Here is a 230,686-nt window from a genome sequence, read left to right as displayed (position 1 = left end):
AGCTTCTATGGTCCCACCTGCGACAGCGCCGACCGGATGAACGGCCCCTTCCACCTGCCGGCCGACGTCAAGGCCGGCGACTGGATCGAGCTGGGTCAGCTCGGCGCCTACGGCTCCTGCCTGCGCACCGCCTTCAACGGTTTCGACCAGGCGCGCGTCGTCGAAGTGTCCGACGCGCCGCTGCTTGCCACGCCCGGCTATCAACTGCGCTCCTGCGCAGCCTGATCGCGCCGCCGGTTTCTGTGGATAAAGCGTAAAGACACCCGTAACATTCACCGGTCAGGCGCGTTCCGCTCCCACTTCTCCGAAGTGGGCGGAAGCGCCTGACCATGTCGTTGGCCTAAACTACCTCGGGGAGACAAAAAATCATGGCCCTGGACACGAAGCTCTGCACGTTCACAGGCCGCATGGTCATCGTTGGATTCGGTTCGATTGGCCAGGGTGTCTTGCCTCTGCTTCTGCGTCACATCGACGGACTTACCGCCGACCGAATCACCATCGTCACCGCCGAGGAGCGCGGGCGCGAGGAGGCGGAGCATTACGGCGTCGCCTTCCACAACAACCCCCTCGACAACGACAACTTCTTCCAGATCCTGAAGCCGCTGATCGACAAGGGCGATTTCCTGGTCAACCTGTCGGTCGACGTCTCGTCGGTCGCGCTGATCGAGTTCTGCCAGCGGGTCGGCGCATTCTACACCGACACCTGCACCGAACCGTGGGCGGGCGGCTACACCGATTCCAGCCTGTCACCGTCGCTGCGCTCCAACTACGCGCTGCGCGAAACGGCTCTGGCGCTGCGCAGCCGCTTCGAAGGCGGCCCGACCGCACTGATCACCCACGGGGCGAATCCGGGTCTGGTGTCGCATTTCGTCAAGCAGGCTCTGCTGAACATCGCCGCCGACACCGGTGTCGAGACCGAGGTCCCCACCGACCGCGACGGCTGGGGCCGGCTGGCGCAGAAACTGGGCATCAAGACCATCCATGTCGCCGAACGCGACACCCAGGTGTCGAACCAGCCCAAGCAGATCGGCGAATTCGTCAACACCTGGTCGATCGACGGCTTCGTCGGCGAGGGCTGCCAACCGGCCGAGCTCGGCTGGGGCACGCATGAGAAGGGCCTGCCGCCCGATGGACGGCGCCACGAGTTCGGCTGCGATTCCGCCATCTACCTGATGCGGCCGGGTGCAGCCACCCGTGTGCGCACCTGGACCCCGCTGGAGGGACCGTTCCACGGCTTCCTCATCACCCACAGCGAGGCGATCTCGATCTCCGACTATTTCACGGTGCGCGAGGGCGGCAAGGTCGTCTACCGGCCGACCTGCCATTATGCCTACCATCCCTGCGACGACGCGGTGATGTCGCTGCACGAGCTGGTCGGAAAGAACTACAACATGCAGGCCGAACAGCGGCTGATGATGCACGAAATCACCGGCGGCATGGACGAGCTGGGCGTGCTGCTGATGGGCCACTCCAAGGGCGCCTACTGGTACGGTTCGCGGCTCGACATCGACACGGCGCGGTCGCTGGCTCCCTACAACAACGCCACCTCGATGCAGGTGACCTCCACCGTTCTGGGCGGCATCGTCTGGACGCTGGAGAACCCGACTCGGGGCGTGGTGGAACCGGACGAGGTCGACTTCAGCCGAGTGCTCGCCATCGCCTCCCCCTATCTGGGCGAGGTGGTCGGCGCCTATGGCGACTGGACGCCGCTGCAGGACCGCAACACTCTGTTCCCTGAGGACATCGACGAGGACGATCCGTGGCAGTTCAAGAACTTCCGGGTCGTTTGAGACAGGTTGGGTGAAGTCCCGCGGCTCCTGCCGCCGCTCCGGCGGCGGGGGCTGCGGCGTTGCTGCCACAGGGCGGACGGCGACACGGAGACATTGCCCGCGGTAGGGTCTTGAAACCGTTGACTTGGGCTTTCGCTTCCCCCAATCGTTCCGACATGCTCAAGCACGTCTCCCGGCGCGCCCGCGCCAAAGCTCCGACCGCCGCCAATCCCATCCTGCGCTCCGGCATCGTCGGGCTGATGGTGGCGTGTGGGGTCGCCGCCGTGGATCTGGCCTTCACCGACATGGCGCAGGCCCAGTCGCCGGCCAATCCGGTCCCCGGAACCAAGCCGGCCGGCGGAACCGCGAACGGGACGGGGCAGAAGCAGGACCCGGTGCTGCTCACCGCCGACCAGGTCACATTCGACGAGGTGAACAGCCTCGTGACCGCCAGCGGCAACGTCGAGCTGGCGCAAGGCAAGCGCAGCGTCCGCGCCGACAAGATCACCTACAACCAGAAGACCAAGGTCGTCACCGCCACCGGCAAGATCAGGTTGGTGGAGCCGTCGGGCGACATCGTCTTCGCCGATTATGCCGAGCTGACCGACGACCTGAAGGACGTGTTCATCGAGAACATCCGCGTCCTGATGACCGACAACGGCCGGATGGCCGGCACCGAGGGCGAGCGGCGCGAGGGCCGGCTGACACGCGTCAACCGCGGCGTCTACAGCCCCTGCGACCTCTGCAAGGAGGACCCCACCCGTCCGCCGCTGTGGCAGATCCGCGCCGTGCGCATCGTGCACGACAATGAGGAGCACGAGGTCCGCTACCGCGATGCGACGATGGAGATCTTCGGGATCCCGGTCGCCTATACGCCCTACCTGTCGCACCCCGATCCGTCGGTCGACCGCAAGAGCGGCTTCCTGACGCCGTCCTTCGGCAACAACTCGAATCTGGGCACCATCCTCAAGACCCACTATTACTGGGACATCGGGCCGGACCAGGACGCCACCTTCGACCTGCATTACTACTCCCAGCAGGGGCCCCTGCTGGGCGGCCAATACCGCAAGCGTTTCGAGAACGGCCGGCTGGAGCTGGAGGGCGCCATCACCCGCGGCGACGGCGGCAACAGCAGCACGGCGCCGAAGGAGACGCGCAACCGCGGCTACATCGCCGCGCGCGGCCTGTTCGACATCGACGAAACCTGGCGCGCCGGATTCGACATCAAGCGCGCAAGCGATCCGACCTTCCTGCGCCGCTATTACGATTTCCGCGACGACTATCTGACCAGCAAGGCCTATGTGGAGGGCTTCCGCGGCCGGAACTATGCGGCGATCACCGGCTACAGCTTCCAGGACATGCGTTACGGGAACTCCATTCCCGAACCGGTCGCCCTGCCCTATGCGCAGTACAATGCGCTGGGCGAGCCGGGAAGCCTGTTCGGTGGCCGCTGGTCGCTGGACACCAGCCTGCTGGGCGTCTCGCGTTTCAAGAATGCCGGGCCCGACACCCAGCGCGTCGTCGTTCAGCCGGGGTGGGAGCGCAACATCGTCTCCAACGCCGGCTTCGTCACCACCCTGTCGGGCAGCGTGCTGGTCGCCGGCTATACGGCGCAGCAGTTCAACTCCGCCAATCCGACCGCGCGCGGGGACGACAATATCGGCCGCTTCCGCTTCTTCCCGCAGGGGCAGGCGACCGTCCGCTATCCCTTCGTCCGCTATGGCGAAAACTCGTCCCAGCTGATCGAGCCGATCGGCCAGATGACCTTCGCGCCCAAGCTGCCGAACGGCCGGGTGTTCCCGAACGAGGACAGCCTGGACATCGAATTCGACGACGTGAACCTGCTGCAGCCGAACCGCTTTACCGGCATCGACCGGCTGGACGACGGCATGCGCATCACCTACGGCCTGCGCACGGCGATCTACGGCAACACCCAGGGCTCCGCCAGCCTGTTCCTGGGCCAGAGCCGCCGCCTGACGGAAAGCAGCGCCGGCTTCACCGGCGGGTCCGGCCTGGAGGACAGTGTGTCCGACTATGTCGGCCGCCTGGACCTGCAGCCTGCCGACTGGCTGGATGTGAATTACGGCTTCCGCATCGACCATGAGACGCTCCGGCCCCGCCGCCATTCGCTGAACGCCTCGGCCGGCGTGCCCCTGCTGCGGCTGTCCACCTCCTACACCTATGTCGACCAGACCACGTCGCGCACTGCGGTCACCCGTGACCGGGTGGAGCAGGCGTCGTTCGGCGTGTCGTCGCAGTTCAGCGATTATTGGAGCATCGGCATCAGCCACAGCCAGGCGATGGAACCGCAGCCCGGTCCGCGCTCCAGCCTGGCGGTTCTGTCCTATGCCGACGAATGCCTTGTCTTCCAGACGATCGCCCGCCGCGACTACACGGTCAGCACCACAGGCGAGCAGGACGGCAACACCATCTTCTTCCGTCTGGTCTTCAAGAATGTCGGCGAGTTCAAGAGCCCCGGCATCAACGCCGGCTTCCTGGGGGGCGGTTCGGCCAATCAGTAGAATCCGCGCGCCCATACACAAGCCGGGAGCGTCCAGGCATCACGGCAGAATGGACGGCCAGGGGGTTGCATCCCTTGGCCGTTGCCGTTAGCCATATCGCCCGACGAGACAGCCCGCCGCGACCGACATCATGACCCTGGGACGTTACGACTACGAACGACGGTATCGCAAGCGCATGCGGGCCGGCCTGATCAAGTTCCTGCTGCTGGCCGCGCTGATTCTCGGCATCGGGCTCTTCTCCTACCAGATGGGCATCGAGCAGCTGAAAGGCCGCGACGTCACCCTGCGGGAGGAGATCGCCACCCTGTCGCGCCAGAAGGCGGAGCTGGAGCTTCTGGCCACACAGATGCAGCATGCCGCCCGCACTGCGGAGGCGCGAGCCGCCGAGCTGGATGGCCGCCTGCAGCGGGAGGTGCCGACCGGCGACCTCGCCAAGCTGACGCAGCTGGTGTCCGAACGGCTGAAGAGCGGACTGGACGCCAACCGCCTCTCCTTCGTCATCTCCCAGGCCCAGGTTCAGCGCAACTGCCAACCGGCCGACACCAAACGCTTCACGCTGAGCACCCCGCTGCTGAAGGGCGGCTCCCGCGGCGTGACCTTCGGCAACGGCACCGTGACCGTCACCGGCGAAGGCCAATCCGCCCACAACGCGCAAGGCAATGCCGAGAGCTGGTTCGATCCGGGCCAGCCGGTGACGATCCGCATCACCGGCATCGGCGGCAAGACCGCAACGGTCGCCGGCGTTCTGCCGCTGCACCAGTCGCTGGTGGTCGACAACAGCGAATACCGCTTCACCTTCGCCGCCTCCCAGCGCTCCTTCGTGGAGGTGACGGCGGACCGCTGCGCCTATCCCTGAGACGGAACCTCCAACCCACGCGGCGGCCCGCCCGCCGCGTGGATATCCCACATGGCGAGGTAGGCAGCCTCGATGGACCGGGCAAAACGGTCGGTATCGAACAGCGGGGCGGTCGCGCGCGCCTCTTCCAACCGCCGTTTCAACGCGGTCAGTTCGGCAGGGGTTTCGGCCAGCCGCCGCGCCGTCGCTTCATAGGCCTCCCAATCCGGAACCGCCAACTCCGGCAGACCGACGGCCCGCAGCAGGCTGGCGGCGACCCGCCCGGCGAAGGAGCGGCCCGGCACCGTCAGCACCGGCAATCCGGCCCACAGCGCATCGGCGGCGGTGGTGTGGGCGCCGACCGGGCTCGAATCGAGGAACAGATCGGCCAGCCGGTGGCGGGCCAGATGGGCGGGGCCGGGCAGCCGCGGGGCGAAGACCAGCCGCTCCGCCGCGATTCCCCGCTCCGCCGCGGCACGGCGCAGGTTGACCGCCGCCTCCCCCGGCCCTTCCAGCAGCCACAGGATCGATCCCGGCACCCGGTGCAGAATGCGGCACCAGCGGCCGAACAGCTCCGGCCCGATCTTGTAGGGCGCGTTGAAGGCACAAAACACCACGCCGTCGGCGGGAAGGCCGCAGTCGGCACGGCTGGGCACCGGTCCGATGGCGCGCTGGCGGTCGTTTGGCTGATAGCTGTCAGGCAGATGGACGATGCGCTCGCTGTAGAAGGGCTGATGGTCGGCCGGCGCCACCACCTTATCGGCAATCACATAATCGAAGGCCGCACTGCCCGTCGTTCCCGGATAGCCCAGCCATTGCGCCTGCACCGGTGCCGGCCGGCGGACGGCGATGCCGGGCCGGGCACCCTGGGTATGACCCTTCAGGTCGACCAGGATGTCGATCCCCGCCGCATGGATCGCCTGCGCCGCCGCCTCGTCGGTCAGGGCGGACAGCTCGAGGAAGCGGTCGAATCCCGCGGCAAGCCGCTGGCGCAGCGGTCCGCCATCGTCGGGACCGTGGGAGCAGCCGACGATCTCGAACCTCCCGCGGTCGTGCCGCTCGATCAGTTCGGCGATCAGCACCGCCGTCGCGTGCTCATGGAAGTCGGCGGAGAGATAGCCGATGCGCAGCCTTGCGCCGCGGCTGGTGCGTTTCGGAAAGGCTGGACCAATGCCTCGGGTCTTCCACGCGGCATAACGTTCGGCACAGACCCGCTCCAGCTCCGGCCCCGCCCCTGCGCCGAGGAAGATCCAGGGATGGACCTGCTGGCTCCGCCCCTCCCGCACCAGCGCCGCCAGACGTGCCGACAGCGCCTCCAACCCGTCCCAGCGGCAGAGATGACGGCGCTGCTGGATCAGCTGTGCCAGCACCCCGCCGGGATCGGGCAAACCGATGCACAAGGCACGCTCGAATCCCGCCACGCTGGCTGAATTGTCCTTCGCTCCGCCACGCCGCCCCCGCTCCTTCAGGGACAAGGCGAGGTTCGCCTGCCCCTCCGCCAGATCGGGCCGCAGGCACAGGCAGGCGCGGAAGCCGGCGACGGCATGGTCCAGGTCGCCACGGTCGCGGTGCAGCGCCGCCAGGGCAAGCCGCGCCGGCACCAGCATCGGGTCGAGTTCCAGGGCCCGGCGCAGCACCGCCTCCGCCTCGCCCAGCCGGCCGAGCTCACGCAGCAGGACACCCTGGTTGCAGGGTGCCGGGGCGAAGCGGGGCATCAGTCGCGCCGCCTCGCCATACGCCGACGCCGCCTCCGCCGGGCGGCCCAGCGCCTGCAGGGTCACGCCCCAGTTGAAATGGTTGCCGCCGAAATCCGGCAGCCACGCCAGCGCCTTGCGGTGATGGGCCTCCGCCTCCGCCAACCGGCCCTGCCGCCGCAGCGCCTCGCCGTAATTGGACCGTGCGACCGCCTCCTCGGGCGTGCCGGCCAGCGCCTGTGCGTCGAGCGCCGCGAACAATGCTGCCAGCAGCACGCCGTCGCCGGGCTTGCCGGCCAGACGGCGGCGCAGGTCGGCGACGGCGGATGCGTCGGTCACTTCCGCTGCCACTGGCCGGCTGCGGTCATCACGAACTGGCCGGCTGGGGTGCGTTCGATCAGCTGCTGGCCGGCGACCGCCTGGACCTTGTCGAGCGCGGTGCCGTTGCCCTTGGCGATCTCCCGGTAGCGGGCGAGACGCTGGGCATTCACCTGCTCGGCCAGTGCCTGGGCCGAGGCGGGAGCGCCGGGAACGGCGCCGACCAACCCATCCGGACGTTCGCCGATCTGCCCGGCGGCCTTGGCGGCGGCGAGCGCATCCTGCGCGAAGGCGAGCGACGGAACCGCCGAGGCCAGCAGCCCCGCGGCCATGGCGGACAGGGCCAGACGGTTGAAACGGCGGCGGGTGATGGGAAGGCTGGTCATCACTTCTTCCCCTTGGCAGGAGAGGGCACGGACTCCGCGGGCAGGCCGAACAGGGCGGGGTCGTTGCGGATGGCGTCGTCGACATCGCGTTCCAGCTTGACCCGCACCTCCTGCTCGATGCGGACGTTCAGGTTGATCTCGATGGGCTTGTCGGGCGCTTCGATCTTGACCGTGGGGGCGCAGGCCGCCGCCGCGACGGGCAACAGCAGAGCAGCCGTCAGGCGCGCGGCCATAAGATGGGTGGGTGCAAGTTTGGTTACCATGGTGGCGATCAGGGGTCCTTCTGGTCGGAGCCGCTCATGCGGTCCCGCAGCGTGTCCGGGATCCGGTAGACATCGAGGTTCTGGCGCAGAATCCGGTCGAGCGCCCCGGACAGCTTAAGGTTAAGCGCAACCGGATAGCCATCGTAGAATGACGGGTTGGCGCCGCGCAGGAACAGGCCGGCGCTGAGCTCGCCGCCTGCCTGCCCGTCGATGGTGATCCGCAGGCTGTCGTATCGGAAGTCGGTGAGCGCCCCCATCAGCATGGCGGTGGGACTTCCCTCCTCCCCCTTCAGCGCCGCGGGCGGGTTGGCGGGATCGTAGCGCAGGGTGCCGGGCGCGGCGGACTCCAGAACGCCGCCGTTCAGCGTCACCGTATCGTCGCCGAAGACCACCGGCAGGGTGCCGGCCAGCCTGCCGCTCGCCTCCAGCCCGTCGACGGCGATCAGCTCCAGCAGCTTGGCCGCGTCGATTCCATGTGCATGCAGGGTGACGGTTCCCTTGGGCGCGGCGGGCGCCAGCTTGAACGGATCGGCGCGCAGCGTGCCGCCGGCCCAGCGCCATTCCGCCCGGCCCACATCCAGCCGCCCATCGCGCCCATAGCCGAACTGCAGCGTGCCATCCGTCAGCGGAACCCCGACATCGAGCAGGCCGATGGACAGCCTCTGTCCAGCCGGAATCACCGGCGGAGACAGGCTCGCCAGGGCCATCGTTCCGGTCACACCGGCGACGGTCACCGGCCCGGCGACGCCGGCCAGCCCCTTCACCGCCGCCTGCCCGGCTGTGGTCATGCCCTTGGCATCCCAGGCGATTGTCGCCTTGCCCGACAGTGTGCCGGACGCCTTCTGAAGAAAGCTCGCCGCCAGCGGCGAAAGGGCGGCCAGTCCCGGCCCGTCCGGAGCCAGTGCGACCGGCTTCGCCACCGCCTCCACCCGGCCGGCGCCGGCCGTCTGGTCGTAACTGCCGGTCAGCGTGACGGATAGCAGGCCCTGCGCATCCTTCGCGGTGCCGTCGATGGACCAGGGCTGTTCCCCCTCCTGGACGGCACGAAGGGTCACGGTGAGCGGCACGACCGGCGCCGGCTTGGCGGTGTTGGTCAGCTTGGCGATGGTGGCGTCCGCCTGCCGCCGGTTTCCGTCCTGCCCCAACCGCAGCACCAGCCGGTCGGCACGCAGGCTGCTGGCCGGTGCGTCGAGCCGTGGCGCCTTCACCTCCGCAGCGACGGTCATCGCCGACGGCGACCAGCGCAGCAGCGGTCCATCCGGCATGGCACAAACCGTTGCCCCCTGCGGCAGCTCCAGCGCCTGACCGCTGATGGACAACTTGTCGGCGACGACCGGCAGGCAGCCGTCGGGACTGACGGTCAGCGTGCCGCCGTCCATCCCCACCCGCAGAGCACCGGACAGAGTGACCCGACCGGTCATCGGGAGGTCCAACGTCGGGGCGGCGGTCTCGAGCGGTCCGCTGCCGGCGGTGAAGTCCAGCCGCAGCCCGTCCCAGCCGTCGGCAATCCGCAATCCGGTGACGGCAAGCCCGGCCCCACTGAAGCCGGCGTCGTGCAGCAGGTCCGTCGCCGCGCCGCCGATCAGGGCGGGACCGGCCAGAATGGCACCGCCAAGGGCGGTGACGCCCAGCGTCACCGCGACCGCCGCCGTTCCCGCTATCGCCCGTCCCAGCCTCACCCGCCGTCCCCTCTCCGCTCCTGCGATCCGAATGGCTTGCCATGTCCTTGGCACGATGAACACCCGGACAAGCGTCCGTCATCCGTGACTTTTGGCGGATCGCCGCCCCCCGCCAGCGCGGCTTTGCATTCCGCCGCTTTTCCCCTATGGTCCGGGGCGCGGATTTCGGCTCATCGGAGTGTTTCGCATGAAGCGGTGGACCCGCGCGTTGCTGGCGGCCCTGTTCGCCACAATCTTCACTGTCTCGTTCTTTACAGTTTCGCAAGGGGAGGCGAAGGCCTTGGATCCGGAAAACACCATTTACCTCGACCTCAAGGACGGTCGCGTGGTGATCGAACTGCGGCCCGACCTGGCGCCGAACCACGTCGCCCGCATCAAGGAACTGACCCGCCAGGGCTTCTACGACGGCGTCGTCTTCCACCGCGTCATCGATGGCTTCATGGCCCAGACCGGCGACCCGACCGGCACCGGCATGGGCGGCTCCGGCAAGAAGCTGAAGGCCGAGTTCTCCAGCGCGCCGCACATCCGCGGCACCCTGTCGATGGCCCGCGCTCAGGATCCGGACAGCGCCGACAGCCAGTTCTTCATCTGCTTCGCGCCGTCCAACTTCCTGGATCGCCAGTACACCGTCTGGGGCCGGGTGGTCGAGGGGATGGAGTTCGTGGACATGATCAAGAAGGGCAGCCAGTCCCGCAACGGTCAGGTCACCGACCCGGACAAGATCATCAAGATGCAGGTCGCTGCCGACGCCAAGTAACGGCATCGCAGCAGCACGGGAAAAAGAAGGGGGACCGGTGCGCCGGTCCCCCTTTCCATGCCCGGCTGACGCCCCGATCAGCCGCCGGCCAACGCGGTGGTCATCGCGCGCAACAGGTCCTTCATCGACTGCGGCCGGTCCTGCCAGCGCATCGCCAACCCGGACATCAGCACCTTCTCGAACCCCGACGGCAGCGCCACCCCAAGTTCCGACGGCCTCGGCACCTTGTCGTTCATGAAGCGGGCCGTGGCATCCGGCGGGGTGCGGCCGCTCAGCGCCAGATAGATCGTGGCGCACAAGGCATAGACGTCCGACCAGGGGCCCTGGCGCCCTTCGTTCGAATATTGTTCCGGCGGGGCATATCCCGGCTTCAGGATCACGGTAAGCCCGTTGCCGGGCTTCGCCGTCTGCCTCGCCGCTCCGAAATCCAGCAGCTTCCGTTCCCCGCCATTGGTCAGGAAGATGTTGTCCGGGCTGACGTCGCGGTGGATCAGACCCTGCTCGTGGATGGCCTGCAGCGCCTTGGCGATGGGCGTCACCACCGACAGCGTCCGCTTGACGTCGATCCGGCCGCCGCAATCGGCCAGATACCTCTTCATGGTCCGGCCTTCCAGCAGTTCCATCACCAGATAGGCCGTACCGTTCTCCTCGAAGAAGTCCTGGACGCCGACGATCTCTCGCACGTCGCGCAGGCGGGCCAAGGTGCGCGCCTCCTCCAGGAATTTGGTGAGTCCTGCGGTGAACATCTCCGCATGCTCGTCGGAGAAGGGGGAGACGGCGGCGGCGTTGGGAATCCGCGCGATCAGGTTGGCCGGGTAATATTCCTTGATCGCCACCTTCACCCGCAGCCGGTCGTCCCACCCCAGATAGGTGGCACCGAACCCGCCCTGCCCCAGCACCCGCCCGGCGCGGTAGCGGCCATGCAGAAGCGTGCCGGGCATCAGATGCACCCCCGGCCGGTTGTCCGATTTCATGGGAAAGCCGCAGGCGGTGCAGGGACCGCCCGTTGCGTGGGCCATGTAGCAGCTCGGACACAGCCCATCCGAGGCAGATGGGGCGGCGGCAGGCGGCGGCACACCGACCAGAATCGTATCCGCGGATGCCCGTGCTGCCGGAGGCGCGGCGGCAGGCGCGGCGACCGGCCTGGCGGCAGCGGGGGTGCAAATGGTGTCCGCACTGCGCGGTCCGGCCTGATGCGCCACGGGGCCGGGAACCGGCATCGCCACCGGTGGCGGGGAAGGCGCGGTGGCCATCTGACGCAGACGGTCGAGCAGGTGGAGCAGCCGGCGCACCTCCGCCTGGGCGACGTCGCTGTCCGGCTGGGCGATCTCCGCCTGGAACTGCGGCTGGCGGACGATCTCCAGAATGTGCTGGCGCATCAGAGGCAGGGCACCGTCCTCGCGGATCAGTCCGGAGCAGGCGACTTCCGCCAGCCGGATGGTGCGGCGGCGCAAAACCGGCTCCACCTGCTTCAACCGGGCGGCAAGCTGGCCGGTCTTCACATATTCGTCGACGGCGCGTTCGGCACGGGCGGCGATCCGCTCGCAGGCATCGGCCGAAAGCGGAGCGGACCGGATGGCAGCCAGCGCGCGGCCGAAGTCACGTTCCAGCAGCGCCGTGTCCGGCGTCTGCACCAGCATATTCTCGATCAGCAGCTCATTGCCGACCGCGGCGTCCAGCGACGCGAGGACTTCGTCCGCATGGCGCTCCCCGGCGGGTGCGGCCGCGATGCGGGTGAGATAGTGGATACGGCAAAGCAGGTCCGGTTGACCTTCGCTGAGCCCGACGATGGAGCGGCGATAGGCGCTGGCCCCGCCCTGCTCCAGACGGCGCGAATAGCGCACCGTCAGTGCATCGGCCATCGCCGCCCCGCCGATCAGCCCGTCGCGGGTCAGCAGATGACCTATCAGCGTCTTCAGCAGCTCCGCCTCCTGGTCGAAGGCACCGCGGCCCAGCGGCTGGGGCGCCTTCAACTGCCGGCGGATGCGGTCCAGCACGGCGGCTTTCGCCATCGGCAGCTTGCCCTGCCGGAACAGCGCGTTCAGCACGCCGATGCGATTCGGCCCCATGGCCTCCATGCCGATACGGCCGAACAGCATGTCGCACAGGGTGGACAGCAGGGTTCCGGGCAGCAGGTTGGCGCCGAACAGATCCGCTCCTGCGGCGACGGAGGCCAGGATATCGCCGATCACCCCATCGACCGCCGCGGCCAGCCGTTCGTCCCGGTCCCACTGGTGCAGTTCCAGCAGCCGGTCCAGCTTGCCGCCCCAGTTCTTGATCTCCACCAGTTCCAGGGCGACCGCCACCCGCAGGTCGTAGTCGGCGTCGCCGGTCGGCGTCGCGGTTCCCTGCGACAGCAGCCAGTCCACCGGCCGGCGGCCGCGCGGCATCGCGGCGAAGGCGACCTGGGCGGCACGCGCCCTGGCCCAGCTTTCATCCACCGCGCCGCGGATGGCCTGCCGGCGCCTCATCTGCTCCTGCCCGGGTGCACGGGCCTGCACGGCGGCGACCTTCGTGATGGCGGCTTCCACCACCATTCCCTGGTCCAGGCAGGATTTCAGCGGTTTGGCGAGATGGATCAGTTCGGTGGGAGTCAGGCACAGCGGGTCCAGATACGGCCGCAGCACGACGCCGATCACCATCCGCGCCGGCAGCGCATGGTAATCCGCCAGGACGCCGCACTGTTCCGCCTCGTCGAGCGAGCCCATTGCGGCCTGATTTGACGGCATCGCGCGGCTGAGCGGTGAACTGGACACTCGCGACCTTTCCTGCAGATGCCCGGCCGATTCCCCCGAGGCCCGAGGACGCAAGGAGAACCGCAACAACGGGGCGTCGGCCGCATTGACATCCGCAGCTGAACATACCCCGGCTTGCGCCCCATCGTCGCCGATGGAGGGTAAAGGAGGGGTGTACGATACCCACATTTTTCATCAAACACACACAAACTGTGTCAGCGTTGCGCCAACGGCGGCGGCCGTTCCCTTCGGTCTTCGCATGTGCGATAAGAATCGCAAGGCTGACGATGGGAGAAGCGCATGATCCGGCCCGGCACCATCATCGCGTTGCGGCACGGCGCCATGACGCTCACCGCGACTCCGCACATCGGCGGTTCGCTGGCGGGCTGGAGCCTGTCGACCGCGGCCGGTCCGGTCGATCTGTTCCGTCCCGCCTCTGATAGGGCACTGGCCGGCGACTTCGCTCCGGACATGGCCTGCTTCCCGCTGGTTCCCTTTTCCAACCGCATCGGCGGCGGGCGCTTCGTCTTCCAGGGCCGGGAGGTCGTCCTCGCCACCGACCCCGGATCGCCGCATCGCATCCACGGCCATGGCTGGTCGACCCCCTGGACCGTCGAGGCTGCGGCAGAGGACGCGCTCCGCATGGGCTTCAGCCACCGCGCCGACGCCTGGCCCTGGAGCTACCGCGCGACCCAGACCCTGGCGCTCGACGGCGAGGGGCTGACCGTCACCCTCGACCTGGTCAACGAGTCCGGCAGCGACATGCCGGCCGGACTGGGGCTGCACCCCTATTTCGCCAAGTCGCCCGGCAGCATCGTCACCGCCGATGTTCGCGGCGTCTGGGACAATGACGACACCATCCTGCCGTCGCGGCGCCGTCCCCTGCCCGCCGCCTGGGATTTCCGCCACGGCATCGTCATGGACCATGCCGCGCTGGACAACGGCTTCACCGGATGGTCGGGCACGGCGACGCTGGACCGACCGCAAGAGCGGCTGCGCCTGACCATGATCGCCGACGGGCCGGTCGGCCACCTGATCGTCTATGCACCTCCCGGCGAATCCTATCTGTGCCTGGAACCGGTCACCCACATGACCGACGCGCTGAACCGTCCGCAGGAGGCGGATGCCGGCGTCATCGCCCTGCCTGCGGGAGAACGGCTGTCGATGACCGTGCGCTTCCTGGTATCACGAACATAGGCATCACGCTCCCAGCCGTCATCAATCCGGGGAACCGCTCTTTGCACCGAGTTCGCGGGCCAAGCCGATGAAGGCCCTGAAGGCGGCTGACGGGTTGCGCCGTCCGGAATAATAGAGGCAGAGCCCGGAACGCGGCGGCGTCCAGTCATCGAGCACGCGAACGAGACGGCCCGCTTCGATGTCGGCCCGCACGTCCGATTCCATGAAGAAGCCGATGCCGACACCTTCGAGGACGGCAATGCGCGCCAGACTGGCCTCGTCAAGGGTCATCGGTCCATCGACGTCGATCTGTGCCGATTGCCCGTCCTTCTCGAACTGCCACCGGAAAAGGGCGCCGTTCGGCAGGCGGACTCGCAGGCACGGGTGGTTGAGCAGGTCAGGCGGCACGCGCGGCCGATCATGCGTCGCGAAATAGGCCGGCGACCCGACGACGGCATATCGCTGCTGGCGCCCCAGGGAAACGGCGATCATGTCGCTGGGAACGAGATCGGCCACCCGCACACCAAGATCGAAGCCCTCGGCGACGATATCAACCAGCCGCCCTTCGGTGACGAGGTCGACATGCACCTGCGGATGGCGGCGGATGAACTCCAGCACCAGCGGCGACAGGATCTCCCGCCCCGCCGCGGCGAAGGCATTGATGCGCAACGTGCCTGACGGGATCGTCTGCTGCGACCGCACGGCTTCCAGGGCGCCGTGAACATCCTGCAGTGCCGGTCCGACCTGCTCGATGAACACCCGACCGGCATCGGTCAACGAGACGCTCCGCGTCGTGCGGTGGAACAGACGGACGCCGAGAGCCGATTCGAGCTTTCCGACCGCGTTGCTGAGCGCGGTCGTCGACATCCCCAGATCGAGCGCCGCCGCGCGAAACGAGCCCCGTCGCGCGATGGCGATGACCGCATCCAGATCATTCAGATCGGCCCGCCGCATTGTCCCGCCTATCGAAATTCATCATCACGCTTTATCCCGATTATCGGAACATGGGTCCAGGCCTACCTTTGCGGGACAGAGCAATCCCGATCAGAAAGAACAGTCCATGAGCCCCTTCATCAGCCTCGACGGCAAGCGAGCGCTCGTCACGTCGGGCACGCGCGGCGCGGGTGCGGCAACCATTGCGCTGTTTCGCGCGCTCGGTGCCCGTGTGCTGACCGCTGCCCGATCCCGTCCCGACAGCCTGGACGAGGGGATGTTCGTCTGCGCCGACCTGACGACGGCGGAGGGGTGCGCGACGCTCGCCGCCGCAGTGCGCGAGCGCCTGGGCGGGGTCGACGTCATCGTTCACATGCTGGGCGGCTCGTCCGCTCCGGCAGGCGGCTTTGCGGCGCTCAGCGACACGGAATGGCGAAGCGAACTGGATCTCAATCTGATGCCAGCCATCCGGCTCGACCGCGACCTCGTACCGGCGATGGTGGAGCAAGGCCATGGCGTGGTCATCCATGTGACCTCGATCCAGCGCGCGCTGCCGTTGCCGGAGTCGACGACAGCCTATGCCGCCGCGAAGGCCGCGCTTTCGACCTACAGCAAAAGCCTCTCGAAAGAGGTCTCGCCCAAGGGCGTGCGCGTGGTGCGCGTTTCACCCGGTTGGATCGAAACCGAGGCATCGGTGCGGCTGGCGGAGCGGCTCGCAGAGGACGCCGGCACCGACTATGAGGGCGGCAAGCGGATCATCATGGAGTCGCTCGGCGGCATTCCCATCGGCAGGCCCTCCAAGCCGGAGGACGTTGCCAACCTGATCGCCTTCCTGGCCTCCGATCGTGCCGGGACGATAACCGGCACCGAGTATGTCATCGACGGCGGCACCGTACCCACCGCGTAAGGCGCGAGCGGTGGGAGAAGCGCTTCGAATGCCGCCGCTCGCTTCCCCTACCGGCAGCGGACAAATTCCGCCGCGAAGGTGGCGGGCGCCGCCATGCGCAGGATCAGCCGGTCGAAGCGCGCCGAGTCGGCGGGCAGCAGCCGCAGGGTTGCCAGCGGCGCGGGGACAGCGTCCGTCGCCCCTTCGGCTGGCTGGAGGGGCTGTACCGGCACCTGCTGCACCGGGTCGCCTTCGGTTGGCAACCGGCCGGTCAGCGGGAACTCGGGCACCCGCGCGTCAACGGCGGACAGGGTCCGGTCCGCACCGATCTCCAGATAGGACGTGCGGCAATCGTCGATGGCGGTGCGGTCGTTCGGATCGGCCTTGGCCCAGCGCCCGGTCAGAACCGACAGCGTCGCCCGGCGGCTGATCGGCGGGACCGGCGTCTGCGGCGCCACGAACCGCGGTGCAGCCGCTCCGGTGACGGCCAGAGGCAGATCGGCGACCGGCCGGGACCGTGCCTGACGTTCCGACTCGAGCGCCGCGGTGCGCTGACGGGTGACGCGCAGCAGGCAGTCGGTGCGGGACTTGGTCGCCTTGGCATCGGCGAGGTCAGCGGCCGTCACCGGGCAGGCATCGTCGCGCCGTGCCCGCCAGACGGTCTGGCCCGCCTCGATCGCCGTCAGGCCGGCGGCGTCGGTGGTGGCACCCAGCGCCGCCAGCGCCGCGTCCATCGCCTCGCCGGCGGCCACCAATCCGGCGTCGCGGCAGAGCAGTTGCGCCGACGGCGTCCCCGCCGCATCGCAGTTCGCCGCCGCAGTGTCCGCGACCGGCGTCTCAGCCAGGGCCGGAGCCGCCGGAACCGCAAGCGCCAGTACCGCGAGCATCGAGCCTGCGGTCACAAGACCGCTCATCAGGGACAGGGCACTCATGGCAGGAAACCTTGGGAAATGGTGAAGCAGAACGTCACGAGGCAGGAAAGGCTTCCAGCACGGCCTTGACCTGACGCTGGAAATCCTGGTCGGTGCGATAGCGCGTCACGACCGACTTGTCACGCTCGACGAAAAACAACATGTCGTCTCGGCTTGGCAGGGCGCGCGGGTTCGGCTTCTCCAACAGCTCGCCGTTCCAATCGATCCGCGCCATGAAATAGACAGCGCGGGCGAACAGCATGAACAGCTTGTTGTCAGGCGCCAGCTTCTCCCGTCTCAGTAGAGCAAAATAATAATAATTACGACCGTGGAAATAGTTTGTGTGGATAGCCTGGAGCGCTGCGAAGCGTTCGTCCGGGCTATTGACCTTCTTGATCTGCTTTTCCAGCCGGAATCCTGCGAAAAAATACTCCCGCGCCTCATGTTCGAAGGAAAAGGGGCTGCCCTTTATAAGGGACATCTGCTCCCCATAGCGTTTCAGCGCGCGGGTTATCAGCAATTCGATGAACCGTCGTTCCGCCGCCAGCCCATCGGGGATGTTGGGCAGCATCTCGAACACATGACGCAGGTGATAGGGATGACGGACGACGACCACCGGAACCGACAGCTTCTTCTGCTTCACCGGCACCCGCTTTTCAGCCACCAGCGTCACGGATGGAGAAAGCGACGCCATGGTCGCCTGGATCGTGTCGTACAGCTTCCAGCGCAACCGGGTTTCCGCCGATTGGCTGCCAAGGTTCATCCGGGCAAAAAAACGCTTCACCCGGCTGCCGAACGTCTCCTTCGGAAGCTTGTGCGTCGGCAGGTTGGGGACGACCAGCGGGTTGCCCAGTATGTCCGCCGGCGGCGGCAGCGGCTTGAAATTGAAGTACTTCCCGGTAACGACGCCCCGTCCGGCGCCGCCATTGCCCGCGTCGCCCATTCCACCCGCCCCACGGTTGCCGCTGAAAATCGAAGAAGCCGCCACCGACACCATCCAAACGCGAAACCCCGCCGACGCCTAATACCTCATCCGCTTAGGATATAAGGGGTAACGCGAACGGAAGAAAGCCGCAGCGCGCGTCATCGGCAACTTCGTGACTTTTTCGCAACTGCGGTAGGATCGGATCGGGACCGCCCTGTCGGGGCCGATTTATCGGTGTTACCGTTGCGCTGGCGACCCTGGAGCAAACCAGGGCGCGACCATCATCGAACAGGCATGAGGCGGGGTTTTCCATGGCGATCCACGTCGCGCTGAACCATAAGACGATCTATCGCTACGACCGGCCGGTGTCCCTCGGCCCGCAGATCATCCGCCTGCGCCCGGCGCCCCATTGCCGGACGCCGATCCTCAGCTATTCGCTGAAGGTCACGCCGAAGCAGCATTTCCTGAACTGGCAGCAGGACCCGCAATCCAACTTCCAGGCCCGCTTCGTCTTCCCGGAAAAGACGCGCGAGTTCATCGTCGAGGTCGATCTGGTCGCCGAAATCGCCGCGATCAACCCCTTCGACTTCTTCCTGGAAGAGAAGGCGAGCCATATCCCCTTCGCCTATGAAGACTGGCTGCAGCGCGAGTTGCGCCCCTATCTGGAGACGGAGGAGCCGGGGCCGGAGCTGGCCGCCTATCTGAAGGACATTCCGCGCGGGAAGACGCCGACCATCGATTTCCTGGTCGCGGTGAACCAGCGGCTCCAGCAGGACATCGGCTATGTCATCCGGATGGAGCCCGGCATCCAGAGCTGCGCGGAGACGCTGACCAAGCGCACCGGGTCCTGCCGCGATTCGGCCTGGCTGCTGGTGCAGATCCTGCGCAACCTCGGGCTCGCCGCCCGCTTCGTCTCCGGCTACCTGATCCAGCTGACCGCCGACCAGAAGGCGCTGGACGGCCCGTCCGGCCCGGAAAGCGACTTCACCGACCTCCATGCCTGGACCGAGGTGTTCCTGCCCGGCGCCGGCTGGGTCGGGCTCGACCCCACCTCCGGCCTGCTGGCGGGCGAGGGTCACATCCCGCTGGCCTGCACGCCCGACGCCTCCTCCGCAGCCCCGATCTCGGGCCTCGTCGACGAGGCGGAGGTCGAGTTCGGCCATGAGATGTCGGTCACCCGCATCTACGAGGCGCCGCGCGTCACCAAGCCCTATACGCCCGAGCAATGGGCGGCCATCGAGGCGCTCGGCCACCGGGTGGACGAGGATCTGAAGGTGGAGGACGTCCGCCTGACCATGGGCGGCGAGCCGACCTTCGTCTCCATCGACGACATGGACGGGGCCGAGTGGAACACGACGGCGCTGGGTCCGCAGAAGCGCAAGATGGCCGCCGACCTGATCCACCGGCTGATGGCCCGCTTCGCCCCCGGCGGCCTGCTGCATTTCGGCCAGGGCAAATGGTATCCAGGCGAATCGCTGCCGCGCTGGGCGATGACCCTCTATTGGCGCCGCGACGGCGAGGCGCTGTGGGCCAACAGCGACCTTTTGGCGCGCGAGGACACCGATTACGGCCACACCGCCCAGGATGCCGGCGTCTTCCTGATGGCGCTGGCGAAACGGCTGGGCCTCGACCCCAATCTTGTGCTGGGCGCCTATGAGGACCCCTGGCACTACCTGCGCAAGGAATCGCAGCTTCCCATCAACGTCGATCCGCTGAACAGCAGGCTGGACGACAAGGAGGAGCGCGAGCGGCTGACCCGCGTCTTCACCCGCGGACTGGCGGAACCGGTGGGATTCGTCCTGCCGATCAACCGCCGCATGACCCAGCAGGGGCCGGTCTGGCTGTCCAGCACATGGCCGCTGCGCCAGGAAAAGCTGCTGCTGATCCCCGGCGACAGTCCGGTCGGCTACCGGCTGCCGCTGGGCTCGCTGCCCTGGGTATCCAAGTCCGACTATCCCTATGGCTGGGAGACCGATCCGTTCGAGAATCGCGGCCCTCTGCCCCCGCATCCGGTTCAGCGCCGGCAGGAGATCCGCGGTGCCGTCCAGGACGCCGACCGCGGCGTCCACACCGACAAGCGGATCGCCCAGCGCCAGCGCATCATGGCGGAAATCCGCGACGAACTGCCGGAAGAAGGCAAGTCGGCCTGGTGGGTGGTGCGCACCGCCCTGAGCTGCGAGGCGCGCAACGGCCGCCTGCATTTGTTCATGCCGCCGATGAGCACGCTGGAGGATTATCTGGCGATGCTGGCGGAGATCGAGGCGACCGCGGTCGAGCTTGAGATGCCGGTGGTCATCGAAGGCTACCAGCCGCCGAAGGACCCGCGCCTGAACTCGATGGCCGTCACTCCCGACCCCGGCGTGATCGAGGTGAACATCCACCCCGCCCACAGCTGGGACGATCTGGTCCGCAACACCATCGCGCTCTACGAGGATGCGCGCCAGTCCCGCCTGGGGGCGGAGAAGTTCATGATCGACGGGCGCCATTGCGGCACCGGCGGCGGCAACCATGTGGTGATGGGCGGCGCCACCGCTGCCGACAGCCCCTTCCTGCGCCGGCCCGACCTGCTGCGCAGCCTGATCACCTACTGGCAGAACCACCCTGCCCTGTCCTACGTCTTCTCCGGCCTGTTCATCGGCCCGACCAGCCAGGCCCCGCGTGTGGACGAGGCCCGCGACGACCAGCTCTATGAGCTGGAGATCGCCTTCAACCAGATCGACCAGGCGGCGGCCGGCGGCAATTGCCCGCCCTGGCTGGTGGACCGGGTGCTGCGCAACCTGCTGGTCGACGTGCAGGGCAACACCCACCGGGCGGAGTTCTGCATCGACAAGCTCTATTCGCCCGACAGCTCCACCGGCCGCCTCGGCCTTGTCGAGTTCCGCGCCTTCGAGATGCCGCCGCATGCGGAGATGAGCCTGACCCAGCAGCTTCTGATGCGGGCGCTGGTCGCGCGCTTCTGGAAGCACCCTTACAAGGGCAAGCTGGTGCGCTGGGGCACCGACCTGCATGACCGCTTCATGCTGCCGCATTTCGTCCAGCAGGACATGGCCGACGTGCTGCAGGACCTGCGGGACCACGGTTATCCGCTGGAGGACAGCTGGTTCGCGCCGCATTTCAACTTCCGCTTCCCGGTCTACGGCCATGTCAGCCAGCGCGGCATCACCATGGAACTGCGCATGGCGCTGGAGCCCTGGCATGTCCTGGGCGAGGAGCCGGGAGGCGGCGGCACGGTGCGCTATGTCGACAGCTCGGTCGAGCGGGTGCAGGTCCGCGTCACCGGCCTGATCGACGCCCGCCACGTCATCACCTGCAACGGCCGGCGCGTTCCGCTGATCCCGACCGGGGTGGAGGGCGAGTTCGTCGGCGGCGTGCGGTACCGCGCGTGGCAGCCGCCCTCCTGCCTGCACCCGACGATCCCCGTCCACACCCCGCTGATCTTCGATATCCTCGACAGCTGGGCCGGCCGGTCGATCGGCGGCTGCACCTATCACGTCATGCATCCGGGCGGCCGCAACTACGAGACCTTCCCGGTCAACGCCAACGAGGCGGAAGGGCGCCGTCTGGCCCGTTTCTTCCCCTTCGGCCACACTCCCGGCCCGATGGACATCCCGGCGGAGGAACGCAACCCGCAATTCCCGATGACTCTGGACCTGCGGCGGGGATAGGGCGCCCGCCTCGCTCCCGCCTGAAACCCCATCCCCTCTCCCATCGGAGAGGGGATGCCTGCATGAGCAGCGTGACACCAACTTTTCAGCACAATAACCCGATATTATTTCTCGCAATGAGATTATCGGAATTACCCTTATCGGTCGAAAGGCTATGCGCCACGCCACCGAAAAAGGGAACAACAGGGATGAAGACTCCCGTTTACGCGACCCTGGCCGCCACAGCGCTGCTGCTCGCCTCCTGCGCCGAACCGCCAAAGCCGCCCCGCCCCGTGCCGGTCAAGCCGCCGACCGAGGTCAACGGCCTGTGGTATCTGGACCAGGGCTGGTCGCAGGAGGCCCGCCAGTGGTACTACACCACCACGCAGGGCTCGCAGATCATGCGCTATGACTGGTTCATGGCGCTGGAGGATCCGCAGACCAAGCAGCCCTTCGTCAAGAGCATCACCCGCTACGGCTATCCGGCCAACACGTCGGCCACCTGGAACCCCGATCTGCTGCCGGTCGGCTTCGTCAAGGACACCGATCCCGACAAGACCGAATGGTTCGGCATGACCTGCGCCGCCTGCCACACCGGCGACGTGACGGTGAACGGCAAGACCATGCGCATCGACGGCGCGGTCACCACCGGCGACCTCTACGGCTTCATCAGCGGGCTGAGCAACGCGGTCCACACCACCGTGATCAGCGACGCCGCCTTCCAGCCCTTCGCCACCCGCGTGCTGGGCGCCACCGCCACCGACCAGCAGAAGCTGGCGCTGTACAACGCGCTGAAGGATTTCGACCGCTCCTTCGCCGAATTCGTCGCCGCCAGCACCCCAGACACGCCCTGGGGGCCGATGCGGACCGACGCCTTCGGCATGATCTTCAACCGCGTGTCGGCGATCGACCTGAATCTGCCGAAGAACAACCGCGCGCCGAACGCGCCGGTCAGCTATCCCTATCTGTGGGACGCGCCGCACCAGCCGCGGGTGCAGTGGAACGGCCTGCTGCCGAATGCCACCGCCTTCGACGCGCTGGGCCGCAATGCCGGCGAGGTGCTGGGCGTGTTCGGCAAGGTGACGCTGAAGCCGCCGGCCGACGCCGCGCACTACTATTACAAATCCACGGTCCGCGGCCGCAATCTGGTCGACATGGAAAACCAGCTGCGCAAGCTGCGGTCGCCGGTGTGGCCGGACAGCCTCGCCGGCAACGTCGACATCGTCAAGGCCGCGGCCGGCGAGCCGATCTACAAGGAAAACTGCGAGAGCTGCCACGCGATCCTGCCGCGCGGCGAAACCTACACCACGGCCCCGATCCAGATGGTGCCGCTGTTCAACTGGGCGCAGCCGGACAATGCCGTCGCCGTGGTCACGGCCTTCACCACCATCTGCACCAAGGGCGTCGATGCCGCGGTGGCCGCCAAGATGATCACCGTCAACTACGACGCCGATCCGAAGATGGCGGTCGATGCGCTGTGCCGAAAGGTCGATACCGGCGCCATCGCCAACGTCGCCATGCCGCCTCAGCTGCTCGGCGGCAAACCGCTGGCGAACCCCGACCTTGCCGCCAACCTGCTGTCCAACGCGGTGATAGGCGCCATCCTCGGCGATCTGGTGCGCGAACCGGGCCTGCTGCTCGATCTGCTGAAGGGTGACAACGCCCCGGCGCCGTGGCTGACCGCCAGCGCCCCCGCCAGCTGGTCGCCGGAGTCCCAGGCCAAGGGTGGTACGCTCGACACCACGCCCTTCGTGAAGCCCGGCGCCAAGCAGACCGCCGACCACCAGAAGGTGATCGCCGCCCTGACCGGCCGCGGCCAGACCAAGCCGACCGTCGGCGCCGTCCCGGCCGGCGGCAGCGCGGCAATGGCGCAGACGAAGGCCGCCGCTCCCGCCAAAGCCGTCACGTCCGACGTGGAGGCGCTGGCCGCGACCATCAAGCAGCTGCTGGCCTACAAGGCCCGTCCGCTCGACGGCGTGTGGGCGACGGCGCCCTACATGCACAACGGCTCGGTCCCCAACCTGTATGAGATGCTGCTGCCGGCCTCGCAGCGGTCGGCGGCCTTCCGCATGGGCAGCACCTCCATCGACCCGGTCAAGGTCGGGGTGGATTCCTCGGCGGCGGGCGCCAGCTTCGTCTATGACACGACGAAGCCCGGCAACCGCAACACCGGCCACGAGTTCGGCGCCGGCCTGACCGACGCGCAGCGCTGGCAGCTGCTGGAATATCTGAAGACACTCTGATCGGGACTTTCATCCGCACAGTCCGGCAAGCCGGGGCGTCGCTTCACGCGGCGCTCCGGCTTTTCCTTGCCGGAGGCGACCTGCTCCCGATCGGCCCGCGCCCGAATGGATCGTCACCAACTCTTTCCTCTTTCGGATGGGTCCGCCGGCCGCCGGCCTTGCATCGCATCACGCGGACGTTCAGACTGTTGCTCCGTTCATAGGCAAAAAGCATCAGTCAGACATTGTCCCAGCCAGATCAGCCTTTCCGCGCACCGACGTCCGTGGTCCCGTCGGGGATGCCGCCGGTTCCCTTCACACAGGGATCGCTGTTCGGCGAGGCCGATGCCATCGGCTATGGCTCCGGCCATGTCTATGACGAGATGGTGACCGGCCAGGGTCGGCTGCGGCCGCACTGGCAGACCTTCATGAGCACGCTGGGCCCGCTCGACGCCGAACAGATGGCCGAACGGTGGGAGGAGGCGCGGCGGCTGCTGCACCAGAACGGCGTCACCTACAACATCTACGGCGATCCCAACGGGATGGAGCGGCCATGGCCGCTCGACATGATGCCGCTGCTGCTGCCGGCTCATGAATGGAAGGCCATCGAGTCGGGGCTGATCCAGCGCGCCTCGCTGCTGAACGCCATCCTGACCGATCTCTACGGGCCACAGACGCTGACGCGCTACGGCAGGCTGCCGCCCTCGGTGATCCATGCCGACCCTGGCTTCCGCCGGGCCGTCCATGGCATCCGCGTTCCCAACGACGTCCACCTGCATTTCTACGCGGCCGACCTCGCCCGCGCGCCGGACGGTCGTTGGTGGGTGCTGTCCGACCGCACCCAGGCCCCGAGCGGCAGCGGCTATGCGCTGGAAAACCGCGCGGTCATCGCCAAGGTGCTGCCCGACAGCTTCCGCCATTGCCAGGTGGAGCGGCTGACCGGCTTCTTCGACACCTTCAAGGAGACGCTGCTGTCCCTCGCCCCAAGGGGCAACGGTACGGGCGGCCTGCCCCGCGTGGTCCTTCTGACCCCCGGCCCCTACAACGAGACCTATTTCGAACATGTCTATCTCGCCCGCTACCTCGGCCTGACTCTGGTGGAGGGGGCCGACCTGACGGTGCGCGACCGGACGGTGTTCCTGAAGACCCTGTCGGGTCTGGAGCAGGTGGACGTGATCCTGCGCCGGCTCGACGCCGACTTCGCCGATCCGCTGGAACTGCGCGCCGACAGTTCGCTGGGCGTGGCCGGGCTGATCGAGGCAGTGCGCGCCGGCACTGTGGTGATGGCGAACGCGCTGGGCTCCGGCCTGATGGAATCGATGGCGATGAAGTCGTCGCTGCCGACGCTCTGCCGCCATCTGCTGGGGGAGGAGCTGCGCCTGCCCGGCGTCGCCAGCTGGTGGTGCGGCAACGATGCGGAGCGCGCCTACGTCATCGACCATCTCGACGGTCTGGTCGTCAAGCCGGCCTTCCCGTCCCTGTCCTTCGAACCGATCTTCGGCGCCCAGCTGTCGGCCGGCGAGCGGTCGGCCCTGATCGAGCGGATCAAGCGCCGTCCCTGGTATTTCGTGGCGCAGGAACAGATGGCGCTGTCCACTGCCCCGGTCTGGCAGGATGGCCGGTTGCAGCCGCGCCCGCTGGTGCTGCGCGTCTTCCTCTGCGCCACCCCCAGCGGCGGCTATGCCGTCATGCCCGGCGGGCTGACCCGCGTGTCCAGCGAATCCGGCCGGCTGGTGGTGTCGATGCAGAGCGGCGGCGGCAGCAAGGACACCTGGATCCTGGCGCCGCGGCGCGCCGACGTCTCCTCCACCCAGCCGCGGCCGGCCTTGGCGACGGAACCGACGGCCAGCGGCGCCCGTCCGTCCGCCAACGATCTGCCCAGCCGCGTCGCCGACGGCCTCTATTGGCTCGGCCGCTATGCGGAACGGGCGGAGGGGGCGCTGCGCCTGCTGCGTGCGACGCAGAGCCGGCTGATCGACAGCAACATGCCCGGCGCCACCCTGCAGGTCCGCCCGCTGCTCGATCTCCTCAGCTCCCTGGGAATGATCCCGGCCGATATGGCGCATGTGACGGAAAGTGGCGCCAACCGAGGCCTGCGCGAGGCGCTGCACGCGGCGGTGAACGACCCGGACCACCCCAACAGCCTGCGCGCCCAGGTTCTGCGCCTTCACCGCACCGCCTATTCGGTACGCGACCGCCTGTCGATGGACATGTGGCGGGTGGTGTCGGCCATCGACCGCCAGACCCAGCCGCCGAAGGGACGGATGGACCCGGCGTCGCTCCTGCTGCGGCTGGACGACGTGATGATCACGCTGGCCGCCTTCTCCGGATTGGAGCAGGAAAGCATGACCAGGGGCGCCGGCTGGCGCTTCCTCGACATCGGACGGCGCATCGAACGCTCCCTCCACATGATCGCGCTGATGCGCGGCGTCCATGTCGCCGACCTCGACCGCCTGGACGAACCGATGCAGGCAGCCACCCTGGCCGTCCTGCTGGAGCTGGGCGAAAGCGTCATGACCTACCGCGCCCGCCATCTGACCAGCGTCCAGCGCAGCTCCGTGCTCGACCTGCTGCTGGGAGAGGAGGCGAACCCCCGCGCGCTTGCCTTCCAATTGGCCGCGCTGGACCGGCATCTGCGGGCACTGCCCAACCAAGGCGTCGGCACAGGCACCGATCCCACCGGCGGGGCGCTGGCCATCGTCGCCGCCGCCCGCAACGGGCTGGAGCGGACCGACGCTCTGGCCTCCGGCGATGCGCTGCGGGCGCTGCTGGACACGCTGGCGATGTCGCTGCCGGACGTGTCGAATTTCCTGGCGCACGCCTATTTCAGCCATGCCTTCGCACGATCGGCCTGACCCGATGACCTCCTCCACCCCGCTTCCCGGCAGCAGCGGCACCTCCACCCGCTACCGCGTGCGCCATGCCACCTCGTACGACTATGGCGAGGATGTGCCGATCTCCCACCACCTGCTGCACCTGACCGCCCGCCCGCACCCGCGTCAACGCATCCGGCGCAGCCTGCTGACCATCGATCCGGTCCCGGCGGTGCGGTCGGACCGGGTGGACTATTTCGGCAACACTGTCACCTATGTCGCCGTGCAGGAACCGCACCGGACCTTCTCGGTCATTGCCGAAAGCGAGGTGGAGGTGTTCGAGCCGCCGGCACTGGCACCCGGCGATTCGGCTCCGTGGGAGCATGTGCGCGACAGCCTGCGCGGCCTGTCCGGACCGGATGACGGGGCGGAGATCACGCAATACTGCTTCGACAGTGCTCTTGTCGCATCCAGCCCGGAGTTGTTGGACTATGCACGGGGAAGCTACTCCCCCGGCCGTCCGGCCGTCGCCGCCGCCATCGACCTGATGAACCGCATCAACCGGGACTTCGCTTTCGACCCGACGGCCACGACGGTCGCCACGCCGTTGGCGGCGGTGATGCGCAACCGCCGCGGCGTCTGCCAGGATTTCGCCCACATCGCCGTCGGCTGCGCGCGTGCCATGGGGCTGCCTGCCCGCTATGTGTCGGGATATCTGCGCACCCTGCCCCCGCCGGGCCGGCCGCGGCTGGTGGGCGCGGATGTCAGCCATGCCTGGGCATCGGTCTGGTGCGGGGCTGCCGCCGGATGGCTGGACATCTGCCCCACCAATGCCTGCATCGCCAACCGCGACTTCATCACCATCGCCTGGGGCCGCGACTATGACGATGTCAGCCCGGCGCGCGGCGTCCTCGTCGGCGGGGCCGGCCATGGCCTGACGGTCAGCGTCGACGTCGAGCCGCTGGCGGACTGAGCCGCGCCGCCGTCCCGCTCACGCCTCCTGCGGCAGGCCGAGCATGCGGTGGAGAGTCTGGCAGATGATGCGCGGGTTCACCGGTTTGCTGAGGATCTCCAGCGGCTTCCAGCGCTCATGCTTCAGGTCGCTGTCCTCCGTCAGATAGCCGGTCATCACCACCACCGGCAACGCGGCATCGCGATTGCGGATTTCGCGGATCAGGGTCTGGCCGTCCATGCGCGGCATGCGCAGATCGGTCACCAGAGCATGAACCTGCTCACTGGCATAGTGCTCCAGCGCCTCCGCCCCATTGGCGGCGACGGTGACACGGAAGCCCTTGAGCGACAGGAAATCCTCCAGCGCCATCGCCGCGAGGACTTCGTCCTCCGCGATCAGGATGTGTAATGGATCATGCATGCGACAGCTCCCTGTCGGAGGAGGAAACCGGCTGGCTGGGCAGGGTTATGGTGAAGCGGACGCCACGGCGTGCGCCCTCCAGATCGATGTTGCGGGCATCGATGCGGCCACCCATGCCGTCGATGATACCGTAACCGATCGACAGGCCAAGTCCCGACCCCTTGCCGACCTCCTTGGTCGTGAAGAAGGGATCGAAGATCTGGGGCAGAACCGACGGGTCGATGCCGCCACCGTCGTCCGTCACCTGGATGGCGACGGTCTGTCCATCGGCCTCGTCGCAGACCGCCACCATGATGCGTCCCGCCTCCCGGCCGGTTGCACGAAGAGCGATGATCGCATCGCGCGCGTTCGAGAAAAGGTTGAGGATCACCTGCTCCAATTCAAGTGGACGCCCGGTCACCGGGAGTTGCGCCGACGTGGCACTCTCTATGATCTCGATGTCTTCCAAAGCATACTGGTGACGCACCAATTCCACCGCGCTCTGGACACAATGGGCGGGGGCGAAGGCCTGCATGCCGCCACCGTCGCGGCGGCCGAAGGTACGGACATGGTCGATCAGCCTGGCCATGCGGTCGGTCTGCTCGATCACCAGGGTCAGCGACCGTTCGGCCCGTTGGGTCTCCAGCAGATTGTCGTGCAGACGGGACAGCATGTTCTCCGTCCACAGGCGGATGACGTTCAGCGGCTGGCTCATCTCATGCGCCATGCCCGCGGCCAGCGTGCCCAGGGTCGCCAGCTTGGAGGTCTGGATCACCTCCGCCTGAAGACGCTTGCGCTCGGTCACGTCGCGGCCGCTGCCGAGGATCTGAACGACGCGGCCGGCGGCATCCTTCACCGGAACCAGCATGGTGTGGAAGACCCGCTGGCCGACCGGCAGGTCCAGGGTCTCTTCGTAATCGATGCTCTCGCCCCCGTCGCGGCAGGCGGTGTAGCGGGGGATGATCGAATCAGCCACCTCCGGCCCCAGCGCATCCCTGACGCGCCGGTCACGCAGTCCTTCCGGGTCCAGACCGGTGGCCCGCGCCAGCGCCGGGTTGATGGCCTCGAAGGCGAAATCGCCATCCGGCAACACCTGGACGATGAACAGCGACTCGGCGAGATTGTTGAAGAAGCTGGAATAGCGCATTTCCATCTGGCGACGGATGGCGATCTCCTGCTGAAGCGCGCGGTTGGTCGCCTCCAACTCCTTCGGGCTCGGCAGGGTGAGAAGGCGCGGCATCAGCCACCACAGCGCCGCAGCGGTCGCCAGCGACGCGAACGCGGTGATCACCTTGACCAGCCCCTCCAGCACATAGTCGGGGCTCCACAGCGTCCAGACGCCAAGGAAATGGGTGGTGCCGCAGGCGATGATGAAAAGGGCGAACAGAAGCGCCACCCAGCCGAACTCGACGTCGCGCCGGCGCATGACGAAATAGACCAGCGCCACCGGGATGGAGAAATAGGACAGGCCGATGAGCATGTCCGAAGCGACATGCAGCGCCAGAATGTCGGGCCGCCACAACAGGCAGACGCCATGCGGCACCAAGCCGCTGGTGTCCAGAAGTTCGTCCAATCCCCACGCCATGACCGCCTCATTTCCGACCCTGCCCGTCCGACGGAGGCCGTTTATTACGTGTCGAAACTGTTAAGTGCACTCGCACACGTTCCGACACCGGATCGGCGCCGTCAAGCCGTCCATCCAGCTGGGAAGTCCGGTCCGTGTCTCACTCGACAAAAGAGAACCCGCCCTCGGGGTCAACCGGGGGCGGGCGACAGGAAAGGCGTCTTGTCCGTCAATCAGGCCGCGGTGTGGACCTTGCGGTTCTGTTCGCGCGTCTTCAGGAAGCGCAGCGCCGGAAAATCCTCCTGCGCGCGGTTCAGATGCCAGGCATTGCGGGCCAGGAACACCAGGGCGCCGTCATGGTCTTCCGCCAGCGCCGAGCGGTTCAGCTCGATGAACTTCTCCAGCTGGACCTTGTCGTCGGTCTCGACCCAGCGGGCTGCGTCCAGTCCGGCCCCTTCGAAGCGGGCGGCGATGCCGTATTCCGCCTCGATGCGCGAGGCCAGCACCTCGAACTGCAGCTGACCGACGACGCCGACGACCCAATCGGCGCCGGTCAGCGGCTTGAACACCTGGGAGGCGCCCTCTTCGGCGAAATGCTCCAGCGCCTTGCGCAGGTGCTTCACCCGCATCGGGTCGTCCGGGCGGACTCTCTGCAACAGTTCCGGCGCAAAGCTCGGCACGCCGGTGAAGCGCAGATCCTCGCCCTCGGTCAGCGTGTCGCCAATGCGCAAGGAGCCATGGTTGGGGATGCCCATGATGTCGCCGGGCCAGGCCTCCTCCGCCACCTCGCGGTCGCGGGCGAGGAATAGAACGGCATTGTTCACCGCCATCAGCTTGCCGGAGCGGATGTGCTTCAGCTTGGCGCCACGCTTGTACCGGCCGGAACAGAGGCGCACGAAGGCGATGCGGTCGCGGTGGTTCGGGTCCATGTTGGCCTGGACCTTGAACACGAAGCCGGTGACCTTCTCCTCGTCCGGCTGGACGGTGCGCGGATCGGCCGGCTGCGGACGCGGCGGCGGGGCGTTCTCCGCCAGACCGGACAGCAGCTCGCGCACGCCGAAATTGTTGATGGCGGAGCCGAAATAGATCGGCGTCAGATGGCCGGCGCGATAGGCCTCCAGATCGAAGGCCGGCATCAGGCCGCGCGCCATTTCCACCTCTTCGCGCAGCTTGGCGACGGCATGGGCGGGCAGCAGCTCGTCCAGACGGGGATCGTCGAGGCCGTTGCACTCGATGCCCTCGTCGATCTCGTCGCCCTTGCTGCGGTCCATCAGGATCAGCCGGTCGCGGATCAGGTCGTAGCAACCGAGGAAATCGCGGCCCATGCCGATGGGCCAGCTGGCCGGCGTGACCTCCAGCGCCAGCGCGCTCTCGATCTCGGAGATCAGGTCGAAGGGATCGCGCGCCTCGCGGTCCATCTTGTTGCAGAAGGTCATGATCGGCACGTCGCGCAGACGGCAGACCTCGAACAGCTTCAGCGTCTGCGCCTCGATGCCCTTGGCGCCGTCGATCACCATCACCGCGCTGTCGACCGCGGTCAGCGTGCGATAGGTGTCCTCGGAGAAATCCTCGTGGCCCGGCGTGTCGAGAAGGTTGAAGGTCCGCCCTTCATAATCGAAGGTCATGACCGAGGCCGTCACCGAGATGCCGCGCTCGCGCTCCACCTTCATCCAGTCGGACTTGGCGCGCCGCTGCTCGCCGCGCGCCTTGACGGCGCCGGCCATCTGGATGGCGCCGCCGAACAGCAGCAGCTTTTCGGTGAGCGTGGTCTTACCGGCGTCGGGGTGCGCGATGATGGCGAAGGTCCGACGGCGGGAGACGGCGTCCTGAAGTTCGGACATGCGCGGGGTCCCGTGACAAGAGAAGGTGATCGTGAGAACGGCGAAAGGGCCGACAGGCGAAACACGCCCATCGGCCCCCGTCGATTAGATAGCAGCAGCGTCAGGCGGATTCCAGAGCGTTCCGCCCGTCCGGTCCCGGCAAAGGCCCGTCAGGGCCGCGGCGGATAATAGCCGTTGTAGCAGATGACATAGTGGAGGCTGGGTAGCGGCTCCTTGCCCTTCAGGTTCGGCAGGCCGAAGGTCGTCTTGCCGTCGCCGCCATATTGGGTTCCGATCAGGGTGAAGAGCGCTTGATACTTCGCAATGGGGACGAGGCTGCCATCGCAGGGCAGAAAGTTTTCGGGGACATAGCTGCAGGCAAGCAGAATGATGTCGCTGATCAGATATTCCAAGATCGCCTCTCGTTCCGGTTCGACGGCGACCGACTTGCCGGTTACCCCGGCCGGTCAGAAGCCCTGTCAAAACCATACGAGACGCGCAATAAATTGAGTGCAACCGGGAAATTAAAACCGGACGCATGCATTTGAAGAATTCTGCGGGACGGAGAGCCGCCCCGCAGAATGAAACCAGTCAGAGAGCCAGCTCGGCGATCTGCACCGCGTTGAGGGCGGCACCCTTCAGCAGCTGATCGCCGCAGACGAACAGGTCGAGGCCATGATCGCCGAAGACGATGTTGTTGCGGATGCGACCGACCTCGACATCATACTGGCCGGTGGCGTTCAGCGGCATCGGATAGGCGCCGTTGGCGGGATCGTCCACCACCTTCACGCCGGCGGCATCGGCCAGGACGGCGCGGGCAGCGTCCGGCGTAACCGGCTGGATGGTCTCCAGCGTGATGGCTTCGGAGTGGGCGCGGTAGGTCGGAATACGGACGGCGGTGCAGCTGACCGGCAGATCCGGAACCTCCATGATCTTCCGCGTCTCCCACGTCACCTTCATCTCCTCCTTCGTGTAGCCGTTCTCCTGGAAGGCGTCGATCTGGGGGATCAGGTTGAAGGGGATCGGGTGGCGGAACACGCTGTTGGTGACCGGCTTGCCATCCAGCTGGTTGCGCGTCTGCTCCTCCAGCTCGGCCATGCCCTCGGCGCCGGCGCCGCTGGTGGCCTGATAGGTGGAGACGATGGCGCGCTTGATGCCGAAGGCCTTGTGCAGCGGGCCGAGCGCCACGACGGCGATGGCCGTGGTGCAGTTCGGGTTGGCGATCAGGCGCGACCCGGCGGCGTACGCCTCGCGGAAGACGTGGGCGTTGATTTCCGGAACGATCAGCGGGATGTCGGCGTCGTAGCGGAAGGCGGAGCTGTTGTCGATCACCAGCGCACCGGCCGACGCCAGATCCTTGGCATGCGCCTTGGCGAAGTCACCCGACACCGCCAGCAGGACAACGTCATAGCCCTTCACCACCGCGGCGTCGAAGGCCTTCAGGGTCAGGGCGCCATAGGGGGTATCCTGCACCTTGCCGGCGGACCGCTCGGAAGCGAACAGGCCGAGTTCGGCGACCGGGAAGTTGCGGTCGTGCAGGACCTTGACCATCTCGCGGCCGACGGCGCCGGTGGCGCCGACCACGGCGACGCGGAGGGACTTGGAGGAAGCGGAGGCGTTGCTGCTGCTCATGGCGGGGTTCCGTCCTGTCTATCGCACTGTTGATCGGACCGGCCTATCGGTCGTTCGGACAGCGGACCCCGGATACGACGAGGCCCCGTCCGTTGTCCGGCGGGGCCTGCCTCGTGGAAGAAACGCTGGTCGATCCGATCAGCACGCACCACGACGCTTCCCGCCGAAGCGAGTCGCTTTTTTGGTCGTAGTGGTGGTGATGGCCTTGCGGTTCATGGCGCCTTCATATCCGAATGCGCAGACATTGTAAAGCGCCTGCGCATTCGCCTGATCGAAGATTACCGGAACCCTTCGCCGTCATGGTTCGGATGCACCGGGTGTACGTCCCAGATCTCCCCGGCATACTCGTTGACCGTACGGTCGGACGAGAACCAGCCCATGTTGGCGGTGTTCAGGATGGCCTTGCGGGTCCATTCCTCCGAATCGCGGTACAGCTGCATCGCCGCATCCTGGGCCCGGCAATAGTCGGCGAAGTCCGCCGTCACCAGGAAATGGTCGCCACCGTCGGTCAGCGCTTGGACGATGGGATGGTAGCGGTTGCGGTCGTCCGGCGAGAAGGCGCCGGTGGAGATCATGTCGAGCGCCCGCTTCAGGCTGGGGTTCGAGGCGATCACCTCGCGCGGGTTGAAGCCGCCGCTGGCGCGCAGGTCGTTCACCTCGTCGGCGGTCATGCCGAAGATGAAGATGTTGTCCGGCCCGACATGCTCGCGGATCTCGACGTTGGCGCCGTCCAGCGTGCCGATAGTCAGCGCACCGTTGAGCGCCAGCTTCATGTTGCCGGTGCCCGACGCCTCCATGCCGGCGGTGGAGATCTGCTCCGACAGGTCGGCGGCCGGGATGATGATCTCGGCGGCGGTGACGTTGTAGTTCGGCAGCAGCACGACCTTCAGGTTGTCGTGCACCGACGGGTCGTGGTTCACCACCTTGGCGACGTCGTTGATCAGTTTGATGATCAGCTTGGCCATATGGTAGGACGGCGCCGCCTTGCCGGCGAACACCTTGGTCACCGGGACCCAGCTGACCGTCGGATTGTCGCGCATCTCATTGTACAGCGCGATGGTGTGCAGGACGTTCAGCAGCTGGCGCTTGTATTCGTGCATGCGCTTGACCTGGACGTCGAAGATGCTGTCCACCAGCACCTCCTCGCCGGTCTGGCGGGTGATATAGGCGGCAAGGCGTTTCTTGTTCTTGCGTTTGGCCCGGCGGAACTCCTCACGGAACACCACGTCGTCGGCCTTCTCGCGCAGCGCCGCGATCTGCGACAGGTCGGAGATCCAGCCCTCGCCGATTCGCGTGGTGATCAGTTCGGACAGGGCCGGGTTGGCCTGCTTCAGCCAGCGGCGCGGAGTGATGCCGTTGGTCTTGTTGTTGATGCGGTCCGGGAACTCCTGGTGGAAGTCCGCGAACACCGTCTGCTTCATCAACTCGGTGTGCAGGGCCGACACACCGTTGACCTTGTGCGAGCCGAGAAAGGCCAGGTTGCCCATGCGCACGCGCCGTTCGCCGCGCTCGTCGATCAGCGACAACCGCGACAGCTTGGCATTGTCGCCATCGGCCCGCGCCTTGGTGCGGTTCAGGAACTTGGCGTTGATCTCGTAGATGATCTGCATGTGGCGCGGCAGCACCCGCTCGATCATCCGCACCGGCCAGGCTTCCAGCGCCTCAGGCAGCAGGGTGTGGTTGGTGTAGGCGAAGGTGGCGCGCGTGATCTCCCACGCATTGTCCCAGCGCAGGGCGTGCTGGTCGACCAGCAGGCGCATCAACTCGGCGATGCCGATGGCCGGATGGGTGTCGTTCAGCTGGATCGCCGCCTTGTTGGGCAGGTTGTCGAATGTCGTGTGGTGCTGCAGGTAACGGCGCAGGATGTCCTGCAGCGAGGCGGAGGTGAAGAAATACTCCTGCTTCAGCCGCAGCTCCTTGCCGGTCTCCGTCGCGTCGTTGGGATAGAGGACGCGGCTGAGATTCTCCGACAGGATCTTCTGCTCGACCGCCTTCATATAGGCGCCGTCGTTGAAGTGGCCGAAGTTGAAGTCGCGGGTGGCGCGGGCCGACCACAGGCGCAGCGTGTTGATCGTCTCGCCGCCGAAACCGACGACCGGCGTGTCATAGGCCATCGCCAGCACGCGGTCGGCATCGACCCAGCGATAGGCACGCTCGCCGACGCTGTCGCGGAACTCCTCGACACGGCCATAGAACTGGACCGGGTAGAGCACCTCCGGACGGGCGAATTCCCACGGATTGCCGAACTGCAGCCACTGTTCCGGATATTCGACCTGCCACCCATTCTCGAACCGCTGCTCGAACAGGCCGAACTCGTAGCGGATGCCATAGCCGTATCCGGGCAGCCCCTGCGACGCCATGCTGTCCAGGAAGCAGGCGGCGAGACGGCCGAGGCCGCCGTTGCCGAGCGCCGCGTCCGGCTCGGCGTCGACCACATCCTCCATCGACAGGCCAAGGCGGTCGAGCGCCTGACGGCATTCATCCACGATGCCCAGGTTCGACAGGCTGTTGGTCAGCAGACGCCCGATCAGGAATTCCAGGGAAAGATAATAAACGCGCTTGGCGTCTTCCTGATAATAGCTGCGCGTCGTGTCCATCCAACGGTCGACGACGCGGTCGCGCACGGCCAGGGCCACGGTGTGGAACCAGTCGCGGCGGGTGGCGGCGCGGGCATCCTTGCCGACCGAATAGACAAGCCATTCCAGGAACGACCGTTTCAGGCCGTCGACATCCAGGCTGCGGCGTTCGATGTCGCGAGATTTAAACCGAGCGTCCATGTCCTGACTTTCTGCTTGAAAGGCCAATGGGAGCGGGCGGCTGGAAGGACAGCGCTCCAACAGGGGGCCGACATGGTGAGAAGTTTCGGCGCTGTTGGTTAAACAAAGCTTTCCCCAGGCGGACCATACCGTCGTTTCACTGTGGCAAAAGGGAGTAGAGTGGCACCCCCCTCCCTTTCTTCCCATCAACGATGCGTCACGAAATCGATCCTGTCCACTGCGATGCAGCATTCATCGTCATCCGCCGCGCCAGGGCGGCCGACATACCCGCGCTGTTGGCGATCGAGGAGCAGAGCTTCGCGACCGACCGGATGACATGGCGCAACTTCCGCTATGCGATCCTGAAAGCAAAAGGTGTGGTCCTTGTGGCCGAGCGCCAAGAGGGAGACCGGCCGAAGAACTGGCCGGAGAACTGGCAGGGCGACAGCTCCGCCGGCTGCCCATCCGGTGCAGGGAACCGGCCGGTGGCCTATGGCGTGCTCGGCTTTCATGCCGGAACCCCTTTCGCCCGCCTCACTTCCTTCGCCGTGGAACCGGCCAGCCGCAGCCGGGGCATCGCCCGCCGCCTGCTGTCGGCGCTTGAGGATGCCGCAGCGGCCCATGGCTGCGCCGGGCTGCGGTTGGAAGTCAGGGCGGACAACATGGCGGCGATCGCCCTCTATAGCGCCGCCGGCTACCGCCGCTTCGCCGTCTACCCAGCCTATTACGAGGACGACATGACGGCGCTGCGCCTGGAAAAGCCGCTCACCGCGCGTTTCCCGGCCACATCCTGACTGTTGCGATCCGGCACCGTTCGGCGCGTTCGATGGTGGTAAGACCGGCAACCGGAACCGCGACCGGAATCGCCGCGATCTGCCCCCGATGTCACTCTTTCCGATTCCGGCGGTGGAACATACGCGGCGGACAGCGCGTTTAGCTCCCGACACGATCAACGACGGGCAACAACGGGACCGCCTCAATGACGCCACCGCCGACCGGATCGTTCCGCGACATCCCGCTGGGATTGCCCAAGAGATTGCCCAAGAGATTGCTGGCCGGGCTCCCATGACGGGCCGGCAGATGGCATCCCCCCAGGCCGCCGCACGCCGCAAGACCTGAAAAGCAGCATCGATCCTCAGCCTTTCGAACCGGCAGCGCCCCGCTCGCGCGCCGGAACACCAAACGCCGTCCCTGCTTTGCGCCCCGCCGCCGATAGAAGGGCGCCGCCGTTCGACCGGCCGGCCGGGACGAACAGACCGTGGAGGAAGGAATGACCATGGCGTACTCGTTCGAAAACGAACTGATCCGCTGCATGCCGAACCTGCAGCGCTATGCCTGCAAACTGACCCGCGACGCCAACGCCGCAGAGGACCTGCTGCAGGACTGCATGGCCCGAGCCCTTTCGCGCCAACATCGTTTCGAACCGGGCACAAATATGCAGGCTTGGTTGACCACCATGCTGAAGAACCTGCATTTCAACAACCTGCAGCGCGACCGCCATGTGACGAAGGTGGAGCTGTGGGACGGCGCCATGTCCGTCGATGCGGCTCAGATGTCGCGTCTGGTCTTCCGCGACGTCGACCGCGCCTTCTCCTCTCTCACTCCCAGCCAGCGCAAGGTGGTCAAGCTGGTCGCCATCGAAGGCCGGCCCTATCAGGAGGCGGCGGAAACGCTGAATGTCTCCATCGGCACCATTCGCTCCCGCCTGTGCCGCGCGCGGGAACGGCTGAACACTCTGATGACCGCCTGATTCCGGCGGGCATACGCCATCAAGGGACGGACCCGCTGCGCCCCAAGGACGCAGCGGGCGTTTTTGTTGCCTGGGGGAGATGGCCCGATGAGCGTCAGCCGTTCACCACCGTGCCGCCGTTCGGGTGCAGGACCTGGCCCGACATATAAGAAGAGTCGTCCGACGCCAGGAAGACGAAACACGGCGCCACCTCGTCGGGTTGGCCGGCCCGCTTCATCGGGACGTTGCCGCCGAAAGTCACCACCTTTTCCTCGTCGAAGGTTGAGGGGATCAGCGGCGTCCAGATCGGACCGGGCGCCACCGCGTTGACGCGGATGCCGCGGTCGGCCAGCGCCATCGACAGCGACCGGGTGAAGGCGACGATTGCGCCCTTGGTCGCCGAATAGTCCAGCAGTTCCGGATTTCCCTTATAGGCGGTGACCGAGGTGGTGTTGATGATGCAGGCGCCTTCGTGCATGTGCGGCAGGGCAGCCTTCACCATGAAGAACTGGCCGAAGATGTTGGTGCGGAAGGTGCGCTCCAGCTGTTCGGCGGTGATGTCCTCGATCGACGTCTGCGGATGCTGTTCGGCCGCATTGTTGACCAGAATGTCGATGCGGCCATGCTCGCCGATCATGCTCTCCACCGCCTTGCGGCAGGTTTCCTCCTGACCGACGTCACCGCCCAGGATGGTGCAGGGCTGCCCCTCCGCCTCCACCAGCCGGCGGGTCTCGCGGGCGTCCTCGTCCTCGTTCAGGTACAGAATTCCGACCTTGGCGCCTTCGCGGGCGTACAGCACGGCAATGGAGCGGCCGATTCCGCTGTCTCCGCCGGTGATCAGCGCCACCTTGTCCTGCAGCTTGCCGCTGCCGCGATAGCCGGGCCGGGTTTCGGATGGCTGTGGGTCCATCGGAGCCTGATGGCCGGGCCGGCTGTCCTGGTGCTGCGGCGGTTGCCTGCTCTCCTGCTGAGCCACGGGCATTCTCCTTCGACTGTCCCCACCTCGGGGCGCGGATGGGATGCGTTGCACGATCACAACAGCCGCGATTGCATCGCGTTCCGCCCGTCGCCGGCTGGAACAATCAGCGACACCGGCCTGTTACTTGGCCGGGCGACGCGAAAGAGGATGGCGATGCCGGATTGCTCGCCTCGAAAGGGAGCGGTGATCGCGCCGTTTGTCGGACTGGTATGGCCGAGGATCATGCCCATAAGATCGGGCAGGCGTCCTTTCGGCCGATCTTTCCGGAAACGGCAGAGCGACCGGACGTGTCACGGTTGATCGTGTCCCAGGGGAAAACCCCGGCGACCCATCCGGGAACGACAGAGATGAAGCGTGTGACGATGACCGATATCAACGCCTATCTGGACGGCGCCCTCGACGAACGGGAGCGCGCGGCATTCGAAAGCGTGGTCGAAAGCGATCCCGACGCGAAGGCGCTGCTTGCCCAGCATCGCCAGCATGTGGAGGAACTTCATCGCCTGTATGACCCGGTCCTGAAGGAAGAGGTGCCGCCGCGCATGCTGGAGCTGCTGCGCAAGCGGAAAGGCTGAGGCGTCGCGATTTTCCTCTCCGTCCCGCGCCGCCATGCGCTATGGGATGCGCTGACGCTCCCTTCGGGGGCCCGGTTCGGACGGATGAGGCATGACGCGCAGACGAGCGGAGCCGAGCATCCTGCTCGGCCCCATCCTGTATTTCCGTGGTGAACAGCGCGACCGCTGGTGGCTGTCGGCGCTGTTCGTACTGGATGGGGAGGTCGAGCCCGACGACCTGCGGGTGGACGGCGTCACCCTGCCGGTTCCCCCGCGCCACCTGACCGTCTGGCGCCGCCGCCATGTCTGGCGCTTCGACTTCGCCGTCCCCCGCGGCATGCGCGACACCGATGTCGCCTACGGCTTTCCCGACGGCGCCAGATGGACGGTGATCGTTCCGGGCCGTCATTCATCCCCACGTATGGCGATTCTATACGGAAGCGGAATCAATGTGCCGACAAGTGGCACCGAATCGTCGGATGATGGGGCGCCGCTGCCGTCCGCCGCGCTCTGGCCCGATCTTCTCGCCGGACATTCCACCGACCGCTATCACCTCTTGATCCAGGCCGGCGGACAGGTCGATGGCGACGCCGTGGTGGCGGCCGCCCCGCAGGCGGCCTCCCTTCTGGGCGACGCCTCCCGCCGGCTCGGTCCGCCCCTGCCCGGCGTGACGGAGGAACTGCTGACAGCCGGCTTCGATAGGATGCTGCGCGGGTGGAGCGGTGCCGCGGCGGCAACCGTGCTCGCCTCGATCCCGTCGGTGATGATGTGGGATGGCTCCGACCTTGGCCGGCTGCTGGCAGGCGCCTGGGGTGGCCGGGAGGACGGCGACTCAGCGTCGCGCAGCCTGCGCCCGCTGCTGGTGGCGACTCGCCGGCAGACCCTGCTGTTTCAAACCGGCTCCGTCGCGGATTCGCCGCCAGACTGCCTGTGGGGAGCAGCCTGCGGAACCCTGGCGCAGGGCTTCATCATGGGAGAGGCCGGGTTGCTGGCGCTCGACCTGTGGACCGACCGCAATGCCCGCCGCATCCTGTCGGAGCGGGACTGGAGCCTGCTGCCGGACTGGCTCGACCGCTTCGCCGGCTGTCGGCACCTGATCCTGGTCAGCGGTGCGCCGCTGTTGGCCCCCGGAAGCGTCGCGTTCGACCGGCTGGGCGCAGTGCTGCCGGCTCCGCTGCAACGCCGGCTGGTGCGGCGGGCGGGCGATCATTGGAACGCGCCGGCCCGCCATGCCGAGTGGCAACGGATGCTGCGCACCCTCGCCGAATTTTCCCGGCGGAGCGGATGCCGCATCACCGTGGCGTCGCGCGGCGTTTCGGGCGCTGGCGGCCGGGGGGTGCTGCGGGGCGGCGGGCTGGAGATGTGGCAGCTCTATGTCCCGCGATTCACCGCCTCTCCCTCGACCGCAGCCCGGCCGGGCTGGCGTGCCCGGCTGGCGGAGCCGCTGGCGACCCGGCCGGATCACCCTCTGCCCGCCCACAGGTTCGAGATGCCGCCCTTCGTCGACGGCGGCCGGCGCCTGCTGCACGGTCCGGGATGGATCGCCTGCAGCTTCGATGGCAAGGGCCAACTCCATGCCCGCTGGCGCCTGCCCGCCGATGCCGGCCGCTACGTCCAGGCCATCTGAACCGAGCCCATTTCAACCGATTTGGCCGGAAATGCGCGTCACCCTGTTTGGCTTGACGCCACACGCTCAAGGACGAACAGCAGTCCGGAAACCGGCAGGCCCTTTTCCCGTCGGGGCGTGCAGGGTTCCATCAGGCACACGGCGAAACCGGCCTCCTCGGCGCTGCGGCGGACATAAGCCTCGGCATGGGCATAGCGGCGGGTGGCACCGAGAGCGAACTCCAGCGCCGACTCGGCCGGCAGGCGCTCCACCGTGGCGGCGAAGTGGCCTCCCCGGGACAAGGCAAGGGCGGCAGCGGCGAAGACCGGGGCGAGGTCGCCGATATAGACCAGCACATCGGCGGCGACCAGCAGGTCCCAGCCGCCGGGGGAGCGCTCCATCACCTCCACCACGTCGCCGACGCCGAGGTCATCGTAAAGACCACGCTGCCGCGCCTTCTCCACCATGCGCGGCGACAGGTCGACGCCGGCCAGATGCGCCGCCAGCGGCTTGAAGGTGACGCCCGCCAGACCGGTGCCGCAGCCGAGATCGAGAATCCGCAGGCCAGCCGTCCCCGGCACCGCGCGATCCACCGCCGCCCGCAGCAGGTCCGGCGCCGCATAGCCGAGCCTGCCGACGAGATCCTGATCGAAGCGATCGGCATAGCGGTCGAACAGGGCGCGGACATAGGCGGCCGACAGGTCGGCGCCCGCACCCGCCTCCAGGGCCGCGATCAGCCGCTCGATGGGAGCAACCTCCTCCCCCTCGGCGGCATCGCGCGCATGGCGGAGCGCGGACATAGCCTTCGCCGGTTCGCGCAGTGCCAGCCAGCAGCGGCCCAGCGCATGGTGGACCGCCGCGTCATCCTGATGACGCCGCCCCAGCGGCTGCAGCAGCTCCACCGCCGCCAGCGCATCGCCCGTCATGGTCAGCGCCTCGGCCAGCGCCAGCGCGGCGTCGCGGTCGTTCGGGCGCAGGGCCAACGCTTCCCGGAACTCCTCCAGCGCCTCCTCATGCCGGCCCGACGCGGACAGGCAATGGGCAAGCCCGAGTCGCACCGCAGCCGAATCGCTCCGCTCGCTGGCCAGCACACTATATAGAGCATGCGCAGCATCGATTTCGCCGCATTGCCGCAGGGCGTCGGCCAGCATCAGCCGCCATGTCCAAGTGGCGGGATCCAGCAACACGGCGCGCCGGTAGCAGACAGCCGTCCGCTCGACCAGGCCCGCTCCGCCGCAGGCGTCGGCCAGCGCCGCCCAGGCTTCGCCGCTCGCCGGACCGGCGGCGGCCGCCATCCGAAATCCACGGGCTGCACCGGTGAAATCCCCGGCATAGAGCCGCTCATAACCGAAGCGGAACAGTTGATCGAGGTCGGGAGCGGGCGATGCTCCGCCGAAGGACGGGTCCGCGGACAAGGGGATGATTTCCTTTGAGGTCGGGCCTGCACGACCGGATACCCCGGTCCGTGAGGCTCGGTTTCCGCCTGCCGCGAACCGCCAGCGATCAGCCTGGGACGGCAGCCTCGAACCCGGCCCGCCCGAGTCCAGGGAAACAAGGCGGCGGATTTTACTGCCCCAACATGCTGCGCTGCGCAAGGGGGTCGCGAAAATCATCTGGACGTGTGATTCCGGCGACACGCGGTCGCAGTAGCCCCTTTTTCATCGCCTGCACGGAAGACAGACCGAGACCATCGCGGCACCCCTTCCGATTTCGCCGGCAAATGTGGCGATTCAAAGGCTTAAGCCTGCATCCGAATGGCCTAGGCCGTCGGCCCGACACCCCTGCGTGACGTCCGAGGGAGGAAAGCTGTGGTATTACCAGGGTGCAAGGCGGTTGACGATGGATCAAATTTTTGGAAGTGTGGCCGCGGCGCCCGATTGGGAGGCGTCGAACATCTGGGTAGGAGGCGGTCGCCGTAAGCGACTCGGTGACCGGAACAACGGCCCCGCGCGGGGGGTCAAACAGCCGCCGTTGAACACGGGGCGACAGCAGAAGGAGGTTTGGGATGCGGGGACGAAATCAGCGCGTATGCGCCACAGCGGGTGGACGCTTCGCACTGGCTGCGGGACTGCTGACGGCCCCTCTGGTGGCGCTGACGATGGCGAACCCCGCCCAGGCCCAGTCCGCGACTCCGTCGCTCACCAAGGAGAGCTGCGTCACCCACGCAGTGGAAGCCGAACAGAAGCTGGGCATTCCGTCCGGGATGCTGGTGGCCATCGCCCTGGTCGAAAGCGGACAGGACGGCGCGCCGCATCCCTTCGCGATGAGCGTTCAAGGCCGTCCCTACTACGCCCGCAACGTCAACGACGCCGCCCGGCACCTTCGCGACCACCGCGGACAGCTTCGCTCCAACACCTTTGTCGGTTGCATGCAGCTCTCCGTCGCCTCGCACCGCGGTGAGTTCCAGCCGGTCGAAAGGATCGTTGAACCGCGCGACAACGTCTTCTACGCCGGACAGCTGTTGGTTCGCTTCCATGGCGAGGAAGGCAACTGGAAAACCGCATTGGCCCGCTACAATGGCGGTTCGGGCCGCCGCGCCCAGGCCTATGTCTGCAAGATTTGGCAGAGCCTGTCAGAACTGGATGAGCGGAGCGCCAAGCTGCTCGCCTCCTCCCGGTGCGAAGACACCGATCCCATCAGCGTCGCCCCCGGCACCCGCCGCAGTTTCCGCAATGCCCAGCAGGTCGCTGCGATCAACTGACCTGCGCCTCGAATCGCGCACCTGTTCCCCATATCTGCACGAGCGCCGCCATGACCGCTGGCATGAAGCGGCGTGATCGGGTAAACCCCGGCGCATGAACTATCGCCACATCTTCCATGCCGGCAATCCGGCCGACGTGATGAAGCACGCCGTTCTGGCGCTGATCCTGGATCATCTGCGCGCCAAACCGGCGCCCTTCTGCGTTCTCGACACCCATGCCGGCATCGGACGCTACGACCTGACTTCCGAGCAGGCCCGCAAGACCGCCGAAAGTGACGACGGCATCGGCCGCCTGTGGAGACAGCCGCCCGCCCAGCCGGGGCTTGCGCCCTATCTGGATGCCGTGCAGGCGCTGAATCCGGACGGGACCTTGCGCTGGTATCCCGGTTCTCCCCGCATCGCCCGCGCCGCCTTGCGCCCACAGGACCGCATGGTCCTGGTTGAGCTGCATCCCGAAGACGCCCACAGCCTGAAGGCGGAGTTCGCCGGTGACCGCACCGTGTCCGTTCACCAGTCCGACGCCTACACCGCGCTGAAGGCGCATTTGCCGCCCAAGGAGAAGCGCGGGCTCGTCCTGATCGATCCCCCCTTCGAACAGCCGGACGAATTCGCCCGCATGGCCGAAGGGCTGGCCCTTGCGCATCGCCGCTGGTCCACCGGCATCTTCGCCCTTTGGTATCCGATCAAGGAGCGGGCCGCGGTCTGGCGGTTCCAGGACGCGGTGGAAAAGACCGGAATCCCCAAGGTGCTGATCGCCGAGCTGACATGGCATCCGGAGGACACCCATCTGCGCCTGAACGGCTCCGGCCTGCTGATCGTCAACCCGCCCTGGAAGCTTGACGAGACGCTGCGTGACTTGCTGCCGGCCCTGCACGACGCCCTGCCCTCCACCGGCGGCGGTGCGTCGGTGAGTTGGCTGACGCCTGAGGCGTCCTGACCTGGCAGGGCCGGACAGGTCGTTGTCGACGCACGGGGCACAGAAAAAGCCCCGGTTCTTGCGGACCGGGGTTCAGGTCAGGATGGAGACCGTTCCTCTTGGATGGCTGGGCGCTTAGAAGCGGCGCTCGGTCTGCTGGGCCGCACCTTCCAGACGGGCGTTCAGCTTGCCGATGGCGGAACTGGCGGTGTTCGCCGACAGCTCGGAAATCCTGACGCTGCGGCTCAGCACCAATTGCATATTGTCCTTCAGCATCCGGCTCTGCGTCGCGTAGAAATCCGGGACCGTCCGGCTGCGCATCAGGGCGTTCATACCCTCGGCATTGCGGCTGGCGACTTCCTGAGCCAGTCCCATCCACTCGCGCCAGGCAGTCTGCCAGCCGTCGGCAAGCACGCCGCCGCACTGCACCATGACGTCCATGGTTTCACGCGTCTGGCTGGCGACCTCGCCCTGGGCCTCCTTGGACAGCCCGAGAGCGCGCTGCAACTGCTCCGACGTACGGCCGGCAACGTCGCTGGCCGTTCCCATCACCGTACGGGCAGTGTCGGCGGTCCGGCGGGTCATGTCCGCGCCGGCGTCCATCGCCTTCTGCCCGACTTCCGCACCGGCATCGGCCGCCTGGCGGCCGGTCTCGGCGGTTTCCTCGCCCATCGAACGGGCAGCGTCGGCGGCGCGGCGGGTGGTCGTCTCCCCGGTGCGGGTCAACTCTTCCACCGTGCCTTTCGCACGGTTGGCGGTATCACGCGTGGTGGTCGAGATATCTTTGTCCGTGGCCATGCGGGATGCTCCTCGAATAGGTTCGTCCGGGCGGACGCTTCTTCCCAAACTTCGCGTCGGTCATTTTGCTGCACCGCCGCATGAGTTGAGTCGTATAACACCCGGCAAGCAGAACGTTCCAGGACGCAAAATAATAGCTCCGCCCCCTTTCTTTCGGAGTACGCGGCATTTTGAAATCTTAGAGTCTTTATTTCGAAACGTTTTTTATATTATCCGACACACTCGCTCGGCAAATCTTCTCAAAATCCGTGTTTCTTTCCGAGTCTCGCCTGGATTTCACCGGCGATGCCCCGACGGAAGACCAACACGCAGACGACGAAGATGCAGCCGATGACCACCGGCACCGGCAGGCTGGTCGCCGCCAGATAGTTTTCCAGTGTCACCACCAGCGCCGCACCGATCACAGGGCCGGACATCGTGCCCATGCCCCCCAGCAGCGTCATCAACACCACTTCGCCCGACATCTGCCACGTCACGTCGGTCAGGCTGGCGAGCTGGAAGACGATGGCCTTGGTGCCACCGGCCAGCCCGGCAAGGGTCGCCGACAGAAGGAAGGCGACCAGCTTGTAGCGGTCGGTGCGGTAGCCGAGCGAGATCGCACGCGGTTCATTCTCGCGGATGGCCTTCAGGACTTGACCGAAGGGCGAATGGACCGCGCGCCAGATGATGGCGAAGCCGATCAGAAATATCGCCAGCACGGTGTAATACATCGCCATCGGGTTGTTCAGGTCGAACAACCCGAACAGGGTGCCGCGCGGCACGCCCTGGATGCCGTCCTCGCCGTGGGTGAAGGGCAGTTGCAGCGCCAGGAAGAAGATCATCTGGCTCAGCGCCAGAGTGATCATGGCGAAGTAGATGCCCTGACGCCGAATGGCGATGCCCCCGAACACCAACCCCAGGAAGGCCGAAGCGGCGGTGCCAAGCAGGATGCCGAGTTCAGGCGGCAGCCCCCAGACCTTCACCGCATGGGCGGTGACATAGGCGGCACTGCCGAAGAAGGCGGCGTGGCCGAAGCTCAAGAGGCCGCCGAAGCCGATCAGCAGGTTGAAGGCGCAGGCGAACAGCGCGAAGCACAGCACCTTCATCAGGAAGACGGGATAAAGCAGGAAGGGAGCCGCCAGCAGGCCGGCGAGCACCATCAGCGCACCGGTCCTCCACAGCGTCAGGCCCTTGTCGGAAACCGACACCTGTGCGGCGGTACGGGGAGCCTTGGCGAGGGACCGGCCGCCCCTTTGCGAATGGAGGCTCATAGGCTCACCTTTCCCGTCCGAACAGGCCGGCGGGCTTGATCATCAGCACCACCGCCATGATGACGAAGACCACGATGTTCGAGGCCTCCGGGTAGAACACCTTGGTCAGCCCTTCCAGCAGGCCCAGGCCGTAGCCGGTCAGCACCGCCCCCAGGATCGACCCCATACCGCCGATCACCACCACCGCGAACACCACGATGATCAGGTTGGATCCCATCAGCGGCGATACCTGATAGATGGGTGCGGCCAGCACGCCGGCCAGCCCGGCCAGCGCCACGCCGAAGGCGTAGGTCAACGTCACCATGCGCGGCACATTGATGCCGAACGCCTGGACCAGAACCGGGTTTTCGGTTGCCGCGCGCAGATAGGCGCCCAGCTTGGTCTTTTCGATGGCGATCCAGGTGCTGAGGCAGACGACCAGCGACGCCACCACGACCCAGCCGCGATAGTTGGGCAGGAACATGAAGCCCAGATTCTGCCCACCCTTCAGCGCGTCGGGAATCGGATAGGGCTGGCCGGAAACGCCATACTGGTGGCGGAAGGCACCCTCCACGATCAACGCGAGGCCGAAGGTCAGCAGCAGGCCGTAGAGATGGTCCAGTTTGTACAGCCGCGACAGCAGCGTTTTCTCCAGCACCACCCCGAACAGCCCGACGATCAGCGGCGCCAGCAGCAGCGCCCACCAATAGCCGATGCCGAGCTGGGTCAACAGCAGCCACGCCACGAAGGCGCCCATCATGTACAGCGCGCCATGGGCGAAGTTGATGACGTTCAGCATGCCGAAGATCACCGCCAACCCAAGGCTGAGCAGCGCGTAAAACGATCCGTTGATCAGCCCCAGCAGAAGCTGTCCGAACAGCGCCTGGGGCGGAATGCCGAAAATCGTCCCCATCATGAGCGTCGCCCTCTCCCCGCGGCTCCCCCTGCCGCCGCGCCGGCCTGACGACCGTTGCGGCGGCGGGGATGCCGCTTCGTCACGTCTTGCCTTTACTCACGGGTTTCTTTCACTTGGGCAGCTTGCAGCCGCTCTCTTCGAAGGTGGCGAAGGCCTCGTTGCCAGGAATGGTGCGGAGGATCTCGTAATAGTCCCAGGGCCCCTTCGATTCCGACGGCTTCTTCACCCGCGCCAGATACATGTCGTGGACCATGCGCCCGTTGGGCAGGATGGTGCCGTTCTTGGCGAACATGTCGTTGACCGGCATTTCCTTCATCTTGGCGGCGACGGTCGGCCCGTCGTCGGTGCCGGCTGCCTCGATGGCCTTCAGGTAATGGCGCACGGCGGAATAGCTGCCGGCCTGCACCATGGTCGGCATCTTGCCGTGGCGATCGAAGAACTTCTTGGACCAGGCGCGGGTCTCGTCGTTGCGGTCCCAATAGAAGCCGGTGGTCAGAACCAGATCCTGGGCGACCTGCAACCCCAGAGCATGCACGTCCGACAGGAAGATCAGCAGACCGGCCAGCTTCTGCTGACCGCTCTGCGTCAGGCCGAATTCCGAGGCCTGCTTGATCGAAGTGATGGTGTCGCCGCCGGCATTCGCGAGCCCGACGATCTTGGCGCCCGACGCCTGGGCCTGCAGCAGGAAGGATGAGAAGTCGGCGGTGTTCAGAGGCGCCTTGACCGATCCCACCACCTTGCCGCCGGCCTTCTTCACCTGGGCCGAGGTGTCCGCTTCCAACTGGTGGCCGAAGGCATAGTCCGCGGTGATGAAGAACCAGCTGTCCCCCCCCTCCTTCACAATGGCCTGACCGGTGCCGACCGCCAGCGCGCGGGTGTCGTAGGGCCAGTGGAAGCCGGTCGGGGAGCAGGCGTCGCCGGTCAGGCGCGAGGTGGCCGGGCCTTCCATCAGGAAGATCGTCTTCTTTTCCCTCGTCACTTCCTGGACCGCCAGCGCGACGCCGGAATTCGGCACGTCGACGATCACGTCGACTCCGTCCTGGTCGATCCATTGGCGGGCGAGGTTGGACCCGATGTCGGGCTTGTTCTGGTGATCGGCTGTAATGATCTGGATCGGTTTGCCCAGAATCTTGTTACCGAACTCCTCCGCCGCCATGCGCGCGGCAACTGCCGAACCCTCGCCGCCGAGATCGGCATATAGGCCGGAGCGGTCGTTCAGCACACCGATCTTGACCATGTCGCCGGACAGCTTGCCCTGCTGGGCACTGGCCGGCCCCGTGGACAGGATACCGATCGTCAGGGCGGCCAGGGCGGCACCGGTCAAAAGACGTGCGAGCATGCGTGAATTCCTCCCCCTCAGCGTTGCATTGCGCATGGTTTCGGGTGACTTGCCGGACCGGTTCGTCAGGCTGTTCCCCCGCGCGGTCGCGCCGGCCCATCCGTCCGCTTTTCCGGGACCATCAGGCCTTCCGCGCCGCCGCTTCCCAACCACTATGCAGGGGCATCACCTTGTAAGCGAAGCAGATTTTCAGTCTTCCAAACAATTTTCATCGAGGGTCGGACGAAACGCCCGCTTTTTCCATTCGGGGGTGTATGGCGCCGGCCGGCGACGGGGCCAGCTCCAGCCTGCGGCGGTCGAACCGCCGCATGATCGGCGTCACCGTCGCACCGTGGACGAGAATCGAGAGAAGCACGATCAGCGCTGCCTGCCTCAGAAATGCCCCCGACGCGGTCTGTCGTCCGGACATCTTCCTGGCATGCGCAGGTCCACTTCCCGTCGATGCAGAATGACGCGGAAGTATTCAGCGAGATAAATGGAATGGTGGAAAGGCAGCGAAGGTGCCGGCTCGTTCAGCTTGGCTTTCCTGCCCCGTTCCGCTTGTTGCCGGCGGAAACCGTCCACGCCAGACAGGGGCGTGATGGTCGGGGAAACGTGCCTGGATGCCGCCCGCGGGAGCCGGAACCGCGGGGGCCGTCGCAAATCCGGCTTTTCTCAGGCCGCTGAGGTCATCGGAAAGCCACTATAGTCGAGCGAGGCCGACCAGAAGCGTTCCAGCTTCCGCAGAGTCTCATTCGCCTTGGTCAGTTCTTCGTCGCTGAAACCGGCCTTTTCCAGGGCGGCCAGATGACGCTCGAACATGACGCTGATCTTCTCCCGCAGGTCCAAGCCCTTCTCCGACAGGCGGACGCGGACGGACCGGCGGTCGTGCGGAGAGCGTTCCTGTCCGAGATAGCCGTTCTCGACCATCTTCTTGACGTTGTAGGAGACGTTGGAGCCCAGGTAATAGCCGCGCGCGGTCAGTTCGCCGACCGTCATCTCGTCTTCACCGATATTATAGAGGATCAGGCTCTGGACGTTGTTGATGTCCTGGATCCCAAGCCGGTCGAGTTCGGTCTTGAGCACTTCGAGAAAGTGGCGGTGAAGCCGCTCGATCAACAGAATGCTCTCATAATAGGGTTTGCGCACCGCGGTCTCCTTTGGCTCTAACCGGCCGTTCCCCGCGCAAGGACGATACCGGGACCTTAAGGCGAGATTAACCGATCATTCGTCGGCAATCATCCTAATAATTCCGGAAAAAGTCCGGCACAACCCGTCTGTACAGGCCACTTTCGCCGGGTGCTCCCATCCGACTGTTTTCGACCGGGCGGAGGCTCCGGCATAGCCGGAACGGAGTGGCCCCGGAGACCGCGCCGGGGCCGCGTCCTTCACCCTTTAAGGTCAGTCACGGAACACCAGATCCCCGCCTGCAGGCTCGGCGAAATGACGCTCCACGTCGGAAGGTCCGACATCGGCCAGATCGGCCGGCTTCCATTTCGGGTTCTTGTCCTTGTCGACCAGCACGGCACGGATGCCTTCGTAGAAATCGTCCCCGGCAAGGCAGGCGAGGCTGAGGCGGAGTTCCTGCACCATGCAGGCCTCGAAATCCAGCTTGGCCCCGCGGCGCAGGGCCGCCAGCGTCACCTTCAGGCTGGTCGGCGAGACGCGGCGCAGGGTGGCGGCCTGTCCGGCCGCCCACTCCGTCCCCTCGGTCTCCAATGCCTTGATGATCGCCTCGACGCTGTCGAAGCCATAGCAGCGGTCGACCGCGGCGCGAATCGCGGTCACCGACGCCTCGCCGGCCTCGCCGCGATGGGTCGCCAGCGCCTTGTCCGCCGGGATGCCGGCCGCCAGATCATCGACCAGTGCGTCGATCTTCCCGCTCGGCACGAAGGCGTCGGCGGCACCGATGGCCAGCATGTCGGCGGCCTTCAGCCGGTCGCCGGTCAGGCCCAGCCAGGTGCCGACCTGCCCCGGCAGCCGGGGCAGGAAATAGGTGCCTCCGACATCGGGATAGAGGCCGATGCCCGTTTCCGGCATGGCGAACAGGGTCCGTTCGGTGACGATGCGGTGGCTGCCATGAACCGACAGACCGACGCCGCCGCCCATGGAAATGCCGTCGACCAGCGCGACATAGGGCTTGGACAGCCGCTTGATCAGCCGGTTCAGCACATATTCCTCGCTGAAGAAGGCGCGGACCGACGCCATGTCGCCATGGCCCTCCTTCGCCGACTTCCCCGCCTCATAGAGGCTGACGACGTCGCCGCCGGCGCAGAAGGCCTTTTCGCCCGCACCGCGGATCACGACGGCCTTGATCTCCGGGTCCGCGTTCCAGGCCCGCAGCTGCGGATCCAGCAGCCTGATCATGCCCAGCGTCAGGGCGTTCAGCGCCTTCGGCCGGTTGAGCGTGACGAGGCCGATGGCGCCCCGACGTTCGAACAGAATCTCAGCAGCGTCGCTCATCTTTTTGTATTTTCTCGATTATTGTTGAAGGTCGGGCGGTGGCGGACCACCCGCTTCGTCCAACCCCGATGCATCCCCAGATACATCGGGCGAAGCCAGCGGCCACCGCAGATGATACGGGAGCCTGCGCCCCTGTCAAACCGGCCATACGGCACCGGATGTTCGCTGGCGCCGCCGCAAGCGCCACCGTATTTCCGATCAAGGAACTTCGCCCCCCTTGGACCGTTGCGCTCACGCTCTCATCTGATCAGCACAGCCACGAGACGCAGTCCATAGAAGGTTCGATGCCATGCCGCTTCCCAACCCGGCCGGTCAGCCATGAAGGTCGGTGTCATCCTGAACCAGCAGGCCGGTTCCCTGGTCGACCGCCCTTTGGACGGGGCCAGACAGGCGATCCGCACCGCCTTCGAGCGGCATGGCGCCGAGGTCGATCTGCACACCGTTGACGGCGCCCAATGCACCGAGACCATCCAGCGGGTGCTGGAATCCGACGCCGAGACGGTGGTGGTCGGCGGCGGTGACGGCACACTGCACAGCGCGGTGAAGCTGGCGCTGCCCACCGGCAAGACGCTGGGGGTGATTCCCCTGGGCACACTCAACCTGTTGGCACGGGATCTTCATATCCCACTTGAACTGGAGGCTGCGGCGGAAGCCCTGGCGTCCGGCCGTGTCCGCGCCATCGATGTCGCCGAGGTGAATGGCGAGCCCTATACCAACAGCTCCATCCTCGGCTTCTACCCCCAGGTGGTGCAGGAACGTGAACGTCAGCGCAAGCTCCACCGTCTGCTGAAATGGCCGGGTGCCGCCCTGGCCCTGGCGAAGACCCTGTACCGGCTGCCGATGCTGGATGTCCGTCTGGATTGGGGCGAGGGTCCGAAGCGGATGCGCACGCCGATCCTGGTCGTCTCCAACAATGTCTACGACGACGGCTTCGGCCTCGTCCTCAGCAGACAGGCCCTGGATGGCGGAAAACTTGGGGTCTATGTCGCCCGCGAACGGAACGCCTTTGCGATGCTCCGGTTGATGGGACGGCTGGTCGCCGGTTCCTGGAAGCAGGATGAGGCGCTCGACACCTATGCGGTCACCAGCCTGACGGTCCACAGCCGCCGCCATCGCCTGAAGATGGTCAACGATGGCGAAATCCGGAAGCTGCATGCGCCGCTTCAGTACCGGATTCGTCCAGGCGCCCTGAAGGTTCTGGCACCCGGCTGAGAGAAAGGATGAAGATGGCGTGAAACGGCTCGCTCACATCTCCGATCTGCATTTCGGGCGGATCGACCCCCGAGTGGTCGATGGGCTGCTGGCCGACCTGACGGCACAGGCGCCTGACCTGATCGTCATTTCCGGCGACTTCGTGCAGCGGGCCAAGGCGCGCCACTTCGAGGAAGCACGAGCCTTCCTGCAGAAATTACCCGTTCCTTACATAGCTGTACCGGGAAATCATGATATTCCGGTTTATAACGTGTTCAAGCGGTTCACCGACCCGTTCGGCCATTACCGGCGCTACATCACCAGCGATTTCAGCCCGCTGCACATCGATGACGAGATTGCTGTGCTGGGCATCAACACCGCCCGTCCGGTCATCATGGATTTCTCCGAAGGACGGATGAACAAGCGGCAGATCGCCCGTGTACGCGAGGTTTTCTGCGGCATGCCCGACACCATGTTCAAGGTGCTGTTCACCCACCATCCCTTCCTGCCGCCGCCGGATCTGCCGAAGACCCAGCTGGTCGGGCGCCACAAGCTGGCCTTGCCGGCGTTGGAAAGCTGCGGCATCGACCTGCTGCTGGCGGGCCATCTGCACAAGGCCTATTCCGGCGACATCATGAGCTTCCACACCCAGATCGCGCGCTCGATCCTGGTCGCCCAGGCCTCAACCGCGACCTCCACCCGCCTGCGGAACGAGACCAACGCCTATAACCTGATCATCGTCGACCAGCCGACCGTCACCTTCGAGGTGCGGTCATGGGAGGGTGCGGCCTTCACCGGCGGGCTGGTCTCCACCTACCGCAAGCAGGGGAACCGCTGGGCCCTGCAGGCGCAGGACACCGGCTTCCGTCCGGCAAGCGGCGATCCGGTCGCCGCCGCCTTGGAAGCGGCCGACCGTCCTTCACGGGGACAGGACCGGGACAGGGCATGAAGCCCGCGCAAGGCAGGCGGCTCCTCCCAAAGGACCGCGACCGCCCCCACGGCTTGAGTTCACGATGAGGGAAGGCGTAGGATCGCCGCACTCGTTCTAAGTGCATGGTCCCTGCGATGCCGATCTCCCTCCCCGCCGCCTTCCCGCGCACACGTCTGCGCCGCAACCGCGCCGACGCCTGGACCCGCCGTCTGGTCGCCGAGAATACGCTGACCGTCGACGACCTGATCTGGCCGGTCTTCGTGATCGAGGGCGAGAACCGTCGGGAGCCGGTCGCCTCGATGCCTGGCGTGGAGCGCCTGACCATCGACCTGCTGTGCGAGGCGGTGGCGTCCGCCGCTTCGCTCGGCATTCCCTGCATCGCCCTGTTCCCGGTCGTCGGCTCCGACGCCAAGTCGGAGGACGCGGCGGAGTCCTACAACCCCGAAAACCTGATGAACCGAGCCATCCGGGCGGTGAAGGCGGCCGCCCCGGAGGTCGGCATTCTCGGCGACGTGGCGCTCGATCCCTACACCATCCACGGCCATGACGGCCTCATGCGCGACGGCTACATCCAGAACGACGAGACCGTCGAGGTTCTGGTCCGTCAGGCCCTGTCGCAGGCGGAGGCCGGCTGCGATATCGTCGCCCCGTCGGACATGATGGACGGCCGCATCGGCGCCATCCGCGACGCGCTCGACAAGGACGGTTATCAGCTGACCCGCGTCTGCTCCTATGCCGCCAAATACGCCTCCGCCTTCTATGGCCCGTTCCGCGACGCGGTGAACTCCGGCGGCTTCCTGAAGGGCGACAAGACCACCTATCAGATGAACCCGGCCAACAGCGACGAGGCCCTGCGCGAGGTCGCCTGCGACCTGCAGGAAGGGGCGGACATGGTGATGGTGAAGCCCGGCCTGCCCTATCTCGATATCATCCGCCGGGTTAAGGACCAGTTCGCGGTTCCGACCTTCGCCTATCATGTGTCGGGTGAATACGCGATGCTGCGCGCCGCGTCGGCCAACGGCTGGCTGAACTACGACAAGACGCTGCTGGAAACGCTGATGGGGTTCAAGCGGGCCGGCTGCGATGCCATCCTGACCTATGGCGCGGTGGACGCCGCGACTCTGCTCCAGCGGGGCTGAGCGGTTCGGAGCCATCTTTGAGCCGTACGGGGCCGCAGAGCGATCAGCGGCCCTTTATCGTCGGAGGCATCCAACCCAACGGAGACGCTCCCGATGACCCTGACCGCCTTCTTCCGCCCGGCCCTGATGGGCGCTCTGCTGCTGGCCGCCTCCCCCGCCGCGGCGTTCGAACTGCACAGTTCCGACTTCAGCGAAAAATCGCCGATCCCAGAACGCAACGTCTTCTCCGGCTTCGGCTGCAGCGGCGCCAACCAGTCGCCGGCCCTGAGCTGGACGGCACCGCCGGCCGGCACGCGCAGCCTCGCCGTCACCATCTACGATCCCGACGCGCCGACCGGCAGCGGATGGTGGCACTGGGTGCTGTACAACCTGCCGGCCGACAGCCGCGGCCTGCCCGCCGGGGCCGGCGATCCGGCCAAGCCGCTGCTGCCTGCCGGCGCGGTCCAGGGCCGCACCGATTACGGCACCGCAGGATATGGCGGTCCCTGCCCGCCGCAGGGCGACACGCCGCACCGCTATATCGTCACCGTTCACGCGCTGAAGATCGACAGCCTGTCCCTGCCGGCGGATGCGTCCGCCGCAATGGTCGGCTTCAACCTGAATGCCGCCACTCTGGCGAAGGCGACGCTGACCGCCCGCTACGGCCGTTGATCGACCGCTGGCCGTCGCCATAGGATGATGCCATGGGTCCAGACCTCCTTGCCCGCCTGTCCCGCTTCGCCGCCCGCGACCAGCGTCCGGGAGCGGGCGACCGTCCGCACCGGCCGGAGCTGTGGGCCTTCATCGCCCATGACTGCGAGCGGCTGGCGGAGGTGCGGATCGAGCGCACCGCCCTGATCGCCGTGTTGGAGGGCGTCAAGGAGCTGACCGACGCCGCCGGCACCACCCGCAGCTTTCCCGCCGGCACGGCCATGCTGCTGCCGCCGGGCTGGTGCGGGTCGGTGGTGAACGATCCCGGTTCCGCCGGCCGCTACCGCGCCCTGGTGCTGGAGTTCCCCGCGGAGATGGTTCGGCGGCTTCTGCGCGCCCACGGCACGGAGGGGCTGACCCAGCGCACCCGGCCGGGCGACTGGCATGTCGCCCTGACGCCGGCCCTGACCGACGCCATCCACCACGCCGCCGCCGGCTTGACCGCAGACCCGCCGCTGCCGCCGAAGCTGGCCGAGCATCGTTGCATGGAGGTGCTTCTGGCCCTGCTGGAGGACGGCGTCTGGTGGCTGGGTCCGGTCGCGCCGACCGGCACCGCCGACGCGGTCCGCCAACTGCTGCGCACCCGGCCGGATACCGCCTGGACGGCGGACAGCGTCGCCGGTGCGCTCAACCTCAGCACCGGCACGCTGCGCCGCCGGCTGTCGGAGGAAGGCTGCTCGGTCCGCAGCATCCTGGTGGAGGAGCGTGTCTCCCATGCCCGCGATCTCCTGGAACGCGAGGGGCTGAGCGTGCAGGAGGCGGCGGAAGCCTGCGGCTACGCCAACCGGTCCCACTTCGCCCGGCGCATCCGCGCCGCCGTCGGCGTCAACCCATCGGACCTTCGCGACCGTTGACCGGTGCGGAGCCATAGGCCCGCACCAACGCTGCCACCGACTCGGCGATCACCCGCTCCGGATCGGCGGCGACCGGCAGGCCAAGCATGGTCGGCCAGAACAGCACCTCCTTCATGCCGCCCAACAGCTGGGTCGCCGCCACATGCGGATCGGGGGCGTTCAGCCGGCCTCGCGCATGCTGGGCGGCGATATAGTCGTCGAGCAGCGCATAGGCCTGCCCCTTCCCGCCTTCCAGATAGTCCTGCGACAATTCGGGAAAGCGTTGATGCTCGGCGATGACGAGGCGCAGCAGCCCGCGCACCTCCGGCCGGCGCATATGGACCAGCAGCGACCGCAGGAAGGCGGGCAGCGCCTGTTCCGGCGGCTGATCGTGGCGAAGCGTCTGGTCGCCGTCGCTGTTGAACCCCTTGTACAGGCCGGCAACCACGGCCTGGAACAGCTCCCGCTTGCCGGGGAAGTGATTGTAGACGGTGCGCTTCGACACATTCGCGTCGGCGGCGATGGCGTCCATCGATGACGCCTCGTACCCGTGGGTCAGGAAGGCGCGGGTCGCCGCCTCCACCACCGCATCCCGCTTCGCCGAACCGCGCACAGCATCACCCTCCCGAGACATTGACATTCCCCCGCCGCCAAGTACACTGCACCGTGTAGTGTATTTTCTGCCGCAGGCTCCCAGGGTAATCCGCCCGGCCGCGGCACGGGAGGGGTAAAGCGATGAAACAACGCAACATCGGCAGCATTCTCTCGGTTTCCGAGATCGGTCTCGGCTGCATGGGCATGTCGGAGTTCTACGGACCGACCGACGATTCCCAGTCGCTCACCACGCTGGAGCGGGCGTTCGAACTTGGCGTCACCCATTACGACACCGCCGACATGTACGGCAGCGGCCATAACGAATCGCTGCTCGCCCGCTTCCTGGCCGGCAAGCGCGACCGGCTGGTGATCGCGACCAAGTTCGGCATCGTCCGCCAGCCCGGCGAGTACGCCCGCCGCATCGACACCAGCCCGGCCTATGTGGCGCAGGCCTGCGACGCCTCGCTGAAGCGGCTGGGGGTGGAGACCATCGATCTCTACTACGCCCACCGCGTCAACCCGGACACCCCGGTGGAGGAGACGGTCGGCGCCATGGCCGATCTGGTGAAGGCCGGCAAGGTCCGGGCGCTCGGCCTGTCGGAGGTCTCGGCCACGACCCTGCGACGCGCGCATGCCGTCCACCCCATCGCCGCCGTGCAGAGCGAATACTCGCTATGGACCCGCGACGTAGAGGATGCGGTGCTGCCGGCCTGCCGGGAGCTGGGGATTTCGCTGGTCGCCTACGCCCCGCTCGGCCGCGGCATGCTGACCGGCGCGGTCAGCAGCCCCGACCAGTTCGCCGAGAACGACTTCCGCCGCGTGGCACCGCGCTTCGCCGGCGGGAATTTCGACCGCAATCTGGCCCTGGTCGAGCAGGTGAAGGCGCTGGCGGCGCAGAAGGGCTGCACGCCGGGACAGGTGGCGCTGGCGTGGCTGCTGGCGCAAGGACCGGAGATCCTGCCGATTCCGGGGACCAAACGGATCAAATATCTGGAGGAGAATGTCGGCGCCGCCGCGGTGACGCTGACCGAGGCGGAGGTGAAGGCGCTGAGCGACGCACTGCCGCCGGGTGCCGCAGCGGGCGACCGCTATACGGCGGAGGGGATGCGGGGGGTGAATGTGTGAGGCAGTCTCAGTGACGGATTGCCCCCTCCCCATCCCTCCCCCGCTTCGCGGGAGAGGGGGTAGAACGCTTGCTGGGAGGAGGGTATTTGGGCGGGCGGCGGAGTTCCCTCTCCCGCGATCGGACCGGCCTTCGGCCGGCCGAGAGCGGGGGAGGGTTAGGGAGGGGGCACCGGCACTCCCCCCTACTTCGGCGTCCCCGCCCAGACCTGGAACTGCGTGGTCTCCAGCAGCATGTCGCTGTGCCCGAAGGCCGTCTTGAACAGCTTGCCGACGCCGGCCGTCCGCTGGGTCACCGCCACCAGCGTGCCGCGCAGCTTCAGATACTGCTTCGTTCCGGCCACCAGCGCGTCGAGCATGCCGAAATCCTCATCCTTGCCACGATGAAGCGGGGGGTTGGACAGGATCAGGCCGAAGCGCTCGCGGGTGCCCAGCCCCGCCAGCCCGTCGCTCAGCACCAGTTCGGCATCGGGCACATTCTGGCGGGCGGCGTGCAAAGCCACCGCATCGATGTCCAGCAGGGTCAGCGGTGCATCGGGCTGGCGTTCCCGCACCGCCCGCGCGATCACCCCGGCACCGCAGCCGAAGTCCAGCACACGGGTGCCGGCCGCCACCTCCGGCAGCACCTTCAGCAGGCACTCGGTGCCGACATCCAGATGTCCGTGGGCGAACAGGCCGGGATAGGACACCAGTTCCAGCGTCCGGTCCGGCAGTGTCAGGGGAACGGTCTGCCGCCAATCCTCCAGCGCGCCCTTGGCCGGCGCATCGGTGCGCCGGGTCAGCAGCAAGCGGGCACGCCGCTTGATGATCAGCGTTTCCGGCTCTCCGGCCAGCCCGTCGAGATGCTTGGGCGCGCTGGTCACGCCCTCGTCGTTGCCGCCGGCGATCCACAGAGGCGCACCGGGGGCAAGGCGCGAGGCCAGCGCATGCAGCGCCATCTCGAATCCGGCCCAGCCGCGCGGCAGGCGCAGCACGGCGCCGTCGAACGGCCCCTCTGCCGGCCAGGGCGTGGCAACCTGCCCGCCGACAGCGAGCCGGTTCCACACCACCACCTCCGCCCCGCCGTCGCGAAGCGCGTCGGCGATGGCGCCGTCGCTGTCGAAGGCAACAAGAATCCGGCCCTGTGGCCGGATGTCGGACAGGGCTTCGGCGGCCACGGCGGCGACGGTGGAGTCGCGGTCCGTGGCCCGGTTGTCGAGACGTGCCACCTGGATCAGCCCTTGTCGCGCATCAGCCGCGCCTTGTCGCGCTGCCAGCTGCGTTCCTTCTCGCTCTCGCGCTTGTCGTGCTTCTTCTTGCCGGTGGCGAGACCGATCTCGACCTTGGCGAAGCCGCGTTCGTTGAAATAGACCGACATCGGCACGAGCGTCACGCCCTTCTGCTTGATGCCGGCCGCGAGCTTGTCCAACTCGCGGCGGCGGACCAGCAGCTTGCGCGGGCGCTTGGGCTCATGCTGATCGACGCGGCCGGCCTGGAGATATTCGGGGATGTAGGCGTTGAACAGAAACAGTTCCCCGCCCTTCAGGCCGGCATAGGCCTCGTTCACGCTGGCGCGGCCGCCGCGAAGCGACTTCACCTCCGACCCGGTCAGCATGATCCCGGCTTCGAGAACATCGTCGATGAAGAAGTCGAATCGCGCGCGGCGGTTCTGCGCCGCGTATTTTTTAGCTTCCTCGCGCGTCGCCAAGTCTCTCTCCTCTACGGCCCTTGCTGTCGGTTACGACAACAGGCCGGCTTTGGTCATGGCTCCACGCACGGCGGCGCGGGCGTTGTCGGAGGCCGGAACCAGCGGCAGGCGCACTTCGTCGGTGGCGAGACCCAGCAGGCTGGCGGCGAACTTCACCGGAGCCGGGCTGGTCTCGACGAACATCGAGTCGTGCAGCGGCGACAGCACGTCGCGCAGGCGGAAGGCCTCCTTCAGATCGCCCTTGGCCCAAGCGTTCTGCATGGCGGAGCACAGCGCCGGCGCGATGTTCGCGGTGACGGAGATGCAGCCCACGCCGCCCTGCGCGTTGAAGGCCAGCGCGGTGGCGTCCTCGCCCGACAGCTGGATGAAGTCGCGGCCGACCTCCTGCAGCAGGCGGGACGGGCGGGACAGGTCGGCGGTGGCATCCTTCACGCCGACGATGTTGGGCAGCTTCGCCAGCCGGGCCATCGTCGCCACAGACATATCCACGACACTGCGGCCGGGAATGTTGTAAATGAAGATCGGCAAATCCGCCGCGTCATGGATCGCCTTGAAATGCTGGTACAGACCCTCTTGAGACGGCTTGTTGTAGTAGGGCGTGACCACGAGCGCCGCCTGCGCGCCGGCCTGCCTGGCATGGCGGGTCAGCGCGATCGCCTCGTCGGTCGAATTGGAACCGCTCCCGGCCATCACCGGGACCTTGCCGCCGGCGGCCTCGATGCACAACTCCACGACGCGGTTGTGTTCATCGTGGGACAGGGTCGGCGACTCGCCGGTGGTGCCGCAGGGCACCAGACCATGCGTGCCCTGGGCGACCTGCCACTCCACGAAGGACTGGAAGGCCTTCTCGTCCACTTTCCCGCCCTTGAACGGAGTCAGAAGGGCGACGATGGAACCGTGGAACATGGCTGCCTCCTCAGTCGGCTTAGCTGGAAAAAAGAGTTGCGCACATTATCCCTCCCCGCCGCCCTCGGCAAGAGCGCCCGGACCGCTGTTTTCGCGGGTCTCCTCACCCTTATCGCCGCGGTTCCCGGCGCCCTGCCCGCCGCGGCGCTGAGCGCACAGGACATCGCCATCTATCGCGAGGCTTTCAAGCTCGCCGACAACGACCGGCTTGCCGAGGCGCTGGCAACGGCGACGCGTGCGCAGGACCCGTTACCGGCGAAGGTTTTGCGCTGGATGGCGCTCGCCACTCCCGGCGGCGGCAGCTTCGCCGAAATCACCGCCTTCATCCGCGACAATCCGGACTGGCCCAACATGGCGGCGCTGCGCCGTCAGGCCGAGCTGGCGATGCCCGATATCCCGCCGGCCGAGGTGGTGGAGTGGTTCCGCCAGAGCCCGCCGCAGACCAACGACGGCTTCGTCCGCCATGCCGATGCGCTGATCGCCACCGGCAGCGTGGAGCGCGCGACCGCGCTGATCCGCAAGCAATGGACCGACGCCACCTTCACCCCGGACGAGGAGGCGACCTTCCTTGCCCATTACACGCCCTATCTGCGCCCGCAGGACCACAAGGCGCGCATCGACCGGCTGCTGTGGGCCAAGCAGGAGGCGCCGGTCCGCCGGATGCTGCCCTTCTTCGACGAGGCCTATGACACGCTGATCGAGGCACGCATCGCGCTGGACGGCGACAGCCCGAACGCCGACGCGGCGCTGTCGCGCGTTGCCCCTGCACTGCGGGACGATCCCGGCCTGATGTTCGACCGCGCCCGCTATCTGCGCCGGAAGGGCGACGATGCCGGCGCGCTGGAGATCATGGCCCGCGCCGGCACCGACCTCGGCCGTCCGCAGGCCTGGTGGCCGGAGCGTCATCTGCTGGCCCGCCGGGCGATGGAACGCGGCGACTTCAACCTCGCCTACCGTCTGGTCAGCACCCACGGCATGACCGAGGGCAGCGCCTTCGCCGACGCCGAGTTCCTGTCGGGCTTCCTGGCTCTGCGCTTCCTCGACAAGCCGTCGGAGGCCTTCGCCCATTTCCACAAGCTCTACCGCTCCGTCTCGGCCCCGATCAGCAAGGCGCGCGGCGCCTACTGGTGCGGACGGGCGGCGGAGGCGCTGGGACAGACGGAGCCCGCCCGCGACTGGTATGCCAAGGCCGCGACCTACCCCACCACCTTCTACGGCCAGCTGGCCTTCCGCCATGTCTCCAACGGTGCCGTCACCCTGCCGACGCCGCCGTCGGTGTCCAGCGCCGACAGCGCCGCCTTCAACCGGCGCGAGGTGGTGCGCGTCGCCCGCCTGCTGGCGGAGATCGGCGGCAGCACCGACGACCGGCTGGGCAGCTTCGTCCGCCGCGTCAGCCTGGATGCCAAGACCCCCGCCGACTATGTTCTCGCCGCCCGGCTGGCGAGCGAGGTCGGCCGCCGCGACCTCGCCGTCGCCGCGGCCAAGGACGCGGCGCAGAACGAGGTGTTCCTGGTCGAGGCCGGCTACCCGATGATCGACGCCCGGCCGGCGGCGCCGGATCTGGCGCTGATCCACGGCATCATCCGGCAGGAGAGCACCTTCAACCCCACCATCGTCTCGTCGGCCGGCGCCCGCGGCCTGATGCAGCTGATGCCGGCCACGGCGCAGCTGGTGGCGGGCAAGCTGGGGCTCAAGCACACCAACGCCCGGCTGACCTCGGATCCAGGCTACAACGTCACGCTGGGCTCGGCCTATCTGTCGGAGCTGATCGACCGCTTCAACGGCTCCTGGGTGCTGGCCGTCGCCGGCTACAATGCCGGGCCGAACCGGGTGCGCCAGTGGCTGCAGACCTATGGCGATCCGCGGACCGAAACGGTGGACGTGGTCGACTGGATCGAGCTGATCCCGATCTCCGAGACCCGCAACTATGTCCAGCGCGTGCTGGAGGCCGTCCAGGTCTACCGCAGCCGCCTTGGTGGCGACCGGGTGGAGCCGAATCTGGACAGGGATCTGCGGCGGTAGGGGGATGGTGACCCCTCCCTCCCACGGCTTTGCCGCGGGTCCCTCCCTCCCCCGCTTTCAGCGGGAGAGGGGAGAGTTTGCATGGCGGCGGCAGTTCCCTCTCCCACTGAAAGTGGGGGAGGGTTAGGGAGGGGGCCGTTACGCCCCCACCCTCACCCCTTCGGCCGTTCCGCCCGCGAATAGTTGCTGAAATGCCCCTCCTTCGCCGCCATCCGGCGGGCCGACTGGACGACGGCGCCGGACTTGCCCTCCGGCGCCACGTTCGACAGCTGACGGGTCAGATCGGCGCTGCCGCAAGAGGGGCAGACCGGCGTTTCTCCAGAGCGCACAAGGCTCTCGAACCCATGGTCGCAGGCTTTGCAACGGTACGAGTAAAGCGGCATCGGAACCTCCCGGCACGAATCGCGTCGTACCGAGTATCCCGCAATATCCACATTCTGAAAAAGGTTTTGTTGCGCCGCACCAAGCGCGGCGAACCGCGGCGGTGTCAGGCTGCCACGCCGCCGAAGTCGAAGCCTGCGGCCTCCACCGCCTGCCGGACCACCTCGGCCGCGATGCCTCCATCCACCAGCACGGTGCCGGTCGCGAGGTCCACGGTCACGGCCGCGTCGGGCGCCGCCTTGATGATCGCGTTGGATACCGAGCGGGCGCAGCCGCCGCAGGTCATTCCATCCACCTTGTAAGCATCGGCCATCGTCACAGGGCTCCCCTCACGGTCGGGTCAGCCGCCGGCATGGTGCGTCCGCACCACCGCGCTGACCGGGACAAGTACGAAGCCACGCTTTTGCACCTCCGGTAGCCAGGACGCCAGGGCATCGATTGTCGCATCATGCGGGTGGCCGATGGCGACGGCGTAGCCCTGCCGCTTCGCCACCTGTTCCGTCTTCGCCAACTGCGCCTTGACCGCGGCGACCGTCTCCTGGTTGTCGAGGAAGATGTCGCGGCCGACCCAGGGCATCTTCATCTCCCGCGCCAGCCCGATTCCGGCGCTGTTGGGCGTCGTCCGGCTGTCCAGCCACAGCAGGCCGCGGCGATGCAGCTCGGCCAGCACGGGCGCCAGCGCGGCACGGTCGGCGGTGAAGCGGCTTCCCATATGGTTGTTGACCCCGACATAGCCGTCGAAGCTGTCCAGCGCCGCACGGGCCCGCTTCACGATCTCCCCCCGGTCGAGCGAGACCAGCAGCGCGTTCGGGCCGGGATCGGCCATCACGCTGGGTTCCATCGGCATGTGCAGCATCAGCTCGTGCCCATTGGCCCGCGCCGCCCTGGCCTGGACCTGGAGGTCGCGGGCGTAGGGCAGCCAGGACAGCGTCAGCGGCCCACGCAGGCCCGCCATCCTGGTCGAGCGCTTGCGGTCCAGCCCCATGTCGTCGATGACGATGGCGATCATCGGCCTGCCCTGCGGCACCTCGGCCGGCAGCGCGTTCTTGCGCCACAGCGCGGCGTTGCCGGGCGGAGCCTGCACCTGCGGCGGTTGGCTGGGCGGAGCGGGCGGCGGCAGCATCGCCACGGTCGTCGCCGCCGGACGGGAGTCGGCCTGCGCCGGCTTCTCCGCCGCCGTCTGGCCGGGAGCTTCGGCTTCGGGCTGAGCCGCAGAGCGCGGGGGTGCGGCAGGCGGCTCCGCCTTCGTCATCGGCACCGGAGGCGGCTGGACAGTCTGCTGGGCCGCCTGCTGCACCGGCGCCGGCTTGACCGCCTCGCCGCCGGACAGTCCGCCGGTCAGCGTCGCCACCCCCATCGCCACGGCGAACACCGCGGCGACGGCCAACAGCGCCAGGACGAAGGGGTTGGACAGGACGGGGGGAAGCGGAGACTTGCGGGCTTTCAAAGGCGCCTTGCGGGCCATGGTGACGATGTCCATCCTGCGACCGGGGCGCCGCACAGTGGCACCCTGCCGCCGCGACCGCAATCGCCCAATCGGCGCAGGACGCCGCTGCGGCGCTGCCTGTCCTGCCCGGCCGAGCCCATTTGCAAGAGTCCACCCGAAGAGTCCGCCAGATGCGTCCCATCTTTGTCATCGCCGCCCTGCTTCCGACCGCCGCCGCGACTCCGGCGCCGGCCGCCCAGGGGCTGGACTGCCCGGCCAGCCTCACTGTCCAGGCGCAGCCCGATGCCCCCGGCGGCTGGTCGCCCTACCCCGGCCGCGACAGCCACAGCTTCGCCGGCATCTCCATCGTCGAGGGCGACCGCGCCAGTCAGATGACCTCCGCCGCCCCCGCCACGCTCGCCCCCGACCGCGAGGTGCGGCGCGGGCGCAGCATCGTCCAGGTCTGGGAGTTCTCCGGCTCGCGGCGCGAGACCGTCTTCCTGCTCTGCCGCTACCGCAACACCCAGGCGACGCTGGCCGCCGACCTGCCGCGCCACATCCGCCGCTGCACCCTGACGCTGGAAACCGACATCCGCGGCGCCGTCCTGGACGAGCCGAAGACACTGCCGCAGCTCGACTGCCGTTGATGCCCCGGAGTTCTGCGCGGAGGCTGGAAATCCGCCCACTCAGCGGCTAGGGTGTCGGTCGTTGGAACAGGGCCGGAACGGCTCGGACGACCCGGGCGAAGGTGGCCGGGCAAAGGTGGAAGGCGGAAGGCGCATGCTGCTGCTCATCGACAACTACGACAGCTTTACCTACAACCTCGTCCATTATCTGGGCGAGCTTGGCGCCGACGTGCAGGTCCGCCGCAACGACGCCCTGACGGTCGAGGAGGCGATGGCGCTGCGGCCCGACGGCATCGTGCTGTCGCCCGGCCCCTGCGACCCCGACCGCGCCGGCATCTGTCTTCCGCTGATCGACGCCGCCGCCAAGGCCCGCCTGCCGCTGATGGGCGTCTGCCTCGGCCACCAGTCCATCGGCCAGGCCTTCGGCGGCCGGGTGATCCGCGCGCCGGTCCCCATGCATGGCAAGGTCGACAACATCCGGCACGAGGGTCGCGGCGTTCTGGCCGGACTTCCCAGCCCGTTCCGCGCCACCCGCTACCACTCGCTGATCGTCGAGCGCGAGACGCTGCCCGCCTGCCTGGAAGTGACCGGCGAGACCGCCGACGGCCTCATCATGGCGCTGGCCCACCGCGAGCTGCCGATCCACGGCGTGCAGTTCCATCCCGAGAGCATCGAGAGCGAGCACGGCCACAAGATCCTGCAGAACTTCCTGGATTTGACCCGCCCCCGCCCGGAACGCGCGGGCCTGGAGACCGCGGCATGAGCGGCGATCTCGGCGATATGAAGGCCATCCTGGGCAAGGTCGCCACCGGCGCCGCCCTGACCGAGGCCGAGGCCGGCTTCGCCTTCGACATCATCATGTCCGGCAACGCCACCCCGTCGCAGATGGGCGGCTTCCTGATGGCTCTGCGCGTCCGTGGCGAGACTGTGGACGAGATCGCCGGCGCCGCCCGCGTCATGCGCGCAAAGGCGATCCCGGTCGAGGCACCTCCCGGCACCATCGACACCTGCGGCACCGGCGGCGACGGCGTCGGCACCTACAACATCTCCACCGCCGCGGCGCTGGTGGTGTCGTCCTGCGGCGTGCCGGTCGCCAAGCACGGCAACCGCGCCATCTCGTCGAAGTCCGGTGCCGCCGACGTGCTGGGCTCGCTGGGCGTCAATCTCGACTGCGACTTCGCGCTGGTGCGCAAGGCGCTGTGGGATGCCGGCATCGCCTTCCTGATGGCGCCGCGCCACCACCTTGCCATGCGCAACGTCGGCCCCACCCGCGTCGAGCTCGGCACCCGCACCGTCTTCAACCTGCTGGGTCCGCTCGCCAACCCGGCGACCGCCAGGCGGCAGGTTCTCGGCGTATTCTCCAAGCAGTGGGTGGAGCCGCTGGCTCATGTGCTCAAGCGGCTGGGCTCAGAAACGGCCTGGGTCGTCCATGGCTCCGACGGGTTGGACGAGATCACCACCACCGGCCCCACCACCGTCGCCCAGCTGAAGGACGGCGAGGTGACGGTGTTCGAGGTGACACCGGAGGATGCCGGCCTGCCCCGCGCCAGGATCGAGGACCTCAAGGGCGGCGACGCCCAGGTCAATGCCGAGGCGATCCACGCCCTGTTCGACGGGGTGCGCAGCCCCTACCGCGACATCGTGCTGCTGAACGCCGCCGCCGCCCTGCTGGTGGCCGGCAAGGCCGCGACGCTGAAGGAGGGCGTGGCGATGGCCGCCGACGCCATCGACAGCGGCGGCGCCCGCGACCGCCTGCGCCGGCTGGTCGCCATCACCAACGAGGCGGTGGCCTGATGAGCGACGTTCTGACCCGCATCAACGACGACAAGCGCGCGCTGGTCGCCTCCCGCAAGGCCGCCCGCCCATTGTCGGAGGTCGAGGCCGCCGCCAGGGCCGCCAACGAGACCAACCCGCCGCGCGGCTTCATCCGGGCGCTCGGCGCCGCGGTCGAGGCCGGGCGCTATGGCCTGATCGCCGAGATCAAGAAGGCGAGCCCGTCCAAGGGCCTGATCCGCGCCGACTTCGATCCGCCGGCGCTCGCCCGCGCCTACCGCGACGGCGGGGCGACCTGCCTGTCGGTTCTGACCGACGAGCCCTATTTCCAGGGCAAGGACGAGTATCTGGTCGCCGCCCGCGCCGCTGTCGATCTGCCGGTGCTGCGCAAGGACTTCATGGTCGATCCCTATCAGATCGTCGAGGCCCGCGCGCTGGGTGCCGACTGCATCCTCATCATCATGGCCTCCCTGTCCGATGCCCAGGCGGCGGAGATCGAGGACGCCGCGATATCCCAGGGCCTCGACGTGCTGGTGGAGGTGCATGACCGCGCCGAACTCGACCGCGCGCTGCTGCTGAAGACTCCGCTGCTGGGCGTCAACAACCGCAACCTCAAGACTCTGGCCGTCGATATCGCGACGACGGAGGAGCTGGCGGCCAATGTGCCGGCCGACCGCATGCTGGTCGCCGAAAGCGGGCTCTACACCCCCGCAGATCTGGCCCGGATGGCGAAGGTCGGGGCGCGCTGCTTCCTTGTCGGAGAATCGCTGATGCGGCAGGCCGACGTGACCGCCGCGACCCGCGCCCTGCTGGCTCCGGTCTAAACCGATGACCGACGTCACCATCGCGGCGGAAAGCCCGCGCCAGGACGCCGTGATCGCGCTGGTCGCCGCACTGGACCGTTATCTGCTCGACCTCTATCCGGCCGATACCTGCCACCTGCTCGACATAGGGGAGCGGGAGGCGCCTGACCTGCGCTTCTTCGTCGCCCGCAAGGATGGCGTTCCTGTCGGCTGCGCCGCGCTCCGCGTCGATCCCTCGGGCTATGGCGAGATCAAGCGGATGTATGTCGATCCCGCCGCCCGCGGCCATCGCATCGGCGACCGCCTGCTCGCCCGGCTGGAGGAACAGGCGCGGGCGGAGGGGTTGGCCGCCCTGCTGCTGGAATCCGGCATCCACCAGCACGAGGCGCTGGCGCTCTACCGCAAGGCCGGCTTCACCGACCGCGGCCCCTACGCCTGCTACGAAAACAACGGCGTCAGCGTCTTCATGGAAAAATCCCTGCGGGAGACCGTCGCATGAGCGGCTTCACCCATTTCGACGCCGAGGGCAAGGCGGTGATGGTGGACGTCTCCGACAAGGCGGACACCGAACGCACGGCCACCGCCGCCGCCACCGTGCTGATGCAGCCGGAAACCCTGGCGCTCATCATGCAAGGCGGGGTGAAGAAGGGCGACGTGCTGTCGGTCGCCCGGCTGGCCGGCATCATGGGGGCCAAGCGCACGCCGGACCTGATCCCGCTCTGCCATCCGCTGATGCTGACCTCGGTCAAGGTCGACCTGTCCTGCGATCCGGCGCGCAACGCGGTGGACGTGACAGCCACCTGCAAGCTGAAGGGACAGACGGGGGTGGAGATGGAGGCGCTGACCGCGGTCACGATCGCCGCGCTGACCGTTTACGACATGTGCAAGGCGGTGGACCGCGGCATGACCGTCACCGATGTCCGCCTTCTGCACAAGGCCGGCGGCAAGAGCGGCGAGTGGGGGTCTGCCGCAACCGCTCCCACAACCGGAGCCTGACGCCGTGATCTCCGTCGCAGAGGCGCGCGCCCGCATCCTGTCGGCCTTCGCTCCCCTGCCGGCGGAGACGGTGGCCCTGCCCGACGCGCTCGGCCGCGTGCTGGCCGAACCGGTGGTCGCCCGGCTGACCCAGCCGCCCTTCCATGCCGCCGCGATGGATGGCTGGGCCGTGCGCGCCGACGACATCGCCGCCGCGGCCGCCAACTCTCCCGTCCCCCTGCGCCGCATCGGCGAATCCTCCGCCGGCCATGCGTTCGGCGGCAGCGTCGGCCCCGGCGAGGCGGTGCGCATCTTCACCGGCGCGCCGATGCCCGATGGCGCCGACGCCGTGGTGATGCAGGAGGATTGCAGCGCCGACGAATCCAGCGTCCAGGTCGGCCGCGCCGTGGTTGCCGGCCGCTTTGTCCGCGAGGCCGGCTTCGACTTTGTCCATGGGCAGGAGCTTCTGCCGAAAGGCCGCCGCCTGACCGCCCGCGACATCGCGCTGGCCGCTGGCGGCAACGTGCCCTGGCTGTCGGTCCACCGCCGGCCGCGCATCGCCATTCTTGCCACCGGCGACGAGATCGCCCTGCCCGGCGACCCGCTGGGGCCGAGCCAGATCGTCAGCACCAACGCGCTCGGCCTCTGCGCGCTTGTGACCGCACAGGGTGGGCTGGCCCACAATCTGGGCGTCGCCAAGGACACGCCGGAGAGTGTCGCCGCTTTGGCGAAGGGCGCCGCCGGCTGCGACCTGCTGGTCACCACCGGCGGCGCCGCCCATGGCGACTACGACCTCGTGCGCGACGTGCTGGCCGAGCGTGGGGTGGCGCTGGAGGTGCAGACGGTGGCGATGCGGCCGGGAAAGGCGCTGATGTTCGGCCGGGCCGGGTCGGTGCCTCTGCTGGGCCTGCCCGGCAATCCGGTGTCCACCGGCGTCACCGCCGTCCTGTTCCTGCGCCCGATCCTACGCCTGCTGCAGGGGTTGTCGCCCGAAGACGACGGCCTGCCGCTGCGCGCCCGCCTGACCGTCGGGTTGAAGGCCAACGACCGGCGCGAGGAGTATCTGCGCGCCACGCTCGCCGCCGGCCCGGACGGTGTCCTGGCCGTCACGCCCTTCGCCCGGCAGGACAGCGCCATCACCTCGCTCTACGCCAAGGCCGACTGCCTGATCCCACGCACAGCCCATGCCGACCCGGAACCGGCCGGCGCCATGGTGGCCGTGCTTCCCCTGACCGATGGAGCGCTCAGCATATAGTCTTGGGAGACAACCCCCGGACGGCGGATGGAACAATTGAACAGCATCCCGAAAACCGTTTCACGCTGTTTCAAATGTTCCGTTCAAGTTCTAAAACAAGGCGATGGGGGACTTGACGCGTGGCAGGAACCAAACTAGAACATGGAGCAACGTTTAGTTTTTGTTCCATCTTCAGTCTGGCGACGGCCGGGAGGCATCCATGCTCACGCGCAAGCAGCACGAATTGCTGCTCTTCATCCACGAACGGCTTGGCCAGGGTGGCGTCTCGCCGTCGTTCGACGAGATGAAGGACGCCCTGGGGCTGAAGTCCAAGTCGGGCATCCACCGCCTCATCACCGGTCTCGAGGAACGCGGCTTCATCCGCCGCCTGCCCCACCGCGCCCGCGCGCTGGAGGTTCTGCGCCTGCCCGAGGGACTGGATGCCGCCCGCTCCCGCACCGCGCCCAAGCCGAAGTTCCAGCCCAACGTCATCAAGGGCGACTTCGCCTTCGCCGGCCGCGATGCGGCTCCGCAAGCTCCGGCCAGGACCGCGGGGAACGAGACGGTGCAGCTTCCGCTCTATGGCCGCATCGCCGCAGGTACGCCGATCGAGGCGCTGCGCGACAACAGCGCCTTCGTGGACGTCCCCGCCTCCATGCTCGGCGGCGGCGACCACTACGCCCTGGAGGTGTCCGGCGACTCGATGGTGGAGGCCGGCATCCTCGACCATGACACCATCATCATCCAGCGCTGCGACGCGGCGGAGAACGGCACCATCGTCGTGGCGCTGGTGGACGAGGGCGAGGTGACGCTGAAGCGCCTGCGCCGCAAGGGCAACACCATCGCCCTGGAGCCCGCCAATGCCGCCTATGAAACCCGCATCTTCGGCGCCGACCGCGTCCGCGTGCAGGGCAAGCTGGTCGGTCTGGTGCGGAAGTACTGAGTTGCTGTTGCCCCCTCTCCCGCAAAGCGGGGGAGGGATGGGGAGGGGGCAAGCGTTAGGAAGGGGGCAACATCACCTCCCCCCGGTCCAAGGCCGTTCCCCCCGCAGCCCCCGCACCGTCTCAACCTCTATTCCGCCCGCCGTCACCCTCAGCGCATGCGCTCCCTCATGCCGCAGGGACCAGCGGTCGACCACCACCCCGGACCGGCATCCCCGAGCCACCGCGGCCGTCACCACCGCATCGGTCGTCCCGCAATCCTCGTCCAGTGCATCCGGCAACCGCGGCAGGGCGACCGTCCTCCCCTTCACCCGGTACAGGCATCCCAGCAGGTCGCAACTCAGCGACCGTTCCCCCTCGCTCCACCCCCCCGCCACAGGCCAGGGATCGGCGGCGGTGCGTTCGCCATCGCGTTCCCGCCATGTCTCCGTCACCCGCCCGCCGGTCTTCCCCGAAGCACTGAGGCGACCGTCCGGCGTCCGCACCGCCATCACCGTCCCATCTGCCGCCACCAGCACGTCCGGCCGGGTCACCAATGCCGGTGACGCCAACCCTGCCATGATCGGCAGCAGCCCCAGCCAGCGCCACCGCCTCGTCCAGAGGCACAGCCAGATTCCACCCAGAACCAGCACCGCAAAGCCTTCCACCGGCATCGCCGGCACGGTGATCGACGCCCAGGGCAGGCGGCCGAAGAACTCCGCCGTCCAGATCACCGCCCGGTCGCCCCAGTTCATCGCGATCAGTGCCGGCGCCTCCAGCCCGAAGGGCATCAGGGCATAGGCGATGAGGCTCCATGGCATGACCCAGAAGGAGGTGATGGGAATGGCGATCAGATTGGACAGCACGCCATAGAAGGCGATCTGCTGAAAATGGAAGAGCGCGAACGGCAGCGTCGCCAGCGTCGCCACCACACTGGTCAACAGGATGCCGCCGACATAGAGCAGGCCGCGCAGAAGCCATCCCGCCTCGCTGCGCCATTCCGCCATCCGCGAACTGCCGCGCTCGAAGGCGGCGATCAGCGCCACCACCGCCGCGAATGACATCTGAAAGCTGGGGCCGAGCATCCCCTCCGGATCCATGGCGATGGTGACCAGTCCGGCGAAGGCGACCAGCCGCATGCTCAGCGGGTGGCGGTCCAGCATGATCGCGCCCATGATCATGCCCGTCATCAGCACTGACCGCACCGTCGGCAGCGGCGCACCGACCAGCAGCGTATAGGCGAGCGCCGACAGGATGCCGAACAGCGCCGCGATCTTCTTGATCGGCCAGCGCAGGGCCGCATACGGCACCAGCGCCAGCAGGGCGCGGGCGACATAGAACAGGATGCCGGCAGCGATCCCCACATGCAGGCCGGAGATCGACAGCAGATGCGCCAACCCGCTGTTGCGGAAATCCTCCAGCGTCCCATCCGGGATGCCGAACTGCTCCCCATTCAGCAGCGCCGTGGTGACGCTGGCCTCCACCGGGTCGGCGATGGCCGCAGTCACCCGCTCGGCGATTGCACCGCGCGCGCGCTCGAAGGCAACCGTCACCACGCGCCAGCCCGTGACCGGCGGCGCCTCGACCACGTCCACCGCACCTGTGGCGAAGCCAGTGCCGCCCAGTTCCATGAACCAGGCCCGCCGCTGGAAATCGAAGGCCCCCGGTTCGGCGGGAGCCTGGGGCGGCAGCAGCGTGGCGCGCAGGCTCACCACCGATCCGGGCTCCGGCCCGGCATGGCGATCCGACAGGCGGATGCGCAGGGCAGCCGGTGTCTGTTCCGGCGGCAGGCGGCTGACGGTCGGATCCCGCAGGGTGATGCGGACGGCACCCGGCCGGCGCTCCACCGCCATCACGCGTCCGGTGACGGTTGCGCTGGTGATGACGCGGGTCAGCACCGGCGCCGCCACCCGCGCGCTGTGGCCCTGCGCCACCAGGAACCCCGCCGCCACCATCATCAATGCCATCACCGCACCGAACAGCGCGAACCAGCGCCGCAGGACCAGAAGCAGGACAGTGCAGCCCCCACAGGCCGCCGCTCCGGCCCACCAGTCCGGCTCCCTCATCAAGCCGAAATACAGCGCCACTCCCGCCCCGAAGGCGACCGGAAGCCACAGGACCCACCGGTCGCCCTCCGCCTCCGCCACAGCCGCGAGTCGCCGCCCGATGTGAAACCACAGGCGCCGCCACCTCCCACCGGATGCAGCGGGACCGTCCGTCTCCTCGTCCGGCCATCCGGCGACGGTCACCGGCAACGGCCTCCCGGCGCAGCGATGCCGCCCGCGTGCCCCTCAACGACCGTCCATGCGCGCATCGCATTGCCTCCCAACCCGGTGGCTGTGTTAAACCACGGTGTCGAACCACCGGCGCATCATACCAGCGCCGAACCGGAAATTGAGAGACCGATGACCGTCGTCACCCGCTTCGCTCCGTCGCCGACCGGCTTTCTGCACATCGGCGGTGGCCGCACCGCCCTGTTCAACTGGCTGTACGCCCGCAACACCGGCGGCAAGTTCCTGCTGCGGATCGAAGACACCGACCGGCAACGCTCGACCCAGGCGGCGGTCGACGCCATCCTGGACGGGCTGCAGTGGCTGGGCCTGGATTGGGATGGCGACGCGGTCAGCCAGTTCGAGCGCAAGGACCGCCATGCCGAGGTGGCGCACCAGATGCTGGCTGCCGGCAAGGCCTACCGCTGCTATTGCAGCCCGGAAGAGCTGGAGGAGATGCGCGCCGCCCAGAAGGCCGCCGGCCAGCCGATGCGCTATGACGGCCGCTGGCGCGACCGTCCCGAATCCGACGCGCCTCCCGGCGTCGCTCCGGTGATCCGGCTGAAGGCGCCGCAGGAAGGCCAGACGGTCCTGAACGATCTCGTCCAGGGGGAGGTCACGGTGCAGAACGCCCAGTTGGATGACCTGATCCTGCTGCGCGCCGACGGCACGCCGACCTATCTGCTGGCGGTGGTGGTGGACGACCACGACATGAACGTCACCCACGTCATCCGCGGCGACGACCATCTGACCAACACCTTCCGCCAGATCCAGATCTTCAACGCCATGGGCTGGGACCTGCCGCGCTTCGGCCACATCCCGCTGATCCATGGACCGGATGGCGCCAAGCTGTCAAAACGTCACGGCGCGCTGGGCGTCGATGCCTACCGCGACATGGGCTATCTGCCGGAAGCCGTGCGCAACTACCTGCTGCGGCTCGGCTGGTCGCATGGCGACGACGAGATCATCTCGACCGAACAGGCCATCGAATGGTTCAATCTGGAGAGCATCGGCCGCTCGCCCTCGCGGTTCGATTTCGCCAAGCTGGAAAACCTGAACGCCCACTACATGCGTCTGGCTGACGATTCCCGGCTGGTCGGGCTGATCGCCCCGCGGCTGGAGGCGGACCTGGGCCGCAGTCTGACCGATGCGGATCGCGACCTTCTGACACGGGCGATGAACGGCCTGAAGCAGCGCGCCCGCACCGTCGTCGATCTGGCGCAGAGCGCCCGCTTCTACGTCGCTGCGCAGCCGCTCGGCTATGACGAAAAAGCATCCGCCCTGCTGGACGAAAAGGGCCGCGGGCTGTTGAGGGAGTTGGCCGAAGCCTTTGCCGGCGAACCGGACTTCACCGCCGCTGCACTGGAGGCTCAGGTCCGCGCCTTCGCCGAGGCACGAGGCGAAAAACTGGGCAAGGTGGCGCAGCCGCTGCGCGCCGCGCTGACCGGTTCGACGGTGTCGCCGCCGATCTTCGAGGTGGCTGAGTTGCTGGGCCGTGAGGCGACGCTTTCTCGCATCCGCGATGCAGCGGGTGCAGCATAATGGTCATTTCCGTGCGTTGCCATCGGGCTGCCATGGAACTATGCTGCGCCGACGAAAAAAGGGCACCAAGCCCGACCCTCAACGATAAGGACGTGCCGAGATGACCCAGACCGAGGACGGCAAGGACACCGTTACCCTCATCGACAATAAAACGGGCAAGCAGGTCACGATGCCGATCCTGCACGGCAGCGTCGGGCCGAGCGTGATCGACATCCGCAAGCTCTACGCCGCGACCGGCTATTTCACCTACGATCCGGGCTTCACTTCCACCGGCAGCTGCGAGTCGGGCATCACCTACATCGACGGCGACGAGGGTGTCCTGCTGCACCGCGGCTACGCCATCGACGAGCTGGCCGAGAACTCCACCTTCCCGGAAGTCTGCTTCCTCCTGCTCAACAACCACCTGCCGACCGCTGCAGAGCGCACGGATTTCGAAAACATCCTGCGCCGCCACTCGATGGTGCACGAGCAGCTGACCAAGTTTTACAGCGGCTTCCGCCGTGACGCCCACCCGATGGCGATCATGTGCGGCGTCGTCGGCGCCCTGTCGGCCTTCTATCACGACTCGCTGGACATCAACGATCCGCAGGAGCGCAAGATCGCCGCGCACCGTCTGATCGCCAAGATGCCGACGATCGCGGCGATGGCCTACAAGTATTCGACCGGCCAGCCCTTCATGTACCCGCGCAACGACCTGTCGTACGCGGAGAACTTCCTCTACATGACCTTCGGAACGCCCTGCGAGCCGTTCAAGGTCAACCCGATCCTGTCCAAGGCGATGGACAAGATCTTCATCCTGCATGCCGACCACGAACAGAACGCCTCGACCTCCACCGTCCGTCTGGCCGGTTCGTCGGGCGCCAACCCGTTCGCCTGCATCGCCGCCGGCATCGCCTCGCTGTGGGGTCCGGCCCATGGCGGCGCGAACGAAGCCGTGCTGAAGATGCTGGAGGAGATCGGTTCGGTCGACCGGATCCCCGAGTTCGTCCGCCGCGCCAAGGACAAGAACGACAGCTTCCGTCTGATGGGCTTCGGCCACCGCGTCTACAAGAACTACGACCCGCGCGCCCAGGTCATGCGCCAGACCTGCCACGAGGTTCTCGGCGAGCTCGGCATCAAGGACGAGCCGCTGCTGGACATCGCGATGGAACTGGAGAAGATCGCGCTGTCGGACGAGTACTTCATCGAGAAGAAGCTCTACCCGAACGTCGATTTCTATTCGGGCATCATCCTGAAGGCGATGGGCTTCCCGACCAGCATGTTCACCGTGCTGTTCGCGCTGGCCCGCACCGTCGGCTGGATCAGCCAGTGGAAGGAGATGATCGAAGACCCGGTGCAGAAGATCGGCCGTCCGCGTCAGCTCTACACCGGCGACACCAAGCGGCCTTTCGTGCCGCTGGCCGAGCGTGGCTAACCGGCCCACAGCCCATATGGGAATGGGCGGCTCCAACGGAGCCGCCCAGGATCCCACTGCGTACATCGTTCCGGCCCGGCGCGTGCGTCTGCGCTCGCCGGCCAACGACAACCGGGCACCGCTTGGCTGGCGGGTGCGCCGGATGGTCGTTTATGTGTTGATCCTTGCCCTGATCGCCGGGATCGTTCTTATCTGAGCAAGCCGCTCAGATTGCGCTTTCCAGCGCGAAGCCTTCGTCGATCCAGCCCGTCACGCCGCCGATCATCAGCTTGACCGGCCGCCCGATCCGCGCCAGCCGCAAGGCCGCGCGATCCGCCCCGTTGCAATGGGGGCCGGCGCAGTAGACGACGAACAGCGTCCCATCATCCCATTCCGCCATCCGCCGTTCCGTTATCTTGCCATGCGGCAGGTTCAGCGCTCCCGGCACATGCCCGCCGGCGAAAGCCGCCGGTCCGCGCACGTCGAGCAGGACGAAGTCGGGACTGCCCGACTTCAACGACTCATGCACGTCCCAGCAGTCGGTCTCCAGCGACAGCTTGCGGGCGAAATGGGCGGCGGCATCTTCCGGCGACGCGGCCGGAATCTCGGTAACTGAACTGGCCATGGAACTCTCCTGATCGGTTGCCGGCCACATCATTCCAACCGCCGCTTCCGCTGGAAAGTGGCGTGACTGACAGCTATCGTTCAGATCATGCCAAACGCCACGCCACCGCTTGCCGTCGCTCTCGCCTATGACGGTCTGTGCACCTTCGAGTTCGGCGTGGCCGTCGAGGTGTTCGGCCTGCCGCGCCCGGAACTCGGCCCCAGCTGGTATCGCTTCGCCGTGGCCGCGCTCGATCCCGGCCCGCTGCGCGCGGTGGGCGGCATCCGCATCGAGGCCGATGGCGGGCTCGATCTGCTCGACCAGGCCGACATCATCGTGGTTCCGGGATGGCGCGGCGCGCGCGAACCGGTGCCCGCCCCCTTGTCGGAGGCGCTGCGCCGGGCCGATGACCGCGGAGCGCGCATTCTGTCGATCTGTTCCGGTGCCTTCGTATTGGCTGCGGCCGGTCTGCTGACGGGCCGCCGGGCGACCACCCATTGGCGCTATGCCGCAACGCTCGGGGAGCTTTATCCGGACATCCGGGTGGTGCCCGACGTGCTCTATGTGGACGAGGGCAACATCCTGACCTCCGCCGGCAGCGCCGCCGGCATCGACCTCTGTTTGCATCTGGTGCGCCGCGATTTCGGACCCGATGCCGCGAACAGCGTCGCGCGCCGTCTGGTGGTCCAGCCCCACCGCGAGGGCGGCCAGGCCCAATTCATCGAGGCGCCGGTGCCCACCGCCCGCGAGGGCGCCCGCCTGGGCCCGCTGCTCGACCATCTGCGGGAGACGCTGGCGGAGGACCACAGCCTGTCCAGCATGGCCTCGCGGGCCGGGATGAGCCTGCGCACCTTCCTGCGCCGGTTCCAGGCACTGACCGGCACCACGCCCGGCGACTGGCTGGCGGCGGAGCGGCTGAACCGCGCCCGCGACCTGCTGGAACGCGGCACCCTGCCGGTGGAGGATGTCGCGACTCTCGCCGGTTTCGGATCCGCCGCCACCTTGCGGCATCATTTCCGCCAGCGGCTGGGCATCAGCCCAGCCAGCTACCGCGCCCGCTTCCGCCGCGATCCGGCGCCGTCCACATATGACAAGGGCGCGGCCGTTGCCGACCACGCCCCCCGTCCGAAGCCAATGACCGGCTGAACGGTCACTTCCTCTCGATCAACTCGACCTTATAGCCGTCGGGATCCTCGATGAAGGCGATCACGGTGGTGCCGTGCTTCATCGGCCCCGGCGGACGCGGAATCGTCACGCCTTCCGCGGCCAGTTTCTCGCAGGTGCCGTAAATGTCGGGAACGCCGAGTGCGATGTGTCCATAGGCGGTGCCGATCTCGTACGGCTCCTTCTGGTCCCAATTGTGGGTCAGTTCCAAGACGGCAGTGTCGGATTCGTCGCCATAGCCGACGAAGGCCAGGGTGAAGCGGCCGCCTTCATAGTCGTTGCGGCGCAGCAGCTTCATGCCGAGCAGACGGGTATAGAAGTCCAGCGACTTCTCCAGATCGAGAACACGCAGCATCGTGTGCAGCAGACGGAATTCGCTCATTGTCTCTCTTCTCCCGCTTGGCGGTTGACTGGGCGGTTGTTCAGGTGCTTACAGGGCGGCGTTGGACAACGACGTTCAGGATGGTACGGGCGGCGCGTTCGCTGGGCGGGGTATCGCCTTGCCCCAACCAGCGTGCCACCTCGGCGACGCCATCGATCTGTGTCTGGCGCGCCGCAGGATCGTCGAGCAGACGCCCCAACTCGGCCGCCAGTCTATCCGGCCGGCAGTCCTGCTGCAGCAGTTCCGGAACCAGCATCCGATCGAGCATCAGATTGACCAGATTGACGTACTTCACCCGGATCAGCCTGCGATAGAGCGCGACAGTGATCGGGTTCAGCCGGTAGGCGATAACTGTCGGCAACCGTGCGAGCGCCAATTCCAATGCGACAGTCCCCGATGCGGCGAGCGCCGCCTCCGCCGCCGCAAAGGCGTCGTACTTCTCGGCGTCCCCCTCGACCAGCAGGGTACGGACCGGCCAGTCGGCGATGGCGGCGGCGACGCGATCGCGCACCGTCGCCACCGTTGGCACCACCGCCACCAGATCGGGATGGGACGGACGCAGCAGGTCCAGCGCCGCGCGGAAGTCCGGCAGCAGGCGCGACACCTCTCCCTTGCGGCTTCCAGGCAGCATGGCGACAATCCGCTCAGTTGGCGCAATGCCATGCCGCTCGCGGAAAGCCGCGCCGTCGCCCTTCCCTGCGCGCCCCTCTACGACTGAGTGACCCACGAAGGTACAGGCCAGCCCCTCCTTCTCGAAATAAGGGGGCTCGAAGGGCAGAACGGCGAGGAGATGGTCGTAGATGGCGGCATATTTGGCTGCCCGCTTTGGCTTCCAGGCCCAGACCGTGGGGGCCACATAGTGGACCAACGGGATGGCGGGCTCGGCAGCGCGCACCTTCTTCGCCACCCGGACGGTGAAGCCGGGCGAATCGATGCCCACGACGACGTCCGGCCGCAGTCTGACGATCTCGGCGACGGTCTGGTCGATCCGGCGGAGCAGATTCGGCAGATGCGGCAGCAGTTCGAAGATGCCGAACAGTGTCAGTTCGCCCATGGGAAACAGGCTGACCAGACCTTCCGCCGTCATCTTCTCGCCGCCAATGCCGAGGAAGCGCACCTTGCCGCCGGTCAGCCGCTTCGCCGCCGCCATCAGCCGCGCGCCCAGCGCATCGCCCGACGGTTCGCCGGCGATCAGGAACAGGATCGGGACGTCGCCGTCCACCGATGCGGCACTCATTGCGGACTCTCGATGCCGGTGACGAACAGGCCGAGCCGGTCGGCGGTCTCCGCAACAGCGGCGCGGTCGACCAGCAGGCTGCCGCCGGCCTCCACCGCGATGCCGCGCAACCCGGCGGCGGCGGCCTTCTCGACGGTGGTCACGCCCATGGTCGGCAGATCGATGCGGCGGTCCTGTTTCGGCTTCTTCACCTTGACCAGCACCCCGCCGGGTCCGGGACGCGACAGGCCGGCACAGCGGTCGAGCATCGCATCGGTGCCCTCGATGGCTTCGACCGCCAGAACGATGCCCTGCTGGACGACCGCCCCCTGCCCGACATCGAGCGCTCCCAGGGCAAGGGCGACCTCCACCGCGCGGGCGATGTCGCGCTCCGCATCGGCATCCGGGACCAGACGGCCGACCGGGCCGGGCGTGGTCAGCAGTTCCTTCAGCAGCTCATGCAGGCCGACGACACGGAAGCCATCCTCCTCCACCTCGCGCACCACGGCGCGCAGAAGGCCGTCGTCGCCGAGCGCGCGCGTGCCGACACGGGCGAGGAAACGTGCGGTGCGCCAGTCGGGCATCAGTTCGGTAAAGGATGGACGCTTCACCGGCCCGGCGAGCACGACCTCCCCCACGCCCTCCTCATGCAGGCGGCGCAGGATACTGCCGGCGGCACCGAAGCGGCTCCACAAATGCGGAAACCCGGCGACCGTCTCAGGATCGGTGTGACCGTGGAAGGCGACGACGAAGACTTCCCGCCCCTGCCCAAGCACCGCGGTGGCGATCCTGGCCGGCAATGTGCCGCCACCGGCCAGGATCGCCAGCTTTGGACCGGTAGCCTTAAGGATATCGGCCATCGGCCGGTCGCCTCAGCTCTCGCGCGGTTGGCAGAGGGAGCGCGCTTCCTTGGCACGGATGAAGGACAGCACGTCAGAGATCAGGGCACGCTCACCGAAGTCGCGACCCACCTCCTCCACCCGCTCGGCGAAGGTCCCCTCCGGCCCGAACAGCATGCGGTAGGCCGCTCGCAGGGCGTGGATGTCGTCCTTCTTGAAGCCGCGCCGCTCCAGTCCGACGAGGTTCAGCCCCGCCAGTCGGGCACGGTCGCCCATGACCAGACCGAAGGGGATCACGTCATTCTCGACGCCTGACATGCCGCCGATCATGGCGTGGGAGCCGATGCGAACGAATTGACGCACGGCGGAAAGCCCACCAATGATGACATAGTCGCCCAGCGTCACATGGCCGCCCAGGGTGGCATTGTTCGCCATGATCACATGGTCGCCGACGATGCAATCATGAGCCACATGCGAACCCATCATGAACAGCCCGTCGTCGCCGACGCGGGTGATCATGCCGCCGCCTTCGGTGCCGGGATTCATCGTCACATGCTCGCGAATCTGGTTGCGGGCACCGATGATAAGTTCGGACGGCTCACCGTGGAACTTCAGGTCCTGCGGCCGATGGCCGATGGACGCGAACGGATAGATGACGGTGCCGGAGCCTATGCTGGTACGCCCGTCCACAGCCACATGCGAAACCAGCCGAACGCCGTCGCCCAGCGTGACGTCGGGGCCGACGACGCAGAAGGGGCCGATGGCGACTCCCTCGCCCAACTTGGCCGCGGGATCGACGATGGCGGACGGATGGATGGTGACGGTCATTTTTCGTCCAGGATCATGGCGGAATAGATGGCTTCGGCGACGAGGACGCCATTGACCTTGGCCTCGCCCTTAAACTTCCACACATTGGCGCGCTGACGCTGCTTGGTCACATGGATGTGGATCGTGTCACCGGGAGTAACCGGACGGCGGAAGCGCGCCTCATCCACGGTCATGAAATAGACCAGCTTGCCTTCCGCCTCGGGCCCGAGCGTGGCAACCACCAGCACGGCGGAGGTCTGCGCCATCGCCTCGATGATCAGCACGCCGGGCATCACCGGACGCGACGGGAAATGGCCCTGGAAGAAGGGCTCGTTGATCGTGACATTCTTCACGCCGGTTGCGCCTTCGCCCAGCGTCACATCGATCACCCGGTCGATCATCAGGATCGGGTAGCGATGCGGAATCATCTTCATGATCCGCGTGATGTCGATGTCGTCGATCTTCTTGCTTTGCGCGTTGTTGTCCGCCGTCACGTCCATTGTCCGGCCGCCCGCCTTTCCACCACAACCGATAGGGTTCATCATTCTCCGTTCCCGGAGAACGGGCGCCGCCGCTCCATTGAAGAAACGCCGGCACCTTATTGTTCGCTCAGCTTTCTTGCCCCATTTCCGCGGCGACCGCAACCGCCGAACCCGGAAATGCAACAGGGCCGTCACCTCCCCGGTCGGGACGGCGACGGCCCTGATCAGAAAGGCATCACTGCTTCGGAACGTTCAGCGCAACCTGCGGAAGCTTTTTGTTGACCCGCTCCATCACCGTGTCGGTGACATCGAGCTGGGTATCCACCAAGACGAATTGCTGACGGGCCAGAACGAGGTTGGCGCCGCGCTCGCGGGAAATCTCGGCGACCACGTCGACCATCGTCTTGTGCACGACAGCCATCGCTTCGTTCAAGCTGGTCTCAAGGGCGCGCTTGCGGTTCTGGACAGTCTTCTGAACGTCGGCAACCTGCTTTTCGAAATCGCGTCGTTTGGTGGCAAGCGCCTCAGGCGACAAGACGGTCTGCTGCTTGCGCAGCTCGTCCTCGGTCTTGCGGAGCTTGTCCTCCAGCGCAGAGATTTCCTTCTGGTAGGAATCGCGCAGAGATTCGAAGGACTTGGTAATGCCCTTCGAGGCAGCTGATTCCTGCATGATCTTCTGGACATCGATCACCGCGATGACCGGTGCCTTCAGTTCCGCACCCGGAGCCGGGGGGGTGGCAGCGGCCGCCTTGGGAGGCTCGGCCTTCGGCTGGGTTTGTGCCTGGGCCGACGTGACGGCGAACAGGAGGCCGGCGACCGTCACGGCCGACAGGGCGGCGACGCGATATGGCGCCTTCGTCTGGGTGAATTGCATCTTAGAACCTGGTTCCGAAGCTGAAGCGGATGAGCTCTTTCTTGTCGTAGCCTTCCTTGCGGATCGGCAGTGCGACATCGAGCCGGATGGGCCCGAACGGCGACTTCCACGACACGCCGGTGCCGACGGAGACGCGGATGGTCTCGTCATCCTTCACGTTCGGATCGCTGATGTCGACCTTGCCGAGCGTGCCGACATCGGTGAAGGCGTGGCCAAGCAGGCCGAACTCTTCCGGCAGGCCAAAGGGGAAGCTCATCTCAACCGAGGCGCGGGCATAGCGGGTGCCGCCCAGCGCATCGCCGGTGCTGAGATCGCGAGGACCGATACCAGCGGTCTTGAAGCCACGCAGTGTATCGCCGCCGATGAAGAAGCGGTCGCCCAGTTGTACTTTCTGGCCGAGGCCATGGATGTAGCCGATTTCGCCCGTTGTGCTCAGCACCCACTGGTCTTCGCCGAGTGGAATGTAGTAGCCACCGGCCAACTTGTTCCGCAGGAAGCGAACAGACCCGCCAAATCCGGCGATGTCGTTGGTCAGACGGATGAAATAGCCCTCGGTCGGCGTCAGCTTGCTGTTGCGGACGTCATAGGTCAGCTCCTGACCGATCAGCGAGGTCAGGCGCTCGCCGCGCTGCTCCTGGATGTACTTCGACGCGGTGGTCGGCACTTCCTCGATCAGCGTGTCCTGCAGCTGGTAATAGACGCGCTGGCGCAGCCGCTCAGTCAGCGGATAACCCAGGCGCAGAGCGAAGCCGGTGTTCTTCTCGTTGAACGAACTTTCGTCCTGATAATTGTAACGCGTCCGGAAGATGTCGACGCCCGCCGACAGGTCCCGATCCATGAAGTACGGCTCCGTAAAGGAGATATCGTACAGCTGGCGACGACCCGACAGCGTAGCGCCCAGGCGCAGATCCTGCCCCCGGCCGAGCAGGTTGCGCTCGCGGATAGAAAAGTCACCCAACGGACCGTCAGAGGTCGAGAAACCTGCGCCGATCGAGATTTCACCGGTCGATTGCTCGGCCACATCGACATTCACAACGGTGCGGTCGGGCGCGCTGCTCTCGGCGGTGGTGATGTTCACGCGCTCGAAGAAGCCCAGATCCTTGATGCGTTGCTCAGACCGCTTCAACTTGGAAGCGTTGAAGGGATCACCTTCAGACAACAGCATCTCGCGGCGCACCACCTTGTCCAGAGTGCGGACGTTACCGCTGATATCAATGCGGTCGACGAAGGTGCGCGGCCCCTCATTGATCTCGTAGGTGATATCAATGGTGTGCGCATCGCGGTTGCGCGAAATTCTCGGCCGCACATCGACGAAGGCATATTGCAGATCGCCGACGGCGTTCGTCAGCTTGGTGATGGTGTCTTCCACCTTCTGGGCGTTGTACCAGTCGCCTTCGGTGGTGATCACGCTGTTCTGCAGAACCGTCGGGTCGAGCTGCTTGAGCGAAGTCTTGATGTCGACCTTGCCGAATTTGTAGCGCTCGCCTTCCTCGATCGTGAAGGTGATGAAGAAGTCCGACTTGTCAGGCGTCAGTTCTGCCACGGCCGAGACCACGCGGAAATCGGCGTAGCCTTCCTTCAGGTAGAACCGGCGCAGCAGATCGCGGTCGTAGTTCAGGCGGTCCGGATCATAGTTGTCGTCGGACGACAGGAAACGCCACCAGGCGGTTTCCTTGGTCTGGACGGTCTCGCGCAGCGTCCCGTCGGAAAAATGCTCGTTGCCGATGAAGGTGATGCCACGCACGCCGGTGCGCACCCCCTCATTGATCTCGTAGATCAGATCGACACGGTTCTGGTCGAGCTGGACGATCTTCGGCTCAACCGTCGCGGCGAATCGACCCTGGCGCCGGTAGATTTCCTGGATCCGCTGAACATCGCTCTGGACGCGGGTGCGCGTATAGACGACGCGGGGACGCAGCTGGATTTCCTTCTCCAGCGTCTCCTTGTCGATGCGCCGGTTCCCCTCGAACGCGATGCGGTTGATGATGGGGTTTTCGGCCACCGTCACCACCAGCGCGTCGCCCTGGCGCTTCAGAACCACGTCGGCGAACAGGCCCGTGTTGAACAGCGCCTTCAGCGACTGGTCGATCCGGTCGGGATCGAACGGGTCGCCGGGCTGGATCGTCAGATAGGAGCGGACCGTGGACGGTTCGATTCGCTGGGTGCCTTCGACCCGGATATCGCGCACCGTACCGCCGCTGAACACCTGGGCGACCATGGACCCGGACCCCGCAGGCGCCCGTCCGGGCGCGGCCGCGGTTTGGGCGTGGGCGACAGACACCGTCGTCATGGCGCAGCCAGCCAGCAGGCCCGCCACCAGAACTTTGCTCGACACCGGCAAATCACGCTCCCTGGCAAGGGGCTGGGCTCAGGAGACCAGTCCCCGGAAGAAATCGACCACGCGCAGTTGAACCAGGTCGTTCCACGTGGCGAAGACCATGAGCGTTAATACCAAGGCCAATCCAATTCGGAAACCGTATTCTTGCGCTCGCGCTCCGAGCGGCCGGCCGCGCAGCTTCTCGAAGGCGTAGAACAGCAGGTGGCCGCCGTCCAGCATCGGCACCGGGAAGAGGTTGATCAGCCCAAGGTTCACCGACAGGAAGGTCATGAACCAGATCAGTGGATACCAGCCGGATTGCGCCACCTCGCCCGACATCTGGGCGATGCGCAGCGGCCCCCCCAGCTCCTCGGTTCCGCGCGATCCCTGGACCATCTGGCCCAGCGCGGTGAAGGTGCCGGTGATCATGCCTGCGACCTCTCGTCCCGCCTGCCAGACCGCGGTCAGCGGGTCGTGGCGCATCATTCCGACGCTGCCGCGGCTGATGCCGAGCAGGCCGATCTGGTGGCTGTTCCCGAGTCGGTCGGTGACGGACTGCGAATCAGGCGTCGCTGTAACCGTCATCACCCGGCCATCGCGCTTCAACTCGACTGCCAGAGGCTGCCCTGGCCGGATGGAGACGATCTGCCGGATTTCCTCGAAGCGCTGCACATCGGTGCCGTCGACAGACAGAATCAGGTCGCCCGGCTGGATGCCGGCACGCTCGGCAGCGCTGCCCGGCTGGATGCCGCCAACGTCGGGCGGGGTGAAGGATTGCCCGGCCGTCATGAACAGCACGGCCAGCACGACGATGGAGAACAGGAAGTTGGCGATCGGTCCGGCGGCGACGATCGCCGCGCGCTGACCCACCCGCTTGTGGTGGAAGGACACCGCCCGCTCATCCTCCGTCATGCCGGTCAGATGGGCGCCGGGCGTGCTGGCCGGGTCGGCGTCGCCGAACATCTTGACGTAGCCGCCTAACGGCAGCGCGCTGAACTTCCAGCGCGTGCCGGCGCTGTCGGTGAAGCCGAACAGCTCCGGTCCGAAGCCGATGGAGAAGGTCTCGATCCGCACGCCATTGCGGCGCGCAACCAGATAGTGACCGAGCTCGTGCACGAAGACGAGCACGGTGAGGACCAGCAGGAAAGCCAGCACCGAGGTCCAGAAACCGCCGATTATGTCCATGTCAACCCTTGCGCCTTCCAGCGCCTCGAACGCGGATCATCGGCTGCCAACCGCCGTCGCACCGCTGGCCTGAATGCGGTCGGCGGCAACCCGCCTGGCCTCCGCATCGGCCTCCCGCACGGCGGCGAGATCGCGCAGCGGGCGGTGGGGCAACGCCGTCAACGTCTCCTCGACGATCCGTTCGATGTCGAGGAAGCCGATCCGGCGGTCGAGAAACGCCTGAACAGCCACCTCGTTGGCGGCACTGAGTATAGTAGGAGCGCCCCCACCGCTTTGCAAGGCGGCCCGGGCAAGCCGAAGTGCCGGAAAACGCACGGGATCCGGGGCCTCGAAGGTCAGGGTGGCCGCCTTGACCAAATCAAGCCTTTCCGCCGGAGTGGCGATGCGGGCGGGCCAGCCGAGCGCATAGGCGATGGGCGTGCGCATGTCCGGCGTGCCGAGCTGCGCCAGGACGGAGCCGTCGACATACTCGACCAGGGAGTGGATGACCGACTGCGGATGGACCAGGACGTCGATCCGCTCCTCCGGGATGCCGAACAGGAAATGGGCCTCGATCAGTTCCAGCCCTTTGTTCATCATCGTGGCGCTGTCGACCGAGATCTTGGCGCCCATGTCCCAGGTCGGATGTGCCACCGCCTGCTCCCGCGTCGCCGCCGCCATGAAGACGCGGTCCCTGGTGCGGAACGGGCCGCCGGACGCAGTGAGGATCAGGCGGGCGACGCTGTCGGTCCGCTCGAAATCGAAGACCTGATAGATGGCGGAATGCTCGCTGTCGACCGGCAGCAAGGTCGCGCCATGCGCCTTCACCTCCTCCATCATCAGGGAGCCGGCGCAGACCAGAACCTCCTTGTTGGCGAAGGCGACGATGGCCCCGCGGCGCACGGCGGCGAGCGTCGGCTCCAGTCCGGCGGCGCCGACGATGGCGGCCATCACCCAGTCGGCCGGCCGTTCGGCAGCGGCTGCCACCGCCTCGGGCCCTGCGGCAACCTCGATGCCGGTGCCGGACAACAGGTCCTTCAACTGCGTGTAGCCGGCGGGATCGGCGACGACGGCCAGGCGGGCCTTCAGGTCGCGGGCCTGCCTGGCCAGCAGGGCGACGTTGCGGTTGGCGGTCAGAGCCTCCACCGGGAAACGCTCCGGATCGCGGGCGACGAGGTCCACGGTCTGCGTTCCGACCGAGCCGGTGGAGCCAAGGATCGTCACGCTGCGCGGCGCACCCGGCGCCGCTTCCGCCTTCACCACCATGAAAGAACCGTTCCAACGGCCGCGTGGAACAAGGCCAGCACCGGGGCCGCGGCCAGAAGCCCGTCGATGCGGTCGAGGATGCCGCCATGCCCGGGAATGAGCTGGCCGCTGTCCTTCACATTGTAACGCCGCTTGACCGCCGATTCGAAAAGGTCGCCGGCCTGCCCCACCACCGCGACGGCGGCGCCGACCAGAAGGGCGATATCCGGGCGCGCCGCGTCGAAGGCAATCGCCACAAGCCAGCCGAACAGTGCGGAGGACAGCATGCCGCCGATCAGGCCCGCCCAGGTTTTTTTCGGACTGATCCTTGGAGCCAGCTTCGGCCCGCCGATGCTGCGGCCAGCGGCATAGGCGCCGATGTCCGTCGCCCAGATGGCGAGGAGCACGAACAGGAAAAGCGATAGCCCGACAGTCGGCAGATCGCGCAGCCAGATGAGCCCCGCCATGCCGGCGGCGACGTAGAAGACGCCGAACCCAAGCAGGCCGCGGTCGCTGCCGCCGCCGACGATGGCCGTCAGAACGGAGAAGGCCGCGGCAACGCCCAGGGCCGCGGCGGGCCCTGCCGCGATCTGGGCCATCAGTGCGACGGCAATGCCGATTGCCGCCATCAAGCGGGCCGGAAGGCGGCGAGCGCTGGGGACGATGTTGGTCCATTCGGATACGGCAACAACCGATCCGAAGGCGATGAGAGCATGGAAAACCCAACCGCCAAGCCAGACGGCGCCCAACACGGCAGGCGCCATGACAAGCGCAGAAAGGGCGCGGACCTTCAGGTCCCCGGCCTTGGAAGGCGTCACCGGCGCGGTGGTCGAGGCCGAAGCCTGGGCGTCAGCGGGACCCGGCGGTGGTGGCGCCGAAGCGGCGTTCCCGTCGGTGGAACTCTTCAATCGCCGCCTCCAGATCGCGCTTGGTGAAATCGGGCCAGAGCGTGTCCACGAAAACCAGCTCGGCGTAGGCCGCCTGCCAAAGCAGGAAATTGCTGATCCGCTTCTCGCCGCTCGTGCGGATGATCAGGTCGGGGTCGGGAATGTCGGCGGTGTAGAGGCGGGCCGACAGGGCATCCTCGTCGATGGCGTCGGGCGACAGGCGGCCGGCCGCAGCCTCTTCCGCCAGCCGCCGCGCCGCATGGACGATCTCCAGCCGCGAGCCGTAGCTGAGGGCGACGACCAGTGTCATCACCCTGTTGTCGCGGGTCAGGCCCTCGGCGTTGTCGATCAGACGGTTGATGTCGTCTGACAGCCGGTTGCGGTCGCCTATGACCCGCAGCCGGATGCCCGCCCGGTGCAGTTCGGCGACCTCGCTGCGCAGATAGAATCGCAGCAGACCCATCAGGTCGCTGATTTCCTCTTCCGGCCGGCGCCAGTTCTCCGAAGAGAAGCTGAAGATCGTCAGAGTGCCGATGCCAAGTTCGCGCGCCGCTTCCACGGTGCGGCGGACGGCGTCCACGCCCTTCTTGTGACCGGCGGTGCGCGGCAAGCCGCGCGCCTTGGCCCAACGTCCGTTGCCATCCATGATGATGGCGACGTGCGCAGGGGCCGTGTTGGACCGGTTGTCGTCCGCGTCGCGCATTCCGGATCAGACCTGCATAATTTCCTTTTCTTTTTGCGCAAGCGAGTCGTCGACCATCTTGATGTGCTGGTCGGTCAGGACCTGCACCTTGTCCGCCTGGACCTTGTGCTCGTCCTGGGTGATCTCGCTGGCCTTCTCGGCCTTCTTCAGTCCGTCCATGCCGTCGCGGCGGATGTTGCGGATGGCGACACGGCACTGTTCGGCGTACTTGTGGGCGACCTTTGCCAACTCGGCGCGGCGCTCCTGGGTCAGGTCGGGCAGCGGCACGCGGATGACCTGGCCTTCGGCCTGCGGGTTCAGACCCAGGCCGCTGTCGCGGATGGCCTTCTCGACCGCCTTGGTCATGCCGCGGTCCCAGACCTGAACCGAGATCAGGCGCGGCTCCGGAACGGAGACCGTCGCAACCTCGCGCAGGTGCATGCGGCTGCCATAGGCCTCCACCATCACCGGTTCCAGCAGGTTCGACGAGGCGCGGCCGGTGCGCAGACCGCCCAGTTCCTTGCGAAATGAGTCGAGCGCGCCTTCCATGCGGCGCTTCAGATCCGATAGGTCGGGCGCAGCCACGGGCCTACTCCCTTTCTTCCGTTATGATGGTGTGCTTGCCACGGCCCTGCATCACTTCGGCGAAGGCGCCGGGCGTGTGGATCGAGAAGACCAGAATGGGAATGTGGTTCTCACGCGAAAGCGCGATCGCCGACGCGTCCATCACCTGCAGTTCCTTGGTCAGGACATCCATGTAGGTGAGGCGTTCGTAATGCTGGGCCGACGGATCCTTCTTGGGATCGGCGGTGTAGACGCCGTCGACCTGCGTCCCCTTCAGCAGACCGTCGCAGCCCATTTCCGAGGCGCGCAGCGCCGCGGCGGTGTCGGTCGTGAAGAAGGGGTTGCCGGTGCCGGCCGCGAAGATCACCACCCGGCCCTTTTCCATGTGGCGGACGGCACGGCGCCGGATATAGGGCTCGCAGACCGTCGACATGGGAATGGCCGACTGCACCCGCGTGCTGACACCCATCCGTTCGAGCGCGCTCTGCATGGAGAGCGCGTTCATCACGGTGGCGAGCATGCCGATATAGTCGGCCGAGGCACGTTCCATGCCGCTCGCCGCACCCTTTACACCCCGGAAGATGTTCCCCCCGCCGATGACCAGACAGACCTGGACACCGAGCGCGATGACCGCCTTCACCTCGCCGGCGATGCGGTTCACCATCTCCGGGTCGAGACCATAGTCGCGCTGACCCATCAGCGCCTCGCCCGACACCTTGAGGAGGACGCGCTTGTAGCGGACGCCCTCAGCCGGCGCGGTGGTCCCGGTGGCTTCGACCATGGGGGGAACGCTCCCTTGCTGTTTCGGAATGCGGCTTGCGGACCTAAGCGTTCGACCTTACCGGGCTCAGCCCTGACCGCCGGCGGCGGCGGCGACTTCGGCGGCGAAGTCCGACTGGGCCTTCTCGATGCCTTCGCCCAGAGCGAAGCGGGTGAAGGCCGTGACCTTGACCGGGGCGCCGATGTCCTTGGCGGCGTTCTCCACCACCTTGCGGACCTTGGTCTCGCCGTCGATCACGTAGGTCTGCTCCAGCAGGCAGACCTCTTCGTAGTACTTGCGGACGCGGCCTTCGACCATCTTCTCGATGATGGCTTCCGGCTTGCCCGACGCGCGGGCCTGCTCGGCCAGGACGTTGCGCTCACGCTCCAGCGACGAGCTGTCGACGTCGGCGATGTCCAGCGCATCCGGACGGGCGGCGGCGATGTGCATGGCGATCTGCTTGCCGAGATCGGCCAGCTTGCCGGCGTCGCCGGTCGACTCCAGGGCGACCAGAACGCCGATCTTGCCCAGGCCCGGCGCAATGGCCGAGTGGACGTAGCTGACGACGACACCGGCCGAAACCGACAGGGTGACGCTGCGGCGCAGGTTCATGTTCTCGCCGACGGTGGCGATCAGGCTGGTCAGCTCGTCCTGGGCAGTGTGCGAGGTGCCCGGATAGGCAGCGGCCTTCAGAGCCTCGACATCGCCACCGGTGGCCAGGGCCAGCTCGGCGGACTTGGCCGCGAAAGCCTGGAACTTGTCGTTGCGGGCGACGAAATCGGTCTCGGCGTTCACTTCGACGACAGCGCCCTTGGTGCCGGCGGTGGCGACGGCCACCAGCCCCTCGGCGGCGATGCGGCCCGACTTCTTGGCGGCGGCGGCGAGGCCCTTCTTGCGCAGCCAGTCGACGGCGCCCTCGAGGTCGCCCTGCGTCTCGTTCAGCGCCTTCTTGCAGTCCATCATGCCCGCGCCGGTCTTCTCGCGCAGTTCCTTGACGAGCGAGGCGGTAATCTCGGCCATGTTGCGCCCTCTTCCTTCCAAGCGATCCGGCAGGCGGATCGGATTGAGTCACAAAGTCAAAACGGGTGGCAACCCATAAAAAAGGCAGCCGGGCCATAGGTCATAAGGCCCGGCTGCCCTTCAACCGTCAGGGTCAGGCCTGGGCGGTCTCGGCGGTCTCTTCCTCCGGCAGCTGCTCGGCCGGGGCGTCCTCGGCGGCGCCGACGTCGATGCCGGCGGCGCTCATCTCGGCCTGCAGGCCGTCAAGCACCGCACCGACCGTCAGGTCGCAGTACAGCTCGATGGCGCGCAGCGCGTCGTCGTTGCCGGGGATCGGGAAGGCCACGCCGTCCGGATCGGAGTTGCTGTCGAGGACCGCGATGACCGGGATGCCCAGCTTGTTGGCTTCCTTGACCGCGATCGACTCCTTGTTGGTGTCGATGATGAAGATGACGTCCGGCAGGCCGCCCATCTCCTTGATGCCGCCCAGCGCACGCTCCAGCTTGTCGCGCTCGCGGGTCAGTTCCAGCACTTCGCGCTTGGTCAGGCCCGAGGTGTCGCCGCCCAGACGCTCTTCCATCTCGCGCAGGCGCTTGATCGACTGGGAGATCGTCTTCCAGTTGGTCAGCATGCCGCCGAGCCAGCGGTGGTTGACGTAGTACTGGCCGCACTTGGCGGCTGCCTCGGCGATCCGCTCCTGGGCCTGACGCTTGGTGCCGACGAACAGGACGCGGCCACCGCCGGCGACGACGTCACGCACGGCCTGCAGGGCGCGGTGCAGCATCGGGACGGTCTGCTCGAGGTCGATGATGTGCACGCCATTGCGGACGCCGAAGATGTACTGGTTCATCTTCGGGTTCCAGCGGCGGGTGTGGTGGCCGAAGTGGACACCGGCTTCCAGCAGCTGGCGCATGGTGAAGGTGGGCATGGTCATGTGGAAAAATTCCCTTTTTCCGGTTGCTCCGCCGCGGGCATTGTCGCGAGCTCATGGAGTCCATGGCCCACAACACCGGATCGGGCCATCGGGGTAAAGCCGAGGGTCCGCCAGCCCGCGTGAGGTTTTGACGACGGCGCTTACATAGCCCCGCGCGCGTATGTTGACAAGGAAAAAGGCCACCCGGATCGGTGTCCGGATGGCCTTTTCACCAAACCGCCAAGAAGTGGGAAAAGTTCCTTTACGCCTGCGGCGCTGACGGTGCCGCCACCTTCGGCTTGGGCAGGTCGAGCTTCAGATGCAGTTCCCGCAGGCGGGCGGTATCGACCGGCGCCGGGGCCTGCATCAGCAGGTCTTCGGCCCGCTGGTTCAGCGGGAAGGCGATGACCTCGCGGATGTTCGGCTCGTCGGCCAGCAGCATGACGATGCGGTCGATGCCGGGGGCCGAGCCGCCGTGCGGCGGGGCGCCCAGCTTGAACGCGCTCAGCATGCCGCCGAACCGGGCTTCCAGCTCCTCCGGCGGATAGCCGGCGATCTCGAAGGCCTTGTACATCACTTCCGGCAGGTGGTTGCGGATGGCGCCCGAGGACAGCTCCACGCCATTGCAAACGATGTCGTACTGATAGGCCTTGATGTCGAGCGGGTTCATCGTCTCCAGCGCCTTCAGGCCGCCCTGGGGCATGGAGAACGGGTTGTGGCTGAAGATGACCTTGTTGGTCTCCTCGTCCAGCTCGTACATCGGGAAGTCGACGATCCAGCAGAAGCGGAAGGCGTTCTTCTCGATCAGGTCCAGCTCCTCGCCGATGCGGGTGCGGGCGAAGCCGGCCAGCTTGGCTGCCGGGCCGGGCTGGTCGCAGACGAAGAAGATGGCGTCGCCGTCTTCCAGACCGGCCAGTTCGCGCAGCTGGGCCTGCGCCGCCTCCGGCACGAACTTGGCGATCGGACCCTTTCCGCCGCCGGCCTCCATGACGATGTAACCGAGGCCGGGGGCGCCGAGGCCGCGGGCCCAGTCGTTCAGCTTGTCGAAGAAGCTGCGCGGACGGTCGGAAACCTTCGGCGCGCGGATGGCGCGGACGACTCCGCCCTTCTCGAGCGTCTGCTTGAAGGCGCGGAATTCCACGTCGTCGCGCTTGAACACCTCGGTCACGTCGGTGATGACCAGCGGGTTGCGCAGATCCGGCTTGTCGTTGCCGTATTTCAGCATCGACTCGGCGAAGGAGATGCGGCGGAACGGCAGCCCGTCGATGACCGGCTTCGAGTCGCGGCGGAAGCCGCCGAACTCGTCGAAGATGCCGTGCAGAACCGGCTCGATGGCGGCGAAGACGTCTTCCTGGGTGACGAAGGACATCTCGAAATCGAGCTGGTAGAACTCGCCCGGGCTGCGGTCGGCGCGGGCATCCTCGTCGCGGAAGCAGGGGGCGATCTGGAAGTAGCGGTCGAATCCGGCGACCATCAGCAGCTGCTTGAACTGCTGCGGCGCCTGCGGCAGGGCGTAGAACTTGCCGGGATGGTTGCGGCTCGGCACCAGATAGTCACGCGCGCCTTCCGGCGAGGAGGCGGTGAGGATCGGCGTCTGGAATTCGGTGAAGCCCTGGTCGATCATGCGGCGGCGCGCCGAGGCGATCACGCGCGACCGCAGCATGATGTTCTCGTGGATGCGCTCGCGGCGCAGGTCGAGGAAGCGGTAGCGCAGGCGCACGTCCTCGCCCGCGTCGGTGTCCTGGTTGACCTGCAGCGGAATCTGCTCCGCCTCGCCTTCCACGGTCAGCTCGGCGATCTGCAGCTCGATGCGGCCGGTGGGCAGCTTGTCGTTGATGGTCTCGGCCGTGCGCTTCACCACCTTGCCGGTGACGGTGATGACCGATTCCAGCTTCAGCCGGTTCGCGACCTCGAAGGCCGGGTTGGAGGTATCGACCACGCACTGCGTCAGGCCGTAATGGTCGCGCAGGTCGATGAACAGCAGCTGTCCATGGTCGCGCTTCCGGTTCATCCAGCCCGACAGGCGGACGGTCTCACCGGCATTCTCTTCACGAAGCTGGCCGCAGGTGTGCGTGCGGTAGGGGTGCATGGGTCGAAACACCTTGAAAAGGTCGGATTCCGGCGGAAAAAGCGGTCCGACACACCACACCGGACGCGCGCGAAAGTCAAGCCGCGATAGGGTGGAGCTCAGGGCAATCGCATATGAAGATCATGCTCCTTTTCAAGGAAACCCGTCATCCCCGCGAAGGCGGGGATCCAGGCTTTTCCAACAGATTCGCCATGCGAACTCTGGATCCCCGCCTTCGCGGGGATGACGGAAGTCCCTTCATAGGACTCTAGATTTCAAATGCGATTGCCCTCGGGTGGAGCTGCGGGCGCGGCGGCCGGAATGGAACGTTTGGAACACCGTGAAACGCTTTCCGCCCTCCTGTTCACCTGTTCAACCCGGACTTCCCGCCGCCACGCCGTCCAGCCGTCCGCAGTTTAGCACCGTCGCCGCGCAACATTAAGGGCGAGGGGAAAATCCGGCCGGAAGCTACCCCGCCCTGCCGCCGGGGCGTCCCTTTTTCAGCGCGGGGCCGCCCGGCGCTTCGGCGGACTTTCAAGCATCGGTTCGGTCGTGTATGAAGCCACCATGACGCTCATCACGACAACCGACGCCCTTCAGGCCTTCTGTCAGTCGCTGGCAGGGGCCGAGTACATCACGGTCGACACCGAGTTTCTGCGGGAAAAGACCTATTGGCCGCAACTCTGTCTCGTGCAGGTCGGCGGACCCGACGGCGCGGTCGCCATCGACCCGCTGGCCGAGGGAATCGACCTGACACCGCTGTTCGCGCTGATGAGCGACCCGTCGGTGCTGAAGGTGTTCCACGCCGCCCGCCAGGACGTGGAGATCTTCTGGCATCTGTCGGGCCAGATCCCGCATCCGCTGTTCGACACCCAGGTCGCGGCGATGGTCTGCGGCTTCGGCGAAAGCGTGGGCTATGAAACGCTGGTCACCAAGCTGGCCGGCGCCCGCATCGACAAGTCCAGCCGCTTCACCGACTGGTCGCACCGGCCGCTGACCGAGCGGCAGCTGACCTACGCCCTGTCCGACGTCATTCATCTGCGCCCGGCCTACGAGAAGCTGAAGCGCCGCCTTGCCCGATCCGGCCGCTCGCACTGGCTGGAGGAGGAGATGGCGATCCTGACCGATCCGGCGACCTATCAGGTCGATCCGGAAAGCTCGTATCTGCGGCTGAAGGTGCGGACCAACAAGCCGCGCTTCATGGCGATCCTCAGGGAACTGGCGGCCTGGCGTGAGCGCGAGGCCCAGCGCCGCGACCAGCCGCGCTCCCGCGTGCTGCGCGACGAAGCGCTGCTGGAGATCGCCGCCCACGCCCCCACCACAGTGGACGACCTCGCCCGCACGCGCGGGCTTGGCCGCGGCTTCGCGGAGGGAAGGCAGGGGAGCGATGTGCTGGCCGCGGTGCAGGCTGGACTCGACCTGCCGGACAGTGCCTTGCCGCGTGTCGAACCGCGCGAGGAACCGCCGCCCGGTCTGCAACCGATCGTCGAGCTTCTGCGCGTGCTGCTGAAGATGAAATGCGACGAGAACAATGTCGCGGCGAAGCTCGTGGCCTCGTCCTCCGAGTTGGAGGCATTGGCGGCCGATGACGCCGCAGACATTCCGGCGATGCACGGGTGGCGGCGCGAGCTGTTCGGCAGCGATGCGCTCGCCCTGAAGCACGGCAAGATCGGGCTTGCCGTCATCGATCGTCGCGTCCGCATCGTTCCTGCCGGAGACCCGCGCCCATCGGCCGAACCGGTCGAATTGGAAACTTGACCTTTGCGAATGACGTCGCTTCGATGATTGCGGGACCTTTGCCGGGTCCGGACCCGCCCGCGCCCGGACCTTTGCCTTAAGGTCTTTTTAAAGATAGTTACCGTTAAAATCGGTTCGGCTTCGCAGGATTCGCCGGGTTTCCGGCACTTGCGGAGCCACAGTTGCGGCCGGCAGAAGGCGCCGGACCGAACATGAAGGCTGCCGAACAATGAGCGGCCGTCGATACGGGTGGTTGGCAGGCGTGGCGCTTGTTGTGGGAGTGAGCATCGTATGAGCAGGTTTGGCGGCAGACCCCCTCTGGGACGGGACCGTGTCCGGCTTTCCACCACGGAAAAGCAGGCCGCCGTCGCCGCCGCCAAGGACCAGAAACCGGAATTCGACAACGACAAGCTCCTGAACCTGCTGCGGTCGGCGAAGAACGAACTGCAGGGCATGCGGCTGATCCACATGCACCTGTCGCTGCTGAAAGACCGCGACCCGACCAGCCAGATGATGGTCCGCTCCATCATCCAGGAACTTGCGACCAAGGCGTCCTACCTGCAATCCTTCAACATCTCCAACGGCGACGTCATCATCCTCTACAAAGGGCTGAAGCTCACCGGCGTCACCGATGTCTGCCAGACGGTGGAACAGGTCTTCCTATCCAAGACGACGCTGACCGGCCCGAATCCCTACAAGGAATATTCTCTCTACTCGATCATGGAACTGGCGTTGAACTTCATCAACGTCATCCGCTTCATCGAGGAGCTTCAGGCGAGCGAGACCGGCAGCCACGTCACCGAAACCAAGCCGCCGATCACGCTGGAGGAATTGGGCAAGCTCGAACGCTCGATGCAGATGTTCGACCTGTCGCCCTTCCTGTTCAACCAGGGCATCGCCAACATCGGCGGCGGCGGTGGCGACGCGGAGATGGAGTATTACGAGCTCTACATCTCCATCAAGCTTCTTCAGGAACGGCTCTGCCCCGATTACGACATCACCGCCAACAAGTGGCTGTTCAACTACTTTACCGCCAATCTCGACCAGTCGGTGCTGCGCGCCCTGAATCATGGGCTGAGCTTCATGCGGGGGCGCCGGATCGGCATCAACATCAATCTGTCTACCGTCATCTCCACCGGCTTCGTGAAGTTCGACGAACGCCTGCCCATCGACTTCCGCGGACAGGTGGTGCTGGAAGTGTCGAAGGGCGATCTGATCGAGAACCTTGCGTTGTTCAACGAGGTGGTGGAGTTCGCGCAGGACCGCCGCTATCAGATCGCGGTGGACGGGCTGAACCCGTTCTGGGTGACGAATTTCGATCTCGAATACCTGAACGCGGACTACGCCAAGATCTTCTGGTCCAACGACATGCTGGAGATGGACCCCTCCTTCGAGAAGTATTTCCGCGACCGCATCGCCGAACAGGACCGCTGCAAATTCATCCTGGCGCGCTGCGACAGCGTGTCCAGCCTGGTCTATGCCCACAAGATGGGGATCAATCTGGTCCAGGGCCGCGCGGTCGACAACATCATGCGCAAGGGCGTCAGCGTTCGTGAAGCCATCGCCCACGCCAAGGTGGATTGAGGGAAGCGCTCACGCCTTGCGCGGCGCCCGCCGCAGCGGCCCGTCGGTCCAGGACGGCGGCAACAGCGCCAACAGCCAGACCGCGGCCATCATCGGCCAGGGAAAAGCGATTCGCGCCGCATTGCGCTCAAGCCCGCGGCGGATGAGGCGGGCGGCGGCATCCGTCTCCATCAGGAAGGGCATCGGGAAGCGGTTCACCGCCGTCATGCGGCTCTTGACGAAGCCGGGGCAGATGACCGAAACGCCGATCCCCTCCCCCGCGAGGTCGCCGCGCAACGACTCCCCGTACACCCGCACCATCGCCTTGCTGGCGCAATAGGCCGGCGCACCGGGTAGGCCGCGGAAGCCGGCCAGCGATGCCATCAGGGCGATCTGTCCATGCCGCCGCGCCCGCATTGCCGGAAGCAGCGGATGGATGCTGTTCAGCACCCCGTCGATGTTGACCGCCAGGATGCGGCGGGCCTGTTCCTCCGTCTCGCCACCATCGCCCGTGCCGGCCGACATGCCGGCATTGGCGATCAGCAGGTCGACCGGATCGGCGGCATCGACCCGCGCCAGCCACTCCGCCATCGCCGCGCGATCCGCCACGTCGATCACCGCGGTGTCCACGCGGGATCCCGCGGTGCGGCAACGCTGCGCCACCGCCTCCAGCCTCGCGGAGTCGCGGCCGGTCAGAGCCAGCGCCACACCGGGAGCGGCATAGAGGAGGGCCAGGGCCTCGCCGATGCCGCTCGACGCACCGGTGATGACGATGGAACTCGGGGCGGACCGGGGGGTGGAACGCGGCTGCTTCATGGAATCTCCGTCCTGCTTGTCGGCTTACGTCCGGCGCCGGAGCTTGTTGTGGGGTGATGGCGCGTTTATAAGCACGACACCAACCGACACCGCTTTTCAAGTGAGGCCGCCTTTGCCTGCCCATCGTCCCGTCATTGCCAGCATGACCGGTTTCGCGCGCGTCGACGGGCACGGCGACGGCTATTCCTGGACCTTCGAGGCCAAGAGCGTCAATGGCCGCAGCCTGGATTTGCGCTGCCGCCTGCCGTCGGGCTTCGACAGCGTCGAGGCAGTCGCCCGCGCGGAGCTGCCGAAACGGCTGGCCCGCGGCAATGTCAACCTGACGCTGACCGTCAACCGCGCCCAGGCGGTGTCGCAGCTCCGCATCAACCGGGAGCTTCTGGCCCAGGTGCTGGAGTTGGCCCGCGAGATCGAGGGGGCGGGCGCCGCGCCGCCGCGGCTGGATTCGCTGCTGGCTGTCCGCGGCATCATCGAGCCGGTGGAGGAGGACGAGACGGAAGCGCGCGAGCGTGTCGAATCGGCGCTGAAGACCGACCTCGCCAAGCTGGTGGACCAGCTGGTGGTCAACCGCCTTGCCGAAGGCGCGCGCATCGCCGAGGTGCTGAACGGCCATCTCGACGAGATCGCCCGGCTGGTGGACGCGGCGTCGGCCTGCGCCTCCACCCAGCCGGAGGCGCTGCGCGAGAAGCTGCGCGCCCAGGTCGCCGCCATCCTCGGCTCCTTCCCGGCGCTGTCGGAAGACCGCCTGGCCCAGGAGGCCGCCATCCTGATCGGCAAGGCCGACATTCGGGAAGAGTTGGACCGCCTGCGCGCCCACATCCAGGCCGCCCGCGACCTGATGGCGGAAGGCGGGGCCATCGGCCGCCGGTTCGACTTCCTGTGCCAGGAGTTCAACCGCGAGGCCAACACGCTGTGCTCCAAGTCGGCGGATGTCGAACTGACCCGCATCGGCCTGTCGCTGAAGGCTTCGATCGAGCAGCTTCGCGAGCAGGTCCAGAACATCGAATGACCACCAACATCGAATAATCGCCAACATCGAGTGAGCGCCATGGCTGCGACCAACACCCCCCTGATCAACCGGCGCGGCCTGATGCTGGTGCTGTCGTCGCCCTCGGGCGCCGGCAAGACCACCATCGCCCGCGGCCTGCTGGAGCGCGATTCCGGCATCACCATGTCGGTCTCGGTGACCACGCGGGCGATGCGTCCCGGCGAAGCCGAAGGGCTGGACTATTACTTCATCGACCAGCAGCGCTTCGACCGCATGGCGGAGACCGGCGACCTGCTGGAGCATGCCCGCGTCTTCGGCAACTGCTACGGCACGCCGCGCGTGGCGGTGGAGGATGCGTTGGGCGCCGGCCGCGACGTGCTGTTCGCCATCGACTGGCAGGGTGCGCAGCAGCTGGCGCAGAACGCGCGCGACGATCTGGTCAGCGTCTTCGTCCTGCCGCCGACGGTGAGCGAGCTGGAACGCCGCCTGCGCGGCCGCGGCCAGGATTCGGAGGAGGTCATCGCCAACCGCATGGCCAAGGCGTCGAACGAGATCAGCCACTGGCCGGAATATGACTACGTCATCGTCAACCACGACGTGGACGAAAGCATCGCGGCCGTGGAGTCGATCCTGCGGGCCGAACGGCTGCGCCGCCGCCGTCAGGTCGGCCTGCCGGAGTTCGTGCGCAGCATCCAGGACACGCTGTAGTCACCTGATGGGAAACGGCTTCGCCCGTACCTTGATCTCATGGCCGGGCGGGCCGTCGCTGCCGTCCGGTCTCTTGCCGCGGTAATAGCCCTTCTGCCAGCGCTCCTGCGCCGCCGTACTGCCGGGGGTCTGAAGGTCGGCATTGAACTGGCTGCGCGAGGCGGCCCAGGCGCGGTACTGCGCCGCCGTCTCCGGATCGCTGTCGAGATCGCGCACATCCGGTTCCAGGCTCTCCACCAGCCCGCGCTGCACCGGCATCAGATGGGCGAAGGGTTCGCCCTTCTCCCAGGTCACAGGCACGCCGGGCGCGGTGAATCGCCAGTTCATGGTGAAGGGATAGGGCGACCAGTCGGTCTCGATGATGCCCGACAGGCCGAGGATGCCGTGCTTCGGGTGGTTCAGCGGCCCGGTCACCATCAGGTTCACGCCCGGCGGCGTCCGGAACAGCGCGGCGACATGGAAGGTCAGCACGCCGCTGCCGAAATGACTGGCCGGCAACAGCGGATGCGGTTCATCGGCCGTGATCGTGATTGCATCCAGCCCGGTGCCGCCATCCCAGACCGCCGTCGCCCGCACCGGGCAACAGACCTCCCAGCCATGCATGCTGGCGATGTTCAGCGGCAGGCAGCGGTAGCCGTACTGCTCCGGCAGGGCGTCGATCCAGTCGCGCGTCGGGCGCGCCGGTCGGATGTCGGGCATGGCCCCCGACAGCGGATAGGCGATCAGTGTCATGGTGCCGCATCCTGCCAGATTTCCCGGCCGCCGCAACCCGCCGGCTCAATCGGTTGGACCGTGACCATCGCAACCGGTTGCGGGTCCATCCGGATTATCCCTACGCCCCCGTTAGGGATTGCATCAACTCGCGATACCCCAGTATGGATGGCACATTCCATTAGGAATTTTTGATCTAAGCGGACCCGATGCGTCGGAGCGTTCCGGCGGCGGTCTCGCGCGTTTGGGGTGGAACTGGGCGATGATCGACAAACTTCACAGCATCAAGGCGAAGCTCCTGATCCTTCTGGGGCTGTTCCTCTTCACCATCCTGGGGGCCGGCCTCTGGTCCGCGACATCCAAGCGCGAGACCATGGTGGAAGGATACCGCAACTCGATCCAGGCGGTGGTGCAGACCTCGCTGTCGATCATCAAGTCCTACGACGCCCGTGCCGCCAAGGGTGAGTTCAGCCGCGAAGAAGCGCAGACGCGGGCCAAGGCCACCCTGCGGGCGCTGCGTTTCTTCGGGAGCGAGTACATGTTCGGTTACGAGTTCGACGGGACGAACGTTTTCCACGGGGTGCGCGCCGACCTGGAAGGCACCCGCAAGCTGGCCGATTTCAAGGACAGCAACGGCGTGCTGGTGATCCGCGGGCTGATCGCTTCGGCCAAGGCCAACGACGGCTTCCTGATCTACAACTTCCCCAAGGCAAGCGGCGGCGATCCTGTGCCGAAGCTGGCCTTCGCCGCGATCTACGAGCCCTGGGGCTGGATGATCGGCACCGGCGTCTACATCGACGACGTCGATGCCGCCTTCCGCCGCACGCTGTTGGAAACGCTGGCGGTCACGCTGGTCGCATCGGTCCTGCTGGGTGTGTTCGGCTTCCGTCTGGTGTCGCGCATTACCAAGGGGCTGGACGGCATCGGCAGCGCCACCGGCCGCATCGCCACGGGCGATCTCGCCACGCAGGTCGGCGGGACGGAGCGCCGTGACGAAGTGGGAGCCCTCGCCCGCTCCGTCGAGACGCTGAGGCTCAGCGCCATCGAGGCGGAAGACCTGCGCCGCCGCCATGCCGCCCTGGAGCATGAGGCCGAACAGGCCCGACGCGCGACCATGGCCCGGCTCGCCGACGAGTTCGAGAACACGGTCGGCGGACTGGTCCGTTCGGTCGCCGACTCGGCGGGACAGCTGACCCACACCTCCGGCGCGATGAGCAGCGGGGCGGAACAGACGACCCGCTTGATGGACGGCGCCGCCCGCGCGGCGGAAACCACGTCGGGCAATGTCCAGGCGGTGGCGGGTGCGACCGAGGAACTGGCCGCGTCGATCCGCGAGATCGCCCAGCAGATCGCCGAATCGACGACCGGCTCCGCCCGCGCGGTTGAGGATGTCCGCCGCACCTACGCGCTGATCGAACAGCTGGACGGCGTCGCCCGGCGCACGGTGGAGGTGGTCGACCTGATCCGCTCCATCGCCGAGCAGACGAACCTGCTGGCGTTGAACGCGACCATCGAAGCGGCCCGCGCCGGAGAGGCCGGCAAGGGCTTCGCCGTCGTCGCCAGCGAGGTCAAGAATCTCGCCAACCAGACGGCCAAGGCCACCGACGACGTCCAGGCGCAGATCGCCGCCATGACCGACGCCACCTCGTCGGTGGTCGAGGCGATGCGCGGAGTCGGCGGCGCCATCGAAACGGTGAACAACGTCGCCTCCAGCATCTCCGCCGCGATCGAGGAGCAGGGTGCCGCCACCCGCGACATCAGCCAGAACGTCAACGAGGCGGCACAGGGTGTCAGCTCGGTGTCGGACAGCCTGAACCTCGTCTGCAGCCACGCCACCGCCACCGGCCAGGCATCGACCGAGGTGGCCGCCGCCGCCCGTGCGGTGGGCGAGCGGGCCGACCGTATGCTGAGAGAGGTCTCGGCCTTCGTCTCCCGCATCCGTCAGGGCTGAGCGGCCGGAAGGCGCGCGCCGTGGGCAGGCGCGCGCCGGGTGCATTCCACACCGATCCGCGCTATGGATTGAGTCTTGCGAATCGACGCCACACGAGCCCCCATGATCTCCCCCACCCCCGCCGCCTCCCACAGCCGCACGCCGCGGCTGGCTCGACGAGGCGCTGCGGCGCATCGAGGCGGACGTGAACCGGTCCGCCGACACCCATCTGCTGCGGCTGCCGATCCCGTCGGCGCCGGGGGTCACATTGTACCTGAAGGACGAGTCGACCCACCCGACCGGAAGCCTGAAGCACCGGCTGGCACGGTCGCTGTTCCTCTATGCGATCTGCAACGGCTGGGTGCGCGAGGGCACCACCGTGATCGAGGCGTCGTCAGGCTCCACAGCGGTGTCGGAGGCCTATTTCGCCCAGCTGCTCGACCTGCCCTTCGTCGCGGTGGTGCCGCGCAACACCTCGCCTGCCAAGATCGCGCAGATCGAGTTCTACGGCGGCCGCTGCCATATGGTGGAGCGCGCGTCGGAGGTGTGCAGCGAGGCGCAGCGGCTGGCCCAGGCCTGCAACGGACACTTCATGGACCAGTTCACCTATGCCGAGCGGGCGACCGACTGGCGCGGCAACAACAACATCGCCCAGTCGATCTTCGAGCAGCTGGCGCAGGAACCCCATCCGATACCCGACTGGATCGTCTGCGGCGCCGGCACCGGCGGCACCTCGGCCACCATGGGCCGCTTCGTCCGCTACCGCCGGCTGCCCACCCGCATCTGCGTCGCCGACCCGGAACATTCGGCATTCTTCGAGGGCTTCCGCGACGACAACCCGAAGGCCGATGTCGGCCGCGGCTCCGGCATCGAAGGCATCGGGCGGCCGACGGTCGAGCCGTCCTTCCAGCCGACGGTGATCGACCGCATGATCCGCGTGCCCGATGCCGCAAGCATCGCCGCGGCGTGGGTGCTGCGCGACCGGCTGGGCCGGGCCTGCGGCGGCTCCACCGGCACCAATCTGGTGGGGTCCATCGAGCTGATCGCCGGAATGATGAAGGACGGCCGGCAAGGCAGCGTCGCCACCCTGATCTGCGACCCCGGCGACCGCTATATGGGAACCTACTTCAACCGCGACTGGCTGGCATCGGCCGGGCTGGACATCGGCCCGTGGTGCGAGCGCATCGACGGCTTCTTCCGCACCGGCGCCTGGAGCGGCGACGGGCTCGAATCCGCCGAGCGATGACGGGAGGATCGCGGCGATGACGCGCATGCGGATCCGAATCGATTTCGACAGCGGCGGCTCCATCGGCCCCGGCAAGATCATGCTGCTGGAGCGGATCCGCGAGACCGGCTCGATCTCCGCCGCCGGGCGGACTCTGGGCATGTCCTACCGCCGGGCATGGCTGCTGGTGGACGACCTCAACCGCATCTTCCGCGAACCGGTCGTCAATGCCGCGGTGGGTGGAAAGCAGGGCGGCGGCACGGTTCTGACCCCCTTCGGCGAGCAGGTCATCGACCATTACCGCGCCGTCGAGCGCGAAGCCCATGTGGCGACCGCCCACCGGCTGGCGGCGCTGGCGGCGGCGATCGACCCGGATTACGGAGCGGACAAGCAAGCCGACGACGGCAGCTTCGCCAACGATCCGGGACTGAAGCCGGGATGCGGAACGGAGTAAGGGCCGCCCCACTCCCTCAATAATCCTTCTCGTAGACCAGTCCGAACTCCGTGTCGGAATTGCCGCCGACCGAGGCGGTGCCCTTCAGGTTGTTGGTGATGTCGATCTCGACCTTCGCGCGGCTCTGGTTGGCGCCGATGCCCTGTTCGACGCCGACATAGACACGGTCGCTGACATAGCGGCCTGCCTGGACCGCGCCGCCCTTGCCGTTCTCGCCCTGGGTGAAGTCCAGCCGGTCGACGCCGATGCTGCGGCGAACGCGGTCGAGGATGCCGCCGCCCCCGCCGCCGACGCCGGCCAGCGCCGCCGCCGACTGGGCGAGCTGTACCGCCTCCCCCGCGCTCAGGTCGCCCACAGACTTGCCGAACAGCACGCCGGCCAGCACCTCGTCCTGCGGCAGTCCCTGGGGCGAGGTCAGCTCGATCTTCGGCTGGCGCGCGGTGCCGCTGACCACCACCTGCGCGGTGATGCCGTTGGCCGTCGCCTCGGCCAACAGGTCCAGCCGCGGATCGAGACCGCCGTCGAAGTCGAAGATGCCGCGCTTGAACTCGAAATTGCGGGCCAGCAGGTTCAGGCTGCCCTTCAGGATGGTGAAGCGGCCTGTCAGCTCGGGCGCCGCCGCGGTCCCGCCGACGCGCAGATTGCCGCCAAGCTCCGCGTCCAGCCCGCGGCCGCGCACGAAGATCTGGTTCGGCGCGTTGACCGTCATGTCGAGCGCCAGCACGAAGGGCGTTGCGGCAGGCGGACTCTCGTCCGGCTGCGGTATGCGCCGTGTGCCCCCGGACGTAGAGACCTGGGTGGTGCCGCGGGCACGGCCCTTGCCGACCTCCGTCACCTTCAGGTCGACGACGCTGGCCGGCATGCGGTCGGGGATCTGGATTTCGGCACGGCGGATATCGACCGGCCCGGCCAGGCGCGCATTGGCGAAGCCGCCGGTCAGCGTCAGGTTCGCGCCGATCTCCGCCGTCGCGATGTCGAGTTCCACCAGCCGGGCATTGTCGGCCTTCAGCGCGATGTCCAGCTGCCGGTCGGCGGGGGCCGCCGGACGGATGACGCCGCTGGCGCTGATGGCACCACCGTTGCGGGTCCGTCCCTGGAAGCTCTGGATGGTGAAGACGTCGCCCTCGCCGACCAGACGGGCCTGGATGTTGCTGATGACCGCGCCGGACGCCCGATTCTCGTAGCGCCCGTTCGCCAGGACGACCGAACCGCCGAGCGACGGCTTCTCCACCGTGCCGCCGGCCCGCACGTCGAGCTGCAGCGACCCGCGCGCCCGGTCGCCCGAAGATGCCAGAATGTCGTTCGCCAGCGACAGGTCCAGCGTGCCGTTGACAGCCGCCTCCAGCGCGCCCTTCGGCGGCAGGCTGACGGCATAGCTGTCGGGGTCCATCACCAGCGGCACGGCGGCGTTGGCGGTCAGGGTGCCGGCATTCTTCGGCATGGCGATGCGGCCGGTCATCGACAGGCGGCGGTCGCGCCACTGTGCATCCAGCGTCGCGTCGATGCCCGGCAGCCCGGCCTGCGTCGTCTGCTGCGCCTTCAGTCCATTCACGCGCAGGGTGGCGTCGGCCCGCGGGCTGCGCAGCGTACCGCCCAGCGAGGCGCGCGCGTTGGCGACCCCGTCCAGCCGCAGAGCCGGGCTGGCGAGCTTGGCCAGTGCCAGCGGCAGGCGGTCGATGGTCATCTCGCCGCTCAGCCGGTCGCCGTTCAAGCCGAGGTCGGCGGCGAGCCGGGCATTGCCCGACGCCAGCCGCAGGTCCTTCACCTCGTAGCGGCGCTCGGCCAGCAGGATGGTGGCCGGGGCGGTCATCCGCAGATCCTCCCCGGCATAGCGCGCCTGGAGCCGGTCGAGCCGGATGCGCGTCCCCTCCCCCTCCCTAGCCAGAGTGCCGGCGAGGTCGAGCGCGACCGGCTGGGCGCCTGCACCCGCGGCGTTGGCCTGGAAGGAGGCCTTCGCCAGCGAGCCATCGACCGAGGCGGTGACATTGCGCAGCTCGTTGCCGGCGGCGTTGCCGTTGGTCATCTCGATCCGCGCCTTGCCGCTGGCGGTGCCGAGCGCGTCGGCGACATCGGCCCTTGCCGTCAGGCGGCGGGCGGTCAGCAGCGGACCGCCGTCCCCATCCACCCGCAGATTGGTGGCGTCAGCCGTCAGGTTGGCCGCCTGCTTGCCGCCCTTGCCGTCGAGCGCCAGCGCAAAGGTCGCCGCGCCGCCGAGCGGCATGCCGGCCAGCGCCGACAGCCCGTTCAGGTTCGGCAGCGCGCCATCCAGCTTTCCGGTGGCGAGCAGCGTGTCGAGCGCCACCTGCACTTGGCCGGTGATGCGGTTCGACCCGTTGGCGATGGTCAGCCCATCCAGCCGCAGGGTCTGCTCGCGCAGTGCATAGCGTCCGTCGAGCGACAGCGGCGTCTTGTCCAGGGTGGTGCGGGCCGACAGAGTGCCGTTCGGCGTCGCCGGCAGGCCGGCAGCGGTGGCCTGCAGTTCCGTAGCGCCCAGACGGCGGCCCTGGACCACGAGGTCGCGTGCATTCAGTTTCGCCTGCGCCTCGATGGCGTCGAGCGGACCGCGGGCGGTGGCCTCCAGCGTCGCCGCCCCCTCCATCGGGGTGCCGAGCGCGCCGCCCAGCGGCTCCAGCTTCGCCACCGTCAGGGTGGTGCGGGCATCGACCCGGTTGTTCGCCAGTGCGGCGTTGCCGGTCAGCTTGCCGTTGCGGCCGTCCACCGTCAGGTCGGTCAGCCGCATGGCGCCGTCCTGCTCCAGCCGCGCCGCCAGCGCCAGCGTCGCCTTGTCGCCCAGCACCGCGTCGGCCGGCGTGCCGGTGGCGAGACGGTCGAGGCTGCCGGTCAGTTCGGTGGTGATCGCACCGTCGGCAGTGCGCCGCACCGGTCCGGAGAGGGCCACCGCCCCGGCCAGCGGCCGGCCGGCGAGGTCCGACAGCGGGGCGAGGTCGTCGGCGCTGGCCGACAGCGTCAGGTCGGCGGTCCGGCCCCAGCCGCCGACGGTCCCCTTCGCCTCCGCCCGCGCCGCGGCGGCGGTCAGCGCCAGCGTTTCGAGGCCAATCTGCCCGCTGCCGACGTCGATCCGTGCGCGGGCGGCCAGCACCGTCTCCGGCCCGGTCAGACGGGACAGCGCCGGATCGTCGGCGGCGAGGTCGCGCAGCGTGGCGTTGACCGCGACATTCAGGGCATTCAGCGCGCCTTCGGCGGAACCCTCGACCACACCCTCGCGCCAGGACAGCGGCACCAGCGGGTGCAGGGTGGAGTCCGGGCCGGCCTGCAGGGTCCAGCGCAGGTTCAGGCTGTTGTAGTCGGCGGCGATGTCGCCGGTCACCGTCGCGGTCGCGGCGGCAACGGTCAGGGCCAGCGGACGGACGGAGATGGCGCCGGTCGGCGCCCGCAGCAGGCTGGCGTTCAGCGTCGGGGTGGGGCCGATCAGCGGCGTCACCGTCTCCCCCGCCAGCCCGGCGATCAACGGGGCGAAATTGCCGCCGGCCGCAAGCGTCAGAGCGTGGCCTTCCGGCCCCTTCCTGATGGTAACATCGGCGTTCAGGGTGCCATCGGGGGCTGCAACCTCGCCCGCCATGGCTGTGAGCTTGCCGGCCCAATCGTCCAGCGTGCCGTTGCCCTTCAGCGTCACCTGCACCAGTGGCAGTCCGGGCATGGACAGAGCGCGCGCCATGACGCCGCCAGCGGGTTCCGACGCGTCGACCGAGAGAGACAGCGTGTTCGCGTCCGGTTTGAAGGCGGCCACCAGATCGGCCTTGCCCGGCTTGTCGTCGATGCGCGCCACCGACAGGGTGGTGTTCAGCGCACCGCCGCTGTGTTCCAGCAGCAAGGCGCCTTCGATGCGCAACGCCGCCTGTTCGCCCAGCAGTGCCGGCGCCAGCTCCAGCCGCTCCACCACCAGCTTCTTCAGGTCGATGTCCACCGGCAGGCTGGGCAGCAGCGGGGCGTTCGGATCGGACGGTGCCGCCGGCTGGGTGCTGACGGGGGCTCGGGTGACGACGATTGAGGCCGCTTCCAGGGCGTCGATCTTGGCGCTGCGCAGGAACAGGGCGGACGGCGACAGCACCACATGCAGCCGCTCGATGGTCAGCCAGACGCCCTGGCTGTCGGACAGCGTGACGGTGGCTATGGTGAAGTCGGTGGGAAAGCCGCCCTCGATGGCGCCCAGCTTGAGGTGCATGTCGGGCGATTCGACGGCGCCCTCGATCTTCTCCGTCAGCCATTCCCTCGTGGAATCGCCGAACAGCGAGAAGGCCCTTGCGGGTTGCGGACCGGCCAGCAGGCCGGCCAGGATCGTCAGACCGACCAGAAGAATGCGAACCGCCGTCACACCACGCCCTTTCACCAGCACGACCACCCCGGACAGGGCCATCTTTGTCTCAACCTCAATAAGCGGTCATCGTCGCGAAGGATCGGGACGATTTTGCGCCATCAGAACGCCTGTCCCAGGCTGAGATACAGCTGCCAGCGCGCATCGCCGCTCGCCGGGTTGAGGGGGACGCCGACATCCACGCGCAGGGGACCGAAGTCGGTGTAGTAGCGCAGGCCGACGCCGGCGCCGACGCGCAGCGGCTCGCTGAAATCGGGATAGGCCGAATCATAGACCGTACCGGCATCGACGAAGGGGACGACACCGATGCTCTCCGTCACCTTGATGCGCAGCTCCGCCCCGATCTCGAACAGCGACCGGCCGCCGACGGGATCGTCATAGCGGTCGCGCGGCCCCGCCTTCTGGAAACCGTAGCCGCGCACCGACCCGCCGCCGCCGGCAAAGAAACGGTGGTCGGGCGGGATGTCGGTCAGCGAGGTTCCCAGGATGCTGCCCAGCCCGACCCTGGCCGCGGCGACATAGCGCCCGTCATTGCCGAGATCGTAATAGGTGGAGCCGTTGAGCCGCACGGAGGTGAAGGGCGACTTGGTATCGCCGCCCACCGGGAACCACGGCGTCACCTGCAGGGAGGCCCGCTGGCCGGAGGTCGGGTTCAGCAGATTGTCGGTGCCGTTCCAGGCGGCACCCAGCGGCACGCCGATGAAGGCGGTCTGATAGGTGGTGTCCTTCGTCCGCACCCGACCGCGCTCGCTGGTCACGCCGTAGCTGACGGTCAGCTGCTCGGTCAGCGGCCGTTCGAGCTTGACCGTCAGTTCCGAGGCGACACGGCTGTAGGCCGGCGGCTGGTCGTTGACCACGGCGAAATTGACCACCAGCGATTGCTTCACCGCCAGGAAGTCCGGCTTGCGGAAATTGACGCTGAAGCGCAGGTCCGGCAGGTCGTTGCCGGTGCTGGAACTGCCGCCGGAGGACCCGGCGACCCGGCCCACATCGACCCCGACACGCAGCTGCTCCGCCCCGCCGAACAGGTTGCGGTGTCCCCAATAGGCGTTGGTGCCCAGCCCGTCCTCGGTCGAGAAGGTGAGGCCGCCGCCGATGAAGCGGCGCTTGCGCTCGCCCACCGTGACGATCACCGGCGTGACGCCGTCCGGCCCCGGCTCGTCCGCCATGCGCACGCGCACGGTGTCGAAGACCTGCAACGCGGCGATGTCCTGGCGCGCCCGGTCGGTGGCGCCGGGATCGTAGACCTGCCCCTCCGTCCAGGCCAGCCGTCCGCGCACCAGATCCTCGTCGACCTTCTCCAGCCCTTCGATCCGGGTGGCGCCATAGCGGGTCAGCGGACCTGGATTGAGGGTGTAGGCGACATCCATCGTCCGGTCGGAATGGTCGACGACGACCTCCCGGTCGGATGCCTTGGCGAAGGCGTAGCCGCGCTTGGCGAGCCGGCCGACCAGCGCCGTTTCGGCATCCAGCACCCCCTGCGCCACCGCCGGCATTCCGGCGGCGAGACCGAGTTCCTCGGTCGCCAGCTCCCCCGGCAGGGTCGTCCCGTTGGTGCCGCGCACCGTCACCGTCTTGATGTGGTAGAGCGGACCCGGTGTCACCGCGACCGTCACCTTGACCGGAGGCGCTTCCCCACCCGCCGGCAGGGTGCCGGTGGCCGCCGGATCCTCGATGCGGATGTCCAGCCGAGCGTCATAGTAGCCGGCGGAACGCAGCGCGGTCTGCAGGCGGTCGCGGTCGCTGTCCGCCCGCCGTTCCAGCCCGATCAGCGAGGGCGGCGCGTCGCCCTTCAGCTCCACCAGCGTCGAGGCGTCGTTGAGCGTGCCGCGCAGGCCGTCATCCTCGACACCGGTGATCTCGACGTCATAGCGGACGCCGGACGGCCTGACTTCCTCCTCTGCCGGCTCCTCTGCCGGAGCGTCGGAGCCGGGCTGGGCGCCGGGAACGCCGTCGACCGGCGAATTCTGGGCGCGGCCCGAGCCCGACGGCCCGAGCAGCAGCAGGGCGGCGACCAGCGGAGCGGCGATGGGGGCCTTGAAGGGCGCGGCTGCAATCCGGGTTGCGGCGGCCATTCTGCGGCGGGAAGCGGAAGCGAAGCGGATCATCGCCCACAATGTAGGCTGCGACCACGCATGGCTCCATCCCGGAAATTCGCGTTAGGCCAAAGGGCACGGCGCTTGCGTTTTTCCTGCGGATCCATATATTGCGCCGCAACAGTTTCCCCGACAGCGCCCACGGATTAATGTTCGTTGGGCCTTTTTGTTGTTTGTGGCATGACGCTGCTGCGTGTCGGGGGTGCCCTTGCGAGACCGAAGGCTCCATGAATCTCCGTAACGTCGCCATCATCGCCCACGTCGACCACGGCAAGACCACGCTGGTCGATCAACTTCTCAAGCAGGCCGGCTCGTTCCGCGAGAACCAGCAGGTCGCCGAACGCGCCATGGACTCCAACGACCTGGAGCGCGAGCGCGGCATCACCATCCTGGCCAAGTGCACGTCGGTCCTGTGGAACGACCTGCGCATCAACATCGTCGACACGCCGGGCCACGCCGATTTCGGCGGCGAGGTCGAGCGCATCCTCTCCATGGTCGACGGCGTCGTGCTGCTCTGCGACGCGGCCGAAGGCCCGCTGCCGCAGACCAAGTTCGTGCTGGGCAAGGCCCTGAAGCTCGGCCTGCGCCCGATCGTCGTCATCAACAAGGTGGACCGTCCCGACGGCCGTCCGCACGAGGTGCATGACGAGGTGTTCGACCTGTTCGCCTCGCTCGACGCCTCGAACGAGCAGCTGGACTTCCCGACCCTGTTCGCCTCGGGCCGCAACGGCTGGGCGACCACGGACCTGGAGAACGGCGCCCGCGAGACGCTGACCCCGCTGTTCGAGCTGATCCGCGACCATGTCCCGGCCCCGAAGGTCGAGGAAAACCTGCCCTTCAGCATGCTGGCGACCACGCTGGAAGCGAACCCGTACCTGGGCCGCATCCTGACCGGCCGCATCCTGACCGGTTCGGTCAAGGTCAACATGACCGTCAAGTCGCTGAGCCGCGACGGCAAGCTGGTCGAGAACGCCCGCATCAGCAAGGTTCTGGCCTTCCGCGGCCTGGAGCGCGTTCCGGTCGACGAGGCCCATGCCGGCGACATCGTCGCGCTGGCCGGCCTGACCAACACCACCGTGGCCGACACCATCTGCGCGCCGGAAGTGGGCGAGCCGCTGGCCGCCCAGCCGATCGACCCGCCGACCCTGGCCATGACCTTCTCGGTCAACGACAGCCCGCTGGCCGGCCGCGAAGGCGACAAGGTCACCAGCCGCATGATCCGTGACCGCCTGATGCGTGAGGCCGAGGGCAATGTGGCGCTCCGCGTCACCGACACCGAGGGCGGCGACGCCTTCGAGGTGGCCGGCCGCGGCGAGCTGCAGCTGGGCATCCTGATCGAGACCATGCGCCGCGAGGGCTATGAGCTGGCGATCAGCCGCCCGCGCGTGCTGTTCAAGACCGATCCGCTGAACGGTCAGCGCCTGGAGCCGATCGAGGAAGTCGTCGTCGACGTCGACGAGGAGTTCTCCGGCACCGTCGTCCAGAAGATGGCCGAGCGCAAGGCCGACCTGATCGAGATGCGCCCCAGCGGCGGCAACAAGACCCGCATCGTCTTCCACGCCCCGTCGCGCGGCCTGATCGGCTACCAGGGCGAGTTCCTGACCGACACCCGCGGCACCGGCATCATGAACCGCCTGTTCCACGGCTACGCCCCGTTCAAGGGGGCCATCGCGGCTCGGCGCACCGGCGTTCTGATCTCCAACAGCGACGGCACCGCGGTCGCCTATGCGCTGTGGAACCTGGAGGATCGCGGCCCGATGCTGATCGATCCGGGCGTTCCGGTCTATCAGGGCATGATCATCGGCGAGCACACCCGCGGCAACGATCTCGAGGTCAATGTCATCAAGGGCAAGCAGCTGACGAACATCCGCACCACCAGCAAGGACGAGGCGGTTCGCCTGACCCCGCCGATCCAGATGACCCTGGAAAAGGCGCTGTCCTACATCTCCGACGACGAGCTGGTGGAGGTGACGCCCAAGTCCATCCGCCTGCGCAAGCGCTACCTCGACCCGAACGAGCGCAAGCGCCACTCGCGCGCCGCCGAAGCCAGCTGATCGGGGTTGGCGTTTAGCGTAGAGTACTGGCATCGGTTGCCCCCTCCCTAACCCTCCCCCGCTTCGCAGGGGAGGGAACTCCGCCGCCCCGCGACAGACTCCCTCCCCCGCCCAGCGGGGGAGGGTCGGGGTGGGGGCAAACGCTTGTTAACTGACACCACCCGCGAGGACACCCCCGCATGGCGATGGCGACCGACGCGAAGTCCCCCGGCTCCCCATCCCTCTCTCCTCGCCGGCTGTGGTCGCGGATCGGCCCGACCGGGCTGTTCGCCCTGATCCTCGCACTGTTGATCGCCGTGCCGATCCTCGCCGTCTTCGTCCAGGCCGCCGGCGTCTCCACCGACCTGTGGGGGCACATGGCGCGGACGGTGCTTCCCGGCTACATCCTCAACACCCTGATCCTGCTGGGCATCGTCGGCGTGGTCACGCTGGTGACCGGCGTCGCCTGCGCCTGGACCGTCACCATGCACGACTTCCGCGGGCGCGGGGTGCTGCAATGGCTTCTGCTGCTGCCGCTGGCCATGCCGGCCTATGTGCTGGCCTACACCTACACCGACTTCCTACAGTTCGCGGGGCCGCTGCAGTCCTTCCTGCGCGCCAGTTTCGGCTGGCGCCGCAGCGACTATTGGTTTCCGGACATCCACACCGCCTGGGGCGCCGGGCTGGTGCTGTCGTCGGTGCTGTACCCTTACGTCTATGTGCTGACCCGTGCCGCCTTCCTCGAGCAGTCTGTCTGCGTTCTGGAGGCCAGCCGCACGCTGGGCTGCACCCAGTTCGGCGCCTTCCGCCGCGTGGCGCTGCCACTGGCGCGGCCTGCGCTGGTGGCCGGCGTCGGCTATGCCCTGATGGAGACGCTGGCCGATTTCGGCGCGGTCCGCTATTTCGGCATCGACACCTTCACCGTCGGCATCTACCGCACCTGGTTCGCGCTGGGCGACCCGGCGGCGGCGGCGCAGCTGGCCGCCGTCCTGCTGCTGGTGGTGCTGGCGCTGGTCGGGCTGGAACGGCTGTCGCGCGGGCGGATGCGCTTCCACCAGACCACCGGCCGCTATCGCGCCCTGCCCGCCCCGCGCCTGTCGGCCCGCGGCACCTTGGTCGCCTGGATCGTCTGCCTGACACCGGTGCTGTTCGGCTTCCTGCTGCCCGGCGCCGTGCTGATCCGCATGATCCTGCGCGGCGGCACCGAACTGACGCTCGCCCGCTTCACCGACCTGACGGTCAACACCTTCATCCTCGGCGCCAGCGGCGCCGCGCTGGTCGTCGTGGTGGCGCTGTTGGTGATCCATGGCGTGCGTCACGACCGCAGCGGACTTGCCACCGGAGCGGCCCGGCTCGCCTCGCTCGGCTATGCCACGCCGGGCACGGTGATCGCCGTCGGCATCCTCATCACCGTCGGTCTGACCCGCGACTGGACCGGCTGGCCGGTCGGTGCGCTTCTCGGCGCCACCATCGCCGGCATTCTCTACGGCTACCTGATCCGCTTCTTCGTGGTGGCCTATGGGCCGCTCGAATCCGGCTTCGCCAAGATCGGCCCGAATCTGGAAGGGGCGGCTCGCTCGCTCGGCCATACGCCGCTGCAGGTGCTGCGCCGGGTCCATCTGCCGCTGCTGCGCCCCAGCCTTCTCAGCGCCGCCATGCTGGTGTTCGTCGACATCACCAAGGAGCTGCCGGCGACGATGATCCTGCGGCCCTTCAACTTCGACACGCTGGCGATCGAGGCCTTCCGCATGGCCTCGACCGAGCGGCTGGACGACGCCGCCCTGCCCGCCCTGGTGATCGTGCTGGTCGGGCTTGCCCCGGTCATCTATCTGAGCCGCACCATCGCCTCGTCGCGCCCCGGCCATCGCGGATAGCCGCGGCTCACGCCCCGTTGCGGCTTTCCATCCTCTCCTCGCACGGCGGCTCCACCACAAGCGGAGGCGCCGTCGGACGCCGGGCCCGCAGCCTCTCGCGCTCCTTCCAGCGCCGGAAGGCATGCTCGTTCCACCAGCCGCGCAGCCGGCCGCCCAGGACGGTGACGCGCTGGTAGAGCGGCCGGCGCCGGCTGGTGACGCGCACCGGCTCCAGCGCCAGACCGACCGACGTGATGATGTCCTCGTCCATGTCGCGCACGATCAGCTCGACCCCGCCCATGCGCACCCGGTCGCCCAACTCGCAGGAGCCGCCGAACTCGTTGCGCAGCAGGTCGCTCAAGGTCAGCCGGGCGTTGGACAGCGACAGCGGCAGGCCGTACATCTCGGCGATCTGCTCCACCGTCGCGTCGGGGCTCAGCACCAGATCGCCGTAGAACTCGCGGTCGGACTGGTCGAGCGCGCGGCTGCCGCCATAGAGCTTGTCGATCAGCGGCAGCCGGTGCTGCGGCGTGAACAGATAGACATGGTCGCCGGGCTGCAGCGGCTTGGCCTTGTGCAGCGGCACCACCGCTCCGGCGCGGATGACCAGCGACGGCTTGGCCCAGCGCGGCATGCGCTGCCCCCGCGCCGCCGGGCTCTTGCCATGGACGGTGTAGGCCACCAGTTCCTGGTCGGCATTGCCGGGAAGCTCGAGTTCCACACGCTCCACCGGTCCGCGCCGGGGTGGAACGATCAGCTCCAGCACACGGGCCATGCTGCCGATGGTCCAGCCCTGCACCAGCAGCGAGACGACCACGACGACGAAGGCGGTGTTGAAGATCAGCTGCCCGTTCTCCAGCCCGCCAAGGACCGGAACCAGCGCCAGCAGCAGCGAGACGGCGCCGCGCAAGCCGACCCAGGCGATGAAGCTGGTCTCGCGGACCGAGAAGCGGAAGGGCAGCAGGCACATCCACACCGCCAGCGGCCGGGCGACGACGATCAGCACCAGCGCGACGCCGAGCGCCGGCAACAGCATGTCCGCGAACTGCCGCGGGGTGGCGAGCAGGCCCAGCATGACGAACATGACGATCTGGCTGAGCCAGGTCAGGCCGGAATGGAAGCGCCGCAGTTCCAGCGCGCCGCGCAGCTTGACGTTTCCGGCATAGAGCCCGGCGGCATAGACGGCGAGATAGCCGCTGCCGCCCATCACGTTGGTGGCGGCGAAGATGAACAGGGCAAAGGTCAGCGTCACCACCGGGTTCAGCCCGGTCTCGAAATTCGCCTTGTTGATGAAGGCCACCAGCAGCCAGCCGCCGGCCAGCCCCATCACCCCACCCAGCGCGAAGGCCAGCACCAGTTCGCTGACGATGGCCACGGGCGACGCCAGACCATGGGTCGCCGCCTCCACCAGCAGGATGGTCAGCATGATGGCGACCGGATCGTTGCTGCCCGATTCGATCTCCAGCGTCGAGCGGACCCGGTCGCGCAGCGTGATGCCGCCGACGCGCAACAGGAAAAAGACCGCCGCCGCGTCGGTGGAACTGCAGGCGGCGCCGACCAGCAGGGCCTCCCACCAGCCGAGAGACATCAGGTAGTGGGCAGCCACGCCGACGACGCCGGTGGTGACGGCGACGCCGACCGTTGCCAGGGTCATCGCCGGCCAGGCCGCGGCCTTGTAGCTGGCCAGCTTGGTGTCGAAGCCGCTTTCGAACAGGATCACCGCCAGCGCCATCGACCCGATCAGGAAGGCGGAACCGGCATCGTTGAAGGCGATCCGGCCGATGCCGTCCTCCCCCGCCAGCAGGCCGATGCCGAGGAAGATCAGAAGCAGCGGGGCGCCGATGCGCAAGGCGAGGTAGCTGGTCAGCACGCTGACGATCAGCAGCGTGGACCCGATAAGAATGATGTAGCTGACCGCCTCCATAAGCCCCACACGCCGTTGGCATCAGGCCGCCCTGTGGCGGAACCCGTTGATTTTGACGGCATCCCCGCACATCCGCAAGGCGTAGGAGTTGGAGGCGGTCATTCGGATAGGCTGTACGCTTACGATACCAGCTTCCAGCTTCCGTCAGCTTGTCGGCAGGCGGTGCCGCGCGCGACCTCGGTCCGGCCCTCGATCACCACGGTATGGTTGTAGTCGCGGCAGGTCTGGCCACTGTTGCCCTGATAGGTGCGCACCGGCTGGATCGTGCCGCTGTTGCCCGATTGCGGGTTGTTCCAGGTGATGGTCTGGTTGTTGGCGACCGCACGCTCCTCCGCGTCCGACGCCCGGTTCTGGTCGGCCGGCGTGAACTGGCGCGCCAACTGCTGGCCGGCATAGGCGCCGAGCAGCGTGCCGATGGCCGTCGTCGCCAGTTTGCCCGCCCCGCCGCCGAAACGCGAGCCGAGCAGGCCGCCGGCGACGGCGCCGCCCAGGGTTCCGACGGTCTCCGAGGTGTTCATCCCGCCGATGCCGCCGCTGTTGCCGGTCTGGCAGGCGGCCAGCGACAGGGCCGCGGTGGCGGCGATGGCGGTTGCGCGCAGGCGGTTGGTGATGCGCCGCATGGTCGTTCCCCCGTGTCAACGTTGCACGATCAAAGTCCGGTCAACGCTCGTGGGGTTAAGAGGTTCCCTTCGAAAGAGTCAGGACCAAAAGATCAGGGGGCGATGGAAGCAAAATGCGATTCGGCGTGTTTAGACATCGAACAGTCAACACGAGGAGGGTTGCATGATGTCCCGTTTGCGTCTGATCGGTGCGGTGTTCGCGCTTCTTTCCCTCACCGCCTGCTCGACTGGCGGCGTCGTCGGCGGTGCGGCCGGCGCGGCCGGCGGTTACGCGGTGGACGGCACCCGCGGCGCCGTGATCGGCGGCCTGGGCGGTGCGGCGCTCGGCACGGCCATCGACCATTAAAGCGCCGCTCCCCACCCGGAGCTATCCCCGCACCGGCTCGCGTACCGCTTCCCGCGGGCCGGTCGCGAAGACGGCGAGCGCGTCCTGCAGTTCCGGCAGGACGCGCTCCACCGCCGCCTCGCCCTCGCGGATACAGTCGTCCGCCCGGTCGAACTCGGTCAGGCCGATATGGCCCAGCCGCGGCACGATGTGGACGTCCGGCGGATCGCCGGCCAGGCGTGACCGGGTGATGCGGTCGGTGACGATACCCAGCGACGACACCATGACGCCGAACAGGCTCGGCCCTTCATAATCCCGGCGGAAGATGCGCCGGGCCAGAGCGCCGATCCCGCTTTGCGTGCGCTCCGGCATCTCTCCATCCACCAGCCGCAGCAGGTCGAATCCGGCGGCGGTCGGCACACTGGCGCCGGGCTTGCGCGCCTTGCCCAGGATATCGCCGGCCAGATTGACCGCGATCACCATCTGCGCCCCCAGCGCCCGGCAAGCCGATACCGGCACCGGATTGACCAGCGCGCCGTCGATCATCCAGCGCCCATCGATCAGCACCGGCGGAAACACCCCCGGCAGCGAGAAGGACGCCCGCATCGCATCGACCAGTTCGCCGCGCTGCAGCCAGACCTCGTGTCCGGTCACCAGATCGGTGGTGATGGCGGCATAGGGACAGGGCAGTTCCTCGATCCGCTGATCGCCCAGATGCAGGCGAAGCTCCGCCAAAAGCCGATCACCGCTGATCAGCCCGCCGCCCTGGCGCAGCCGAAGGTCGAGATAACCGACGATCTTCAGCCGGGTCAGGTCGCGCACCCACTCTTCCAGAGCGTCGAGCTTTCCCGCCAGATGGATGCCGCCGACCAGCGCCCCCACCGAGGCGCCGCAGACGATGTCCGTCTCGATTCCATACCGCTTCAGCGCCCGCAGCACACCGATATGCGCCCACCCCCGCGCAACCCCGCCGCCGAGCGCAAGGCCGATGCGCGGACGCCGCGCGTTGCCGTCATGACCGTTGGCGCCGTTTCCACTCGGACCGTTCCCGTTCACCATGGGTTTTCCCCTTTTGCCAGCAGCACGGATGTCCGCCATGCCGATCATCCGCAATCTGGCACGAAAGCGGTAAAGGAAGCCTGTATCCGGAGCCCGACCGGCACGCCGACCGGTGGACAAAGCCGAAGCCCATGGGCTAAGCCATCCGCAACGGACAAGAGATCGGATTCGACCGTGACGAACAAGAGCGGCAAGCCCCTGCGCCTGGATGCGGCGACCGAACGGCTGGTGGCGCGGATGTGGCGCGAGTGGGTGCGGCCCTATCGCGGCAAGCTGATGCTGTCCTTCCTGCTGATGGCGGTGGTGGCGGCCACGACCGGCGCCTATCCGCTGCTGATCGACCAGTCCTATGCCATGTTCTCCGCCCAGGACCGCGGCATGCTGCTGGCGATTCCCCTGGCAATCGTCGCCGTGACTGTGATCAAGGGCGTGTCGCTCTACTCGCAGACCGTGGTGACCAGCGACATCGTCCAGCGCGTCATCGCCGACATCCGCCTGTCCATGTTCGCCCATCTGCAGACCGCCGACATGGCCCAGCTCCATGCCACGCCGACCGGATCCCTGACGTCGCGCTTCATCAACGACGTGGATCTGATCCGCAACGCGCTGTCGCGCACGCTGACCGGACTGGTGCGCGACATCCTGACGGTGATCGCGCTGGTCGGGTCGATGTTCTATCTCGACTGGTTCCTGTCGCTGATCGTCTTCATCATCTATCCCATCGCCGCCGTGCCCATCGTCCAAATCGGCAAGCGCCTGCGCCGCGTCTCGCGCGACACCCAGGCCCAGATGGGCGACATGACCTCGCTGCTGACCGAAAGCCTGTCGGGCGCGCGCATGGTCAAGACCTACAATCTGGAAGACTATGAGCGCACCCGCGCCGGCCGTGCCTTCCACGACAATTACCGGCTGACGATGAAGGCGGTGCGCGCCCGCTCGCGCATCGACCCGATGATGGAAATGCTGGGCGGCGTCGCGGTGGCGGGCGTGATCGCCTTTGCCGGCTACCGCATGACGATGGGCGAGGGTTCGGTCGGCGCCTTCTCCGGCTTTGTCGGCGCGCTGCTGATGGCGGCCCAGCCGGTGCGCGCCATCGGCACGCTGAACGCCGCCCTGCAGGAGGGGCTGGCCGCCGCCCAGCGCATCTTCGAACTGCTGGACCAGCAGCCGACCATCCTGGAGCGGCCGGACGCCAAGCCGCTGGCCGTGACCGACGGTGCGGTCGCCCTGCGCGGCGTCCGCTTCTCCTACGAGGAGGGCGGCGACACGCTGAAGGGCATCGATCTCGACGTTCCGGCCGGCAGCACGGTGGCGCTGGTCGGGCGCAGCGGTGCCGGCAAATCCACAGTCTTCAACCTGATTCCACGCCTTTACGACGTGACGGGGGGCGAGGTGCTGGTCGACGGCCAGGACGTGCGCGGCGCCACCCTGCGCAGCCTGCGCGGCGCGGTGTCCATCGTCAGCCAGGACACGGTTCTGTTCAACGACACGGTGCGGGCCAACATCGGCTTCGGTCGGCTGGATGCCGGGATGGAGGAGATCGTCGCCGCCGCCAAGGCCGCCGCCGCCCATGATTTCGTCTCGAAGCTGCCGGAGGGCTACGACACGGTGATCGGCGACCGCGGCGTGAAGCTGTCGGGCGGCGAGCGCCAGCGGCTGGCGCTGGCCCGCGCCTTCCTGAAGGACGCGCCGATCCTGCTGCTGGACGAAGCGACCAGCGCACTGGACAGCGAATCGGAGCGTCTGGTGCAGGCGGCGCTGGAACGGCTGACGGCGGGCCGCACCACCCTGGTGATCGCCCACCGGCTGGCGACCGTGCGCAATGCCGACCGCATCGTGGTGATGGAAGGCGGCAGCATCATCGAACAGGGCACCCACGAGGCGCTGCTGGCCGCCGACGGCGCCTATGCCCGGCTGTGCCGGCTGCAGTTCGGCGAGGATGAGGTTCGGGCGGGGGCTTGAGTGTTCTCACCGATTGCCCCCTCCCCATCCCTCCCCCGCCCTTGGCGGTGGAGGGGGTAGAACGCTTGGTGAGGTTTGGCAAAGGAGAGGCGGCAGTCCCCTCTCCCTCGATCGGACCGGCCTTCGGCCGGCCGAGGGAGGGGGAGGGTTAGGGAGGGGGCAATGGCCCCGACAACTCCCTCACTCCGCCGGAAACACCATCACCCGTTCGGCCGCCATCGCAGCCGACAACTCCTGGCCGGCTTGGACGTCGACATGGCCCGGCAGGCGGGCGTGGACCTCGGAGGCGCCGCCCGGCAAATCCAGGCAGACACGCGTCGCCGGTCCCAGGAAGCTGGAATGGCGGACGCGCACCGGCACCGCGTCCGAACGGGCGCCCAGCGGCACCAGCTCCAGGTCCTCCACCCGGCAGGCAACCTCCACCCTGGTCCCGCCTGGCAGGTGCGGCGCCATGATCCGGCCGAGCGGCGTGACGATCTGGCCGTCGCGAACCGTCGACTGGAAGCGGTTGACCTCGCCGAACAGGCGGGCGACGAAGCTGTTGGCCGGGCGCTGGTAGAGGTTCACCGGCGTGTCGGCCTGGACGATCCGGCCGGCCTCCATCACCACCACACGGTTGCCCATCTCCATCGCTTCTTCCGGGTCGTGGGTGACGACGATGGTGGCGATGCCGCTGGCGCGGATGATCCGCACCACCTCTTCCCGAACCGAACGGCGAAGCTGTTCGTCGAGGGCGGAGAAGGGTTCGTCCAGCAGAAGGACCTTGGGGTCGCGCGCCATGGCGCGGGCAAGCGCCACCCGCTGCTGCTGGCCGCCCGACAGCGTGTGCGGGTAGGCGTCGGCGTAGCGGGTCAGCGCCATGGTCTCGAGCAGTTCGGCCACCCGGCGCTTGCGCTCGGCGCGCGGACGGTCGGTCTGGCCGAAGGCGATGTTGCCCGCCACCGTCAGGTGCGGGAACAGCGCGAAATCCTGGAACATCATGCCGACCGGCCGCCGTTCGGGCGGCAGGGAACGGTCGGCGGTGGCGAGCGGCACCCCGTCCACCGTGATCGTGCCGGCCTGGACCGTCTCCAATCCGCTGATGAGCCGCAGCAAAGTCGATTTGCCGCAGCCCGACGGGCCGACGATGCAGACCACCTCCCGCGGGGCGACCGACAGCGACACGCCGTCGACGGCGGTCAGCGGCCCGTAGCGGTGGGTGATGCCCGTAAGGACGACGGACGATTGAGAGGGGGCGGACGAATTCACGGTGAACGGGGCGTCGGTCATTGTTACTTCCAGCCGGCACGGTCCATGATGCGCAGCGCCTGCGGGGTGTAGGCGGCGAAGGCGGCGGCGTTGACGTCGGCGGCCTTGAAGGTGCCGAGCTTCACCAGCTCCGGATGCGGCTGGACCGCCGGGTTCACCGGATACTCCATGTTGCCGTCGGCGAACAGCCGCTGCGCCTCGGGGCTCAGCAGATATTCCAGCAGCTTGCGGGCGCTCTCCTGGTTCTTGGAGGTCTTCACCACGCCGGCGCCGCTGAGGTTCACATGGGTGCCGCGATTGTCCTGGTTGGGGAAGATCACGCCGATCTTGGAGGCGACCTCGCGGTCCTCCTGCTTGGCCGAGGTGATCAGCTTGCCGACATAATAGGTGTTGGCGATGGCGACATCGCCCTCGCCCACGGCGACCGCCTTGATCTGGTCGGTGTCGCCGCCCTGCGGCGGACGGGCAAGGTTGGCGACCAGACCCTTCACCCAGGCTTCCGTCTTCTCTTCACCCTGAGCTTCGATCATCGAGGCGGTCAGGGCCAGGCTGTAGGGATGGGTGCCGCTGCGGGTCAGGACGCGGCCCTTCCACTCCGGCTTTGCCAGATCCTCGTAGTTCTTGATCTGGTCCGGCTTCACCCGGTCGCGGGCGTAGACGACGATACGGGCACGGCTGGACAGACCCCACCAGGCGCCGTTCGGGTCGCGCAGATTGGCCGGGACCTTGATGGCGTCGAGCGTCGGCGAGGCGACCGGGGCGAGCAGCCCTTCCTTCGCCGCGGAGGCCAGACGGCTGGCGTCCACCGTGATGAACAGGTCGGCAGGGCTGCTGGCGCCCTCAGACTTCATGCGCTGGATCAGTTCGTCGTGATTGCCTTCGATGATGTTGACCTTGATGCCGGTCGACTTCGTGAAGGTTTCATAGATGACGCGGTCGGTATTATAATGTCGCGAGTTGTAGACATTCACTTCCTGGGCCTGGACGGAGAAGGCGGTCAAGGCACCGACGGCAAAAGCGATCCCAGCAAACTTGTCGACGAACATTCTACACTCCCGAACTGCGAATGACTCTCAAGATTCTTAGAATGGATATCATTCGCAACACAGACTGTCGAGCCAGGATTTACCCGAAGGTGGATGCGGCCTGAGCGGCCTGCATCCGCAGCAGATCGGCCAGCGCCTCCGGCGCCATCGGCCGGCCGAAATAATAGCCTTGCATCAGGTCGCAGCCGACCGACACCAGGAAATCGCGCTGCTCCACCGTCTCCACCCCCTCGGCGACGGTGGTCAGTCCCAAGCCGTGCGCCATGCCGACGGCGGCGCGGACCAGCGCGTTGTTCTTCGGATTGTCCGGAACGTCGATGACGAAGGCGCGGTCGATCTTCAGCTTCGCCACCGGCAACTGCTGCACATAGCTGAGCGAGGAATAGCCGGAGCCGAAATCGTCGATTGCCGCCTGGATGCCGAGATCGGCAAGTTCCCCCAGGGTGCGCACCGCCACCTTCAGGTCGCGCACCGCCGCCTGCTCGGTGATCTCAAGCCCCAGATGGCTGCGCAACGACGGATGCCGGCCCAACAACTCCTCCAACCGCAGCGTCAGGTTGCCGCGCAGGAACTGCTGGCCGGAAATGTTCAGGAACACGCGGTCGGGCAGCACGCCCTCCTCCTCCCACCGCGACATCTGGGCGACGGCGGAGGCCAGCACCCAATCGGTGATGGGGACGATCAGCCCGCTTTCCTCCGCCACCGGAATGAACTCCCCCGGCGGGACCGGCCCCAACGCATGGTGGGTCCAGCGCAGCAGCGCCTCCGCCGACCGGACACGGCCGTGGCCGTCCACGATGGGCTGATAGACCAGATGCAGTTCGTTGCGTTCGATGGCGTGGGTGAGATGCATGGTCAGCAACATCCGCCGCGTCGCCGCCGCCGCCATTTCCGGGGTGTAAAAGCAAACGGCGTTGCCGCCATTGTGCTGCACCGCCTGCAGGGCCAGCTTCGCCTTGGCGTTCAGATCCTCCAGCGTGCTGACCGACTCGTCCTGCACAGCCGCCCCGACCGACAGCCGGAGCCGCACCCAATGGCGGTCGGCATAGATGGAGGCGGTCAGCCGGTCATGCAGGACCCCGGCCAGCGTGCGCGCATGCTCGCCATCGGCAACCCGCGACAGCGCCGCGAATTCATCGGCGGCGATGCGGCAAATGATGGTGTTGGGGGGCAGAACCTCCATCACCCGGCTGACCATGGCCTTCAGCGCCGCATCGCCGACATGGAAGCCGAAGGCCTCGTTCACGTCGCTGAACTGATCGACGTCGAGCGAGAAAAGCGCGAACAGCTCCGCGCCCGCCGCCTCCCCTTCCGCGGTGCCGTGCTCGGCGAACAGCGCCTCGCAATCCTCCAGGAAAGCGGTGCGGGTGAGGACGCCGGTCAGCGGGTCGTGCCGCGCCAGATAGGTGGCGCGCTGTTCGGCCGCCAGACGGTCCGAAATGTCGCGGATGATGCCGACGAACGTCACCTCCTCCCCCAGCCGCGCCTGGCCGACGCTGAGATGGATGGGAAACACGGTGCCGTCCTTGCGCTGACCCAGCGTGTCGCGACCGATGCCGATGATCCTGGCCCGGTCCGTCTTCATGTAGCTGTCGATGTAGCGGTTGTGGTCGCGCGAGAAGGGAGGCGGCATCAGGATGGTCATGTTCCGCCCGACCAGTTCGCCCTCCTCATAGCCGAACAGCTGGCAGCAGGCGCGATTGATGGAGCGGATGATGCCGCTGCGGTCGGACACGATGATGCCGTCGACCGCGGCATCGAGCAGTGTGCCGATGAAGGCATCGCGACAGGTCACGAACTCCGCGATGCGGTCGGGATCGCCCGTCCGCTGGAACAGGCCGAGATACCCAACCGCCTCCCCTCCGGCGTCGCGATGGGCCAGCACGCTGCCGCTGAGAATCGAGCGTCGGCCGTCACGGCCGGCCGTCAGGCAATCGAACGGCGCCGCACAGCAGGACGGCGATCGGCCGACCGTCGCGATGGCCGTCCCCAGCGCTGCGATCGCAGGATGTTCGAAGCCGGCCAGGGGGTGGCCGACGAGATCCTCCGGTTTGCGGTCCAGGACGGCGGCGAAGCTCGGGTCGGCATGGCGGAACACAAGGTCGCGGTCCACATAGACCAGCCCCCCCCCGCCACCGTCGGACGGACTGGCGGCCAGCAGGCTGGAGGCCAGCGAAGCCAGAAAGGCCGGATCTCGAGGCAGGGTGGCGGCACGGCCTTCCCGGACGGAAGCATCGCCGCCGGGACAGCTGACTTCGGAGCCGTTCATCTGATCCGCCGGTTGTAGATTCACGAAGCGATCCGTCTTCTCTGCTGGTCACTGTCCGCCGCCCTGTCGAAACAGGATGAGGCAAACCATACTCTCAATTGAACACCCAACGGAGGTATTATGACCCCTAACGGCAACTTTTCCAACATTTGGCCGGGCTGCGGCATACCGATGATTCGCATGGCCGCCGGAGCGTGATGCGTCGGCACTCTAGCGGTTGATGTCGGATGCGCGATTGACATGGTTCAATGCGCAATGCCGTTTCCGGGAATAATCGACCGCCACCCGACGCACCGCCACAGCTTTTGCGCGTGTGGCCTGCGACAATTCAGTGGCATCGCACACTGGCATCTGGACCCGCAGCAGTGGTCCCCGCAGGATGTTCGCGGGTAACGGCATGCCGTAGCGACCGGCTGCGGAACCCGCCTCGCCAGCGACATTCGATCCGCCTGCAGTCGATGGAGGAATAAACCGGCCCCTCCTGGCGTTCCTCCGATACCGGCTTCGGCAGTGGCTGCCGTCGCGCATCGGGAAAGCCGGCGGTCCGCCGCTCAAGAAATGGATAGGGAGCACCGCGACATGAGCAACGCATTCAGCCAGATCCGACACGCCGACGGCCGTGCATACTACCAGGGCGCTCCGCTGTCCCTGGCGGAAGCGCAGATCATGCTCAACGACGACATCCTGCGCGGCAGGGTGGGCGTCGGGGCCTATCTGCGGGTCGATGGCGGGCGTCTGGTCCTGGTGAACGGCCCTGCCCTGCGGCGGTCGGTCAACCGGCCGGTTCCGGCATCCCTCAGCCCGCGCGGGGACCAGCGAGGATGATCGCCGCCCCGGCCAAACAGACCAGCCCGCCGGCCGCATCCCAGCGGTCCGGCCGCGCGCCTTCAACCAGCCACAGCCACAGCAGCGACGCGGCAATGTAGACTCCGCCGTAGGCCGCGTAGGCGCGGCCGGCGAAATCGGCCTCCGCCCGCGTCAGCAGCCAGGCGAACAGGCACAGGCTGGCAATTCCCGGCAGCGTCCACCACAGCCCGCGCCCCAGCCGCGCCCAGGCCCAGAAGGCGAAGCAGCCGGCGATCTCCGCCAGGGCCGCCGCCCCGTACAAGGCCAGCGTCGGCCACACCGCCCGCTCCATCCAATCCCCACTTGGCCGCCGTCACCCGATTGCGGCGATGCTGCAGGGCGCCCGCGTCGCCGTCAACCGCCAGGGTATCCACCCGGACAAGCCAAATCGTTGCGCCGCGGCACATTGCGCCACAGCTCGTTTCAATTTGCACCGTCAATATTTCAGCCCGTTCATGGACTTGGCCATGGGCACGGCATAAATTTTCCGAGACTGGAGGCATAGCGAAATGTTCTTGGACGCATCCAATCCCATGCAGGACGCCTTGGAAACCATCCGGGCCACCGATGTGATCTCGGACGCCAAGAAGCAGGCCCTGCGGCAGGGATTGGAGGCGCTGCGCCGCCGACACTGCCCTCAGCACCTCCAGGCCACCGGCTGCTGTGACGATTGCACAACCCGTCACCGTTGCCTGAACGCGGTTCTCGACCTGCTCGGGTCCTGAGCGCCGTGACGAAAGCATGCCGATGAGCCCCCCGACCGCTAAGCGCCCGCTCGACGCAGGCGCGCTCGACGACGAAGCCGTGCTCTGCTCGATCGAAATCCTGGCTGAAGCGGTGGAGATGGCGTTCGTGCCGGGCATCCTTGAACTGCGCACGCTGCGCGATGCGCTGCAGGAGGCACGGCGGACCCGGTCGCCGGCGGCGGTGCAACTGGCCTACAGCGCCTTCAGCCGTGTGGACGGAGAGTTCCGCAACCGGATCAGCCATCACGCGCTGACGCTGGCCACGCTGCGGCGTCGCAGCGCCGGCCCGGCTCCTGTCGGTGCCTCCGCATCGGACCGGTCGGCCGGCCGCGGTATCGACGGCCCCCGCCGGGCCTGACGGTCGGCCGCGTCCGGATTTGCCTATGGTGTATTATTTTTAACGGAGCCTTTTTCCTTCGGGCCTGTTGTCCATGCATAACCAACACACAAGGAGGTTGCCGCCATGGACAAGGACCGCATCGAGGGCGCCGCCCGCTCCGTCAAGGGCTCGATCAAGGAAGCCGCCGGCAAGCTGACCGGCGACAAGAAGACGGAGACCGAGGGTCAGGCCGACAAGGCCGCCGGCAAGGTTCAGAACACGATCGGCGGCGCGAAGGATGCAGCCCGCGACGCTCTGAAGTAAGCCTCGGGCCGCTTCAGGAAAAGCCCCGGCGCCGCATTGGATGCGGCGCCGGGGCTTTGTCGTCGAAAAGGCTCTCCGCACATCGGCTTGCCGGAAATGAAGCTCACGGAAATGGGCTGTTGCCGCCCCACCCGCCCCTATCTATGATGCGCCGCCCCGGCCGGATGGCCGAACGACGCGCTTAGATTCGGGTCCCATGCTCCAGTTCATCCGCAATTTCGCCGGCTCCTGGGTCGTCAAGATCCTGTTCGTGCTGTTGATCCTCAGCTTCGGCGTTTGGGGCATCGGCGACGTGTTCCGTGCCTCCACCCCCACCACCGTCGCCGAAGTCGGCAAGGTGGAGATCGGGCAGCAGACGCTGGACCAGGAATTCCGCCGGCAGATGGAACGGCTGCGCCCGATGCTGGGCGGCACCCTGACCACCGAGCAGGCCAAGCGCTTCGGTCTTCTGGAACAGTCGCTGCAATCGCTGATCCAGCGCACGCTGTTCGACCTCGCCGCGACCGACATGGGCATTTCCGTCGGCCCTGAGGTGATCCGGCTGCGCATCGCCGACGAGCCGGCCTTCCGCAACCAGCAGGGCCAGTTCGATCCCAACATCTTCCGTTCGGCGCTGCGCAACGCCCAGCTGACCGAGGATGCCTATGTCGCGATGATCCAGCGCGAGACGGCGCGGCAACTGGTCGCCGGCGCAGTCGCCGCCGGCATGACACCGCCGCAGCCGCTGGTGCAGGATCTCTACCGCTTCCGCGGCGAGAAGCGCGTGGCGGAGGTCGTGACCCTGCCCAACGCCGCCATCGGCGATGTCGGGGTGCCAGACGACGCGGCGATCAAGCAGGCCTATGAAGACCATCAGGTCCGCTTCACCGCCCCGGAATACCGCTCGCTGACCGTCGCCCGCCTGTCGCCCGACGCGCTGGCCAAGGACATCAAGATCGACGAGTCCGAACTGCGCAAAGCATATGAGGAACGGGCGAGTGAGTTCGGTGCGCCGGAAAAGCGCACCGTGCAGATGCTGGTGATCGATGACGAGGCGAAGGCGAAGCAGATCGCCGAATCCGCCAAGGCCAAGGGACTGGCCGAAGCCGCCAAGGATGCCGGCCAGGAGCCGGTGACGCTCGACAACATCGCCCGCACCGACCTGCCGGAAATCGGCGACGCCGCCTTCGCGCTGGAAGCGGGCAAGACCTCCGATCCGGTCAGGAGCTCGCTCGGCTGGCATGTCATGGCCGTCACCGGCGTGACCCCGGCGACCACCCGCAGCTTCGAGGATGTGCGTGACCAGCTGGCGAACGACATGAGGAAGGAGCAGGCGCTCGATTCGGTCTTCTCCATTGCCAACCGGGTCGAGGACCAGCTCGCCAGCGGTGCGTCGCTGGACGAGGTGGCGCAGGCCCAGGGGCTGGCATTGACCAAGGTCGCCGCCATCGACAGCACCGGCAAGGCGCCGGACGGCAAGGACGCCGCTCCGGACCTGTCCGGCCTGAAGGCGATGCTGCCCGCCGCGTTCCAATTGAAGACCGGCGCCACCTCCAACCTGACCGAAGGCGAGGGCAGCGTCTTCACCGCCGTCCGCGTCGACAGCGTGATCCCCGCCACGGTCCGTCCGCTGGCCGACGTCCGCGATCAGGTCATCGCCGACTGGCAGCAGGACCAGCGCGCCGAGCGTGCCGCCAAAAAGGCGGAGGAGATCGCCGCCCGCCTGAAGCAGGGTGCGGAGGCCGCGGCCCAGGACATCGCCACCCAGGCCGGCGCCAGCTTCGCCATGACGGCGCCCTTCACCCGCGACGCCCAGTCGGTCCAGGGACTGCCGGGCGACATGGTCGCCAAGCTGTTCGGCGCCAAGCCGAACGAGGTGGTCAGCGGCACCACCGCCGACGCCCAGGTCATCGCCCGCCTGAAAGAGGTCATTCCGGCCGATCCGAAGGCTGCCGATGCCGATCTGACGCCGGTCCGTGCTTCGGTCGAGCAGGGCCTGGAGAACGATCTGGTGGCGGAGTTCACCAACGCGCTGCGCGACAAATATCCGGTCAGGATTTATCGCCAGCGCATCGACCAGTTCTTCGCCAGCAACTGAGGCTCCGGCTTAGCCGACAGCCTAGCAAGAGGTCTCGTGCCGTGAAGGTCCAGCCCGATATCGCCAGCTTCGACGCCGTCTACGCCGCCGGTCGGCCGCAGGTGGTGTGGACAACGCTGGTCAGCGACCTGGAAACACCGGTCTCCGCCTATATGAAGCTGGCGGACGGGCGTCCCTTCGGCTTCCTGCTGGAATCGGCGGAGCGCGGGGCCGGATCGCGGCGCGACCGCTATTCGGTGATCGGCTTCAAGCCGGACGTGGTGTGGCGGTCGCGGGACAACAGGGCGGAAATCAACCGCGATGCCCTGCATGACCGCGACGCCTTCCAGCCGCTGGAGTCCGCACCGCTCGAGGCACTGCGCGCGCTGATCAACGAAAGCCGGATTCCACTGCCGGAGGAACTGCCGCCGATGGCCGCCGGGCTGTTCGGCTACATGACCTACGACATGGTGCGGCTGATGGAACGGCTGCCGGACAACAATCCGGACGAGCTGAACATCCCCGACGCCATCCTGACCCGGCCCAGCATCGTCGCCATCTTCGACAGCCACACCGATTCGATCACGCTGGTGACGCCGGTCTGGCCGAAGGCGGGAAAGGATGCCGCCACGGCCTACGCCGACGCGCGGGAACGGCTGACCGATGCGTTGGCCGACCTGGAACGTCCCCTGCCCTACCGGCGCGAACCGCGGACCGAGAACGGCCTGCCGCTGGCCTGGACCTCCAACACGACGCGCGAGGAGTATCACGCGATCGTGGAGAGGGCTAAAGAGTACATACGCGCCGGCGACATCTTCCAGGTCGTGCCGTCCCAGCGCATCCGCTTCCCCTTCAAGCCGTCGCCGCTGTCGCTGTACCGCACGCTGCGCCGCCTGAACCCGTCGCCCTTCCTGTTCCACTGCGACTTCGGCGACCTCACCGTCGTCGGCTCCAGCCCGGAGATCCTGGTGCGGGTGCGCGACGGCAAGGTCACCGTCCGTCCCATCGCCGGCACCCGCAAGCGTGGGGCCACGACGGCGGAGGACGAGGCGCTGGCCGCCGACCTGCTGAGCGATCCGAAGGAGTTGGCCGAGCATCTCATGCTGCTCGACCTCGGCCGCAATGACGTGGGCCGGGTGGCGAAGGTCGGAACCGTCAAGGTGACGGCCAAGATGGTCGTGGAACTCTACAGCCACGTCATGCACATCGTCTCCAACGTCGAAGGCGAACTGGATCCGAAGTTCGACGCCCTCGACGCGCTGGTCGCCGGCTTCCCCGCCGGCACGGTGTCCGGCGCGCCCAAGGTCCGCGCCATGGAGATCATCGACGAGCTGGAAAAGGCCCGCCGCGGCGTCTATGCCGGCTGCGTCGGCTATTTCGGCGCATCCGGAGCCATGGATACCTGCATCGCGCTGCGCACCGCCGTGCTGAAGGACGGCATGATGTATGTCCAGGCCGGCGGCGGTGTGGTCGCCGACAGCGATCCCGAGGCCGAGTATCAGGAGACCGTCAACAAGTCGATGGCCCTGATCCGCGCCGCGGAAGAGACGCTGCGCACGACCGCGCGCGGGTAAACGTCTCCGACATGCCAATAAAAAAGGCCGCTGACGAAGCGGCCTTTTCCATGTTCGGGCAATCTGCGCTCAGTCGTCGCCGCCGGCCGGCATCGGGCCGTGGGGCAAGTCCGCCTTGCCACCGCGGTGGAACAGGTTGCCGACGAAGCGGCCGAAATCCTCCATGTAGAGGTAGAGCGACGGCGTGATGTAGAGCGTCAGCACCTGCGACACGCACAGACCGCCGACCACGGCGAGGCCCAGCGGTTGGCGCAGCTCGGCGGCGGCACCATGGGCGATGGCGATGGGCAGCGTGCCCATGATTGCGGCCATGGTGGTCATCATGATCGGGCGGAAGCGCAGGATGCAGGCCTGCTCGATGGCATCGTGCGCCGACATGCCGTTGCGCCGCGCCTCCACCGCGAAGTCGATCATCATGATCGCGTTCTTCTTCACGATGCCGATCAGCATCAGGATGCCGATGATGGCGATCATGCTGAGTTCGGTGTCGAACAGCATCAGCGTGCCCAGCGCGCCGATCACCGCCGACGGCAGGCCGGACAGGATGGTCAGCGGATGGACGAAGCTCTCATACAGCACGCCCAGCACGATGTAGATCACCAGCACCGCCGCCGACAGCAGCAGCGCCTGCCCGGCCTGGGCATCCTGGAACACCTGGGCGGTGCCGGCGAAGCCGGTGGTGATGGTGGGCGGCAGGCCCATCTCGCGCTCCGACTCGCGGATCATGTCGACCGCCTGTCCCAGCGAGGCGCCGGGCGCCAGGTTGAAGGACAGGGTGACCGCCGGAAGCTGGCCCTGGTGCGCCACCGCCAGCGGCCCGGCCGTACGCTCCACCCGCGCGAAGGCATCGAGCGGCACCAGCTTGCCCGACGTGGTGGAGCGGACATAGATGCGCGACAGCGAACTGTCGTCACCCTGGTATTTCGGCTCCAGCTCGATCAGCACCTGATAGTCGTTGCTGGGGGTGTAGATGGTCGAGACCTGCCGCTGGCCGAAGGCGCTGTAGAGGGTCGAGCGCACCTGATCGACGCCGATGCCCAGCGTCGCCGCCTTTTCGCGGTCGATGTGGACATAGGCCTGCGGATTGTTCAGCTGAAGGTCGCTGGTGACGTCCTGCAGAATCGGGATGCCGTGCAGGGTCTGTTCCAGCCGGGCCGACCACTGATAGAGCTCGTCCAGGTCGAGCCCCTGGATGGTGTACTGGTACAGGCTCTTGGAGGTCCGGCCGCCGATGCGCAGGTTCTGCACCGGCTGCATGTAGACAGCCATTCCGGGAATGCCGTTGACCTGACGGCGCAGCTGCTGGATCACGTCGCCGATCGCAGGGCGCTCCGCACGGGGCTTCAGCGTGACGAACATTCGGCCCTGGTTGCCGGTACTGCCACCGACACCGACGGAGGAGATCACGTCGACCACCGCCGGGTTCGCCTTCATGATGGCGGCGACCTGCTGCTGGCGCTCGGCCATGGACGGGAACGCGATGTCGGCCCGCGCCTCCGTCGTCACCTGGATCTGGCCGATGTCCTCGGTCGGGAAGAAACCCTTGGGGATCGCCTGATAGAGCACCGCCGTGCCGATGACGGTGGCGATCATCACCAGCCCCATCAGCGGCCGATGGCGCAACGTCCAGCGCAGGGTGCGGGCATAGCCATTGAGAAGGGCCGAGAATCCACCCTCCAGCATTCGGCCGAACCAGCCCTCCTTCCCGCCATGGGCGTTGTGGACGAGGAAGCGGGAGCACATCATCGGCGTCAGCGTCAGCGACACGAAGGCCGATGCGGCAATCGCCATGGTCACGACCAGCGCGAATTCATGAAACAGCCGCCCGACCACGCCGCCCATCAGCAGGATCGGGATGAACACCGCGACCAGCGACAGGGTGATCGACAGAATGGTGAAGCCGATCTCGCGCGATCCCTTGATGGCGGCCTCGAACGGCTTCATCCCCTCTTCGACATAGCGGACGATGTTCTCCATCATCACGATGGCGTCGTCCACCACGAGGCCGACGGCCAAGGTCAGCGCCATCAGCGAGATGTTGTCGACCGAGAATCCCATCAGGTGCATGCCGCCCGCCGTCGCGATCAGCGAGATCGGCACGGCCAGCGCCGGGATCAGCGTGGCGGAGAGCCGGCGCAGGAACAGGAAGATCACCAGCACGACCAGCACGATGGTCAGGGCCAGGGTGAACTGCACGTCCTCCACCGCCTGACGGATGGATTCCGAGCGGTCATTGACGATCTGGATGGCGGCGGAGGCCGGAAGCTGGGCCTGGAACACCGGCACCAGCTCGCGCACCCGGTCGACCACGTCGACGGTGTTGGCGTCGGGCTGGCGCTGGACCGCCAGCATGATGCTGCGCGTGCCGTTCAGCCAGCTGGCGGTTCGGTTGTTCTCCACACTGTCCAGCACCTGCGCCACGTCGCCCAGCCGCACCGGCGCGTTGTTGCGGTAGGCGACGATCAGCTCGCGGAAGGCGGCGGCATCGGGAAGCTGCGGATTGGCCGCGATCACCAGCTGCTGCTGCTGACCGGTCAGGGTGCCGACGGGGGTGTTGGCGTTGGCCGCGGCCAGCGCCTTCTGCAGCTCGTCGATGCCGATGCCGCGCAGCGCCAGCGCATTGGGGTTCACCTGCACCCGCACCGCATATTTCTGCGAACCGTAAATCTGCACCTGCGCCACGCCCGGCAGGGTCGCGACCTTCGGCTGGATCAGCGTTTCGGCGATGTCGTTCAACCTAGCCAGCGGCAGGGTCGGCGAGTTCAGCGACAGGAACAGGATCGGCTGATCCGCCGGGTTTACCTTGCGGTAGCTGGGCGGCGTGGTCATGTCGGTCGGCAGCCGGCGCTGGGTGCGGGCGATGGCCGCCTGCACATCGGCCGCCGCCGCGTCGATGTCGCGCTCCAGCACGAACTGGATGGTGATGCTGGTGTTGCCGAGCGTGCTGTTGGAGGTCAGCGTATCGATGCCGGCGATGGTGGAGAATTCCCGCTCCAGCGGACTGGCGACCGATGCCGCCATCGTCTCCGGCGAGGCGCCGGGCAGCGTGGCGGTGACACTGACCACCGGAAAATCCACCCGCGGCAGCGCCGCGGTGGGCAGCTGGCGATAGGCGGCGAGACCGCTCAGCACCAGCGCCGCCGTCAGGAGAATGGTCATCACCGGACGGCGGATGCAGAGTTCGGACAGGTTCATGTGGCACCCCCGCCGGTCTTGCCCTGGGTCAGCACGCTGCGGCCGGCGGCATCCTGGGCGGCAGACCCCTGCTGGCGGTCGCCTTCGGCGGTTTCGCCGGACGATGCACCGGCGGGCTTGCCGCCGGACCGCTCCGTCACCTTGGCTCCGGGGGACAGGCGCGACTGGCCGTCGACCACCACCCGTTCGCCGGCCTGCAGGCCTGAGGCGATGATGCTGAGACCGCCATGGGTGCGCTCGACCGTGACCGGGCGGACCTCCACCGTCTCGTCAGCCTTGACGACATAGACGAAACGGCCCCTCTGGCCGGTCTGGACCGCAAGATCCGGTATGGTCAGGGCGTCCGGCTCCACCCGCAGCGTCAGCACGGTGTCGACGAACTGGCCCGGCCACAGCCGGGTGTCGGCGTTCGGGAATTCACCCTTCACCAGGATGGTGCCGGTCTGCTGGTCGACCTGGCTGTCGACGAAGGACAGCCTGCCCTCCGCCGTCTCACCGCGGCTGCCGGCGATGGAGGCGGTGACCGGCAGAGTCCCCGTCGCCATCGCGGCGCGGATCGCCGGCAGGTGCTTTTCCGGTACGTTGAAGGCGACGTTGATCGGGCGCAGCTGGGTCAAGGTGACCAGCGGGTTGGTGTCGGCGGCGCGGACCATGGTGCCGACCTTCGCGTTCACCGTGCCGGTGCGCCCATCCATCGGCGCGATGATGCGGGTGAAGCTGAGCGACACCTTCGCCGCCTCGATCGCGGCGAGATCGGCCTTCACCGTGCCTTCCAGCGCGTCGGCGGTGGCAACGGCGGCATCGAAGGTTGTGCGGGATATGGCACTGGTGCGAACCAGCTCCGCATAGCGCTTCACGTCGCCCTTCGCCTTTTCCAGGTTGGCGCGGTCGCGCTCCAGATTGGCCTGGGCCTGGCGCAGCTGCGCATCCAGCGCACGGCTGTCGAGGGTGAACAGCGTGTCACCCGCCTTGACCTCCTGCCCCTCGGCGAAGTTCACCGTCTCGACCACGCTGTCGACGCGGGCCTTGATGGCGATGGCGGCGATGGGCTGGACGCTGCCGATGGTGACGATCTGCTCCGGCACGGACAGCACCGCCACCTTCTGTGTCACCACCGGCACCGCACGGGAAGCCGCCGGCGCCGCGTTTGCCTTGGCGGTTTGGGATTGGCCGCCGGTCAGACGGGTCCCATACCAATAGTACCCGCCGCCGCCGAGCAGAGCCGCGACCAGCAGGGCCAGGAAAAGCCGTCTCATCCGTTGGGACTCCAAATGCCGGGGGCGGGCTTGCGCTTATATGAAAGGAGGCAGATTGGTCAGTCCGGACATCAGGAAGTCGATCACGGAACGCTCCAGCGCCTCGCGCGGGCGCTCGTCCATCTGCATGATGCCGCCGCGCACCATGCCGATCACCAGAAGCGGGACGATTTCGAGATCGATCTTGCGGAACTCGCCCGACGCCATGCCGTCGGCCATGACCTGCTGCAGGGCGGTCGCGGTCCGCTCGCTCCGACGGCCGATGATCCGGCGCGTGCGGTCGGCAAGGTCCGACTGGTCGCCGCCCAGCCGCTTCAGCGTCTGCAGTTGCTCGCTCAACGTGCCGACCAGGGCGGAGACCATGGCCGACAGGCGGACGGAGGCCGGAACCTGCTGCGGAGCGATCTCAGCGTTCAGCCTCTCCTCCAGCCCGCCGAGCGCCCGTTCCAGGGACTCCAGATAAAGCTCCTCCTTGGAGGGGAAGTAGCGGTACAGCGTCGCCTTGCCGACGCCCGCACGCTTCGCCACCTCCTCCACCTGAACGGAGGCATAGTCGCGGCCGGCGAACAGCTCCGCAGCGGCGTTGAGGATCACCTCGCGCCGCCGAGCCCGCCAGTCAGGTATCTCTTCCGCATCGAGAGGCATGAATGGAACCCAGGGGTTTCGAAAAAGACGATAGTGGAGTTCCTTAGAGTGTCAAGGAACCGCACTCCAGTAAAAATGAATTCGGCGTCATCGTTGAAAGCCTATCGCGGACAAGGGATTGACCGCTTCCGACGGAGACCATCATACGCTGTGCGGATGCCGGGGCAGGATCATTCAAACGGGAAGGGCGCGGGCTCCGGAATCCCAAGGCTACATCGCCTGAAACGCCGCAACCCGCGACCATAGAGCGGACTTGCCATCATCGACTGCGCACCCTTGCGGGCATGGCAGGTCAGCTCCGCGTGGTGGAGGATCGGCCGGTGCCGGTCGAGCCGGTGACACCGGTGGTGGAACCGGCCGTGCTGTCGTCCCCCTGCAGGCCGCCCGTCGTCGGAACCGCGGCCGGCAGACACCGATGGCATGCGCCACCGAAACCGGTACGTCCGCGTTTCCCGAACAACAGGGGAGACCAAATGGCGTTCCGGATTTTTACCGGCCGCCAAAGGCCCAACTGGAGAGTTTTGGCATGGAGTTTGCGTGGTAAAGAGCGGTTGGTTCCACGCATCACTTGCGGCTTCGGCGCTTTATGCACCGAAGCCGCTTTCTTTTGCGCCCTATTGGTGGGCAGATACCTTGAACTGCTTAATTTTCAAGCGGCCGATCGAGCAGACGGGCAACCGCAATCCCCAACTCTTCGTTGAGGAATGGTTTGTAGATGATATCGTCCGCATTGAACATGCGCGTCATCTTCAGGAGATAGCCCGCCGGCATGTTGGGAGCGCCGCCGGACATGGCGAGAATCTTCACGTCGGGTTGTGCGGTGCGCGCTGCCTTGATCAGCTCGATCCCGTCCACCTCGGGCATCAGCACGTCGGTGACGATGAGATCGAAGCTGCAGCGGTCCAGCGCGCGGATGGCGGCACGGCCATTCTCCGCCTCGGTCACGTCGAAGCCGCGGCCTTCGAGATAGCCTGCAACCGACAACCGCACGGCGGGTGAGTCTTCAACAACCAGGATGTTTGGCCGAATGGCACTCACCATCACACATCCGGCCCCCTTTCGGGAACCGCCTTATCGCAAGGCCGGCTGCAACCGGCGGAATATGCCCCGACGCCTCGTCTCCACTGTCATCCGCCCAACGCCGCAACGGCGGCAGCCGCATCGGCATGGATTTCGAACAGCGACGAGAAGCCGCTGACATCGAACACCTCACGGATATGCGACGCCATGGCCGACAGGGCGATGGCTCCGCGCTTCGCCCGGGCCGCCTTGGCGGCGACCAGCAGGCAGCGAAGCCCGGCAGAACTGATGTAGGAAAGCTGTTCCATGTCGACAACGAGCCGCGTGCCCTCGGCCCCGATGGCCGACAGCAGCGCTGCCTCGAACTGGGCTGCGTTGCCGCTGTCGATGCGGCCTTCCGCGCGCAGCACGGTGACGCCGTTGACCGACTGTTCGGTAATATTCATCCCCTGACCTCGCCTTCGCTTAGCTGGATCTTACCCGGTTCTTTCCTATCCCGTGCTTATAGCACGCCCTCGCCGGTCCGACGATGCATTCGCGGTACGGCCGGGCGGCTACCCCCAAGGATTTTACGGTATCACGCGACGGGAGCCGACAGCCGCGGCACAGCGGCGGCCGGCGCTTCCGCCGCCCCGCGCCAGCGCAGGACCAGACAGGTGATGTCGTCCGACTGCGGCGCACCGGCGGTGAAACGGGCGACGTCGGCAAGCACCCCGTCAAGCCCGTCGCGCGCCGAGGCGTTCGTCTGCCCGCCGACCGCGGCAACGAGGCGCGGGTCGCCATACATCACCTCTTCGCCGTTGAAAGCCTCGGTCACGCCGTCGGTGAACAGGAAGACCATATCGCCGGTCTCCAGCGTGACGCTCTTTTCGCCGAAGGGCATGTCGGGCATGGCGGCCAGCGCGATGCCGGGAGTGCGCTCCAGCTCCTTCACCGCGCCCGACGCGGTCATGCGCAGCGGCGGGTTGTGGCCGCCGTTGGAGAAGGCCAGGACGCCGGTCCGCAGGTCCAGCTCGCCGTAGAAGACGGTGACGAACATCATCTGCTCGTTCTCCGCCGCCAGGAGGTTGTTGACCCGGCGCATGGTCTCCGCCGGGCCGACACCGGATTCGGCGATGGCGCGCAGCATGGTGCGGGTGATCAGCATGAAGAAGGCGGCCGGAATACCCTTGCCCGAGACGTCGGCAATGACCAGAGCCACCTTGTGCTCGGAAATCGGAAAGAAATCGTAGAAGTCGCCGCCGACCTCCTTCGCCGGGATCATCCGCGCGGCGATGTCCAGCTCGGCCAGGTCGGGAAAGACCTGCGGCAGGATGGTCAGCTGCATGGTGCGGGCGATCTCAAGTTCCTGCTGCAGGCTGATCAGCCGCCGCTTGTCGGCCAGTGCCTCGCGCAGGTCGCGCACCATCTGGGTCAACTGCACCTGCTGGGTACTGACCCGCGTCGCCAGCCGCGAGAAGCCAAGGGCAAGCAGCCCCAGCTCGTCGCCGACGCCCTTGGACTGGGCCGACTGGGCGTCGTGGGTCTCCGCCTCGATCTGGCGCAGCTCCTCCAGCAGGTTCTGGCGGGCATCCTCCTCCAGCGTCACCGCCAGGGCCTCCATCTGGCGGCGGATGAAGCGCTGCTGACGGCGCAGTCGGCGTTCGCGCTGGCCGGCGCTGCGCTCGATGTCGCGCATCACGCCGCGGAAGACCTCGACCGCACCGGCGATGCGGCCGATCTCGTCATTGCCGGCCGGCAGCTCGACATAGCCCATGGCCCGCCCGCGGGAGAGATCCTGCAAAGCCTTCACCGCGCCGTCCAGCGTGGAGAAGTTCCGCCGCAGGAAACCATAGAGGAGGCCGAGCGCACCGAGCAGCACAAGCCCGACCGCGGCGACATAGGCGACGGACCAGAGCGCCTGCTCCTCCACGGCTTGGGTCACGTCGGTGGCGATGAGCACCGTGGCGACACGCCCGCCGGCAAGATCGGCAACCGGCAGGCTGGCCAGCGCATAGCGGCGCCCGCCGCCGGCGATGGTGGCGATGCTGCGCTCCGCCGGGCGGACCAGCGGCTTCACCGCAGGCCACAGCGGGTCGCTCTGCCCGTTGAAAGCGGTGCCGTTGCGGGTCACTGCGAAGACGCGCCCGCCGGTGGTCCGCCGCAGCACGTCCAGCGCGGCGACGAAATCCAACCCGGCAACGGCGGCACCGGTGACACCGGCCCCGCTGCCCGCCCCGCCGCCTGCCCCGGTTCCGGCATAGACCGGCACGCCGGCGACGACGACCAGCCGCTCGCCGTCGACCAGACGGACACCGCGCGCCAGCTTCTGGCCGGAGAGGATGGCGTCCAGCGCACCGCGGTTCAGCAGCGGTTCCGGCTCCAGCGCCGGGTCGGTGCTGTAGAGCAGTTCCCCCGACTTCGACAGCAGGTTCACGTCGGTGATCCCACCGGTGGCCGGGGCGGCGACGATGCCGAGCGCCGCGACACGGCGGTCGAGGGCGCCGCGGTCCTCCGCCTCCACCCCACGGGCGATCTCGGCGTCGCCGGCCAGCCGGCCCAAACCCTGGTCAATGCGTCCGACGGCACCCGACACGGCAAGCTGCCAGGAGGTTTCCAGCCGGGCCAGCTCCAACTCGCGCGCACGGCGGTCGAGGGCATCCTCGCGCAGCGCGGCAAAACCGAGGAGAAGACCGGCCACCACGGTGACGGTCGCCAGGACGAACAGGATGATGCGGGTCTGAAGCAGCATGGGGGCCTCTCAGCTCCGCAGAACGACGATGGGGCGGGACAGCAGCGCGGCCAACGCTGCGGGCAACAGCGAGGATACCGTGAGCATCCCGCTGTCCCAGCCGACCGCCACAGCCCACAAGAGGGCCGCGGCAATCCCGGAGGCCAACGCCCGCAACAGCGAAAGCTGCCCGCCGTCGGCCGCCTGACGGCGCACGTAGGACAGCGCCAGACCGGCGGCGAAACCGCCGGTCACGCCGCCGGCCAATCCGGCGGCCAACGGTGTTCCGTCAAGCAGCAGCATGGTAGCCGTCGACAACAACGCCAGCGCATTCAACACCGCCGCTGCGCGGCGCCAGCCGAACGGCACGGCATAGCCGGCCGCGGCGCCGGCCAATGCCACGGCGAGAACGAGAACCAGCACCGGCCCGGCAGCAGCAGGTCCGGCGCCCAGAACCAACATCGGCGCTGCGGCGGCAGACAGCAGCGCGAAGGCATGGACATCGTCGGACCGCGAATCGATTTCGCGCCGCGGCGCCGCTTCCAGTCCGGGACCGAGGGCCGTCAGTGCCGACAGGCGCGTGGACTCGACGGCCGCGGCCACCTCCGGATCGAAGACTGCGGCGCGCACCTCGTCGGCGTGGGCGGCGAAACGCTGGCGGCGGTCGTGCAGGCCGAAGACGACGGCGTTGAAGGCGAACAGAAGCCGACCGACCTGATCGCGCGGACGGCGGCCCAGCAGGGTGGCGAAGCGCCCGTCAACCGCATCCGTCATCGCCAGGGCGAGCCGGCGCAACGGAGCACGGAAGCTGGCACGGGCCAGAACACCGGCCAGCTCGGCCAGCAGCAGCAGAACGGCCAGCCCGCCAAACACAACCGTCGCCAGTTCCCCCGCGATCTGGCCGCGGACCTGCTGCGGCTGGACGCCGACCAGGACATGGCCGGCCGGCGGCTGCCCAACACCGCCGCCACCGCCCTCCGACGACAGGCGGCCGACCCGCACCGGCACCCGCAAGATCAGCAGACCGTCCCGTTCGATCGGCTGAAGGGTGGCAGCCCTGGTTTCCGGCGTCGGCAAGCCGCGCAGTCCGGCGGTCAGCGCCTGCAGTCCGGCAGCGTCGATGCCGCCGCCGGCATTGACCGCTCCCTGCAGCAGCACCCCGTCCCCACCGGTCAGCGCCAGGAATCCCAGGTCGGGATTGCGTCCGGCAATTCCCTGAAGGAACGCCGCCACCCCTTCGATGCGCGGCAGCGGAATACCGTAGGCGATGGCGCGCTCCAGATCATGCTGCACAGCCTCCGCCACCGCGGCGGCCTTGGCGGCGCGCGCCTCTCCCAACTGGTCCTGCGCCAGCCAGGTGCCAAGCAGACCGACGCCGGCCATCGCCAGAGCGGCCGCCAGCAGGATGACGGCCGGAATGCCGGCCATGACCATGCCATGGCCGCGCAAAGGACCGCGAAAAGTGTTGAGGGTCGTCATGCGAGTTCATCCAGGCGTGCGACCTCACGCTCCGCCTCGTCCAGGATGGACAGGCGCCGCCGCACCGCATCGGTGAAAGCGGCGGCCGGCAGGCCCAGCGTCTGAGGAGACGTTTGTGCGGGCAGTTCGGCGCGGATGCGACCGGCCTCGCCCAGCCCTTCGAGGGAAGCCGCGAGATCGGACAGCGAACGGCGCGGTCCGGCGGCCAGTTTCAGGGCGGCCAGCCAGCCGATAAGGGCGAGCGGAAGCGCGATCAGCACCGCGCCGATGGAGAGGGTCAGGGCATAATGGCGCATCGGCTCATCCATCGCGCCGGCCGGCATGCGGACCAGCAGGGTGCCGGCCACCGTATCGAAGCTGGTGGCAAGTCCGACGCCGTAGACCCGTTCATCCCCGCGCTCCTCCGACCAGAAGCCGCTGACGCCGCCATTGTGGTCGGTCGAGGTCCGGATGGGCAGAAGTTCGCCCACCTCCACCGCATTGGTGGAAAACAGCACGGTGCCGCTCTCATCGAGGACGGTGACCGACTGGATGCCGGGCAGGGCGACGCGGGCTCGGGCAAGCAACCCATCGACCTGTGGCAGATCGCCCAGCGCAAGGCCGAGATTCAGCTGGGTTTCAAGCGATGCCTTGGCCTCGCTCAGCACGAAACCGACCTGGGAGGTCACCGCCTCGTCCAGGCGGCGTGCCTGTTCGCGCGTCCATATCACGACGGCGGACAGGGCGGAGACGAACACCGCCACCGCCATGAACGCCGCCAGCCGCGCCCCGAAACTCCCCGATCCCATTCCGGCCATCCCCCTTCAGCCGGCCGAGCGCCTCAGCGCCCGCCCGGCCCCGTCCCAGCCTGCTCCAGTGGAGCCTTTTCCCGGCCGCACAGCGCGTACCAACGCTGCGCGGCACCGTCGCCCGCCGCAACCCGGCCCCACACATGGCCGCGCTCGAACACATCCCAGCGTCCCGCCAGCTCGTCCACCGCGACCAGTTCCGCACTGGCGGTGTCGAACACCGGATCGGCGGTGAAATCGCGGTGGACCAGCAGGCGCACCAGATCGCCGCCGACGCGGACCAGCCGCTTCGGATAGATGCCATGACCGGCCAGATGGCCCCAGCTGCGGTGGTTGCGGGTGCTGACGGTGGTGATCAGGTGCCGGCGGCCCAGCGCCTCCGCCACCTCGATCCGCCAGTCGATCAGCCGGTGATGCAGGCCGCGCCCGCGCTCCGACGGATCGACCATAGCCGACGACATGTGCGCGACCCAGGGCAGTTCCGCCTCCGGCAGGTCGAGGTCGCGGCCCCGGTTGGGGTCGTTGCCGGACGGCAGGCCCAGCGCGCCGTAGGCGACCAGACGGCCGCCGGCTCCTTCACCGGCGCGGCCATCGTTACGGAAGATGCCGGCGGTCAACCCCTTGTCGCCCAGATGATCGCTGACGAAGTTCCCGACCTCGCCCGCCATCCGGTAATGGTCGGGATCCTCCAGCATCGCGACGACGCGGACGCGGAAGTCGGCCAGCAGGTTGGAATCCTCCAAATCCATCATGCGGGCGGTCAACCCGTCCGGCAGATCGGCGGCCAGCGTCCGCAGGCGGACCGCCGCCACGGCGCGGGCGGCCTCGCCACACAGGGGAACTCCGCCGAACGGCAGGGTCATGGGAATGTGGGCGCTCATGATTCGATGATTTCCGCGAAATTCAGAAGGCCGATGGGGGGGTAGTATTCCAGCGCCCGGACCGTGGCCATATTGATGATAACGGAAAAACGCTTCAGCGTTTCCACGGGAATTTCGGCCGGACTGACGCCGTCCACCAGGATCTGCGCCGCCTTGAAGGCGGTGAAGCGTCCGATGCCGTAGGCGCTGCTCGCCAGCGCCAGCATCGCCTTGTCGGTGCGCACGATCAGCTCCGTCACCGAGAAGGTCGGCAGGCCAAGGCGCAACGCCTCCGCCGCCACGACGGTGCGGTTGTGGAAGGCGATGAAGGTGTCCGGACCGATATAGAGGACCTCGCCGCCCCGCTTGGCCACCCGCGCCAACGCGTCAGGCACCGCGGCGGCGATCGGCTCGCCCCGGTCGTTCAGCGGAACCGGCTCCTCGACCAGTTCCAGCCCCCGCAGCGCCGCCTCGGCCCGCAGCCCCTCCACCGTCAGGACGGAGTTGCGTTCCTGCGGGTTGTACACCACGCCCAGCCGCTTGATCGGGCGATAGGCCTGGATGGTGTTCAACTGAACCGCGATCGGCGCGATGTGGATGGTGCCGGTGACGTTGCGTCCCGAGCGGGCGAGATCGGGAACGATCTTCGCGTCAATGGGTGCGGCGACGAAGGTGAAGACCACCGGAATGTCGGTGATGTGCTTGCCAGGGTCCGCGCCGTCATAGGGGCCGACCAGTGCGCGGGTCTGCGGCGTGCCCCAGCTGTAGACGAGGTCGGGGCGCGTGTCCTTGATCTCCTGGATGATGCCCGGCAGCTTGGCGGTGTCGCCGCCGGTGTTGCGGATGGTGTAGTCCACCTTCAAGCCGCGGCGGGCCAGGTAATCCTTGAACCCGAACTCGTTGTCGCTCTCGCCGCGGCCCAGCACCATGGTGATCCGGAAGGTCCTGTCGGGCACCGTGGCAGCCAGCGCCGAGCCGATGAGCGAGTTGCCGGCCAACGGCAATCCGGGCAGGGCCAACCCGCCGGCGGCGGCAAGGCGCAGCAGCGAGCGGCGGCGGATGCGGAGGAGATCGCTTTCGTCGTCTCTCATCGCGGTCATGCCTCCTGTGGCCGGGCGGCGGGGGTTGCCGGACGCCCGGTGCGGAAAAGGATCCAGAACAAAAGCGCGCTCGCCCCGCACAGCAGGCCGATGCCCAGCATCGCCTCGCGGTAGGAGGTGGCGACCGCCACCGCCATCGCGGTGACGGGGCCGAGCGCGCCGCCCAGCCGTTCGATCAGCCGGTACCAGCCGATTGCAGCCGTCTCCGGCAGGCCGCCGTCACGGGCGATCTGCGAGACCAGCGTCAGCTGCGGCGCACCGACCAGCGCCTGCGACAGGCCGAACAAGGCGATGGCCAAAGGCGGCCCCCACAATGCATGGGTGGCGACGATGGGCAGGCAGCTCGCCAGCGTGCCGATGCCGCCAAGAGCGATGAAGCCACGCCGGGCCTGCCAGCGGTCGGACAGGCTGGCGGCCAGCGGCGACACCAGGATGAAGGCGACGAAATACATCATCTGCACCCGACCGATCTCCGCCTTCGAGGCGCCGTCGGCTGTCAGCAGCAGCGGCACGAGGCAGAAGAGGAAGGCGGTGGAGGCGATCTTCGTCGGAATTGCGCTCAGCACCATCAGGGCGGAAAAGCGGAAATCGCGAAACAGCGGCAGGACGCTGCCCATGGCCGGGCGAGCCGCTGCACCGGCTCCGGCGGGGGACTGCGCCGCACCGCGTCCGCGCAGCAGAAGCAGGCTGACAGACAAGCCGGACCCGAGCGCCAGGAGCGCCCCGAGCAGGAAGGTGGCGCGGAAGCCGATCTGGTCGGCGATGATGCCGCCGCTGACCGGACCGCACACGCCGGCAGCCAGCAGAGCGCCGATGAACATCGCCATGCCGGCTGCGCGGTTGCGCGGCGTGGTGTGGTCGACGACGATGCCCTGCGCGGTGATCAGCACCAACCCGTAGCCGAGGGCGGTCAGGCAGCGCCACAGCATCAGCTCGGCCAGCGACCCGGCGAAGGCGGTCAGTGCGAGGCTGACGGAGCCCAGCAACGCCCCGATGGTGAAGGCGCGCGAGCGGCCCCAGCGTTCGGAGAAGCGGGCACCGCCCGGTTGCGACAGCGCCCAGATCAGCATGAACAGCGTGATCGGCAGGCTGACCACCATGTCCGGGGTCAGCCACGGCACCTCCCCGGCGAAGGACTTGGCATAGGCCGGCAGGAAGGGGCGCGACAGCTCCTCCGACAGGCAGAACAGGAAGACCGGCAACCTCAGGAAGACGAGATTCAGCGGAGTAGGCGGCGGACGCGAGGAGTCCGGATCACGGAAACGGAACCGGCGGGCAAGCGCCATCAGCCCGGCCTCCGCCCGGCCGACCCGCGGGTCGTCGCCACCCAGCCGGCGGCGCAGCTCCGCAACCCGCGCGGCAAGGCCGGCATAGCGGACATTCACGCTGTCGAGCGCGGTCCGCACGCCGCCTTCCAGCGCGCGGTCCTCCGTCGCCGCGAGCGGCCCCGGGCCCAAGGATCGGGGAATCTCCGGCAGGGTGGCGCGGAAATCGCCCTCCTCCGCCCGGTCGGCCAGCAGACGCAGGGTCAGCACCCGCCGCATGGCGAGGTTCACCACCAGCTGCAGCACTTCGAAGATCAGCAGGACCGAGACGATGACCACCGACAGCACGTCCAGCGCCAGATCGGTCGAGGCCTTGGCCAGGAAAGCGCTGTCGACGCCGACATGCAGCGCGCCGGCCGGGTTGGCGGTGTCGCCCAGCGGACGCTGGACATCGACGAATCCGCGGGCCAGCCGGCCGTCGGCAGGACCGGACAGGCGGTCCGGCGACAGCGCCGTAACTCCCGCCAGAGGCCCGCCCGCCGCCGCAACTATGCGTCCGGCCGGATCGGTCACCGCGATGTAGGCAATGTCGGCGTGGCGTTCGACCTCTGCCGCCAGCAGGGTGTCGAGACCGGCCATGCGGTCCAGCGGGATTCGCACGCCGAGCCCGCGGTCGATCTGCGCGCCCATCAGGCCGCCGACCGTCTGCGCCTTGCGCGCCAGTTCCGGCTGGAACAGCGGGTCGAAACTGCGCAGCGACAGCCAGGAGGCCGCGCCTGCCGCCAGCAGCAGGACCGCCACCGTGACGATGGTCAGCCGCAGCACCAGCGCGCTGATCGGATCGCGCCGCTTGGCCGCCTTGGCGGGCAGAGGCGGAACCGGCTTGGCGGAATTGTTGCGGGACGGTTCGCTCATGTCACCGCTCCCTTCGCCGGGAGTGGTTCGGGGGCATTCGGCACCATGGCGTCCAATTCGCGCTCCAGCTCTTCCATGGCGTGATCTGCGTCGGCGATGCCGCGGTCCAGGCGATCTCGCACCACACTCAACGGAGCGCTGCCGTCCGCCGGATTGCCGTCGGCCAGGCCGCGGCGCCCGCCGCGCTGGCGCACCACGGCGAAGACCGCAGCCAGCGTCACCAGCGCCGCGACGCCCACCAGTGCCAGAATGCTGCCGCGCAGGCCCTCCTCGACCGCTGCGACCCGCGTTTTCAGCCCGGTCAGCGAAGAGCGCAGGATCACCTGCCCGACCGTCTGCCCGAAGCTGTTGCGCACATCGGAACCAAGGATCAGAACATCGCCGTCGATCTGCTGGCGCAGGGTTCCCGCCGAAGCGTCGCCGCTCCAGCGCACCGGTGTGGGCTGGCCGACGGCGTTGCGGTCGGCGGCGAACAGAATGACGCCACGGTCGTCGACCACCTCCACGCCGAGGATTTCCTCACCGGAGGCGGCGCGTTCCGCCTGAGCCTGCAGATCGACCAGTTCGGACAGGTCGAGGCCCAATGTCAGGCCGTACTCGACCCGGCGCCTCATCTCGTCCGCCACCACAGCCAGCCGCGAGCCGGCGACTTCGCGCAGCTTCTGTTCGAATTTCAGCCCGGACAACGCGACTGACAGCAGCACAGCCGTCGCAACCGTTGCCGCGATGACGGCGCCGGTTCGCAGGGCCAGCACCCCGCCCAGCCTCATGATGTCCCTACAACAGGAAAAGGTGATGCATCAGCCACGGATCGCCCAAAGCTCCATCGCCACCTGGGGGAAATCACCCGCTAGATGAACTGCGATTCCGCCCGACGTTGCAAGCTGTTTCCAAATCGGACTACCCCGTTCGAGTTCGAAATACACCGCGCCGGCATGATAGGGCAGTTGGCGCGGCGCAACCGGCAGCGGCCTTACTCGGATACCCGGCAACTGGACATTGACCAGTTCACGGATCTGCTCGACCGGACCGATCTTGACCAGTGCAGGGAAGTTGCGGCGCAACGCCTCGCCCGGCATGTCCGCCCGCACCGCCAGCACGAAGGTGGCCGTGGTGATCAGCGAACGGTCGGCGATGGTGCCGACGCGGATGCCGTATTTGCGCTCCTGCAGGTCGATCGGAATGGCTGTCTGTTCCAACACCGCGCTCAACGAGCGGCGGATCTCCGCCATCACCGGCTCCAGCGTGCCCTGCAGATCCTCGTGCCGGTAGGGCGGGAAGCTGGGCGGACGCTTGTTGACGGCGGTGAAGGTCGCCAGTTCGCCGGCCAGCGACAGCATCATGCCGTGCAGGCGTTCCGGATGGATGTCGGGCATGCGGGCGATGTTGGCGAACAGCGGTTCGGAGCGGTTGGCGACCTGCAGCATCAGGAAGTCGGCCATCTCGCCGGCGCCGCGCCCGTTGGACCCGCCGACGCGGGCGGCCAACGCCTCCGACCGGCTGTTCAGCAGGCCTTGGATCTCGGTGACGAAGCCGGCCAGCGGCGCCAGCGCCTGGACATTCAGGGCCGGCGGGATGTAGCGCTCGTCCAGCGTCGCGTGACGGTCAGACCGCACCTCCTGGATGCGGGCGAGGCCCAGGCAGTGGTAGCCGGCGCGCTCCTGCCGCTCCAACCGGTAGCGCAGCCGCAGCCGGCCGGTGCGGACGCGCGACACGCTGGCCGACCCGGCGATGGCGTCGACCGTCTCCGTCTCCTCACCGACATAGCGGGTGGCGGCATCGGCGCTCTCGCCAACCTCGAACTCGACCCCGCCGCGCTGGCGGACAGGCAGTGCCAGATAGACGATGCTGTTCGCCAGCGTCTCCGGCAGATCGAGCGGCGGCGGCGGGTCGTCGTCGTCGGGGATGTTGATCGGCGTCCCATCCTCCAGGATGCCCTTGCAGCGCAGGACGGCGAACTTGCCGACGGCCAGAAGCTCGCGGTTGATGGTGAGTTCGCTGATGCCCCAGGAGAAGGGGCGGATGCCGGCGACGCGCCCGCGCACCAGCCGCTCGACATAGCGGTCCTGCTGCTGGAAATGCTGCGCCCGCAGGAACATGCCCTCGGACCAGATGACCTTGTCGTCCCAACTCATGGGCGCTTTCCCTCTTGCAGGCTGATGGTCGTTGCCATGGGTTCCCTCCCCCTCCGGTCAGCCGCCCAGCGCGTGGCGGTGGATCGGCAGGAGCCGGCGGTAGAGCGCCGCCAATCGGGTGCCGCCGTCGGCGGTCTCCCCCGTCAGTTCGCGCACCGCCGCCAACAGGGCCGACTGGTGGGCCGCACCGTCCGAGACCGCAGCCTGCAACAGCGCCGCCGCCTCGGCGGGCGGCAGCGCGCGCAGGCGGGCCAAGGCGTCGTCGGCATCCACGGCCCGGCGCAGGACGGAGTCCCCCTGCGCCATCGTGTCGTCAGGGTCGAGGCCGAGCAGAGCCTCCAGCGCCGCCTGCCGTCGCACCAGCGACAGCACGACATCGACGAGCGCACGGCTGAGGGCGTCGGAGGACGGATCGGCAGACGGGACGGCAAAGGGCGACCGACGCGCCCCGAAGGCCGCCGGGACCAGCGGTTCGTCGGCCCAGTCGTCAAGCGGAACCGCGGGAGAGGCGGACGGGGGCGTCGCGACGGGCTGGGTGGGCGGCGGGTTGGACGGCTGGGCGGAAGGCGGCAGGTCGATGGGATCGTCCAGCCAGTCGTCGGGAATCGACGAACCGCCACTGCCCTTATCGAATCCGGCATCGAAGTTGGCACTGCCGAAGCCTGGCTGTTCGGTCGACACCCGGATGGTGCCAAGGCTGTCCGGCGAGAAATCGGTCTGGGTGGAACCCGGCCAGTCAGGATCGCCGCCGGGCGCAGTGGCGGCTGCGGTGGGCTGCCAGCCGCTCCCCGAGTTGCCGCCCACCTGGCCGCCCCAGCGCTCCTCCCGCTGCGGCAGATCGCCGAACAGGTCGTCGTCCTCTGGAATCGGCATCACCGAGACCGGCCCGCGCCCGAAGGCCGGCAGGGCGAAGGGATCGTCCTCCGGCGAGGCGGCAGGCGCCTGCGCCGGCTCGTCGGAGCCGCGCAGCACGGCCAGGAAGGGATCGTTGGCAGGCGGCGCCTCCTCCGCGGCGAATCCGGCGCGCATGACGAAGCCGCCCATCCGCAGCCGGTCGCCCTCCCCCACCACGGCGGAGTTGCCGCGGCCGATGGGGGTCGGGGCGTCATTCAGGAAGACGCCGTTGGTGGAACTGTCGATGACGATGTAGACGCCGCCCTTGAACTCCACCATGCAGTGGATCTTGGACAGCATCCGCTCCGGATCGTTCAGCACCCAGTCGCAGTCGGGGCCGCGGCCGATCACCAGACGTCCGGTGCCGAGATCGCGGGCGATGTCGCCGCCCTGCGCGGGCGGGCATTGAATCAGGGTCAGGCGCAACTTCATCGGATCATGCCGCTCCCACCTTGCCGCTGCCGCCGTTGGCGATGTCCAGCGCCTGGGCCAGCGCCGCGCGATGGCGCGCCTTGATCTCCTTGGGCACCGCAGCGGTGGCGAGCAGCACGGCAGCGGCGGCGGCCGTCCCGGTCAGCCCGTCGCCCGGCGGCACCACCACCGCCGCATCGGGCGGGGCGAGGCTGCCGCCCGACCAGAAGGCGGCCATGGCGGCATAGGCACAGGCGGTCTCGAAATTCATCGCCTCGGCGGGGGCGAAGCAGGTGCGGCGGTTCTCCTCCGTCGGGCGGTAGACCCAGGCCTCCGCCGCCTCCAGCGCCGCAACATCGGCCGGCGCCGGCTCGGCCGGCAGCGCGCCGCGGGCGGACAGACATCCCCACCACACGGCCTCGCGGCGCGGCAAGGCAATGGCCAACAGCCGGATGGCGTCCGCATAGAGTTCGGCGTCGATCAGCGCCTTCAGGAAGACCGCCGTCGGGGCGTTCGGCGCGAACAGCGCCTTCGCCTCCTGCGACAGGTCCAGCCCCGCGACCGCTTCGGCCGCACGGGCGAAGCGCAACTTCGGCAAATGCCCGATGTCCACCGTCCCAAACCCCGCTTGAAAAGCCGTCCCAGTCCGGACGGCGTTCGTCAATTGATGGTTACCACGCCGCCCTTGACCTGGACCATCGCATCCCCGTTCACCTGCGTCATCGCGCCCTTGATCTGCACCTGGCTGTCGCCGGTGACCTTGACCATCAGGCCTTTGACGGTGATTCCGGTCTGGTCGATCTTGACGCTGTTGCCGCCGACCTTCAGCTCGATGGAGGTGGTGGCCTCCATCGTGATCTTGCCGGTGCTGGCCTTGACCGACACGTCGCCCATCCCGAGCTTCAGCGCGTAGTCGCCCTGCTTCACATCGATCGCCATGTTGCCCTGGCCGACGGTAAGGCTGTCGTTGCCCTGCCCCACATCCACCGTCCGGTTGCCCTTGCTGACGGTGTGGGTGTCGTTGCCCTTGCTGACGGTGACGGTCCGGTTGCCCTCCCCCACCGTCAGGGTCTGGTTACCCTTCGTCACGTCGTGGGTATCGTTGCCTTCCGATACGGTGACGCTGCGGTTGCCCTTGGCGATGGTGACCGCTTCGTTGCCCTCCGAAACCGTTTCGGTGCGGTCGTTCTTGACGGTGATGGTCTGGTCGTGGTCGACCTGCAGCGTGTCGTCATTCTCCACCACCCGCTTGAAGTCCTTCTGGGCGTGGAAATAGATCTCCTCGGCGTCCTTCTTGTCCTCGAAGCGCAGCTCGTTGAAGGCGGCCGCGTCGCCGCCCTTGCTGGACCGGGTCTTGATGCCGCTCTGCGTCTTGTTGTCGGGCAGCGTGTAGGGCGGCATGTTCTCGGCATTGTAGACGCAGCCGACGATCAGCGGACGGTCCGGATCGCCGCCGATATAATCGACCAGCACCTCCATGCCGACGCGCGGGGTGAAGATGGTGCCCCAGTTCTTGCCGGCCATGGTCTGGGCGACGCGCAGCCAGACGAAACTCTTCTCGTCGTCGGTGCCCTTGCGGTCCCAATGGAACTGCACCCGGACGCGGCCGTACTTGTCGCAATAGATCTCCTCGCCGCTGGGACCGACGACGGTCGCGGTGTCGGGACCATGGGTGCGCGGGCGCGGCACCGGTGGCGGACGGAACACCGTGGCCTCGGGGATCGCGGCAAAGCTGCAGGAGAAGGACGGCGGAACGCCGCCATTGCCCAGATGGCTCTGGTCCTGTGCGTTCAGCGTCAGTTCGGTGATGACATAGCCCTTGCCGACCTCCGCCGTCACCGCATGGCCGGCCATGGAGATCTTGCCGCCGGCGAACAGGCCCCGGTAGGTCGCCGTGCCCTCCACCCGCTCATAGCCGCTTTCCGTTTCTTCCATGCGCAGACGGGACAGGGTGCTGCCGTCGGCCTTGACCATATGGCCGCCGGGATAGTCGAACATCTCGTGCGACTTGAAGGCGGATACGCCGAGCACCGTGGTGGTGCTGGCGGTCAGGTCGGTGCTTGGCGTCTCGAAATTGTAATCCTTCAGCGTCCATTTGCCGGACACATAGGATTGGGAATGCGACCAGCCGTCGATCACCAGCGTGTTGCCCTGCGACGCGGCAGCGTGGATGACGTCCTTGTCCAGGCAGTCGGTGTAGCCCGACGCGCTGTCGCTCAGCACCAGCGTGTGCTTGCCGGCCGCGTGCTGGAAATAGAAAAAGATGCCCTCGTCCTGCAGCAGGCGGGCGATGAAGTCGTAATGGCTCTCGCGGTACTGCACGCAGACCGGGCGGGCGTTGTGGGTGCCGGACAGCCCCTGCTTCTTCACCTCGGTCACGCCGCAGTCGGACAGCATGGCGTCGACGATCTGCACGACGCTCTTGTCCTGGAACACCTGGCAGTCGGAACGCAGGGTCGCCAGCCACAGGGACGGAACGATCTCCGCCGTGTAGCGGCGATAGCCGCGAAGCGCCAGCGGCCCGGCGGAAAAACTCTTCACGATGCCGTTGATGACGCGCGGATTGCCACCCTGGCGCGCCACGGACAGCGTCAGCGACTTTCCCAGGATGTCGGCCGGCGCGATGGTCATCCGCGGCGAGATCATGGTGATGGTATAGCGGAACAGGCGCGACAGCCCTTCCTCCCCCTCGACGGCAACCGGAATCAGCACGTCCGCGCCGAGCGGCGAGGTCAGCGACAGAAGCCGGCCGGTCTGCGAGATGGTGGGCGCATCCGACATGCGGGCTTGGTCCTATGTGTTGGGAAGATAATGATCTGGAGAGGCTTTGCCCCCACCCCTACCCTCCCCCGCTTCGCAGGGGAGGGAGAGATCCCCTCTCCCGCGAAGCGGGGGAGGGTTAGGGAGGGGGCAAGTGGAGCCGAACTTAGGCGCTCTTGGTCGTCGACAGGTCGTAGGAGACCGAGATCGGCGTGCCGGCCTTGTTCTTGTCGTCGTACGGAATGAACTTGTACTCCATCTTGGTGAAGCTGATGGAGATCGATTCCGACGGACGGTCGCCGCCCGACGACATCGAGTAGGCCGAGACCAGGGCGTTGGTCAGGGTGTACTCGGCATAGGTGTTGCCCGGGCTGCCAGTGGTGACGAGATGGATCTGAACCTTCTTGCCGATGGCGCCGGTGCAGGATTCGACGAAGAACTTCGGCGAGGAGCTGTCCATCAGCTTGGTGATGGTCACTTCCGACACCGACGGCTCGGACGCCTCACGGTTGGCGGTGGAGCCCGACGGGGTGCTGATGGCGCGGCCGACGCCCCACTGGAGCGAGCTGACGTCCAGCCACTTCTTGTGGGTTTCATGCGTGGCCTCGCCGTCGATGCCGTCGTACTTGATATAGATCGCCATGGTTGTCTCCTCGCTGGCTTGAAGTCGGTCTTAACGGGTGAAGTTTGGTCTGTGCTGTATGGTTACGAAAGAATTGAGGCGGGTGCTGTGACGGTCGTCACCGCCCGTCCATTTCTGCGCGCCCGCCCCGGCCCTCCCGTTTCCCATGCCTCAGGCGATGTCGTAGACGAAGCGGTCTTCGCCATCGACCGAGACATGGACGCGGGTGATCGGCTCGCCGTCGCCCATGCGGGCGAGGATGCGGGACGAGATCTCCGGCAGCAGCGTGCGGCTGAGGATCGTCTCGATGTTGCGGGCGCCGCTGGAGACCTCCTGGCACCGGTTGACGATGCTCTGGACCAGATCGTCGGAGTAGGAGAATGCGGCCTTGTAGTTCTGAACCACGCGCTTGGCGATGCGGTTCAGCTGCAGGACCACGATCTTCGCCAGATTCTCGTCCGATAGCTGGAAGTAGGGAATGACGGTGCAGCGACCGAGGAAGGCCGGCTTGAAGCTCTTCTGCAGCTCCGGATGCAGGGCCTCCAGCAGACCGTCGGCGTCGGGCGCCGTCTCCGGATCGGCGCACAGCTTGTGGATCAGGTCGGTGCCGGCGTTCGACGTCATGATGATGACGGTGTTCTTGAAGTCGATGTCGCGGCCTTCGCCGTCCTTGATCGTGCCCTTGTCGAACACCTGGAAGAAGATGTCCTGCACGCCGGGATGGGCCTTCTCCAGCTCGTCCAGCAGGACGACGCTGTAGGGCCGGCGGCGCACCGCCTCGGTCAGCACGCCGCCCTCGCCGAAGCCGACATAGCCGGGAGGAGACCCGAGCAGGAGGGAGACCTTATGCTCCTCCTTGTACTCGGTCATGTTGATGGTGGTGACATTCTGCTCGCCGCCATAGATCAGGTCGGCCAGCGTCAGCGCCGTCTCGGTCTTGCCGACGCCCGAGGTGCCGACCATCAGGAAGACGCCGATCGGCTTGCGCGGGTCGGTCAGCTTGGCCCGGCTGGTCCACATCGCCTGGGCGATGGCGTCCAGCGCATGGTCCTGGCCGATGATGCGCTCCTTCATCCGGTCGGCCAGCGACAGGATGGTCTTGATCTCGTTGGAGACCATGCGGCCGACCGGAACGCCGGTCCAGTTGGCGACCACCTCGGCCACCGCCTGCCCGTCCACCGCGACCTTGACCAGCGGATCCTCGCCCTGCAGCGCGGACAGCTCCTCGGTCAGAGCCGACAGCTTGGCGTTCAGCGCCTCGGCGTCCAGCGGCTCCGCAGGCGCGGCGCCCCCAGTTGCGCCATCGGTGGCCGGGGCCTTGGCCTGCTCATGCGCGGCGACCAGCTGGTCGCGCGTCTCGTTGATCGCCTTGACCAACTCCAGTTCCTTGGTCCAGCGCGCCTCCAGCGCCTCCAGATCGGACCGGGTGGCGGCGATCTTGTCCTTCAGCGCGGCGAGCAGTTCGGCATGGTCGATGCCGATGGCCTCCTCGCGCTCCAGGATCGCGACCTCGGTCTCGGTCAGCTGGATGGTGCGGCGGCGATCCTCGATGGCCGGCGGGGTCGCGGTCTGGCTCATCGCCACGCGGGCGCAGGCGGTATCCAGCAGGCTGACCGCCTTGTCGGGCAGCTGGCGCGCCGGGATGTAGCGGCTGGACAGCCGGACCGATTCGATCAGCCCCTCCGTCACGATCCGCACCTTGTGGTGCTTCTCCAGCGTGGCGGTCAGGCCGCGCATCATGTCGACGGCGACCGGCTCAGCCGGCTCCTCCACCTTCACCACCTGGAAGCGGCGGGTCAGCGCCGGGTCCTTCTCGAAATACTTCTTGTACTCGGCCCAGGTGGTGGCGGCGATCGTGCGCATCTCGCCGCGCGCCAGCGCCGGCTTCAACAGGTTGGCGGCGTCGTTCTGGCCGGCCTGCCCGCCGGCGCCGATCAGGGTGTGCGCCTCGTCGATGAACATGATGATCGGCTGGCTGGAGCCCTTCACCTCGTCGATCACGCCCTTCAGCCGGTTCTCGAACTCGCCCTTCATGCCGGCACCGGCCTGCAGCAGGCCGAGGTCGAGCGACAGCAGGCGGACGTTGCGCAGGTCCGGCGGCACGTCGCCGGCGGCGATGCGCAGCGCGAAGCCTTCGACCACCGCCGTCTTGCCGACGCCGGCCTCGCCGGTCAGGATCGGGTTGTTCTGGCGCCGGCGGGTCAGCACGTCGATGATCTGGCGGATCTCGGCGTCGCGGCCCAGCACCGGGTCGATCTTGCCGTTCTTGGCGCGGTCGGTCAGGTCGATGGTGTACTGGTCGAGGTTGGGGGTCGCCCCGCCGACCTTCGGAGCGCCGCCCGCGGCGGCTCCGCCGGCAGCACCGCCGGACGCGGCGACCGGCGCGCTGGTGCGTGCTTCCGCGGTGTCGGCGACGATCTTGGGCAGGTCGCGGCGCAGCGTCTCGGCGGTGATCCTGGCGAACTGGCCGGACATGTCGCGCGCCTGGGCGGACAGCGATTCGTCGGACAGCAGCGCCGCAAGCAGATGGCCGGAGCGAACCGCCCCCTCGCCATATTGCAGCGAGGCCAGCACCCAGGCCTCGCGCATCAACTGCACCAGATTGGGGGACAGGGCGGGAGCGCGGCTGTTGCCGGTCTTCAGCTTGTCAAGCACCCGCGTCAGGTCGGCCGACAGCCGGCCGGCGTCTATCTCGTAGACGCGCAGGATGGCGGAGATGTCGCCGTCGGCGGCGCCGATCAGTTGGAGAAGCCAGTGCTCGATCTCGCAATTGTAATGCGTACGGGACAGCGTCTGGCCGGCCGCCGCCTCCAGCGCCCGACGGCACAGTGGATTCAGCCGGGAAATCATGCTCTGCAGATCGACCGCCACCATGGCTCCACCCCCTATCTTGTGACTTGCGTGTCTTCAACCCATGCAGGCAGAGCGCCAGCGGCGCCCGCACCAACTCAACTTGCCGGCCGGTTCGCCTTGTGGCTGTGCCGCGGACTCTGACCAAGCCATTTTGAAAAATCCACTGCTATGCTTCGCAATCAGGCTGAAACTTCTTTGCTTCATTCCCGAATCATGCCCGTAACATCACCAAATGCGTTCTATATTGCATGATGGCGCGGTCATGCATCCGAACCGTCCAAGGAACATCGAGCGGCTCTCCAAAAGGATTCAGGCGCTCGACGGATTGCGGATGGGCCCCTGGTGTCAGCAGCCGCGCCAGTACGGCGTCGCAACGGCCGGCGTCGTCGCCGCGTTGCGAATGGCCGCCCAGCCAAGCCTCAACCGGCGTCGCCTGCGTCGACCAGTCGAAGGGCGTCGCCAGCACCGCGCCGCCGCCGTCCGCGACCATGGCGTCGATGGCGCGCAGGAGGGCCGGCGGCGAGGCGACGCAATCAAGAACGTTCATCGCTGCGGCCAGCGAGAAGCCGCGCGGAGCAAAGGGCGGGAACAGCGCGTCGCCGATCCAGAAATCCACCCGCTCCGCCCCGGCGAACCGCGCCTCGATCCGCTGCCGGTCATAGGCGATGCCGGAACGGCGCAGCGGAAAGACGGCCTCCCCCCGCGCCATGACACGCCGCGCCAGCGTGAGCAGGGGCCAGTGCAGATCGAGGCCGAGCACCAGATCCTCCCCGCGCGCCGCAAGCTCGAAACTGGTCCGTCCGGCGCCGCAGCCGAGATCCAGCGCCGGACCGGCCGGCAGCGCTCCCAACCGGTCCAGTCCGATGGACAGGCAGCGCACGACCGAACCGGCCTGCCCATCAGGCGTGGTGGGATCGAGATCGCCATAATGGTCCCAGCCATAGCTGGACAGATGCTGTCTGGTGGCGTTGAACGCGCTGTCCGGCCCGAAACCGTCGCCCAGCACCCCATCCATCGCCGCCGGGATGTCGGCCCGCATGGTCAGCAGATGGCCGTTCGCCGCCATCCATCCGCGCAGGTCCGGCACCAGGATCGGAGCCCCGTCGACGATGGGATATTCCATCGCGCAAGCCTCGTCGCCGCAGACCAGGGTTCCCCAATGAACCTCCTGTGAGTCCGCCGCTTCCACGATGCCCAGCGCCAGAGGCACCGCCGCGCCGCGGGTGGCGAGGCAGCGCGGACAGACCGGGCGCAGACGTTCGAAGTGGGACAGGCGCATGCGGTCAGCCGCCGATGATGACGGTCGGACAGCCGGGCGGCATCACCTTGCCCACCGGGGCGGGGATCGGTGCGACACAGCTGACATGGGCTGTCATGTCGTTGATGCGCGCCGCTGGCAGGCTGTTGATCAGCACCGTCGCCGACCCCTGGGAGATCATGCCCGGCCCGGCCGGAATGCAGCCCGGCAGCATGCAGGGGGCGGAAATGTCGGTCAGCCGCGCCGCGGGGGCCTTGCCGATCAGAACCGTCGGACTTCCCAGCATGATCGCTAACGGCAGGCCGGGATGCGGCGCCGGCGCCGGCACCAGGGCCGGCGGGTGGATCGGTGCGTGGCAATGCGGCGTGTCCTGCTTGATCAGGTCGCCGAGGCGGGCGGCGGGCGGCATCCGGTGTCTCCGGCCGGTCAGAACGGTGACTCGCCCGACGCCACCGGGGCGCCGAGCAGGGAAGGCGCGGGATCGGACCCGGCCGGCGGCGGAACCGGGTGGCCGGCGCGGAACAGCGTCCGCGCGACCACCGTCTCCCCGTCCTCCGCGAAGAAGAGGCAGGGGCCCTCCAGCCTCCCGTCGGCGATGCCGACCCGTGCGACCAGACGCCCGGCCGGATCCCGCTTCTCGATCACAACGGGCGAAGCAATCCCGAATCCCTCCGCAGAAGCGGCGGCGATACCCGCGATTGCAGCTGGGATGGCGTCAGGGGTCATTGCAGATGGGATCCCGGGAAGGGTTCGTTCCGACGTCAGACGAACAGCATTCATCCGCAATTGCGTTTCGTCAAGCTTATAGGGGTAGCTCGGGCGCTTGATTGTTACGCAACTGCAATATTCTGTTCGGCGGCCCGCGAAATGACGAATAGCCTTGTCGAACCGTCGGAAGTAACGCTATCAATTTGCCTGCGCAAACGCTTTGCCCTATTCGGCGGGCCCCGCAACCTGCGGCTCTGACCTTCTTCATATGAATGTGGAAAGGGTGCTTTCCTTCATGCCCACACCGCAGATTTTCGACATCGAAGAACTTTTGCAGCCCATCGAGGGCGATACCGAATCAGGCATCGACCTGCGCGAGAATGCCTCGGCAGACTATTACACCGTAAAGGATGCCCGCAGCGCCGCCCGTGCCGCGGAACGCTCCATGGATGTGGAGGATGACGCCGGCGGCCTTCTACCGGAATGGCGCACCATTCTCGAAGTCAGCCCGAGAATCCTGCGCACCCAGGCGAAGGATCTCGAGGTCACCGCCTGGTTCATCGAGGCGCTGCTGCGGGCCGAGGGCTACGCCGGCCTGCGCGACGGCTTCGCGCTCGCCCGCGGACTGGTGGAGCGGTTCTGGGACAATCTGTATCCGGCCCCGGACGAGGACGGCATCGCCACCCGCGTCGGCCCGCTGACCGGCCTGAACGGCGAATCGGCAGACGGCACGCTGATCCAGCCGGTCCGCAAGGTGCCGCTGACCATGGGCGACATTCCCTATTCGCTCTGGCAGTACGAACAGGCCATCGAACTGGCGAAGATCACCGACGAGGCCCGCCGACAGGCCCGCATCGACAACGGCGCCGTCACCTGGGACCAGTTCGAGCAGAGCGTCCGCGAAACGCCGGCTTCCGAATTCAAGACCTTGCTGGAGGACATCCAGGGCGCCATCGACGAGTTTGAGGCGCTTGGCAAGGTTCTCTACGACAAGGCCGGCTACGACGCGCCGCCGGCCGGCAACATCCGCAATGTGCTGACGGCGGCGCTGGATGCCGTCAACTACGCCGCGCGCGACCGTCTGGCAACGCTGGGCGGCGACGAAACCGCTGCCGCAGAGACCGCCGCCGCGTCCACAGCAGACCCGGTTGCGGCCGGCGGCGGGGCTGTCGCGGCGGCCGGCGCCAAGGTCCAGGCGAGCGGGGCTGTGGCAACGCGCGAAGAGGCCTTCAAGGTTCTCTTGCAGGTCGCCGATTTCTTCCGCAAGACGGAACCCCATTCCCCCATCTCCTACACGCTTGAGGAGGTGGTCCGCCGCGGCCGCATGTCGTTGCAGGAACTCCTGATGGAGCTCATCACCGACGAGGAAACGCGGCGGCAGTTCTTCATCGCGTCCGGCGCCAAGGCGCCGCCGCCGGCAGAGCAATCAGGGTATTGACGATCACCGCCTATCCTACGGCGTGAGCAGGGAGGTCCGATAACATGGCGAGTATCCACCAGAAGCTGGATCGCGTGCGCAAGCCCCGCGTCCACATCACCTACGACGTCGAGACCGAAGGTGCGACCGTCGTCAAGGAGCTGCCCTTCGTCGTGGGCGTGCTCGGCGACTTCTCCGGCGACCCGACGGAGCCGCTGAAGCCCCTGAAGGACCGCAAGTTCATCCAGATCGACCGCGACAACTTCAACGACGTCATGGCCCGCATGACGCCCGGCCTGAAGATGAAGGTGGAAAACACCCTGGCCGACGACGGCACCGAGATGGCTGTCGAGCTGGCCTTCAAGTCGATGGAGGATTTCGAGCCGGGCCGCGTCGTCCAGCAGGTCGAGCCGCTGCGCAAGCTGCTGGAGACCCGCAACCAGCTGCGCGACCTGCTGAGCAAGGCCGACCGCTCGGAAGAGCTGGAGGGCCTGCTGGAGCGCGTGCTGCAGAACACCGACGAGCTGAAGGCGCTGAGCGGCGAGCTCGGCTCCGAGAAGAAGGAGGGTTGATCCGATGAGCGACGCTCAGACCCAGGGCGCAGGCGCCACCGGTGCCGTTGCCGAAGGTACCGGCCTCTCGATCCTCGACCAGGCCATCGCTGCCACCAAGCAGACCGAGCCGGACCGTGCGCAGGAGCTGCTGCGCACCCTGACCCAGGAAGCGCTGGCCGGCACGGTCACCTTCAACAAGAACCTGGGCCAGACGATCAACAAGGCGATCGCCGCGATCGACGCCAAGATCAGCAAGCAGCTCAACGCCATCATGCACCACGACAAGTTCCAGAAGCTGGAAGGCTCGTGGCGCGGCCTGAACTATCTGGTCATGAACTCGGAGACGGGGTCGAACCTCAAGATCCGCGTCATGAACTGCCCGAAGAAGGACCTGTACAAGGACATCTCCAAGGCGGCCGAGTTCGACCAGAGCAACCTTTTCAAGAAGATCTACGAGAACGAGTTCGGCATCGCCGGCGGCGAGCCCTACGGCGCCCTGATCGGCGATTACGAGTTCACCAACCACCCCGACGACATGGAGCTGCTGACCGGCGTCTCCAACGTCGCGGCCGCGGCCTTCGCTCCCTTCGTCTCGGCGGCCAGCCCGAAGCTGTTCGGCTTCGAGGACATGACCGACCTGTCGAAGCCGCGCGACCTGGAGAAGATCTTCGACAGCGTCGAGTATGCCAAGTGGCGCAGCTTCCGTGAGAGCGACGACAGCCGCTTCGTCACGCTGACCATGCCGCGCGTGCTCGCCCGCATGCCCTACGGCGCCAACACCAAGCCGATCGAGGAGTTCGCGTACGAGGAGGCCCCCTACGAGGGCGGCATCGCCCGTCCGATGCACCACAACGACTATTGCTGGATGAACTCCGCCTACGCGATGGGCCAGCGCCTGACCAACGCCTTCTCGCAGTATGGCTGGTGCACGGCCATCCGCGGCGCCGAGGGCGGCGGCAAGGTGGAGAACCTGCCCTTCCACACCTTCACCTCGGACGACGGCGACAGCGACGCCAAGTGCCCGACCGAGATCGGCATCACCGACCGCCGCGAGGCCGAGCTGTCGAAGCTGGGCTTCCTGCCGCTCTGCCACTACAAGAACCAGGACTACGCCGTCTTCTTCGGCGCCCAGACCACGCAGAAGCCCAAGAAGTACGACCGGCCGGAGGCGACCGCGAACGCCGCGATCTCCGCCCGCCTGCCCTACATCATGGCGACCTCGCGTTTCGCCCATTACCTGAAGATCATGGCGCGCGACAAGATCGGCTCCTTCATGGAGGCGAGCGACTGCGAGGCGTGGCTGAACCGCTGGATCCTGAACTACGTCAACGGCAACGAAGCCGCGGGCCAGGAGATGAAGGCGAAGTACCCGCTGGCCGAAGCCAAGGTGCAGGTGAAGGAGATTCCGGGCAAGCCCGGCTCCTACAACGCCGTCGCCTGGATGCGCCCGTGGCTGCAGATGGAGGAGCTGACCACCTCCATGCGCATGGTCGCCCGCATCCCGCAGGCCGGCTGATAGCCGCATGACCGGGCACGCTGCCGATATCCATGCCGACGACGCGGAGGCGACGGTCCTTGAACGGCCGTTGCGTCTGCGGGCGGTCGACATGGCGCTCGGCCGCGACGACGCCGGCCTGCTCGACGCCTTCCTGGCGGCCAATGGCCCCGGAGAGGCGCTGCGGCTGTGGTTCGGCATCACGCTTCCCGTTCATGACAGCCTGGACAAGCTGCGCGCCGCGCTGGACCGCGACATCGCGGCCATCGACGCGCTGCTGTCCGAACAGGTCAACGCCATCCTGCACCACAGGCGCTTCCAGTCGCTGGAAGGCTCGTGGCGCGGGGTGCGCACGCTGGTCAAGCAGGCGCAGAACGCCGAATCGGTGGTCTTGCGCCTGCTCAACCTGACCTGGGCCGAACTGTGCCGCGACCAGGAACGCGCCATCGAGTTCGACCAGAGCCAGCTGTTCAACAAGGTCTACAGCGACGAGTTCGGCATGCCCGGCGGTCGCCCCTTCGGCGTGCTGCTGTGCGATTACGCGGTCCAGCATCGCCCGACCAAGGAGAGACCGACCGACGACATATCCGGCCTCAAGGGGCTGGCCCAGGTCGCCGCCGCCGCCTTCGCGCCGGCAATCGTCGGCGCGGCGCCCGAGCTGTTCGGGCTGGAGACCTTCCACGAGCTCGGACTTCCGCTCGACCTCAAATCGGTGCTGAGGCAAGCGGAGTACCAACGCTGGCAGCGCTTCCAGGAGACCGAGGATTCGCGGTTCGTCGGCGTGGCCCTGCCGCGCGTTCTGATGCGCGAACCCTATGGCGACGACCCGCAGGCCCGTCACGGCTTCCGCTTCCGCGAGGAATCGGTCGGCGGTGAGGGTGGCATGCGGCTGGAGGACCATTGCTGGGGCAATGCCGTCTACGCCTTCGGCACGGTGCTGATCCGCTCCTTCCTGCAGCATGGCTGGTTCGCCGACATCCGCGGCGCCCAGCGCAACGTGGTCGGCGGCGGGCTTGTGACCGAGCTGGTGGTGCCGGACTTCGCCACCGACAGCATCAGGGTGGCACAGAAATTTTCGGTCGAGGTTTCGATCTCCGACCAGCTGGAGCGCGATCTCGACGATCTCGGCTTCATCCCGATCAGCCGATGCAAGGATACGCCCTATCTGGTCTTCTACGGCAACCAGTCGGTCCAGCGGGTCGGCCAGTTCACCACCACGACGGCGACGGCCAACGCCCGGCTATCGGCGATGCTGCGCTACATGTTCTGCATCGCCCGCTTCGCCCATTTCCTCAAGGTGATGGTTCGCGACCGCGTCGGCTCCTTCGTGACGCCGGAGGAATGCGAGCGCGACCTGCAGAGCTGGCTGCACGGCTACTGCCTGGGCAACGACGACGCCAGTCTGGACCAGAAGGCCCGCTATCCCTTGCGCGAAGGCAGCATCCAGGTCCGCGCCATTCCGGGCAAGCCCGGCAACTATCAATGCGTCATCCATCTTCGGCCGCACTTCCAGCTGGATCAGGTCTTCTCGACCTTCAAGCTGGTCACCGAGCTGGCCCAAACAGGCGGTGCCGCCTGACCGCCCGCAGCGGCGACATCAGGCGCTCCATCGAGGGGGAGATACAGACCATGAGCGAAACCGCAGCCCAGCTGTTCCAGGCGGGCCGCCTCGGCGAGGCGATCACCGCGCTGAACGGCGAGATCAAGAAGAAGCCGACCGATCTCGACCGCCGCGTCTTCCTGGCCGAGCTGCTGAGCTTCGCCGGCAACCTGGACCGCGCCGACCTGCAGCTCGACACCATCGGCACGCAGGAGCCGCAGGTCGCCGTCACCATGGCGCTGTTCCGCCAGCTGGTGCGGGCCGAGCAGGCGCGGCGCCAGCTGTTCGCCGACGGCCGCGTGCCGGAATTCATCGACCAGCCGGCCGACCATCTGCGCCTGCATCTGGAGGCGCTGGTCGCGCTGCGCGCCGGCGACACCGCCGACGCCGTGGCCAAGCTGGCCCAGGCCGAGGAGATGCGCCCGCCGGTGTCCGGCAGCCATGACGGCACGCACTTCGACGATTTCCGCGACCTGGACGACCTGACCGGTGGCTTCTTCGAAGTCTACACCAGCACCGGCAAGTATTTCTGGATCGCCACCGAGACGGTGGAGCTGGTCGAGTTCCGCGCGCCCCAGCGTCCGCGCGATCTGCTGTGGCGCCCGGCCCACATGGTGGTGCGCGGCGGCCCGGACGGCGAGGTCTATCTGCCGACGCTGTATGGTGGCGCCCCGGCCGATGCCGAGGATGCGCTGAAGCTGGGCCGCGTGACGGATTGGACGGAGGACGCACCGGTGCGCGGCATCGGCCAGCGCTGCTTCCTGGTCGGCGAGGAGAGTATTCCGATGCTGCAGCTGGGGACGCTGGAGTTCTCGGGGGCGGTGTGAGGCTCCTGATGCCGGTGCCCCCTCCCCATCCCTCCCCCGCTTTGCGGGAGAGGGGGTAGGAGCTTTGCGGAAGTTCAGCGGCAGTCCCCTCTCCCGCGAAGCGGGGGAGGGTTAGGGAGGGGGCGGACAGTCCCTGCATAAGAAAGCCACCCCATGGATCGCAACCAGTCCATCACCCTGTCAGTCCTGGACCGTCTGCTCGACGACACGCCGGAGCATGTCGCGCCGCGGCCGCACACCGTGGCGGACCTGCGGGCGGCGATCCGGCGCGACCTGGAAAACCTGCTGAACACCCGTCGCCGGGTGCTGGGCTGGCCGGACGACCTGACGGAGCTGGCGGATTCGATCCTCGGCTATGGCTGCCACGACCTGCTGGTGGAGAATGTCGCCACCGACTCCCGCCGGCGCGAGGTGGTGGCGCAGATCGAGGCGGCCATCCGCCGGTGGGAGCCGCGCTTCGCCCATCTGGCGGTGACCATGGTCGAGAACAGCGACCCGGCCGACCGCACGCTGCGCTTCCGGATCGAGGCGCTGATCCATGCCGACCCGGCGCCGGAACCGATGGTCTTCGATTCGGTGGTCGATCCCACTTCCAACATGGTCTCCGTGACGAGCAAGGCCCGTGGCTGACGAACTCCTCCCATATTACAACCGCGAGCTGACCTATCTGCGCCGCATGGCGGCGGAGTTCTCGGAGGCGCATCCGAAGATCGCCGGCCGGCTGCGGCTCAGCGCCGACGCGGTGGAGGATCCGCACGTCGCCCGGCTGCTGGAGGGCGTCGCCTTCCTGAATGCCCGCATCAGCCGCAAGCTGGACGACGAGTATCCGGAACTGGTGGACACGCTGCTGGACGTGCTCTACCCGCATTATCTGGCGCCGATCCCGTCGATGGCGGTGGTGCAGATGCGGAGCAGCCCGGACCTGACCGGCTCGCACACCGTGCCGAAGGGGACTGAGTTGGAGACGGAGGCGCTGCGCGGGGAAACCTGCCGCTTCCGCACCGTCTATCCGGCGACCCTGTGGCCGATCGAGCTGGACCAGGCGGTGCTCGCCGGCCGGCCGCTGGTGGCGCCGCCCAATCCGCGGGCGGGCGACGCGGTGGCCTCGCTGCGCCTCACCCTGCGCTGCCGCGTGCCGGAGATGACCTTCACGGAACTGGCGCCGGACACCCTGCGTTTCTTCCTGCGCGGCCAGCCGCAGCAGGTCTATGCCTTGCACGAGTTGATCTTCAACAACGCCGTCTCGGTGGCGCTGGCCGACGGCCCGCAGGATCCGAATGCGGTGATCCTCGGCCCCGACGCCATCCGCCCGGTCGGCTTCGGCGACGAGGAGGGCATGCTGCCCTACCCCGCCCGCTCCCATCGCGGCTATCGGCTGCTGACCGAGTATTTCGCCTTCCCGGAGAAGTTCCTGTTCTTCGACCTTCACGTCTCGCCGAAGGTGCTGCGCCGGGCCGGCAACACGCTGGAGATCTTCATCTATCTGAACAACACCGACGGCGATCTGGAACGCGCGGTGTCAAAGGACAATTTCGCGCTGGGCTGCACCCCGGTGGTCAACCTGTTCCGTCAGCGGGCCGAGGCGGAACCCCAGACACAGACCCAGCACGAGTACCGCATCGTCCCAGACGCACGGCGTCCCGGCGCGCTGGAGGTCCATTCGGTCGACAGCGTGCTGGCGAGCGATCCGGACGGTACGCAGCGGCGCTTCCTGCCCTTCTACGGCCTGCGCCACGGCGGCGTCGAAGCGGTCAGCCGCACCTACTACACCGCCAGCCGCCGCCCGGCCGGCGGGCGCGATCCCGGCACCGAGGTGCATCTGGCGCTGGTCGATCTCGACTTCGACCCGTCGAGTCCGGCAGAGTCCGTGCTGTCGGTGGAGACGACCTGCCTCAACCGCGACCTTCCCGGACAGCTTCCCTATGGCGGCGGCCACCCGCATCTGAAGCTGACGGAGGGAATGGCGGCGGTGGCCGGCCTGTCCTGCCTGACGCCGCCGACGCCGACCCTGCGCACCGCCGAACGCAAGGGCCATCGCTGGCGCCTCGTTTCCCACTTGCTGCTGAACCATTTGTCGATCTCCGGCGGGGCGGAGGGGACGGAGGCGCTGCGGGAGATCCTGCGGCTCTACGACTTCCGCGATTCCGCCGAGACGCGCGGCATCGCCGACGGCATCGTCAAGGTGACGACCAAGCGCGGCACCGCGCGGGCGCCGTCCCGGCCGGGCGATGTCGCCTGGGGCGATGCCATGTGCCGCGGCATCGATGTCGGCATCGAGTTCGACCCACAGCGCTTCAGCGGCAGTGGCATGTTCCTGCTGGCGATGATTCTCGACCATTTCCTGGGGCTGTACTGCTCGATCAATTCCTTCACGCGGCTGACCGCCACGGTCAAGGGCCGCACCGGAGTGCTCCGCACATGGCCCGCCCGCGCCGGCAACCGCCCGCTTCTGTAATCGACCGGCTGTTCCGCACGCCCCACCGCTTCGACTTCTTCCAGGCGGTGCGGGTTCTGGAATGGCAGGCGCGGCGCGATGCGCGCGACCCGCGCAACACCCGCCGCCATGCCGTGGGCCATGACCATGACCCGCGCGAGGAGGTGGTGCGCCTGCGCGCCGAGACCTCGCTGACCTTTCCCGGCAACCAGGTCGCCGGGGCGGAACCGGGGGTGGACGGGCGTCCGCCGACGGTGGTGGGCGCCTTCCTGGGGCTGGTCGGTCCGCTGGGCGTTCTGCCGCAGCATTATACCGAACTGATGATCCGCAGCTTGCGCGAGCGGAACCGGGCTCTGCGCGACTTCTTCGACGTCTTCCACCACCGCAGCTTCTCGCTGTTCTACCGCGCCTGGGCCAAATACCGGCTGCCGGTGTCCTTCGAACGCGGCCAGGGGTTACGGGAGCCCGATCCGGTCAGCACCACGCTGTCCAGCTTCGTCGGCATCGGCCAGCCGTCGCTGAGCAAGCGGCTGGTGGTTGAGGACGAGACCCTCCTGCATTACTCCGGCCTGATGTCGCGCGGCACCCGCTCGGCCACCGACCTGCAGGAGATGCTGTCGGATTTCCTCGGCCGGCCGGTGACGGTGGAGAGCTTCGTCGGCAGCTGGCTGCCGATTGCGCCGGACGGGCAGACCCGCCTGCCCAGCCTGTCGGCACCCGATGGCCAGCATTGCCGGCTGGGAATCGACGCGCTGGCCGGCGATCGCGCCTGGGACGTCCAGGGCAAGTTCCGCCTGCGCATCGGCCCGCTGAACCACGACCAGTTCCGCGACTTCATGCCGGAAGGCCGCGAGTTCCGGAAGCTGCAGGATCTGGTCCGCATGTATGTCGGGCCGGAGCTGGATTTCGAGCTTCAGGTGAGCCTGCTGGCCGCCGAGGTTCCCGCCGCCCGCCTTGGCGCCGGCGAGGACGATGCCGACGGGTCGCGGCTCGGCTGGAACGGCTGGGTGCTGCACGCGCCGAGCCCGGTCGAACGCAAGGACGCGGTTTTCCCGATGCAGGATTTGTGAGGCGTGCGGGCGAGAGGCCCCCTCCCCAACCCTTTCCCGCGAAGCGGAGGAGGAAGAAACCGCTCGCAAGAGCGGGAGGGAGGAGGCACCGCACCTACCGCACCCCGTAGAAGGACGAGGACCCAATGAGCGACTGGAGCGCCGGCTATGTGTCGGACATCGAATATCTGCCGGGCTTCTACCGTGAACAGGGGCCGGCGCATCTGACGCTGAGCTGCCTGATCAACGGCATCGCGCCGCCCTCGGCGGCGAACGGATTCGACTATTGCGAACTCGGTTGCGGCCATGGCACGACGGTGGCGCTGTTCGCCGCGGCCAACCCGCAGGGGCGGTTCCATGCGGTGGACTTCCACCCCGCCCACATCGCCCGCGCCCGCGACGCCGCGGAAGCGGCCGGCCTGACCAACATCGCCTTCCATGAGGCGAGCTTCGCCGAAATGGCCGAGGGCAACGGGCCGGACCTGCCGGAGTTCGATTTCGTCACGCTTCACGGCGTCTACAGCTGGGTCAGCCCGATGAACCGGGGCGCCATCGCCCGCTTCCTGGCGAAGAAGCTGAAGCCCGGCGGCATCGTCTATGTCAGCTACAACGCCATGCCGGGCTGGGCGCCGATGATGCCGCTGCAGCGCCTGCTGTATGAATATTCCGGTCTGGTCCACCAGCGCAGCGACGTTCAGGTGAAGGCCGGTCTCGACTTCGCAGAGCAGCTCTACAAGGCCGGGGCCAAGATCCTGGGCGACGAGGCGATGTTCGGCAAGCTGCGCGGCGAGACAAAGGCCAAGAACAACACCGAGCAGTCGGTCTATCTGGCGCATGAGTATCTGAACGGCAGCTGGCAGCCGCTCTACCATGTCGATGTCGCGCGCGAATTGGGCGAAGCCAAGCTGACCTATGCCGGTTCCGCCACCCTGTTCGAAAACTATCCGGACCTGTCGCTGACGCCCGACCAGCGTCAGGCGCTGGACAGCATCGGCGTGCCCAGCCTGCGCGAGACCTTCAAGGACTACTGCGTCGGCCGACCCTTCCGCCGCGACGTGTTCGTCCGCGGCGCACGGCGCATCAGCGTCGGCCGGCGCGATGCGATGCTGAAGGACATGGCGATGGCGATGATCATCCCGCGCGCCGACGCCCGCACCACCATCCAGGTGCCGTTGGGCGAGGCGACGCTGGAGGCCAGGCATTACGAGCCGATCTTCGACGCGCTGGCCGAGGGGCCGCGCCGCATCGGCGACCTGATGGAGTTGCCTGAAATCAGGCGGGCCGGCGGCACCCTGTCGGCGGTGGAGATCGCCGGCATGCTGACCGGCTCCAGCCAGGCCATCCCGGTGCCGAACCCGCCGGAGACGGTGACGCCGCTGCCGTCCGTGCTGGCCCACAACCGTGCCGCCGCGAACGAGCTCGCCACCAGCGAGGGACGCAAGAGCACCGCGCTGGCCGCGTCGGTCGGCGGCGCCGGCCTGCATGTCAGCACGATGGAGGCGCTGCTCTATGACGGCCTCGGCGAAGGCGTGCCGGAGACGCTGGACGCGCTGGTCGCCCACGCGATGCGCCGCCTGGATGCGCCGGAAAATGCTGACGAGGCCAGCCGCAAGGCCATCGCCGACAGCATGGGCTGGTGCATGGCGAACAGCCTTCCGGTCTGGCGCAAGCTGGGCATGATCTGATGGTGGGAAGGATCGATGGCCATGCGATAGCGGGGCGTCACCCCGGCGGCATCGCTCCGGCATGGACGCTCTGCATCGGACGCCGCTCCGCCTGATGCTGCCAGCCGAACGCCTCCTCCTCCCAACCGTCGCCCTCCCCGCCCTCCGCGGCGGGCGCAACGACGTCCGCGCGCCGGTCTGCGAGAGCCGCAAGCGCGTCGCGGTCGCCGGCAGCCGCGGATGCCTGCATCCACAGGGCGGCCTCGGACGGGTCGCGTTCGGTGCCGACGCCTTCGCGCAGACACAATGCCAGCCGGTATTGGGCGGAGGGATGCCCCTGCCCGGCGGCGGCGCGCAGCCAGTGCACCGCCTCGGCCTCGTCCCGGTCGACCCCGCGGCCGTCGAGCAGCAGAAGGGCCAGATTGAACTGGGCGGCGGCCGACTGCTGCAGCGCGGCCAGCCGATACCACAGCGCCGCCTTGGCCGGGTTGCACGGCACGCCCGCGCCATGTTCGTGCATGTAGCCCAGGTTGTTCTGCGCTCCGACATCGCCCTTGGAGGCGGCGCGGCGGTACCACGACACCGCGCGGCGCGGGTCGGGCGGAACGCCGATGCCGTTGGCGAGCAGGAAGGCCAGCATGGTCTGGGCCGCGACATGGCCCTGGCGCGCCGCGCGCCGATACCAGGGAATCGCGGCGGCGACGTCGGTCGCCCGCAACGCTTCGGCGAGGTGGTATTGCGCGTCGCTGTCGCCCAACTCAGCTTTCATCCGGGTCCAGACCGTGGGCATGGCAAGTTTGGACATGGCGCTGGCACCTTCGACAATTGTCCCCCGAGCTCTCGCCCCACGAACAGCACGCGAACGGGTTTTATTCCATTCGCCGCAGAGTTGCGGAGCAGCCCCTGCGCCCGAGTCTGTCCCCCCGGCGCGCGGCGTTCAACCTCCCCAGCCGGCGGTCGAGGAATTGTCACGAGGGCGCGTTTGGTTAAGGATGACCATCCAATCGCGCCCTGCTATACCCGTTCGTATAAGGGGAAAGGTGTGGTGATGCTGAGGATTGCCGGCTGGATGCGGATCCGGAAGACGATTTGGTCCGCTGCCGTCCTGGCCGCAGTGCCGGCGCTTGCCGCCTGCTCCTCCCCGCCGCCGCCCCCGCCGCCGACCACGATCCAATTGACGGTAATCGGGGCCAAGGCGTTGAACCCCGACCCCAACGGCCGGCCATCGCCGGTCATGCTGCGGCTCTACCAGCTCGGCCCCAGCGACGCCTTCGCCAACGCCGATTTCTTCCAGGTCATCGACCAGGACAAGGCGACGCTCGGCCCCACCCTGCTCGACCGGCAGGAGTTGGCGGTGCCGCCCGACAGCCGCCAGAGCGTGACCGTTCAGCCCAAGCCGGACGTCAAGACGCTGGCGGTCGCCGCCGCCTTCCGCGCCTACGAGGAAGCCGGCTGGCGCGCCATGCAGCCGATCCAGCCGAACAAGGCCAACAGCTTCGTCCTGACCGCCACGGCCAGCACCATCACGCTCGCCCCCGGCGACGGCGCAAATGCCGGGACCGACGCCCCGGCGGACAAGCCGGCGGACGCCAAGACGGAGGGTGCGAAGACTGAGGACGCCAAGCCGGACGCTGAAAAGCCGACCACCGATAAGTCGGACGCCACACCGAAGCCCACCGCCGACGAGCCGCCCGCGGCAACGCACAACCTGATCCTGAAGGGGGCGTCATGACCGTCCGGCCGCCGCCCGACAAGAACCCGTTCGAGGAGCCGGACGACATCGACGCCACGGTGATGCAGCCGATGGCGTTCCAGCGGCCGGGCGCGCCCACCGCCGCGCCCACCTCACCGCCGCCCTTCTCCGGCGGGTCGGCGGGGCTGGTGCCGCCGGCCTTCGGCCAGAGCGCGCAACCCTTCGCCGCCCCCTCCGCCTTCTCGCCCGCCGCCTTCAACAGCCCCAAGCCGGCTGCCCCGCATCCTCCGGCCTTCCAGACGCAGGCCCCGGCGCCGCCATCAGCCCCGCTCTCTCCCGGCTTCAGGCCGCTGGACGATGCCGCGCTGACGGCGTTGACGGCGGTGAGCGACAACCCGCTGGTCACCGCCGCCGCGCCCATCCTGGCGATGGTGGTGCGGGTGCGCGAGCTGACGCAGCACCGCGACGTGGAGTCCTTGCGCGAACGCGTCATCGCCGAGATGCAGCGGTTCGAGGCGGCAACCGTCCGTTCCGGCCTGTCCGCCACCCAGATCCGCAACGCCGGCTACGCGCTGTGCGCGACGGTCGACGACGTGGTGCTGGCGACCTCTTGGGGCAGCCAGAGCCTGTGGGCGCACAAGAGCCTCGTCTCCACCATCCAGAAGGAAACCTGGGGCGGAGAACGCTTCTTCGACCTGCTCGACCAGATGGCGGAGGTGCCTGACCGCCACCTGATGGAGCTGGAGCTGTTCTACCTTTGCCTGTCGCTTGGCTTCGAGGGCAAGTTCCGGGTCTCCCAGCGCGGCTACAGCGAATTGGCGAAGCTGCGCGACCGGCTCTACCGCGTCATCCGCAAGCAGCGCGGCGAGGCGGAGCGCGATCTGTCGCCCCACTGGCGCGGGCAGGCCGACGGTTTCCGGCCGCTGGCGGCGACGGTGCCGCTGTGGCTGCCCGCCGTGATGATCGCGGCACTGCTGGCGGCGCTCTATGCCTGGTTCGTCTTCGCGCTGGCCGACCAGTCGGATGCAGCCCGTCGCCGCCTGGCCGCGGTGATCCCCGACCAGCCGGTGCAGATCGCCCGCATCGCGCCGCCGGTCACCCTGCCAACTCCACCGCCCCGCCAGACCGTGGCGGAGCGAGTCGCCCTGGCGCTCGCCGCCGACATCAAGGCCGGTCTGGTCGAGGTCAGCGGCGGAACCGACGGGCGCGTGCTGGTCCGCACCCGCCTGAACGTCTTCGCCTCGGGCAGCGACCGGATCGAGCCGCGCTATGTCGAGGTGTTCAAGCATGTCGCCGAGGCACTGCGCAAGGAGCCGGGCCGCATCTCCGTGATCGGCAACACCGACAGCGTCGCCATCCGCTCGCTGCGCTACCCATCCAACCAGGAATTGTCGGAGGCGCGGGCCTTCCGGGTGCAACAGCTGATGACTGAAATCCTGGCAGGCGATGCCGCCAACCGTTTGAGCGCCGAAGGGCGCGGCGACACCGATCCGATCGCCCCCAACACGACGGCGGAGGGCCGGCAGGCCAACCGGCGCGTCGACATCGTGCTGGCACCCTGACCGATGCTGAAAGCCATTCTTTCCGCCCTGACCTCCCGCTGGTTCCTGACGCTGGTCGCGGCCCTGTGCCTGGGCGCCATCGTCTGGTTCCTGGGGCCGCTGGTCGCCGTGTCGGGCGCCTTCCCGCTGGAGGACGCGACCGTCCGGCTGGCGGCGGTGTTCGGCATCCTCCTGGTCTGGGCGCTGGCGATGCAATGGTCGCTCTACCGCCACCGCAGCGCCAACGACCGCATGGTGCAGGCGCTCGCCAAGGCGACGCCGGCCGCGGAAGCCGATCCCGACTCCGAGGCGGTCGGCCAGGAAACCGACCTGCTGCGCGGCCGGCTGCGCGAAGCGCTGGACCAGCTGCGCAAGGCGCGCTTCGGCGGCGCCTGGGGGCAGCGCTACCTCTATCAACTGCCCTGGTATCTGCTGATCGGCGCGCCCGGAGCCGGCAAGACGACGGCGCTGGCGAATTCCGGACTGCGCTTCCCGCTCGCCGCCGAGATGGGACGGTCGGCGCTGCGCGATGTCGGCGGCACCCGCAACTGCGACTGGTGGTTCACCGACGAGGCGGTGCTGATCGACACCGCCGGCCGCTATATCACCCAGGACAGCCAGCCGGCCATCGACGGCAAGGTGTGGAAGAACTTCATCGCCCTGCTGAAGCGCCACCGCCCGCGCCAGCCGGTCAACGGCATCCTGCTGGCCGTCAGCCTCGCCGATCTTGCGATGTGGAGCGAGCCGGAGCGCCGGGGACATGCCGAGCAGCTGAAGCTGCGGCTGAAGGAACTGCGCGGTCAGGTCGGGTCGCGCGTGCCGGTCTATGTGCTGCTGACCAAGGCCGACCTGATCGCCGGCTTCGCCGAATTCTTCGACGACCTCAGCCGGGAGGAGCGCGAACAGGTCTGGGGCGTGACCTTCCCGCTGGACGACGGCAAGAGCGGCGACGACGCGCCGGTCTACCGCTTCGGTGCTGAGTTCGACGCGCTGACCGGACGCATCGCCCGCCGGGTTCTCGACCGCGTCCACGGCGAATCCGACATCCAGCGGCGGTCGCTCGACACCCTGTTCCCGGCACAGATCGCGGCGCTGAAACCGGCCATCGCCGACCTGCTGATGGTGATCTTCGAACCCAACCGCTACGAGGAGCGGGCGCTGCTGCGCGGCGTCTACCTGACCAGCGGCACCCAGGACGGTGCGCCGGTCGACCGCCTGTCTGAGTTGGTGGCGGGATCCTTCGGGCTCGACCGCCCCGTGCTGCCGGCGGCCAACGGCGGGCGCAGCTTCTTCCTGACCCGCACCCTGCGCGAGGTTGTCTTCGCCGAAGCCGGGCTGGTCGGCACCAATTCCGGACTGGAGCGGCGGCGACGCCTGCTGCGTGGCGGGGCGATGGCGGCGATGCTGCTGGCCGGGTTGGGGATCGCCGCCTTCTGGGCCAACAGCTTCACCGGCAACGCCGCGCTGGTCGCCGGTGTCGATGCCGCCGCAGGCAAGGCTCAGGCCGAACTGGCGCCGCTCGCCACCGCACCGCGATCGCTGGCCAAGATGGACGACACCGATTTCATCACCATCGTTCCGCCGCTGAACACGCTGCGCGCCATTCCCGCCGGCTGGACCGATCCGGCGCCGCTGGAGATGACCGGCGGCCTCTATCAGGGCGGCCGGCTGGGCCGGCAGAGCGAGATGGTCTACGACCGGGCGCTGCGCACCGTGCTGCTGCCACGCGTCTTCCTGCGGGTGGAGGAGCAGCTGCGCCGAGAGCGCGGCCGGCCCGAGTATCTGTTCCAGGCGCTGAAGGTCTATCTGATGCTGGCCGGCAAGGGACCGCTGGACAAGGCGCTGGTGTCGGAGTGGATGGCGCTCGACTGGATGGCCTCGCTGCCCGGCCCGGCCTATGACGGCGTGAGGCGCGACCTGCGCGTCCATCTCGACGCCATGCTGGCGGCCCCGCTCTCATCCATCGAGCCGGACGAGGGGCTGGTGGAGGAGGCGCGCCAGAGCCTGACACGTTATCCGTTGGCCGAACGCGGTTTCGCCATTCTGCGCGACCGGCCGGAAATCCAGGCGTTGGCCGACTGGCGGCTGGTTGACCATGCCGGGCCGCTGGCCGGCCGCGTGCTGATCCGACCGTCGGGCAAGCCGCTGTCGGAGGGGGTGCCCGGCCTCTACAGCTATGACGGCTTCCACAAGGCGGTGCTGCCGGCCCTGCCCAAGGTCGCCAAGGCGCTGGTGGACGAGAATTGGGTGCTGGGCCAGCCGAGCAGCGGCCCGCAAGCCATTGCCAGCGCGCAACGGCTGGAGAAGGGTATCCTTGCCGTCTATCTCGACCGCTATGCCCGCCAGTGGGACGAGCTGCTGGGCGACGTCGTGATCGTGCCGCTGCGCAGCCTGAACCAGGCCGCCGACGTGCTGAACACGCTGTCCGGCCCGCAGTCGCCGCTGAAGCTGTGGCTGACCGCCATGGTGCGCGAAACCACGCTGGCGCCCGGCCCGAATGACAAGCCCGCCGACGGCAAGGGGCCGGTTGCCGGCGGTCCGCTGGCCGGGATTGCCCAGCAGGCGCAGGCCGGCGAGAAGGCGGTGGAGTCCACCGGCACCAACGCCGCCTATCTGGCGCGGCTGGCCGGCGTCTCGCTGCAGCCGGACGGCCCGCCGCCGGGCCAGCCGATCAACGAGCATTTCAAGGCTCTGCGCGACCTCGTGCTGGGCGAAGGCGGCGCGCCGCCCAAGCTGGACGAGTCGCTGAAGCTGCTGGGCGAACTCTACCAGCAGATCGCCCGCGCGGCGAACGCACCCGACCAGAACGGCGCCCTGCTGGCCGGGCTGGCCGGCGGCGCCGACAAGGGAGCGGTGGCGGCGCAGCTGCGCAGTCTCGCCCGTGACTTGCCCGACCCGGTCGGCGGCATGGTCGCAACCGTGGCGCAGAGTGCGGCGACCGTCAGCGCCGGGGGGGCACGGACGCAGATCAACAAGGCTTGGCAATCCACCGTCCTGCCCTTCTGCCGGGCGGCGCTGGACAACCGCTTCCCCATGGTGCCGAACAGCCAGGTGGACGTGACGGCGGCGGATTTCGCCAAGCTGTTCGCGCCGGGCGGCATGATCGACCAGTTCTTCAACACCAACCTGCGCCCCTTCGTCGACATGACGGTCAGCCCCTGGGCCTGGCAGAAGGTCGATCAGGTCGATCTCGGCATTCCGCCGGCGGTGCTGGACCAGTTCGAGCGCGCCGCGCGCATCCGCGACAGCCTGTTCCCGGCCGGAGCCACCACCGCGAAAGTGGTGTTCGAGATCACCCCGGTGGAGCTGGACGCCAAGGCGACCCAGGTGGCGCTCGACATCGACGGCCAGACGCTGATCTACCAGCACGGCCCGCCCCGCCCGCTGGTGATGAAGTGGCCGGGGGCGGAAGGCACCAGCAGCGTGCGCCTCGGCTTCGGCCCGCCGCTGCCGGGCGAACCGGCCGGCATCTCGCGCCAGGGTCCCTGGGCCTTGTTCCATTTCCTCGCCGACGGCAAGCTGGAGTCCACGCCGCAGCCCGACCGCTTCACCTTCGCGGTGACGGTGGGCACCCGCAAGGCGGTCTTCGCCCTGCGGGCCGACAGCGTGAACAACCCCTTCGGCAAGAACCTGCTGGAGAGTTTCCGATGCCCGACGGCTCTGTAGGCGGCGTGCTTCCCGGCCCCATCGGCCCCTACCGGGTCGAAGGGGTGCTGGGCCAGGGCGCCATGAGCGTGGTCTACCGCGCGACCGACGGACGGACCGGGCAGCCGGTGGCGCTGAAGCTGCTGCGCGGTGAATTGCTGGCGGCGGCGGAGCGCAACGCCGTGCTTGCCCGATTCGGGCGGGAGGCGGAGATCGGGCTGAAGCTCGACCACCGCAACATCGTTCGGGTGCACGACTACGGCATGCTGGACGCCGCCCATGGCGGCGCGCCCTACCTCGCCATGGAACTGATCCAGGGCAAGGAACTGAAGCAGTATCTGGAGGCCGACACGCCGCTGTCGGTGCAGCAGGGTGGTGAGCTGATGGCGGCGGTGCTGGACGCGCTGGCCTTCGCGCACGCCCGCAACATCATCCACCGCGACATCAAGCCGGCCAACATCGTGGTCGAGGACGATCTGACGCCGAAGCTGGCCGACTTCGGCATCGCCCATATGTCTTCCTCGACCTCCTCCTCCGATCTGACACAGGCCGGTGACCTGCTGGGCACCCCCGCCTACATGGCGCCCGAGGTGCTGCGCGGTGAGAAGGCCGACGCGCGCAGCGACCTGTTCTCCGCCGGGGTGGTGCTCTATTACCTGCTGGCGCAGCGCCGGCCCTTCTCCGGCTCCGTCGCCACGGTGATGCAGCAGATCCTGTTCGTGGAGCCGCCGCCGCCCTCCCACGGCAATCCGGAGCTGCCGCCGCCCTTCGACACCGTGATCCTGAAGGCGCTGGCGAAGGCGCCGGCCGACCGCTATGCCAGCGCCGCGGAGTTCGCCGAGGCGCTGCGCCACGCACTGGCCGTCGCCGGCACCATGCGGGCGGCCATGCCCTCCGCCGAACTGACCCTGTTCAATGCGGAGCTTCCGGCCGCCGCGGCACCGGCGCGCGACCGCGACGCCCTGGCTGCGGCGCTGGAAACCGCCCTGCGCGCCATCCCCGGCCAGCCGATCGACGCCCGCAAGCTGACCGAGCTGCTCGACATCCTGGCGGAGTGGCAGGCGGGGACCGGCGGCGACGCGCCACGCTGGCAATCGGTTCTGCTCGGCGCCGGGATCGAGCCGCTGACCGAGCTGATCGTCGCGGCCACCCCCGCCCCGCGCGCCGCGCCGGCAACCCAGCGGCGCGACTGGATGCCGCTGGTCCGGCTGTTCGCCGCGATGAACCGTGCGCTGGCCGGAACGCCGGCCGCCGACCGGGCCCGGATGTCGGCGGCACGCATCGCCTTCGACCTGTCCGGCCGCTTCTTCCTCTATTCCGGCGAGCTGAACCGGGTGCTGATGGACGGCGACAACCCGGACATCCAGATGCTGTCGCTCGACTTCCTGCGGCTTGAGATCCTGCAGCACGCGCTGGAGGAGCTGGGGGCGGAGGCCGAACTGGCGCAGAGCCGCAGCGCCATGTTGATGTTCGCGGTCCAGGTCATCCGCAAGGTGACGCAGATCCTGCGCGCCTGCACCGACGGCAATGACGGGCTGGCCCGCTTCGGCGTCGCCATCATCCTCGCCAACATCGAGGAGCTGATCGTGATGGCCCAGCGCCTGTTCGAGACCGGCGGCCAGGCCACCGGCGGCCTGCCCCAGGATGCGGTGGCGGAATTCATCGCCGCCGCCGGGCGCTTCGCCACCCTGTCGGTGGAGGAGTTGCGCGGCGAGGTCGCTCAAGGAAATCTGGCCGGGCCCGGCACCGCCGAGAGCTTCAGCGCCCGGCTGCGCGGCGTCGGCCAGCTCTACCTGTTCGCCACCCGCCTGACCGCACCGGATTGCGCGCCGCTGATGCACAGCCTGTCGACCATGCTCTACGGGCTCGTCGCCGGGCTGACCTCCGACCTCGGCAATGCTCCCGTCGGCGACACCGGCGCCCGCGCCCGGCTGGTGGCCCTGGCCGAAATGGCGAGCGGGCTGGGCTGGAGCGAGGTCGAGCGGATCGCCGTGACCGCGCTGCGCCGCTGGGCGGTCGCCGGTGCAGCGGCATGACACACTCCCCATGATTCGGGGAAATGGCAACCGGACCAACGGATAAGGGGATCGGCGCATGGATGAGCGGATTGACGGTGCCGCGGCGAGCCGCCTGGACATGGTCCTGCGCAACGACCTGTCCGAACTGGGTCGGCTGGCCGAAGCGGTCGAGGACTTCATCGAGCGCAACCGGCTGCCGCCTGACCTCGCCTTCAAGTTCAATCTCTGCTTCGACGAACTGATCACCAACACCGTCTCCTACGGTTATGGCGACGCCGCCCCGCACGAGATCCGGGTGCGCATGGAGACGGACGGCGTGGAATTGCGGGCGGAAGTGGAGGATGACGCCACTGCCTTCGATCCCTTCGCCGACGCCCCGCCGCCCGATCTGACCAGCGATGTCGATGACCGGCGCGTCGGCGGCCTGGGCGTGTTCCTGGTCAAGAAGACGATGGACCATGCCAGCTACCGGCGTGAAGGCGACCGCAATCTGGTCCGTCTCGCCAAGAGCTTCGGCTGACCTCAACCTTCGGCGGCAGGTGGACTATCGGAAGTCCCTTGACCGATCTGGCAGATGTGACCGGTGGACTATCGGGAGCGGAGCATCGCCGATCCGGCATTCCGGCGAAGCCCCCAACAGTTGCAAGGTCAAATCGATACCCGCGCGAACTTCGCGCGCCTCTTGCCGGACGTCAGCCGCTTGTCTTCCATGACAATCCGGCAAAGCAGCGCATTCCGCTTTGCAACAAACCGACACATGACAAGCCAGGACTTTTACAGCATTATTATCGCCGACGATCGGTCCAGAGCGGGCTGCCACTGTCCGACCGGGACCGGGACATGGAAGGCGAACGCTAACGTGTGGAGTCGACGCATCATGACCGGGACGCAGTGCCAAGAGGCACGCCTGCGCCTTGGCTGGTCGACACGGATGCTGGCGAACAAGGCCGGTGTGCCGTGGTACGCCGTGATGAATCTCGATTACGGAACGGGCGAGGTCGATCCGGCCATCGTCGATGCCCTCGCCCGCGCCTTCAAACAGGCCGGCCTCGATCTGCACTGAGCATTTCGCAAGCGCCCCTGCCTGTCACGTCTTCTTCCCCGCCTTTCCCTTCTCCGCCGGGCGGTCGATGTGCTTTGCCGACTCGGTGTCGGGGGTGATCGGCTTGCCGGTGTCGGAGACTGCCTTCGCCGCCTCCAGCGGGTCGGCTATGTCGCGGTCGGGATCGTTGGACAGGGCGTTGCCCCCGTTCGCTGTCTGGTCTGCCATGGGACGGCTCCTTGCCATAGGGTCTCCGCACCACAACAGTCCGGCGCGCGGATTCGTCCCCGTCCCTACTCCCCGATTCCCTTCTGCGCCAGGACCAGGAAGACCTTCTCCTCCAGCTGGTCCGGGGTGAAGGGCTTGGCGATGTAGCCGCTGACCTGGTGGGCCAGCGCCTTCTTCACCGCCTCCAGCGTGGCAAGCGCCGTGACCATCAGGAACGGCAGGTCGCTGCGCGTCTCGCGCACGCGCTTCAGCAGGTCCAGGCCGTTCAGCCGCGGCATCATCCAGTCGCAGATGATCAGGTCGTAGACGGCGCCATCGGCCTGGAAGCGCTGCAGCGCATCCTGACCGTCGACGGCGGTGTCGACCTGACCGATGCCCAGTTCACGAAGGACGGCGGTGACGAAGGCGCGCGGCCCGTCTTCGTCATCGACCACCAGCACCCGCTGGGCGGCGAGGTCGATGAAGGGCACCCCGACCGTCGCCAGCGACTGGCGCAGCCAGGCGGCCCGCGCCGCCCGCTCCTTCGGACCGGGTGCATTCAACAGCACATGCCGGACGAAGCGCGGCCGGTGGCAGTGGCGATAAAGGACGCGGGCGACCGCCAAACGGCTCTTGCCGCTGCAGAACGCGCCCTCTCCCGCCAAACGGACGATGTCCAGCACGGTGTCGGCCGGCGGGTCGTCCTTCGCCTGGATCAACGGGGCCAGCACGCGCTGGGTGCGCAGGAAGGCATTCTGGATGTCATCGATCTGGCCGGCCAGATACTCGCGCTCCTCCTCCGGAAAGGCGCTGGACTGCAGCATGCGTTGGACCTCCGCCAGTCCCTTCAGCTTCTCGTTGCGGTCCTTCCAGCAGTCAAGCAGCCGGCCGGCAAAGTCACGGCTGTCGAAGAAACTCTTCAGGTAATCGGTGACCGCCTTGGCTGCGGTGGAGGACAGCGGCATCCTCTGCAGAACGAACAGGATGCGCAGCTTCTGCATGAAGTTGCGGCCGCGCGTGATCTCAGGGACGGTGTCCTCGTTGACCAGCAGTGCGGTGCGACGCTGCAACGCCGCCTCGGTCCGGGCACCGCCGGCGTAATTGCCATCACGGTCGCGCAGGCGGGCGGACAAATCGCTCAGCGCCAGGATTTCGCGCTGCACCGCCTCGATCCCGAACATGTCGCCGGCACTGGCAATGGTGAAACAGGAGGGCTTCGCCATCTCGCGGCGGAAGGCGGCGGTCAGCGCCTCGCGCAGGGCCGGCATCGGCACCCGGTGCATCAGCTCCTCCAGCCTCCGGAAGATCGGCGGTGCGTCGTCGGGCATCGGCCGGTCGGCGGCGACCAGGGTCACGATCAGGTCGATCAGCGTGACAAATGGCGCATCGCGCGCGCAGGACGCGGTTCCGGCATCGCTCATCACGATCTCGCCCAACAGCCGCTCCAACGGCGTCAGTGCGTCGGGATGCTCGGTGGTCGCGGCCAGATGCAGAATGGCCTCCGCCTTCTCGGCAAAGCTGCGGCCGGTGGCGATGTGCTGCGTGATGGCGGCGTCGAGCAGAAAGCGGCCGAGGAAGCCGCCATTGGACAGAAGCTCCGCCGCCGCACCGGGATAGGCGTCGGGCAGGAAGTCGGGCGGCGGATTCTCCTTCAGCCTTTCCCGCGTCAACCGGGCGATCTCGTTGACCAGCGGGGTCAGCGCGCCCTTCTGGCCGCCAGGCTTCTCCATCGCCCGCTCCGCCTGGGTCAGGATGGCGACGAAGGTGGCGGTGTTGGACAGCGATGTCTGGTGGCGCGGGTGATGCAGGAGCTCCGTCGCCGTCAGCGCGTTCTCATCGAGGAAGCGGCGGCAGAAGCGGCCGACACCGTCCCGGCCGGCGGGCGTGTAGAAATCCCCCGGCTCCCGGCAGACGGCGGGTGCGGACCCGTCGGCCTCGTCCGGTATGGCGGATGGGGCCGGATCGGTGCCGCCGTCGTGGCGGGAGGGTTCCATCGGCTCCCTCACAAGGCCAGAAGATCGCGCAGGGCGTGCAGCAGCCGCTCCGGCGCCACCGGCTTCATCACGATCTGCCGTCCTTCCCGGTCCGTCAGCCCTGCCGCCGTCTCGCGCGAGGCATAGCCGGTCAGGAACAGGATGGGGAGAAGCCGGTTGCGCGATTCCAGGGAGCGGGCAAGCTCCAGCCCGTTCATGCGCGGCATCGACACGTCGCTGACCACCGCGTCAAACAGGCCGCCGGCCTCGTCATAGCGCGCCAGCGCCTCCAGTCCGTCGGATGCCTCGACAACCGTGCAGCCCGCCTCCTCCAGCACGAGGCGGAGGTAGCGGCGCACCGACTCCTCGTCGTCGACCAGCAGGATGACGGCGCCATCCCCCTCCGCGACATGCAGCGGGGCGAGACCGGCGGAAACCCGGGGAGGATCGACCGCCGGCAGGTACAAGGCGAAAGTCGCCCCGCGCCCCTCCTCTCCCTCGAGTTCCACGGCACCACCGGCCTGCTGGGCCGTGCCATAGACCATCCAAAGGCCGAGCCCGGTGCCCTTGCCAGGTTCCTTGGTGGTGAAGAAGGGCTCCCATATGCGGTCGCGGATCGCCGCCGGAACGCCACCGCCCTGATCGGTGACGCGGATCGCCACATAGCGGCCGGGCTTCAATCCGCGGTGGCGGGTGAAGAAGGCATCGTCCGGCGTCTCCACCGTCAGGGCGATGGTCAGGGTGCCGCCGTCCGGCATGGCGTCCCGCCCATTCAGCGCCAGATTCAGCAGCGCCTGGTTCAGCGTGACCGCATTGACCAGCGCATAGGCTTCGTGGGGAGCGCTTTCGCCCCCGGCCCGGATCGACACGTCGATGCCGGCGCTCAACAGCGGCTTCAGGAAGACCCGCATGTCGCGCACCAGCGGCGCGATGGCCACCACCTCGCGCTCGTCCGTGACGCGGCGGTGGGAAAAGTCGAGCAGCTGGCCGGTCAGCGCCGCCGCCCGCTCGGACGCCTTGGCGATCTCCTGCACGCAGGTCAGGACGCGGTCGAGATCGGCGGGATTGCGCTCCGCCAGCCGGGCGAAACCGCCGATGGCGGTCAGCATGTTGTTGAACTCGTGGGCGATGCCTCCGGCCATGCGGCCGACCGCCTCCATCTTCTGGGCGCGTTGCAGCTCACCCTCCACCCGGCGGCGGTCGGTGATGTCGTTCAGCACCAGCAGAACGGCAGGGCCGCCGCCATAGACCACCGGGCTGGCCGCGACCTCCAGCCGGCGGCGTTCACCGTCCGGACGAAGGGCGTCGCATTCCAGCCGCCGCTCCTCCCCCTCCGCCACGGTGGCAAAGGTCGCTTGCAACGCGTCTCCATCCTCCAGCAAGGCAGCCAGGGACAGGCCTTGCAGCACATCGGCGGCGACGCCCAGGATCGTGGCGGCGGCGCCGTTGGCGAAGCGGATGGCGCTGCGGTCCCAGATGACGATGCCGTAGGGCGCCAGTTCCACCAGCTGGCGGTAGCGCAGCTCGCTTTCCCTGAGCGCGGTCACGGTCTGCTTCAGCCGGGCGGTCTGGCCGGCCAGCTCCTCCTCCCGCGTCTTCAGTTCGGTGATGTCCATCAGGATCTTCACCACACCGCCGGTGCCGGTCGCATGCTCGCTGATGCGATACCAGCGCCCATCGGACAGCCGGCCGTCCACCGGGGCGGAGTGCTGGAGGTGGCGGGTCAGCCGCTGTTCCACCCAGGCGCCGATGTCGCCCTCGCCCTCGTAGCCGCCGCGTTCCGCCGCCGCCCGCAGGATCTCGGCAAAGCTGCGGCCGGGGGTCAGCAGGTCGGCGATGGTGGGATAGGCGCGGCGATACTGCTCGTTGCAGATCAGCAGCCGCCCGTCGGCGCTGAACAGCACGAACCCCTCCGACACGCTGTCGATGGCGTCATGAACCACCGCCTGCATGAAGCGCGCTTCCACCAGCGCCAGCGTCTCCGCCGTCGCGTCGATGCCGCAGCCGCGATAGCCGCGGAAACGCCCGTCGGCGTCGCGCATCGGCACGGCGCTGAGCCGCAGCACGAGGTCGCGGCCGTCCACCCCTTCGAAACTCACCTCAAGGTCGCGGAAGGGCCGGCCCGCCTCGATGTCGGCGCGGTATTCCGCCCAGGTCGCCTCATCGTCGACCAGAGCTCCCAGGTCGAGCAGCGACTCGCCGAACACGCTGCCGGGGTCGCAGCGCAGCAGAGTTTCCAGCCGGTCGGACAGGGTCAGGTAACGGTGATCGGCTCCCGTCTCCCAGAACCAGCCGGGAGACGCGGCTGTGAAATCGCGGGCACGGGCCCGCAGCGCCGCCAACTCGCCGCGCGCTTGGTCCAGAGCAGCCTGCGACCGCACCAGTGCAGCGGCGTTGCCGCCGGCACGACGGGCGCTCCACAGCGCCATCCCGCCGGCAAGGGTGAGGGCGCCGGCCACCGCCCATCCGGCCTGCCCGGTCACGGCCAGCCCCGCCAATGTGCCGAAGCCGGCCAATCCGGCGATCAAACCTGGAATTGATTCGGAAAGACAGCAACGCCAGGAGACCGGTTCGGCGGCACCCGTATTGAGGAGCGGGCGGTCGGCTTCTGCAACGTCCACGGGGCCTCCGCCGGTCCGAAGGGTGATTGTCCGACGCCGTTGCGTCCAACCATACCGTCTTAGAAGGACAGGCGTTAACAGCTGGTTTCGAGCCTAAGATTTCCTTCAGAGTGCGACATCCGGGATCATCCTGTCCTTCTGCGCATTACCCCACCCCATCAGGAATCTCGACGCACTTTCGATCATCTAACCCTGCTTTTCCGATGGATGTTCTTACGCTCAATCATGACCCTATCCGAAATCTCCCAGCCTTGCCGGAGATCCGGACGGCGCCGATGCGCGTATCAGCCGGTTGCCATCGCAGGAAGGGACACCGGCATGCCCAAGGCAGACGTCGTCACATGGAACGATCTCCCGTCCCAGACGGATGGAGGAACGGAGCGGCGCGAGTTCCTCGGCGCAGGCGCATCGCTGAAGCATCTGGTCATCAAGGCGGGAGCCACCGCCCCGCGCCACAGCCACGCCCATGAGCAGTTCGTCATCGTCATGTCGGGGCGCGTTCTGTTGACCTGCGAGGCCGGGCCGGTGGACCTGCGTCCGGGCATGGTCATCCGATTCGATCCCGATGCATGGCACGGTGCGGATTTCATCGAGGACACGGTGCTGATCGAGGTGAACCTGCCATCCGCGGGCTGACGCCGCAGAGCTGCCGGCTCTATCGGATCTGCCCTGTCAGACGTCGATATCGATGTCGATCTCGTCTTCCGGCGCACGGCCGAGCAGCAGGTCGGCGGCGTCAAGGGTCAGCGCCTCCACCTCCTCATGGCGGTCGTCGTCCGGCAGGCGCAGCGCGTGCATCACCTGGGTCGCCAGATGGATCAGCATGGCGCGGACGCAATCATCCTCGGGATACTCAAGCGCCACCATGTCCTTCAGGAAGGCGCCCAGCTGTTCGGGCGTGTTCCAGGGATGGGTGATGACGGTCCCGAAGCCGCTGGTGCCGAGGAAGACGGCGTTCAGCGCGGTCGCCTGCCGGTTGATGCCGTCCACCGCCTCGTCCTGGTCGAGCTTGCCCTGCAGGACCTGATTGAAGGCATCGAGACTGAGATCGATGAATTGGCGGACAAGCAGCCGCACCACGGATTCGTCCGACAGATCGTTGCGGGCCTGCGGCTGGGTCAGCATCGGCAGCGGTTGCAGCAGCGCCGCGATGATCGGCTTTGCGGATTGGGATTCCATCGCGGGCACTCCTGTCGGATTCGGCCCCGGCACTCGCGGGGCATAAGGTCTCTGGCCCCGATACTGCCAGAGCCCGAAGCAAAACGCAAAAAAGGCCGCCCCCTGCGGAAGCGGCCCTTTCCTCGGCCGGCCGGGCGCGATGCCCGGCCGTGCGGACTCAGCCCACCAGCTCGATGCCGGCGAAGAAGAAGGCGATCTCCTGGGCGGCAGTCTCCGGGGCGTCCGAACCATGGACCGAATTGGCCTCGATCGATTCGGCGAACTCCTTGCGGATGGTGCCCTCGGCGGCGTTGGCCGGGTTGGTGGCGCCCATGATCTCGCGGTTGCGGGCGATGGCGTTCTCGCCTTCCAGGACCTGCAGGACCACCGGACCGGAGATCATGAAGGACACCAGGTCGTTGAAGAACGGACGCTCGCGGTGCACGCCGTAGAACTGCTCGGCCTGGGCCTTCGACAGCTGGACGCGCTTCTGCGCGACGATGCGCAGGCCGCCGTCTTCGAACTTGGCGTTGATCTTGCCGGTCAGGTTGCGGCGGGTGGCATCGGGCTTGATGATCGAGAGGGTCCGTTCGACGGCCATGGTGGTGACTCCTGCAGGTAAGGCTTTTCGCCGATTAAAAAGCATGCAGGCGCCACCGGTTGGACCGGGGCGCCGGATGGGCGGCTTTATAGAGGCGGTTTGGCGGCGCGGCAAGGCGTTCGTTGGAGAATGGGGCGGAACCGCCAATGAACTTGCGCAAACGGACTTGCGCAAACGGACTTGCCCCATCGGACTTGCCCATCGGACTTGCATGGAACGCTTCCAAGTCTATGGTGGGACCGCCTCCGGTGCCCCGTGCAACGACCTCAACGGCCGAGACGCCCGACCATGACCGAGACCGCCGCCCGTCCCGCAACGCCCGCAGCAGCCTCCCCCGACGATGTCCCCCCGGTCTTCACCCATCAGGAGATCCTGCGCGTGTTCAGCGGGGTTGCGCTGGCGATGCTGATGGCGGCGATGGACCAGACCATCGTCGCCACGGCGCTGCCGACGATGGCGAGCCAGTTCGGCGGGCTGGAGATGCTGCCGTGGGTGGTCACCGCCTATCTGCTGACCTCCACCACCACGACGCCGATCTACGGGAAGCTGTCGGACCTCTACGGCCGCAAGCGGGTGCTGCAGACGGCGATCCTGCTGTTCCTGGCCGGCTCCGTCCTGTGCGCGGCGGCGCAGAGCATGACCCAGCTGATCCTGTTCCGCGGTCTGCAGGGGCTGGGCGGCGGCGGGCTGATGTCGCTGGCCTTCACAATCATCGGCGACGTGGTGGCCCCGCGGGAGCGCGGACGCTACCAGGGCATGATCGGCGGCGTCTTCGCCCTGGCCAGCGTCGCCGGGCCGCTGCTGGGCGGAGTCTTCACCGAGACGATCGGCTGGCACTGGATCTTCCTGATCAACCTGCCGCTGGGGGTGGCGGCCTTCGCCATGACCCGCAGCACCCTGTCGCGCCTGCCCGCCGGCCGGGCCAGGCCGCGCATCGACGTGGCCGGTGCCGCCTTGCTGACCGGGGCGGTCACCTGCCTGCTGGTCTACGCCACCCGCGGCGAGGCGTTGGGATGGAGCAGCCCGGCGGGGCTCGGCCTGCTGGCGGCCGGCCTCGCCATGCTTGCCGTCTTCCTGTGGCACGAGCGCAGGATCGAGGAGCCGATCCTGCCGCTGCACCTGTTCCGCCGCCCGGTGGTCGCGGTGGCGACGCCGGTGGTCGCCGTCTCGGCCATGGTGCTGTTCGCCGGCATCGTCTATCTGCCGCTGCACCTCCAGCTGGTGCAGGGCGCCAGCGCCACCGTGTCCGGCCTGCTGCTTCTGCCGTTGGTGCTGGGCATGACCTTCGGGTCGGTCGGCGGCGGTCGGCTGATCGCGCGGACCGGGCGCTACAAGGCCTTTCCACTGGCCGGACTGGCTTTGTCCGGGGTGATGTACGCGCTGCTCGGCACCCTGCCGGAACTGGCCGCCAGCGGGCTGTGGTCGACGCTGATCCTGGTCCCGCTGGGCCTGGGGCTGGGGCTGGTGATGCCGGTGATGACGGTCGCCGTGCAGAATGCGGTGGAGCAGCGCGACCTGGGGGCGGCAACCGCCTCGGTCGGATTCTTCCGCTCGCTCGGCGGCTCGGTCGGCGTGGCGGTGTTCGGCGCCGTGTTCAACGCCGTGGTGTCGGAGCGGCTCGAGGGGGCCGGCCTGTCCGGCCGCGCAGTGCTGGACCATGGCGCCGCGGCGCTGGCCGACCTGCCCCCGGCCGCCCGCGGCGGGGTGGTGGCGACGCTGGAGCACGGCTTCGCCACCCTGTTCCTGCTGGCGGCGGCGCTGGCGGTCGTCTCCTTCGCCATGACCCTGTTCCTGAAGGAACTGCCGCTGCGCTCCTCCCGCGACGGCCGGGGCGAGGCCGCCACGGCGGCGGAGGGGTGATGCGTCAGGAGCCATTGCTGGGGAAATGCCTGGGCTGGCCGAGCTTGTCCTCGATGTAGAGCAGGTTGACCAGCACCAGCACGACCACGGCGATGGGCGTCGCCAGGAACATGCCGAGGATGCCGAACAGCACGCCGCCGGCGGCGATGGCGCCGATGGTGATCACCGGCGGCAGATCGACCACCCGTTTCTGCAGCAGCGGGGTGACGAGGTTCCCCTCCACCTGCTGGATGACCAGATAGAGCCCGGCCACCCACAGCGCATCCTGCGGCGACTGGGCAAAGGCGATCAGCAGCGCCGGAATCGCCGCCAGGAAGGGCCCGACCAGCGGAATGAACTCCAGCAGCCCGGCCACCAGTCCCAAGGCCAGAGCCGAGGGAATGCCCAGAAGCCAGAGCCCGACGGCGGTCAGCGTGCCCACCGCCGCCATCGCCACCAGCTGGCCGATCAGCCATTTCCACAGGCTGTCGCCGGCCACATCCATCACCTCCCACGCCCGCTTCTGCCCCTGCCGCGGCACCAGCAGCACCACGCCGCGGCGGTAGACGCCCGGCGAGGCCGCCAGATAGAGGGCGGCGAACATCACCACCACAGCGTCGCCGATGACATAGACGAGGCCGGAGGCGAATCCGCTCAGCTGGCTCATCCAGGGCCACTCCTTGCCCTGGTCCATGATGCGCTGGCGCCACTCGTCCGGCAGCATGCCCATCGCCTTGCTCACCTGGTCCTGCAACTGGCCGAGCTGTGCCGCCATCGAGGTGCCCATCAGCCAGCCGCCGCCGCCGACCAGCAGCACCAGCACAACCAGCACGATGGCCAGCGCCCAGCCATGGGGCAGCCCCGTCAGCCGCCGCACATAGCCGGTCAGCCGCTGCAGCAGGATGGCGAACAGCACGCCGGTGAAGATCAGCAGCAGCGTGCCCGACACCTTCCACAGGAACAGCCCCAGCGCGGCCACGCCGGCGACGATCAGCACCTTCCAGGTGAAAACCGCCAGTTCGCCGCGCCCGGCGCGGGCCGGCGGTTCTTCCCGCGTCGCCCCGCCGCCGCCCCGCCCCGGCGGGACGGTGCCCGGAGAAGCCGTCTGTTGGGCAGTGGGGCGGCTGGGTATCGCCATCTCTCGGAACTCCCGCGCTTGCGGCCGCCGGACGGACGGCCCTGGGGGAGAACGCGCCAACCCGGCCGACGTTGCGGAGAGTCGGCAGGCTAGGCCGTCGGCGGTAATCCGAAGATCGGTCTGGAAGCCGACCGTCGCCGCCCCATATCAGAAGGGACGCCAAGGAGTCATTCTCGCTGATGTCACCTTTGAAAGCCCGCCGCATGGCGGGCTTTTTTTTGGCGGTCAGCGCCTAACGACGCGCTTCCGGCGGAAATATCAGGCTGACCCGCAGCCCCGGCGCATTGTCGTCCAGTTCCAGACGCGCGCCATGCAACGTCGCCACTGCATCGACGAGGCTCAGCCCCAGCCCGTTGCCGGGCGACGCACGGGCGGTGTCAAGCCGGACGAAGCGCTGCAGCACCTTGTCGCGCATGTCGGCCGGGATGCCGGGACCGCTGTCGGCCACCGAGATGCAGGCGGCGCGGCCGGGCGCCGGGCCTTCGAGCACCAGCGAGATGGCGCCGCCCTCCGGCGTGTATTTGATGGCGTTGTCCAGCAGGTTCGAGACCGCCTGTGCCAGAAGCTGGCCGTTGCCGCGCACGGTCGGCTTGCCCCGGACATCCACGCTCAGCCGCTGGTCGCGCTCGTCCGCCACCGGTTCGTAGAGGTCGGCGGCGAGTTCGACCACCTCGGCCAGTTCGACCGGAACGAAATCCTGCCGCTTGGCGCCCGATTCCGCCTCCGCGATCGACAGCAGGGCGCTGAAGGTGGCCAGCAGCCGGTCGGCCTCGGCGATCGTGTCCTGCAGGACGGTGCGGTAGACCTCCGGGTCCTCGGTCTCGTGCAACAGCGCCAGCTCGATGCGGGAGCGCAGGCGGGTCAACGGCGTGCGCAGGTCATGAGCGACGCTGTCGGTGACCTGCCGCATCCCGGTCATCAGCCGTTCGATCCGGTCGAGCATGGCGTTGAGATTGCCGGCCAGCCGGTCCATCTCGTCACCGCCGCCGAAGCGGGGCACCCGGTCGCTCAGGTCTCCGCTCATGATCTGCCGGGTGGTGCGGTTGATCGCCTCGATCCGCCGCATGGCGCCGCGGCTCATCAGCAGCCCGCCCCCCAGCCCCAGCAGGGCGGTGGAGCCCAGAATCCAGCCGAGCGAACGGAACATGCGGGTGCGCAGCTGGTCGATCTCGCTCATGTCGCGGCCGACCAGCAGGCGGAACTGGCCCGGCAGGGTGAAGGTCACGGCCTGCGCGGTCGATGGCCGGTTGGTGACCCCGCCATAGTCGGCGACCTTGAAATGGGTCCAGCCGCTGGCATTGGGCACCGCCGCCGGCCAGCCCGACAGGTTGCCGGCCAGGATCACCCCGGCCGAGGTCGCCAGCAGATAGATGGAGTTGTTGTTGGGAACCGCGCTGCGCGCCCGAACCACATCGACCAGACCGGGCAGGCCGTGGATTCGGTAATGGTCCTGAAGCCCGGCGACCTCCAGCGCGATGGTCTCGCCGATCTCCTGCTCCAGGAAGCCGGCTGTGGTGCGGTAGACCACGCCGAGGATCAGACCGACCGACAGCACGAACATCGCCAGATAGAGCAGCGCCAGCCGGAAGGCCGTTGTCCGCACCAGCCGCAGGCCCGCGGCAAGAAAGCCGTGCAGGCCGCCGGCCGCGCCTTCATGCTTCATACGTCACGCATCGCGAAACTCCCGTCACCCCTCCGCCGCGCGCAGGCTGTAGCCGGCGCCGCGGACGGTGTGGATCAGGGGCGTGGGGAAATCCTTGTCGATCTTCTGGCGCAGACGGGCGATGTGCACGTCGATGACGTTGGTCTGCGGGTCGAAGTGATAGTCCCAGACATTCTCCAGCATCATCGTGCGCGTCACCACGCTGCCGGCGTTGCGCATCAGATACTCCAGCAGCGAGAACTCGCGCGGCAGCAGATCGATGGCCTTGCCGGCGCGCTTGACGCTGCGCGACAGCAGGTCCAGTTCCAGGTCGCCCACCGCCAGCCGGGTCTGCGGCTGGGCCGCCCCCCGGCGACGCACCAGCACTTCGATGCGGGCGAGAAGCTCGGAGAAGGCGAAGGGCTTGGTCAGGTAATCGTCGCCGCCGGCCTTCAAGCCCTTCACCCGGTCGTCGACGCTGCCCAGCGCCGACAGGAACAGGACCGGCGTGTCGTTGCCGGCCGCCCGGAGAACCTGGACCAGCGACAGCCCGTCGCGGCCGGGCAGCATGCGGTCGACGATCATCACGTCGTAATGCTCGGCACCGGCGAGGAACAGGCCTTCCTTCCCGTCGTTGGCGACGTCCACCACATGGCCCGCCTCCTTCAGCCCCTTGGCGAGATAGCTGGCGGCCTGGCGATCATCTTCAATGACGAGAATCTTCATGAGCACGAGTGTAGCCTCCCAAAACAGCCCGGCCAAGCGCAAGCATGCCGCGCCCGGCCGGACTTTCGTCACTCAGGCGTCGGAGCGCCTCAGGCCTTCAGCTTCAGTGCAACGAAGGATTCGTTGCCCTGACGGTTGATCAGCATCAGCAGCGCCTTCTGTCCGGCCTTCTCGGCTTCGGTTACATGGCGGCGGACGTCGGCCGGGCTTTTCACCTCGGCATCGCCGATCCGCTCGATCACGTCGCCTGGACGGATCGGCACGTCGACGCTGCCCGACAGCCCGACCACCACCACGCCCTTGACGTCCTCGGCAATGCCGAGGCGCTTGCGCGCCGCCTGGTCGAGCGGGGCGAGCTTCAGCCCCTTCACCGGCGCGACTTCGGCCTGAGGGCTGGCGCCGTTGCCGCCGTCGGTATCGGCGGACGCGACTTGCGGCTGCTCGCTCAGCCGGTCGATGCGGACCTGCACCGCCGTCTCACGGCCGCCGCGCAGGATCTTCAGTTCGACCGTATCGCCGGGCTTGGTGTCGGCCACGTTGCGGGTCAGGTCGCGCAGGCTGTTGACCGGTTTGCCGGAATAGCTCAGCACCACGTCGCCCTGGCGCAGGCCGGCGCGCTGGGCCGGGCTGTCAGCGGTGACGTCGGCCACCAGGGCGCCCTTGGCGGCGGGCAGGCCGACGCTGTCGGCGATGTCCGGCGTCACCTCCTGGATCTTCACGCCGAGCCAGCCGCGCTCGACCTTGCCGGACTCCTTCAGTTGGGCGACCACCTCCTTGGCGAGGTTGGACGGAATGGCGAAGCCGATGCCGACCGAGCCGCCGTTGGGCGAGTAGATTGCGGTGTTGATGCCGATCACCCGGCCGGCGAGATCGAAGGTCGGACCGCCGGAATTGCCGCGGTTGATGGCGGCGTCGAGCTGGAAGTAATCGTCATACGGCCCGCTGTGGATGTCGCGTCCGCGGGCCGACACGATGCCCTTGGTGACGGTGCCGCCCAGACCGAACGGGTTGCCGACCGCCATCACCCAGTCGCCGACGCGGGTCTTGTCGCTGTCGGCCCAATCGACCGACGGCAGCGGCTTCTTCGGCTCCACCTTCAGCAGGGCGAGGTCGGTCTTGGCGTCGCGGCCGATCACCTTGGCCGGCATGGCGGTTCCGTCCTGCAGGGTGACGGTGATCTCGCTGGCGCCGTCGATGACGTGGTTGTTGGTCACGACGAAGCCGGCCGGGTCGATGATGAAGCCGGAACCGAGCGCCCCGCTCTTGCCGCGCGGCCCCGGGCTCTGGCCGTCCTGATCGCCGTCCGGACCGCCATTGCGGCCCATCTGGTCCTGGAACTGACGGAAGAACTCCTCGAAGGGCGAGCCGGGCGGAAAGCCGGGGATGGCCGGACCGCGCTGCGCCCGCGGTTCGGCCTTGGCCTCCTGCGTCGCGGCGATGTTGACGACGGCTGGGCTGACCTTGGCGGCAAGATCGGCAAAGCTGGACGGCGTGTCCTGCACCATCGTCACGGCCGGCGGCGTGGCCGTCTGCTGCGCATGCGATGACGCCCACCCGGCCAGCGCCGGCACCGTCAGCACCGTGGAGCCCAGCAGCAGGGCGGCGACGGTGCGGCGCAAGCGGTTCGTACGGTTCGGCGTGGTGGAGGGAATGATGGTCATGGCGACGACGCTCCAGTGATGCAGTTCCGGCTGTCCGGTGTTGTCCGCAATCTAGGGTGCCGCCGTTGACCGGCGCCTTGCGACCGGATGAAAGAAATTTCAGGCAGTCTGCCCGCCCTGTCCCCAGGGCCTATTCCCCCAGCAGGTGCAGCGCGATCTCGCGCCGGTGCGGTCGGGCCCGGTGTTCGAACAGGTAGATGCCCTGCCAGGTGCCCAGCACAAGTTCCCCCTCCATCACCGGAATCGACAGGCTGACGCCGGTCAACGCGGAGCGGATATGCGCGGGCATGTCATCCGGCCCTTCGGTGGTGTGGTCGTAGAGCGAGGCATCCTCCGCCACCAGCCGCTGGAAGAAGCGCAGCAGGTCGGCCTGCACGTCGGGATCGGCGTTCTCCTGGATGGTCAGGGAGGCCGAGGTGTGGCGGCAGAACACCGTCAGCAGGCCGGTCGTCATACCCTGCTCGGCCACCCAGCGCCGCACCGGGGCCGTCACCTCGACCAGTCCGGTGCCGCGGGTGGCGATCGTCAGCATGGTGGCGGCTTGTCGCATGGGATCCGTTCTCCTGGTGGCGTTCAGCGGCTTGGCTCCGGCCGCAATCAATACCAGATGTGTCTGCCCGGCCGGTGCGCCGGGATTGCGACAGAGCGGGATTGCGAAAGAGGAAGACGGCGCATGGACATCACCGGCACCCACAGCGTCCCCGGACCGCGCGACCGCGTCTTTGCGGCGTTGTGCGACCCGGCGGTGCTGATGCGCTGCATCCCCGTGCTGGAAGAGATGGAGCGGCTGTCCCCCACCGATTATTCCGCGCGGGTGCGCACCACGCTGGGGCCGATGAAGGCCCGCTTTGCCGGCCGGCTGAAACTGGAGCCGGAGGACGGCCTCCACCGCTACAGGCTGATCGCACAGGGCAACGGCGGGCTGGCCGGCGCCGTCAAGGGCGAGGCGCTGGTGGTCCTGGAGGAGGATGACGGCGGCCGCACCCTGCTGACCTACAGCCTGACGGTCGCACTGGGCGGGGCCGTCGGCCGGCTGGCGGTGAAGCTGGTTCAGGCCAAGACCGACCGGGTGCTGGCCGCCTTCTTCGAGCGCTTCGCCGAGGAGATCGACGCCCGTCCCGAATGAGGCGATGGCCGGCACGATGCCGCATTGCCTTGCGGCGGAATGCCGCAGGCCAGCGGCGGGAAGATCGCCTTTCGCACATGCAGCATCCTGGGTCAGGATAGCAGGCGTCGCGGGTGCTTCCAGCCGGTGGAGATGGACATGTCCAAGCTCTCAGCCCATTCGCCTGCCTGCGCTCCGGACCGCATTGACCCGGACGATCCCGCCGCCGACCGCATGATCTTCGACCGCATCCTGGCGCTCGCCGCTGCGGACGGGGCGCGGGCGATGCCCCGCGCACTCGCCCTGATCAAGGCCGACCTTGCGGAGATGGTCGCCCGCCACGCCCCGCATTACGCCGCCGCCGTCGCATCCTTTCCCGCCGAGGCCGAAGCCGGGGAGGATGCCATCGAGGAAGCCGACCTGCGCGCCTTTCTGATCGAACATGGTGCGCGGGGGGCGGACGAGGAGCGCTGGCTGGCCGCCATCCTGGCCCGCCGGTCGCTGGAGCCGAACCATCTCTGGCAGGATATGGGCTTCCACGACCGCGGCGAACTGAACACGATGTTCCGCCGCCATTTCCCGGCGCTGGTGGCGCTGAATTCCGGCGACATGAAGTGGAAGAAATTCTTCTACCGCCAGCTTTGCGAGCGCGAGGGGCTGATGCTGTGCAAGTCGCCCAACTGCGACGTGTGCGACGATGTGGAGACGTGCTTCGGGGACGAGAGCGGCGATCCTCTGGCGGCCCTGTCACGCCTCGCCCGCGGCGGATGAAGGGATTCAACGAGGCTGGGCGCCCAGATCCTCGAAGGCCAGCCCCTTGTCGGTGCGGCGGAAACGCCCCTTTCCGTTGACGGTCAGCGGCGGCTGCCCCGGCTGCGGCACGAAGGTGGCGGCATAGTAGCAGTCATACTGGCCGCTGCCGTCCTGCCCGTTCTTCAGCTTCGCCTCGACGCAGCCCTGCTTGCGGAAATTGTCGAAGGCGCGGAAGGCGGCATTCCCCTGCCGCTCCAGCGTGCGGCGGGTGTGCGCCTCCACCAGCTTGCGCATGTCGCCCTCGGACGGCTCGCCCGAGCAGGCCGTCAGGATCAGCGCAAGCGTGACAATGCCCGGACCCGGCCTCACCGTCCCCCCAGCAACCTGTCCATCCGCTCCTTCAGCGCGGCATAGGAGGGGGGCTTGACCACGAAGCCGTTGACGCCCAGCGCCATCGCCTGTTTCACGATCTCGGATTCGGTGTGGTTGGTCAGGAAGACCACCGGGGCGCGAGGGTTGGCGGCCTCGGTGCTGGCGCGCAGATGAGCAAGGAACTGGAGACCGGTGACCGGCTTCATGTCGATGTCGCAGACGATCAGGTCGGGGTTGACGCGGATGCACTCATACATCGCCGATTCGCCGTTGTCGGCCTCGGCGACATCGCGGAAGCCGATCTGGCCCAGGATCTGGACGATGGTGCGGCGGACGAAAGGCTGATCCTCCACGACCAGGATGCGGTAGCGGGAGTAGTCGACCGTCTGCTTATCCATCCCCGATCCTCCAGCCAATTCGCCGCCATCCACTGATACCGTCCGAGCCGACGGCGGGCAACCGAAGGCCGGTTACCGGCGTGTGGAATATGGTTTTAGATCTGTAAATTATTCGACAATCTGCATCGGGCCGACCTCATCTCCCCGGCGCGGCACGGCCGGGGAACAGGCGCTCCAGCACGGCACACAACCGGTCCATGGTCAGCGGCTTGTGCAGGCAATCATTCATTCCGGCGGCGCGGCACTGGGCGTCGTCGCCGGCATCCGTGCCGGCTGTGAGTGCCACGATCGGCACGCGGCCCGCCTCGCCCGGCAGCGCGCGGATGGCGCGCGATGCCTCATGGCCGTCCATCACCGGCATCTGCACGTCCATCACGATCAGATCGAACCGCCGTTCGGTCGCCGCCGCCACTCCCTGGGCTCCGTCCTCCGCCGTCGTCACCACATGGCCCAGCGCCTTGAAGAAACCGGCGGCGACCAGCCGGCCGATCGGGTTGTCCTCCACCAGCAGGACCGAAAGGGCGCCAGGCTGCGCGGCGCCACGGGAAGGCAACTGCACGGGGATTCGCGCGGTCAGCCAGCCCCCGGCGCCGTCGTTCCCAGCCGCACCGGCACCAGCGTCCGCGAAAAGGCGCCCGCCCAGACACCGGACCTGCGGTCCGGCCGCCGCCAGCGCCAGCGGGCACAGCCGCGGCGCCCCCCGACGGCGGACGATCAGCTCGGCCGCCTCCCCGGCCATCTGAAGCGACAACGACAGTTCCGCCCCCGTCTCAGCCGTCAGGAGGACCAGCAGGGAGCGCAAGCTGCCGGCATCGCCGATGAAATGTCGGTCGTCGTCCGTTTCCATCGCGACCGCCGTCATCCCTGCCACCAGATCGCCGAGAGTCAGCGTTTCCACCGTTGGCTTTTCCGGCTTCGTCGAATGCAGGGCCGACAGCGTCGCGCGGAGGGTGCTGCCCGCCGCCTTCACGGCGGCCAGCCGGTCCCTCTGGCTCGGCAGCAACGGCGACTCCAGCGCAGCAGCGGTCAGCGCCAGCATGGGCCCGAGCGCAGCCTCCACCACGGCGACGTCCGTATCGGACACCCCGCCGGCCTCGCCCCCAGACTTGTCCTCCGCCTTGCCCCCTGCCTTGCCCCCTGCCCGCTCCGCATCGGCCAGGGCCGCACGCAAGCGGTTCTCCCGCGCCTGACGCCGACGGGCGGCGGCAACGGCGCGGCGCAGGGCGGCGGCATCGCCAGCCGGCAAGGCATCCTGCGCACCGGCCGCGATGAGGGATGCCGCGGCATCCTCCTGCCCATCCGGCAACAGCACCAGCACGGCGGGCACCGGGTCGAGCCGGACCAGCGCCTCGACCCCGGCAGGGCCGGCGGCGACATCGGCGGCACTGTCTGCGACGTCGAGCACCACGACGCACTCACCCGCGGCGGCACCGCCGGCGCGCAGTCGGTCCAGGGCCGCATCGACCGCATCCACCCGCAGGGGAATGCCCCCCAGCGCGATGGCGAGCTGCCGGGCACGGAGCGCGTCGCCGGAGACCAGCAGCACCGTTTCCCGGCCGCAGGGTGCGGTCATCATTTCTTCGGCCATTTTCCCTCGGACATGCCGTCAGCTCGCGATGAAGGTGGGAAAGGATGCGGCGGCGAAGGCCGGCCCCGGATAGCCGTCGCTGACGACGACGCGGTTGCGGCCCAGCGATTTCGCCTCGTACAACGCGCGGTCGGCCCGGCCCAATGCCCGCTCGAAGCTGGCGTCCTCGTCGCCGCACATGGCGACGCCGATGCTGACCGTCATGCGCAGGGCCTCGCCGGAATGGACGCCGGGCCGCGCAGCGACGTCCGCCATCGCCAGACGATGGCGCAGCCGTTCCGCCACCTCGGCCGCCGAAGCCAGCGGGGTCTCGGGCAGGATGATCGCGAACTCCTCCCCGCCCAGCCGTCCGATATGGTCGGTGTCGCGCAGTTCGGCACGGCAGATCTCCGCCAGCCGGACCAGCGCCCGGTCTCCCACGGCATGGCCGTGGGTGTCGTTGATCACCTTGAAGCGGTCGATGTCCAGCATCAGCACCGACACCGGCCGGCCATAGCGGCGCAGCCGCGCCATCTCGACCTCCGCCAGTTCCATGATGCGGCGGCGGTTGTTGAGCCCGGTCAGCGGGTCGGTGGTCGCCATGCGGCGAAGCTCGCCCTCGACCCGCTTGCGCTCCGACACGTCGCGGATGACGGCGGTGAACAGCAGGCCGCGGGCATGATGGAGCTTGGCGATCGAAACCTCCGCCGGGAATTCCCGGCCATCGGCGGTCAGCCCCTGGACCTCGCGGCGGTTGGTCATCACCTGCGCCTGCACCGTCGATGCGGCGAAGCCGGCGATATGCGCCTCATGGTCGGGGCGGAAGCGCTCGGGGATCAGCAGAGACAGCGGCCTGCCCAGGATGTCGTCGGCATCGTATCCGAACAGGTTTTCCGCCGACCGGTTGAACAGGGTGATGTTCAGATTCTCGTCGGTGGTCAGGATGGCGTCCTGCGCCAGCCCGATGATCCCCTGCAGCCGCTCCTCCGACAGGCGCAGCTCCTCCTCCAGCCGTTTGCGGGCAATGGCGTGCTGGACGGCGCGCCACATCAGCGGCCCGTCGGTCTGGCCCTTCACCAGATAGTCCTGGGCACCGTGAGCCAGGATCTCCAGCGCGAAATCCTCGTCGTCGTAACCGGTCAGCACCACCAGCGGCAGCGACGGCGCGTCGGCATGCAGGCGGGTCACCGTCTCCAGACCGAAGCTGTCGGGCAGCGAGAGGTCGAGCAGCACGACGTCGCAGGCGTTGCGGTGCAGCCAGGCCCGCGCCTCCGTCAACGAGGTGGCGCGGGCCACGGTGGCACGGCGGGCATAGGGCGACAGCGACCGGGTGACCAGACGCGCATCGGCGTCGTCATCCTCGACCAGCAGGATGGCTGTGCTCCCCTCCGATTCGGGGCGTTGGGGCTGGACGGGCTTGGCCGGCAAGGCGATGGACATGTCTGGCCTCCTTCACCGTGGCAACCGGACGACACGGAACCAGTACTCCTCGATGCTCTTCACTGCATCGAAGAAGGCGTCCATGTCCATCGGCTTGGTGATGAAGCTGTTGGCTCCCAGCAGATAGCTGGCGTTCACGTCGCGGTCGACGTCGGAGGTGGTGAGGATCACCACCGGAATGGTCTTCAGCCCGTCGTCCGCCTTCAGCTCCTGCAGGACCTCGCGGCCGTCCATGCGCGGCATGTTCAGGTCCAGCAGGATCAGGTCGGGCCGGGTGGCGCCGGCAAACGGACCCTGGCGGCGCAGATACTCCATCGCCTCCACGCCGTCGCGGACATGGCCCACGTTGCATAGGATACGGCCGTCGCGCAACGCACGCTTGGCGAGGCCGGCATCGGCCGGATCGTCCTCGACCAGCAGGATCTCGAAGGGAGTCGTCAGGTCCTGCATCAGGGCAATCCTCGGAAGGCGGGATGGGGCAGATGGATCGAGAAGGTGCTGCCGACGCCGGGGCTGGAGACGACGGTGATCCGGCCGCCCAGCCGCTCCACCATCTTGCGGGCGATGGCCAGTCCCATGCCGGTGCCGGGATGCTCGTCGCGCGAATGCAGGCGGCGGAACACCTCGAAGATCTGGTCGCGGTAGCGCGGCTCGATGCCGATGCCGTTGTCGCGCACGTCGATCACGTCATAGCCGTCGACGCGCCGGCTGGAGACATGCACCTCCGCCGCGCGATAGGGGTGGCGGTATTCGACCGCATTGGCGATCAGCACCATGAAAATCTCGCGCAGGCGCCGTTCGTCCGCCTGAACCGCCGGAAGGTCGCCCACTGTGACGGTGGCGCCGGCCTCGGCGATGCGCGGTTTCAGCGCGGTCATCGCCGCCTGCAGCGCGTCCCCGGCCGAGATCGTGCCGCAGCCCAGCGGCACCCGCTCCTCCGCCAGGAACAGCTGGACGTCGCGCAGCAGCATCTTCAGCCGCCCGGCCCCGTCGACGATCTCGTGGATGAAGCCGGCGCTCTCCTCGTCCAGTTTCCCCTTCTGCTGCTTCTCCAGGAGCTGGGCATAGCTGACGATGGCGCGCAACGGCTCCTGCAGGTCGTGGGCGGCGGCGTAGGCGAACTGCTCCAACTCGTTCTTGGCCCGGCCCAGTTCGGCGGTGCGCAGGTCGACCTGCCGTTCCAGCGTGTGGCGGCGGCTGACCGCCATGAAGGTCAGCGCCTCGATCAGCAGGGCCAGAAGCAGAAATGCCGCCTGGAATCCGCGGAAGGCCGGGTCGGCATAGGCCAACCCCTCCCAACTGGTGCGCGGGGCCAACGCCAGTTCCCAATGTCCGTCCGGCAGGTTGATCCGTTCCACCAGCGGGTCGCCCTTCAGCGCCAGCACATCGCCCGCCACCTGTTGGCCGGTGTCGGTCACGACGGCGAAGCCCAGATGCGGCGGCACCCGGTCGAACCGCACTTCGCCGAGGATGGCCCCGACATCGAACACCAGACCGACCGCTCCCCACGGCTTGCCAGATCCATGCACGATCTGCCGGGCGATCAGCCCCTGCCCGCCCTGGAGCAGCGTGATGGGGCCATGGACGGTCACGTCGCGGCTGACGATGGCGCGTTGCACCGTTTCGGCGAAGCCGGGGCGCGCGTCCTTCAGCAGGTCGTTGCCCAGCACCTTCTCGTTGCCTTCGACCGGATAGACGATGCGGACGACGAAGCCCGGTGCGGCGGAGACGTTGCGCACACCCACCACCGACCGCCGCAGTCCCTCGGCATAGCGTGGAAACTGTTCGGTGAGGCTACCGGCCGCGGCGGCCACCTCGACGAAGGCGGTCAGGCCGCGAACCAGCGCCAGGCGCTCGTTCAGTGCGCTGGACAGGGTGCTGGCCATGGACGAGGCGGTGAGCGCCGCATTCGCCCGATGTTCGGCCACCAGGACGCGGATGTAGACGCCGCCCATCCACAGATAGGCCAGCGCCAGCACCAGACTCACCGCGGCCTGGATGGCGGCCGGCTTCCATATCCGCAGGGCGCCGGCGATCAGGCGGCGCAGAACCGCCGGCCCCGGCGGGCGCGGCGCGGACAGGGGCTCCGCCGTCATCGCCGGTCCCGTGCCTTCCCATCCGCGGACGCCGGCTCCTCCGGAGAGGCCAGGGCCGGCAGAACCAGGCGGAACAGGCTGCCGCAGGGACGCCCGTCCGCGTCACGCAGATCGTCGTCCGGCGGGCCTTCCACCCACAGCTGGCCGCCGTGATGCTCGACCACCTTCTTGCAGATGGCCAGCCCGACGCCGGTCCCCTCATACTCCTCGCGGCGGTGCAGCCGCTGGAAGATGCCGAAGACCCTGTCGCGGTCCTCCGCGGCGATGCCGATGCCGTTGTCGCGGATGTCGATGCGCACCACCGGCGCGCCGCCCTGCCGGTCCAAAGCCACGCCGACGCGGACCACCGGAGGGCGTCCGGGCTTGCGGTACTTCACCGCGTTGCCGATCAGGTTCTGGAACAGCCGCATCAGTTCGTTGTCGTCGCCGGCCACCACGGGGAGCGCTCCGCCCTCCAGCCCGTCCAGCCCGTCCAGCGTGACGGCAGCGCCGGCATCCTGGACCGCGACCTCCAGGTTCAGCATTGCCAGCCGCAGCGGCTCGTCCAGCGGAACCGGACGGAAGGGCTTGGCCTTGCGCCCGACCCGCGAATATTCCAGCAGGTCGACGATCAGCCGGTCCATCCGCTGGGCGCCGTCGCGGGCGAAGTCGATGCATTCCCGCCCCTCCTCGTCCAACGACGTGCCCAACCCCCGCTCCAGGAGGGTCAGGTAGCTGGTGATGACCCGCAACGGCTGGCGCAGGTCGTGGGAGGCGACATAGGCGAAGGCCTCCAGTTCCGCATTGGACCTTTCCAGCTCGCGGGTCTTGCCGCGCAGAGCCTCCTCGGCGATGCAGCGCTCGGTGATGTCGTGGATCAGCGACATCAGCAGCTTGCGGCCATGGACGACGATGTTGCTGGCATAGACCTCGACGTCCCGGATCTCGCCGGAGGCCAGCCGATGATGGAACTGGAACTGCCTGCGTTCGGCGCGTTTGGCTTGGCGCAGCTCCCGGTCCACCTCAGCCCGCGACGCCACGTTGATGTCCTGGATGTGCATGCTGCGCAGCCGGTCGAGCGCATAGCCGTAGAACTCCGCCGCCGCCGGGTTGGCATCGACGATCCGCCCGTCGACCGGATCGATGAGCAGCTTCACCGCGCAACTGGCGACGAAGATCTGTTCGAACAGCTGCTGGCGCTCCAGAAGGGCCTGCTCGGCATGCTTGCGCTCGCTGATGTCCATCAGCGCGCCGACGATGCCGGCCGGCTTGCCGCCGGTGCGGCAATAGACGGCTTTGGAGAACAGCACGTCGCGCAACGTTCCATCGGCGCAGCGCAGTTGGGTTTCGTAGGTCTGAGGCTTCTGGTCGGCCAGCAGCGCCTTGTCGACCGCCTCGTCGGCCTCGGCTAGGTGCGGCGGGGCAAGGTCGAAGACGGTGCGGCCGAACAGCGCCTGCCGGTCGATGCCCATCCAGCGTTCGAACGCGTGGTTGGCATCCACATAATGGCCCATGACGTCCTGAACGAAGATCGGGACCGGCACCGTATCCAGAAGCACACGCTGGAATCCGGCCCGGTCGTTCAGCGCCTGTTCGGCGCGCCAGCGCACCGTGACATCCTCCACCACCCAGACGAAGCCGCGGGCCGGGTCGTCCGCCTTCACCGAGCGGCCGATCAGGCGGCAGCGGATGTCCGTGCCGTCGGCCCGCCGCATCGCCACCTCCTCATCGAACTGGCCGCCCGACAGCATGCGCGGATAGGCTCGCCGCCCCACATCCTCGAATATCCGGTCGTCGGTGTAGATGACGCGGGCGCTGGACCCGACGATGTCCTCCATCCGGTGTTGGAACGTGGCGGCCACCGCCTTGTTCACCCGGCGGATCACGCGGTCGCTGTCGACCAGCAGCACGCCGACCGGAGCATTGTCGAGGATGGCGTCCAGTTGCAGCCGGCTTTCGGCAAGCTCCTCCTCCACCCGCTTGCGGGCGGTGACGTCGATGTGAGTCCCGATCATGCGGCGGGGCCGGCCTTCCGCATCCCAGGACACCACCCGGCCGCGGTTGAGGATCCACAGCCAGTCCCCCGATTTGGCGCGGATGCGGTGCTCGGACTCGTAGAAGGGACGCTCACCGGACAGATGCGCCTGCAGCGCCGTCCGGGCCAGCGGCAGGTCTTCCGGATGGACGCGGGAGCTCCAGGAATCGAGTTGCGGCGGCACCTCGCCCGGCGAAAAGCCCAGCATCGTCTGCCAGCCCGGACTGAACCAGACCGCGTCCGTCGCGAGGTCCCAGTCCCAAATCCCGTCACCGGCGGCATCGGTCGCCAGATGCAGGCGCGGAACCGACGCATCCTGCCGGGCACGACGCCATTTCAGGCGGACGCGGGGCTTTCGCGCGGCAATGGCGGATGGCGCGCCGGCGCCCGATGGAGGGCACAGTGTGGTTGCTTCGACCATGGTTGCGGCCGGACCTCGTTTCCATTCATCCGGAAGGAAGTGCGGACAAACGCCGCACCTTCCGGCAGCATGAAAATCATACTCCTTCAACCATGAAGCAATCCCTTGCGAAATTGTCACAGGGCCACAGTCCTCAACCATCAGGATGAAGAAGACGCTTAATCATTACCGATACCGAATGATGGGGTGACGCCGGATGGTTCAGGCGGCCGCATCGACGGGTGGACGGTCCTTGGTTGCGATCTCCACCGCCCGGAGGAAGTCGCCCGTCATGCCGTCAGCCTCGAATGCCAGATGGATGCGGTTGTGCTCCACCGCCTTGACCATGACCGCCGCCTCGGCCCCGTAGCGGTCGAGGCGCAGATGGCCGGCGGTGCCGGCGAGCGAACGGCCGTCGGTCGCCGTCACCGGATCGATCATGGCGCCGCCGATGGACAGGTTGCGGACGGTCACGGCCAGACGGTCGCCGCCGATCAGCAGCGTTCCCGTCTCCTCCACCCGATAACGCGGCTTGCGCCGGCGGTCGGCGTCGCCGGTGGAGGTGCGCACGATACGCACCAGGACCTGCCGCAGGGACTCGATGGAGCGGGCGACATCGCCGGAGCCGTTCTTGACCTGGGCCGCCTGTTCGCCGGTGCGGTCGGCCTCCTCGGACACGGCGGCGATGCGAAACGAGACCTCCTGTGCGGCACTGGAGGTTTCCACCACGTTGCGGCTGATCTCCTGGGTGGCGGCCGACTGCTCCTCCATCGCGGCGGCGATGGAGCCGGCGATGTGGTCGATCTCGGCGATGGTGCGGCCGATCTCCTCCACCGCCTGCACGGCCTCGTCGGTCACCGCCTGGATGGCGGTGATCTGGCGGGTGATCTCCTCGGTCGAGGTGGCTGTCTGGTTGGCGAGGCTCTTCACCTCGCTCGCCACGACGGCGAAGCCCTTGCCGGCCTCCCCCGCCCGCGCCGCCTCGATGGTGGCGTTCAGCGCCAGCAGGTTGGTCTGTCCGGCGATGGACTGGATCAGGTTCACCACCTCGCCCACCTTCGCCACCGTCTCCGACAGCGAACGGATGGTGGCCTGGGTGTGATGGCCGCTCTCGACCGCACGGCGGGTCACCGCGCTGGAATGGGCGACCTGGGACGAAATCTCGCGGATCGAGGCGGCCAACTGCTCGCTGGCGGCGGCCACGGTCTGCGCGTTGGCCAGCGCCTGCCCGGCAGCCGACGCCACCGTCTGCGCATTGATGCTGACGCGCTCGGCCGAGCCGGACATGCCTTCCGCATCGTCGGCCATGGAGCCTGTGCGCTGGGCCACCTCCTCCACCGCGCGGCCGGCTTCGCGCTCCACGGTCGAGGCCATGGCCTCAAGTGCGCGGCGCCGCTCCTCGTCCGCCTGCCGGTCGCGCTCGACACGCTCCTGCACGGCGTAGCAGAGGCGGGCCTTCAGTCCGCGCAGCTGGCTGGCGACAGGGTGAAACTCCACCGCTTCCGGCAGGTCGATGATGTGGGCCTGGTCGTTGCGGGCGATTGCGTCGAAATCGGCGGAGAATCCGGCCAGCGGCCGGCGAACCGTGCGCAGAAGCAACAGCCCGCACAGAACCGCCGCCAGCAGAACGCCCAGCCCGGCAGCCACGGCGACCACCAGATGCCACTGGAAATCCTCCAATGCCCCTTCATATTCGGCTTTGGCGACGGTCAGCTGCAGTTGCAGCAGGTCCTTGTTCGTCTGGAAGGCGGCCTGGAACAGCGGTTCGACGCGGTCGCGGACCAGAACCTCCAGCCGCAGCGAATCGCCCAGGCGCGCCAGTTCGACCGCCGGCAGCAAGCCTTCGTTCAGGAAGGCGGCGCGCTGCTTGGCAAAACGTTCGGCCAGCACCGCCTCCTCCGGCGTCAGATAGGTGGTGAGATACTCCGCCCACAGCCGGTCTATGGTGGCGTTGTTGCCGGTGATCCGCGTCTCGCGCCCCGCCATCACCTTGGCGTCGGTACCGTCGCGGGTGTCGATGATCAGACGCTGAAGCGTCTGCACAGTGTCGCGCATGTGGTCCAGGATCTCGCCGATCTGCACCGCCGGCACAGTCCTGTCCTCGTACACCGTCTTCAGCGAGGCGTTGCTGTCCGACATGCCGCGCAGGGTCACGCCGCCCACCGCCAGCATCGCCAGGATCATGAAGCTGAAGATCAGGGTCAGCCGGCCTGTCACGCTGGCCGTCCAGCGCCGCAATGCCGCCCCGGCGTCCCGCCCCACCGTCTGCCCGTCGCGCACCGTCAGGTGACGCGCCCGTCCGTCGCGGATGTCGGCATAGAGCCGCTCGGCCGCCGCCACCTGCTCGCGCTTGGGCTTGGTGCGGATGGAGATGAAGCCGGTCACCGCGCCCTCCTCGATCACCGGCGTGACGTTGGCCCGTACCCAGTAGAAGTCGCCCGTCTTGGTGCGGTTCTTCACCAGCCCTTCCCACGGCCGCCCGTCCTTGATCGTCGCCCACAGGTCGGCAAAGGCCGCCTCCGGCATGTGGGGATGCCGGATCAGATTGTGGGGCGCACCGATCAGTTCGGATTCCGCATAGCCGCTGATGTCGACGAAGGCCTTGTTGACGAAGGTGATGCGCCCGCCCGTGTCGGTGCGCGACACCAGCAGGACGCCGTCTTCCATCACGATTTCGCGGTCGGTGATCGGTTCGTTCAGGCGCATGGACAGGGCCTCGTCAGGCAAGGGACAGGTTTGGCGGCGCGACGGGCGCAACCGGACTTCGGATCAAGGTCGCCGCACCGCCAAACGATGGCGATGGTTCGGTACAGATATCGGAATGGAGTTTCATCTACTCTGGGTAGGCACCCCTCCGCACTGACACAGATCAAGTCAGCAAGAGGCGTGCCATGCACAATGAAATCCTTGGAAGCCTTCTGCGGGGAAAACCCCTATGGGCAGCAAGCCCGGCGGAACAGGGGAAGGTCGTCGTCGGCTCCGCATTGCGCTGCATCCGGCATCGCAATTTGCAAAAAATGAAACGCCAATCCGGTGAGAGATTTCCAAAATGCAAAATACTGGATTGCCGATGAGAGAACTGTCACTTGCATGAGAAAATGTTGATAAAAAGAAAGCCCCTCGCTCGACTTGGAGAGAGGGGCTTCAAATCTGCGACAATTCGCCGCAATGCTTATAAGCCGATAGAAAAGGCCGCAGCGGCTCAGGACTTCGCCATCAGCTGTTCCAACCAATGGATATCGTAATTGCCGTCGATGAAGGCCTGCTGGGCGATGATGCGCTCGTGCAGCGGCAGCGTCGTCTGGATGCCGCCGATCACATACTCCTCGATGGAGCGGCGCAGGCGCATCAGGCACTCGTTGCGGGTGGTGCCATGGACGACCAGCTTGGCGATCAGGCTGTCGTAGTGCGACGGCACGCGGTAGCCGTCATACAGCGCTGAATCGACACGCACGCCCAGGCCGCCAGGCGCGTGATAGCCGTCGATCTTGCCCGGCGACGGGATGAAGGTCTCCGGATTCTCGGCATTCACCCGGCACTCGATGGCGTGGCCTTCGAAGCGGATGTCCGACTGGCCGTAGCCCAGCGGCGCACCGGCGGCGACGCGGATCTGTTCGCGGACCAGATCGATGCCGGTGATCATCTCGGTGATGGTGTGTTCCACCTGCAGGCGGGTGTTCATTTCAATGAAATAGAACTGCCCGTCCTCGAACAGGAACTCCATCGTACCGACGCCGCGATAGCCGATGGCCGCCGCGGTCCTGGCAGCCAGGGCGCCGATATACTCGCGCTGCTCGGCGTTCAGGGCCGGGCTCGGCGCCTCCTCGATCACCTTCTGGTGCCGGCGCTGGACCGAACAGTCGCGCTCGCCGAAATGCACGCAGGCGCCGTGGGTGTCGCCCAGCAACTGGATCTCGATATGGCGGGGCCGGCCGAGATACTTCTCCAGATAGACCTCGTCGTTGCCGAAGGCGGCGCGCGCCTCGCCACGGGCGAGCTGATAGGCTTCCTTCAGCTGGTCGGGGTTGCGGGCGACCTTCATGCCCTTGCCGCCGCCGCCGGCCGCCGCCTTGATCAGCACCGGATAGCCGGTCTCGTGGGCGACCTTCTCCGCCTCTTCCAGGGTAGACACCGGACCGTCGGAGCCGGGCACCACCGGAAGCCCCTGTTCCATCACCGTCTTCTTGGCGGTGACCTTATCGCCCATGATCCGGATATGCTCCGGCGTCGGGCCGATGAAGGTGAAGCCGTGCTCCTCCACCATCTCCGCGAACTGGGCGTTTTCGGACAGGAAGCCGATGCCTGGATGGATGGCGTCGACATTGGTGATCGACGCAGCCGACAGGATGGCCGGAATGTTGAGGTAGCTCTCGCGCGCAGACGCCGGACCGATGCACACGCTCTCGTCGGCGAGGCGGACGTGCATGGCGTCGGCGTCGGCGGTGGAATGCACCGCCACGGTCTGGATCCCCATTTCGCGGCAGGCGCGGTGGATGCGCAGAGCGATCTCACCACGGTTCGCGATCAGGACCTTTTCGAACATCGCCAAGGGAATGCCCCGCTTACTCGATGATGAGGAGAACTTCGCCGAATTCGACCGGCTGGGCGTCGGAGACCAGCACCTCGGCGACCGTGCCGCCGCGCGGGGCCTTGATCGGGTTCATGACCTTCATCGCCTCGATGATCATGATGGTCTGGCCGGCCTTGACCACGTCGCCCGGACGGACGAAGGGCGTGCCGCCCGGTTCGGCCGCCAGATAGGCGGTGCCGACCATCGGCGAGTTCACCGCGCCCGGATGGCTCGCCGGCTTGGCCGAGCCCGGAGCAGCCGCCGCGGCGGCGACCGGCGCGGCCGCCAGGACCGGGGCGGCCTGGACGGCGACCGTCTGGGCGGCGGTCGGCCGGGTGACGCGGATGCGCTTTTCGCCCTCGGCGAACTCGATCTCGCTCAAGCCCGTCTCACGCAGGAGGTCCGCCAGCTTGCGGACCAGATCGCCGTCGATGTCGAAGCTCGCCATGATGTCAGTCGTTCCCGTTTCCTTAATCGCGGTCGATGATGTTCGCGATGGCGTCCAGCGCCAGAAGATACCCGTGCGGCCCGAACCCGCAGATCATTCCCCTCGCCACCGGCGAGATGTAGGAGTGATGGCGGACCGGCTCGCGCTTGAAGATGTTCGACAGATGGACCTCGATCACCGGCAGTTCCGACAGGATCAGACTGTCCATGATCGCGACCGAGGTGTGGGTGTAGGCGCCGGCGTTGATGACGATGCCGTCATTCTCCGTGCGTGCCTGCTGAATCCACGAGACGAGCTCGCCTTCATGGTTCGATTGCCGGAAATCCACGGTCAGACCCAGCTGGTCGGCACGCTCGTGGCAGGCGGCCTCCAGGTCGTCCAGGGTCATCGACCCGTAGATTTGCGGCTCCCGCACGCCCAGCATGTTGAGGTTCGGCCCGTTGAGGACCAGAATCGACGCGTCGATGGCCACGGCCCGCGCCCCTTTTCCCATGATCGAAACCGCGCGTTTATAGCACGAAGCACCGTCCTGTCCATGGCGACGCGGGCCTTTGGCGCGGAAAAGCGCGGCATGGGCTTCCGCCCGGCGTCGCCGCCATCCTGTCCGCGCCGACAGGCCGCCGGGGCTCAGGGGGGTGGCGGAACGGTGTGGCCCGACAGCAGTTCATGGTAGATGCCCTGCGCCTTCAACGCCTTGAGCCCGTCGTTGAAGGCGGCGAGCGTCGTTTCGGCCCCCGGTGTGGCGCGCCCGATCACCAGATGGAAGGTAACGACCGCATAGGGGTGCTCCGAGACCCGGATGTCGTCCGCCAGCCCGGACCGGGCGATCGCGGCGGCGGCGCTGTACTCGTCGATGACGAGGGCATCCGCACGACCGGTCGCCACCATGCGCACACAGGCCCCGAGGTCGGACGGAGTCTGCCGCGCCAGCTGCCCCTGCCCGACCAGCGCCTCCAGTTCCGGCGGCAGCGCATAGCCCACCGGCTGGCAGACGGTCCGGCCGCGGAACCCCTCCAGGGCCGGGGAGCCGCGCACCGATCGGCCGTCGGCCGGCCGGGCGTCAAAGGCCATGGCCGTGCGGTTCGACATGTAGACAAACTGCCGCACCTCGATCACCGGGTCGGAGAACAGCACCTCCTGCTCGCGTTCCGGTGTGCGGACATAGGGGAAGGTCGCCAGGAACCGGCCGGCGACCACCGCGTCGTAACCGCGCTTCCACGGCATGAACCGGACATCGTAATGGCGGCCGGACACCGCGAAGGCCCGGCGGGCCAGGTCCGTCACCAGCCCGCCGGCCGGCAACTCCTCGCCCGTATAGGGTGCGTAATCGCCGCCCGTCACCAGGTCGAGGCCGGTGTAGGGAGCCGGGGCCGGCCCGGAACCGGAGTCGAGTGCCTGCCCGGCTGTCGGCACGGCGAGCAGCAGCACGACGGCAGGGAGCATGGCCGGCAGGACGGCCAGCATGGCAGCGCCCGCCCTCTCCGCGACGATTCCGCCCGCCAATCGAACGCCCATTTCCACCCTCTCCCGCCCCTCCGCGGACCGTCGGCCGACACCCGCAAGGTCCAGGGATCTAACGACCTTTCCGCGATCCTGTAAAGAGCGGGCGGGGATCGCCGATCACTCCGCGGCGGTGGCGGGGGCAGAGGCAGCCTCCCGCGCGCGGCGGCCGGCCGGGTCGGTGTAGAGGTCGTTGATGCGCTGGACATGCACCGCCGTCGCTTCGCGGATGGCGAAGATCGCCTTGCGCGCCCTGCCGCCCCAGCCCGCCGGCTGCTTGGCGAAGATGGACCGGAAGAAGCGGGTGTTGGCGAGGAAGGCCTGCCGCAGGTTCAGATCGACGTCACCGAACCGGTCGCTCAGGCCCGCGGCGATGCGGCCGGCGAAGAATTGCCGGATTTTGACATGGCCGACCAGGAACAGACCGCCCAGAATCACGGCGGTGCCGACCACGCGCAAGGGCACGCCGCCGTCGGGATTGTCGAACAGCCAGCCCAGGAAGGCGCCGATCCCGCCGCCGATCGTCTGCAAGATGGCTCCCGACAGCACCAGGAGAAGCGCGCCCCACACGGCATCGCCGATCAGCACGCGCCTGCGCCAAGCCGCCATCGCCTCGCGCAGCTTGGGGATGATCTCGCCCTCCAGCTCCTTGGTCAGGCTATCGATGGAGCCGATGATGCGGTAGGCCCGCGCGACCTCCACCTCGTTGATGCGGGTGTGGAGTTCGGCAAGATCGTGATCGCGCCGCGCCTCGTAGCGGGCACGGCGGCCATCATCCTCGATGGCGACGGCGGAGCGCTGGTCGTAGATCGCATAGAAGCGGCCCGACACCAGCCCGGCCTGGGCGATCGCCCGCTGCCAGGCACCGAAAACCGCCTCCAGATTGTCTTCCTTGGCCGTGGTGTCGACCTGGTTCAGGATGTAGCAGACCTTGCGGGCATCGGCACGGTTCACCGTCTTGGCGACCAGATGGCGCAGGGTGTCCTGCATGGCGCCCGGTTCGGGATGGCGGGCGTCGAAGAAGACCAGCACGAGGTCCGACAGCTCGACGATATGGTCGACCAGCCGCAGGACGGAGCGGCGCTGGTCGTCGGCATCGAAGCCCGGCGAATCGATGAAGATCTTGCCTTTGGTCCGCGGCCCGGCAAGCGTCTTCAACTGCAGGTAATTGTCGATCCGCTTGCCCTCGCCTGCCGCCACCTTCTCGATCTCGTCGGCGATGCGGTAGAAGGGAAAGCGCGGGTCGGCGTTGAGCGCGGTGCCGGGCAGCGCCTCCTTCCGCGTTTCCGGCCCGTGGCAGATGACGGTGAACTTGTCGTCGACCGCCTGGTTGCCGGTGTTCTGCAGCGCCTCGCCCAGATAGCCGTTGAGGAAGGTCGACTTTCCGGCCGAGAAGGTGCCGAGCACCGCGACCATCGGCCACCAGGGAATACGGGTGGTCAGCGACTCATGACGGTCGATCAGACCAAGCCCGGCAAGGATCCGGTCGAAGGCCCGGAAGGTCGGAAGGACCGGCAGCAGGTTGGGATGTTCGGCGCGCAGATGGGCATCCAGGGCCGCAAGGCGCTGCTGAAGGGCTTGCCGGGGGGTCATGGTCGGTCTGATTCCACAATGGCACGGGGCACGGGACTTGGACCGGATGCGGCGCTGCGCCCGCCCGGTCGCGTCCGGCCCTGTCTAGCACGGGCGGAGCGGCGTCCGGACATGAAATCTCCCTCATACTCCATGCGGGGGACGATCGGTCGGGCGAGATCGGAAAGCCGTCGACGGTGGATCCGGTGGAACAGGTCGCGGAAGCGGAACGTTGCTTCCGAATGGACAGCGACGACGGCACCCAGGCTCCCCCTTCCGCCCCTCCCCTCTCCGAACCGGGAGAGGAGCACCGGCTGACCGCGGAGGAGTTGGCCTTCCTGCTGCGCGACCCGGCCGAGAGGGCGCGTGAGGCCGATCGCGCGGCGCGCTCCAACCGCAGCCGCACCGAACGCCGCGCGGCCGATCCCGCCTATGCCGAGCGGCTGCGGGCCGGCGACCGCGAGCGCCAGCGCCGACGACGCCTTCGCCAGTCCATCGGCCGTCCGGAGCCGCCGGGCTCCCCCGTGGCTTTTCTGCCCGACCTGAGCGAGGCTGAGGCCGTCCGGCGCCTGACGCTTCATCTGGAGCGGAGCACTGACCGGCAGGCCGTGCAGTTGCGGCGCCGGCCGGAACGCGTCAGGCTTTATGCCGAAGCCTTCGTCGTCTACCGCACCCTCGCGGCCGGCGGCGACCGGCCGACGCGCGGCGCGCTCGCAGCCCTGCTGAAGTCGCGCTTCGGCCGCAGCGTCACGCCCTCCCAGGTCCAGAAGCTGCGCGACCATGTGGAGGCTTTCGCCACCCCGGGTGGACCTTGGGCCGCCGGCACCGCCGGCACCGCCGATGCGGCGGAACCTCTGCGAATGAAGGGCATCGCCAAGGCCGATACGGATAGTCACGCATCACGGCAGGAACCCCGGTGAATCGGGCCACGAACCGCCCCGCCGAACTCGGCGCATAAGGTTAAATATCTATTAATGCTTCTCCCGCCAACGATTCTGTCCTTTACTGGACGGGGAGCGGCGCGTGACACCTTGTATCGGCCTGAGTCATGTGAAAGATTGCTTATTCCGCGCACGATTATTTGCCGCAACCAGAAGGTTTGCGATCACCATTTGTAGCAGTTCTCATCCCGTCTGCATTCGAACCGGCGACGGCTGAATTTTCCAAGCGATCACTCCAACCATTGGATGAGACGAAAGACACGGAGATTTCCGCCAATGGATGGGTGTAGGGTATGGACAAAGCGCTCACGGAATTGATTCTGGCCAGCTCGGAAATAATTCAAATCTGTAACAAAGCAACTCCTGCGAATGTTTCCCCACCATCGATACCTATCGGAATATGGCGTCGATAGACCAATATTCAAAAGTTTTCTCTTGAAAATCGGAAAAGATCATGCAAACAATCCTTTCATTCTCGCAAAGAGAGGCGATGGAAGACTGGCTATCGGAGACCAATGGACATGAGTGAACCGACGGCGCGCAAAAGAGGACGACGCGGATCGCCGGAGTCTTGGTCTGTTGATGCCCATGTCGGGCAGCGAGTGCGGATGCGCCGGACCTTGCTGGGGATGAGCCAGGAAAAGTTGGGTGAAGCCATCGGACTGACCTTTCAACAGGTCCAGAAATACGAACGCGGCTCCAACCGCATTTCCGCAGGCACCCTCTACCGTCTCGGCCAGGTCTTGGACGTTCCGGTCAGCTTCTTCTTCGACACCTACAATGATCCGGACGGATCACGCCGCCGCCCCGGCTTCGAGGACTCCGACGACAATGACACGCAGATCAGCCGGCGCGAGGCGCGGCTGCTGCGGCTCTGGCGCGCCGCGCCTTCCCATGTGTCGGACGAGATGTTGTCGCTGCTTTCCGCACTTTCCCCTGAAATAAGGGAACCGCCGGAAGGATCCGGGGAGGGTGGCAACGACGAGGGCGGACCGTCATACCTTGACGGTTCTCCGCTGTCAGGTGACGCCGCGCAGAGCGATGGCCGGAGCAGCGCCGCAGCTGATACCGTCATGGAAGCGGATGGAACCCGCGTGTCCAGCCGGGCGGTTCGAAGCGATACGCCGCGGATCAAGACGACCGGATCGGCCGAGGCTTCGGGCAACAACAAGGGAAAGCGACGCCGTCACGGAGCCGTGTGGGATCCGACCGACATTCTGCGCGCATCAAAATCCTCGCCCCGCAATTGACGGCAGGAAGCGGCGACCGGTTCGGTTCCTTCAAAGCGGATGCGGTGGACCGTTCCCCCCCAGAGTTCCCATACGAAAAGCCCCGCATCGTCTGATGCGGGGCTTTTCGCTTCACATGCTGAACATCCAACTGGGCGCAAGCGCCGATGCGCGGCCTTACCAGCTCCGGACCTTACCAGCTCCTGACGGGGCCGACGTCGAGATGCACGAAGCCACTGCGGGGATAGAAGCCGACTCCGCCCCCCTGCATGGCCTTCGCCGTCTCGGAAATGGCGCGCAGCTGCGTGTCGGGCAGGCGGATGTCGATGGCCATGCCGCGGGTATGGTAGCTTTCCTTCGCCACCCCGCGCGACCGGCGGCGCGCCATGGCATTGGTCCGGCGGGACCGGTAGCCGCAGATCACCTCGAAGGGATCGTCGGACCCGACGCTTTGGTGCACGCGGGCGAGCAGATCGAACAGCCGCGGGTCGTAGTGGCAGACCTGCTTGGCGCGGTGGTCGCGCAGAAGCACATCGAGCTTGCGCAGCGCATCCGGCTTGTAATGGCCGTCGGCCCAATAAACGCCGTCGAAGCTCTCGTTGGTGTTGATGTTGTGAAGGCTGAGGCGCCGGACACCGCCCGCCAGAGGCGCAGCGTCGGCAGAACCGGCCCCCAGAAGGACCGGAGCCGCGGTTACGCCGGTCACCACGCCACCGGTCACGACCCTGGCCGCGACGCTCGACGCCAATCCCGATGCGACAGGAACGGCCGCAGACACCGCCGCGGCGGCAAAACCCAGGAACCCGCGCCGCCCCATGGCCGGAGCGACACGCTCATCATCCCCCAAAAGCATCCCCGAACCTCGTCGTTTTGCGTTCTGGCCGTTCTACGATGTGGCCGTTTGGCGTCTGGCGGGTCGCTTGGCGCCCACGTTGGGTGTAAACCTTAGTAACCAACGCTTGCCCGGAGCGCTTCGTCTGGCGGGAAACGTCTACGGACGGTTATTCGTATAGGGAAGGTCATCGGTCCAGGCAATCAAAAAATTTCGCACTGTGACCTTATTGCATAGGCGGGGTCATAGGACGGCGACGGGAAAGCCACACTGGACGAATGTTCGCGAAGAATTCGCGCCGTACGGCTCGCCTTCCATTATTGCGTTGCATAGATTGACCATAAGGGCCGCGCCGCACCCTTTCCGATTCGCAAATGGCCCGCCGTGACAGAGGGTTTCGACATGACCGTATCCGCCGACCGCCGCAAGCCCTGCACGCTGGCCGTCCTGGCCATGGCCGCCGCATCGGTGCTGGCGCTGCTCGGCCCTGCACCGGCCGACGCCCTGCCCTATCGCGACACGCTGACCCAATGGGCCGACCGGCTGGACGGCGCCGCGGCGGAACTGGACCGCACGCCCACGCAGCCGTCCACCCGGATCGGCGAAGGTGCGACGATCAAGCAGGGAAGCCGCGGGGAACGGGTCGCCCGGCTGTCGCAGCGGCTGGTGGAACTCGGCCTGCTGCCGGCCGACAAGCTGTCCGACCATTTCACGGCCGATATCGATCAGGCGGTGAAGGCCTTCCAGCTTTCGCAGCGGATGAAGCCGGATGGGCTGGTCGGTGCCGGCACCCTCGCCGCGCTGGATCGCACGCCGGCCGAAGCGGCCGGCCTGATGCGGCAGAGCGCCGCGGCAATGCGCAATTTCCGCGACACCGCGCCGGACGATGTGCTGGTGGTGAACCTGACCGACCAGACCACCACCCTGGTCCGCGGCGGGGAGGAGGAGCTGACGATGCGCGCCATCGTCGGCCGGCCGTCGCGCGAGACGCCGCTGCTGACCGATCGCATCACACACATCATCGTCAACCCGACCTGGACCGTGCCGCCCACCATCCTCAAGGAGGACAAGCTGCCGATGCTGCGGGCCAAGGGGGTTCCCGGCATCCAGAACGCCATCGTCTATCTTGATGGACAGGAGGTGGCTCCGGAGACTGTCGACTGGTACGGCGTCAGCCCCGGACGGGTCCGCATCGTCCAGCAGCCGGGCAACCACAACGCCCTGGGCCGCTTCCGCTTCAACCTGACCAATCCCCACGACATCTATCTGCACGGCACCAACGAGCCGCGCCTGTTCTCGCGGGAGCTTCGCTCGATCAGCTCCGGCTGCGTCCGGCTGGAAGACCCGCGCCGCTTGGCCGAACTGCTGCTGCAGGGCACCACGGTCACGCCCGCGCGGATCGACCGCATGCTGGAGAGAATGCAGCCGCAATGGGTGAAGCTGGCGACGCCCATGCCGGTCCAGTTCGTCTACTGGATCGCGACGGTCGAGGCGGACGGAGCCGTCCGCCTGCATCCGGACATCTACGACCGGCTGGACGACGCGCCGGCCACCGCGTCGGTCCCCTCGTCCGCATCCGACCCGGCGGTCCCGACCATCGCACCGGCGGCGGCACCCGCGTCCGCACCGGCACCCCAGCCGGCCGGCTCCGGCCGCACCGCCGTTCCGATGAACAAGTCCGGAACCGCCGAAGGTGGCGCGGCTGCGGTCGAGAAGTCCCCGGCCTGACGCCGGGGCCTTCGACCTTGCGGTGACGGTCAGGCGCGGCGGCGGGTCTTCCTGCTGCGATTGGGCGGAACCGCGGCGGAGGCGGCGTCCTCCGGCATGGGCCGGATCTCGCGGTCGCCGCGCATGGGCAGGCCGAACTCCTCACCTTGATCGGCCAGCCCCGGCTGTTCGCCCTGGTTGGCGACGGCCAGAACCGGCTCAACCGGCTCGGTCCGCATTGCGGTTGCTTCCGGGCCGCCGACCGGGTTGGGCTTCAGCGTATCCCGGTAATTCTCCTGGATCGCAATCTCTTCGCTGGCCAGTTCCCAATTGGCATCGGCGCGCCCCTCCGGCCGGCCTTCACGTTCCCAAATCTCATGCGCGCGCTGACGGATTCGGCTTTCCAAGTCCTCGGCCATACGGGTCCTCTCCTTCACGGCTGGGGTTTCCCCTAATGAACCCCGCCACCACCCCGCCGGTTCCGGTCCCGTCATTGCGCTTGGGTTCCGCTCCCTTACCGGCCGGCCGGCACTCCACCGTTTCCGAATGGCAACGCCTGCCCGAAATCCGCCGGAATTGCCGCAATTCCGCTGCTTGTCGTTTGAATTAATACCAATGGGATGATATTGCACCGCGATCAACCGGCGGTCCCGCAAATTGTGGCTGGGCCAAGCGACGGGACCGATATGTTGCGCATCTTCTGGCCGAACGCCGTCTCCATCGCCTCCCCCGTCGGGGTCGCCGACGCCGTCCGCAGGCTTGGCGCCGCCTCGGCCGCCGGGCTCCGGACCGGCCGTTCCGCCGGTGGCCTTCTGAGCGCCGCGCTGCTGGCCTGCGTTCTCGGTCTTCCGGCCCTGCCCGTCGCCGCCGCACCCGACACCCGTCCCCAGCGCCCGCCCCCTGCCAAGGCGGAAGCGGAGAAGCCCAGCGCCGCGCCCGCGACGACGGAAGGCAAGCCGGCAACCGGGCCGGTCCTGCAACTCGGCATCTATTCCCGCGATGGCGACGCATGGTGGAGCTGGAAGAGCCTGCAGCAGCGCCAGCCCGCCTTGGCCGCGGACCTGACCGCAACCGTCATGCTGCTGGACGGCAAGAGCGAGGCGGGAGGCGTGGCGCTCTACGCCCAGTTGGCCAACGGAGCCGATCCCAAGGCGCTGTGCCGCCGCATCGTCGGTGCCGGTTTCGGTTGCCTCGTCGTCGACCGTCCGCCGGTCGCGGCAACGCCCGCCCAGGTAGAGCCCCTTCCGGCAGCGACCGCCAAGACCGCTCCGGCCAAGGCTGCACCCGACGCCAAGGCTCCCGTCACCGCCATGATCACCGCACCGGCAGGTGCGGCATCCGAACCGCCCAAGGCACCGACCGTCGCCATGGCGCAGCCAGCCGCGGCAGCCGTCCAGGCGACGCCGCAGCCCGGAGCCAAGGTGGAAGCGCCATCCGGAACGACGACCTCCGTCTTGGCGCCGATCGGTTCGGCCGCCGCAGCGCCGATGGCGCCGGCGCCGGCGTCCATCACTGCCGCCATCCCTCCCGCCGAAGGGCTGATCATCTACAACGAGGAAGACGCACGCACGATGGCGGACATCGAGCAGAACAGCCGCCGCAAGGGCCGGCTGCGCTCGGTGATGCCCGACTCCCGCTATGATGTGATGCCGGCAACGCTGAAGAAGGAAAACTGGAACCTCTGTGCCCTGACCTTCGATGATGGGCCGCACCGCACCGTCACGCGGCAGGTTCTGGACATCCTGAACCGGGAGGGGGTGCGGGCCACCTATTTTCCGGTCGGCCGCATTGCCGAACGCCAGGGCGAGCTGATCCGGGACTTCGTCGCCGGCGGGCACGAGATCGGCAACCACAGCCTGACCCACTCCGACCTGCGCAAGATGGACGCAACCGCCGCGCGGTACGAGATTGCCGAGACCAACCGCATCCTGCGGGAGTTCGGCGCCAACCCGGTGCTGTTCCGCCCGCCATACGGCCGCTATTCCGACGAGCTTCTGACCGTTGCGCGCGAGGAGCGCATGGGATCGGTCCTGTGGTCGGTCGATACGCGCGACTGGCAGGTGCGCAACGCCGACAAGATCGTCAGCCAGATCAAGCTGGGCGGCATGCCGGGCAACGTCTTCCTGATGCACTCGACCTATCCCAGCACCGCGCAGGCTCTCCCCCGCGTGATCGCGGAACTGCGGGGCAAGGGCTGCGAGTTCGTCACTCTGTCGGAGTGGCTGGATCGGGCCCGCAACCTGGCTCTGCCGAAGATCGTCAACGCCGGAATGCCGGTGCCGGCCACCGTTCCCCCGGCCGACCGTCAGTAAGGGAGCGGAAGCGTCCTATCGGGCGCCCTTACCGGGTGCTTTTCGCATCTTGCTGTTTGCGGTTCTGGGCATAGTGCCGGATTGCCCCCTCCACCTCCGGCGGCAGGAGCGCCCAGGTGGCTCCGAAGGTGGGGCCCTTCACCTCCACCACCGCGACGGTCGCGGCGAAGGTGAATTTGCCGGCCGGATCGTCGACACGCACCGAAACACGGGCATTCTGTCCGACGATCAACGATCCGTCGAAACCACGGGCGACGAACCCCTTGGGCGTCAGCGACACGATGGGAAAGCTCTTGCCGTCGCACTCCACGACGCTGACCGCCATGCGCCCGGCCGGCTTTGCCGGCTTCCGATCCTTGACCGTGACCTTCAGGAAGTCGAAAAGCCCCATCACACGCCCCCCAAAAGCCGCCCGGCACCGCCAGGGAACAGGCGGGATCCGCCCATATGCCACCCGACCGTCGCCCATGTCCGCGATTAAACGCAGGCAAGGTTCCGCGGGCAATCGATTCCTGGTCTTCGGGGTAATCCGTTCAGGCAAAACCCTGAGCGGATGGACGTTCAGCGGCGCAACTCACCTTGCATGTCCGCCCAGGCGCGATGCGCCCGCCTGACGGACAGCAGGGCAAAGGGCAGCAATGTGACGAGGACCACCGCCATTCCGGCCATGACCGACATCGCCCCCAACGGACCTGATGCGGGAAGACGCGCCGCCAAGCCGGCCAGCAGGTGCAGAATCAGCGCACCCAGAACCGATGTCGTCAGCAATGGACCGGCCAGGGAGGCCAGCAGGGTGACGGTTCCCATCCGCCGGGGCCGCCCGGCAGCCTCCCCGTCGCTGTTCGGCCAGTCGGACCGCATTGCGCTAGACCGAATTGCCGCAGATCGGATTGCCGCAGATCGGATTGCCGTGTACGGCATGCCGGCGACGCCTCGCACAACGCTCCGCATGGGCACCTCCGTTCTGGCTGTTCTTCCACCCGCCCGCTCGACACCGGACGGCCCCTCACTCAAGCGGACAAATCCGACCGGAATGGTCAGGGTACCGAATCACTCGAAGAAGGAACTATAGGGTGCTTTTTCCGGCTTGGCCAAAATCCAAACCGATTATCCCCTTGCGCATGGCCCACTGCCCTTGTCCGCCAAAAGGTGAGTCTCGAAGGTAGAGGTCCGGCGATTGGGCACGTCATAAGCCCTGGCCGCCGGCAGAGCCCGCGGTCTCCACAGAGGCTGTGGATAACTGTGTGGGCAAGCCGTGGGCAGCCCCGATTCGCCCTAGGTGATTCAAGGCCCCCATGGTGTTTGCCCAAAATTAAGGCAATCTCGTTAACATATTGATATGCAACAATAAACCTTCATTGTGAGCCCAAGAGGCTTGGGCAGCGTGTCAACCAAAATCTGTCACATTCCGCCCTGTACCTGGATTTCACACCCGGTTGTGCCCTGTTGACAACTGCTTCCAAGGGCATTGCACCATTGTTACGGGTGGAGCCACCTTCGTCCGCTGCCCTATGACCTTGGTCGAGGCGACGCTCCGCAACCGCTCTCGGCCTATCCGTCGGTCTTCACCCAGCAGCGCAGCACCTCAGCCACGCTCCAGGCCTGGGATATGCACCCACGCGGGGTGAAGGGCGGCTCGGCGTCGAAGATCTCACTGATGGTTCCGATGCCGCCCTCGTCCAAATGGGGAAGGAAGCCTTCCAACAGTTGGCGTGCGCTCTTCTTGTCCTGCGGGTGCAGCTTCAGCCACGCATCGACATAGGGGCCGATCAGCCAGCCCCAGACGGTGCCCTGGTGATAGGCGGCGTCGCGCGCCCGCAGGTCGCCGAAATACTTCGCCTTGTAGTCGCGGCAACCAGGCGCCAGCGACCGCAGCCCGACCGGCGTCAGCAGGCTCTTGCGCACCGTCTCCACCACCGGCTCCCACCGCTCGCGCTCCAGCACCGGATGGTCGAGCGAGACGGCGAAGATCTGGTTGGGACGGCAGGCGATGTCGTCGCCATGCTCGCCATCCACCACATCGAACAGGTGTCCTGCCGACGGACACCAGAACCGCGCATTGAAGGAGGCACGCGCCTGGTCGGCCAGGTCGTCCAGCGGGCGGGCGGCGGCTTCGCCGTCCTCCTCGCGCAGCCAGCCGGCCATCAGGCGGAGCGCGTTGTGCCACAGCGCGTTGATCTCCACCGCCTTGCCCCGGCGCGGCGTGACCACCCAGTCGTCCACCTTGGCGTCCATCCAGGTCAGCTGGTAGCCCTCCTGCCCCTGGCGCAGCAGTCCATCCTTGGGATCGACGCCGATGCCGAAGCGGGTGCCACGACGATGGAAATCGATCACCTCGCGCAGCTTGGGCAGCAGCAGGCGCAGCGTGTCGCGGTCGCCGGTGACGCCCAGATAGCGGTGCAGCGCGTGGAAGAACCACAGGGTGGCGTCGGCGGTGTGGTACAGCCCGCGGTCCTTGCCGTCGGGGAACATGTTGGGGATCAGTCCGTCGCGGATGTAATGACCGAAGGTGTGCAGGATCCACCCCGCCTCCATGTGTCGGCCGGTGGCCAGCGTCAGCCCTTCCAGCGCGATCATGGTGTCGCGGCCCCAGTCGGTGAACCAGTGGTAGCCGGCGATCACCGTCCGAACCTCTTCCCCCTCCGCCCGCGCCCGCATCTGATCGGCGACACGGCCGGCCGGCACGAACAGGAAGCTGTCGGCGGACAGCACCAGTTCCGCCATCGCACCGTGCCGCAGGCTGGGATGGGCGTTCTGGATGATGCGGCGGCGGCGTTCGGTCTCGAACCCCAGCACGTCGGTCGGCGGAAGGGCCTCCAGCCGCCACCACTCCTCGGTCGCGGCTGCGAAGGTGATGCTCTGTCCGGCCCCGACCTCGCCGCTGAAATAGCCGGGCGTCCACAGGGTTCCTCGGGCTTGGTAGCCGCGCTCTTCCTCGACCCGGTAATAGACCTCGCGCCGAACGCCGCCGTCGAGCGTCATCGGGAAATCGCCGCCCTCGATCGCCATGCGCAGAACCGGCAGGTCGGGACCGGCCGAGACCTCATAGCGCTGGCCCGCCGCGGCGATGCGATAGGCTCCGGCCAAGGGCTGGTCCACCGCCGATTCCAACCTGCGGAATGCCAGCACCGGCCGCAGCCGCAACTGGACCGGCGTCTTCGCCTCCAGCACGCGGTAGGTGACATGGACGATGTTCTGGCCATGCGGCAGAACGACCTGCTTCTCGATCACCGCGCCACCGGCCCGGAAACGCCAGACGGGAAGTCCCGCCTCCATGCGGAATTCCTGCAAGGCGGCGGTCTGCCCATCCTCCCGCGGGTCGCCGTTCGCCTCGCGGCTGCTCAGCCAGTATTCGTGCCCGTCGGCATCGACGACGACATCGCTCAGCTGACTCAACATCAGCACCCGGCCCAACGGAGCCGGCAGCGCCGCGATCAGAAGCCCGTGGTACCGCCTGGTCACCGCCCCTGATATGGCGCCCGAGGCATAGCCGCCGAGTCCGTTTGCGACGAGCCATTCCCGGGTTCCCGTACTGTCGGGACCGGTGGCCAGCACGTCGTGTGACAGGGTGCGAACGAAATCAACCATGGTTGGCCTACGATCTGCTTTCGGTTTCCGACCCTTTGGAAACCACGATGATGGGGGTCGTGTTGCCCCCGGTGCCGTCGCTTTTCGTCGGAAAGTCACCAGCCGGGCCCAACACCAGGGCGGCTTGTCCCGGCAACCGCCACGCGCCGCATGGCTGTTCGACCGGCGCCGTGCCGCAGCCGCCATAGAGCGGCTCCTCGCTCGACCACAAAACCGTCCAGGCGCCGTCCCGCGGCGGCGCGAGCAGCGGCTCCGCCAGAACCCTCAGGCTCAGGTCGCGCCCCAGATTGAGCAACAGAAGCCGGTCGTCGCCCTCCTCCTCGCCGAAGATGCGCAGGACGAAGGCCTCCTCCGCCAGAACGGCTCCGTCCAGGCCGCCGACACGCTGGGCGGCGAAGACATGATCCTGCCGGCGCAGGCGCAGAAGGTCGCGGTGCAGCGCCCAGACATGGGCATTCGTCTCCCGCTCCGCATGGTCCAACTTGCAACGGGTGAAGCTCTCCTCCGCTTGCGGCTTGGGCAGCCCGTTGCGCATCGGCGAGGAAGCGATGCTGGGAAACTGGGCCAGGAACTCCGCCCTGCCCGTTTCCACCAGACCGGCCAGTTCCGGCTTGTGGTCGGCAAAATAGAGGAAAGGCGTGCCGGCCGCGAACTCCTGCCCCTGAAACAGCATCGGCGTGCCGGGGCCCAGCAGCATGAGCGCCGTCATCGCACGCAGCCGGCCCGGCGAGGTGAGCGCGTGCAGGCGCAGCCCACGGGCGGAGTTGGCGATCTGGTCATGGTTCTGCAGGAAGGTGACAAAAGCCGACCGGGAAAGCCCGAATGCGGGCATACCGCGGCGCTTTCCCTGCCAACGATACCACTGCCCCTGGTAGAGGAAGCCGTACTTCATCGCCGACACCAATTCCTGCGGCGTGCCGCGATAATCGGTGTAGTAGGCCTCCCTCCGGCCGGTCAGCGCCACCATGGCCGAATGATGGAAATCGTCGTTCCAGAGGGCGCAGAGCCCGCAGCCTCCCTCGTCCGCCGGCTTCACCATGCTGGCATGCTGCGGCTCGTTCTCCCCCACCAGGATGGCGGCGCGGTCACCGGCGGCCTTGCGCACGGTGCGGGAGATCTCCGTCAGGATATGCGGTTCACCGCTGTCGAAGATCGATTGGGTCGCGTCCAGCCGCAGCCCGTCCAAGTGATATTCTTCGATCCAGAAGGCGGCGTTCGACAGGAAGAACTCCCGCACCGGTGCGGAATTGGGACCGTCGAAGTTGATCGACTCGCCCCACTCATTCTTGTAACGGTCGGTGAAATAGTCGTCGGCGAAGCATTTCAGGTAATTGCCGTCCGGACCGAAGTGGTTGTAGACGACGTCGAGGATGACGGCGAGCCCCAGCCGGTGCGCCTCGTCCACGAAGCGGCGCATGGCGTCGGGATCGCCATAGAGCCGGGTCGGCGCGAACAGGTTCACCCCGTCATAGCCCCAGCCGAAGCGGCCGGGAAACTCCGACACCGGCATCAGTTCCAGAACCGTGACGCCGAGGTCGGCCAGCGCCGGCAGTTCCCGCAACGCCGCATCCCACCTGCCTTCCGGTGTGAAGGTACCGATGTGCATCTCGTAGATCACCTGGCCCCCGATGGACCGGCCGCGCCACTCCCGGTCGGTCCAGGCGAAGCGGTGCGGATCGACCAGCTGCGAGGGACCATGCGGCCCGCCGGGCTGAAAGCGCGACATCGGGTCGGGATAGAGCGTCCCGCCGCCGTCCAGCCGGAACCGGTAGAGCCCGCCGGCCTCCAGCCCCGCCACGGTGCCGGAGAAATAGCCGTTCCCCTCGCCATCCAGCACGGTGGCCCGTCCGTCCGGCTCGACCACCAGTTCGACCCGCTTCGCGTTGGGTGCCCAGACCCGTGCGTGCGCACCGGTGGGCAGCAGTTCGACCCCGACGGGACAGCGGCGTTCGGCGGTTGCACCAGGCTGTTCGGCCGGTGGAACGGCGGCGGATAATGTCACAGCGGCTGGCCCCCGATGGCGTCAGGCGGACTTGCCCTACGGTCACGGTCAACAGGAGCGGGGCGGCGAGGTCACGCAGGCAGGCGGAAATATGTTTCTGAAGGTGGGAGGAGTGTCGGCCGTCGAATGCCCCCACCTATCCTCCCGCGCTCAAACCCGCTCGCCAAAGCTGCGCGCGGCGGCGTCGATCACCAGCGGGTGGGCCCGCAGCGCGGTCAGCGCCGCTTCCACCTTGTCGTTGCTGACTTCCAGCGTCACCAGCACGTCCATACGGTCGCCGCGTTCGGCATCGCGCTCCTCCCGCCCCGTCTGCACCACGGTGCCGAAGCGGTCACGCAGGATGCCGACGATCTCGGCCTCCACACCCCGGCCGCGCTCGGCGGGATAGACGTAGACCAGTTCCATCGCGCTCTCCCTTCTCTCCTCAGCCTTGCGGGGCGAAGACGACGCGCAGGCAGTCGCCGGTCTTCTCCTTGAACATGCGGTAGCCTTGCGGCCCTTCCTCCAGCGGCATCCGGTGAGTCAGCAGATATGACGGGTCCAGCTCGCCCTTGCGGATATGTTCGAACAGGCGCTCGGCATAGCGCTGGCCGTTCTGCTGGCCCATACGGAAGGTCAGGCCCTTGTTCATCGCCGCCCCCATCGGAAACCTGTCGATCAGCCCGCCATAGACACCGACGATCGACAGGGTGCCGCCCTTGCGGCAGCTCTCGATCATCTGGCGCAGCACCGCGGGCCGGTCGGTCTGCAACCCAACCGCCTGCCTGGCCCGGTCGTACAGATCCTCCACCGGATTGGACGCACTGTCGGCCTCCATCCCGACGGCGTCGATGCAGACATCCGGACCGCGCCCGCCGGTCATCGCCTGCAGCGCGTCGAAGATGTCGACGCGGCTGTAGTCCAGCGTCTCCGCCCCCGCCTTCATCTGGGCGGCGCGCAGCCGGTCGGGGAAGCGGTCGATGCCGATCACCCGCTCCGCCCCCAGCAGATAGGCGCTGCGGATCGCCATCTGGCCGACGCCGCCGCAGCCCCATACCGCCACCACATCGCCCGGCTCGATGCCGGCCATGTCGGCGGCCATGTAGCCGGTCGGCACCGCATCGGACACGAACAGCGCCTTCTCGTCGCTCACCCCATCCGGAACGCGGACGGCGTTGAAGTCGGCGTAGGGAACCCGAACATACTCGGCATGGCTGCCGGCATAGCCGCCGAAGGCGTGGCTGTAGCCGAAGATGCCGGCGCCGCAATGGCCATAGGCGGTGCGGGCATAGTCCGGGTTGGGGTTGGAGTTGTCGCACAGCGAGCTTTCGCCATGCCGGCAATGGCCGCAATGGCCGCAGCCGATCACCGAAATGGTGATGACCCGGTCGCCGCGGTTGAGATAGCGGACCTCCGGCCCCTTCTCGACGATCTCGCCCAGGAATTCGTGGCCAATGATGTCGCCGGGCCGCATGGTGGGCACATAGCCGTCGATCAGATGCAGATCGGATCCGCAGACCGACGACAGCGCCACCCTAACGATCACGTCATGCGGATTGACCAGCACCGGGTCGGGCACGCGCTCCACCCGCAGGTCGTTGGTTCCGTTCCAGCAGAGCGCCTTCATTCCATCGCCTCCCGGAAGGTGCCGTTGCCCGCTCCATTCCCACTCCCGCTTCCGCGGGGCTGGCGGTCGATGGTGGCCAGCTCGCCCGTCTCGACCCGCTGCTTCAGCCGGCGCAGAGCCTCCTCGGCCTGGGCTTCCGGAGTGACGCCGAGACGCGCGGCGACCTCCGTGGCCGGAATGCGATAGACCAGCGTCAGCCGCACCTCCGTCCCACGGTCGCCCGGCGCCGGGGTCAGCATCAGCGAGGCTCGGTGCGGCAGCGCCGTCTCACCCACCGTATGCCAGGTCAGCAGCCGGTCCTCGTCGACGCGGTCGAGCACGCAACGCCAGTTCACCGCTTCACTGCCCGGCTTCCCGCCGGATATGGCGATCCATCGGCTTTCGGTGGCAGACAGCACGTCGACCCGCTCCAACTGTGGCATCAGCTTCGGCAGGTTGGCGAAATTGCGCCAGAAGCGGAACACCGTTCCCGGTTCGGATGCGATGGTCACGACCGCCTGGGTGCGTTCCGGCGTCAGCGACCGGCGGCGCGATGCCAAATCATGACTGCGCCAGCCGCCGGGATCGGGAGCAGCGCGCAAGGCCCGGCCGCCAAAGGGCCGCAGGCCCAGGGCGCCGGCAGCGAACAGGCCGGCCCCGCCAAGCGCCAGCATCGCCCCGCCCCATCCCGACCGCCTGAGTCCCAGCACGCCAAGCGCGGTGCCGCCCGCCATCGCCAGCCAGCGGCCTCCGGTCGCGGTATCGGCCGACCCGATCAGGCCGAAGCCCGACCGCAGGGAGTCCGACTGTGGCCAACGCCCCTGACCGGTCAAACTGTTCGACGCCATCGCCGCTCCTTTCCCGTCTGTGCAACACCTATGGATGGAGAACAGCCGGGTTGCGGCTTCGTTGCCTCAGGACATGACCCGCACGGCGCATGACCGGCTGCCTGGCAACCCTGCGGCGTCCCCGCTGTTACCATCGGCAGCAAAGATCCGAAGGGAAGATGGCCGTACCGCCTTTGGAAGCCAGGATGGGCATCGCCGGGGGCAAAGGGTTCCGGACGGCAGTGCTGGAAACCGACCGCGGCCGGCTGGAAGCTCGCTATTACCCGTTACCGGACGGGGCTCTCGTGGTGCTGTGGGTCGGCGGGGTGGTCGGCGGCTTCGACACGCCGGCGCGCGGGCTCTACCCGCGGCTGGCCGCCAACCTGACAGCCGACCTGACAGCCGACGGCATCGCGTCGTCGCGGTTCCACGATCCGCAAGACCTCGATCAGGCCGTCTACGAGTGCGGTGCTGGCTGAGCTTTCTCGGCCGCCAAGGCATCCACCATGAGGCGCTGGCCGGCCATTCCTTCGGCAGCGCCGTTCTCATCCAGGCAACGGCCCCGCAATGTTCGAGGCCTCGGCAGCGGTCTGCCGCGAGGTGCGCGACTGGTTGAAGCCGCAGTTGCTGGACCGGTAAGAAGCACCCGAGACGCTTGCGCCCCTCAGCTTTCCTTCGGCTTGTGCGTATCGCTGACCGGCTGCACGCTTGCCGGCTGCTCCTGCTGCTGCGGCTGGGGTTGCTGCTGTTGCTGGTGGTCGGGCGGCGGCTCGCGGCGCGGCGGGCCGGCCTTGACGTCCTGGTAGACGGCCTTGGCGATCTCCAGCAGCTCCTCCTTCGACAGGCGGCCGGCCAGCGCATAGGCGAGTTGCCCTTCCACCCAGTAGAAGGTGGCGACGTCGCCGTTCTGGGTGAAGCTGAAGCTGGACTGGTTGCCGCTCTGGGGAGCGCCGACGAACAGGGTGATCCGCTTGTTGGCGTCGTTGGCGTACATGTACTGCGCACCGGCGCCCATGTCGGTCGGCAGCGACCGGCCGCCGATCAGCCGATAGCCGACGCGGCCCAGATCCGGACCGAACACGTCGCGGCCGACCCGCTTGGACAGCCAGCCATTCAGCTCGTCCTGGTTGTCGGCGCCGAGTTCCACCTGGAAACGTTCGTCCGACGTGTAGAAACGGTGCGCCTGGGTGGCTTCCTGGGCGAAGGTGGCGAGCGTCTGGCGCTGCTGGGCGACGGGAGCGCCGGCCTGCTGTTCGGCGCCGCGGCCCAACCAGCCGCCGGCCGCACCGGCCACCAGCAGCATCACCGCGGCGGCGAACCGGACCAGCGGGCGGGCGTGCCAGGCCGGGCGGTTGTCGTTGAAGGCGATGCGTCCCTTCAGCCTGTCGGACAGTTCCTGAACCGTATCGCTCGGCGGCTCGCGCAGGACGGTGTCGAACATCTCGTGCAGAAGCGTCGCCTGGGCGCGGTAATCCTCCGCCCGGCGGGCCGCGTCGGGATCCTCGGCCAGCCATCGCTCGACCGCCAGACGGCGGCTGCCGTCCAGCTGTCCGTCCACGTAGGCGTGGAGTTCGTCCTCGGTAACCCGCCCTATGCCTTGATGCGCGCTCATCACTTCACCCGCCGGAGGGTGACGCCACCCTCGTTCGCCAGTTTCGCCCGCACCGCCTCGCGCGCCCGTGACAGGCGCGACATGACGGTCCCGATCGGCACGCCGAGCATGTCGGCGACCTCGTCGTATTTCAGGCCCTCCAGCGCCACCAGAAGCAGCACCTTGCGCTGTTCCTCCGGCAACTCGTCGACCGCGCGCATCATCTCGCGCAATTCGACACGTTCTTCCTGCCGGGCCGGGCTGACCAGCTTCGATTCGACGTCGTCGACGTCGACCTCCTGCGGCCGGGCGGCCTTGGAACGGACCTGATTGACGTGGACGTTGTGCAGGATGGTGAACAGCCACGCCCGCAGGTTCGTCCCCGCCTGAAAGCTGTCGGCGCGCGCCACCGCGCGCGTCAGCGCCTCCTGCACCAGATCCTCCGCATCGGCGCTGTTGCGCATCAGCGCACGCGCATAGCGCCGCAAGGACGCGATGTGGACTTCCAGATCGACCCCGAATTTGCTCAACCGCGCACCCGATCCTTACCGATCACGCCACGGCTCACGCCATGACTTCCCCCCTCCTCCCGAAAGGATGGACGGGACGACACGGCGCCGCAACTCCAGGGCCGGGCCGGCCCGTTCGACCCTGCAGCCGAAGGGAAGACCCGATGCATATGGGTGCGAACGCGCGCCGCGCATCCTTTATTCCAGACTTTGTGAGGCTTGCAGCAAAATTTGTGCGGGACGGCCACGCTTGTGCCGAAAAGGCTTCAACCGGGCATGTCGATAACCGCTGGAGATAGCGATACAGCCATCGTCGCCTTGCCGCGGGGAGCGGTTGGTTGGTGGGCCCGGCCGGATTCGAACCGACGACAACACCGTTATGAGCGGCGGCAAAATACCCGGACAGCGGCGGAAACGCTAGGGTTTTGCTGAACCGGATTCAATCCGGCTGCAAGCGCTTCTGCGCCCTTCAGGGTGGTTGCGTGCCGGTTGCGTGCCGCGGTTTTCTCCAGCCAGACGCACTGAGGCGGTGTAGTGGGCAGCCCTCCCGGCGGGTTAGCCGGATCATTCATGTTTCTGGGGGATTGCCTTGATGACACGCCGTTGGATAGCGCAAACGGTGCGGCATGGAGGGACAGCGGGTTGCGATGACAGGTTCGTACTGAGACACGTCGTCCCGGTCGCTGCCCTAGTCAAATGAACAACTCGTCACTGCTTCGAAAGCCCCAATATCACTTTAAAACCGATCTAGAAGTAGAAATCCCCTCCACTTTCCGTTAATTCCTGCCGCTTTGCCTGGAAGTCCGGCATAATTGTTTCCAGCAAGCGCCAGAATCGCGCTGAATGATTGAGTTCCTGCAGATGGCAGAGTTCATGGGCCACGACGTAGTCAATCAAATCCAGCGGCGCCATGATCAGAAGCCAATTAAACCGGATAGCTCCCGCTTTGTCGCAGCTTGCCCATCTTTTTTCTTGTTCGCGGATTAGAAGCTTGGGTGGTGCAATCCCCAACTTCGCCGAATAGATGCCAACACGTTCAGGTAGCTTTGCTTGAGCCTGTTTCCGATACCAGCGTTTCAGGCCGCTGCGCACCGACAGGCGCGTCAACTCGGGAGAGAGGCCGGCCGTGACCGGAGCGATGAAGTATGCGCCTTTCAGGGAAACCTGTGTCGAAACAATCGAATCGTCCGGCTGGATCATCAGCCGGTAATGCCGTCCAAGATAGCGAAACGACTCGCCGTTCACGAACTCATGCCTGCCATGGAGGGTCCCCGTCTCTTCGAACCGGGCCTTCTTTTCCAATATCCAGGGAAGTTTCCGCCGGATGATGGGCAGGATATCAGCGTCCGGGACGTCGCAGGGTGCCAGCACGCGAAGCCCATCCGCGCCAAAGGACAGGGCCACCGTCTTTCGGCGCGCCGTTCGTTCCACGGTGAAGGAAATGGTCTCGTCACCGACCGTCAGGATGGTCGGTTGCCCCGCATCCATCACCGCACCATCCTGGCACGGGCCACATCCATGATCCTCACGGTCAATGCCTCCATTTCAGCCGGGGCAACCCCGGCAGTGCGCAATTCGGTCTTGATCGCCCGGCGCATCTGACGCTTCACGTCCTCCTTCTGGTGCCAGTCGATGACGGCAAGTTCCTCCAGCGCCGCGGCGATGGCCGTTGCCGGAGCCTCGGGAGACGGACCTACGGCATCCTTGATCAGACCGAAGATGGCGCCCGGCGTACCGCTCAGGCCGGCATCGTCCCGCTCGCCACGCCGTGCCGCACGAAATTCGCCGGCCAAGGCATCGAGTCGGTCCAGAGCGCTGGCCGCATCGATGCGGACTTCCCTGCGAAGGTCGATCAACCGTTGCAGCTTCGACCAGAGGGATTCGTACAGAACCGGATTCTCATCCCGGTGAACGTGGATTTCGTGGCGAAGAGCGTGTTCCATCTCGCTGGCCCGCGCCTCGTCCGATGCCAGCGCCTTCATCTGCGCCTGGAACTCGGGCGACAGGATGGACAGAGGCGCGAGAATCTGTTCCACGCCATCGGCGCGCATGTGTTTCTCGATCAGGTCCCCGACCAGCGCTCCATAATGGCGGACGCTCAGGTGGTCGTCCCGATAGCGCCGCCGGGCCTGGGCGCGGATGCGCGCCAACCACTTCAGGTCGGGCAGGAAAGGGTCTTCCAGAGCCGCCGGGTTCGGCAACACCATGTCCACCGCTTCGGCATAGCGCCTGAAGGCGAGGTCGAAGGCGGCGCGCACATCCTCCGGTTCCAGCAGCCCGATGCAGGACTCTTCGTCCGCCCGGTTCATCCCGTCGAAGAAGCGCATGGCAGCGCGGTGGCGGCTCCGCATCTGCTCGGTCTTCTGGCTGAGCGACAAAAGCGCTCCCGCCAGATCCTCGCTGTCGAAGAGGGCCAGGGCATCGGAGATCCGCTTGTTGTCACCCCAGTAATCGACGACGAGGCCATGCGTCTTGCGACCCTGCCGGCCGTCGGCGGTGCGGTTCACACGGGCGATGGCCTGAAGCAGCGTGTGCTCGCGCAACGGCGCGTCGAGATACATCACCTGCTCGACCGGAGCGTCGAATCCCGTCAGCAGCATGTCGCACACCACCAGGATCTTCAGCGGATCATCGTCATCCCTGAACCGCTCGATCATCCGGTCGCGATCCTTCGGCGTCAACTGGTGAGCCTTCAGGCGCGCCGTGTCGCCGTTCGAGGCGGACATGATGACCGCACTCTCCGGCCCGCCCAGCCGGTCCAACGCCTCCTTATAGGTGACGGCGGCGTCGCGGCTGACGGCGACGATCTGAGCCTTGAAACCGTTCGGCTCGATTGCCGCGCGATAATGGGCCAGCAGGTCCTTGCACACCTCAGCGATGCGCTGCGGCAGTTCGGCGACCGTCTGGGCCAGCGGCGCCTTGCGCTTCAGCTCCTCGAACTGCTCGTCCGTCAGGTCGGGACAGGCGGCGCGCAGCTCCCGTTCCAGGTCCCTGCCCTCGATCCGCAGATGCACGTCCCGCATCTCGTAGAAGATCGGAACCGTCGCCCCGTCCCGCACCGCCTGATCGATGGGGTAGCGGTGGATATAGTCGCCGAATTCTCGCAGCGTGCTGCGGTCCTTCTTGTCGATGGGCGTCCCGGTGAAGGCGATCATGCAGGCGTTGGGCAGCCCGGCCCGCATCCGTGCGGCCAGTTCGCGATACTGCGAGCGGTGCGCCTCGTCCACCATCACGAAGACGTTCGACGCCTGGGTGATGAAGGATGTCCGGCTGGGCACCGCGGTGTGGAACTTGTGAACCGTGGTCAGCACGGTGGTGCCGGCCCCGCCCGACAGCAGATCGCGCAGATGGTCGCCCGACTTCGCCTGGACCGGGTTGGGAAAGCCGCTGCGCAGGAAGGTGCCGGCGATCTGCTGATCGAGTTCGATGCGGTCGGTGACGATGACCAGCGTCGGGTTCGCCGCCATGGGCAGGCGGCGCAGTTTGGTCGCCAGAAACACCATGGTCAGCGATTTGCCGGAGCCCTGGGTGTGGTGGATCACCCCGCCCCGCTGGGCCGGGTCGCCGGCTCCTTCGATCCGCTTCACCGCCTCCTGGACGGCGATGAACTGTTGATAGCGGGCGAGCTTCTTGATGCGGCGGCCCTGCTCCGTTTCGAAGACGATGAAGTTGCGCACCAGATCCAGCAGGTTTACCGGCGCCAGAAGACCGGCGAGCAGCACGTCCTGCGCGCTCGGATCCCGCCCCAGACGGTTCATAAGGTCCGTGCGGGAGCGCGGGTAAGGCTCCTTCCACTCCGCCCAGTGGCGATAGGGGGTGCAGACGGTGCCGTATTTCGCCTCGCCCCGCGCCAGGACGATGCAGAGCTGCGCCATCTCGAACAGCCGGGGCGCGCCAAGTCCGACATAATCGCCGAGTCCCT

Annotated in this window: 193 protein-coding genes and 1 pseudogene (2 of these 194 running past the window's edge); 77 read left to right on the top strand and 117 right to left on the bottom strand. The window is 67.6% G+C overall.

What is annotated here, in order from left to right; translation table 11 throughout:
* The 4 genes from A6A40_RS04950 to A6A40_RS04935 form a co-directional block, all read left to right on the top strand.
* Positions 1–225, top strand: the final stretch of a protein-coding gene (locus tag A6A40_RS04950; RefSeq protein WP_063634402.1) for a type III PLP-dependent enzyme. Its footprint begins 1,059 nt before the window's first position; the window shows 225 of its 1,284 coding nt (coding positions 1,060–1,284); its start codon lies off the left edge, out of view; the stop codon is at positions 223–225.
* Positions 226–368: 143 nt separating this feature from the next.
* The gene (locus A6A40_RS04945; RefSeq protein WP_082860726.1) at positions 369–1,790 is read left to right on the top strand and encodes a homospermidine synthase; all 1,422 of its coding nucleotides are present in this window, start codon (positions 369–371) and stop codon (positions 1,788–1,790) included.
* Positions 1,791–1,945: 155 nt separating this feature from the next.
* Positions 1,946–4,291 (top strand): LPS-assembly protein LptD, encoded by a 2,346-nt coding sequence (locus A6A40_RS04940; protein ID WP_063634401.1) that lies wholly within the window; start codon positions 1,946–1,948, stop codon positions 4,289–4,291.
* A gap of 130 nt (positions 4,292–4,421) precedes the next feature.
* Positions 4,422–5,147 carry a hypothetical protein gene (locus tag A6A40_RS04935; RefSeq protein ID WP_063634400.1) on the top strand — a complete coding sequence of 242 codons (726 nt, stop codon included), beginning with the start codon at positions 4,422–4,424 and terminating at the stop codon, positions 5,145–5,147.
* Here A6A40_RS04935 and A6A40_RS04930 read toward each other — a convergent pair.
* From A6A40_RS04930 to A6A40_RS04915, 4 genes are read right to left on the bottom strand one after another with little or no spacing between them, the layout of a single operon-like run.
* Complete coding sequence (locus tag A6A40_RS04930; protein WP_063634399.1) at positions 5,138–7,159, bottom strand: O-linked N-acetylglucosamine transferase, SPINDLY family protein; 2,022 nt, start codon at positions 7,157–7,159, stop codon at positions 5,138–5,140. The genes A6A40_RS04935 and A6A40_RS04930 overlap by 10 nt on opposite strands.
* The gene (locus tag A6A40_RS04925) at positions 7,156–7,524 is read right to left on the bottom strand and encodes a YdbL family probable chaperone protein (RefSeq protein WP_063634398.1); all 369 of its coding nucleotides are present in this window, start codon (positions 7,522–7,524) and stop codon (positions 7,156–7,158) included. Before A6A40_RS04925 ends, A6A40_RS04930 begins: the two co-directional genes overlap by 4 nt.
* The gene (locus A6A40_RS04920; RefSeq protein WP_236783734.1) at positions 7,524–7,787 is read right to left on the bottom strand and encodes a YnbE family lipoprotein; all 264 of its coding nucleotides are present in this window, start codon (positions 7,785–7,787) and stop codon (positions 7,524–7,526) included. The genes A6A40_RS04925 and A6A40_RS04920 overlap by 1 nt, the downstream gene beginning before the upstream one ends.
* Positions 7,788–7,795: 8 nt before the next feature.
* Complete coding sequence (locus A6A40_RS04915; RefSeq protein ID WP_063634396.1) at positions 7,796–9,466, bottom strand: intermembrane phospholipid transport YdbH family protein; 1,671 nt, start codon at positions 9,464–9,466, stop codon at positions 7,796–7,798.
* Between the two features lie 187 nt (positions 9,467–9,653).
* On the opposite strand from A6A40_RS04915, the gene A6A40_RS04910 reads away from it, so the two are divergent.
* Positions 9,654–10,223, top strand: a complete 570-nt coding sequence (locus A6A40_RS04910) for a peptidylprolyl isomerase (protein ID WP_063634395.1) — start codon at positions 9,654–9,656, stop codon at positions 10,221–10,223.
* Positions 10,224–10,300: 77 nt separating this feature from the next.
* On the opposite strand, the gene A6A40_RS04905 is transcribed toward A6A40_RS04910, so the two are convergent.
* Complete coding sequence (locus A6A40_RS04905; protein WP_236783733.1) at positions 10,301–12,979, bottom strand: serine/threonine-protein kinase; 2,679 nt, start codon at positions 12,977–12,979, stop codon at positions 10,301–10,303.
* A 279-nt stretch (positions 12,980–13,258) separates the two neighbouring features.
* Here A6A40_RS04905 and A6A40_RS04900 point away from each other — a divergent pair, with 279 nt between their 5' ends.
* Entirely contained in the window at positions 13,259–14,155 is an 897-nt protein-coding gene (locus A6A40_RS04900; protein WP_063634393.1) for an aldose 1-epimerase, read from the top strand.
* A gap of 21 nt (positions 14,156–14,176) precedes the next feature.
* On the opposite strand, the gene A6A40_RS04895 is transcribed toward A6A40_RS04900, so the two are convergent.
* Entirely contained in the window at positions 14,177–15,088 is a 912-nt protein-coding gene (locus tag A6A40_RS04895) for a LysR family transcriptional regulator (protein WP_063634392.1), read from the bottom strand.
* Between the two features lie 106 nt (positions 15,089–15,194).
* Between A6A40_RS04895 and A6A40_RS04890 the strand changes: the two genes are divergently transcribed.
* Positions 15,195–15,974, top strand: a complete 780-nt coding sequence (locus A6A40_RS04890; protein ID WP_063634391.1) for an SDR family oxidoreductase — start codon at positions 15,195–15,197, stop codon at positions 15,972–15,974.
* 47 nt (positions 15,975–16,021) lie between these two features.
* Here A6A40_RS04890 and A6A40_RS04885 read toward each other — a convergent pair whose 3' ends face one another.
* Together A6A40_RS04885 and A6A40_RS04880 are read right to left on the bottom strand one after the other, a co-directional pair.
* The gene (locus tag A6A40_RS04885) at positions 16,022–16,885 is read right to left on the bottom strand and encodes a lysozyme inhibitor LprI family protein (protein WP_063634390.1); all 864 of its coding nucleotides are present in this window, start codon (positions 16,883–16,885) and stop codon (positions 16,022–16,024) included.
* A gap of 34 nt (positions 16,886–16,919) precedes the next feature.
* Positions 16,920–17,861 (bottom strand): hypothetical protein, encoded by a 942-nt coding sequence (locus A6A40_RS04880; RefSeq protein WP_063634389.1) that lies wholly within the window; start codon positions 17,859–17,861, stop codon positions 16,920–16,922.
* A 239-nt stretch (positions 17,862–18,100) separates the two neighbouring features.
* On the opposite strand from A6A40_RS04880, the gene A6A40_RS04875 reads away from it, so the two are divergent.
* From A6A40_RS04875 to A6A40_RS04860, 4 genes are all read left to right on the top strand, one after another.
* Complete coding sequence (locus A6A40_RS04875) at positions 18,101–21,454, top strand: transglutaminase family protein (protein WP_063634388.1); 3,354 nt, start codon at positions 18,101–18,103, stop codon at positions 21,452–21,454.
* Positions 21,455–21,642: 188 nt separating this feature from the next.
* Entirely contained in the window at positions 21,643–23,676 is a 2,034-nt protein-coding gene (locus A6A40_RS04870; protein WP_063634387.1) for a di-heme-cytochrome C peroxidase, read from the top strand.
* 278 nt (positions 23,677–23,954) lie between these two features.
* Entirely contained in the window at positions 23,955–26,510 is a 2,556-nt protein-coding gene (locus tag A6A40_RS04865; RefSeq protein WP_063634386.1) for a circularly permuted type 2 ATP-grasp protein, read from the top strand.
* 4 nt (positions 26,511–26,514) lie between these two features.
* On the top strand, positions 26,515–27,441 hold the full coding sequence (locus A6A40_RS04860; protein ID WP_063634385.1) for a transglutaminase family protein: 927 nt from the start codon (positions 26,515–26,517) through the stop codon (positions 27,439–27,441).
* 18 nt (positions 27,442–27,459) lie between these two features.
* On the opposite strand, the gene A6A40_RS04855 is transcribed toward A6A40_RS04860, so the two are convergent.
* The 6 genes from A6A40_RS04855 to A6A40_RS04830 all read right to left on the bottom strand — a co-directional run bounded on the left by A6A40_RS04855 (position 27,460) and on the right by A6A40_RS04830 (position 35,612).
* A complete protein-coding gene (locus A6A40_RS04855) occupies positions 27,460–27,840 on the bottom strand; it encodes a response regulator (RefSeq protein WP_063634384.1) in 381 nt (126 codons plus the stop codon).
* Positions 27,833–29,404, bottom strand: a complete 1,572-nt coding sequence (locus A6A40_RS04850; RefSeq protein WP_063634383.1) for a sensor histidine kinase — start codon at positions 29,402–29,404, stop codon at positions 27,833–27,835. Before A6A40_RS04850 ends, A6A40_RS04855 begins: the two co-directional genes overlap by 8 nt.
* 212 nt (positions 29,405–29,616) lie before the next feature.
* Positions 29,617–31,224, bottom strand: a complete 1,608-nt coding sequence (locus A6A40_RS04845) for a peptide chain release factor 3 (protein WP_063634382.1) — start codon at positions 31,222–31,224, stop codon at positions 29,617–29,619.
* 149 nt (positions 31,225–31,373) lie between these two features.
* Positions 31,374–31,616, bottom strand: coding sequence for a phage tail protein (locus tag A6A40_RS04840; protein ID WP_063634381.1), 243 nt, complete (start codon positions 31,614–31,616; stop codon positions 31,374–31,376).
* A gap of 178 nt (positions 31,617–31,794) precedes the next feature.
* Positions 31,795–32,835, bottom strand: a complete 1,041-nt coding sequence (locus A6A40_RS04835) for an aspartate-semialdehyde dehydrogenase (protein WP_063634380.1) — start codon at positions 32,833–32,835, stop codon at positions 31,795–31,797.
* Between the two features lie 278 nt (positions 32,836–33,113).
* A complete protein-coding gene (locus A6A40_RS04830) occupies positions 33,114–35,612 on the bottom strand; it encodes a glycogen/starch/alpha-glucan phosphorylase (protein WP_063634379.1) in 2,499 nt (832 codons plus the stop codon).
* A gap of 191 nt (positions 35,613–35,803) precedes the next feature.
* Here A6A40_RS04830 and A6A40_RS04825 point away from each other — a divergent pair, with 191 nt between their 5' ends.
* Positions 35,804–36,385 carry a GNAT family N-acetyltransferase gene (locus tag A6A40_RS04825; protein WP_063634378.1) on the top strand — a complete coding sequence of 194 codons (582 nt, stop codon included), beginning with the start codon at positions 35,804–35,806 and terminating at the stop codon, positions 36,383–36,385.
* A 482-nt stretch (positions 36,386–36,867) separates the two neighbouring features.
* Positions 36,868–37,341 carry a sigma-70 family RNA polymerase sigma factor gene (locus tag A6A40_RS04820; protein WP_063636123.1) on the top strand — a complete coding sequence of 158 codons (474 nt, stop codon included), beginning with the start codon at positions 36,868–36,870 and terminating at the stop codon, positions 37,339–37,341.
* Between the two features lie 94 nt (positions 37,342–37,435).
* Here A6A40_RS04820 and A6A40_RS04815 read toward each other — a convergent pair whose 3' ends face one another.
* Complete coding sequence (locus tag A6A40_RS04815; protein WP_063634377.1) at positions 37,436–38,302, bottom strand: SDR family oxidoreductase; 867 nt, start codon at positions 38,300–38,302, stop codon at positions 37,436–37,438.
* A 50-nt stretch (positions 38,303–38,352) separates the two neighbouring features.
* Positions 38,353–38,529, bottom strand: coding sequence for a hypothetical protein (locus A6A40_RS30665; RefSeq protein WP_158279277.1), 177 nt, complete (start codon positions 38,527–38,529; stop codon positions 38,353–38,355).
* A gap of 117 nt (positions 38,530–38,646) precedes the next feature.
* Between A6A40_RS30665 and A6A40_RS04810 the strand changes: the two genes are divergently transcribed.
* Together A6A40_RS04810 and A6A40_RS04805 are read left to right on the top strand one after the other, a co-directional pair.
* Positions 38,647–38,871: an anti-sigma factor family protein gene (locus tag A6A40_RS04810; RefSeq protein WP_063634376.1), complete on the top strand. Its 225-nt coding sequence runs from the start codon at positions 38,647–38,649 to the stop codon at positions 38,869–38,871.
* A 91-nt stretch (positions 38,872–38,962) separates the two neighbouring features.
* Positions 38,963–40,477, top strand: coding sequence for a hypothetical protein (locus A6A40_RS04805; protein ID WP_063634375.1), 1,515 nt, complete (start codon positions 38,963–38,965; stop codon positions 40,475–40,477).
* A 38-nt stretch (positions 40,478–40,515) separates the two neighbouring features.
* Here the strand turns inward: A6A40_RS04805 and A6A40_RS04800 are convergent, their stop codons facing one another.
* Entirely contained in the window at positions 40,516–41,871 is a 1,356-nt protein-coding gene (locus A6A40_RS04800; protein WP_063634374.1) for a tetratricopeptide repeat protein, read from the bottom strand.
* Between the two features lie 590 nt (positions 41,872–42,461).
* Between A6A40_RS04800 and A6A40_RS04795 the strand changes: the two genes are divergently transcribed.
* Both A6A40_RS04795 and A6A40_RS04790 read left to right on the top strand, forming a co-directional pair.
* Positions 42,462–43,157, top strand: a complete 696-nt coding sequence (locus tag A6A40_RS04795; RefSeq protein WP_063634373.1) for a transglycosylase SLT domain-containing protein — start codon at positions 42,462–42,464, stop codon at positions 43,155–43,157.
* Between the two features lie 94 nt (positions 43,158–43,251).
* Positions 43,252–44,094 (top strand): 23S rRNA (adenine(2030)-N(6))-methyltransferase RlmJ, encoded by an 843-nt coding sequence (locus A6A40_RS04790; RefSeq protein WP_063634372.1) that lies wholly within the window; start codon positions 43,252–43,254, stop codon positions 44,092–44,094.
* 114 nt (positions 44,095–44,208) lie between these two features.
* Here A6A40_RS04790 and A6A40_RS04785 read toward each other — a convergent pair whose 3' ends face one another.
* From A6A40_RS04785 to A6A40_RS04755, 6 genes are all read right to left on the bottom strand, one after another.
* Positions 44,209–44,871, bottom strand: coding sequence for a phasin family protein (locus tag A6A40_RS04785; protein WP_063634371.1), 663 nt, complete (start codon positions 44,869–44,871; stop codon positions 44,209–44,211).
* Positions 44,872–45,110: 239 nt separating this feature from the next.
* Positions 45,111–46,121, bottom strand: coding sequence for a branched-chain amino acid ABC transporter permease (locus A6A40_RS04780; RefSeq protein WP_063634370.1), 1,011 nt, complete (start codon positions 46,119–46,121; stop codon positions 45,111–45,113).
* Positions 46,122–46,125: 4 nt separating this feature from the next.
* The gene (locus A6A40_RS04775) at positions 46,126–47,013 is read right to left on the bottom strand and encodes a branched-chain amino acid ABC transporter permease (protein ID WP_063636122.1); all 888 of its coding nucleotides are present in this window, start codon (positions 47,011–47,013) and stop codon (positions 46,126–46,128) included.
* A gap of 112 nt (positions 47,014–47,125) precedes the next feature.
* Positions 47,126–48,355 carry an ABC transporter substrate-binding protein gene (locus A6A40_RS04770; protein ID WP_063634369.1) on the bottom strand — a complete coding sequence of 410 codons (1,230 nt, stop codon included), beginning with the start codon at positions 48,353–48,355 and terminating at the stop codon, positions 47,126–47,128.
* A 654-nt stretch (positions 48,356–49,009) separates the two neighbouring features.
* On the bottom strand, positions 49,010–49,483 hold the full coding sequence (locus tag A6A40_RS04760; RefSeq protein ID WP_012974024.1) for a MarR family winged helix-turn-helix transcriptional regulator: 474 nt from the start codon (positions 49,481–49,483) through the stop codon (positions 49,010–49,012).
* A gap of 252 nt (positions 49,484–49,735) precedes the next feature.
* Positions 49,736–50,797, bottom strand: coding sequence for an enoyl-CoA hydratase/isomerase family protein (locus A6A40_RS04755; RefSeq protein WP_063634367.1), 1,062 nt, complete (start codon positions 50,795–50,797; stop codon positions 49,736–49,738).
* A gap of 318 nt (positions 50,798–51,115) precedes the next feature.
* Here A6A40_RS04755 and A6A40_RS04750 point away from each other — a divergent pair, with 318 nt between their 5' ends.
* From A6A40_RS04750 to A6A40_RS04730, 5 genes are all read left to right on the top strand, one after another.
* A complete protein-coding gene (locus A6A40_RS04750; protein ID WP_063634366.1) occupies positions 51,116–52,009 on the top strand; it encodes a diacylglycerol/lipid kinase family protein in 894 nt (297 codons plus the stop codon).
* Positions 52,010–52,028: 19 nt separating this feature from the next.
* Complete coding sequence (locus A6A40_RS04745) at positions 52,029–52,937, top strand: metallophosphoesterase family protein (RefSeq protein WP_063634365.1); 909 nt, start codon at positions 52,029–52,031, stop codon at positions 52,935–52,937.
* Positions 52,938–53,053: 116 nt separating this feature from the next.
* On the top strand, positions 53,054–54,058 hold the full coding sequence (hemB, locus tag A6A40_RS04740) for a porphobilinogen synthase (RefSeq protein WP_236783732.1): 1,005 nt from the start codon (positions 53,054–53,056) through the stop codon (positions 54,056–54,058).
* A gap of 93 nt (positions 54,059–54,151) precedes the next feature.
* Entirely contained in the window at positions 54,152–54,709 is a 558-nt protein-coding gene (locus A6A40_RS04735) for a YbhB/YbcL family Raf kinase inhibitor-like protein (RefSeq protein WP_063634363.1), read from the top strand.
* Positions 54,710–54,741: 32 nt separating this feature from the next.
* Positions 54,742–55,602 carry a helix-turn-helix transcriptional regulator gene (locus tag A6A40_RS04730; protein WP_063634362.1) on the top strand — a complete coding sequence of 287 codons (861 nt, stop codon included), beginning with the start codon at positions 54,742–54,744 and terminating at the stop codon, positions 55,600–55,602.
* On the opposite strand, the gene A6A40_RS04725 is transcribed toward A6A40_RS04730, so the two are convergent.
* On the bottom strand, positions 55,574–56,194 hold the full coding sequence (locus A6A40_RS04725) for a TetR/AcrR family transcriptional regulator (protein ID WP_236783731.1): 621 nt from the start codon (positions 56,192–56,194) through the stop codon (positions 55,574–55,576). The two genes, A6A40_RS04730 and A6A40_RS04725, sit on opposite strands and share 29 nt — an antisense overlap.
* A 122-nt stretch (positions 56,195–56,316) precedes the next feature.
* Here A6A40_RS04725 and A6A40_RS04720 point away from each other — a divergent pair, with 122 nt between their 5' ends.
* The gene (locus A6A40_RS04720) at positions 56,317–57,300 is read left to right on the top strand and encodes an aldo/keto reductase (protein WP_063634360.1); all 984 of its coding nucleotides are present in this window, start codon (positions 56,317–56,319) and stop codon (positions 57,298–57,300) included.
* A gap of 182 nt (positions 57,301–57,482) precedes the next feature.
* Here A6A40_RS04720 and A6A40_RS04715 read toward each other — a convergent pair whose 3' ends face one another.
* The 3 genes from A6A40_RS04715 to dapA are packed head-to-tail and all read right to left on the bottom strand — an operon-like array spanning position 57,483 to position 59,890.
* Positions 57,483–58,505, bottom strand: coding sequence for a methyltransferase (locus A6A40_RS04715; RefSeq protein ID WP_063634359.1), 1,023 nt, complete (start codon positions 58,503–58,505; stop codon positions 57,483–57,485).
* A gap of 5 nt (positions 58,506–58,510) precedes the next feature.
* On the bottom strand, positions 58,511–58,984 hold the full coding sequence (gene smpB / locus A6A40_RS04710; protein WP_063634358.1) for an SsrA-binding protein SmpB: 474 nt from the start codon (positions 58,982–58,984) through the stop codon (positions 58,511–58,513).
* 30 nt (positions 58,985–59,014) lie between these two features.
* Entirely contained in the window at positions 59,015–59,890 is an 876-nt protein-coding gene (gene dapA, locus A6A40_RS04705; RefSeq protein ID WP_063634357.1) for a 4-hydroxy-tetrahydrodipicolinate synthase, read from the bottom strand.
* 36 nt (positions 59,891–59,926) lie between these two features.
* Here dapA and A6A40_RS04700 point away from each other — a divergent pair, with 36 nt between their 5' ends.
* On the top strand, positions 59,927–61,912 hold the full coding sequence (locus A6A40_RS04700) for a lytic transglycosylase domain-containing protein (RefSeq protein WP_063634356.1): 1,986 nt from the start codon (positions 59,927–59,929) through the stop codon (positions 61,910–61,912).
* Positions 61,913–62,064: 152 nt separating this feature from the next.
* Here A6A40_RS04700 and A6A40_RS04695 read toward each other — a convergent pair whose 3' ends face one another.
* From A6A40_RS04695 to A6A40_RS04685, 3 genes are all read right to left on the bottom strand, one after another.
* Complete coding sequence (locus tag A6A40_RS04695) at positions 62,065–62,295, bottom strand: FmdB family zinc ribbon protein (protein ID WP_014247450.1); 231 nt, start codon at positions 62,293–62,295, stop codon at positions 62,065–62,067.
* A 104-nt stretch (positions 62,296–62,399) separates the two neighbouring features.
* Positions 62,400–62,606, bottom strand: coding sequence for a heavy-metal-associated domain-containing protein (locus tag A6A40_RS04690; RefSeq protein ID WP_063634355.1), 207 nt, complete (start codon positions 62,604–62,606; stop codon positions 62,400–62,402).
* A 27-nt stretch (positions 62,607–62,633) separates the two neighbouring features.
* Positions 62,634–63,773, bottom strand: a complete 1,140-nt coding sequence (locus tag A6A40_RS04685; protein ID WP_236783730.1) for a divergent polysaccharide deacetylase family protein — start codon at positions 63,771–63,773, stop codon at positions 62,634–62,636.
* Between the two features lie 137 nt (positions 63,774–63,910).
* Between A6A40_RS04685 and A6A40_RS04680 the strand changes: the two genes are divergently transcribed.
* The 8 genes from A6A40_RS04680 (at position 63,911) to lexA (ending at position 70,073) form a co-directional block, all read left to right on the top strand.
* Positions 63,911–64,366, top strand: coding sequence for an STY0301 family protein (locus A6A40_RS04680; protein WP_063634354.1), 456 nt, complete (start codon positions 63,911–63,913; stop codon positions 64,364–64,366).
* A gap of 133 nt (positions 64,367–64,499) precedes the next feature.
* Positions 64,500–65,108, top strand: coding sequence for an anthranilate synthase component II (locus A6A40_RS04675; RefSeq protein ID WP_063636120.1), 609 nt, complete (start codon positions 64,500–64,502; stop codon positions 65,106–65,108).
* Positions 65,105–66,139: an anthranilate phosphoribosyltransferase gene (gene trpD / locus A6A40_RS04670; protein WP_063634353.1), complete on the top strand. Its 1,035-nt coding sequence runs from the start codon at positions 65,105–65,107 to the stop codon at positions 66,137–66,139. The genes A6A40_RS04675 and trpD overlap by 4 nt, the downstream gene beginning before the upstream one ends.
* The gene (trpC, locus tag A6A40_RS04665) at positions 66,139–66,942 is read left to right on the top strand and encodes an indole-3-glycerol phosphate synthase TrpC (RefSeq protein WP_063634352.1); all 804 of its coding nucleotides are present in this window, start codon (positions 66,139–66,141) and stop codon (positions 66,940–66,942) included. Before trpD ends, trpC begins: the two co-directional genes overlap by 1 nt.
* 4 nt (positions 66,943–66,946) lie before the next feature.
* Positions 66,947–67,420, top strand: coding sequence for a GNAT family N-acetyltransferase (locus tag A6A40_RS04660; RefSeq protein ID WP_063634351.1), 474 nt, complete (start codon positions 66,947–66,949; stop codon positions 67,418–67,420).
* Entirely contained in the window at positions 67,417–67,917 is a 501-nt protein-coding gene (gene moaC, locus A6A40_RS04655; RefSeq protein ID WP_063634350.1) for a cyclic pyranopterin monophosphate synthase MoaC, read from the top strand. Before A6A40_RS04660 ends, moaC begins: the two co-directional genes overlap by 4 nt.
* A 4-nt stretch (positions 67,918–67,921) precedes the next feature.
* Positions 67,922–69,151, top strand: coding sequence for a molybdopterin molybdotransferase MoeA (locus A6A40_RS04650; RefSeq protein ID WP_063634349.1), 1,230 nt, complete (start codon positions 67,922–67,924; stop codon positions 69,149–69,151).
* 199 nt (positions 69,152–69,350) lie between these two features.
* Complete coding sequence (lexA, locus tag A6A40_RS04645) at positions 69,351–70,073, top strand: transcriptional repressor LexA (RefSeq protein WP_063634348.1); 723 nt, start codon at positions 69,351–69,353, stop codon at positions 70,071–70,073.
* A gap of 72 nt (positions 70,074–70,145) precedes the next feature.
* Here the strand turns inward: lexA and A6A40_RS04640 are convergent, their stop codons facing one another.
* Entirely contained in the window at positions 70,146–72,299 is a 2,154-nt protein-coding gene (locus tag A6A40_RS04640; RefSeq protein ID WP_063636119.1) for a ComEC/Rec2 family competence protein, read from the bottom strand.
* Between the two features lie 156 nt (positions 72,300–72,455).
* Between A6A40_RS04640 and gltX the strand changes: the two genes are divergently transcribed.
* The 3 genes from gltX (at position 72,456) to A6A40_RS30660 (ending at position 75,472) form a co-directional block, all read left to right on the top strand.
* Positions 72,456–73,862, top strand: coding sequence for a glutamate--tRNA ligase (gene gltX, locus A6A40_RS04635; protein ID WP_063634347.1), 1,407 nt, complete (start codon positions 72,456–72,458; stop codon positions 73,860–73,862).
* A 100-nt stretch (positions 73,863–73,962) separates the two neighbouring features.
* Complete coding sequence (gene gltA / locus A6A40_RS04630) at positions 73,963–75,276, top strand: citrate synthase (protein WP_063634346.1); 1,314 nt, start codon at positions 73,963–73,965, stop codon at positions 75,274–75,276.
* Between the two features lie 22 nt (positions 75,277–75,298).
* Entirely contained in the window at positions 75,299–75,472 is a 174-nt protein-coding gene (locus A6A40_RS30660; protein ID WP_158279276.1) for a hypothetical protein, read from the top strand.
* Between the two features lie 9 nt (positions 75,473–75,481).
* Here A6A40_RS30660 and A6A40_RS04625 read toward each other — a convergent pair whose 3' ends face one another.
* Positions 75,482–75,880, bottom strand: a complete 399-nt coding sequence (locus A6A40_RS04625) for a rhodanese-like domain-containing protein (protein ID WP_063636118.1) — start codon at positions 75,878–75,880, stop codon at positions 75,482–75,484.
* 87 nt (positions 75,881–75,967) lie between these two features.
* On the opposite strand from A6A40_RS04625, the gene ftrA reads away from it, so the two are divergent.
* Positions 75,968–77,005, top strand: coding sequence for a transcriptional regulator FtrA (gene ftrA, locus A6A40_RS04620; RefSeq protein WP_063634345.1), 1,038 nt, complete (start codon positions 75,968–75,970; stop codon positions 77,003–77,005).
* A gap of 4 nt (positions 77,006–77,009) precedes the next feature.
* Here ftrA and gloA read toward each other — a convergent pair whose 3' ends face one another.
* The 16 genes from gloA to aspS form a co-directional block, all read right to left on the bottom strand.
* Positions 77,010–77,405: a lactoylglutathione lyase gene (gloA, locus tag A6A40_RS04615; protein WP_063634344.1), complete on the bottom strand. Its 396-nt coding sequence runs from the start codon at positions 77,403–77,405 to the stop codon at positions 77,010–77,012.
* A gap of 40 nt (positions 77,406–77,445) precedes the next feature.
* On the bottom strand, positions 77,446–78,642 hold the full coding sequence (gene lpxB / locus A6A40_RS04610) for a lipid-A-disaccharide synthase (RefSeq protein WP_063634343.1): 1,197 nt from the start codon (positions 78,640–78,642) through the stop codon (positions 77,446–77,448).
* Positions 78,639–79,481 carry an LpxI family protein gene (locus A6A40_RS04605; protein WP_063634342.1) on the bottom strand — a complete coding sequence of 281 codons (843 nt, stop codon included), beginning with the start codon at positions 79,479–79,481 and terminating at the stop codon, positions 78,639–78,641. The genes lpxB and A6A40_RS04605 overlap by 4 nt, the downstream gene beginning before the upstream one ends.
* Positions 79,482–79,493: 12 nt before the next feature.
* The gene (lpxA, locus tag A6A40_RS04600) at positions 79,494–80,288 is read right to left on the bottom strand and encodes an acyl-ACP--UDP-N-acetylglucosamine O-acyltransferase (RefSeq protein WP_063634341.1); all 795 of its coding nucleotides are present in this window, start codon (positions 80,286–80,288) and stop codon (positions 79,494–79,496) included.
* A complete protein-coding gene (fabZ, locus tag A6A40_RS04595; protein ID WP_014247430.1) occupies positions 80,285–80,767 on the bottom strand; it encodes a 3-hydroxyacyl-ACP dehydratase FabZ in 483 nt (160 codons plus the stop codon). The genes lpxA and fabZ overlap by 4 nt, the downstream gene beginning before the upstream one ends.
* 217 nt (positions 80,768–80,984) lie before the next feature.
* On the bottom strand, positions 80,985–81,623 hold the full coding sequence (locus A6A40_RS04590; protein ID WP_063634340.1) for an OmpH/Skp family outer membrane protein: 639 nt from the start codon (positions 81,621–81,623) through the stop codon (positions 80,985–80,987).
* Position 81,624: 1 nt separating this feature from the next.
* Positions 81,625–83,958, bottom strand: a complete 2,334-nt coding sequence (gene bamA / locus A6A40_RS04585) for an outer membrane protein assembly factor BamA (RefSeq protein WP_418208605.1) — start codon at positions 83,956–83,958, stop codon at positions 81,625–81,627.
* Between the two features lie 33 nt (positions 83,959–83,991).
* A complete protein-coding gene (gene rseP / locus A6A40_RS04580) occupies positions 83,992–85,125 on the bottom strand; it encodes an RIP metalloprotease RseP (RefSeq protein WP_063634338.1) in 1,134 nt (377 codons plus the stop codon).
* Positions 85,126–85,161: 36 nt separating this feature from the next.
* Complete coding sequence (locus A6A40_RS04575; protein ID WP_063634337.1) at positions 85,162–86,370, bottom strand: 1-deoxy-D-xylulose-5-phosphate reductoisomerase; 1,209 nt, start codon at positions 86,368–86,370, stop codon at positions 85,162–85,164.
* The gene (locus A6A40_RS04570) at positions 86,361–87,257 is read right to left on the bottom strand and encodes a phosphatidate cytidylyltransferase (RefSeq protein ID WP_082860725.1); all 897 of its coding nucleotides are present in this window, start codon (positions 87,255–87,257) and stop codon (positions 86,361–86,363) included. The genes A6A40_RS04575 and A6A40_RS04570 overlap by 10 nt, the downstream gene beginning before the upstream one ends.
* Entirely contained in the window at positions 87,199–87,939 is a 741-nt protein-coding gene (locus tag A6A40_RS04565) for an isoprenyl transferase (protein WP_063634335.1), read from the bottom strand. The genes A6A40_RS04570 and A6A40_RS04565 overlap by 59 nt, the downstream gene beginning before the upstream one ends.
* Before the next feature lie 6 nt (positions 87,940–87,945).
* Positions 87,946–88,503, bottom strand: a complete 558-nt coding sequence (gene frr / locus A6A40_RS04560; RefSeq protein WP_063634334.1) for a ribosome recycling factor — start codon at positions 88,501–88,503, stop codon at positions 87,946–87,948.
* 4 nt (positions 88,504–88,507) lie between these two features.
* On the bottom strand, positions 88,508–89,263 hold the full coding sequence (gene pyrH / locus A6A40_RS04555) for a UMP kinase (RefSeq protein ID WP_063634333.1): 756 nt from the start codon (positions 89,261–89,263) through the stop codon (positions 88,508–88,510).
* Positions 89,264–89,329: 66 nt separating this feature from the next.
* Positions 89,330–90,262, bottom strand: a complete 933-nt coding sequence (tsf, locus tag A6A40_RS04550) for a translation elongation factor Ts (protein ID WP_063634332.1) — start codon at positions 90,260–90,262, stop codon at positions 89,330–89,332.
* 133 nt (positions 90,263–90,395) lie between these two features.
* Positions 90,396–91,175: a 30S ribosomal protein S2 gene (gene rpsB / locus A6A40_RS04545; protein WP_063634331.1), complete on the bottom strand. Its 780-nt coding sequence runs from the start codon at positions 91,173–91,175 to the stop codon at positions 90,396–90,398.
* Between the two features lie 241 nt (positions 91,176–91,416).
* Entirely contained in the window at positions 91,417–93,243 is a 1,827-nt protein-coding gene (aspS, locus tag A6A40_RS04540; RefSeq protein WP_063634330.1) for an aspartate--tRNA ligase, read from the bottom strand.
* Between the two features lie 546 nt (positions 93,244–93,789).
* On the opposite strand from aspS, the gene rnd reads away from it, so the two are divergent.
* Both rnd and A6A40_RS04530 read left to right on the top strand, forming a co-directional pair.
* Complete coding sequence (gene rnd, locus A6A40_RS04535) at positions 93,790–94,980, top strand: ribonuclease D (RefSeq protein ID WP_063636117.1); 1,191 nt, start codon at positions 93,790–93,792, stop codon at positions 94,978–94,980.
* A 270-nt stretch (positions 94,981–95,250) separates the two neighbouring features.
* Positions 95,251–96,543 carry an EAL domain-containing protein gene (locus A6A40_RS04530; RefSeq protein ID WP_063634329.1) on the top strand — a complete coding sequence of 431 codons (1,293 nt, stop codon included), beginning with the start codon at positions 95,251–95,253 and terminating at the stop codon, positions 96,541–96,543.
* Positions 96,544–96,552: 9 nt separating this feature from the next.
* Here the strand turns inward: A6A40_RS04530 and A6A40_RS04525 are convergent, their stop codons facing one another.
* Positions 96,553–97,338 carry an SDR family NAD(P)-dependent oxidoreductase gene (locus A6A40_RS04525; protein WP_063634328.1) on the bottom strand — a complete coding sequence of 262 codons (786 nt, stop codon included), beginning with the start codon at positions 97,336–97,338 and terminating at the stop codon, positions 96,553–96,555.
* A gap of 142 nt (positions 97,339–97,480) precedes the next feature.
* Between A6A40_RS04525 and A6A40_RS04520 the strand changes: the two genes are divergently transcribed.
* Together A6A40_RS04520 and gmk are read left to right on the top strand one after the other, a co-directional pair.
* On the top strand, positions 97,481–98,347 hold the full coding sequence (locus tag A6A40_RS04520; RefSeq protein ID WP_063634327.1) for a YicC/YloC family endoribonuclease: 867 nt from the start codon (positions 97,481–97,483) through the stop codon (positions 98,345–98,347).
* 39 nt (positions 98,348–98,386) lie between these two features.
* On the top strand, positions 98,387–99,034 hold the full coding sequence (gene gmk / locus A6A40_RS04515) for a guanylate kinase (protein ID WP_063634326.1): 648 nt from the start codon (positions 98,387–98,389) through the stop codon (positions 99,032–99,034).
* Here the strand turns inward: gmk and A6A40_RS04510 are convergent, their stop codons facing one another.
* Positions 99,035–99,766 carry a DUF6065 family protein gene (locus A6A40_RS04510; RefSeq protein WP_063634325.1) on the bottom strand — a complete coding sequence of 244 codons (732 nt, stop codon included), beginning with the start codon at positions 99,764–99,766 and terminating at the stop codon, positions 99,035–99,037.
* A gap of 241 nt (positions 99,767–100,007) precedes the next feature.
* On the opposite strand from A6A40_RS04510, the gene A6A40_RS04505 reads away from it, so the two are divergent.
* The 3 genes from A6A40_RS04505 (at position 100,008) to A6A40_RS04495 (ending at position 103,354) form a co-directional block, all read left to right on the top strand.
* Positions 100,008–101,696, top strand: coding sequence for a methyl-accepting chemotaxis protein (locus tag A6A40_RS04505; RefSeq protein WP_063634324.1), 1,689 nt, complete (start codon positions 100,008–100,010; stop codon positions 101,694–101,696).
* 184 nt (positions 101,697–101,880) lie between these two features.
* Complete coding sequence (locus A6A40_RS04500; protein WP_269467681.1) at positions 101,881–102,921, top strand: PLP-dependent cysteine synthase family protein; 1,041 nt, start codon at positions 101,881–101,883, stop codon at positions 102,919–102,921.
* A gap of 16 nt (positions 102,922–102,937) precedes the next feature.
* The gene (locus A6A40_RS04495; protein ID WP_063634322.1) at positions 102,938–103,354 is read left to right on the top strand and encodes a winged helix-turn-helix domain-containing protein; all 417 of its coding nucleotides are present in this window, start codon (positions 102,938–102,940) and stop codon (positions 103,352–103,354) included.
* Positions 103,355–103,370: 16 nt separating this feature from the next.
* Here A6A40_RS04495 and A6A40_RS04490 read toward each other — a convergent pair whose 3' ends face one another.
* Both A6A40_RS04490 and A6A40_RS04485 read right to left on the bottom strand, forming a co-directional pair.
* Positions 103,371–107,729 (bottom strand): translocation/assembly module TamB domain-containing protein, encoded by a 4,359-nt coding sequence (locus A6A40_RS04490; protein WP_063634321.1) that lies wholly within the window; start codon positions 107,727–107,729, stop codon positions 103,371–103,373.
* A gap of 59 nt (positions 107,730–107,788) precedes the next feature.
* Positions 107,789–109,762: an autotransporter assembly complex protein TamA gene (locus A6A40_RS04485; RefSeq protein WP_082860853.1), complete on the bottom strand. Its 1,974-nt coding sequence runs from the start codon at positions 109,760–109,762 to the stop codon at positions 107,789–107,791.
* Between the two features lie 248 nt (positions 109,763–110,010).
* On the opposite strand from A6A40_RS04485, the gene typA reads away from it, so the two are divergent.
* Both typA and A6A40_RS04475 read left to right on the top strand, forming a co-directional pair.
* Positions 110,011–111,837: a translational GTPase TypA gene (gene typA / locus A6A40_RS04480; protein ID WP_063634319.1), complete on the top strand. Its 1,827-nt coding sequence runs from the start codon at positions 110,011–110,013 to the stop codon at positions 111,835–111,837.
* A gap of 179 nt (positions 111,838–112,016) precedes the next feature.
* Positions 112,017–113,690, top strand: a complete 1,674-nt coding sequence (locus tag A6A40_RS04475; protein ID WP_063634317.1) for an ABC transporter permease — start codon at positions 112,017–112,019, stop codon at positions 113,688–113,690.
* A 7-nt stretch (positions 113,691–113,697) separates the two neighbouring features.
* On the opposite strand, the gene A6A40_RS04470 is transcribed toward A6A40_RS04475, so the two are convergent.
* Positions 113,698–115,593, bottom strand: a complete 1,896-nt coding sequence (locus A6A40_RS04470) for a potassium/proton antiporter (protein WP_063634315.1) — start codon at positions 115,591–115,593, stop codon at positions 113,698–113,700.
* Positions 115,594–115,712: 119 nt separating this feature from the next.
* Entirely contained in the window at positions 115,713–116,213 is a 501-nt protein-coding gene (locus A6A40_RS04465) for an RT0821/Lpp0805 family surface protein (protein WP_063634313.1), read from the bottom strand.
* A gap of 163 nt (positions 116,214–116,376) precedes the next feature.
* On the opposite strand from A6A40_RS04465, the gene A6A40_RS04460 reads away from it, so the two are divergent.
* Positions 116,377–116,559: a hypothetical protein gene (locus tag A6A40_RS04460; protein WP_063634311.1), complete on the top strand. Its 183-nt coding sequence runs from the start codon at positions 116,377–116,379 to the stop codon at positions 116,557–116,559.
* A 21-nt stretch (positions 116,560–116,580) separates the two neighbouring features.
* Here the strand turns inward: A6A40_RS04460 and A6A40_RS04455 are convergent, their stop codons facing one another.
* A complete protein-coding gene (locus A6A40_RS04455) occupies positions 116,581–117,597 on the bottom strand; it encodes a patatin-like phospholipase family protein (RefSeq protein WP_063634309.1) in 1,017 nt (338 codons plus the stop codon).
* Between the two features lie 174 nt (positions 117,598–117,771).
* Here A6A40_RS04455 and A6A40_RS04450 point away from each other — a divergent pair, with 174 nt between their 5' ends.
* The gene (locus A6A40_RS04450; protein WP_082860724.1) at positions 117,772–119,559 is read left to right on the top strand and encodes an ABC transporter ATP-binding protein; all 1,788 of its coding nucleotides are present in this window, start codon (positions 117,772–117,774) and stop codon (positions 119,557–119,559) included.
* A gap of 180 nt (positions 119,560–119,739) precedes the next feature.
* Here the strand turns inward: A6A40_RS04450 and A6A40_RS04445 are convergent, their stop codons facing one another.
* The 3 genes from A6A40_RS04445 to A6A40_RS04435 all read right to left on the bottom strand — a co-directional run bounded on the left by A6A40_RS04445 (position 119,740) and on the right by A6A40_RS04435 (position 124,122).
* Positions 119,740–120,828, bottom strand: a complete 1,089-nt coding sequence (locus A6A40_RS04445; RefSeq protein WP_063634307.1) for an ABC transporter ATP-binding protein — start codon at positions 120,826–120,828, stop codon at positions 119,740–119,742.
* Positions 120,829–120,830: 2 nt separating this feature from the next.
* The gene (locus A6A40_RS04440; protein WP_063634305.1) at positions 120,831–121,853 is read right to left on the bottom strand and encodes a Fe(3+) ABC transporter substrate-binding protein; all 1,023 of its coding nucleotides are present in this window, start codon (positions 121,851–121,853) and stop codon (positions 120,831–120,833) included.
* Between the two features lie 79 nt (positions 121,854–121,932).
* The gene (locus A6A40_RS04435; RefSeq protein WP_063634303.1) at positions 121,933–124,122 is read right to left on the bottom strand and encodes a bifunctional diguanylate cyclase/phosphodiesterase; all 2,190 of its coding nucleotides are present in this window, start codon (positions 124,120–124,122) and stop codon (positions 121,933–121,935) included.
* Between the two features lie 579 nt (positions 124,123–124,701).
* On the opposite strand from A6A40_RS04435, the gene A6A40_RS04430 reads away from it, so the two are divergent.
* Positions 124,702–124,947 (top strand): hypothetical protein, encoded by a 246-nt coding sequence (locus A6A40_RS04430; RefSeq protein ID WP_063634301.1) that lies wholly within the window; start codon positions 124,702–124,704, stop codon positions 124,945–124,947.
* On the opposite strand, the gene A6A40_RS04425 is transcribed toward A6A40_RS04430, so the two are convergent.
* Positions 124,919–125,260 carry a YnfA family protein gene (locus tag A6A40_RS04425; RefSeq protein WP_063634299.1) on the bottom strand — a complete coding sequence of 114 codons (342 nt, stop codon included), beginning with the start codon at positions 125,258–125,260 and terminating at the stop codon, positions 124,919–124,921. The genes A6A40_RS04430 and A6A40_RS04425 overlap by 29 nt on opposite strands.
* Positions 125,261–125,477: 217 nt before the next feature.
* On the opposite strand from A6A40_RS04425, the gene A6A40_RS04420 reads away from it, so the two are divergent.
* From A6A40_RS04420 to trpE, 5 genes are all read left to right on the top strand, one after another.
* On the top strand, positions 125,478–125,693 hold the full coding sequence (locus A6A40_RS04420; RefSeq protein WP_063634298.1) for a hypothetical protein: 216 nt from the start codon (positions 125,478–125,480) through the stop codon (positions 125,691–125,693).
* Positions 125,694–125,715: 22 nt separating this feature from the next.
* The gene (locus A6A40_RS04415) at positions 125,716–126,072 is read left to right on the top strand and encodes a hypothetical protein (RefSeq protein WP_063634296.1); all 357 of its coding nucleotides are present in this window, start codon (positions 125,716–125,718) and stop codon (positions 126,070–126,072) included.
* A 105-nt stretch (positions 126,073–126,177) separates the two neighbouring features.
* Positions 126,178–126,357 (top strand): CsbD family protein, encoded by a 180-nt coding sequence (locus A6A40_RS04410; RefSeq protein ID WP_063634294.1) that lies wholly within the window; start codon positions 126,178–126,180, stop codon positions 126,355–126,357.
* A gap of 196 nt (positions 126,358–126,553) precedes the next feature.
* A complete protein-coding gene (locus tag A6A40_RS04405) occupies positions 126,554–128,434 on the top strand; it encodes a peptidylprolyl isomerase (RefSeq protein ID WP_063634293.1) in 1,881 nt (626 codons plus the stop codon).
* A gap of 41 nt (positions 128,435–128,475) precedes the next feature.
* Positions 128,476–129,987 (top strand): anthranilate synthase component I, encoded by a 1,512-nt coding sequence (gene trpE, locus A6A40_RS04400; RefSeq protein WP_063634291.1) that lies wholly within the window; start codon positions 128,476–128,478, stop codon positions 129,985–129,987.
* A gap of 69 nt (positions 129,988–130,056) precedes the next feature.
* Here the strand turns inward: trpE and A6A40_RS04395 are convergent, their stop codons facing one another.
* The 21 genes from A6A40_RS04395 to A6A40_RS04295 all read right to left on the bottom strand — a co-directional run bounded on the left by A6A40_RS04395 (position 130,057) and on the right by A6A40_RS04295 (position 156,798).
* Complete coding sequence (locus tag A6A40_RS04395; RefSeq protein WP_063634289.1) at positions 130,057–133,182, bottom strand: efflux RND transporter permease subunit; 3,126 nt, start codon at positions 133,180–133,182, stop codon at positions 130,057–130,059.
* Complete coding sequence (locus tag A6A40_RS04390; RefSeq protein ID WP_063634287.1) at positions 133,179–134,438, bottom strand: efflux RND transporter periplasmic adaptor subunit; 1,260 nt, start codon at positions 134,436–134,438, stop codon at positions 133,179–133,181. Before A6A40_RS04390 ends, A6A40_RS04395 begins: the two co-directional genes overlap by 4 nt.
* Before the next feature lie 36 nt (positions 134,439–134,474).
* Positions 134,475–135,083 (bottom strand): TetR/AcrR family transcriptional regulator, encoded by a 609-nt coding sequence (locus A6A40_RS04385; RefSeq protein ID WP_063634286.1) that lies wholly within the window; start codon positions 135,081–135,083, stop codon positions 134,475–134,477.
* A 642-nt stretch (positions 135,084–135,725) separates the two neighbouring features.
* Positions 135,726–136,124: a response regulator gene (locus tag A6A40_RS04380; RefSeq protein ID WP_063634284.1), complete on the bottom strand. Its 399-nt coding sequence runs from the start codon at positions 136,122–136,124 to the stop codon at positions 135,726–135,728.
* Positions 136,125–136,210: 86 nt separating this feature from the next.
* On the bottom strand, positions 136,211–136,549 hold the full coding sequence (locus tag A6A40_RS04375; protein WP_014247385.1) for an STAS domain-containing protein: 339 nt from the start codon (positions 136,547–136,549) through the stop codon (positions 136,211–136,213).
* Between the two features lie 131 nt (positions 136,550–136,680).
* Positions 136,681–138,834 carry a PP2C family protein-serine/threonine phosphatase gene (locus tag A6A40_RS04370; RefSeq protein ID WP_063634283.1) on the bottom strand — a complete coding sequence of 718 codons (2,154 nt, stop codon included), beginning with the start codon at positions 138,832–138,834 and terminating at the stop codon, positions 136,681–136,683.
* A gap of 9 nt (positions 138,835–138,843) precedes the next feature.
* Positions 138,844–140,292 carry a HAMP domain-containing protein gene (locus tag A6A40_RS04365; protein WP_063634281.1) on the bottom strand — a complete coding sequence of 483 codons (1,449 nt, stop codon included), beginning with the start codon at positions 140,290–140,292 and terminating at the stop codon, positions 138,844–138,846.
* Positions 140,289–141,080 (bottom strand): hypothetical protein, encoded by a 792-nt coding sequence (locus A6A40_RS04360; protein WP_063634279.1) that lies wholly within the window; start codon positions 141,078–141,080, stop codon positions 140,289–140,291. Before A6A40_RS04360 ends, A6A40_RS04365 begins: the two co-directional genes overlap by 4 nt.
* Positions 141,081–141,112: 32 nt before the next feature.
* Positions 141,113–141,961: a GNAT family N-acetyltransferase gene (locus A6A40_RS04355; RefSeq protein WP_063634277.1), complete on the bottom strand. Its 849-nt coding sequence runs from the start codon at positions 141,959–141,961 to the stop codon at positions 141,113–141,115.
* Complete coding sequence (locus A6A40_RS04350) at positions 141,958–143,031, bottom strand: ABC transporter substrate-binding protein (RefSeq protein ID WP_236783729.1); 1,074 nt, start codon at positions 143,029–143,031, stop codon at positions 141,958–141,960. The genes A6A40_RS04355 and A6A40_RS04350 overlap by 4 nt, the downstream gene beginning before the upstream one ends.
* 5 nt (positions 143,032–143,036) lie before the next feature.
* The gene (locus A6A40_RS04345) at positions 143,037–145,220 is read right to left on the bottom strand and encodes an MFS transporter (RefSeq protein ID WP_063634275.1); all 2,184 of its coding nucleotides are present in this window, start codon (positions 145,218–145,220) and stop codon (positions 143,037–143,039) included.
* On the bottom strand, positions 145,217–145,990 hold the full coding sequence (locus tag A6A40_RS04340) for a hypothetical protein (RefSeq protein ID WP_063634274.1): 774 nt from the start codon (positions 145,988–145,990) through the stop codon (positions 145,217–145,219). Before A6A40_RS04340 ends, A6A40_RS04345 begins: the two co-directional genes overlap by 4 nt.
* 30 nt (positions 145,991–146,020) lie before the next feature.
* Positions 146,021–147,355: a type VI secretion system baseplate subunit TssK gene (gene tssK / locus A6A40_RS04335; protein WP_063634273.1), complete on the bottom strand. Its 1,335-nt coding sequence runs from the start codon at positions 147,353–147,355 to the stop codon at positions 146,021–146,023.
* A 57-nt stretch (positions 147,356–147,412) separates the two neighbouring features.
* On the bottom strand, positions 147,413–148,681 hold the full coding sequence (locus A6A40_RS04330; RefSeq protein ID WP_063634272.1) for a type VI secretion system-associated FHA domain protein: 1,269 nt from the start codon (positions 148,679–148,681) through the stop codon (positions 147,413–147,415).
* 4 nt (positions 148,682–148,685) lie between these two features.
* A complete protein-coding gene (locus A6A40_RS04325) occupies positions 148,686–149,273 on the bottom strand; it encodes a DUF6931 family protein (protein ID WP_063634271.1) in 588 nt (195 codons plus the stop codon).
* Between the two features lie 47 nt (positions 149,274–149,320).
* A complete protein-coding gene (locus A6A40_RS04320) occupies positions 149,321–151,441 on the bottom strand; it encodes a type VI secretion system Vgr family protein (protein WP_063634270.1) in 2,121 nt (706 codons plus the stop codon).
* A gap of 145 nt (positions 151,442–151,586) precedes the next feature.
* The gene (locus A6A40_RS04315; protein ID WP_063634269.1) at positions 151,587–152,063 is read right to left on the bottom strand and encodes an Hcp family type VI secretion system effector; all 477 of its coding nucleotides are present in this window, start codon (positions 152,061–152,063) and stop codon (positions 151,587–151,589) included.
* A 150-nt stretch (positions 152,064–152,213) separates the two neighbouring features.
* Positions 152,214–154,916, bottom strand: coding sequence for a type VI secretion system ATPase TssH (gene tssH, locus A6A40_RS04310; RefSeq protein ID WP_063634268.1), 2,703 nt, complete (start codon positions 154,914–154,916; stop codon positions 152,214–152,216).
* A 190-nt stretch (positions 154,917–155,106) separates the two neighbouring features.
* Positions 155,107–156,174 carry a methyltransferase domain-containing protein gene (locus tag A6A40_RS04305; RefSeq protein ID WP_063634267.1) on the bottom strand — a complete coding sequence of 356 codons (1,068 nt, stop codon included), beginning with the start codon at positions 156,172–156,174 and terminating at the stop codon, positions 155,107–155,109.
* A gap of 4 nt (positions 156,175–156,178) precedes the next feature.
* Entirely contained in the window at positions 156,179–156,562 is a 384-nt protein-coding gene (locus tag A6A40_RS04300; protein WP_063634266.1) for a PAAR domain-containing protein, read from the bottom strand.
* 17 nt (positions 156,563–156,579) lie between these two features.
* Positions 156,580–156,798 carry a hypothetical protein gene (locus A6A40_RS04295; protein ID WP_063634265.1) on the bottom strand — a complete coding sequence of 73 codons (219 nt, stop codon included), beginning with the start codon at positions 156,796–156,798 and terminating at the stop codon, positions 156,580–156,582.
* A gap of 358 nt (positions 156,799–157,156) precedes the next feature.
* Between A6A40_RS04295 and tssA the strand changes: the two genes are divergently transcribed.
* The 9 genes from tssA to A6A40_RS04250 all read left to right on the top strand — a co-directional run bounded on the left by tssA (position 157,157) and on the right by A6A40_RS04250 (position 167,922).
* The gene (gene tssA, locus A6A40_RS04290) at positions 157,157–158,299 is read left to right on the top strand and encodes a type VI secretion system protein TssA (RefSeq protein ID WP_063634264.1); all 1,143 of its coding nucleotides are present in this window, start codon (positions 157,157–157,159) and stop codon (positions 158,297–158,299) included.
* A 44-nt stretch (positions 158,300–158,343) separates the two neighbouring features.
* Positions 158,344–158,850: a type VI secretion system contractile sheath small subunit gene (tssB, locus tag A6A40_RS04285; RefSeq protein WP_063634263.1), complete on the top strand. Its 507-nt coding sequence runs from the start codon at positions 158,344–158,346 to the stop codon at positions 158,848–158,850.
* Between the two features lie 4 nt (positions 158,851–158,854).
* Positions 158,855–160,348: a type VI secretion system contractile sheath large subunit gene (tssC, locus tag A6A40_RS04280; protein WP_063634262.1), complete on the top strand. Its 1,494-nt coding sequence runs from the start codon at positions 158,855–158,857 to the stop codon at positions 160,346–160,348.
* Positions 160,349–160,355: 7 nt separating this feature from the next.
* Positions 160,356–161,906 carry a type VI secretion system contractile sheath large subunit gene (gene tssC, locus A6A40_RS04275; protein ID WP_063634261.1) on the top strand — a complete coding sequence of 517 codons (1,551 nt, stop codon included), beginning with the start codon at positions 160,356–160,358 and terminating at the stop codon, positions 161,904–161,906.
* A gap of 50 nt (positions 161,907–161,956) precedes the next feature.
* Positions 161,957–162,754 (top strand): type VI secretion system accessory protein TagJ, encoded by a 798-nt coding sequence (locus A6A40_RS04270; RefSeq protein ID WP_063634260.1) that lies wholly within the window; start codon positions 161,957–161,959, stop codon positions 162,752–162,754.
* 153 nt (positions 162,755–162,907) lie between these two features.
* On the top strand, positions 162,908–163,384 hold the full coding sequence (gene tssE, locus A6A40_RS04265) for a type VI secretion system baseplate subunit TssE (RefSeq protein WP_063634259.1): 477 nt from the start codon (positions 162,908–162,910) through the stop codon (positions 163,382–163,384).
* Entirely contained in the window at positions 163,377–165,209 is a 1,833-nt protein-coding gene (gene tssF / locus A6A40_RS04260; protein ID WP_063634258.1) for a type VI secretion system baseplate subunit TssF, read from the top strand. Before tssE ends, tssF begins: the two co-directional genes overlap by 8 nt.
* On the top strand, positions 165,173–166,258 hold the full coding sequence (tssG, locus tag A6A40_RS04255) for a type VI secretion system baseplate subunit TssG (RefSeq protein WP_063634257.1): 1,086 nt from the start codon (positions 165,173–165,175) through the stop codon (positions 166,256–166,258). Before tssF ends, tssG begins: the two co-directional genes overlap by 37 nt.
* A gap of 125 nt (positions 166,259–166,383) precedes the next feature.
* Complete coding sequence (locus A6A40_RS04250) at positions 166,384–167,922, top strand: class I SAM-dependent methyltransferase (RefSeq protein WP_063634256.1); 1,539 nt, start codon at positions 166,384–166,386, stop codon at positions 167,920–167,922.
* A gap of 37 nt (positions 167,923–167,959) precedes the next feature.
* On the opposite strand, the gene A6A40_RS04245 is transcribed toward A6A40_RS04250, so the two are convergent.
* Positions 167,960–168,706 (bottom strand): tetratricopeptide repeat protein, encoded by a 747-nt coding sequence (locus tag A6A40_RS04245; protein ID WP_063634255.1) that lies wholly within the window; start codon positions 168,704–168,706, stop codon positions 167,960–167,962.
* A gap of 243 nt (positions 168,707–168,949) precedes the next feature.
* Between A6A40_RS04245 and tssJ the strand changes: the two genes are divergently transcribed.
* From tssJ to A6A40_RS30330, 6 genes are all read left to right on the top strand, one after another.
* A complete protein-coding gene (gene tssJ / locus A6A40_RS04240) occupies positions 168,950–169,633 on the top strand; it encodes a type VI secretion system lipoprotein TssJ (RefSeq protein ID WP_063634254.1) in 684 nt (227 codons plus the stop codon).
* Positions 169,630–171,156, top strand: coding sequence for a type IVB secretion system protein IcmH/DotU (icmH, locus tag A6A40_RS04235; protein ID WP_063634253.1), 1,527 nt, complete (start codon positions 169,630–169,632; stop codon positions 171,154–171,156). Before tssJ ends, icmH begins: the two co-directional genes overlap by 4 nt.
* 3 nt (positions 171,157–171,159) lie before the next feature.
* Positions 171,160–174,801 (top strand): type VI secretion system membrane subunit TssM, encoded by a 3,642-nt coding sequence (tssM, locus tag A6A40_RS04230; RefSeq protein ID WP_063634252.1) that lies wholly within the window; start codon positions 171,160–171,162, stop codon positions 174,799–174,801.
* Positions 174,783–176,816: a serine/threonine-protein kinase gene (locus tag A6A40_RS04225; RefSeq protein ID WP_063634251.1), complete on the top strand. Its 2,034-nt coding sequence runs from the start codon at positions 174,783–174,785 to the stop codon at positions 176,814–176,816. The genes tssM and A6A40_RS04225 overlap by 19 nt, the downstream gene beginning before the upstream one ends.
* Before the next feature lie 58 nt (positions 176,817–176,874).
* Complete coding sequence (locus tag A6A40_RS04220; RefSeq protein WP_063634250.1) at positions 176,875–177,318, top strand: ATP-binding protein; 444 nt, start codon at positions 176,875–176,877, stop codon at positions 177,316–177,318.
* Between the two features lie 357 nt (positions 177,319–177,675).
* Positions 177,676–177,861, top strand: a complete 186-nt coding sequence (locus tag A6A40_RS30330; RefSeq protein ID WP_146191538.1) for a hypothetical protein — start codon at positions 177,676–177,678, stop codon at positions 177,859–177,861.
* Between the two features lie 24 nt (positions 177,862–177,885).
* On the opposite strand, the gene A6A40_RS04215 is transcribed toward A6A40_RS30330, so the two are convergent.
* The 3 genes from A6A40_RS04215 to A6A40_RS04205 form a co-directional block, all read right to left on the bottom strand.
* Positions 177,886–178,068: a hypothetical protein gene (locus tag A6A40_RS04215; protein ID WP_063634249.1), complete on the bottom strand. Its 183-nt coding sequence runs from the start codon at positions 178,066–178,068 to the stop codon at positions 177,886–177,888.
* Between the two features lie 65 nt (positions 178,069–178,133).
* A complete protein-coding gene (locus tag A6A40_RS04210) occupies positions 178,134–180,041 on the bottom strand; it encodes a response regulator (protein ID WP_082860723.1) in 1,908 nt (635 codons plus the stop codon).
* Positions 180,042–180,049: 8 nt separating this feature from the next.
* On the bottom strand, positions 180,050–182,548 hold the full coding sequence (locus A6A40_RS04205) for a hybrid sensor histidine kinase/response regulator (RefSeq protein WP_236783728.1): 2,499 nt from the start codon (positions 182,546–182,548) through the stop codon (positions 180,050–180,052).
* A 411-nt stretch (positions 182,549–182,959) separates the two neighbouring features.
* Here A6A40_RS04205 and A6A40_RS04200 point away from each other — a divergent pair, with 411 nt between their 5' ends.
* Positions 182,960–183,277 (top strand): cupin domain-containing protein, encoded by a 318-nt coding sequence (locus A6A40_RS04200; RefSeq protein WP_063634247.1) that lies wholly within the window; start codon positions 182,960–182,962, stop codon positions 183,275–183,277.
* A 36-nt stretch (positions 183,278–183,313) separates the two neighbouring features.
* Here the strand turns inward: A6A40_RS04200 and A6A40_RS04195 are convergent, their stop codons facing one another.
* A complete protein-coding gene (locus tag A6A40_RS04195) occupies positions 183,314–183,820 on the bottom strand; it encodes a hypothetical protein (protein ID WP_063634246.1) in 507 nt (168 codons plus the stop codon).
* Between the two features lie 157 nt (positions 183,821–183,977).
* A complete protein-coding gene (gene ndk / locus A6A40_RS04190; RefSeq protein WP_014197473.1) occupies positions 183,978–184,400 on the bottom strand; it encodes a nucleoside-diphosphate kinase in 423 nt (140 codons plus the stop codon).
* Between the two features lie 288 nt (positions 184,401–184,688).
* Here ndk and A6A40_RS04185 point away from each other — a divergent pair, with 288 nt between their 5' ends.
* Positions 184,689–186,260, top strand: a complete 1,572-nt coding sequence (locus A6A40_RS04185) for an MDR family MFS transporter (protein ID WP_063634245.1) — start codon at positions 184,689–184,691, stop codon at positions 186,258–186,260.
* A gap of 4 nt (positions 186,261–186,264) precedes the next feature.
* On the opposite strand, the gene A6A40_RS04180 is transcribed toward A6A40_RS04185, so the two are convergent.
* From A6A40_RS04180 to A6A40_RS04160, 5 genes are all read right to left on the bottom strand, one after another.
* Positions 186,265–187,377 (bottom strand): AI-2E family transporter, encoded by a 1,113-nt coding sequence (locus A6A40_RS04180; RefSeq protein WP_082860721.1) that lies wholly within the window; start codon positions 187,375–187,377, stop codon positions 186,265–186,267.
* A 232-nt stretch (positions 187,378–187,609) separates the two neighbouring features.
* Positions 187,610–189,040, bottom strand: a complete 1,431-nt coding sequence (locus A6A40_RS04175) for a sensor histidine kinase (RefSeq protein WP_063634244.1) — start codon at positions 189,038–189,040, stop codon at positions 187,610–187,612.
* A 24-nt stretch (positions 189,041–189,064) separates the two neighbouring features.
* Positions 189,065–189,745: a winged helix-turn-helix domain-containing protein gene (locus A6A40_RS04170; RefSeq protein WP_063634243.1), complete on the bottom strand. Its 681-nt coding sequence runs from the start codon at positions 189,743–189,745 to the stop codon at positions 189,065–189,067.
* 89 nt (positions 189,746–189,834) lie between these two features.
* Positions 189,835–191,406, bottom strand: a complete 1,572-nt coding sequence (locus tag A6A40_RS04165) for a DegQ family serine endoprotease (protein ID WP_063634242.1) — start codon at positions 191,404–191,406, stop codon at positions 189,835–189,837.
* Positions 191,407–191,536: 130 nt separating this feature from the next.
* A complete protein-coding gene (locus tag A6A40_RS04160) occupies positions 191,537–191,956 on the bottom strand; it encodes a secondary thiamine-phosphate synthase enzyme YjbQ (RefSeq protein WP_063634241.1) in 420 nt (139 codons plus the stop codon).
* Between the two features lie 123 nt (positions 191,957–192,079).
* Here A6A40_RS04160 and A6A40_RS04155 point away from each other — a divergent pair, with 123 nt between their 5' ends.
* Complete coding sequence (locus A6A40_RS04155; RefSeq protein WP_063634240.1) at positions 192,080–192,532, top strand: CoxG family protein; 453 nt, start codon at positions 192,080–192,082, stop codon at positions 192,530–192,532.
* Between the two features lie 138 nt (positions 192,533–192,670).
* Complete coding sequence (locus tag A6A40_RS04150) at positions 192,671–193,282, top strand: nitrogen fixation protein NifQ (RefSeq protein WP_063636113.1); 612 nt, start codon at positions 192,671–192,673, stop codon at positions 193,280–193,282.
* Between the two features lie 6 nt (positions 193,283–193,288).
* On the opposite strand, the gene A6A40_RS04145 is transcribed toward A6A40_RS04150, so the two are convergent.
* The 13 genes from A6A40_RS04145 to A6A40_RS04085 all read right to left on the bottom strand — a co-directional run bounded on the left by A6A40_RS04145 (position 193,289) and on the right by A6A40_RS04085 (position 209,662).
* Positions 193,289–193,633, bottom strand: a complete 345-nt coding sequence (locus tag A6A40_RS04145; protein ID WP_063634239.1) for a hypothetical protein — start codon at positions 193,631–193,633, stop codon at positions 193,289–193,291.
* A complete protein-coding gene (locus A6A40_RS04140; protein ID WP_063634238.1) occupies positions 193,630–194,034 on the bottom strand; it encodes a response regulator in 405 nt (134 codons plus the stop codon). The genes A6A40_RS04145 and A6A40_RS04140 overlap by 4 nt, the downstream gene beginning before the upstream one ends.
* A 136-nt stretch (positions 194,035–194,170) precedes the next feature.
* Positions 194,171–195,622: a response regulator gene (locus A6A40_RS04135; RefSeq protein ID WP_063634237.1), complete on the bottom strand. Its 1,452-nt coding sequence runs from the start codon at positions 195,620–195,622 to the stop codon at positions 194,171–194,173.
* 18 nt (positions 195,623–195,640) lie between these two features.
* Positions 195,641–197,041, bottom strand: a complete 1,401-nt coding sequence (locus tag A6A40_RS04130; RefSeq protein WP_063634236.1) for a GGDEF domain-containing response regulator — start codon at positions 197,039–197,041, stop codon at positions 195,641–195,643.
* A 12-nt stretch (positions 197,042–197,053) separates the two neighbouring features.
* Positions 197,054–197,491, bottom strand: coding sequence for a response regulator (locus A6A40_RS04125; protein ID WP_063634235.1), 438 nt, complete (start codon positions 197,489–197,491; stop codon positions 197,054–197,056).
* Positions 197,491–199,137 carry a sensor histidine kinase gene (locus A6A40_RS04120; RefSeq protein ID WP_082860720.1) on the bottom strand — a complete coding sequence of 549 codons (1,647 nt, stop codon included), beginning with the start codon at positions 199,135–199,137 and terminating at the stop codon, positions 197,491–197,493. The genes A6A40_RS04125 and A6A40_RS04120 overlap by 1 nt, the downstream gene beginning before the upstream one ends.
* Complete coding sequence (locus tag A6A40_RS04115; RefSeq protein ID WP_063634234.1) at positions 199,134–201,572, bottom strand: PAS domain-containing sensor histidine kinase; 2,439 nt, start codon at positions 201,570–201,572, stop codon at positions 199,134–199,136. The genes A6A40_RS04120 and A6A40_RS04115 overlap by 4 nt, the downstream gene beginning before the upstream one ends.
* A gap of 201 nt (positions 201,573–201,773) precedes the next feature.
* Positions 201,774–204,257, bottom strand: coding sequence for a methyl-accepting chemotaxis protein (locus A6A40_RS32255; protein WP_063634233.1), 2,484 nt, complete (start codon positions 204,255–204,257; stop codon positions 201,774–201,776).
* A 496-nt stretch (positions 204,258–204,753) separates the two neighbouring features.
* A complete protein-coding gene (gene accC, locus A6A40_RS04105; protein WP_063634232.1) occupies positions 204,754–206,094 on the bottom strand; it encodes an acetyl-CoA carboxylase biotin carboxylase subunit in 1,341 nt (446 codons plus the stop codon).
* A gap of 19 nt (positions 206,095–206,113) precedes the next feature.
* Positions 206,114–206,569, bottom strand: coding sequence for an acetyl-CoA carboxylase biotin carboxyl carrier protein (accB, locus tag A6A40_RS04100; RefSeq protein ID WP_063634231.1), 456 nt, complete (start codon positions 206,567–206,569; stop codon positions 206,114–206,116).
* Positions 206,570–206,591: 22 nt separating this feature from the next.
* Positions 206,592–207,041, bottom strand: a complete 450-nt coding sequence (gene aroQ / locus A6A40_RS04095) for a type II 3-dehydroquinate dehydratase (protein ID WP_014247329.1) — start codon at positions 207,039–207,041, stop codon at positions 206,592–206,594.
* Positions 207,042–207,196: 155 nt separating this feature from the next.
* Positions 207,197–208,084: a substrate-binding periplasmic protein gene (locus A6A40_RS04090; RefSeq protein WP_063634230.1), complete on the bottom strand. Its 888-nt coding sequence runs from the start codon at positions 208,082–208,084 to the stop codon at positions 207,197–207,199.
* 105 nt (positions 208,085–208,189) lie between these two features.
* Entirely contained in the window at positions 208,190–209,662 is a 1,473-nt protein-coding gene (locus A6A40_RS04085) for a dynamin family protein (RefSeq protein ID WP_063634229.1), read from the bottom strand.
* 221 nt (positions 209,663–209,883) lie between these two features.
* Between A6A40_RS04085 and A6A40_RS04080 the strand changes: the two genes are divergently transcribed.
* Complete coding sequence (locus A6A40_RS04080; protein ID WP_236783727.1) at positions 209,884–210,561, top strand: hypothetical protein; 678 nt, start codon at positions 209,884–209,886, stop codon at positions 210,559–210,561.
* A gap of 542 nt (positions 210,562–211,103) precedes the next feature.
* Positions 211,104–211,365, top strand: a pseudogene (locus A6A40_RS04075) (helix-turn-helix domain-containing protein); the annotation flags it as partial.
* 639 nt (positions 211,366–212,004) lie between these two features.
* On the opposite strand, the gene mepK reads toward A6A40_RS04075, so the two are convergent.
* Positions 212,005–212,664, bottom strand: coding sequence for a peptidoglycan L,D-endopeptidase MepK (mepK, locus tag A6A40_RS04070; protein WP_082860718.1), 660 nt, complete (start codon positions 212,662–212,664; stop codon positions 212,005–212,007).
* Between the two features lie 381 nt (positions 212,665–213,045).
* On the opposite strand from mepK, the gene A6A40_RS04065 reads away from it, so the two are divergent.
* On the top strand, positions 213,046–214,371 hold the full coding sequence (locus A6A40_RS04065; RefSeq protein WP_063634227.1) for a L,D-transpeptidase family protein: 1,326 nt from the start codon (positions 213,046–213,048) through the stop codon (positions 214,369–214,371).
* A gap of 29 nt (positions 214,372–214,400) precedes the next feature.
* On the opposite strand, the gene A6A40_RS04060 is transcribed toward A6A40_RS04065, so the two are convergent.
* Positions 214,401–214,769 (bottom strand): DUF2934 domain-containing protein, encoded by a 369-nt coding sequence (locus tag A6A40_RS04060; RefSeq protein ID WP_063634226.1) that lies wholly within the window; start codon positions 214,767–214,769, stop codon positions 214,401–214,403.
* 267 nt (positions 214,770–215,036) lie between these two features.
* On the opposite strand from A6A40_RS04060, the gene A6A40_RS04055 reads away from it, so the two are divergent.
* Positions 215,037–216,662, top strand: coding sequence for a polysaccharide deacetylase family protein (locus A6A40_RS04055; RefSeq protein ID WP_063634225.1), 1,626 nt, complete (start codon positions 215,037–215,039; stop codon positions 216,660–216,662).
* Positions 216,663–216,690: 28 nt separating this feature from the next.
* On the opposite strand, the gene A6A40_RS04050 is transcribed toward A6A40_RS04055, so the two are convergent.
* From A6A40_RS04050 to A6A40_RS04020, 7 genes are all read right to left on the bottom strand, one after another.
* Positions 216,691–217,053: a hypothetical protein gene (locus tag A6A40_RS04050; RefSeq protein ID WP_063634224.1), complete on the bottom strand. Its 363-nt coding sequence runs from the start codon at positions 217,051–217,053 to the stop codon at positions 216,691–216,693.
* 170 nt (positions 217,054–217,223) lie between these two features.
* Positions 217,224–217,469 carry a hypothetical protein gene (locus A6A40_RS04045; protein ID WP_108546629.1) on the bottom strand — a complete coding sequence of 82 codons (246 nt, stop codon included), beginning with the start codon at positions 217,467–217,469 and terminating at the stop codon, positions 217,224–217,226.
* A gap of 744 nt (positions 217,470–218,213) precedes the next feature.
* On the bottom strand, positions 218,214–220,250 hold the full coding sequence (locus A6A40_RS04040; RefSeq protein ID WP_063634222.1) for an amylo-alpha-1,6-glucosidase: 2,037 nt from the start codon (positions 220,248–220,250) through the stop codon (positions 218,214–218,216).
* 7 nt (positions 220,251–220,257) lie between these two features.
* A complete protein-coding gene (gene treZ, locus A6A40_RS04035; RefSeq protein ID WP_236783726.1) occupies positions 220,258–222,252 on the bottom strand; it encodes a malto-oligosyltrehalose trehalohydrolase in 1,995 nt (664 codons plus the stop codon).
* Positions 222,253–222,402: 150 nt separating this feature from the next.
* A complete protein-coding gene (locus A6A40_RS04030) occupies positions 222,403–222,657 on the bottom strand; it encodes a hypothetical protein (protein ID WP_063634221.1) in 255 nt (84 codons plus the stop codon).
* Positions 222,658–222,676: 19 nt separating this feature from the next.
* The gene (locus A6A40_RS04025; RefSeq protein WP_063634220.1) at positions 222,677–223,858 is read right to left on the bottom strand and encodes a zinc-dependent alcohol dehydrogenase; all 1,182 of its coding nucleotides are present in this window, start codon (positions 223,856–223,858) and stop codon (positions 222,677–222,679) included.
* Positions 223,855–224,685, bottom strand: coding sequence for an SRPBCC family protein (locus A6A40_RS04020; RefSeq protein ID WP_063634219.1), 831 nt, complete (start codon positions 224,683–224,685; stop codon positions 223,855–223,857). The genes A6A40_RS04025 and A6A40_RS04020 overlap by 4 nt, the downstream gene beginning before the upstream one ends.
* Positions 224,686–224,870: 185 nt before the next feature.
* On the opposite strand from A6A40_RS04020, the gene A6A40_RS31215 reads away from it, so the two are divergent.
* Entirely contained in the window at positions 224,871–225,143 is a 273-nt protein-coding gene (locus A6A40_RS31215; protein ID WP_063634218.1) for a hypothetical protein, read from the top strand.
* Between the two features lie 185 nt (positions 225,144–225,328).
* Here A6A40_RS31215 and A6A40_RS04010 read toward each other — a convergent pair whose 3' ends face one another.
* From A6A40_RS04010 to A6A40_RS03990, 4 genes are all read right to left on the bottom strand, one after another.
* Positions 225,329–226,276 (bottom strand): anti-sigma factor family protein, encoded by a 948-nt coding sequence (locus tag A6A40_RS04010; protein ID WP_063634217.1) that lies wholly within the window; start codon positions 226,274–226,276, stop codon positions 225,329–225,331.
* Positions 226,276–226,785 carry a sigma-70 family RNA polymerase sigma factor gene (locus A6A40_RS04005; protein ID WP_063634216.1) on the bottom strand — a complete coding sequence of 170 codons (510 nt, stop codon included), beginning with the start codon at positions 226,783–226,785 and terminating at the stop codon, positions 226,276–226,278. The genes A6A40_RS04010 and A6A40_RS04005 overlap by 1 nt, the downstream gene beginning before the upstream one ends.
* Before the next feature lie 726 nt (positions 226,786–227,511).
* On the bottom strand, positions 227,512–228,252 hold the full coding sequence (locus A6A40_RS03995) for a M48 family metallopeptidase (RefSeq protein WP_082860717.1): 741 nt from the start codon (positions 228,250–228,252) through the stop codon (positions 227,512–227,514).
* Positions 228,252–230,686 carry the 3' portion of a type I restriction endonuclease subunit R gene (locus A6A40_RS03990; RefSeq protein WP_063634214.1) on the bottom strand. Its footprint extends 535 nt past the window's final position, so 2,435 of the gene's 2,970 nt are visible here — the last part of the coding sequence; the start codon falls outside the window, past its right edge; the stop codon is at positions 228,252–228,254. Before A6A40_RS03990 ends, A6A40_RS03995 begins: the two co-directional genes overlap by 1 nt.

The organism is Azospirillum humicireducens (genome assembly GCF_001639105.2).
Lineage (GTDB): Bacteria > Pseudomonadota > Alphaproteobacteria > Azospirillales > Azospirillaceae > Azospirillum > Azospirillum humicireducens.
Note: the sequence above shows the minus strand (reverse complement) of the source record. Positions and strands in the feature narration are given on the sequence as shown.

Coding starts and splice junctions, on each gene's coding strand:
- A6A40_RS04945 (WP_082860726.1), top strand. CDS start 369: ATGGCCCTGGACACGAAGCTCTGCACGTTCACAGGCCGCATGGTCATC.
- A6A40_RS04940 (WP_063634401.1), top strand. CDS start 1,946: ATGCTCAAGCACGTCTCCCGGCGCGCCCGCGCCAAAGCTCCGACCGCC.
- A6A40_RS04935 (WP_063634400.1), top strand. CDS start 4,422: ATGACCCTGGGACGTTACGACTACGAACGACGGTATCGCAAGCGCATG.
- A6A40_RS04925 (WP_063634398.1), bottom strand. CDS start 7,524: ATGACCAGCCTTCCCATCACCCGCCGCCGTTTCAACCGTCTGGCCCTG.
- A6A40_RS04920 (WP_236783734.1), bottom strand. CDS start 7,787: ATGGTAACCAAACTTGCACCCACCCATCTTATGGCCGCGCGCCTGACG.
- A6A40_RS04910 (WP_063634395.1), top strand. CDS start 9,654: ATGAAGCGGTGGACCCGCGCGTTGCTGGCGGCCCTGTTCGCCACAATC.
- A6A40_RS04900 (WP_063634393.1), top strand. CDS start 13,259: ATGATCCGGCCCGGCACCATCATCGCGTTGCGGCACGGCGCCATGACG.
- A6A40_RS04895 (WP_063634392.1), bottom strand. CDS start 15,088: ATGCGGCGGGCCGATCTGAATGATCTGGATGCGGTCATCGCCATCGCG.
- A6A40_RS04890 (WP_063634391.1), top strand. CDS start 15,195: ATGAGCCCCTTCATCAGCCTCGACGGCAAGCGAGCGCTCGTCACGTCG.
- A6A40_RS04885 (WP_063634390.1), bottom strand. CDS start 16,885: ATGAGTGCCCTGTCCCTGATGAGCGGTCTTGTGACCGCAGGCTCGATG.
- A6A40_RS04880 (WP_063634389.1), bottom strand. CDS start 17,861: ATGGTGTCGGTGGCGGCTTCTTCGATTTTCAGCGGCAACCGTGGGGCG.
- A6A40_RS04875 (WP_063634388.1), top strand. CDS start 18,101: ATGGCGATCCACGTCGCGCTGAACCATAAGACGATCTATCGCTACGAC.
- A6A40_RS04870 (WP_063634387.1), top strand. CDS start 21,643: ATGAAGACTCCCGTTTACGCGACCCTGGCCGCCACAGCGCTGCTGCTC.
- A6A40_RS04865 (WP_063634386.1), top strand. CDS start 23,955: ATGCCGCCGGTTCCCTTCACACAGGGATCGCTGTTCGGCGAGGCCGAT.
- A6A40_RS04860 (WP_063634385.1), top strand. CDS start 26,515: ATGACCTCCTCCACCCCGCTTCCCGGCAGCAGCGGCACCTCCACCCGC.
- A6A40_RS04855 (WP_063634384.1), bottom strand. CDS start 27,840: ATGCATGATCCATTACACATCCTGATCGCGGAGGACGAAGTCCTCGCG.
- A6A40_RS04850 (WP_063634383.1), bottom strand. CDS start 29,404: ATGGCGTGGGGATTGGACGAACTTCTGGACACCAGCGGCTTGGTGCCG.
- A6A40_RS04845 (WP_063634382.1), bottom strand. CDS start 31,224: ATGTCCGAACTTCAGGACGCCGTCTCCCGCCGTCGGACCTTCGCCATC.
- A6A40_RS04835 (WP_063634380.1), bottom strand. CDS start 32,835: ATGAGCAGCAGCAACGCCTCCGCTTCCTCCAAGTCCCTCCGCGTCGCC.
- A6A40_RS04830 (WP_063634379.1), bottom strand. CDS start 35,612: ATGGACGCTCGGTTTAAATCTCGCGACATCGAACGCCGCAGCCTGGAT.
- A6A40_RS04825 (WP_063634378.1), top strand. CDS start 35,804: ATGCGTCACGAAATCGATCCTGTCCACTGCGATGCAGCATTCATCGTC.
- A6A40_RS04820 (WP_063636123.1), top strand. CDS start 36,868: ATGGCGTACTCGTTCGAAAACGAACTGATCCGCTGCATGCCGAACCTG.
- A6A40_RS04815 (WP_063634377.1), bottom strand. CDS start 38,302: ATGCCCGTGGCTCAGCAGGAGAGCAGGCAACCGCCGCAGCACCAGGAC.
- A6A40_RS30665 (WP_158279277.1), bottom strand. CDS start 38,529: ATGGGCATGATCCTCGGCCATACCAGTCCGACAAACGGCGCGATCACC.
- A6A40_RS04810 (WP_063634376.1), top strand. CDS start 38,647: ATGAAGCGTGTGACGATGACCGATATCAACGCCTATCTGGACGGCGCC.
- A6A40_RS04805 (WP_063634375.1), top strand. CDS start 38,963: ATGACGCGCAGACGAGCGGAGCCGAGCATCCTGCTCGGCCCCATCCTG.
- A6A40_RS04795 (WP_063634373.1), top strand. CDS start 42,462: ATGCGGGGACGAAATCAGCGCGTATGCGCCACAGCGGGTGGACGCTTC.
- A6A40_RS04790 (WP_063634372.1), top strand. CDS start 43,252: ATGAACTATCGCCACATCTTCCATGCCGGCAATCCGGCCGACGTGATG.
- A6A40_RS04785 (WP_063634371.1), bottom strand. CDS start 44,871: ATGGCCACGGACAAAGATATCTCGACCACCACGCGTGATACCGCCAAC.
- A6A40_RS04780 (WP_063634370.1), bottom strand. CDS start 46,121: ATGAGCCTCCATTCGCAAAGGGGCGGCCGGTCCCTCGCCAAGGCTCCC.
- A6A40_RS04775 (WP_063636122.1), bottom strand. CDS start 47,013: ATGGGGACGATTTTCGGCATTCCGCCCCAGGCGCTGTTCGGACAGCTT.
- A6A40_RS04770 (WP_063634369.1), bottom strand. CDS start 48,355: ATGCTCGCACGTCTTTTGACCGGTGCCGCCCTGGCCGCCCTGACGATC.
- A6A40_RS04755 (WP_063634367.1), bottom strand. CDS start 50,797: ATGAGCGACGCTGCTGAGATTCTGTTCGAACGTCGGGGCGCCATCGGC.
- A6A40_RS04750 (WP_063634366.1), top strand. CDS start 51,116: ATGAAGGTCGGTGTCATCCTGAACCAGCAGGCCGGTTCCCTGGTCGAC.
- hemB (WP_236783732.1), top strand. CDS start 53,054: ATGCCGATCTCCCTCCCCGCCGCCTTCCCGCGCACACGTCTGCGCCGC.
- A6A40_RS04735 (WP_063634363.1), top strand. CDS start 54,152: ATGACCCTGACCGCCTTCTTCCGCCCGGCCCTGATGGGCGCTCTGCTG.
- A6A40_RS04730 (WP_063634362.1), top strand. CDS start 54,742: ATGGGTCCAGACCTCCTTGCCCGCCTGTCCCGCTTCGCCGCCCGCGAC.
- A6A40_RS04720 (WP_063634360.1), top strand. CDS start 56,317: ATGAAACAACGCAACATCGGCAGCATTCTCTCGGTTTCCGAGATCGGT.
- dapA (WP_063634357.1), bottom strand. CDS start 59,890: ATGTTCCACGGTTCCATCGTCGCCCTTCTGACTCCGTTCAAGGGCGGG.
- A6A40_RS04695 (WP_014247450.1), bottom strand. CDS start 62,295: ATGCCGCTTTACTCGTACCGTTGCAAAGCCTGCGACCATGGGTTCGAG.
- A6A40_RS04690 (WP_063634355.1), bottom strand. CDS start 62,606: ATGGCCGATGCTTACAAGGTGGATGGAATGACCTGCGGCGGCTGCGCC.
- A6A40_RS04685 (WP_236783730.1), bottom strand. CDS start 63,773: ATGGACATCGTCACCATGGCCCGCAAGGCGCCTTTGAAAGCCCGCAAG.
- A6A40_RS04680 (WP_063634354.1), top strand. CDS start 63,911: ATGCGTCCCATCTTTGTCATCGCCGCCCTGCTTCCGACCGCCGCCGCG.
- A6A40_RS04675 (WP_063636120.1), top strand. CDS start 64,500: ATGCTGCTGCTCATCGACAACTACGACAGCTTTACCTACAACCTCGTC.
- trpD (WP_063634353.1), top strand. CDS start 65,105: ATGAGCGGCGATCTCGGCGATATGAAGGCCATCCTGGGCAAGGTCGCC.
- trpC (WP_063634352.1), top strand. CDS start 66,139: ATGAGCGACGTTCTGACCCGCATCAACGACGACAAGCGCGCGCTGGTC.
- A6A40_RS04660 (WP_063634351.1), top strand. CDS start 66,947: ATGACCGACGTCACCATCGCGGCGGAAAGCCCGCGCCAGGACGCCGTG.
- moaC (WP_063634350.1), top strand. CDS start 67,417: ATGAGCGGCTTCACCCATTTCGACGCCGAGGGCAAGGCGGTGATGGTG.
- lexA (WP_063634348.1), top strand. CDS start 69,351: ATGCTCACGCGCAAGCAGCACGAATTGCTGCTCTTCATCCACGAACGG.
- gltX (WP_063634347.1), top strand. CDS start 72,456: ATGACCGTCGTCACCCGCTTCGCTCCGTCGCCGACCGGCTTTCTGCAC.
- gltA (WP_063634346.1), top strand. CDS start 73,963: ATGACCCAGACCGAGGACGGCAAGGACACCGTTACCCTCATCGACAAT.
- A6A40_RS30660 (WP_158279276.1), top strand. CDS start 75,299: ATGGGCGGCTCCAACGGAGCCGCCCAGGATCCCACTGCGTACATCGTT.
- A6A40_RS04625 (WP_063636118.1), bottom strand. CDS start 75,880: ATGGCCAGTTCAGTTACCGAGATTCCGGCCGCGTCGCCGGAAGATGCC.
- ftrA (WP_063634345.1), top strand. CDS start 75,968: ATGCCAAACGCCACGCCACCGCTTGCCGTCGCTCTCGCCTATGACGGT.
- gloA (WP_063634344.1), bottom strand. CDS start 77,405: ATGAGCGAATTCCGTCTGCTGCACACGATGCTGCGTGTTCTCGATCTG.
- lpxB (WP_063634343.1), bottom strand. CDS start 78,642: ATGAGTGCCGCATCGGTGGACGGCGACGTCCCGATCCTGTTCCTGATC.
- A6A40_RS04605 (WP_063634342.1), bottom strand. CDS start 79,481: ATGGCCGATATCCTTAAGGCTACCGGTCCAAAGCTGGCGATCCTGGCC.
- lpxA (WP_063634341.1), bottom strand. CDS start 80,288: ATGACCGTCACCATCCATCCGTCCGCCATCGTCGATCCCGCGGCCAAG.
- fabZ (WP_014247430.1), bottom strand. CDS start 80,767: ATGGACGTGACGGCGGACAACAACGCGCAAAGCAAGAAGATCGACGAC.
- A6A40_RS04590 (WP_063634340.1), bottom strand. CDS start 81,623: ATGCAATTCACCCAGACGAAGGCGCCATATCGCGTCGCCGCCCTGTCG.
- rseP (WP_063634338.1), bottom strand. CDS start 85,125: ATGGACATAATCGGCGGTTTCTGGACCTCGGTGCTGGCTTTCCTGCTG.
- A6A40_RS04575 (WP_063634337.1), bottom strand. CDS start 86,370: ATGGTGGTGAAGGCGGAAGCGGCGCCGGGTGCGCCGCGCAGCGTGACG.
- A6A40_RS04565 (WP_063634335.1), bottom strand. CDS start 87,939: ATGCGCGACGCGGACGACAACCGGTCCAACACGGCCCCTGCGCACGTC.
- pyrH (WP_063634333.1), bottom strand. CDS start 89,263: ATGGTCGAAGCCACCGGGACCACCGCGCCGGCTGAGGGCGTCCGCTAC.
- tsf (WP_063634332.1), bottom strand. CDS start 90,262: ATGGCCGAGATTACCGCCTCGCTCGTCAAGGAACTGCGCGAGAAGACC.
- rpsB (WP_063634331.1), bottom strand. CDS start 91,175: ATGACCATGCCCACCTTCACCATGCGCCAGCTGCTGGAAGCCGGTGTC.
- aspS (WP_063634330.1), bottom strand. CDS start 93,243: ATGCACCCCTACCGCACGCACACCTGCGGCCAGCTTCGTGAAGAGAAT.
- rnd (WP_063636117.1), top strand. CDS start 93,790: ATGACGCTCATCACGACAACCGACGCCCTTCAGGCCTTCTGTCAGTCG.
- A6A40_RS04530 (WP_063634329.1), top strand. CDS start 95,251: ATGAGCAGGTTTGGCGGCAGACCCCCTCTGGGACGGGACCGTGTCCGG.
- A6A40_RS04525 (WP_063634328.1), bottom strand. CDS start 97,338: ATGAAGCAGCCGCGTTCCACCCCCCGGTCCGCCCCGAGTTCCATCGTC.
- A6A40_RS04520 (WP_063634327.1), top strand. CDS start 97,481: ATGACCGGTTTCGCGCGCGTCGACGGGCACGGCGACGGCTATTCCTGG.
- gmk (WP_063634326.1), top strand. CDS start 98,387: ATGGCTGCGACCAACACCCCCCTGATCAACCGGCGCGGCCTGATGCTG.
- A6A40_RS04510 (WP_063634325.1), bottom strand. CDS start 99,766: ATGACACTGATCGCCTATCCGCTGTCGGGGGCCATGCCCGACATCCGA.
- A6A40_RS04505 (WP_063634324.1), top strand. CDS start 100,008: ATGATCGACAAACTTCACAGCATCAAGGCGAAGCTCCTGATCCTTCTG.
- A6A40_RS04495 (WP_063634322.1), top strand. CDS start 102,938: ATGACGCGCATGCGGATCCGAATCGATTTCGACAGCGGCGGCTCCATC.
- A6A40_RS04490 (WP_063634321.1), bottom strand. CDS start 107,729: ATGGCCCTGTCCGGGGTGGTCGTGCTGGTGAAAGGGCGTGGTGTGACG.
- A6A40_RS04485 (WP_082860853.1), bottom strand. CDS start 109,762: ATGGCCGCCGCAACCCGGATTGCAGCCGCGCCCTTCAAGGCCCCCATC.
- typA (WP_063634319.1), top strand. CDS start 110,011: ATGAATCTCCGTAACGTCGCCATCATCGCCCACGTCGACCACGGCAAG.
- A6A40_RS04475 (WP_063634317.1), top strand. CDS start 112,017: ATGGCGATGGCGACCGACGCGAAGTCCCCCGGCTCCCCATCCCTCTCT.
- A6A40_RS04470 (WP_063634315.1), bottom strand. CDS start 115,593: ATGGAGGCGGTCAGCTACATCATTCTTATCGGGTCCACGCTGCTGATC.
- A6A40_RS04465 (WP_063634313.1), bottom strand. CDS start 116,213: ATGCGGCGCATCACCAACCGCCTGCGCGCAACCGCCATCGCCGCCACC.
- A6A40_RS04460 (WP_063634311.1), top strand. CDS start 116,377: ATGATGTCCCGTTTGCGTCTGATCGGTGCGGTGTTCGCGCTTCTTTCC.
- A6A40_RS04455 (WP_063634309.1), bottom strand. CDS start 117,597: ATGGTGAACGGGAACGGTCCGAGTGGAAACGGCGCCAACGGTCATGAC.
- A6A40_RS04445 (WP_063634307.1), bottom strand. CDS start 120,828: ATGACCGACGCCCCGTTCACCGTGAATTCGTCCGCCCCCTCTCAATCG.
- A6A40_RS04440 (WP_063634305.1), bottom strand. CDS start 121,853: ATGTTCGTCGACAAGTTTGCTGGGATCGCTTTTGCCGTCGGTGCCTTG.
- A6A40_RS04435 (WP_063634303.1), bottom strand. CDS start 124,122: ATGAACGGCTCCGAAGTCAGCTGTCCCGGCGGCGATGCTTCCGTCCGG.
- A6A40_RS04430 (WP_063634301.1), top strand. CDS start 124,702: ATGAGCAACGCATTCAGCCAGATCCGACACGCCGACGGCCGTGCATAC.
- A6A40_RS04425 (WP_063634299.1), bottom strand. CDS start 125,260: ATGGAGCGGGCGGTGTGGCCGACGCTGGCCTTGTACGGGGCGGCGGCC.
- A6A40_RS04420 (WP_063634298.1), top strand. CDS start 125,478: ATGTTCTTGGACGCATCCAATCCCATGCAGGACGCCTTGGAAACCATC.
- A6A40_RS04415 (WP_063634296.1), top strand. CDS start 125,716: ATGAGCCCCCCGACCGCTAAGCGCCCGCTCGACGCAGGCGCGCTCGAC.
- A6A40_RS04410 (WP_063634294.1), top strand. CDS start 126,178: ATGGACAAGGACCGCATCGAGGGCGCCGCCCGCTCCGTCAAGGGCTCG.
- A6A40_RS04405 (WP_063634293.1), top strand. CDS start 126,554: ATGCTCCAGTTCATCCGCAATTTCGCCGGCTCCTGGGTCGTCAAGATC.
- A6A40_RS04395 (WP_063634289.1), bottom strand. CDS start 133,182: ATGAACCTGTCCGAACTCTGCATCCGCCGTCCGGTGATGACCATTCTC.
- A6A40_RS04390 (WP_063634287.1), bottom strand. CDS start 134,438: ATGAGACGGCTTTTCCTGGCCCTGCTGGTCGCGGCTCTGCTCGGCGGC.
- A6A40_RS04385 (WP_063634286.1), bottom strand. CDS start 135,083: ATGCCTCTCGATGCGGAAGAGATACCTGACTGGCGGGCTCGGCGGCGC.
- A6A40_RS04380 (WP_063634284.1), bottom strand. CDS start 136,124: ATGGTGAGTGCCATTCGGCCAAACATCCTGGTTGTTGAAGACTCACCC.
- A6A40_RS04375 (WP_014247385.1), bottom strand. CDS start 136,549: ATGAATATTACCGAACAGTCGGTCAACGGCGTCACCGTGCTGCGCGCG.
- A6A40_RS04370 (WP_063634283.1), bottom strand. CDS start 138,834: ATGCTGCTTCAGACCCGCATCATCCTGTTCGTCCTGGCGACCGTCACC.
- A6A40_RS04365 (WP_063634281.1), bottom strand. CDS start 140,292: ATGACGACCCTCAACACTTTTCGCGGTCCTTTGCGCGGCCATGGCATG.
- A6A40_RS04360 (WP_063634279.1), bottom strand. CDS start 141,080: ATGGGATCGGGGAGTTTCGGGGCGCGGCTGGCGGCGTTCATGGCGGTG.
- A6A40_RS04355 (WP_063634277.1), bottom strand. CDS start 141,961: ATGAGCGCCCACATTCCCATGACCCTGCCGTTCGGCGGAGTTCCCCTG.
- A6A40_RS04350 (WP_236783729.1), bottom strand. CDS start 143,031: ATGAGAGACGACGAAAGCGATCTCCTCCGCATCCGCCGCCGCTCGCTG.
- A6A40_RS04345 (WP_063634275.1), bottom strand. CDS start 145,220: ATGAGCGAACCGTCCCGCAACAATTCCGCCAAGCCGGTTCCGCCTCTG.
- A6A40_RS04340 (WP_063634274.1), bottom strand. CDS start 145,990: ATGAGGCTGGGCGGGGTGCTGGCCCTGCGAACCGGCGCCGTCATCGCG.
- tssK (WP_063634273.1), bottom strand. CDS start 147,355: ATGAGTTGGGACGACAAGGTCATCTGGTCCGAGGGCATGTTCCTGCGG.
- A6A40_RS04330 (WP_063634272.1), bottom strand. CDS start 148,681: ATGAAGTTGCGCCTGACCCTGATTCAATGCCCGCCCGCGCAGGGCGGC.
- A6A40_RS04320 (WP_063634270.1), bottom strand. CDS start 151,441: ATGTCGGATGCGCCCACCATCTCGCAGACCGGCCGGCTTCTGTCGCTG.
- A6A40_RS04315 (WP_063634269.1), bottom strand. CDS start 152,063: ATGGCGATCTATATCAAGTACGACGGCATCGACGGCGAGGCCACGCAT.
- tssH (WP_063634268.1), bottom strand. CDS start 154,916: ATGGTGGCGGTCGATCTGCAGAGCATGATTTCCCGGCTGAATCCACTG.
- A6A40_RS04305 (WP_063634267.1), bottom strand. CDS start 156,174: ATGCGCCTGTCCCACTTCGAACGTCTGCGCCCGGTCTGTCCGCGCTGC.
- A6A40_RS04300 (WP_063634266.1), bottom strand. CDS start 156,562: ATGCCGCCCGCCGCCCGCCTCGGCGACCTGATCAAGCAGGACACGCCG.
- tssA (WP_063634264.1), top strand. CDS start 157,157: ATGCCCACACCGCAGATTTTCGACATCGAAGAACTTTTGCAGCCCATC.
- tssB (WP_063634263.1), top strand. CDS start 158,344: ATGGCGAGTATCCACCAGAAGCTGGATCGCGTGCGCAAGCCCCGCGTC.
- tssC (WP_063634262.1), top strand. CDS start 158,855: ATGAGCGACGCTCAGACCCAGGGCGCAGGCGCCACCGGTGCCGTTGCC.
- tssC (WP_063634261.1), top strand. CDS start 160,356: ATGACCGGGCACGCTGCCGATATCCATGCCGACGACGCGGAGGCGACG.
- A6A40_RS04270 (WP_063634260.1), top strand. CDS start 161,957: ATGAGCGAAACCGCAGCCCAGCTGTTCCAGGCGGGCCGCCTCGGCGAG.
- tssE (WP_063634259.1), top strand. CDS start 162,908: ATGGATCGCAACCAGTCCATCACCCTGTCAGTCCTGGACCGTCTGCTC.
- tssG (WP_063634257.1), top strand. CDS start 165,173: ATGGCCCGCCCGCGCCGGCAACCGCCCGCTTCTGTAATCGACCGGCTG.
- A6A40_RS04250 (WP_063634256.1), top strand. CDS start 166,384: ATGAGCGACTGGAGCGCCGGCTATGTGTCGGACATCGAATATCTGCCG.
- A6A40_RS04245 (WP_063634255.1), bottom strand. CDS start 168,706: ATGTCCAAACTTGCCATGCCCACGGTCTGGACCCGGATGAAAGCTGAG.
- tssJ (WP_063634254.1), top strand. CDS start 168,950: ATGCTGAGGATTGCCGGCTGGATGCGGATCCGGAAGACGATTTGGTCC.
- icmH (WP_063634253.1), top strand. CDS start 169,630: ATGACCGTCCGGCCGCCGCCCGACAAGAACCCGTTCGAGGAGCCGGAC.
- tssM (WP_063634252.1), top strand. CDS start 171,160: ATGCTGAAAGCCATTCTTTCCGCCCTGACCTCCCGCTGGTTCCTGACG.
- A6A40_RS04225 (WP_063634251.1), top strand. CDS start 174,783: ATGCCCGACGGCTCTGTAGGCGGCGTGCTTCCCGGCCCCATCGGCCCC.
- A6A40_RS04220 (WP_063634250.1), top strand. CDS start 176,875: ATGGATGAGCGGATTGACGGTGCCGCGGCGAGCCGCCTGGACATGGTC.
- A6A40_RS30330 (WP_146191538.1), top strand. CDS start 177,676: ATGACCGGGACGCAGTGCCAAGAGGCACGCCTGCGCCTTGGCTGGTCG.
- A6A40_RS04215 (WP_063634249.1), bottom strand. CDS start 178,068: ATGGCAGACCAGACAGCGAACGGGGGCAACGCCCTGTCCAACGATCCC.
- A6A40_RS04210 (WP_082860723.1), bottom strand. CDS start 180,041: ATGGAACCCTCCCGCCACGACGGCGGCACCGATCCGGCCCCATCCGCC.
- A6A40_RS04200 (WP_063634247.1), top strand. CDS start 182,960: ATGCCCAAGGCAGACGTCGTCACATGGAACGATCTCCCGTCCCAGACG.
- A6A40_RS04195 (WP_063634246.1), bottom strand. CDS start 183,820: ATGGAATCCCAATCCGCAAAGCCGATCATCGCGGCGCTGCTGCAACCG.
- ndk (WP_014197473.1), bottom strand. CDS start 184,400: ATGGCCGTCGAACGGACCCTCTCGATCATCAAGCCCGATGCCACCCGC.
- A6A40_RS04185 (WP_063634245.1), top strand. CDS start 184,689: ATGACCGAGACCGCCGCCCGTCCCGCAACGCCCGCAGCAGCCTCCCCC.
- A6A40_RS04180 (WP_082860721.1), bottom strand. CDS start 187,377: ATGGCGATACCCAGCCGCCCCACTGCCCAACAGACGGCTTCTCCGGGC.
- A6A40_RS04175 (WP_063634244.1), bottom strand. CDS start 189,040: ATGAAGCATGAAGGCGCGGCCGGCGGCCTGCACGGCTTTCTTGCCGCG.
- A6A40_RS04170 (WP_063634243.1), bottom strand. CDS start 189,745: ATGAAGATTCTCGTCATTGAAGATGATCGCCAGGCCGCCAGCTATCTC.
- A6A40_RS04165 (WP_063634242.1), bottom strand. CDS start 191,406: ATGACCATCATTCCCTCCACCACGCCGAACCGTACGAACCGCTTGCGC.
- A6A40_RS04160 (WP_063634241.1), bottom strand. CDS start 191,956: ATGCGACAAGCCGCCACCATGCTGACGATCGCCACCCGCGGCACCGGA.
- A6A40_RS04155 (WP_063634240.1), top strand. CDS start 192,080: ATGGACATCACCGGCACCCACAGCGTCCCCGGACCGCGCGACCGCGTC.
- A6A40_RS04150 (WP_063636113.1), top strand. CDS start 192,671: ATGTCCAAGCTCTCAGCCCATTCGCCTGCCTGCGCTCCGGACCGCATT.
- A6A40_RS04140 (WP_063634238.1), bottom strand. CDS start 194,034: ATGGATAAGCAGACGGTCGACTACTCCCGCTACCGCATCCTGGTCGTG.
- A6A40_RS04135 (WP_063634237.1), bottom strand. CDS start 195,622: ATGGCCGAAGAAATGATGACCGCACCCTGCGGCCGGGAAACGGTGCTG.
- A6A40_RS04130 (WP_063634236.1), bottom strand. CDS start 197,041: ATGTCCATCGCCTTGCCGGCCAAGCCCGTCCAGCCCCAACGCCCCGAA.
- A6A40_RS04125 (WP_063634235.1), bottom strand. CDS start 197,491: ATGCAGGACCTGACGACTCCCTTCGAGATCCTGCTGGTCGAGGACGAT.
- A6A40_RS04120 (WP_082860720.1), bottom strand. CDS start 199,137: ATGACGGCGGAGCCCCTGTCCGCGCCGCGCCCGCCGGGGCCGGCGGTT.
- A6A40_RS04115 (WP_063634234.1), bottom strand. CDS start 201,572: ATGGTCGAAGCAACCACACTGTGCCCTCCATCGGGCGCCGGCGCGCCA.
- A6A40_RS32255 (WP_063634233.1), bottom strand. CDS start 204,257: ATGCGCCTGAACGAACCGATCACCGACCGCGAAATCGTGATGGAAGAC.
- accC (WP_063634232.1), bottom strand. CDS start 206,094: ATGTTCGAAAAGGTCCTGATCGCGAACCGTGGTGAGATCGCTCTGCGC.
- accB (WP_063634231.1), bottom strand. CDS start 206,569: ATGGCGAGCTTCGACATCGACGGCGATCTGGTCCGCAAGCTGGCGGAC.
- A6A40_RS04090 (WP_063634230.1), bottom strand. CDS start 208,084: ATGGGCGTTCGATTGGCGGGCGGAATCGTCGCGGAGAGGGCGGGCGCT.
- A6A40_RS04085 (WP_063634229.1), bottom strand. CDS start 209,662: ATGACCCCCCGGCAAGCCCTTCAGCAGCGCCTTGCGGCCCTGGATGCC.
- A6A40_RS04080 (WP_236783727.1), top strand. CDS start 209,884: ATGGACAGCGACGACGGCACCCAGGCTCCCCCTTCCGCCCCTCCCCTC.
- mepK (WP_082860718.1), bottom strand. CDS start 212,664: ATGCTTTTGGGGGATGATGAGCGTGTCGCTCCGGCCATGGGGCGGCGC.
- A6A40_RS04065 (WP_063634227.1), top strand. CDS start 213,046: ATGACCGTATCCGCCGACCGCCGCAAGCCCTGCACGCTGGCCGTCCTG.
- A6A40_RS04060 (WP_063634226.1), bottom strand. CDS start 214,769: ATGGCCGAGGACTTGGAAAGCCGAATCCGTCAGCGCGCGCATGAGATT.
- A6A40_RS04055 (WP_063634225.1), top strand. CDS start 215,037: ATGTTGCGCATCTTCTGGCCGAACGCCGTCTCCATCGCCTCCCCCGTC.
- A6A40_RS04050 (WP_063634224.1), bottom strand. CDS start 217,053: ATGGGGCTTTTCGACTTCCTGAAGGTCACGGTCAAGGATCGGAAGCCG.
- A6A40_RS04045 (WP_108546629.1), bottom strand. CDS start 217,469: ATGGGAACCGTCACCCTGCTGGCCTCCCTGGCCGGTCCATTGCTGACG.
- A6A40_RS04040 (WP_063634222.1), bottom strand. CDS start 220,250: ATGGTTGATTTCGTTCGCACCCTGTCACACGACGTGCTGGCCACCGGT.
- A6A40_RS04030 (WP_063634221.1), bottom strand. CDS start 222,657: ATGGAACTGGTCTACGTCTATCCCGCCGAGCGCGGCCGGGGTGTGGAG.
- A6A40_RS04025 (WP_063634220.1), bottom strand. CDS start 223,858: ATGAAGGCGCTCTGCTGGAACGGAACCAACGACCTGCGGGTGGAGCGC.
- A6A40_RS04020 (WP_063634219.1), bottom strand. CDS start 224,685: ATGGCGTCGAACAGTTTGACCGGTCAGGGGCGTTGGCCACAGTCGGAC.
- A6A40_RS31215 (WP_063634218.1), top strand. CDS start 224,871: ATGGGCATCGCCGGGGGCAAAGGGTTCCGGACGGCAGTGCTGGAAACC.
- A6A40_RS04010 (WP_063634217.1), bottom strand. CDS start 226,276: ATGAGCGCGCATCAAGGCATAGGGCGGGTTACCGAGGACGAACTCCAC.
- A6A40_RS03995 (WP_082860717.1), bottom strand. CDS start 228,252: ATGGATGCGGGGCAACCGACCATCCTGACGGTCGGTGACGAGACCATT.